This window comes from Pseudomonas sp. TH34 (assembly GCF_016650865.1).
In the GTDB taxonomy this organism is placed as follows: Bacteria; Pseudomonadota; Gammaproteobacteria; order Pseudomonadales; family Pseudomonadaceae; genus Aquipseudomonas; species Aquipseudomonas yamanorum.
This window is the reverse complement of sequence record NZ_JAEKFB010000035.1, coordinates 343429-571652: the sequence shown is the minus strand read 5'-3', so window position 1 is coordinate 571652 and position 228224 is coordinate 343429. Positions and strand designations below refer to the sequence as shown.

The 228224-nt window shown below is 60.8% G+C and carries 207 protein-coding genes, 3 tRNA genes and 4 pseudogenes (2 of these 214 only partly in view); 111 read left to right on the top strand and 103 right to left on the bottom strand.

Annotated elements, in window-relative coordinates:
• From JFU58_RS31870 to JFU58_RS31830, 9 genes are all read left to right on the top strand, one after another.
• Positions 1 to 536, top strand: the 3' portion of a protein-coding gene (locus JFU58_RS31870; protein ID WP_003218168.1) for a hypothetical protein. Its footprint begins 157 nt before the window's first position; the window shows 536 of its 693 coding nt (coding positions 158-693); its start codon lies beyond the left edge, outside the window; its stop codon occupies positions 534 to 536.
• A gap of 349 nt (positions 537 to 885) precedes the next feature.
• The gene (locus JFU58_RS31865; protein WP_201143095.1) at positions 886 to 3474 is read left to right on the top strand and encodes an autotransporter family protein; all 2589 of its coding nucleotides are present in this window, start codon (positions 886 to 888) and stop codon (positions 3472 to 3474) included.
• Between the two features lie 88 nt (positions 3475 to 3562).
• Positions 3563 to 4141 carry a hypothetical protein gene (locus JFU58_RS31860; RefSeq protein ID WP_201143094.1) on the top strand — a complete coding sequence of 193 codons (579 nt, stop codon included), beginning with the start codon at positions 3563 to 3565 and terminating at the stop codon, positions 4139 to 4141.
• An 86-nt stretch (positions 4142 to 4227) separates the two neighbouring features.
• Complete coding sequence (locus tag JFU58_RS31855; protein WP_093203056.1) at positions 4228 to 4830, top strand: hypothetical protein; 603 nt, start codon at positions 4228 to 4230, stop codon at positions 4828 to 4830.
• Between the two features lie 98 nt (positions 4831 to 4928).
• Positions 4929 to 5147: a hypothetical protein gene (locus JFU58_RS31850; protein WP_207198617.1), complete on the top strand. Its 219-nt coding sequence runs from the start codon at positions 4929 to 4931 to the stop codon at positions 5145 to 5147.
• Between the two features lie 73 nt (positions 5148 to 5220).
• The gene (locus JFU58_RS31845; protein WP_177069512.1) at positions 5221 to 5802 is read left to right on the top strand and encodes a hypothetical protein; all 582 of its coding nucleotides are present in this window, start codon (positions 5221 to 5223) and stop codon (positions 5800 to 5802) included.
• 74 nt (positions 5803 to 5876) lie between these two features.
• The gene (locus JFU58_RS31840; protein ID WP_201143093.1) at positions 5877 to 7538 is read left to right on the top strand and encodes a vWA domain-containing protein; all 1662 of its coding nucleotides are present in this window, start codon (positions 5877 to 5879) and stop codon (positions 7536 to 7538) included.
• A 26-nt stretch (positions 7539 to 7564) separates the two neighbouring features.
• A complete protein-coding gene (locus JFU58_RS31835; RefSeq protein ID WP_063033641.1) occupies positions 7565 to 8125 on the top strand; it encodes an RNA polymerase sigma factor in 561 nt (186 codons plus the stop codon).
• Positions 8122 to 8721 (top strand): hypothetical protein, encoded by a 600-nt coding sequence (locus tag JFU58_RS31830; protein ID WP_201143092.1) that lies wholly within the window; start codon positions 8122 to 8124, stop codon positions 8719 to 8721. Before JFU58_RS31835 ends, JFU58_RS31830 begins: the two co-directional genes overlap by 4 nt.
• Positions 8722 to 8853: 132 nt before the next feature.
• Here the strand turns inward: JFU58_RS31830 and JFU58_RS31825 are convergent, their stop codons facing one another.
• Positions 8854 to 9861 (bottom strand): Abi family protein, encoded by a 1008-nt coding sequence (locus JFU58_RS31825; RefSeq protein WP_201143091.1) that lies wholly within the window; start codon positions 9859 to 9861, stop codon positions 8854 to 8856.
• Between the two features lie 213 nt (positions 9862 to 10074).
• A tRNA-Arg gene (locus JFU58_RS31820) sits at positions 10075 to 10151 on the bottom strand.
• 395 nt (positions 10152 to 10546) lie between these two features.
• On the opposite strand from JFU58_RS31820, the gene gabD reads away from it, so the two are divergent.
• The 3 genes from gabD (at position 10547) to JFU58_RS31805 (ending at position 14795) form a co-directional block, all read left to right on the top strand.
• On the top strand, positions 10547 to 11989 hold the full coding sequence (gene gabD, locus JFU58_RS31815) for an NADP-dependent succinate-semialdehyde dehydrogenase (RefSeq protein WP_003218155.1): 1443 nt from the start codon (positions 10547 to 10549) through the stop codon (positions 11987 to 11989).
• 182 nt (positions 11990 to 12171) lie between these two features.
• Positions 12172 to 13449, top strand: a complete 1278-nt coding sequence (gene gabT / locus JFU58_RS31810; RefSeq protein ID WP_201143090.1) for a 4-aminobutyrate--2-oxoglutarate transaminase — start codon at positions 12172 to 12174, stop codon at positions 13447 to 13449.
• Positions 13450 to 13586: 137 nt separating this feature from the next.
• Entirely contained in the window at positions 13587 to 14795 is a 1209-nt protein-coding gene (locus JFU58_RS31805; RefSeq protein WP_201143089.1) for an HDOD domain-containing protein, read from the top strand.
• Positions 14796 to 14916: 121 nt separating this feature from the next.
• On the opposite strand, the gene JFU58_RS31800 is transcribed toward JFU58_RS31805, so the two are convergent.
• Both JFU58_RS31800 and desA read right to left on the bottom strand, forming a co-directional pair.
• Positions 14917 to 15915, bottom strand: coding sequence for a sensor domain-containing diguanylate cyclase (locus JFU58_RS31800; protein WP_063033635.1), 999 nt, complete (start codon positions 15913 to 15915; stop codon positions 14917 to 14919).
• Between the two features lie 199 nt (positions 15916 to 16114).
• Positions 16115 to 17299, bottom strand: coding sequence for a delta-9 fatty acid desaturase DesA (desA, locus tag JFU58_RS31795; protein ID WP_017478062.1), 1185 nt, complete (start codon positions 17297 to 17299; stop codon positions 16115 to 16117).
• 166 nt (positions 17300 to 17465) lie between these two features.
• On the opposite strand from desA, the gene dibA reads away from it, so the two are divergent.
• From dibA to JFU58_RS31765, 6 genes are all read left to right on the top strand, one after another.
• On the top strand, positions 17466 to 19376 hold the full coding sequence (gene dibA, locus JFU58_RS31790) for a phosphodiesterase DibA (protein ID WP_063033634.1): 1911 nt from the start codon (positions 17466 to 17468) through the stop codon (positions 19374 to 19376).
• Positions 19377 to 19698: 322 nt separating this feature from the next.
• Positions 19699 to 19881, top strand: coding sequence for a sulfur starvation response protein OscA (gene oscA, locus JFU58_RS31785; RefSeq protein ID WP_003170956.1), 183 nt, complete (start codon positions 19699 to 19701; stop codon positions 19879 to 19881).
• A gap of 76 nt (positions 19882 to 19957) precedes the next feature.
• Entirely contained in the window at positions 19958 to 20968 is a 1011-nt protein-coding gene (locus JFU58_RS31780; RefSeq protein ID WP_201143088.1) for a sulfate ABC transporter substrate-binding protein, read from the top strand.
• A 163-nt stretch (positions 20969 to 21131) separates the two neighbouring features.
• Positions 21132 to 21950 carry a sulfate ABC transporter permease subunit CysT gene (cysT, locus tag JFU58_RS31775; RefSeq protein WP_003218141.1) on the top strand — a complete coding sequence of 273 codons (819 nt, stop codon included), beginning with the start codon at positions 21132 to 21134 and terminating at the stop codon, positions 21948 to 21950.
• Positions 21951 to 21963: 13 nt separating this feature from the next.
• On the top strand, positions 21964 to 22836 hold the full coding sequence (gene cysW, locus JFU58_RS31770) for a sulfate ABC transporter permease subunit CysW (RefSeq protein ID WP_017478064.1): 873 nt from the start codon (positions 21964 to 21966) through the stop codon (positions 22834 to 22836).
• Between the two features lie 3 nt (positions 22837 to 22839).
• Entirely contained in the window at positions 22840 to 23820 is a 981-nt protein-coding gene (locus tag JFU58_RS31765; RefSeq protein WP_063033633.1) for a sulfate/molybdate ABC transporter ATP-binding protein, read from the top strand.
• A gap of 122 nt (positions 23821 to 23942) precedes the next feature.
• Here the strand turns inward: JFU58_RS31765 and JFU58_RS31760 are convergent, their stop codons facing one another.
• Complete coding sequence (locus tag JFU58_RS31760; RefSeq protein ID WP_063033632.1) at positions 23943 to 24467, bottom strand: Mpo1 family 2-hydroxy fatty acid dioxygenase; 525 nt, start codon at positions 24465 to 24467, stop codon at positions 23943 to 23945.
• Between the two features lie 83 nt (positions 24468 to 24550).
• On the opposite strand from JFU58_RS31760, the gene JFU58_RS31755 reads away from it, so the two are divergent.
• Entirely contained in the window at positions 24551 to 25237 is a 687-nt protein-coding gene (locus JFU58_RS31755; RefSeq protein ID WP_093203019.1) for a Crp/Fnr family transcriptional regulator, read from the top strand.
• Positions 25238 to 25275: 38 nt separating this feature from the next.
• The gene (locus tag JFU58_RS31750) at positions 25276 to 25641 is read left to right on the top strand and encodes a response regulator (RefSeq protein ID WP_003218132.1); all 366 of its coding nucleotides are present in this window, start codon (positions 25276 to 25278) and stop codon (positions 25639 to 25641) included.
• A gap of 145 nt (positions 25642 to 25786) precedes the next feature.
• Here the strand turns inward: JFU58_RS31750 and JFU58_RS31745 are convergent, their stop codons facing one another.
• Positions 25787 to 26791 (bottom strand): AraC family transcriptional regulator, encoded by a 1005-nt coding sequence (locus JFU58_RS31745; protein ID WP_201143087.1) that lies wholly within the window; start codon positions 26789 to 26791, stop codon positions 25787 to 25789.
• A gap of 101 nt (positions 26792 to 26892) precedes the next feature.
• On the opposite strand from JFU58_RS31745, the gene JFU58_RS31740 reads away from it, so the two are divergent.
• On the top strand, positions 26893 to 27972 hold the full coding sequence (locus tag JFU58_RS31740) for a fatty acid desaturase (protein ID WP_093203009.1): 1080 nt from the start codon (positions 26893 to 26895) through the stop codon (positions 27970 to 27972).
• On the opposite strand, the gene JFU58_RS31735 is transcribed toward JFU58_RS31740, so the two are convergent.
• From JFU58_RS31735 to JFU58_RS31725, 3 genes are read right to left on the bottom strand one after another with little or no spacing between them, the layout of a single operon-like run.
• Entirely contained in the window at positions 27944 to 29554 is a 1611-nt protein-coding gene (locus JFU58_RS31735) for an arylsulfatase (RefSeq protein ID WP_201143086.1), read from the bottom strand. The genes JFU58_RS31740 and JFU58_RS31735 overlap by 29 nt on opposite strands.
• A gap of 14 nt (positions 29555 to 29568) precedes the next feature.
• Positions 29569 to 30384, bottom strand: a complete 816-nt coding sequence (locus JFU58_RS31730; RefSeq protein WP_201143085.1) for an ABC transporter ATP-binding protein — start codon at positions 30382 to 30384, stop codon at positions 29569 to 29571.
• Positions 30381 to 31979: an ABC transporter permease gene (locus tag JFU58_RS31725; protein WP_201143084.1), complete on the bottom strand. Its 1599-nt coding sequence runs from the start codon at positions 31977 to 31979 to the stop codon at positions 30381 to 30383. The genes JFU58_RS31730 and JFU58_RS31725 overlap by 4 nt, the downstream gene beginning before the upstream one ends.
• Positions 31980 to 32265: 286 nt before the next feature.
• Between JFU58_RS31725 and JFU58_RS31720 the strand changes: the two genes are divergently transcribed.
• Positions 32266 to 33267, top strand: coding sequence for an ABC transporter substrate-binding protein (locus tag JFU58_RS31720; protein WP_201143083.1), 1002 nt, complete (start codon positions 32266 to 32268; stop codon positions 33265 to 33267).
• A gap of 44 nt (positions 33268 to 33311) precedes the next feature.
• On the opposite strand, the gene JFU58_RS31715 is transcribed toward JFU58_RS31720, so the two are convergent.
• Positions 33312 to 34232: a LysR family transcriptional regulator gene (locus JFU58_RS31715; protein ID WP_063033624.1), complete on the bottom strand. Its 921-nt coding sequence runs from the start codon at positions 34230 to 34232 to the stop codon at positions 33312 to 33314.
• Positions 34233 to 34415: 183 nt separating this feature from the next.
• Between JFU58_RS31715 and JFU58_RS31710 the strand changes: the two genes are divergently transcribed.
• Positions 34416 to 35321 (top strand): TauD/TfdA dioxygenase family protein, encoded by a 906-nt coding sequence (locus tag JFU58_RS31710; RefSeq protein ID WP_201143082.1) that lies wholly within the window; start codon positions 34416 to 34418, stop codon positions 35319 to 35321.
• A gap of 68 nt (positions 35322 to 35389) precedes the next feature.
• Here the strand turns inward: JFU58_RS31710 and JFU58_RS31705 are convergent, their stop codons facing one another.
• Positions 35390 to 37003 carry an alkaline phosphatase family protein gene (locus JFU58_RS31705; protein WP_201143081.1) on the bottom strand — a complete coding sequence of 538 codons (1614 nt, stop codon included), beginning with the start codon at positions 37001 to 37003 and terminating at the stop codon, positions 35390 to 35392.
• A gap of 190 nt (positions 37004 to 37193) precedes the next feature.
• Positions 37194 to 38138, bottom strand: coding sequence for a LysR family transcriptional regulator (locus tag JFU58_RS31700; protein WP_063033621.1), 945 nt, complete (start codon positions 38136 to 38138; stop codon positions 37194 to 37196).
• A gap of 155 nt (positions 38139 to 38293) precedes the next feature.
• Between JFU58_RS31700 and JFU58_RS31695 the strand changes: the two genes are divergently transcribed.
• The gene (locus JFU58_RS31695) at positions 38294 to 40642 is read left to right on the top strand and encodes a TonB-dependent receptor (RefSeq protein WP_201143080.1); all 2349 of its coding nucleotides are present in this window, start codon (positions 38294 to 38296) and stop codon (positions 40640 to 40642) included.
• Here JFU58_RS31695 and JFU58_RS31690 read toward each other — a convergent pair.
• Complete coding sequence (locus JFU58_RS31690; RefSeq protein WP_093202971.1) at positions 40639 to 41823, bottom strand: CynX/NimT family MFS transporter; 1185 nt, start codon at positions 41821 to 41823, stop codon at positions 40639 to 40641. The two genes, JFU58_RS31695 and JFU58_RS31690, sit on opposite strands and share 4 nt — an antisense overlap.
• Entirely contained in the window at positions 41810 to 42271 is a 462-nt protein-coding gene (locus tag JFU58_RS31685; RefSeq protein WP_201143079.1) for a nucleoside deaminase, read from the bottom strand. The genes JFU58_RS31690 and JFU58_RS31685 overlap by 14 nt, the downstream gene beginning before the upstream one ends.
• A gap of 105 nt (positions 42272 to 42376) precedes the next feature.
• On the opposite strand from JFU58_RS31685, the gene JFU58_RS31680 reads away from it, so the two are divergent.
• From JFU58_RS31680 to JFU58_RS31630, 11 genes are all read left to right on the top strand, one after another.
• Positions 42377 to 43228 carry a LysR family transcriptional regulator gene (locus JFU58_RS31680; protein WP_076015530.1) on the top strand — a complete coding sequence of 284 codons (852 nt, stop codon included), beginning with the start codon at positions 42377 to 42379 and terminating at the stop codon, positions 43226 to 43228.
• A 240-nt stretch (positions 43229 to 43468) separates the two neighbouring features.
• Positions 43469 to 44278 carry an energy transducer TonB gene (locus JFU58_RS31675; RefSeq protein WP_201143078.1) on the top strand — a complete coding sequence of 270 codons (810 nt, stop codon included), beginning with the start codon at positions 43469 to 43471 and terminating at the stop codon, positions 44276 to 44278.
• A gap of 50 nt (positions 44279 to 44328) precedes the next feature.
• On the top strand, positions 44329 to 45054 hold the full coding sequence (locus tag JFU58_RS31670) for a MotA/TolQ/ExbB proton channel family protein (protein ID WP_108083617.1): 726 nt from the start codon (positions 44329 to 44331) through the stop codon (positions 45052 to 45054).
• Position 45055: 1 nt separating this feature from the next.
• Complete coding sequence (locus JFU58_RS31665) at positions 45056 to 45457, top strand: ExbD/TolR family protein (RefSeq protein WP_017478080.1); 402 nt, start codon at positions 45056 to 45058, stop codon at positions 45455 to 45457.
• A gap of 1008 nt (positions 45458 to 46465) precedes the next feature.
• Positions 46466 to 47047, top strand: a complete 582-nt coding sequence (locus JFU58_RS31660) for an alpha/beta hydrolase (RefSeq protein ID WP_201143077.1) — start codon at positions 46466 to 46468, stop codon at positions 47045 to 47047.
• A gap of 48 nt (positions 47048 to 47095) precedes the next feature.
• Complete coding sequence (locus JFU58_RS31655) at positions 47096 to 48022, top strand: sigma 54-interacting transcriptional regulator (protein ID WP_093202957.1); 927 nt, start codon at positions 47096 to 47098, stop codon at positions 48020 to 48022.
• A 148-nt stretch (positions 48023 to 48170) separates the two neighbouring features.
• On the top strand, positions 48171 to 48953 hold the full coding sequence (locus JFU58_RS31650; protein WP_063033612.1) for a MetQ/NlpA family ABC transporter substrate-binding protein: 783 nt from the start codon (positions 48171 to 48173) through the stop codon (positions 48951 to 48953).
• A gap of 560 nt (positions 48954 to 49513) precedes the next feature.
• The gene (locus JFU58_RS31645) at positions 49514 to 50179 is read left to right on the top strand and encodes an amino acid ABC transporter permease (RefSeq protein WP_063033611.1); all 666 of its coding nucleotides are present in this window, start codon (positions 49514 to 49516) and stop codon (positions 50177 to 50179) included.
• Positions 50160 to 50819: an amino acid ABC transporter permease gene (locus tag JFU58_RS31640; RefSeq protein WP_063033610.1), complete on the top strand. Its 660-nt coding sequence runs from the start codon at positions 50160 to 50162 to the stop codon at positions 50817 to 50819. Before JFU58_RS31645 ends, JFU58_RS31640 begins: the two co-directional genes overlap by 20 nt.
• A complete protein-coding gene (locus JFU58_RS31635) occupies positions 50816 to 51592 on the top strand; it encodes an amino acid ABC transporter ATP-binding protein (RefSeq protein WP_017478085.1) in 777 nt (258 codons plus the stop codon). The genes JFU58_RS31640 and JFU58_RS31635 overlap by 4 nt, the downstream gene beginning before the upstream one ends.
• Positions 51589 to 52464 carry a transporter substrate-binding domain-containing protein gene (locus JFU58_RS31630; protein WP_010168882.1) on the top strand — a complete coding sequence of 292 codons (876 nt, stop codon included), beginning with the start codon at positions 51589 to 51591 and terminating at the stop codon, positions 52462 to 52464. Before JFU58_RS31635 ends, JFU58_RS31630 begins: the two co-directional genes overlap by 4 nt.
• 134 nt (positions 52465 to 52598) lie before the next feature.
• On the opposite strand, the gene JFU58_RS31625 is transcribed toward JFU58_RS31630, so the two are convergent.
• Positions 52599 to 53759, bottom strand: a complete 1161-nt coding sequence (locus tag JFU58_RS31625) for an AAA family ATPase (RefSeq protein ID WP_093202955.1) — start codon at positions 53757 to 53759, stop codon at positions 52599 to 52601.
• Positions 53760 to 53881: 122 nt separating this feature from the next.
• On the opposite strand from JFU58_RS31625, the gene JFU58_RS31620 reads away from it, so the two are divergent.
• The 4 genes from JFU58_RS31620 to JFU58_RS31605 all read left to right on the top strand — a co-directional run bounded on the left by JFU58_RS31620 (position 53882) and on the right by JFU58_RS31605 (position 61397).
• Positions 53882 to 54988, top strand: coding sequence for an efflux RND transporter periplasmic adaptor subunit (locus JFU58_RS31620; protein ID WP_063033608.1), 1107 nt, complete (start codon positions 53882 to 53884; stop codon positions 54986 to 54988).
• Complete coding sequence (locus tag JFU58_RS31615; RefSeq protein WP_201143076.1) at positions 54985 to 56055, top strand: efflux RND transporter periplasmic adaptor subunit; 1071 nt, start codon at positions 54985 to 54987, stop codon at positions 56053 to 56055. Before JFU58_RS31620 ends, JFU58_RS31615 begins: the two co-directional genes overlap by 4 nt.
• Positions 56052 to 59105, top strand: a complete 3054-nt coding sequence (locus JFU58_RS31610; protein WP_201143075.1) for an efflux RND transporter permease subunit — start codon at positions 56052 to 56054, stop codon at positions 59103 to 59105. Before JFU58_RS31615 ends, JFU58_RS31610 begins: the two co-directional genes overlap by 4 nt.
• Positions 59106 to 59225: 120 nt before the next feature.
• Complete coding sequence (locus tag JFU58_RS31605; protein ID WP_201143074.1) at positions 59226 to 61397, top strand: glycoside hydrolase; 2172 nt, start codon at positions 59226 to 59228, stop codon at positions 61395 to 61397.
• A 122-nt stretch (positions 61398 to 61519) separates the two neighbouring features.
• On the opposite strand, the gene JFU58_RS31600 is transcribed toward JFU58_RS31605, so the two are convergent.
• From JFU58_RS31600 to JFU58_RS31545, 12 genes are all read right to left on the bottom strand, one after another.
• Entirely contained in the window at positions 61520 to 62146 is a 627-nt protein-coding gene (locus JFU58_RS31600; RefSeq protein WP_177025813.1) for a class I SAM-dependent methyltransferase, read from the bottom strand.
• Between the two features lie 39 nt (positions 62147 to 62185).
• Positions 62186 to 62830: a methionine ABC transporter permease gene (locus JFU58_RS31595; RefSeq protein ID WP_003211840.1), complete on the bottom strand. Its 645-nt coding sequence runs from the start codon at positions 62828 to 62830 to the stop codon at positions 62186 to 62188.
• Positions 62820 to 63938, bottom strand: coding sequence for a methionine ABC transporter ATP-binding protein (locus JFU58_RS31590; protein WP_177025814.1), 1119 nt, complete (start codon positions 63936 to 63938; stop codon positions 62820 to 62822). Before JFU58_RS31590 ends, JFU58_RS31595 begins: the two co-directional genes overlap by 11 nt.
• Complete coding sequence (locus tag JFU58_RS31585; protein WP_177071052.1) at positions 63935 to 64750, bottom strand: MetQ/NlpA family ABC transporter substrate-binding protein; 816 nt, start codon at positions 64748 to 64750, stop codon at positions 63935 to 63937. Before JFU58_RS31585 ends, JFU58_RS31590 begins: the two co-directional genes overlap by 4 nt.
• A gap of 141 nt (positions 64751 to 64891) precedes the next feature.
• Positions 64892 to 66244, bottom strand: coding sequence for an LLM class flavin-dependent oxidoreductase (locus JFU58_RS31580; RefSeq protein WP_063033602.1), 1353 nt, complete (start codon positions 66242 to 66244; stop codon positions 64892 to 64894).
• Positions 66244 to 67437: an SfnB family sulfur acquisition oxidoreductase gene (locus tag JFU58_RS31575; protein WP_177025816.1), complete on the bottom strand. Its 1194-nt coding sequence runs from the start codon at positions 67435 to 67437 to the stop codon at positions 66244 to 66246. Before JFU58_RS31575 ends, JFU58_RS31580 begins: the two co-directional genes overlap by 1 nt.
• Positions 67438 to 67460: 23 nt before the next feature.
• Positions 67461 to 68702, bottom strand: a complete 1242-nt coding sequence (locus tag JFU58_RS31570) for an SfnB family sulfur acquisition oxidoreductase (RefSeq protein ID WP_177025817.1) — start codon at positions 68700 to 68702, stop codon at positions 67461 to 67463.
• 183 nt (positions 68703 to 68885) lie between these two features.
• Complete coding sequence (locus tag JFU58_RS31565) at positions 68886 to 69671, bottom strand: hypothetical protein (protein ID WP_093202916.1); 786 nt, start codon at positions 69669 to 69671, stop codon at positions 68886 to 68888.
• 337 nt (positions 69672 to 70008) lie between these two features.
• The gene (tcyN, locus tag JFU58_RS31560) at positions 70009 to 70755 is read right to left on the bottom strand and encodes an L-cystine ABC transporter ATP-binding protein TcyN (RefSeq protein WP_093202912.1); all 747 of its coding nucleotides are present in this window, start codon (positions 70753 to 70755) and stop codon (positions 70009 to 70011) included.
• Between the two features lie 3 nt (positions 70756 to 70758).
• Positions 70759 to 71424 carry a cystine ABC transporter permease gene (gene tcyL, locus JFU58_RS31555; RefSeq protein WP_063033597.1) on the bottom strand — a complete coding sequence of 222 codons (666 nt, stop codon included), beginning with the start codon at positions 71422 to 71424 and terminating at the stop codon, positions 70759 to 70761.
• Complete coding sequence (gene tcyJ, locus JFU58_RS31550) at positions 71424 to 72218, bottom strand: cystine ABC transporter substrate-binding protein (protein ID WP_063033596.1); 795 nt, start codon at positions 72216 to 72218, stop codon at positions 71424 to 71426. Before tcyJ ends, tcyL begins: the two co-directional genes overlap by 1 nt.
• A 231-nt stretch (positions 72219 to 72449) precedes the next feature.
• On the bottom strand, positions 72450 to 73442 hold the full coding sequence (locus JFU58_RS31545; RefSeq protein WP_201143073.1) for a D-cysteine desulfhydrase: 993 nt from the start codon (positions 73440 to 73442) through the stop codon (positions 72450 to 72452).
• Positions 73443 to 73608: 166 nt separating this feature from the next.
• Here JFU58_RS31545 and epsC point away from each other — a divergent pair, with 166 nt between their 5' ends.
• The 4 genes from epsC to mgrA all read left to right on the top strand — a co-directional run bounded on the left by epsC (position 73609) and on the right by mgrA (position 79656).
• Positions 73609 to 74535 (top strand): serine O-acetyltransferase EpsC, encoded by a 927-nt coding sequence (epsC, locus tag JFU58_RS31540; protein WP_010168915.1) that lies wholly within the window; start codon positions 73609 to 73611, stop codon positions 74533 to 74535.
• 416 nt (positions 74536 to 74951) lie between these two features.
• Complete coding sequence (gene betT, locus JFU58_RS31535) at positions 74952 to 76913, top strand: choline transporter BetT (protein WP_003211865.1); 1962 nt, start codon at positions 74952 to 74954, stop codon at positions 76911 to 76913.
• Between the two features lie 269 nt (positions 76914 to 77182).
• Positions 77183 to 78511, top strand: a complete 1329-nt coding sequence (locus JFU58_RS31530; protein WP_093202895.1) for an OprD family outer membrane porin — start codon at positions 77183 to 77185, stop codon at positions 78509 to 78511.
• A 107-nt stretch (positions 78512 to 78618) separates the two neighbouring features.
• On the top strand, positions 78619 to 79656 hold the full coding sequence (gene mgrA / locus JFU58_RS31525) for an L-glyceraldehyde 3-phosphate reductase (RefSeq protein ID WP_003211877.1): 1038 nt from the start codon (positions 78619 to 78621) through the stop codon (positions 79654 to 79656).
• A 147-nt stretch (positions 79657 to 79803) separates the two neighbouring features.
• Here mgrA and tauD read toward each other — a convergent pair whose 3' ends face one another.
• From tauD to JFU58_RS31490, 7 genes are all read right to left on the bottom strand, one after another.
• Positions 79804 to 80640 carry a taurine dioxygenase gene (gene tauD, locus JFU58_RS31520; protein WP_093202891.1) on the bottom strand — a complete coding sequence of 279 codons (837 nt, stop codon included), beginning with the start codon at positions 80638 to 80640 and terminating at the stop codon, positions 79804 to 79806.
• Positions 80641 to 80661: 21 nt separating this feature from the next.
• Entirely contained in the window at positions 80662 to 81498 is an 837-nt protein-coding gene (tauC, locus tag JFU58_RS31515; protein ID WP_177025821.1) for a taurine ABC transporter permease TauC, read from the bottom strand.
• The gene (gene tauB / locus JFU58_RS31510) at positions 81495 to 82274 is read right to left on the bottom strand and encodes a taurine ABC transporter ATP-binding subunit (protein WP_029615807.1); all 780 of its coding nucleotides are present in this window, start codon (positions 82272 to 82274) and stop codon (positions 81495 to 81497) included. Before tauB ends, tauC begins: the two co-directional genes overlap by 4 nt.
• A gap of 18 nt (positions 82275 to 82292) precedes the next feature.
• Positions 82293 to 83270 (bottom strand): taurine ABC transporter substrate-binding protein, encoded by a 978-nt coding sequence (gene tauA / locus JFU58_RS31505; RefSeq protein WP_003213167.1) that lies wholly within the window; start codon positions 83268 to 83270, stop codon positions 82293 to 82295.
• Between the two features lie 259 nt (positions 83271 to 83529).
• Complete coding sequence (gshA, locus tag JFU58_RS31500) at positions 83530 to 85113, bottom strand: glutamate--cysteine ligase (protein ID WP_201143072.1); 1584 nt, start codon at positions 85111 to 85113, stop codon at positions 83530 to 83532.
• Positions 85114 to 85327: 214 nt separating this feature from the next.
• Complete coding sequence (locus JFU58_RS31495; protein ID WP_008435797.1) at positions 85328 to 85711, bottom strand: PaaI family thioesterase; 384 nt, start codon at positions 85709 to 85711, stop codon at positions 85328 to 85330.
• Positions 85711 to 88035: a Tex family protein gene (locus JFU58_RS31490; RefSeq protein WP_063033588.1), complete on the bottom strand. Its 2325-nt coding sequence runs from the start codon at positions 88033 to 88035 to the stop codon at positions 85711 to 85713. The genes JFU58_RS31495 and JFU58_RS31490 overlap by 1 nt, the downstream gene beginning before the upstream one ends.
• A 357-nt stretch (positions 88036 to 88392) precedes the next feature.
• On the opposite strand from JFU58_RS31490, the gene ompR reads away from it, so the two are divergent.
• Together ompR and JFU58_RS31480 are read left to right on the top strand one after the other, a co-directional pair.
• On the top strand, positions 88393 to 89133 hold the full coding sequence (ompR, locus tag JFU58_RS31485) for an osmolarity response regulator transcription factor OmpR (protein WP_003213175.1): 741 nt from the start codon (positions 88393 to 88395) through the stop codon (positions 89131 to 89133).
• A gap of 116 nt (positions 89134 to 89249) precedes the next feature.
• Positions 89250 to 90563: an ATP-binding protein gene (locus tag JFU58_RS31480; RefSeq protein ID WP_003213176.1), complete on the top strand. Its 1314-nt coding sequence runs from the start codon at positions 89250 to 89252 to the stop codon at positions 90561 to 90563.
• Positions 90564 to 90687: 124 nt separating this feature from the next.
• On the opposite strand, the gene rimK is transcribed toward JFU58_RS31480, so the two are convergent.
• From rimK to rimA, 3 genes are read right to left on the bottom strand one after another with little or no spacing between them, the layout of a single operon-like run.
• A complete protein-coding gene (gene rimK, locus JFU58_RS31475) occupies positions 90688 to 91593 on the bottom strand; it encodes a 30S ribosomal protein S6--L-glutamate ligase (RefSeq protein ID WP_003213178.1) in 906 nt (301 codons plus the stop codon).
• Positions 91590 to 92072 (bottom strand): retropepsin-like aspartic endopeptidase RimB, encoded by a 483-nt coding sequence (gene rimB / locus JFU58_RS31470; RefSeq protein ID WP_003213181.1) that lies wholly within the window; start codon positions 92070 to 92072, stop codon positions 91590 to 91592. Before rimB ends, rimK begins: the two co-directional genes overlap by 4 nt.
• A 16-nt stretch (positions 92073 to 92088) precedes the next feature.
• Positions 92089 to 92868 (bottom strand): S6 modification regulatory phosphodiesterase RimA, encoded by a 780-nt coding sequence (gene rimA, locus JFU58_RS31465; protein ID WP_201143071.1) that lies wholly within the window; start codon positions 92866 to 92868, stop codon positions 92089 to 92091.
• A 116-nt stretch (positions 92869 to 92984) separates the two neighbouring features.
• On the opposite strand from rimA, the gene JFU58_RS31460 reads away from it, so the two are divergent.
• Positions 92985 to 93392 (top strand): RNA-binding S4 domain-containing protein, encoded by a 408-nt coding sequence (locus tag JFU58_RS31460; protein ID WP_017478112.1) that lies wholly within the window; start codon positions 92985 to 92987, stop codon positions 93390 to 93392.
• Between the two features lie 42 nt (positions 93393 to 93434).
• Here JFU58_RS31460 and JFU58_RS31455 read toward each other — a convergent pair whose 3' ends face one another.
• Positions 93435 to 94235, bottom strand: a complete 801-nt coding sequence (locus tag JFU58_RS31455; protein WP_201143070.1) for a phosphatase PAP2 family protein — start codon at positions 94233 to 94235, stop codon at positions 93435 to 93437.
• Positions 94236 to 94360: 125 nt separating this feature from the next.
• On the opposite strand from JFU58_RS31455, the gene hslO reads away from it, so the two are divergent.
• Both hslO and JFU58_RS31445 read left to right on the top strand, forming a co-directional pair.
• The gene (gene hslO, locus JFU58_RS31450) at positions 94361 to 95263 is read left to right on the top strand and encodes an Hsp33 family molecular chaperone HslO (RefSeq protein WP_063033585.1); all 903 of its coding nucleotides are present in this window, start codon (positions 94361 to 94363) and stop codon (positions 95261 to 95263) included.
• A 179-nt stretch (positions 95264 to 95442) separates the two neighbouring features.
• Positions 95443 to 96984, top strand: a complete 1542-nt coding sequence (locus tag JFU58_RS31445) for a phosphoenolpyruvate carboxykinase (protein ID WP_093202870.1) — start codon at positions 95443 to 95445, stop codon at positions 96982 to 96984.
• A 57-nt stretch (positions 96985 to 97041) separates the two neighbouring features.
• Here the strand turns inward: JFU58_RS31445 and JFU58_RS31440 are convergent, their stop codons facing one another.
• The 4 genes from JFU58_RS31440 to JFU58_RS31425 all read right to left on the bottom strand — a co-directional run bounded on the left by JFU58_RS31440 (position 97042) and on the right by JFU58_RS31425 (position 99357).
• Entirely contained in the window at positions 97042 to 97893 is an 852-nt protein-coding gene (locus tag JFU58_RS31440; RefSeq protein WP_093202865.1) for a DMT family transporter, read from the bottom strand.
• 113 nt (positions 97894 to 98006) lie between these two features.
• Positions 98007 to 98384, bottom strand: a complete 378-nt coding sequence (locus tag JFU58_RS31435; protein WP_201143069.1) for a DUF1493 family protein — start codon at positions 98382 to 98384, stop codon at positions 98007 to 98009.
• Positions 98385 to 98593: 209 nt separating this feature from the next.
• Positions 98594 to 99187 carry a putative adenosine monophosphate-protein transferase Fic gene (locus tag JFU58_RS31430; RefSeq protein WP_063033582.1) on the bottom strand — a complete coding sequence of 198 codons (594 nt, stop codon included), beginning with the start codon at positions 99185 to 99187 and terminating at the stop codon, positions 98594 to 98596.
• Complete coding sequence (locus JFU58_RS31425; protein ID WP_017478120.1) at positions 99187 to 99357, bottom strand: YhfG family protein; 171 nt, start codon at positions 99355 to 99357, stop codon at positions 99187 to 99189. The genes JFU58_RS31430 and JFU58_RS31425 overlap by 1 nt, the downstream gene beginning before the upstream one ends.
• Before the next feature lie 209 nt (positions 99358 to 99566).
• Between JFU58_RS31425 and JFU58_RS31420 the strand changes: the two genes are divergently transcribed.
• The 3 genes from JFU58_RS31420 (at position 99567) to JFU58_RS31410 (ending at position 102968) form a co-directional block, all read left to right on the top strand.
• A complete protein-coding gene (locus tag JFU58_RS31420; protein WP_177071058.1) occupies positions 99567 to 101504 on the top strand; it encodes a RecQ family ATP-dependent DNA helicase in 1938 nt (645 codons plus the stop codon).
• Between the two features lie 114 nt (positions 101505 to 101618).
• Complete coding sequence (locus tag JFU58_RS31415; RefSeq protein WP_177071059.1) at positions 101619 to 102476, top strand: M15 family metallopeptidase; 858 nt, start codon at positions 101619 to 101621, stop codon at positions 102474 to 102476.
• A gap of 60 nt (positions 102477 to 102536) precedes the next feature.
• A complete protein-coding gene (locus JFU58_RS31410; RefSeq protein WP_063033579.1) occupies positions 102537 to 102968 on the top strand; it encodes an acyl-CoA thioesterase in 432 nt (143 codons plus the stop codon).
• Positions 102969 to 103133: 165 nt separating this feature from the next.
• Here JFU58_RS31410 and JFU58_RS31405 read toward each other — a convergent pair whose 3' ends face one another.
• From JFU58_RS31405 to JFU58_RS31390, 4 genes are all read right to left on the bottom strand, one after another.
• Positions 103134 to 103616, bottom strand: a complete 483-nt coding sequence (locus tag JFU58_RS31405; protein WP_008435777.1) for a glycine zipper domain-containing protein — start codon at positions 103614 to 103616, stop codon at positions 103134 to 103136.
• A gap of 231 nt (positions 103617 to 103847) precedes the next feature.
• Positions 103848 to 106196, bottom strand: coding sequence for an FdhF/YdeP family oxidoreductase (locus JFU58_RS31400; protein ID WP_017478124.1), 2349 nt, complete (start codon positions 106194 to 106196; stop codon positions 103848 to 103850).
• Positions 106193 to 107032: a formate dehydrogenase accessory sulfurtransferase FdhD gene (gene fdhD, locus JFU58_RS31395; protein ID WP_017478125.1), complete on the bottom strand. Its 840-nt coding sequence runs from the start codon at positions 107030 to 107032 to the stop codon at positions 106193 to 106195. The genes JFU58_RS31400 and fdhD overlap by 4 nt, the downstream gene beginning before the upstream one ends.
• A gap of 95 nt (positions 107033 to 107127) precedes the next feature.
• On the bottom strand, positions 107128 to 108015 hold the full coding sequence (locus JFU58_RS31390; RefSeq protein ID WP_177025826.1) for a LysR family transcriptional regulator: 888 nt from the start codon (positions 108013 to 108015) through the stop codon (positions 107128 to 107130).
• A 130-nt stretch (positions 108016 to 108145) separates the two neighbouring features.
• On the opposite strand from JFU58_RS31390, the gene lysM reads away from it, so the two are divergent.
• Entirely contained in the window at positions 108146 to 108586 is a 441-nt protein-coding gene (gene lysM / locus JFU58_RS31385) for a peptidoglycan-binding protein LysM (RefSeq protein ID WP_010168967.1), read from the top strand.
• Positions 108587 to 108706: 120 nt separating this feature from the next.
• Here the strand turns inward: lysM and yrfG are convergent, their stop codons facing one another.
• A complete protein-coding gene (yrfG, locus tag JFU58_RS31380; RefSeq protein WP_063033576.1) occupies positions 108707 to 109369 on the bottom strand; it encodes a GMP/IMP nucleotidase in 663 nt (220 codons plus the stop codon).
• Between the two features lie 87 nt (positions 109370 to 109456).
• Here yrfG and nudE point away from each other — a divergent pair, with 87 nt between their 5' ends.
• Together nudE and cysQ are read left to right on the top strand one after the other, a co-directional pair.
• Positions 109457 to 110023, top strand: a complete 567-nt coding sequence (nudE, locus tag JFU58_RS31375; protein WP_003213218.1) for an ADP compounds hydrolase NudE — start codon at positions 109457 to 109459, stop codon at positions 110021 to 110023.
• Positions 110020 to 110856: a 3'(2'),5'-bisphosphate nucleotidase CysQ gene (gene cysQ, locus JFU58_RS31370; RefSeq protein WP_017478129.1), complete on the top strand. Its 837-nt coding sequence runs from the start codon at positions 110020 to 110022 to the stop codon at positions 110854 to 110856. Before nudE ends, cysQ begins: the two co-directional genes overlap by 4 nt.
• A gap of 127 nt (positions 110857 to 110983) precedes the next feature.
• Here the strand turns inward: cysQ and JFU58_RS31365 are convergent, their stop codons facing one another.
• Genes JFU58_RS31365 through rfbB form a run of 7 tightly spaced genes read right to left on the bottom strand, consistent with a single transcriptional unit; the run spans position 110984 to position 118068 of the window.
• Complete coding sequence (locus JFU58_RS31365) at positions 110984 to 111439, bottom strand: YiiD C-terminal domain-containing protein (RefSeq protein WP_177071061.1); 456 nt, start codon at positions 111437 to 111439, stop codon at positions 110984 to 110986.
• 27 nt (positions 111440 to 111466) lie between these two features.
• Positions 111467 to 112852 carry a sigma-54-dependent transcriptional regulator gene (locus JFU58_RS31360; protein ID WP_063033574.1) on the bottom strand — a complete coding sequence of 462 codons (1386 nt, stop codon included), beginning with the start codon at positions 112850 to 112852 and terminating at the stop codon, positions 111467 to 111469.
• Positions 112849 to 114657 carry a sensor histidine kinase gene (locus tag JFU58_RS31355; protein ID WP_201143068.1) on the bottom strand — a complete coding sequence of 603 codons (1809 nt, stop codon included), beginning with the start codon at positions 114655 to 114657 and terminating at the stop codon, positions 112849 to 112851. Before JFU58_RS31355 ends, JFU58_RS31360 begins: the two co-directional genes overlap by 4 nt.
• A gap of 36 nt (positions 114658 to 114693) precedes the next feature.
• On the bottom strand, positions 114694 to 115575 hold the full coding sequence (gene rfbD, locus JFU58_RS31350) for a dTDP-4-dehydrorhamnose reductase (protein WP_201143067.1): 882 nt from the start codon (positions 115573 to 115575) through the stop codon (positions 114694 to 114696).
• Positions 115572 to 116117: a dTDP-4-dehydrorhamnose 3,5-epimerase gene (gene rfbC, locus JFU58_RS31345; protein ID WP_201143066.1), complete on the bottom strand. Its 546-nt coding sequence runs from the start codon at positions 116115 to 116117 to the stop codon at positions 115572 to 115574. Before rfbC ends, rfbD begins: the two co-directional genes overlap by 4 nt.
• Complete coding sequence (gene rfbA, locus JFU58_RS31340; protein WP_063033570.1) at positions 116114 to 116989, bottom strand: glucose-1-phosphate thymidylyltransferase RfbA; 876 nt, start codon at positions 116987 to 116989, stop codon at positions 116114 to 116116. Before rfbA ends, rfbC begins: the two co-directional genes overlap by 4 nt.
• Positions 116986 to 118068, bottom strand: a complete 1083-nt coding sequence (rfbB, locus tag JFU58_RS31335) for a dTDP-glucose 4,6-dehydratase (protein WP_201143065.1) — start codon at positions 118066 to 118068, stop codon at positions 116986 to 116988. Before rfbB ends, rfbA begins: the two co-directional genes overlap by 4 nt.
• 181 nt (positions 118069 to 118249) lie before the next feature.
• Here rfbB and JFU58_RS32390 point away from each other — a divergent pair.
• The 9 genes and pseudogenes from JFU58_RS32390 to JFU58_RS31290 form a co-directional block, all read left to right on the top strand.
• Positions 118250 to 118525 (top strand): annotated as a pseudogene (locus JFU58_RS32390) (phosphotransferase); the annotation flags it as partial.
• A 162-nt stretch (positions 118526 to 118687) separates the two neighbouring features.
• A complete protein-coding gene (gene aguB / locus JFU58_RS31325) occupies positions 118688 to 119566 on the top strand; it encodes an N-carbamoylputrescine amidase (protein ID WP_201143063.1) in 879 nt (292 codons plus the stop codon).
• 6 nt (positions 119567 to 119572) lie between these two features.
• Positions 119573 to 120679 carry an agmatine deiminase gene (aguA, locus tag JFU58_RS31320; protein ID WP_201143062.1) on the top strand — a complete coding sequence of 369 codons (1107 nt, stop codon included), beginning with the start codon at positions 119573 to 119575 and terminating at the stop codon, positions 120677 to 120679.
• Between the two features lie 243 nt (positions 120680 to 120922).
• Complete coding sequence (locus JFU58_RS31315; RefSeq protein ID WP_017478139.1) at positions 120923 to 121135, top strand: hypothetical protein; 213 nt, start codon at positions 120923 to 120925, stop codon at positions 121133 to 121135.
• 113 nt (positions 121136 to 121248) lie between these two features.
• A complete protein-coding gene (locus tag JFU58_RS31310; protein WP_201143061.1) occupies positions 121249 to 121956 on the top strand; it encodes a DsbA family protein in 708 nt (235 codons plus the stop codon).
• Between the two features lie 272 nt (positions 121957 to 122228).
• A complete protein-coding gene (locus JFU58_RS31305) occupies positions 122229 to 123515 on the top strand; it encodes an OprD family porin (protein ID WP_201143060.1) in 1287 nt (428 codons plus the stop codon).
• A gap of 201 nt (positions 123516 to 123716) precedes the next feature.
• Complete coding sequence (locus JFU58_RS31300) at positions 123717 to 123932, top strand: tautomerase family protein (protein WP_003218111.1); 216 nt, start codon at positions 123717 to 123719, stop codon at positions 123930 to 123932.
• A complete protein-coding gene (locus JFU58_RS31295) occupies positions 123929 to 124579 on the top strand; it encodes a DsbA family oxidoreductase (RefSeq protein WP_201143059.1) in 651 nt (216 codons plus the stop codon). Before JFU58_RS31300 ends, JFU58_RS31295 begins: the two co-directional genes overlap by 4 nt.
• Positions 124580 to 124610: 31 nt before the next feature.
• A complete protein-coding gene (locus tag JFU58_RS31290; protein WP_003218108.1) occupies positions 124611 to 125321 on the top strand; it encodes an SDR family NAD(P)-dependent oxidoreductase in 711 nt (236 codons plus the stop codon).
• 167 nt (positions 125322 to 125488) lie between these two features.
• Here JFU58_RS31290 and JFU58_RS31285 read toward each other — a convergent pair whose 3' ends face one another.
• The 3 genes from JFU58_RS31285 to JFU58_RS31275 all read right to left on the bottom strand — a co-directional run bounded on the left by JFU58_RS31285 (position 125489) and on the right by JFU58_RS31275 (position 126933).
• Positions 125489 to 125770 carry a DUF3077 domain-containing protein gene (locus JFU58_RS31285; RefSeq protein WP_177054000.1) on the bottom strand — a complete coding sequence of 94 codons (282 nt, stop codon included), beginning with the start codon at positions 125768 to 125770 and terminating at the stop codon, positions 125489 to 125491.
• Between the two features lie 682 nt (positions 125771 to 126452).
• Positions 126453 to 126528 (bottom strand) — tRNA-Thr (locus JFU58_RS31280).
• A gap of 168 nt (positions 126529 to 126696) precedes the next feature.
• The gene (locus tag JFU58_RS31275; RefSeq protein WP_201143058.1) at positions 126697 to 126933 is read right to left on the bottom strand and encodes a DUF2790 domain-containing protein; all 237 of its coding nucleotides are present in this window, start codon (positions 126931 to 126933) and stop codon (positions 126697 to 126699) included.
• Between the two features lie 370 nt (positions 126934 to 127303).
• Here JFU58_RS31275 and bcsQ point away from each other — a divergent pair, with 370 nt between their 5' ends.
• A complete protein-coding gene (bcsQ, locus tag JFU58_RS31270) occupies positions 127304 to 128245 on the top strand; it encodes a cellulose biosynthesis protein BcsQ (RefSeq protein WP_201143057.1) in 942 nt (313 codons plus the stop codon).
• A 242-nt stretch (positions 128246 to 128487) separates the two neighbouring features.
• Here the strand turns inward: bcsQ and JFU58_RS31265 are convergent, their stop codons facing one another.
• The 5 genes from JFU58_RS31265 to JFU58_RS31245 form a co-directional block, all read right to left on the bottom strand.
• Positions 128488 to 129702: a methyltransferase gene (locus tag JFU58_RS31265; protein WP_201143056.1), complete on the bottom strand. Its 1215-nt coding sequence runs from the start codon at positions 129700 to 129702 to the stop codon at positions 128488 to 128490.
• Entirely contained in the window at positions 129683 to 130372 is a 690-nt protein-coding gene (locus tag JFU58_RS31260; RefSeq protein ID WP_026078053.1) for an ABC transporter permease, read from the bottom strand. Before JFU58_RS31260 ends, JFU58_RS31265 begins: the two co-directional genes overlap by 20 nt.
• A 38-nt stretch (positions 130373 to 130410) precedes the next feature.
• Positions 130411 to 131106, bottom strand: a complete 696-nt coding sequence (locus JFU58_RS31255) for an ABC transporter permease (RefSeq protein WP_093202781.1) — start codon at positions 131104 to 131106, stop codon at positions 130411 to 130413.
• A 73-nt stretch (positions 131107 to 131179) separates the two neighbouring features.
• The gene (locus JFU58_RS31250; RefSeq protein ID WP_063033521.1) at positions 131180 to 131932 is read right to left on the bottom strand and encodes an ABC transporter substrate-binding protein; all 753 of its coding nucleotides are present in this window, start codon (positions 131930 to 131932) and stop codon (positions 131180 to 131182) included.
• A gap of 13 nt (positions 131933 to 131945) precedes the next feature.
• Positions 131946 to 132719: an ABC transporter ATP-binding protein gene (locus tag JFU58_RS31245; protein ID WP_017478155.1), complete on the bottom strand. Its 774-nt coding sequence runs from the start codon at positions 132717 to 132719 to the stop codon at positions 131946 to 131948.
• A gap of 554 nt (positions 132720 to 133273) precedes the next feature.
• Here JFU58_RS31245 and gabP point away from each other — a divergent pair.
• A complete protein-coding gene (gabP, locus tag JFU58_RS31240) occupies positions 133274 to 134665 on the top strand; it encodes a GABA permease (protein WP_063033520.1) in 1392 nt (463 codons plus the stop codon).
• 141 nt (positions 134666 to 134806) lie between these two features.
• Here the strand turns inward: gabP and JFU58_RS31235 are convergent, their stop codons facing one another.
• Both JFU58_RS31235 and JFU58_RS31230 read right to left on the bottom strand, forming a co-directional pair.
• Positions 134807 to 135220, bottom strand: a complete 414-nt coding sequence (locus JFU58_RS31235; protein WP_063033519.1) for a hypothetical protein — start codon at positions 135218 to 135220, stop codon at positions 134807 to 134809.
• A 73-nt stretch (positions 135221 to 135293) separates the two neighbouring features.
• Positions 135294 to 136214, bottom strand: coding sequence for an alpha/beta hydrolase family protein (locus JFU58_RS31230; protein WP_063033518.1), 921 nt, complete (start codon positions 136212 to 136214; stop codon positions 135294 to 135296).
• A gap of 172 nt (positions 136215 to 136386) precedes the next feature.
• Here JFU58_RS31230 and JFU58_RS31225 point away from each other — a divergent pair, with 172 nt between their 5' ends.
• Positions 136387 to 137352 (top strand): arsenic resistance protein, encoded by a 966-nt coding sequence (locus JFU58_RS31225; protein ID WP_201143055.1) that lies wholly within the window; start codon positions 136387 to 136389, stop codon positions 137350 to 137352.
• A gap of 87 nt (positions 137353 to 137439) precedes the next feature.
• Positions 137440 to 139080, top strand: a complete 1641-nt coding sequence (locus JFU58_RS31220) for an ArnT family glycosyltransferase (RefSeq protein WP_201143054.1) — start codon at positions 137440 to 137442, stop codon at positions 139078 to 139080.
• A gap of 186 nt (positions 139081 to 139266) precedes the next feature.
• Here the strand turns inward: JFU58_RS31220 and JFU58_RS31215 are convergent, their stop codons facing one another.
• The 7 genes from JFU58_RS31215 to JFU58_RS31185 form a co-directional block, all read right to left on the bottom strand.
• Positions 139267 to 139587 (bottom strand): hypothetical protein, encoded by a 321-nt coding sequence (locus JFU58_RS31215; protein ID WP_093202759.1) that lies wholly within the window; start codon positions 139585 to 139587, stop codon positions 139267 to 139269.
• Between the two features lie 85 nt (positions 139588 to 139672).
• Entirely contained in the window at positions 139673 to 139972 is a 300-nt protein-coding gene (locus JFU58_RS31210; RefSeq protein ID WP_017478162.1) for a hypothetical protein, read from the bottom strand.
• 52 nt (positions 139973 to 140024) lie between these two features.
• Positions 140025 to 140483 carry a hypothetical protein gene (locus tag JFU58_RS31205; protein WP_063033515.1) on the bottom strand — a complete coding sequence of 153 codons (459 nt, stop codon included), beginning with the start codon at positions 140481 to 140483 and terminating at the stop codon, positions 140025 to 140027.
• Between the two features lie 295 nt (positions 140484 to 140778).
• Positions 140779 to 140854: transfer RNA gene (locus JFU58_RS31200), tRNA-Phe, on the bottom strand.
• Between the two features lie 103 nt (positions 140855 to 140957).
• Positions 140958 to 141230, bottom strand: a complete 273-nt coding sequence (locus JFU58_RS31195) for an oxidative damage protection protein (RefSeq protein ID WP_010169058.1) — start codon at positions 141228 to 141230, stop codon at positions 140958 to 140960.
• Positions 141227 to 142294 carry an A/G-specific adenine glycosylase gene (gene mutY, locus JFU58_RS31190; RefSeq protein ID WP_063033514.1) on the bottom strand — a complete coding sequence of 356 codons (1068 nt, stop codon included), beginning with the start codon at positions 142292 to 142294 and terminating at the stop codon, positions 141227 to 141229. The genes JFU58_RS31195 and mutY overlap by 4 nt, the downstream gene beginning before the upstream one ends.
• The gene (locus JFU58_RS31185; RefSeq protein ID WP_201143053.1) at positions 142291 to 144507 is read right to left on the bottom strand and encodes an AsmA family protein; all 2217 of its coding nucleotides are present in this window, start codon (positions 144505 to 144507) and stop codon (positions 142291 to 142293) included. The genes mutY and JFU58_RS31185 overlap by 4 nt, the downstream gene beginning before the upstream one ends.
• A gap of 323 nt (positions 144508 to 144830) precedes the next feature.
• Here JFU58_RS31185 and JFU58_RS31180 point away from each other — a divergent pair, with 323 nt between their 5' ends.
• From JFU58_RS31180 to JFU58_RS31150, 7 genes are all read left to right on the top strand, one after another.
• Positions 144831 to 146492 (top strand): OFA family MFS transporter, encoded by a 1662-nt coding sequence (locus JFU58_RS31180; RefSeq protein WP_017478167.1) that lies wholly within the window; start codon positions 144831 to 144833, stop codon positions 146490 to 146492.
• A 256-nt stretch (positions 146493 to 146748) separates the two neighbouring features.
• On the top strand, positions 146749 to 147342 hold the full coding sequence (gene hisB, locus JFU58_RS31175; protein ID WP_003218037.1) for an imidazoleglycerol-phosphate dehydratase HisB: 594 nt from the start codon (positions 146749 to 146751) through the stop codon (positions 147340 to 147342).
• A complete protein-coding gene (gene hisH / locus JFU58_RS31170; protein ID WP_201143052.1) occupies positions 147342 to 147980 on the top strand; it encodes an imidazole glycerol phosphate synthase subunit HisH in 639 nt (212 codons plus the stop codon). Before hisB ends, hisH begins: the two co-directional genes overlap by 1 nt.
• Entirely contained in the window at positions 147980 to 148237 is a 258-nt protein-coding gene (locus tag JFU58_RS31165) for a DUF2164 domain-containing protein (protein WP_177071077.1), read from the top strand. The genes hisH and JFU58_RS31165 overlap by 1 nt, the downstream gene beginning before the upstream one ends.
• Positions 148238 to 148276: 39 nt before the next feature.
• A complete protein-coding gene (gene hisA / locus JFU58_RS31160; RefSeq protein ID WP_003187784.1) occupies positions 148277 to 149014 on the top strand; it encodes a 1-(5-phosphoribosyl)-5-[(5-phosphoribosylamino)methylideneamino]imidazole-4-carboxamide isomerase in 738 nt (245 codons plus the stop codon).
• A 9-nt stretch (positions 149015 to 149023) separates the two neighbouring features.
• On the top strand, positions 149024 to 149794 hold the full coding sequence (hisF, locus tag JFU58_RS31155; protein WP_003218030.1) for an imidazole glycerol phosphate synthase subunit HisF: 771 nt from the start codon (positions 149024 to 149026) through the stop codon (positions 149792 to 149794).
• A gap of 66 nt (positions 149795 to 149860) precedes the next feature.
• The gene (locus JFU58_RS31150; protein WP_177025842.1) at positions 149861 to 150619 is read left to right on the top strand and encodes a substrate-binding periplasmic protein; all 759 of its coding nucleotides are present in this window, start codon (positions 149861 to 149863) and stop codon (positions 150617 to 150619) included.
• Here the strand turns inward: JFU58_RS31150 and JFU58_RS31145 are convergent.
• From JFU58_RS31145 to gpmI, 5 genes are all read right to left on the bottom strand, one after another.
• The gene (locus JFU58_RS31145; protein ID WP_093202741.1) at positions 150572 to 151876 is read right to left on the bottom strand and encodes a Vps62-related protein; all 1305 of its coding nucleotides are present in this window, start codon (positions 151874 to 151876) and stop codon (positions 150572 to 150574) included. The two genes, JFU58_RS31150 and JFU58_RS31145, sit on opposite strands and share 48 nt — an antisense overlap.
• Positions 151877 to 151950: 74 nt before the next feature.
• On the bottom strand, positions 151951 to 152733 hold the full coding sequence (locus JFU58_RS31140; protein ID WP_003218025.1) for a divergent polysaccharide deacetylase family protein: 783 nt from the start codon (positions 152731 to 152733) through the stop codon (positions 151951 to 151953).
• Between the two features lies 1 nt (position 152734).
• On the bottom strand, positions 152735 to 154042 hold the full coding sequence (locus JFU58_RS31135) for a S41 family peptidase (RefSeq protein ID WP_017478172.1): 1308 nt from the start codon (positions 154040 to 154042) through the stop codon (positions 152735 to 152737).
• Between the two features lie 31 nt (positions 154043 to 154073).
• Entirely contained in the window at positions 154074 to 155375 is a 1302-nt protein-coding gene (locus JFU58_RS31130) for a murein hydrolase activator EnvC family protein (protein ID WP_201143051.1), read from the bottom strand.
• 137 nt (positions 155376 to 155512) lie between these two features.
• Positions 155513 to 157039 carry a 2,3-bisphosphoglycerate-independent phosphoglycerate mutase gene (gpmI, locus tag JFU58_RS31125; RefSeq protein ID WP_063033507.1) on the bottom strand — a complete coding sequence of 509 codons (1527 nt, stop codon included), beginning with the start codon at positions 157037 to 157039 and terminating at the stop codon, positions 155513 to 155515.
• A gap of 151 nt (positions 157040 to 157190) precedes the next feature.
• Between gpmI and JFU58_RS31120 the strand changes: the two genes are divergently transcribed.
• The 3 genes from JFU58_RS31120 to secB are packed head-to-tail and all read left to right on the top strand — an operon-like array spanning position 157191 to position 158388.
• Positions 157191 to 157604: a rhodanese-like domain-containing protein gene (locus JFU58_RS31120; protein WP_063033506.1), complete on the top strand. Its 414-nt coding sequence runs from the start codon at positions 157191 to 157193 to the stop codon at positions 157602 to 157604.
• Position 157605: 1 nt separating this feature from the next.
• On the top strand, positions 157606 to 157860 hold the full coding sequence (gene grxC, locus JFU58_RS31115) for a glutaredoxin 3 (RefSeq protein WP_010169095.1): 255 nt from the start codon (positions 157606 to 157608) through the stop codon (positions 157858 to 157860).
• A gap of 42 nt (positions 157861 to 157902) precedes the next feature.
• Complete coding sequence (gene secB / locus JFU58_RS31110; RefSeq protein WP_003218009.1) at positions 157903 to 158388, top strand: protein-export chaperone SecB; 486 nt, start codon at positions 157903 to 157905, stop codon at positions 158386 to 158388.
• Positions 158389 to 158545: 157 nt separating this feature from the next.
• Here secB and JFU58_RS31105 read toward each other — a convergent pair whose 3' ends face one another.
• Positions 158546 to 159001, bottom strand: a complete 456-nt coding sequence (locus JFU58_RS31105) for a tRNA (cytidine(34)-2'-O)-methyltransferase (protein WP_003218007.1) — start codon at positions 158999 to 159001, stop codon at positions 158546 to 158548.
• On the opposite strand from JFU58_RS31105, the gene JFU58_RS31100 reads away from it, so the two are divergent.
• Positions 159000 to 159440 carry a hypothetical protein gene (locus JFU58_RS31100; protein ID WP_201143050.1) on the top strand — a complete coding sequence of 147 codons (441 nt, stop codon included), beginning with the start codon at positions 159000 to 159002 and terminating at the stop codon, positions 159438 to 159440. The genes JFU58_RS31105 and JFU58_RS31100 overlap by 2 nt on opposite strands.
• Positions 159441 to 160063: 623 nt before the next feature.
• Here the strand turns inward: JFU58_RS31100 and ntrC are convergent.
• From ntrC to glnA, 4 genes are all read right to left on the bottom strand, one after another.
• Positions 160064 to 161500, bottom strand: a complete 1437-nt coding sequence (ntrC, locus tag JFU58_RS31095; RefSeq protein WP_003218003.1) for a nitrogen regulation protein NR(I) — start codon at positions 161498 to 161500, stop codon at positions 160064 to 160066.
• The gene (glnL, locus tag JFU58_RS31090) at positions 161497 to 162582 is read right to left on the bottom strand and encodes a nitrogen regulation protein NR(II) (RefSeq protein WP_003218001.1); all 1086 of its coding nucleotides are present in this window, start codon (positions 162580 to 162582) and stop codon (positions 161497 to 161499) included. The genes ntrC and glnL overlap by 4 nt, the downstream gene beginning before the upstream one ends.
• Before the next feature lie 391 nt (positions 162583 to 162973).
• Positions 162974 to 163510, bottom strand: a complete 537-nt coding sequence (locus JFU58_RS31085) for a chorismate mutase (RefSeq protein ID WP_177025845.1) — start codon at positions 163508 to 163510, stop codon at positions 162974 to 162976.
• A gap of 149 nt (positions 163511 to 163659) precedes the next feature.
• Positions 163660 to 165066 (bottom strand): glutamate--ammonia ligase, encoded by a 1407-nt coding sequence (glnA, locus tag JFU58_RS31080; RefSeq protein ID WP_003217999.1) that lies wholly within the window; start codon positions 165064 to 165066, stop codon positions 163660 to 163662.
• A 333-nt stretch (positions 165067 to 165399) separates the two neighbouring features.
• Here glnA and thiI point away from each other — a divergent pair, with 333 nt between their 5' ends.
• Positions 165400 to 166854, top strand: a complete 1455-nt coding sequence (thiI, locus tag JFU58_RS31075) for a tRNA uracil 4-sulfurtransferase ThiI (RefSeq protein ID WP_063033503.1) — start codon at positions 165400 to 165402, stop codon at positions 166852 to 166854.
• Positions 166855 to 166993: 139 nt separating this feature from the next.
• Positions 166994 to 168814 (top strand): translational GTPase TypA, encoded by a 1821-nt coding sequence (typA, locus tag JFU58_RS31070; protein ID WP_063033502.1) that lies wholly within the window; start codon positions 166994 to 166996, stop codon positions 168812 to 168814.
• Between the two features lie 196 nt (positions 168815 to 169010).
• On the opposite strand, the gene JFU58_RS31065 is transcribed toward typA, so the two are convergent.
• Positions 169011 to 169445 (bottom strand): YkgJ family cysteine cluster protein, encoded by a 435-nt coding sequence (locus tag JFU58_RS31065; RefSeq protein ID WP_063033501.1) that lies wholly within the window; start codon positions 169443 to 169445, stop codon positions 169011 to 169013.
• A gap of 235 nt (positions 169446 to 169680) precedes the next feature.
• Between JFU58_RS31065 and JFU58_RS31060 the strand changes: the two genes are divergently transcribed.
• From JFU58_RS31060 to JFU58_RS31035, 6 genes are all read left to right on the top strand, one after another.
• Complete coding sequence (locus JFU58_RS31060) at positions 169681 to 172131, top strand: glycogen/starch/alpha-glucan phosphorylase (RefSeq protein WP_063033500.1); 2451 nt, start codon at positions 169681 to 169683, stop codon at positions 172129 to 172131.
• A 170-nt stretch (positions 172132 to 172301) separates the two neighbouring features.
• On the top strand, positions 172302 to 175838 hold the full coding sequence (locus tag JFU58_RS31055) for a DUF2339 domain-containing protein (protein WP_201143049.1): 3537 nt from the start codon (positions 172302 to 172304) through the stop codon (positions 175836 to 175838).
• The gene (locus tag JFU58_RS31050; RefSeq protein WP_201143048.1) at positions 175838 to 177193 is read left to right on the top strand and encodes a DUF3999 domain-containing protein; all 1356 of its coding nucleotides are present in this window, start codon (positions 175838 to 175840) and stop codon (positions 177191 to 177193) included. The genes JFU58_RS31055 and JFU58_RS31050 overlap by 1 nt, the downstream gene beginning before the upstream one ends.
• 107 nt (positions 177194 to 177300) lie before the next feature.
• Positions 177301 to 178311 carry a class 1 fructose-bisphosphatase gene (locus JFU58_RS31045; RefSeq protein ID WP_063033497.1) on the top strand — a complete coding sequence of 337 codons (1011 nt, stop codon included), beginning with the start codon at positions 177301 to 177303 and terminating at the stop codon, positions 178309 to 178311.
• Between the two features lie 143 nt (positions 178312 to 178454).
• Complete coding sequence (locus JFU58_RS31040) at positions 178455 to 178709, top strand: hypothetical protein (protein WP_003217986.1); 255 nt, start codon at positions 178455 to 178457, stop codon at positions 178707 to 178709.
• A gap of 32 nt (positions 178710 to 178741) precedes the next feature.
• Positions 178742 to 179311: a lipocalin family protein gene (locus JFU58_RS31035; protein ID WP_017478186.1), complete on the top strand. Its 570-nt coding sequence runs from the start codon at positions 178742 to 178744 to the stop codon at positions 179309 to 179311.
• Between the two features lie 113 nt (positions 179312 to 179424).
• On the opposite strand, the gene JFU58_RS31030 is transcribed toward JFU58_RS31035, so the two are convergent.
• Positions 179425 to 180789 carry a formimidoylglutamate deiminase gene (locus JFU58_RS31030; RefSeq protein WP_177025850.1) on the bottom strand — a complete coding sequence of 455 codons (1365 nt, stop codon included), beginning with the start codon at positions 180787 to 180789 and terminating at the stop codon, positions 179425 to 179427.
• A 147-nt stretch (positions 180790 to 180936) separates the two neighbouring features.
• On the opposite strand from JFU58_RS31030, the gene hutC reads away from it, so the two are divergent.
• From hutC to JFU58_RS30920, 22 genes and pseudogenes are all read left to right on the top strand, one after another.
• A complete protein-coding gene (gene hutC / locus JFU58_RS31025) occupies positions 180937 to 181647 on the top strand; it encodes a histidine utilization repressor (RefSeq protein WP_017478188.1) in 711 nt (236 codons plus the stop codon).
• Positions 181644 to 182204: a HutD/Ves family protein gene (locus JFU58_RS31020; RefSeq protein WP_093202700.1), complete on the top strand. Its 561-nt coding sequence runs from the start codon at positions 181644 to 181646 to the stop codon at positions 182202 to 182204. Before hutC ends, JFU58_RS31020 begins: the two co-directional genes overlap by 4 nt.
• Before the next feature lie 322 nt (positions 182205 to 182526).
• Entirely contained in the window at positions 182527 to 184197 is a 1671-nt protein-coding gene (gene hutU, locus JFU58_RS31015) for a urocanate hydratase (protein ID WP_063034085.1), read from the top strand.
• 149 nt (positions 184198 to 184346) lie between these two features.
• Complete coding sequence (locus JFU58_RS31010; RefSeq protein WP_063033494.1) at positions 184347 to 185804, top strand: purine-cytosine permease family protein; 1458 nt, start codon at positions 184347 to 184349, stop codon at positions 185802 to 185804.
• Between the two features lie 69 nt (positions 185805 to 185873).
• The gene (locus JFU58_RS31005) at positions 185874 to 186839 is read left to right on the top strand and encodes an ABC transporter substrate-binding protein (RefSeq protein WP_063033493.1); all 966 of its coding nucleotides are present in this window, start codon (positions 185874 to 185876) and stop codon (positions 186837 to 186839) included.
• 71 nt (positions 186840 to 186910) lie between these two features.
• On the top strand, positions 186911 to 187762 hold the full coding sequence (locus JFU58_RS31000; RefSeq protein ID WP_017478193.1) for an ABC transporter permease: 852 nt from the start codon (positions 186911 to 186913) through the stop codon (positions 187760 to 187762).
• Positions 187759 to 188583, top strand: coding sequence for a quaternary amine ABC transporter ATP-binding protein (locus tag JFU58_RS30995; RefSeq protein ID WP_063033492.1), 825 nt, complete (start codon positions 187759 to 187761; stop codon positions 188581 to 188583). The genes JFU58_RS31000 and JFU58_RS30995 overlap by 4 nt, the downstream gene beginning before the upstream one ends.
• A 136-nt stretch (positions 188584 to 188719) precedes the next feature.
• Positions 188720 to 190243 carry a histidine ammonia-lyase gene (gene hutH, locus JFU58_RS30990; protein ID WP_201143046.1) on the top strand — a complete coding sequence of 508 codons (1524 nt, stop codon included), beginning with the start codon at positions 188720 to 188722 and terminating at the stop codon, positions 190241 to 190243.
• Between the two features lie 19 nt (positions 190244 to 190262).
• Positions 190263 to 191801: a histidine ammonia-lyase gene (gene hutH, locus JFU58_RS30985; protein WP_201143045.1), complete on the top strand. Its 1539-nt coding sequence runs from the start codon at positions 190263 to 190265 to the stop codon at positions 191799 to 191801.
• Between the two features lie 107 nt (positions 191802 to 191908).
• Positions 191909 to 193318 (top strand): amino acid permease, encoded by a 1410-nt coding sequence (locus JFU58_RS30980; protein ID WP_177025854.1) that lies wholly within the window; start codon positions 191909 to 191911, stop codon positions 193316 to 193318.
• A gap of 16 nt (positions 193319 to 193334) precedes the next feature.
• Positions 193335 to 194540, top strand: coding sequence for an imidazolonepropionase (gene hutI / locus JFU58_RS30975; protein ID WP_063033489.1), 1206 nt, complete (start codon positions 193335 to 193337; stop codon positions 194538 to 194540).
• Between the two features lie 11 nt (positions 194541 to 194551).
• On the top strand, positions 194552 to 195352 hold the full coding sequence (gene hutG / locus JFU58_RS30970) for an N-formylglutamate deformylase (RefSeq protein WP_201143044.1): 801 nt from the start codon (positions 194552 to 194554) through the stop codon (positions 195350 to 195352).
• Between the two features lie 259 nt (positions 195353 to 195611).
• Positions 195612 to 196559 carry a choline ABC transporter substrate-binding protein gene (locus JFU58_RS30965; protein WP_201143043.1) on the top strand — a complete coding sequence of 316 codons (948 nt, stop codon included), beginning with the start codon at positions 195612 to 195614 and terminating at the stop codon, positions 196557 to 196559.
• Between the two features lie 172 nt (positions 196560 to 196731).
• A complete protein-coding gene (locus JFU58_RS30960; protein WP_201143042.1) occupies positions 196732 to 197667 on the top strand; it encodes an alpha/beta hydrolase in 936 nt (311 codons plus the stop codon).
• A gap of 103 nt (positions 197668 to 197770) precedes the next feature.
• Positions 197771 to 198742, top strand: a complete 972-nt coding sequence (gene pip, locus JFU58_RS30955; protein WP_093202662.1) for a prolyl aminopeptidase — start codon at positions 197771 to 197773, stop codon at positions 198740 to 198742.
• Positions 198739 to 199176 carry a D-aminoacyl-tRNA deacylase gene (gene dtd, locus JFU58_RS30950; protein ID WP_017478202.1) on the top strand — a complete coding sequence of 146 codons (438 nt, stop codon included), beginning with the start codon at positions 198739 to 198741 and terminating at the stop codon, positions 199174 to 199176. Before pip ends, dtd begins: the two co-directional genes overlap by 4 nt.
• Positions 199177 to 199443: 267 nt before the next feature.
• Positions 199444 to 201183: a glucan biosynthesis protein G gene (locus JFU58_RS30945; protein WP_063034081.1), complete on the top strand. Its 1740-nt coding sequence runs from the start codon at positions 199444 to 199446 to the stop codon at positions 201181 to 201183.
• Positions 201176 to 203766 (top strand): annotated as a pseudogene (mdoH, locus tag JFU58_RS30940) (glucans biosynthesis glucosyltransferase MdoH). Before JFU58_RS30945 ends, mdoH begins: the two are co-directional and overlap by 8 nt.
• Before the next feature lie 220 nt (positions 203767 to 203986).
• Positions 203987 to 204790 (top strand): transporter substrate-binding domain-containing protein, encoded by an 804-nt coding sequence (locus tag JFU58_RS30935; RefSeq protein ID WP_201143040.1) that lies wholly within the window; start codon positions 203987 to 203989, stop codon positions 204788 to 204790.
• A 219-nt stretch (positions 204791 to 205009) separates the two neighbouring features.
• Positions 205010 to 205807, top strand: a complete 798-nt coding sequence (locus JFU58_RS30930; RefSeq protein ID WP_003209284.1) for a transporter substrate-binding domain-containing protein — start codon at positions 205010 to 205012, stop codon at positions 205805 to 205807.
• A gap of 139 nt (positions 205808 to 205946) precedes the next feature.
• Complete coding sequence (locus tag JFU58_RS30925; protein ID WP_093202652.1) at positions 205947 to 206906, top strand: amino acid ABC transporter permease; 960 nt, start codon at positions 205947 to 205949, stop codon at positions 206904 to 206906.
• A complete protein-coding gene (locus tag JFU58_RS30920) occupies positions 206899 to 207633 on the top strand; it encodes an amino acid ABC transporter ATP-binding protein (RefSeq protein ID WP_063033481.1) in 735 nt (244 codons plus the stop codon). The genes JFU58_RS30925 and JFU58_RS30920 overlap by 8 nt, the downstream gene beginning before the upstream one ends.
• 3 nt (positions 207634 to 207636) lie before the next feature.
• On the opposite strand, the gene JFU58_RS30915 is transcribed toward JFU58_RS30920, so the two are convergent.
• The 12 genes and pseudogenes from JFU58_RS30915 to ubiE form a co-directional block, all read right to left on the bottom strand.
• Positions 207637 to 209544, bottom strand: coding sequence for a methyl-accepting chemotaxis protein (locus JFU58_RS30915; RefSeq protein WP_201143039.1), 1908 nt, complete (start codon positions 209542 to 209544; stop codon positions 207637 to 207639).
• A 172-nt stretch (positions 209545 to 209716) separates the two neighbouring features.
• On the bottom strand, positions 209717 to 210430 hold the full coding sequence (locus JFU58_RS32745) for a methyl-accepting chemotaxis protein (RefSeq protein WP_371132926.1): 714 nt from the start codon (positions 210428 to 210430) through the stop codon (positions 209717 to 209719).
• Between the two features lie 144 nt (positions 210431 to 210574).
• Positions 210575 to 211633, bottom strand: a pseudogene (locus JFU58_RS32740) (methyl-accepting chemotaxis protein); the annotation flags it as partial.
• Between the two features lie 178 nt (positions 211634 to 211811).
• Positions 211812 to 212519, bottom strand: a complete 708-nt coding sequence (locus JFU58_RS30905; RefSeq protein ID WP_201143038.1) for a 16S rRNA (uracil(1498)-N(3))-methyltransferase — start codon at positions 212517 to 212519, stop codon at positions 211812 to 211814.
• Entirely contained in the window at positions 212516 to 213307 is a 792-nt protein-coding gene (tatC, locus tag JFU58_RS30900) for a twin-arginine translocase subunit TatC (protein WP_003209295.1), read from the bottom strand. Before tatC ends, JFU58_RS30905 begins: the two co-directional genes overlap by 4 nt.
• Complete coding sequence (tatB, locus tag JFU58_RS30895) at positions 213304 to 213735, bottom strand: Sec-independent protein translocase protein TatB (protein WP_201143037.1); 432 nt, start codon at positions 213733 to 213735, stop codon at positions 213304 to 213306. The genes tatC and tatB overlap by 4 nt, the downstream gene beginning before the upstream one ends.
• Positions 213736 to 213745: 10 nt before the next feature.
• Positions 213746 to 214024 carry a twin-arginine translocase TatA/TatE family subunit gene (locus tag JFU58_RS30890; protein ID WP_017478213.1) on the bottom strand — a complete coding sequence of 93 codons (279 nt, stop codon included), beginning with the start codon at positions 214022 to 214024 and terminating at the stop codon, positions 213746 to 213748.
• Between the two features lie 25 nt (positions 214025 to 214049).
• Positions 214050 to 214382, bottom strand: a complete 333-nt coding sequence (locus tag JFU58_RS30885) for a phosphoribosyl-ATP diphosphatase (RefSeq protein WP_017478214.1) — start codon at positions 214380 to 214382, stop codon at positions 214050 to 214052.
• Between the two features lie 2 nt (positions 214383 to 214384).
• Entirely contained in the window at positions 214385 to 214777 is a 393-nt protein-coding gene (hisI, locus tag JFU58_RS30880; RefSeq protein ID WP_010169173.1) for a phosphoribosyl-AMP cyclohydrolase, read from the bottom strand.
• A gap of 41 nt (positions 214778 to 214818) precedes the next feature.
• On the bottom strand, positions 214819 to 216423 hold the full coding sequence (gene ubiB / locus JFU58_RS30875) for a ubiquinone biosynthesis regulatory protein kinase UbiB (RefSeq protein WP_017478215.1): 1605 nt from the start codon (positions 216421 to 216423) through the stop codon (positions 214819 to 214821).
• Positions 216420 to 217043, bottom strand: a complete 624-nt coding sequence (locus JFU58_RS30870) for a ubiquinone biosynthesis accessory factor UbiJ (protein ID WP_201143036.1) — start codon at positions 217041 to 217043, stop codon at positions 216420 to 216422. Before JFU58_RS30870 ends, ubiB begins: the two co-directional genes overlap by 4 nt.
• Complete coding sequence (gene ubiE / locus JFU58_RS30865; RefSeq protein ID WP_003209306.1) at positions 217043 to 217813, bottom strand: bifunctional demethylmenaquinone methyltransferase/2-methoxy-6-polyprenyl-1,4-benzoquinol methylase UbiE; 771 nt, start codon at positions 217811 to 217813, stop codon at positions 217043 to 217045. Before ubiE ends, JFU58_RS30870 begins: the two co-directional genes overlap by 1 nt.
• Before the next feature lie 143 nt (positions 217814 to 217956).
• On the opposite strand from ubiE, the gene JFU58_RS30860 reads away from it, so the two are divergent.
• The 3 genes from JFU58_RS30860 to JFU58_RS30850 all read left to right on the top strand — a co-directional run bounded on the left by JFU58_RS30860 (position 217957) and on the right by JFU58_RS30850 (position 219786).
• Positions 217957 to 218232 (top strand): polyhydroxyalkanoic acid system family protein, encoded by a 276-nt coding sequence (locus tag JFU58_RS30860; RefSeq protein WP_017478217.1) that lies wholly within the window; start codon positions 217957 to 217959, stop codon positions 218230 to 218232.
• A 105-nt stretch (positions 218233 to 218337) separates the two neighbouring features.
• Positions 218338 to 218760, top strand: a complete 423-nt coding sequence (locus tag JFU58_RS30855; RefSeq protein WP_017478218.1) for a phasin family protein — start codon at positions 218338 to 218340, stop codon at positions 218758 to 218760.
• 12 nt (positions 218761 to 218772) lie between these two features.
• Positions 218773 to 219786: a phasin family protein gene (locus tag JFU58_RS30850; RefSeq protein ID WP_093202626.1), complete on the top strand. Its 1014-nt coding sequence runs from the start codon at positions 218773 to 218775 to the stop codon at positions 219784 to 219786.
• A gap of 172 nt (positions 219787 to 219958) precedes the next feature.
• Here the strand turns inward: JFU58_RS30850 and JFU58_RS30845 are convergent, their stop codons facing one another.
• The 8 genes and pseudogenes from JFU58_RS30845 to JFU58_RS30810 form a co-directional block, all read right to left on the bottom strand.
• Positions 219959 to 220579 (bottom strand): TetR/AcrR family transcriptional regulator, encoded by a 621-nt coding sequence (locus tag JFU58_RS30845; RefSeq protein WP_063033474.1) that lies wholly within the window; start codon positions 220577 to 220579, stop codon positions 219959 to 219961.
• 27 nt (positions 220580 to 220606) lie between these two features.
• Positions 220607 to 222289, bottom strand: a complete 1683-nt coding sequence (gene phaC, locus JFU58_RS30840) for a class II poly(R)-hydroxyalkanoic acid synthase (RefSeq protein WP_201143035.1) — start codon at positions 222287 to 222289, stop codon at positions 220607 to 220609.
• A 101-nt stretch (positions 222290 to 222390) separates the two neighbouring features.
• The gene (gene phaZ, locus JFU58_RS30835; protein WP_003209316.1) at positions 222391 to 223236 is read right to left on the bottom strand and encodes a poly(3-hydroxyalkanoate) depolymerase; all 846 of its coding nucleotides are present in this window, start codon (positions 223234 to 223236) and stop codon (positions 222391 to 222393) included.
• A 152-nt stretch (positions 223237 to 223388) separates the two neighbouring features.
• Positions 223389 to 225068, bottom strand: coding sequence for a class II poly(R)-hydroxyalkanoic acid synthase (gene phaC, locus JFU58_RS30830; RefSeq protein ID WP_017478231.1), 1680 nt, complete (start codon positions 225066 to 225068; stop codon positions 223389 to 223391).
• 249 nt (positions 225069 to 225317) lie between these two features.
• A complete protein-coding gene (locus tag JFU58_RS30825) occupies positions 225318 to 225695 on the bottom strand; it encodes a gamma-butyrobetaine hydroxylase-like domain-containing protein (RefSeq protein ID WP_017478232.1) in 378 nt (125 codons plus the stop codon).
• Between the two features lie 185 nt (positions 225696 to 225880).
• Positions 225881 to 227218, bottom strand: coding sequence for an ATP-dependent protease ATPase subunit HslU (hslU, locus tag JFU58_RS30820; protein ID WP_003209321.1), 1338 nt, complete (start codon positions 227216 to 227218; stop codon positions 225881 to 225883).
• A 38-nt stretch (positions 227219 to 227256) separates the two neighbouring features.
• Positions 227257 to 227786: pseudogene (gene hslV, locus JFU58_RS30815) on the bottom strand (ATP-dependent protease subunit HslV).
• A 266-nt stretch (positions 227787 to 228052) separates the two neighbouring features.
• Positions 228053 to 228224, bottom strand: partial view of an SPOR domain-containing protein gene (locus JFU58_RS30810; RefSeq protein ID WP_017478234.1) — the end only. Its footprint extends 533 nt past the window's final position; 172 of the gene's 705 nt are visible here — the last part of the coding sequence; its start codon lies beyond the right edge, outside the window; it ends in the stop codon at positions 228053 to 228055.

Sequence of the window (228224 nt, the reverse complement as noted above, 5' to 3'; positions counted from 1 at the left end):
GGGGTGCGGCCTTGGGTGCCGGGCTTGGCGCGGGCGTCGGCATGGCCAGCGGCGCGTCCAAGCTGGGCACGGCAGCCTTGAGCGGCGCGGGGTTTGCCGCCGGCATGAAGGCGGGGCAACTGGCCGAGATGTCGACGCCGGCGGCGATCCTCACGGTGATGGACGCCGAAAATATCGACTTGGGTGTGTTGCTCAAGCAGGCCTTCATTGATGCCTTGGGTAAGACGTCATCGCTCAAAGTGGTGGGTGACGACGAGCCGGCCGATGCGCAGATTCAACTGACGGTAGGCGAGTGGGGCTTTCGCCTGACCCAGGGTTTCAGCAGCGTGGTCTACCCGACGCTCACCGTGGTGGCGCGCATGGACCGTGGCGACGAGATGCTCTGGCGCACGGTGGAGTCGATCACGCCGTTCAATGGCCAGAATGTCTACGGTTACACGCCGCTCACTTATCGCACTGATCCTGAGGCGTTGCGCCGCGCGTTGACGGGTATCACGCAGATCTCCGGGAGTTATCTGGTGAAGGAGCTCAAGTAGACCAGCGAGAGGTCGCCGCGTGGCTTGCGGTGGCTGATCCTGACGCGAGCAGTTTGATAGAACCCGCCGAGCACCTTGAACATTTTGTATATCCCATTGTCTTTACCCCGCCCACCCGCAACCGGTCGGGCTGCATGGACTGCAGCGTTTTCAAATGACATTAAGGATTAATGTGAACCTCGCCCCCCAAGCCTCTTTTCTGTCACCGCCCGCTGTGGTGCACAGGCGCGCGCCTGCGTTTCAGGAAGGCACCCTGGGGGAATGCATTCGGATCAATTGATCCCTCGCTTAGTACACCTACTGCCGCCGGGCCTATTGGCGGCTTTTAATGTAGTTCATGGAGTTTGAAATGAAGCGTAAGCAGTTCCAGAAAAGCCTGTTGGCACTCATGGTCGGCGCAATCAGTACGCAAGCGCTGGCGGTGGAATTCGACCTGGGGCAGGGCAAGAACATTTGGGTCGGCGAGACCTTTAATGAGTCATTGATTATCAACGGGACGTTCTCCGAAGTAGTGGTGCCGACCACCACCAACCCTGCCGGACTGGGTGTGGCCAACACCACTATCCAGGGTTCGTTGATCAACCGTGCCGACATCACTCTGGATTCCCAGGGCGCCGCCATCCGTGCGATTGCCCTGGACCCGCTGTTCTGGTCGGGCCCGCAGAACCTGAGCCCGGGAACTGTCACCGGGGACGTGGTCCAGGCGGGCAACATTCTTATGAAAAATGGGGGTTACGAGGGGCTTGAGATCGGCGCGACGACCATCGGTGGAAGTGTCATCAACTCCGGCACCATCCGTTCCACGCTGCCCCTGAGCCCGCCGGCTTCACCCTCCTACGTGGATGGCGGCGAAGGCATTTACCTGCATGGCACCACCATCGCCGGCGACGTCTCGAACACCGGTGTGATCGACATGAGCGGTGATTACGCCATCGGCCTGATCCTCGACCGCCAGAACAATCTGGGGACCACCGTCGGCGGCAAAATCCTCAACGCCGGCACGCTCAAAGCGACGGGCGAGGGCGCCTGGGGCATCGAGGTGGAAACCGACACCAACCCTCTGCGCATCGAAAACAGCGGCCTGCTTTCTGCCAACGGCAATGACGCCAAGACGGTGATGTTTCTAAACGGTAAGGTCGACTACATCCTCAACACCGGCACCGTCGAGGCCACGGGCACCAACGCCAATGCCTTCGAGTTTGCCGGGGCAACCTTTGCCCAGAACAGCGCGACCGGCGCGCGCGGCATCGTTAACCGCGGCACGATCAGCGCCGATGGCACAGCCATTCATGTAGATGCCGCGGACCAGACCTCGGCGTTCGAGATCAACCAGCAAGCCGGCGAAATCCGCAGTAACGCCGGCATCGCCATCGACGCCGCCAACCTTGCCACGCTGAATTGGACCGGCGGCAAAATCACCGGCGACCTGCTCAACTTGAGCGCGGTGAATGTCGCAGGCCAGGCCGATTTCACCGGCAGCCGCATCATCGCGCCGGTATCGGTCAACTCGGGCTCGCTGAACCTGTCGGCGCCCGGTACTGCGATCACTGGCAACCTCAACGTTGCTAGCGGCGCAGGTATTGATATGCACCTGGCCGACAGCGTAGTGCCGACCACGCCGTACCTGACCGTCAACGGTGCAGCGAATTTCGCCCAGGCTTCGAAGCTGACCGTGAGCGCCAAACCGGGCGACTTCGCCAGCACCAACAACGGCACTCAGTACACCCTGTTGCAAGCCACCAGCGTGCAAGACAATGGTCTGTCTGTGGCCAGCTCGTCCTCTCTGCTGAACGTGCTGAGCTACTCGGCCGACGCGCAAACGGTCAAGGCCGTGGTGGCGGTTAAAGACAACCAGCAAGTGCAGCAGGAGCTCGCCGCGGTGGGCGCCGGCGCTGCGTCAGCGACGGCGGTGAACACCTTTAAAAACGACGTACTAAGCGGACTCAATCAGAACGACCCAGTGTTCCAAACCCTGGCTGACGCCGGCACAGCACAGCAGCTTGCTCAGGTCAGCGAACAACTCAAGCCGGACGTCAATCGCGGCGCCCTGGACGTGGCGTTGTCGGGCCAGACCGTGGTCAACGGCGCCATCTTCAACCGCCTCACCGACCAGCGCGAAAGCCATCAAACCGGCGGCGTGTGGGTGCAGGGCCTGAGCAGCAACATGGACCAGGACGGGCGTGGCGGCAACAACGGCTACTCGGCCAACAGCAGCGGCATGGCCGTGGGTGTGGACGGGCGCTTGAACGACACCACCACGTTGGGCGTGGCGTACAGCTACCTTAACTCCAACATCCATTCCGACCTCGGCAACAAGACCGACGTGGAGGGCCATGCGCTGTCGCTGTACGGCAACTGGTCGCTGCAAAACTGGTTTGTCGACGGCAGCCTCAGCTATGGCCATAACGACAACGACAGCAAACGCCATATCGCCGGCACCACAGCCAAGGGCAGTTACGACAGCAATGTGCTGTCTGCCAGTGTGATCGGCGGCTACAGCTTCAAGCCGTCGCAGGCCGTGGTGATCGAGCCGCGCGTGGCAGCGCGTTACGCCAACGTGCGCATGGACGGTTTCAACGAGAAGGGCTCCTCGGCCGCGCTGAGCACCCAGTCGCAACGCTATGAAGTGGGCGAGCTGGGCGCTGGTGTGCGCTTGGCGGGCAACTTGCCCATGGGTGCCGGTAGCCTGCAGCCGGAAGCAACCTTGATGGCGTATCACGACCTGATGGGTGATCGCGTCGCACAAACCTCCAGCTATGTGCTCGGCGGTTCTGCGTTCACCGTCACCGGCGCTTCGGTGGCGCGTGACAGCTATGAAGCCAGTGTCGGCGTGAACTACCAGGTGTCGGACTTTACCGTGGGTGCCAGCTACACCCGCCAGGCCCGCAGTGGTTTTGATGCCGATGGGGTCATGCTCAAGGCGCGGTACGCGTTTTAAGTATTACGGCCGATAGAAAACGGCATCGGGCTGCGGTTCTCCCACGTAGCCCGAGCCAGATTTTTAAATGTGCTCAAGGAAGTAACCCATGAAAAAGACCTCACTCTTAATCCTCGCCCTGGCCTTGGCCGGCTGCCACTCCACTGCCAGGAACTCCTCGCCAAGCCTGCTGACGGACGGCGTCCAGTTGCAGCAGAAAAAGGTCGAGGTGGACGCCGAACACGCCAAGGTCATCATGAAGGCAACCGGTTTTACCTATCCGGTGCAGTTCTCCGTACGCCGTAGTTCCGATGCAGATCAGCGACCGGAAATCCTCGGGACGGTGGTGGATTCCGGCCGTGGCAAGGTATTCGGCTGGATCGCCAAGATGAACGAAGTGGGCAACAGCGCCGTCGCCAAACGCTTCCCGCAGTTGGAAGTGCAGGCTGACCCGGGGCAGCCCTTTGAAGTGATCGGCGAGTCACGGGTCTACAACGCCAACTACGTTGGCCTCGTCAAAACCTATGTGTATGAATGCGGCCCCATGAGTTCGACCTTCAAGCCTGAGAAGCAAAAGGTCTACCTGGTGGAGTTCGTGATTATCGGGAAGGGGTGTGAGCAGCATGTGTATGACGTGACTGCGCCTAATGAGCGTATTCCTGTGGCGACTGTGGCTCCGGCGGCGTGAGCCAGAGCCCGGCGCCAATGCAAATCCGATAGTCGCTCAGGTATCGACGGGTACCGCCGGGCTCCGTGGCAACAGAAGAGGCGCTGATGATTTCTGCAGATGATGTTGATGGCCTACTTGAAGATATTTTCGAGGGGCACAAGGACTTGGCGGTGTTTGTCGCTGGTGGCAAGTACTACTACCTGGCAGACGACAAGGGAAATTTCTGTATCGATGTCAGGCCTGAATACAGGAGCTATGTCGAAAGTGGCGTCATGGACAGTAGCCTCTATGACCAGGCCGTTTCCGAGTTCAGAGGGGGCGTTCCGGTCCTGGAGGTGAATACCTTTCAGCGTTATCTGGATAACAACAGCGTCAACGTTTATTCGCTGGAGTGGATGGTCAGTTTCTTCACCTACGGTTACTCCGCTGCCTACCTTGGCGAATTTCATAACCATATCGAGGCCGTTCTATCTGGCCACGCGAAGCCTCGTCTGGATGAATGCGAAAAAATGCGGATGAGGCTGCCCCGCTTTTATGTGGACCTGGATAGCAAGGTGTTCCGGCATGTTGATTGGGACAGGTTTCACGAGTCCTATGTGCCCTCGGACTGGGACGGGCAAGCGTCTGGATCATTCGCGGAGCTGATCCCGAAAGAGCAAAGATATTGGGTTGTGGATGGCATGGACTTTTGGACGTTGTACGCCTGATGGCGGGTTAGCTTCGTCGCCTTGGCGATAAGTTGGTCTGTGCCGTCGTGCCCCACTCGAAGTAACACACGCACCCGCGCAGGAGAAATACCGTGGTAATGACATTGGTAATGGTTGGACTGGGCCTGGCGATTTTGATGCAGCTGGCCATTTTTTGTGTGGCCGTAAAAAACTCGCTGGTGCATGCGCTGCTGTGCCTGTTTATCCCTTGTTATGTGTATGTTTATGCCAGAAAGGATCGCCAGGCCAGGCCGTTCCTTTGGGGGTGGTACACCGGTATTGGCTTGCTGGCCGCTGGGGCTATTGCTTCAAATTGAAGCGGGACTCGAAAAGGCGTCGGCAACGCCGTAAAATGAAGTCAAATTGACATCATTCAGGGAAGAGTCAGACATGCGCGTTGTTGCTTTACTCCTGGCATTCAGCTTTCTGGCTGGCTGCGCCTCCAAGCCGGCTTACTACATTTCGCCCGCACCGGTTCACATTCCCAAGACCGCCACCTATTGGCTCGATACCTTCGACGTTGACGTGGTGGGCAAGAACCCACGCTTCCTGCCTGATGACAAAGTCCGCGAGCAACTGGGTGTCGACCTGGTCAATCGCCTGATCACGGCCAAGCGCTACGCCACCAGCAAGGAAAGCGCCGACTATCTGTTGGATGTGAAGGTCGTCTACGCCCGTCATTTCCAGGATTCGAAGGGCGGGATCGCCACGGTGCTCGTTGATGACAACACGGTCCTGACCAGTGTGGATTTCAACTACCTGGTCAAGGTCAAGAAGGCCGGCGCGGAGGTATTACACTTCGCCAAGGACCGCGACAGCCTGGTTCCCGCGGGCTTGTTTGGCCAATGGCAGCAATACAAGACGATCGGCGGGATCGTCAGCAATACCGGCAACACCAGCGTCGAGCCGTTTTACACGGGCGTGTTGAGCCGCTTTATCGTCGATGATTTGCGCGATATTCCTTCACGCTAAGTTGCTTTAACCCGAATCACCCACTCCTTGCGTCTGACCTTGTGAACGGATCATTCACTCACGAGGTTCAGACCATGTCCCGTCCTGTTCTGCTGTTGCGTCCTGCCGCCCAAGGCTTTGCCGTGACCCTGCTGGTGGCGCTCGCCGGGTGTGGGCTTTCTTCATCCCGTGATGTGGCCAAGCCTGCTGAATCGGCACCTGTCGCGGAGCTGCACAGTGAGCCCGCCAGCGTTCAGGGGGCCATGGTCAAGCGGATGGTTGCTCCTGCACCGATGGCGTCGCGGTTGGTCATGAACGACGCCGTCGCCCTGCAATACGAGGCCGAGCCTCGGGAGCAATATCAAAACCTCCCGGACAACCCGATCCGCAGCGTGGCCGAAGCGCCGGTTTCCACCTTCAGCGTCGACGTCGACACCGGCAGCTATGCCAACGTACGACGTTTCCTCAACCAAGGCAGCCTGCCGCCCGAGGGTGCTGTACGACTGGAGGAAATGGTCAATTACTTTCCCTACGACTACGCCCTGCCTACCGACGGCTCGCCCTTTGGTGTGACCACGGAAGTGGCCCCCTCACCGTGGAACCCCCACACCCGACTGCTGCGCATCGGCATCAAGGCCTCGGACCGCGCCGTGGCGGACCTGGCACCGGCTAACCTGGTGTTCCTGGTAGACGTGTCCGGCTCGATGAATCGCCGCGAAGGCCTGCCGCTGGTCAAGAGCACCCTGAAACTGTTGGTGGACCAATTGCGCGACCAGGACCGCGTGTCGCTGGTGGTCTATGCCGGCGAATCGCGAGTGGTGCTCAAGCCCACCTCGGGCCGGGACAAAACCAAGATCCGCAACGCCATCGACCAACTCACCGCCGGTGGCTCCACCGCAGGCGCTTCGGGTATCGAAATGGCCTACCAAATGGCCCGCGAAGGGTTTATCGACAAAGGCATCAACCGCATCCTGTTGGCCACCGACGGTGACTTCAACGTAGGCGTGAGCGACTTCGACAGCCTCAAGCAAATGGCCGTCGACCAGCGCAAAAGCGGTGTGTCCCTGACAACCCTCGGCTTTGGTGTGGATAACTACAACGAACACCTGATGGAACAACTGGCCGATGCCGGTGATGGCAACTACGCCTACATCGACAACCTGCGCGAAGCCCGCAAAGTGCTGGTGGACCAGCTCAGCTCGACCCTCGCTGTGGTGGCCCGGGATGTGAAGCTGCAAGTGGAATTCAATCCGGCGCAGGTCAGCGAATACCGATTGCTCGGCTATGAAAACCGCGCCTTGAAACGTGAGGATTTCAACAACGACAAGGTCGACGCCGGAGAAATCGGTGCCGGGCACACGGTGACCGCGTTGTATGAAATTGTCCCGAAGGGGGAACAGGGCTGGCTGGAGCCCCTGCGCTACGCATCGGCGGCCAAGGCTGAGGGTAAAACTGATGAGTTGGCGATGTTGCGGGTACGCTACAAACCAGCGGAAGGCGGCAACAGCCGACTGATCGAACACCCGATCAGCAACCAGCAGAGCGGCAAACCCAGCGACGACCTGCGTTTTTCTGCCGCCGTGGCCGCCTTCGCCCAGCAACTCAAGGGTGATGGCCGCTACACTGGCACCATGAGTTTCAAGGACACGGCCGCACTGGCCCGCTCCGCTCGGGGCGACGACCCCTTCGGCTTGCGCAGCGAGTTTGTGCAACTGGTCGAATTGGCCCAGAGCATCCAGGCCCCGGCCAAACACTGATCCACCTCAAAGGAGTGCGCCACCTGATGGATTCACCCAGCGACGAAGCCCTGCTGTCCCGCTACCGCAGCGGCGACGGTGCAGCGTTCGAAGCCCTGTACGCGCGGCATCGACAGGGCCTGTACCGTTTTCTCGTGTCCTTGAGCAACAAGGCCGAACTGGCCGAGGAAGTGTTTCAGGACACCTGGCTCAGCCTGATCCGCAGCACCAGCGAGCTACAGGGCCGGGCGAGTTTTCGCACCTGGTTATTCCAGATTGCCCGCAACCGCCTGATCGACCACTGGCGCAAACACGGCATCCACAACCCGCTGCACGACAGCTACGATGAGCAGCTTCACGGCCAGCCCGACGACAGCGCCGGGCCCGAGCAACTGCTGAGCCTGAGCCGCGACCAGGCGCGCCTGGACAGTGCACTGCAAGACTTGCCCGAAGACCAGCGCGAAGTGTTCCTACTGCGCCTGCATGGCGAGCTGGAAGTGCCACAAATCGCCGCGCTCACCGGCGCCCCACTGGAAACGGTAAAAAGCCGCTTGCGTTACGCCCAGCAGAAACTGCGCCGACTGCTGGCCGAGGAGGTACCCGCATGACTGACTCCCGACATACCCAGGACTCGAACGACGACCTGCTGATCGAGCATTTCCGTCAACACACCCGCGGCGAGCCGCCGGCTTCCCTGGACGCCTTCATCTTGGCCACCGCCCACCGCGAAGCGCCCGTGCGGCAACCCGGCCTGTGGCAACGCTGGTTGCAGGCCTGCCAACGGCCGCGCTGGCAGATGGCATTTGCCACCGTCGCGGGTGTGGCCCTGATGATTGGTTTGGTCACGCGCTCGCCGGTGCCGCATCCGGAGTTATCCACAGGCACTTACGCGGCTGCTCCGCAAGAACTGGCCCGTCCGGCCCCGGCAGCAGCGCCGATGGCTCGATTCTCCGTGGCTCCGCAGGCCGATAGCGCACCGCAGGTGCAGGCAGAAGTCGCGGGTTCGCTGGCGGATGAGCCGGTGGCGAAGATGAGCAAGCGCGAGGCTGTTGTGCTGCCGCCATTGGAGCAAGGGCTGCAGGAAATCCTGCGGTTGCGGCAGGCAGGAGAGACGAAGGCGGCGGATGAGAAGCTGCTGGAGTTGCATAAGCGCTTTCCCAACGAGGATCTGCCGGCGCGGTTGGAGGCGTTGAAAAATCCTTGAGGTGGAGGTCGCCAGCTGGCGGTTGACGAGAAACTTCCGGCCTTTATAATCATCCGCAACACGGCCCCTGTCGGTTGATGCGCTTCGGTGCAGCAATTGCTCAGGGGTTTTTTATTGCCTTGATTTTTTCGATTACCAATCGCGCTCCTGCCAGTGGTGATCCACTCCCATGCCCTCCAAATTAAGATCAAGGTGGGACAAGTCTGGAAAGTCATTCTCCAATAGTGCTTTCAGCCGTCGTCCCCAGCTTGATGACGGATTGATGACCTTCATCAAGTGGTGGGTGATACACAAGAGCATAAAAGGCCGCGCGCGTCGGTGTGCATCATCATGGAATGCGGCCAATGCAGGAGCCTGTTCCTCAGGTGGCAGTTTTGGCTGATCAACGATGTTCCGATTCCACAGGCGACTGTGATGGGCGCATACGTTTCGCAGGTAGTTCAGGCTGCGCAGCCAGCTGGCGAAGACCCTGCCATTGCTGATTCCGTACTCTTGAGATATGGCATCTTGATCCGCCTCAGTCATGCCAGCATAAAGGGTCGACAACGTGCCGAAGTCCCAAATCTCGCAAGCCACCCAAACCGCCAACGGAAGGCCGTATTTTTCCTTGTTATGACGGATAAAGTCTTCGTTCGAGCGGCTGATCAATGCGGCGTGTTTGCCTACCCAGGCATGATGTTTGGTGAGCCCTGTTTTCCCGTCGATTTGGGTAGAAAAACTTTCATGGAAGAGCTCAGGTTTTAGATACGCAAACTTTTCGTGCTTGCCCAGCCCGTGGGATATGTCCACTCGCAATGCGATTTCGATACGTTCCAAGGCGTCCATGGTCAACAGGCGAAGTTTTTTATCAAACACATAAAGATCGACTGCGTTTTGGAAGGTAGTACCGGGTTTGAAAGTGTCTGGAGGGAGCCGCCCCGGTTTGGTTTTGCTCGGCTTCTGATTTTTGTGCTGAATAAGTGGGCAGCACAGCTCGGTGCGCTCACGAAAGGCGAACCAGTAGCCGCTGAGGCGGTAATAGCCAATGCGCTCCAGATACTCCAAGGCTTTAGATCGCTCAGTAACGATCATTCCGCGAGCTATCAATATCTCAAGTTGGTCCTGGTAGCTCTGCCAAGGTTTAGGGTAACCCTGGATCATTGGTGCATCACTTTAGGCATGTGCAAGTCCCTCCTGCTTGAAATCGATACAAGCGCCCGCCCTTCGATGTGTGGCGTCACTCGGGCTTTCACTTTGCTGGTCGAGAAACTTATGGTCAGCCATAAAACTGTTACTTTATTTGCATCTTCTTCCTTATCTTGCGCCCACAAAAAAGCCCCAGGCCTTTCGACCTGGGGCTTTTTCATCTGTATCTGGTGCACCCGGCGGGATTCGAACCCACGACCCCTGCCTTCGGAGGGCAGTACTCTATCCAGCTGAGCTACGGATGCTTGTGCGGGCGACATCATACCCATGTCGACCTTGGGCGTCCATGCCGCTTTTCGCCCGGCCGCCAGTAGGAATACGCGCTGCTGGCGCCCTGTGCCGGGCGTCTCGGCGCAATACGGTTGAACTCGCCTGAAACACGCTGATCAGAAAAATGGAGCAAATGCGCCGTTTTCGTTCTTTTTTTCGAACAGACTATTGCCCTGCACCCCCATTGATCCTAGGATTCGTTTGAGATTTCAAACGCTCCTGCCTGGGTGCTGAACCGCACATTTGTCCTTTCGTGCGCTATTTACGTGCTTGCGCCCAGTGAATGATTTCCCTGACGGCAGCCCTCAAGGCGCCTTTCAACAACTCTAATTCGCTCCGCGCGTGCGCGGTGCTGTTAAGGAAAGCCGACATGCAGCTCAAAGACACCCAGTTGTTCCGCCAGCAAGCCTTCATTGATGGCGCTTGGGTCGATGCGGACAACGGTCAAACGATCAAGGTCAACAACCCCGCTACCGGCGAAATCCTCGGTACCGTGCCAAAAATGGGCGCCGCCGAAACCCGTCGCGCCATTGAAGCAGCTGACAAGGCCCTGCCGGCCTGGCGTGCACTCACCGCCAAGGACCGCGCCAACAAGCTGCGTCGCTGGTTCGAGCTGATTATCGAGAACCAGGACGACCTGGCTCGCCTGATGACCCTGGAGCAAGGCAAGCCGCTGGCCGAAGCCAAGGGCGAAATCGTTTACGCCGCTTCGTTCATCGAGTGGTTCGCCGAAGAAGCCAAGCGCGTCTACGGTGATGTGATCCCCGGCCACCAGCCGGACAAGCGTCTGATCGTGATCAAGCAACCGATCGGCGTTACCGCTGCCATCACGCCGTGGAACTTCCCGGCCGCGATGATCACCCGTAAAGCCGGCCCGGCCTTGGCAGCTGGTTGCACCATGGTGCTCAAGCCTGCATCGCAAACCCCGTTCTCCGCGTTCGCCCTGGCCGAACTGGCCCAGCGTGCCGGCATTCCGAAAGGCGTGTTCAGCGTGGTTTCCGGCAGCGCCGGCGATATCGGCAGCGAGCTGACCAGCAACCCGATCGTGCGTAAATTGTCCTTCACCGGCTCCACCGAAATCGGTCGCCAGCTGATGGCCGAATGCGCCAAGGACATCAAGAAAGTCTCCCTGGAACTGGGCGGCAACGCGCCGTTCATCGTGTTTGACGATGCAGACCTGGATAAGGCCGTCGAAGGCGCGATCATTTCCAAGTACCGCAACAACGGTCAGACCTGCGTCTGCGCCAACCGTCTGTACATTCAGGATTCGGTGTACGACGCGTTCGCCGAGAAACTGAAAGTGGCGGTGGCCAAGCTGAAGATCGGCAACGGTCTGGAAGAAGGCACCACCACCGGTCCGCTGATCGACGAGAAGGCCGTGGCCAAGGTTCAGGAACACATCGCTGATGCCCTGAGCAAAGGCGCGACCCTGTTGGCCGGCGGCAAGGTGATGGAAGGCAACTTCTTCGAGCCGACCATCCTGGTCAACGTGCCGAAAGACGCTGCCGTGGCCAAGGAAGAAACCTTCGGCCCACTGGCGCCGCTGTTCCGTTTCAAAGACGAAGCCGAAGTGATCGCGATGTCCAACGACACCGAGTTCGGCCTGGCGTCCTACTTCTATGCCCGCGACCTGGGCCGTGTATTCCGTGTGGCTGAAGCCCTGGAGTACGGCATGGTTGGCGTCAACACCGGGTTGATCTCCAACGAAGTGGCGCCGTTCGGCGGCATCAAGGCTTCGGGCCTGGGCCGTGAAGGTTCCAAGTATGGGATCGAGGATTACCTGGAAATCAAATACCTCTGCCTGGGCATCTAAGCCCGGCGCGAGCTTGCAGTAGACGCAAAGGGCACGAGAGCGCTGTCCCTTTGCGTGTTTCACACCGTTATTCGTAGTGGCCGGGAAAGCTGTGGCAGTCGATCATCGCATGCTGCCGTAGTTGCCTCCCCGCCACGTATTCCTTGGACCACGCCACCCGATGAGTGGCGAATGAGGACTTTATGAGCAAGACCAACGCATCCCTGATGAAACGCCGCGAAGCCGCTGTACCACGCGGTGTTGGCCAGATTCACCCGATCTTCGCCGAGTCGGCGAAGAACGCCACCGTGACCGACGTTGAAGGTCGCGAGTTCATCGACTTCGCCGGCGGTATCGCCGTGCTGAACACCGGTCACGTGCACCCGAAAATCATCGCGGCCGTGACCGAACAGCTGAACAAGCTGACGCACACCTGCTTCCAGGTACTGGCCTACGAGCCGTACGTTGAGCTGTGCGAAAAAGTTAACGCCAAGGTCCCGGGTGATTTCGCCAAGAAAACCCTGCTGGTCACCACCGGTTCCGAAGCGGTAGAGAACGCCGTGAAGATCGCCCGTGCCGCCACTGGCCGTGCCGGCGTGATCGCGTTCACCGGTGCCTACCATGGTCGCACCATGATGACCCTGGGCCTCACCGGCAAAGTCGTGCCGTACTCGGCCGGCATGGGCCTGATGCCAGGTGGCGTGTTCCGCGCGCTGTTCCCGAACGAACTGCACGGTGTGAGCGATGACGACTCCATCGCCAGCATCGAACGCATCTTCAAGAACGATGCCGAGCCACGTGATATCGCTGCCATCATCATCGAGCCGGTGCAGGGCGAAGGCGGTTTCTACGTCGCGCCTAAATCGTTCATGACGCGCCTGCGCGAACTGTGCGACAAGCACGGCATCCTGCTGATCGCCGACGAAGTGCAAACCGGTGCCGGCCGTACCGGTACCTTCTTTGCCATGGAACAGATGGGCGTTGCCGCCGACCTGACCACCTTCGCCAAATCCATCGCAGGCGGCTTCCCGCTGGCCGGCGTATGCGGCAAGGCTGAATACATGGACGCCATCGCCCCAGGTGGCCTGGGCGGCACCTACGCTGGTAGCCCGATTGCTTGCGCTGCGGCCCTGGCCGTGATGGACGTGTTCGAAGAAGAGCACCTGCTGGACCGCTGCAAGGCTGTCGGCGAGCGCCTGGTGACCGGCCTGAAAGCTATCCAGGCCAAGTACCCGGTGATCGGCGAAGTGCGTGCGCTGGGCGCAATGATTGCGGTCGAGCTGTTCGAAGATGGCGACAGCCACAAGCCGAACGCCGCTGCGGTTGCTTCCGTGGTGGCCAAGGCTCGCGACAAGGGCTTGATCCTGCTGTCCTGCGGCACCTATGGCAACGTGTTGCGCGTGCTGGTTCCGCTGACCTCGCCGGACGAGCAGTTGGACAAAGGCCTGGCGATCATCGAAGAGTGCTTCTCCGAGCTGTGATCGAAAGTTGACCTGATCGACAAAAAACCCGCTTAGGCGGGTTTTTTTGTGCCCGATGAACGGTATTCAGCCGTTGTTCATTGTACCCGGGCGGCTCCTTTGTCTAAGGTGCTGGTATTGCCGATGGAGCGTGCTGGATGACTGCTGTTGATTTACCTGCTGTACCCCGTGTGCTGATTGCCGAGGCCGACCCTTGGTCCCGGGATTTGCTCAAGCAGGTGTTGCTGAATGTGCGCTGTGACGCACGGCTGGATGTGTGCGCCGATGGCCAGCAAGCCGCCGAGCTGCTGCGTGACAAACCCTACGACTTGATCCTCGCTGATTGGGAGCTGCCCGGCGTCGATGGCCTGAGCCTGTTGCGCAGTGTGCGCCAGCAACGGCGCACGCCGCTGTTGCCGTTTATCCTGCTGGGCACCCGCAACGACAGCGCCAGCGTGCACGAAGTCTTGCCCCTGGCGCCGACGGCGTACCTGACCAAACCCCTGAACATGGAAAGCCTGACCCAGCGCCTGCAAGACCTGCTGCTGAATGAAGGCGAGACGGTGTATTGCGAAGTCCCGGCCCTGGCGCCGGGCATGACCTTGCCGGTGTTTCTGGAGCGCCGCCGCGAAGCCTCCGACGGCGCCCCGCTGCGGGTCGACGTGCAGGCCGCGGTGCAACATAGCCTGGAACCGGAAGGCCTGGACCTCAGGCGTCTGGAGGAGCAGGTGCGCGTGGACCCGCAAATCACCGCTGTGCTGATCGCCGCCGCCAACAGCGCCGGGTATCACGGCTCGCCGGTACAAACCCTGGCCATGGCCCTGCACAAGCTGGCGGCCGGGCAGAGCATGAACCTGATCCTGGGGCTGGCCCTCAAGCACAACGTGGTGCTGAGCGACCCTGGCCTCAAGGATTACGCCGAGCGTTACTGGCAGCTTTCCCAACGCACCGCCGATTACGCCCGCAGCCTGGCGCGGATGCTCGACCTTGATCACGAGCGCTGCTACAGCGCCGGCATCCTCCATCGCCTCGGCGACCTGGCCTTGCTGCGGTGTCTGCAAGACTGGTTGCAGGGTGGCGGCGAACTGGATGACGAAGCGATTGGCGAGTCTCTCTACACCTTCGGCGCGGCCTATGGCTCGGCGTTGCGCACACGCTGGCGCTTGCCGCTGGAGTTGCGCCAGTTGATCGCGGCGATATATTCGCTGGAAGGTGGGGTGTATTCCCGGGAGGCGCTGGTGGTGAACCTGGCGGCGCGGCTGGCGCGGCTGACCGAGCATGAAGGCGTCGAGGCATTGGCGAAAGGCAAGACGGCACGCTTGCTCAAGGTGGGTTTGCCGGAATTGACGCGTATGCGCAAAACCTAGCAGGCGATGCGGGCCCAGTGTGGGAGCTGGTTTGCCTGCGATAGCATCATCCCGGTACAACTGACCCACCAAGGTGCCTGCATCGCGGGCAAGCCCGGCTCCCACAGGTAATCGTGTAGCGTCAGCCGACGAGCACGCGGTTTTTGCCTTGGCGCTTGGCCTCGTACATCGCGGCGTCGGCGCGGGCGAACAGGCTGTCCACGTTGGCATCCTCGGCTGTCAGGCTGGCCAGGCCCTGGCTGACGGTGACCGCGTAGCTCTCACCGTCATGGCTGAAACTCAGTTGTGCGATCTCGTGCCCCAGGCGTTGGGCCACCTGCATTGCCATCTCCGGTGCGCAACCGGGCAGCACAGCGGCGAATTCTTCGCCGCCAATGCGCCCGAACAGGTCGCCACGGCGCAGAACCCCTCGACCGCTCTCGGCGATACGCTGCAACACCTGATCGCCCTCCAGGTGGCCGTAGGTGTCGTTGACCACTTTGAAGTCATCAATGTCCAGCAACAGGAACGCCAAAGGCGTGCCTTGCAAACAGGCGCGTTCGAACTCGTGGTGGGCGCACTCGAAGAAGTGCCGGCGGTTGCTGCTGCGGGTCAGCACGTCGGTAGTGGCCAGGCGATGGAGTTCCAGCTCAAGCTGCTTCTTTTCAGTGATGTCCTCGGCCATGCCCACCACGATCACGGGTTGGCCGGGCTCGGCCTGCTGGCTGATGTAGCACTTGTCGCTGAGCCAGCGGATCTGCCCGTCGGCGGTGATGATGCGGTACTCGCGGTCTTCCACGGCGCCGCTGTGCAGCACTTGGGCCAGGCTGTGCTCGGCGTAGTCGAGGTCTTCGGGGTGAATGCTGTTGCGCCATTCCCGATGGTCGGCCAGCAGCATGCCTGCCGCACGTCCGAAAACCCGCTCATAGGCCGGGCTGACATACAGCACACGGCGGGTGTCCCACTCGATGGCCCAGAGCACGGCATTCACGCTGACCAGCAGTGAACTCAGCAGTTGCTCGCGTTCACTCAAGCGTTCCACTTCGCCTTGGGCATGCATCAGCGCCAGCAACGTAGCGGCGGCTGCCGGTCGTGGCTGGTCGTGGACGGGGGTGTCGGTGAAGGTCTTTTCGGGGACCATCGGCACAACTCTCTCTGGGCATGCCGCGGGGTTGGGCAGCTGTTACAACAAGGGCCGCCGGGATGGCGAAGTGTTGTTTGAGAGGGGGAATTTGCAGCTAAGTTCCGTTATCAGTGCCGATTGCGCGTGATTAGGACGCGTCCGGTATATGGCGTCAAAAACCGGTGGCGAGGGAGTTGCTCCCTCGCCATGGTACGTATCAGACCGCCGCAGGCCGCAGCGAATAGGTCTTCAGTTGATGGGCAAAGTCCCGCAGGGATTGAATCCCGCTGGCTTCGGCCTCGTGTACCCATTCCTTGATCGCCGCCAGCATGTCGTGGCCGTTGGTGCTGGTTTTCAGCCAGATCTGTTGCAGGGCCAGGCGCTTCTCATAGATCACTTTCAGGGCCTGGCTGTGTTCCAGCATGCTTTGGATGCGCACGTGGTGGCGGTCATCCAGCAGGCTGGTTTCCCGCGACAGCAGGCGCTTGGCGCGATGGAATTGGTGACGCACCGAGTGATCGACCTTCTCCAGTTCCTGCTTGACCAGCGGGCCAATCACCAACTTGCGGTACTGGGCCATGATCTGGAAGCGGTTGTTGAGGATCGCCATGGCGGTGTCCATGTCCAGGTGGCCCTTGCCTTCGACCTGGTGGGCGATCGGCGCGACCCGTTGCACCTTGGCCAGGCGCAGGAAGCTGAACACTTTGATCCAGGCCCAGCCCAGGTCGAACTCCCATTTCTTCACCGACAGTTTGGCGGAGTTGGGATAGGTGTGGTGGTTGTTATGCAGTTCTTCGCCGCCAACGATGATGCCCCAGGGAATCAGGTTGGTCGCCGCATCACGGCATTCGAAGTTGCGGTAGCCGATGGCATGGCCCAGGCCGTTGATCACGCCGGCGGCCCAGAACGGGATCCACATCATCTGGATGGCCCAGATGGTGATGCCGATGGTGCCGAACAGTAGCAGGTCGATCACGCCCATGATCGCCACGCCCAACAGCGGGTAGGGGGTGTAGAGCTTGCGTTCGATCCAGTCTTCCGGGCAGTTCTTGCCGTAGATGCGCAGGGTCTCGGGGTTTTCGGCCTCGGCGCGGTACAGCTCGGCGCCTTTGCGCAGCACGGTGGACAGGCCCTTGATCACCGGGCTGTGGGGATCGTCGACGGTTTCGCACTTGGCGTGGTGTTTACGGTGGATAGCGGTCCACTCGCGGGTGTTCTGCGCCGTGGTGAGCCACAGCCAGAAGCGGAAGAAGTGTTTCAGGCCAGCATTGAGCTCCAGGGAGCGGTGGGCTGAATAGCGGTGCAGATAGACCGTGACCCCGACAATGGTCACGTGGGTCATCAACAGAGTGACTGCCACCAGTTGCCAGGCCGACAAGTCAAGAAAACCGTTGTACCACATAGGCTGTATGGCCCTCAGATAAAGAAAAAACCAGCTTGCGCATTATCACTAAGCCTACAGATAAAACCAGCCGCCCTTTCAGATAGGAGTGACTGGATGTTTCTTATTCTATAATCCGTAACCTTTGTAGGGCGAATCTGGTTTTTTAGTAAGGATCACTAAACATATGCTGTTTTCATACCGAGGTGCCCTGCGTGCAGGGCTGGTGTACCTGCTGGTTTCGATTGTGTGGATTCAGCTCAGCCATCAGGTATTGATCAACTTTATCGATGAACCCGTGGAACTGGGCCGCTGGCTTCAGATGCGCGGTTACGTGTGGGTCAGCCTCAGTGCCCTGGTGATCTACCTGCTCTGCGCCCGTTTTGCCCGGGCGAACCTGGTCCAGCAGCCACTGCGGGAAAACCGTGAGCGCCTGCGCCAGGCCGCTGCGGTATTCGATTGCACTCGTGAAGGTGTGCTGGTCACTGACGCCCAGGGGCTGATTGTTCACGTAAACCGGGCCTTTATCGAAATCACCGGCTACCAGTGCGAAGACGTATTGGGCCACCGGCCGAGCCTGTTCAAGTCCGGACGTCACTCGGCCAGTTTCTACCAAGCCATGTTCCAGACCCTGGAGCGCGACGGTGAGTGGAGCGGCGAAATCTGGAACCGCCGAAAAAGCGGCGAAATCTACCCCCAGTGGCAGACCATCCGGGTGATCCGCGATGATCAGGGCCAGATCAGCCACTACGTCGCGGTGTTCTCCGACATCAGCGCCATCAAGCACTCGGAGCACGAGTTGGCGCACCTGGCCCACCACGACCCGCTGACCGACCTGCCCAACCGCCTGCTGTTCACCGACCGCGCTGAACAGGCCCTGGCGTCGGCGCAGGCCCATAAACGCGGCTGCGCCTTGCTGCTGTTGGACCTCGACCACTTCAAGATCATCAACGACAGCCTCGGCCATAACGTCGGCGACCAGTTGCTCAAGACGGTCGGCGAGCGCCTGCAAGGCCTGTTCGGCCCCGGCGTGACCCTGGCACGATTAGGCGGCGACGAATTCGCGGTGCTGGCGGAAAGTTGTCCACAGCTGGTCCAGGCTGCCGCGCTGGCACAACGTATTCTCGACGCGATGAAAGAGCCGTTCATCTTCGACGGTCATCAACTGTTTATCAGCGCCAGCATCGGCATCAGCCTGTTCCCCAGCGATGCCCTGAGCGCCGAGCAATTGCTGCGCAACGCCGACTCCGCGTTGTTCAAGGCCAAAAGCGCTGGCCGCGAAGGCTACGCCTTGTACACCGAAGAACTCACGGCCCACGCCCAGCACCGGGTGGAAATGGCCGGCGAACTGCGCCGCGCCCTGGAGCAGCAAGAACTGCGGGTCTATTACCAGCCGGTGCACGAACTGCAGAACAGCCGCCTGATCGGCGTCGAAGCCCTGGTGCGCTGGCAGCACCCGGAGCGCGGTTTGGTGCCGCCGGGAGATTTCATCCCGATTGCCGAGCGTACCGGGCTGATTGCCGATATCGACGCCTGGGTCATGGACCAGGCTTGCCGCCAGATGTGCCAGTGGCTGGCCGACGGCGCGCCGCTCACGTTTCTCGCGGTGAATGTGTCCAGTCGCCTGTTTGCCCGGCGCGAGCTGTACGACCAAGTGGCCAAGGTATTGCACGACACCGGGCTGGATCCGGCATTTCTGGAGTTGGAAGTGACCGAAAGCGCGGTCATGGAAGACCCGGAAGTCGCCCTTGAGCAGATGCACCGCCTGCGGGAGTTGGGCCTTCGCCTGGCCATTGATGACTTTGGCACCGGTTATTCATCGCTGCTGCGGCTCAAGCGGCTGCCGGTGCAGAAGCTGAAGATCGATCAGGGCTTTGTCGCCGGGTTGCCGTGGGATGAGGACGATGCGGCGATTGTGCGGGTGGTAATCGCGTTGGCGCAGAGCATGGGCATGCAGGTGCATGCCGAGGGCATCGAGCAGGTCGATCAGGCGCGGTTTCTGTTGGACCAACAGTGCGACCTGGGCCAAGGGTACTGGTTTGGTCGGCCGATGCCGGCCAGTGAGCTGGATTGGCATAGAGCGCCGACAATTTGCTAAACGCCGCCTGGCTCGATTTGAAACAGGATCAAGTGTGGGAGTGGGCTTGCTCGCGAATACGGTGGATCAGCCAACCTATGTATTGACTGACACGCCGCCTTCGCGAGCAAGCCCGCTCCCACATTTGGATCTCCACACGGCTTTATTTCACGGGTCGGCCCGCAAAACCTCTCGCAACCCCACGTCCCACCAGAAAATTCTTTCTGGTTATATAAACATTCTTAAATAGTATTTTTAAGAATATCCGCGCTTATCTACTATCGCCCTCACGCCGCAAGCAGTGCCGCCACTGCGAGGCACTTCTCATTTCAGGAGCACGACCATGAGCGCATCTCTACGTAGCGTTGACGGCCAGGACGAAGCAGCCATTTTGCGCGAGATCCAGAGCGCCCTGCGCGATCTGCGGTTTGGTGCGGTGGAAATCACTGTGCACAACGCCCAGGTAGTACAGATCGAACGCAAAGAAAAATTCCGTTTGCAGAACCCGGGCAATAAACCGAGCTGAGCAAGATCGGCGATTCGATTGCAAGACCCGCAACTATAAGAAAAAAGCCAACACCCCAGAATTTCAGGAGCCTTCTATGTCGTCGATTCGCCGTTATGCCCTGGCAGCACTGGCCAGTGCCGTGTTTGCCGGTTCCGCTGTTGCCAAGGATTACGAACTGCTTAACGTGTCTTACGACCCGACCCGCGAGCTTTACCAGGACTACAACGCTGAATTCACCAGCTTCTGGAAGAAAGAGCACCCGGGTGACAACGTCAAGATCCAGCAATCCCACGGTGGTTCGGGCAAGCAAGGCCGCGCGGTGATCGACGGCCTGCGTGCCGACGTCGTGACCCTGGCCCTGGCCGGTGACATCGACGAAATCGCAAAACTGGGCAAGACCCTGCCGGAAAACTGGCAAACCCGCCTGCCGGACGCCAGCACTCCGTACACCTCGACCATCGTGTTCCTGGTGCGCAAGGGCAATCCTAAAGGCATCAAGGATTGGGGCGACCTGATCAAGAAAGACGTTTCCGTGATCACCCCGAACCCGAAAACTTCCGGCGGCGCCCGCTGGAACTTCCTCGCCGCCTGGGCCTACGGCCTGAAAGCCGGTGGCAGCGAAGCCAAGGCCCAGGAATACGTGAAAGAGCTGTTCAAGCACGTGCCGATCCTCGACACCGGCGCTCGCGGTTCGACCATCACCTTCGTCAACAACGGTCAGGGTGACGTGTTGCTGGCCTGGGAAAACGAAGCCTTCCTGGCCCTGAAGGAAGACGGCGGCGCCGACAAGTTCGACATCGTTGTACCTTCGCTGTCGATCCTCGCCGAGCCGCCAGTGGCCGTGGTCGACAAGAACGCCGAGAAAAAGGGCAATACCGAGATTGCCACCGAGTACCTCAAGCACCTGTACAGCCCGGCTGGCCAGGAGATTGCGGCGAAGAACTTCTACCGCCCACGCGATGAGAAAGTCGCCGCCAAATACGCCCAGCAGTTCCCGAAACTGGACCTGGTGACTATCGACAAAGACTTCGGCGGCTGGAAAACTGCCCAGCCGAAATTCTTCAATGACGGTGGCGTGTTCGACCAGATTTACTCGGCGCAGTAAGCAAAATCAAACTGTAGGAGCCAGCTTTCTGTGGGAGCCGGGCTTGCCCGCGATAGCATCACCTCGGTGTAACTGATACACCGGGGTGCCGGCATCGCAGGCAAGCCAGCTCCCACAGAAGCTCGCTCCTACAGTGGTATCTACCCGCTAACCAAGGACTCTTATGTCGCGTCGTATCTCCCCCGTCATACCCGGCTTCGGGCTGACGCTGGGTTACACCGTGGTGTACCTCAGCCTGATCGTACTCATCCCCCTGGCGGCGATGTTTGTACACGCCGCTCAACTCACTTGGGATCAGTTCTGGAACATCATCTCCGCACCCCGTGTGCTGGCGGCGTTGAAACTGAGCTTCGGCACTGCGTTGTATGCCGCGATCATCAACGGCGTGATCGGTACCCTGCTGGCCTGGGTGCTGGTGCGCTATACCTTCCCCGGGCGCAAGATCATCGATGCGATGATCGACCTGCCGTTCGCCCTGCCCACCGCCGTCGCCGGTATCGCGCTCACCGCGCTGTACACGCCCACCGGCCTGGTAGGCCAGTTCGCCGCCGACCTGGGCTTCAAGATCGCCTACACCCCCTTGGGTATTACCCTGGCGTTGACCTTTGTCACTCTGCCATTCGTGGTGCGTACCGTGCAGCCGGTGTTGGCCGATATCCCCAGGGAAATCGAAGAAGCGGCCGCCTGCCTTGGCGCCAAGCCCTTGCAAGTGTTCCGCTACATCCTGGTACCGGCGCTGCTGCCTGCCTGGTTGACCGGCTTCGCCTTGGCGTTTGCACGAGGTGTCGGTGAGTACGGTTCGGTGATCTTCATCGCCGGCAACATGCCGATGAAAACCGAGATCCTGCCGCTGCTGATCATGGTCAAGCTCGACCAATACGACTACCACGGCGCCACATCCATCGGTGTGCTGATGCTGGTGGTTTCCTTTGTCCTGCTGCTGCTGATCAACTTGCTGCAGCGGCGTATCGAACACCCATAAGGAGGCGCGGAACATGTCCCAATCGTCTATTTCCGCCGCGTCCTCGGCCAACGCTGCCCGTCGTGGCAGCGCGGTGTCCCGACGCATCCTGATCAGCCTTGGCTGGCTGGTGTTCTTCCTGTTTTTGCTGCTACCGCTGTTTATCGTGGTGTCCCAGGGCCTGAAGAATGGCCTGGGTGCGTTCTTCACCGCGATCCTTGAGCCGGACGCGCTGTCGGCGCTGAAACTCACGGTGATCGCCGTGGTGATTTCGGTACCGCTCAACGTGGTGTTCGGCGTCAGCGCCGCCTGGTGCGTGAGCAAGTACTCGTTCCGTGGCAAAAGTATCCTGGTGACCCTGATCGACCTGCCGTTCTCGGTCTCGCCGGTGATCGCCGGCTTGGTCTACGTGTTGATGTTCGGCGCCCAGGGCTTCTTTGGCCCGTGGCTGCAGGACCATGACATCCAGATCGTGTTCGCCTTGCCGGGCATCGTGCTGGCGACGATCTTCGTCACCGTGCCATTCGTGGCCCGTGAGTTGATCCCGCTGATGCAGGAACAAGGTACCCAGGAAGAAGAGGCCGCGCGCCTGCTGGGCGCCAACGGTTGGCAGATGTTCTGGCATGTCACCGTGCCGAACATCAAGTGGGGCCTGATCTACGGCGTGGTGCTGTGTACCGCGCGGGCCATGGGTGAGTTCGGTGCGGTGTCGGTGGTGTCCGGCCACATTCGCGGCGTGACCAACACCTTGCCGCTGCACGTCGAGATCCTCTACAACGAATACAACCACGTCGCCGCGTTTGCCGTCGCGAGCCTGTTGCTGATCCTGGCGCTCTTCATCCTGCTGCTCAAGCAGTGGAGCGAGAACCGTATTAACCGCCTGCGCGCCGGTGCGGCTGAGGAATAAGTCATGTCGATCGAAGTCCGTAATGTCAGCAAGAATTTCAACGCCTTCAAGGCCCTGAACAGCATCAACCTGGACATCCAGAGTGGCGAGCTGGTGGCGTTGCTGGGCCCGTCCGGCTGCGGCAAGACCACCTTGCTGCGGATCATCGCCGGGCTCGAAACCCCGGATGCCGGCAGCATTGTGTTCCACGGTGAAGACGTTTCCGGCCACGACGTGCGTGATCGCAACGTCGGCTTTGTGTTCCAGCACTACGCCCTGTTCCGCCACATGACCGTGTTCGACAACGTCGCGTTCGGCCTGCGCATGAAACCGAAAAACCAGCGCCCGACCGAAAGCCAGATCGCGGTAAAAGTCCACGAGTTGCTGAACATGGTGCAGCTCGATTGGCTCTCGGATCGCTACCCGGAACAACTCTCCGGCGGCCAGCGCCAGCGTATCGCCCTGGCCCGCGCTTTGGCGGTAGAACCTAAAGTGCTGCTGCTGGATGAACCGTTCGGTGCCCTGGATGCCAAGGTCCGTAAAGAACTGCGCCGCTGGCTGGCGCGGCTGCACGAAGACATCAACCTGACCTCGGTGTTCGTGACCCACGACCAGGAAGAAGCCATGGAAGTGGCGGACCGCATCGTGGTGATGAACAAGGGCGTGATCGAGCAGATCGGCTCACCGGGCGAAGTCTACGAAAACCCGGCCAGCGATTTCGTTTATCACTTCCTTGGGGATTCGAATCGTCTGCACTTGGGTGAAGACAAGCACGTGCTGTTCCGCCCGCATGAAGTGTCGCTGTCGCGCCATGAGCTGGAGGACCACCACGCGGCTGAAGTGCGTGATATTCGCCCGCTTGGCGCGACCACCCGGGTGACCCTGAAGGTCGAAGGCCAGAGCGAGTTGATCGAGGCAGAAGTGGTGAAAGACCACGACAGCTTGACCGGCCTGGCGCGGGGCGAGACGTTGTTCTTCAAGCCCAAGGTCTGGCAAAAAGCTTAAGAACACTGCAAAACCCCTGTGGGAGCTGGCTTGCCTGCGATAGCATCACCTCGGTATGCCTGAGACACCGAGGTGCCAGCATCGCAGGCAAGCCAGCTCCCACATTTAGCTTGTGTTGCTTGTCAGGCCGTGGCGTTCTTGTGCCGCACGGCCACCGGCCCCGAACGCTCTTCAATCTGCCGCTTCAGGTCATGCCGCAGCCCCACCAGAAACGCCAACTCCGCCACCACAAACAACGGCCCCACGATCAACCCGGACACGTCATCGACAAATGCCGGCTTGCGCCCCTCGTAGTAATGCCCCACAAACTGGATCACCCAGCCCACCACGAACATGCCGATGCCGCTGCTCAGCCACACCAGCGTGCTTTGCGCCGCCAGCACATGCCCGGCCCACACCGACAGGCCCATCAGCACCGTCATCAGCACACCAAGTGCCAGCTCCAGACGCAAATAGAACCACGCCGAGAACAGTGCCAGCAGCACCGCAGGCGACAGCCAGAGCCCGGCCACCGTCCATTCGGGGCGCGACAGCAGCACGGCCACCGCCACCACAATCAGCGGGATGCCGATAAAGTGGCTTGCGATGTTGCGCGGGTCGCGGTGGTAGGCGGCGTATTGACTGAGATGGTCGACGAGGCTTTTCATTGTTGTTCCTCCTGTAGGATGTTTGATCATGCCCTGTAGGCCCGCGACACACTGTCAACTGGCCGACAATCTTCGGAGTTCGCATGGATGTAGAGAAATGGCACCCACGGTTGGCCACCGGTCACTGGTACAGCCATCTGCCTGATGATCTACAGAATAGCTTGCTGACCAGCGCCCGGTTGCGGCAGCTGACGGCGGGGCAATACCTGTTCAAGCGCGGCGACCCGCCGTGTGGGTTGTACGCGGTGCTGGAAGGCTCCTTGCGCATCAGCGCGGTGAACGAGCAGGGCAAGGAGGCGGTGTTGAGCCTGGCGGAGTTGCCGTACTGGTTCGGCGAGATCTCCCTGTTTGACGGGTTGCCCCGCACCCACGACGCCTGCGCGGTCGGGCCTTGTACGTTGTTGCAGGTGCCGCAACCGGCGTTGCTGCAGATCCTCGAAGAGACTCCGCGTTACTGGCGCGACATGGCCCTGTTGATGAGCCAGAAGCTGCGCCTGACCTTTATCAATATCGAGCAATTGAGCCTGATGCCGGCGTCGGTGCGGGTGGCGCACCGCTTGTTGATGATCGCCGAAGGCTACGGCGACATCGAGCAGGCCCGACACGTACTGCAACTGCCCCAGGAAGACCTGGCCGCGATGTTGAGCCTGTCGCGCCAGACCACCAATGCGTTGCTCAAGGACCTGCAAGGCCAGGGCATCGTGCGCCTGGGCTATGGCGAGATCGAAATCCTCGACCCGCAACGTTTGCGCGAGGCGGCGCACGCCTGAGGGTGGTAGCCTGCGTTCACGATTATTCGAGGTGTGTTATGCGCGTCCTGCTAGTGGAACACGAGTCAGAGGCGGCCGAGGCGATGGGCCGCAGTCTTGAAGAGGCCAGTTACACGGTGGAGGTGGCGGCCAACGGCATGGCGGCCCTGCGCTTTGTGGAAAGCACCGAATACGACCTGGTGATCCTGGATGTGATGCTGCCGGGGCTGAATGCCTGGAAGCTGCAGCAGGCGATTCGGTTGAAGGGTGAGACGCCGATGCTGTTCTTGACCACTCCCGACGGGATTGAAGACCGGCTGCGTGGGTTGGAATTGCATGAGGACGATTATTTGCTCAAGCCGTTTGAGGCCCGGGCGTTGGTGGCGCGGGTGAAGAAGGTGTTGAGGCGGGATCGGGGGCGCTGACTGATTCTGGCTTTTGTGGTGTTTGATCGACCGCTTTCGCGAGCAAGCCCGCTCCCACATTTGACCGCATTCCAAAGGATGTACTCGGTCAAAAGTGGGAGCGGGCTTGCCCGCGAAGAGGCCCTTACAGCCACCGCAACTCCAGCTACCTCAACCCATCCCGAAACTGCCCCGGCGTGATCCCGGTCCAGCGCTTGAACGCCCGGTTGAAGCTGCTGGTATCGGCAAACCCCAGCAAATGACTGATCTCCGCCAGCGAACACTCGGGATCCCGCAGGTGCAGCAGCGCGAGGTTCTCCCGGCACTCATTGAGCAGCGCATCAAACCGGCAGCCCTCGTCCGCCAAGTGCCGCTGCAAGCTGCGCAAACTCAAATGCAACGCCTGGGCGATGCGCTCGGCGCTCGGTTCACCGTCAGGTAACTGCGCTTCGATGGCCGAACGCACCTTGCGCTCCCAGGTCAGCGGCCGCAGTTGCGCCAAGGTGCGCTTGAGCACGGTTTCGTTGTGTTCGGCCAACTCCGGGTTTGCATCGTCCAGGTGACTGTCAAAGTCCTGGGCGGCGAATTCCAGACGGTCTTCCTCGGCGGCGAAAAACACGGGTGCACGAAACACCGTGTGCCACGGCTTGGGATCGGCCGGCTCGGGCCGCCGCAGGTACACCGCCAGCGGCGCATATTCGCGCCCCAGTCGATTGCGGCAAGTGCGCACGTAAATCGCGGCGAACGCATCAATCGCTTCAAACGCTGGCGCGGGTGTGCCGGCAGGCTGTTGCAGGCGAAAGCGGTAACGTTCGCCCTCCCGGCTAAGCTCCAGGCTCAGGGCGTCGCTGACCACCTGGTGATAGCGCACGATCCGCTCGAACACTTCCCGCAGGCTGCCGCTGGCCACCAGCGCATAACCCAGCGCATGGAACGTGGTGGGGCTGACAAACCGCGACACCCGCAAACCAATCGCCGGGTCGCCACTGGCCTGCACCGCCAGTTCCCACAGGCGCGTGGTGGCCGACAACGGATAACGTGCGTTGGGATCGTCCATCAACTGCGGGTCAAGCCCCGCCTGGGCGCACAACGCGGCGCTGTCGAGGCCCAGGGCGTCGAGCTGCTTGCGCAGGGCGCGGGTCCAGCTGGCGAGGGAGGTCGGTTCGGTCATGTTGATTGGCGCTTGCGGTCAACAGGTTGGCGTGTGGGGCTAGCGTCCCGCCAGATCGCATAGGGCAGGATGTACGCATCAATAAGACAGAGGATGGAAGCATGGACGGTACTTCTGCAAGCCCCCGGCAGATGAACGCACAACAGCGTTCAGCGCATATTCGTGAAGTGGTGCTGGCCGAGGGTCAGTTATTGCGTCAGCGCCACCCCTGGCTGCTGCATCAGGACGCGTTGGGCGCGGGCATCCTGACCTTTGCCCTGATGGGCATGCTGGGTTCGGCGGCGCTGTATATCACCGGGCACATGGCGTGGTGGGTGTGCCTGCTGCTGAACGCGTTCCTGGCGTCGCTGACCCACGAGCTGGAACACGACCTGATCCACAGCATGTACTTTCGCAAGCAGCGCCTGCCCCACAACCTGATGATGGGCCTGGTGTGGCTGGCGCGGCCCAGCACCATCAACCCCTGGGTACGGCGCCATATCCACCTCAATCATCACAAGGTTTCCGGCAGCGAAACCGACATCGAAGAGCGCGCAATCACCAACGGTGAACCGTGGGGCCTGGCACGCTTGCTGATGGTCGGCGACAACATCATGTCGGCGCTGATCCGGGTGCTGCGGGCACCGACCTGGAAGCACAAGCTGGGCATTCTCAAGCGCACGGCGCTGGTCTATGCGCCGTTGGCACTGCTGCATTGGGGCGCGTGGTATGTGTTCCTGGGCTTTCATGCCGCCAATGGCATCGCCAGCCTGCTGGGCGCGCCAATCGACTGGTCAGCCAACACCCTGGCAGTGATGCACATCGTCGACATCGCCGCCGTGGTGATCATCGGCCCCAATGTGCTGCGCACCTTTTGCCTGCACTTTGTCAGTTCCAACATGCACTACTACGGTGACATCGAGCCGGGCAATGTGATCCAGCAAACCCAGGTGCTCAACCCGTGGTGGCTGTGGCCGTTGCAGGCGTTCTGCTTCAACTTCGGCAGCACCCACGGGATTCATCATTTCGTGGTCAAGGAGCCGTTCTACATCCGTCAGATGACGGTGAAAACGGCGCACAAGGTGATGGCTGAGATGGGCGTGCGCTTCAACGATTTCGGCACGTTTGCCCGGGCCAATCGGTTTGAGCGCGCGGCCCATTCATCGGTGGCGATCAATCCGGCTGAAACGGCGACGCGCTGAGGATCACCCCGGTCTCTTCGACGTACTGCTGCCAGTGGCCGATCAGGGTCGCCAGCTTTTGCGGGTGGCTTTGGGCAAGGTCATGGATTTCGCCGGGGTCCTGGCCCAGGTCGTACAGTTGCCAGGTGGCAGGCCCCACGGGGCCCGGGATGTACACGGCTTTCCATTGGCCCTGGCGAATCGCCCGGCGGCCAAACAGCTCCCAGCCGGTGACGGTGTGTTCGTCATGCACCTGTTCGGTCTCGCCGGACAGGAACCCCAGCCACGACTTGCCACGCAACGGCGCAACCGGTTTACCGCGCCACTGTTTGCCTGGATGGCGCACGCCGGCGAGGTCGAGGATGGTCGGCGTGATGTCCATCACCGTGCCGAAGCCATGGCTGATCCGGCCCTTGAGGGACAACTGCGGGTAATGCACCAGCGCCGGCACGCGGATCCCGCCTTCGGTGGTAAACGCCTTGAACAGCCGTGACGGCGCGGTTGCGACTTGAGCCCAGGCCGGGCCGTACCACACGTAGGAATTGGCGCGGCCGATGTTCTCCAGGCGGTTGTCGTAATGCTGGTTGAGGTAGGTCAGCAGCTCCGGGCCGAATTTGGGGAAGGCTTCCAGCAGGGCACCTTCGGCACCGTTATCCGACATGAACAGGATAAAGGTGTTGTCCAGTTGCCCTTGTTTGCGCAGGTACTCGACCACCCGGCCGATGTTCCAGTCCATGCGCTCGACCATCGCTGCATACACTTCCATCGCCCGCGCCGACACCTGGCGTTGCTCGTCGCTCAGGGCCGCCCACTGGGTGTTCAATTCGATCAACGGATGGGGTTCCACATCCGCATCGATCAGCCCCAGCGCCTTGAGTTTTTCCAGGCGTTCCAGGCGCAACACTTCGGGGCCGGCATCGTAGCGGCCACGGTATTTGTCGACGATCTCTGCGGGGGCCTGCAACGGCCAGTGCGGGGCAGAAAACGGCAGGTAAGCGAAGAACGGCCGGGTCTGGTCCCGTTCCTTGAGGTACTGCAGCAGCTTGTCGCCAAAGGCGTCGGAGGAATAGAAATCCTTGGGCAACTGTTCGACGAAGGTGTCGTCCTCGATGTACAGCGCCGGGGTGGATTTGAGCAGCCCTGGCGTGGTGTCGTCGTAGGTCGGTTCGAACCCATAGTGGTTGGCCGCCCCCGGCAACAGCGAGAACGAACGCTCGAAACCCCGGGCATGGGGCGCCAGCTCGGCGGTCAGGCCCAGGTGCCATTTGCCGCTCATCAGGGTCTGGTAACTGGCGTCGCGCAGCAGCTCCGGCAGGGCGACCACTTTGTCGTTGAGGTAGCCCTCGTAGCCCGGTTTGCCGATCAGCTCCGGGGTGAGCGCCTCGGCCATGGTGCCGATCCCGGCGATATGGTGGTCGGTGCCGGTGAGCAGCATCGAGCGGGTCGGCGAGCAGGTGGGCGCGGTGTGGAAGTCGGTCAGGCGCAGGCCGTTGAGTGCCAGGGCATCGAGGTGCGGCGTGGCGATTTCGCCGCCGAAGGCTCCGAGGTCGGAGAAGCCCATGTCATCGGCCAGGATCACTAAAAAGTTGGGACGTTGCGGCATCAATACGCTCCTCGTTAGCAGGCAATAAAGGCCAGGGGCAGGTTGCGGATCTGCTCGCGCACCGGTGGCTGGTAGTGGTCGTCGCTGATCAGTTCGTGCAGCAGTTCTTCACGCAACTGGTGGAAGTCGAAGCTGCTGCGCTGGCGCGGATGGGGCAGGGCGATGTCCACTACCTGCTTGATCCGCCCTGGACGGGGTTCCATCACAACGACGCGGTCGGCGAGAAAAATCGCTTCTTCCACATCGTGGGTCACCAGGATCGTGGTGATTTTCGCCCGTGCGCGGATGGCCAGCAGCTCGTCCTGCATCTGCTGGCGGGTCAGGGCGTCGAGGGCGCCGAAGGGTTCGTCCAGCAGCAGGATGCGCGGGCTGGCCACCAGGCCGCGGGCAATCGCCACCCGTTGCGCCATGCCGCCGGACAGCTGGTGCGGGTAGGCGCGGGTGAAGTCGGTAAGGCCCACCAGCTCGATAAAATCGCCAATGCGCTGCTGTTTTTCGGCGGCGCTCAGGGGCCCGTTGACCAGGCCCAGGCCGATGTTTTCTTCCACCGTCAGCCAAGGGAACAGACGGTGTTCCTGGAACACGATGCCGCGCTCGCCACCGATGCCGCTGACGGCCTTGCCATCGACGCTGATCTGTCCTCGAAACTGCGTGTCGAGGCCCACCAGCAAGCGCAGCAGGGTGGATTTTCCACAGCCGCTGGAGCCGACGATGGCGACGAATTCACCTTCGGCAATATCCAGGTTGAATTCGCGGATGGCCTCCAGTTCGAAGCCGTCGACATCAAAGGATTTGCCCACATGGGCGAAGCTGACGATAGGTGCGTTCATGCGTGTCTCCAGCGCGTGGCGCGGGTTTCGATGCGTTGGCCGATAAGGTTGAGAGCGGCGCCGGTGAGGCCAACCAGGAGCATGCCGCTCATGATCAGGTCCATGCGCAGCAGTTGCTGGGCACCGATCATCAGGCTGCCGATGCCGCCGTTGGACGGCATGAAATATTCAGCGCCGATGGTGCCCAGCCAGGCGTAGATCAGGCTCAGGCGCAGGCCGGCAAAAATCCCCGCAGCCGCACCCGGCAGCACCAGCTGACGCAGGCGCTGGCCGAGGCTCAAGCGCAAGACCTGGGCGGCTTCATTCAGTTGCGGCGACAGATTGAGCACGCTGCGTTGGGTGGCGATAAACAGCGGAAAGAACGCGGCCAGGGCGATGAACACCCACTTGGCCAGTTCGCCGAGGCCGAACCAGGCGGTGAGCAGCGGTACCCAGGCGAAAATCGCAATCTGGCGCAGGGCGGCGAGGGTTGGGCCGAGCAGCCGTTCACTGGTGCGCGACAGGCCCAGCAGCAAGCCCACGAGGAAGCCCAGGCCGCCGCCTAGCACCAAGCCGCCCAAGGTGCGCCCGAGGCTCAGGGCCAGGGCGCTGACCAGGCTCATGTCCAGCACTCCGGCCACGGTGGTTTGCAGGACTGCCCATGGGCTGACCAGGATGTTCGGATCCACCCAGGCTTGCTGTGTTGCCAGTTGCCACAGCGCTACTAAACCCAGCGGCAGCAGCCATGGTTGCAGGCGTTGCCAGCTTTGGTAGCGCGGGCCACGGCGAATCTGTGCGGTGGCCGGATGCGGCCAGTGCACCCACTTGCGGTCCAGCCAGCCGACGCCGCGGTCCATGACCACGCCCAGCACGCCGATCACCACGATGCACACGAAGACGATATCCAGCATGAACAGTTGCCGCGCCCAGACCATCAGGTAGCCGATGCCCTCACTGGAGGCCAGCAGTTCCACGGCCAGCAACGAGGTCCAGCCGGCGGCCAGGGCCAGGCGCACACCGGCCATGAACGCCGGCAGTGCGGCCGGCAGAATCAGGCGACGGATCAACAAGTGAGAAGGCAGGCGCAGCACCCGTGCGGCTTCACGCAGGCCGGGCTGGGCGTCGCGCACCCCCACCAGCGTATGCAGGGTGACCGGCACCACAATCGCCTTGACCAGCACCACCAGCTTGAGGGTTTCGCCTATCCCGAAAAACACCATGAACAGCGGGATCCAGGCCAGGGTCGGGACTTGCGACAAAGCGCTGAACGTCGGGAACACCAGGCGCTCGGCTCGGGGACTGAAACCCAGCAGCGCCCCCAGCAATGCACCGGCACTCACCCCCGCCAGCAAGCCCCAGAACAGCCGTTGCAGGCTGATCGCCAAGTGGCTCCATAATTCGCCGCCGGCCAACTCCACCGCGCTGCTCCAGACCAGCGACGGGGCGGGCAGAATCTGCTCGCTCATCCAATGATTGCGGCTGGCCAACCACCACAGCGCGAACAACACCAGCGGCAGCAGCCAGGGCAACAGGCGGTCGCCCAAGTGCGGCCAAAGTGGCTGCCGCCCTTGGGCAGGGGCCGCCAGTGGCAGGCTCAACAGCGAGATTCGGGCCATGGATGACCTCCGTTGTCCGGTGGGCTTTATGTTTTTTTGATCTTATAAACAAACAATCAAGACGATTTAGGGATAAGAAAAACCATTTAAAGCCGCTACCCGATACGCATCCAATGCATTTGAAGAATATTTTCCATGCTGTTGATGCATAGCCTTCTGGGGCCTGCGTTTGGCTGCCTATAGATCTGAAAGCTATTAAATTGTGAATTTATAGTATTTAAAGTTTTGATCCGCTTATGCCTACTTTCTGCTCCCCAGGCTACCGCCGCCCTCAGGAGCACCCCCTATGAAGCTGCCCTTCAAACGCTTGATCACACTGGTTGCCGGCACGGCGTTGGCCGGGCTGGTGCAGGCTGCCGACCTCAAGGAAATTCGCATCGCCGTGCCCGACCTCACCGCCGGTACTCAACACAGCGGCGGGGGTGTAGTGGACGTGCTGCGCCAACAGCAGATTTTTGAAAAGGCTTTCGCCGACCGGGGCATCAAGATCCAGTGGAATTTCTTCAAGGGCGCGGGCCCCGTGATCAATGAAGCCTTCGCCAATGGCCAGGTGGACCTGGCCTATCTGGGCGACCTGGCGGCAATCATCGGCAAATCCAACGGCCTCGACACGCGCCTGTTGAGTGCCAGCGCCCGAGGCGTCAAACATTACCTGGGGGTGGTGCCGGGTTCGGGCATCAAGACCCTGCAGGATCTCAAGGGCAAGCGCGTTGCGGTGTTCCGCGGCACTGCCAGCCAACTGTCATTCGACAGCGCTCTGGCCAGCCAGGGCTTGAGTGAAAAAGACCTGAAAGTCATCAACCTGGACTTCAACGCTGCCGTCGCCGCACTGGCCGCCAAGCAGATCGACGCGACCTGGGGCAGTTCGGGCCTGAGCGCGTTGCAAGCCAAGGGCCTGGCCGAAATCCCGCTGAGCACCAAGGACCTGGGCGACGCCGGCAGTATCCAGAGTGTGCTGGTGGGCAGCGGCAAGTTTGTCGATGAGCATCCTGAAGCCGTGGCCACGTTGCTCAAGGCGCAGCAGCAAGCGGTGCAATGGCTGACCGATGACAACAACAAGCAGGCCTACATCCAGTTGGTGTCGGGGCTGGCGAGTTATCCACCGGTGATCCTGACCAATGATTTGAAAGACCAGAAACTCAGCGAGATTTTCCCGTCGACCCTCGACCCGGTGTTCCTCGCCAAGTTGCAGGACAAAGTGGATCTGGCATCGCAGCAACGGTTGATCCGCAAGCCGTTCCAGGTGAGCGATTGGGTGGCGCCGAAGTTGGCGGCCGCCGGCATCTGAAGCCCCCTAATGCAAGCTACGTGGGAGGTGAGTGGGGCGGTGCGCTAGACCGCCACACTTACTTCGTGTTGATCCACTGCCACCAGCGTCTCGATCATCGCCTTGGCCGCCGGCGACAAGCGAAAGCCGGTGCGGCTGACGATCCCGCAACGGGCATTCAGGCTCTCGAGGTTTTGCGGCAGGTTGCGCCAGTGCAGCAGCACCAGTTTGCCTTTGGCAATGTCCTCGGCAAACGCCTCCTCGGTGCCCACGCCAATGGCATTGGACTGCAACACGATCTTCACCAGGGCCGGGAAGTGTTCGGTGTGAATGCTCGGTGAGAAATCCATGCGCCCGCTGAGATTCGCCAACAGTTTGCGAGTGCCTTGGGAAATCAGCGGCGCGGCCAACGGGTAATCGAACATGTCGTTGGTCGACAGGCTGTCCTTGGCCAGCAGCGGGTGCCCCGGCCGGCAGAAAAACACCCCGCGTTTGGGCGTCAGCGGCCGGGTCTGAAAGTTCGGGTCGGACTCGAACTGGCGGATGTCGGCGATAAAAAATTCGATCTCTTCGCGGCTCAGGCTGCGGCTGAGTTTTTCCCAGTTATCCACCTGGAAACTGGTGCGGATTTTCGGGTGCGCGGTGATAAAGCGCGCCACCGCATCCGGCACCAGTTTCACCGCCGGCGCCGGGCCGCAACCGAAGCGTAATTCGCCCGCATCCAGCTTGGTCATGCGCGTGACTTCGCTGCTCAACAACGCCGCGCCGTGCACCAGGGTCAGCGCATGTTGAAGCACCACCTGGCCTTCGGGCGTGGGGCGCAGGTCCTTGTTGCCCCGGTCCACCAGCACGCAGCCGAACTCCTGTTCCAGCCCCTGGATGCTGCGGCTGAACGCCGGTTGGGTGATGCCCATGGCGTCGGCGGCACGCACAAAACTGCGGTGTTCGTTGAGGGCAATGAAGTAGCGCAGTTGGCGAAGATCCATATGCTTTCCTGGCATTTGAAAAATAGGTCGAAGGCATTTGCGACCGGGGGAGCTGAGGTTTTAAATGCAAGCTCTTATTCCGTCAACGAAGCATACGTTCATTTGCTAGACCTAAAATGCATATGAATAGAGCGTTGTTGCACGCTACTCCCAACCGAAAGCTGGCACATGAGGGTCATCACCATGAGCAACGCCGCACTAGCTGTTCAACCCGTCGCCCTGGCGCTGGATATCCACCCGGTGGCCGGACGCATCGGCGCCGAGATCCGTGGCATCACGTTATCCGGCGGGCTGGACGCCGCCACAGTGGAAGCCATCCAGCAGGCGCTGGCGCAGTACAAGGTGATCTTCTTCCGCGAGCAGACCCACCTTGATGACCAGAGCCAGGAAGCCTTCGCCCACTTGCTTGGCGAGCCGATTGCCCACCCCACCGTACCGGTGCGCGACGGCACGCGGTTCCTGCTGGAACTGGACGGTGCCCGTGGCCAGCGCGCCAACTCGTGGCACACCGACGTGACCTTCGTCGATGCCTACCCGAAGGCCTCGATCCTGCGTTCGGTGCTGGCGCCAGCCTCCGGTGGCGACACCGTCTGGGCCAACACCGCGGCGGCCTACAACGACCTGAACGCCGAACTGCGGGAGCTGGCGGACAAGCTCTGGGCCGTGCACAGCAATGAATACGACTACGCCGCGCGCAAGCCGGATGTGTCGCCGGAGAAGCTGGAGGAGTACCGCAAGATCTTCACCTCGACGGTCTACGAGACCGAGCACCCGGTGGTGCGCGTGCACCCGGTCAGCGGCGAAAAGACCCTGCTGCTGGGACACTTCGTCAAACGCCTGAAGGGCTATTCACAGGTGGATTCGGCGCACCTGTTCAACCTCCTGCAAAGCCATGTCACGCGCCTGGAAAACACCGTGCGCTGGCGCTGGAACACCGGCGACGTGGCGATCTGGGACAACCGCGCCACCCAGCATTACGCAGTGGACGACTACGGCACCCAGGAACGCATCGTGCGCCGGGTAACGCTCAAGGGCGATGTACCGGTGAGTGTGCAGGGGCAGCGTAGCCAGACCACCCGCGGTCTATAACTTCAACGCAAACGCCTGTGGCGCGGGAGCAAGCTCCCTCGCCACAAAAGCTTATCGGTCGTTTCGGGTCACCAGACCCCGATCTGCACCACCTTCTCCGCTTCCGGCTCTCCATACCTGAACCGTTGGCCACGCAGATCAATCTCGGCGTGGCTGATGGTGGTGCGCCGTTTCAAGCCTCGCAGCCATTCAAACAGATAACCCCGATGCGCCTCGCGCACATCCGCGTGCGCCGGGTCGGTACCCAGGTCGTGCAATTCCTGCGGGTCATTCTGCAAGTCGAACAACTGCGCGCGGTAACCGTCGTAGGCCAGGTATTTCCAGCGTTCGCTGCGCACCATGGTCATGCGACAGCGGTCGATGGGTTGGTCGAGGCGTTCCCGGGCCGGGGCCTGGAAGGCGTAGTCGTATTCGGCGATGGCGTAGCGGCGCCAGGTGATGTTTTCACCGTGCAGCAGCGGAATCAGCGAGCGGCCTTCCAGGCGGTGTTCGGCACCGGGTAATCCCAGCGCTTGCAGGAATGTCGGCAGCGCATCGATGGTTTCCACCAGGCGCTCGTCCACCGAGCCACGGCTGATATCGGCGGCAGCCCGAGGGTCGCGCACGATCAGCGGGATGCCTACGGCGGGCTCCAGCAGGAATTCCTTTTCACCGAGGAAATGATCGCCGAGGAAGTCGCCGTGATCGCTGGTAAACACGATCAATGTGTCGTCCCAGCGGCCATTGCTTTCGAGAAAATCAAATAGCCGGCCGAGTTGATCGTCCACCTGCTTGATCAGGCCCATGTAGGTCGGGATCACGTTAAGTCGCACTTCATCCCGGGAAAAATTCAGGCTCTCCTGGTGCTGGCGGAAAGCGTGGTACACCGGGTGATCACTTTCCTTTCCAGGCGCTGGCCGAATCGGTGCCTGTACATGCTCAGCCGTATACAACGCGTGGTACGGCGCCGGGGCGATGTAGGGCCAGTGCGGCTTGATGTACGACAGGTGCAGGCACCACGGTTGCTCACCTTGCTCGGTGATGAAGTCGATGGCGCGGTCGGTGGTGTAGACGGTTTCCGAGTGCTGTTCGTCCACCCGCGCCGGCAGGTGAGCGTTGCGCATGTGCCAGCCGCTGAGGATTTCCCCAGATTCGCCGGCAGCCGCATTCGCCCATTCGTGCCATGGATTGGTGCCGTCGTAGCCCCGTTCGCGCAGGTAGTGGGTGTAGGGCGCGGATTCACGTTTTTCGGTGAACAGCGGGCTGTCGGGGAAGATGCCGTCGTGACGGAAATAGGCTTCGAAGCCCACCTCATTCAGCGGTTGGGCCTGGGCACTGTCAGGGTCGATGTCCAGGCGTTGCAGGGCTTCGAGATTGGGCGTGGCGTGGGTCTTGCCCACCAGTGCGGTGCGGATGCCGTGGGGCCGCAAATAGTCACCGATAGTCAGTTCTTCCAGGGGCAGTGGCACGGCGTTCCAGGCCACCTGATGGCTGCTGACATAGCGCCCGGTATAGGCCGACATCCGCGACGGGCCGCAAATCGTGCCCTGGGTGTAGGCCCGGCTGAAGCGCACGCCGGCGGCGGCCAGGCGATCGATGTTGGGGGTGTGCAGATGGGCATGGCCATAGCACGAAAGGTAATCGCGGCGCAGTTGGTCGCACATGATGTACAGCACGTTGCGCACGGGTTTGGGTTGGGACATGAGGCTTCACCGAACGGAGGACAGGCGAACGATTTCGCCGCCTGGCAGGCCTTGAAGCAAGTGCATTTGGGGAATGGGTTTTATGCAGTGGGTGCATGGGTGTGGCGACTGGTGCTATCGCAGGCAAGCCAGCTCTCACATTTGAGATGCATGCCCCTGTGGGAGCTGGCTTGCCTGCGATAGCGGTCGCTCAGACAGCAAAATTCTCCAGCGCACACACCTCTTCATCCTGCTCATCAATCACCTTGATCTGCTCGATCATCGCCTCCGCCAGCGGTGACAGCCGATACCCCGCGCGACTGACAATCCCATAGCGGGTGTAGCGCTCCTCCAGGTCTTCCGCCAAACCCTCAATCCGCAGGCACACCAGCTCGCCACGGGCCATGTGCAGCACGTCGCTGTTGGCGCTGACGATGCCGATAGCGTCCGAACGCAGCACCACGCCCAGCAGGCTGTACCCGTTTTCGCATTCGACGTTGGGCGTGTAGTCGGGTCGGCCGCTGAGGTCGACGATGACCTTGCGCAGGTTCGGCGGGCGAATCGTCACCGCCAGCGGATAGCTCATCAACTGTGCCGCGGTCACGCTTTCCAGCTCCGCCAACGGGTGCCCGGCGCGGCAGCAGAAGTGCCATTTGCGCGGGCGCAAGCGGTGGGTCTGGTAATCCGGGTGGGCCTCGAAATGCCGGGTGTCGGCGACGAAAAATTCGAACTCTTCGCTGAGCAGGCGCTTGCTCAGGCTTTGCCAGTCGTCCACCTGGAACTGCACCCGGGCCTTGGGGTAGCGCCCGATAAAACTGCCGATGGCTCTGGGGATCAATCCGGCAGCGGGCGCCGGGCCGCAACCGAAGCGCAGCTCACCCGCCTCCAGCCCGTTGAACTGGCTGATCTCATTCGCCAGTTGCTGGGCGCCACTGACCAGCCGCCGTGCATGCTCGAGCAGTACCTGGCCTTGTTTGGTCGGCGCCAGGTCCTTGCGCCCACGGTCTACCAGCTGGCAACCGGCACTGAGTTCCAGCGCTTGAATGCTGCGGCTGAAGGCCGATTGCGACAGGTTCACGGTCACCGCTGCCGCGACAAAACTGCGTTGCTCGGCAAGGGCGATGAAGTGGCGAAGTTGGCGCAGGTCGATATGCATTTTTCACATTGAAAATATCGGGGAAATGCATTGGCTATGCATTAGGTCGACTCCTTATAAAGGCTATCTCTTATGCAGTAAATGTTTGTAAAAACATAAATAAATAGCCTTTAGGAATATGCGATCCAGCGTATTTCCTGACACCGGAGCCGCTTATGAGCCTGTTGAATCGCGCTGTCCCTCCCTCTCCCTGGCGCCTGAAACGCCTGCCGATGGCGCTGTTGCTAGCGGGCAGTGCCAGTTGGTCCAGCAGCCAGGCGGCCGACGAGCCTGCGCCAGCACCCAAGGGTGAGAATGCCAGTGGCCAGTTGGAAACGGTCACGGTGACGGCGCGGCGGCGTACCGAAAGTGCCCAGGACGTGCCCACGCCCATGAGCGTGATCGGCGGCCAGGCCTTGGAGAGCCAGCGGGTCTACCGGATTCAGGACTTGCAGCAACTGGTGCCCAGCGTCAACGTCGCCTACATGCATGCGCGTCAGTCCAGCGTGTCGATTCGCGGGCTGGGGAACAACCCGGCCAGTGACGGCCTGGAAGGAAGTGTGGGGCTGTATATCGACAACGTGTACCTGGGGCGGCCGGGGATGGCCGTGTTCGACTTGATGGACATCGAACAGCTCGAAGTACTACGCGGTCCTCAAGGCACGCTGTTCGGCAAGAACACCACCGCCGGGGTGATTAACATCAGCACCCGCGCGCCGAGTTTTACTCCGGAGCGCAGCATTGAGACTTCCTTGGGCGAGGACGGTTACTTCCAGACCAAGGGCACGATTTCCGGCCCGCTGACCGAGGACCTGGCGGGCCGTTTCTCCGCGTACCGCACTCGCAGCGACGGCGACATCAAGAACGAGTACGACGGCCACGACCTCAATGGCGGTTCGCGCCAGGGCTTTCGTGGGCAACTGCAGTACAAGCCCAGCGACACCTTCAACCTGCGCTGGATCGGCGACTACAACGAAGAAGATTCCAGCGCCGGTACCCGGGTGCTGTACAGCACCGGGCCGACCATCAATGGCACCAACCTCTATCAATCGCGGGCGGCGGCGGCAGGCGCGACCCTGGTCGACGGCACGCACCGCAAGGTCAACCTCGACAGCGACCAGCACGTCACCGTGTTCCAGGGCGGCACCTCGCTGGAAGCCAACTGGACCCTGCCCAGCGACTTCACCCTGACCTCGGTCAGCTCGTACCGCTGGTGGAATTTCACCCCGCGCAACGACGACGGTCTCAACGTACCGGCCTCCTACAACGCCGGCGTGTCGGTGGAAGACAAACAGTGGTCCCAGGAATTTCGCCTGGCCTCACCCACCGGCGGCTTCTTCGATTACGTGCTCGGCGCCTACTACTTCGGCTCCGACCTGGACAACAAGTCCTTCGCCTATTACGGGCCCAAGGCCGACATCTGGAACGGCACGCCCACGGGCGCCTTGAACAACGTCAGCAGCGTGGGCAACGGGCATATCCGCACCGACAGTTTTGCGCTCTTCGCCCAAGGCACCTGGCACCTGACCGAGCGCCTGGATTTCACCGCCGGCCTGCGCGGTACCTATGAGCAGAAAAGTGCCTGGGTCACGCGCAATGCACCCCTTGGCGGCGACGCAGTCACCGGCGCGGCGGCCACTGCACGGCGCGGGCGCGCGGGGGCTTATGACTCCGGCGACCTCAACCAATACAGCACCAGCCCCTCCGGTTTGTTGAACCTGAGCTATCGCTTCAACGACGACTTGCTGGGCTACGCGACCTTGTCCCACGGCGAGAAATCCGGCGGGGTCAACCTGGCGGTGGGCTCCGCACCCACCGCCGGCCCGGACTCGCTGTTGATCGGTACCGAGCGCGCGAACAACGCCGAGCTGGGGTTCAAGAGCACCCTGTGGGACCGTCGCCTGCAACTCAACGCCAACCTGTTCTGGACCCAGGTCAACGGCTACCAGACCAATGCCTACGACGACAGCAACCGCGTGCAGTACCTGACCAACGCCGGCTCGGTGCGCTCCCGGGGCGTGGAGGTGGAGAGCACGCTGATCCCGATCAAGGGTCTGACGCTCAATATCAACGGCTCGTACAACGACGTGCAGTACCTGTCGTACAAAGATGCGCCGTGCCCGCCGGAAGTCAGTCTGCGCCCGGGTGCGCCCGCTTCGTGCGACTTGAGTGGCCACCAGGTGGTGGGCGCCTCGAAGTGGATTGCCAACGCTAATGGCGAATACAAATGGAACCTGGATAACGGCTTCGAACCCTACGTCACCGCCAGTTATGCGTTCCGCTCCAAGGCGGTGGGCACGGTGGAAGATTCCGATTTCGGGCAGATCCCGGCCTACGCGGTGGTCAACCTCTCCACCGGCCTGCGGGGCAATTACCAGCAGGGGCAGTGGGACGTGTCGTTATGGCTGAAGAACGCCTTCGACAAGACCTACTACACCACCCTGTGGACCGGCGGTAACGGGGGTTATGAAGGGCTGTTGGGCACCCCGCGCACGCTTGGGGTGACCGGGCGCTACGACTTCTAGGCCGCAACGGGAGCGGTGCGATACGTCGCCGGGCTGAACACTTGGGTGAGTATCAGCATCGCCACCACCGTCAGCGTCAGCACCAGCCAGGCGCTGACGAAACTGCCGGTCAATTCCCGCAGCCAGCCAGTCAGCCATGGCGAAATGGCGTTGATCAAAAAGCCCACGCCCTGGACGAACGCCGCCAGCTGGCCGGCCTCCCGAGGGTCGCGGCGGTGATCCAGGGTCAGCAGCAGGCTCAGGGCAAAACATGCCCCCAGGCCGAAGCCGATCAGCGCCACCCACAGGTGCGGAAACTCCAGCGGCGCTGTCAGCAGGCCGATATAGCCCACGGTCTGGGCCAGCAGGCTGATGCTCAGCAGCGGCCGACGATCAATGCCGCGTTGCGCCAGTGCGGGCATCAACAGCGCGGCGATCACCTGGAAGATCGTCATGAACGCCAGCAGCGAACCACTGGGCAGCACGTCCCAACCCAACTGCTGATAGTAGGCCGGCAACCACGCGACCATGCTCATGTAGCCGCAATTCACCAGGCCGAAATACAGCGCCAGCAACCACGCCCGACGGTTGCGCAGGCCCTGGAACGGCGCCGTCACCTGCGGGTTTTTCGCCGCACCCAATGGCAGCCACGCCCACAGCAACAGCGCGCCCAGGGCCGGTAGCAGCCAGATCCCGAGCCCCGCCTGCCAGTGCTGGAAATGCCCCGCCACCAACGGGCTGAGCAGCGCCGCCAAGCCACCGCCGCCCATCAGCGACGCCGAGTAAACCCCCATCGCCAACGGCACGCGCTGATGGAATTGGCGCTTGATCATCGCCGGCACCAGCGCCTGGATCAGCGCCACACCGGCGCCGCCAAACAGTGCGGTAGCCAGCAGCGCCGGCGCCTGGCCAAACAGCCAGCGCGCGAGGCACGCCAGCAGAATCATCATCAGGCCCAGGGCAATCCCGCGACGTTCTCCCAGCTTCGCCTCCAGGCGCACACCCACCAACGCTACCAGCCCCATGCAGATCACTGGCAGGCTGGTGAGCAGGGCGCTGCTCTGGAAACTCAGGCCGGTGGCCAGGCGGATTTCCCCCAGCAATGGGCTGATGGAGCTGAGGATGGGCCGCAGGTTCAGGCCCAGCACCACCAGCAAACCCCAACCGGCGAGTTTGCCGGCGAACGAATTATTCAGCGTCATGCAGGGCCTGCCATTCACCGTAAAGGGTTTGCATCGCCGCTTGAGGCAGATGCTGTACGGGCAATTTTTGTTCCGCCAAAGGCAACGTCATTTGCTGGTAGATCGCCGCTGTCGACAGGCCAAAGGGCGCCGCCACTTCGTTGCTGGCGGCGAACACCACGCGGGATATGCCGCACAGGTGCATCGCACTCAGGCACATCGGGCAGGGCTGGCCGCTGGCGTAGATCACACAACCGTCGAGGCGCGGGCCGAGTTGTTGGCTGGCGGCACGGATGGCGAGCATCTCGGCGTGGGCGGTGGGGTCCTGGCTCAAGTGGATCTCGTTGACCGCTTCCACCAGCACCTTGCCGTCGCGCACCAGCACGGCACCAAAAGGGCGGCCACCGGCTGCCACGTTGGCCTTGGCCAGTTGCACGGCGTGATGCAGATGCTGTTGATCGTCAGTCATGGAAAACCCCTCGTGCGCAATGAGGCGTGAAGTATGGGCAGCCGCAGGGGTATTCTGAAATTAAATATAACCATGCCAATCAGTGGCAAATGGAATGGTGAGCCCATGTTCGATCCTGTGTTGTTGCGCAGCTTTGTTGCCGTCGTCGATTGCGGCAATTTCACCCGCGCGGCCGAGCGCCTGCATTTGACCCAGTCCACGGTCAGCCAACAGATCCGCCGCCTCGAAGACGCACTCGGCAGCCAGGTCCTCGACCGCGACCAGCGCCGCGTGGTGGCCACGGTGGAGGGTGAACGCTTGCTGGCTTATGCGCGGCGCATCCTGGCGCTGCACGAAGAGGCTGCCGACGTGCTGATCAACCAGCAGAGCGATGGCGTGCTGCGCCTGGCGGTGCCCGAGGACTTTGCGGCCGAGCGCTTGATGCCACTGCTGTCGGCGTTTGTACAGGCTTATCCACGGGTGCGCCTGGAGGTCACCAGCGGCTTGGGGCCGGAGTTGCTGCGGGATTATCGCGGCGGTGAATTCGACGTGCTGTTGGTCAAGCAAATGGGCGACAGCGATGACTGTCTGGCGTCCTGGCCGGAGCCTTTGTGCTGGGTCGACAGCCGCAGCGCACCGTCCCTGGGGCGTGATCCGCTGCCGCTGGTGGCGTTTCCCGCCGGTGGCCTGTATCGCAATGAAATGCTGCATCACCTGGAGGTGGGTGGCTGGCGCTGGCGCATCGGTTATTCCAGCGCGAGCCTGGCCAGCGTGTGTTCGGCGGTGGCGGCGGGGCTGGGAATCAGCTTGCTGCCGGTGCGGGTCGTGCAGCCCGGGCATGTGGTGTTGGGCGCAGACAGCGGTTTGCCGGCGGTGCAGGGCGTGCGGCTGGCGCTGTATGGCCGTAATGGTTTGGGCGCAGCGGGGCAGGCGTTACTGCGTCAATTGCAGGATTTATGTGCCAGTAACCCCCGCTGAGTCATGCCTTGAGTGAATATTTTGTATGCCTCAAAAGCATTCGGATTTTGCGCCTCGGCGCCAGCCCGCGCAGGCCGTGGCTTTGGCGTATCTGGATGTTTCGTTTATTCATTTTGGATCTATGTATAACTTTAAAGATTACTTTAAGAGATAAGCGTCTGGCCCCGATGATTCAGCCCTCGACGGCCGCCAAGGCAGGCCCGTCGGTTTTTTTGCTTAAGACCGCAGGGGAGTTAATCAATGGGCAATGTCCAGACCGCCGCCAGTGCACAAGAGGTGCAGTGGCGCCACGCACCGGGTGGTGAGTTGGTCGACCTTGGCCGGCCGCACCGCGCGCCGTTGGGGCAGTTGCGTACGCAGAAAACCCCCAAGGGAGTGTTGAGTCGGCGTGAAGCGATCCTGTTGGGGATTCTCGCGCTGGCTTTGCATGGTGCGGTGATCTATTGGGTCAGCCAGAAGCCAACCCCGGTGCTGCCGATTGTGCCGCCGGAAATTCCGCCAATGACGATCGAATTTTCCCAGCCGGCGCCGCCGGTGGTGGAGCCGCCACCGCCCGTGCCGCCACCGCCGCCACCACCGGTTGTCGAGCCACCGCCACCGGTGGTCGATGAATTGGCCGCCAAGCCGGCGCCGAAAAAGATTCCGAAACCCAAGCCGGTACCGAAGCCAGTGCCCAAGCCCGCACCGAAACCGGTCGCCGAGCAGCCGCCCGCGCCGCCTGTACCTGCGCCACCGGCTCCAGCACCCGCACCGCCCGCGCCTGCGCCGGTTACACCGGCCTCGGCCAACGCCGCGTACCTGAAGAACCCGGCGCCCGAATACCCGTCACTGGCCCAGCGCCGGGGTTGGGAAGGCACGGTGTTGTTGCGGGTGCATGTGTTGGCCACCGGCAAGCCGGGTGAGATCCAGATTCAGAAAAGCAGTGGTCGCCAGCAACTCGACGAAGCCGCACTGGCTGCCGTTAAACGCTGGAGTTTTGTACCGGCCAAGCAGGGCGATGTGGCCCAGGACGGCTGGGTCAGCGTACCGATTGATTTCAAGATTCATTAATTATTGGATGCGGTGTGTCGGACACATCGCGACCTGCACAGAGGGAAAACATCATGGCATTAGCATCTCCAACTGAATCCATCGAAAGCGCGGTGATCTGGCTGCTGGTGGTCTTTTCGGTCGCTACCTGGGGCCTGGCCCTGCTCAAGGGCGTCCAGTTCGGTCGCCTCAAGTCCCAGGATCGCAAATTCCACAAACAGTTCTGGGCGGCCTCCAGTCTGGACTCGGCCGCTGAACTGGCTGAAACCAGGCCGGGCGCCGCTGCTCGTGTGGCCCAGGCCGGTTACGCCGCGATCCAGGTGGGTGAGGCGCCACACGCTGCTGACCTGAGCCAGGCGATCAATCATCAGGACCGCTTGGAACGTGCCCTGCGCCAACAAATCGTGCGTGAGCGTCGCTCCCTGGAAACGGGTCTGGCGGTGGTCGCGAGTATCGGCAGTACGTCGCCGTTTATCGGTCTGTTCGGTACCGTTTGGGGGATCATGGAAGCGTTGAAAGGCATCAGCGCCGCCGGTTCCGCCAGCCTCGAAACCGTGGCCGGGCCGATTGGTGCCGCGTTGGTCGCCACTGGTGTGGGTATTGCCGTCGCGGTGCCGGCGGTGCTGGTTTACAACTACTTCCTGCGTCGCCTGAAACTCACGGCTGCTGACCTGGATGACTTCGCCCATGACTTCTACAGCCTGGCGCAGAAGAACTCGTTCCGCGTGCTGCTGCACCCGACGCTGAGCAAGGCCGGTGCCCAGGGCGGCGCGCAAAAAGTGAAGGAGGCGTCCTGAGATGGCCTTCTCCACGCAAGACAGTGATGAGGTGCTGAGCGAGATCAACGTCACGCCGTTGGTGGATGTGATGTTGGTGCTGCTGGTGGTGTTTATTGTCACGGCGCCGTTGTTGACCAATGCGATTCCGATCAACCTGCCCAAGACTGAGGCCGTGGCGCCGGTGGAGCAGAAAGACCCGCTGGTGGTGAGCATTGATGCTGCCGGCAAACTGTTTATCAACAAGGATGAAATTCAGCCGGATTTGCTGGAATTCAACTTGCAGTCGGCCAAGGCCAAGGACCCGGAGGTTCGGGTGCAACTGCAGGCTGACGATGGAGTTAATTATGGCGAAGTGGCGCGAGCCATGGCGTCTATCGAGCGCGCGGGGATTACCAAGCTGTCGGTGATTACTGCACGTTAGTTTCAAATGCCTCGACAATTTTTTTGGCCGTTTCCTTGGCAGGGTGCGGCCTTTTTTTTGGGGCTTTGGGGGGAGTACATATCCGTTACTTAGGTAACGGCTACTTAGGGTTCCGCTCTTACAGCGGGTCACTTTTGGCAAACGCCCCAAAAGTAACCAAAAGGTCTTTGCCCCACCACTCGGTGCCTCGCCTAGGCTCGGCATGCCCGCACTCCGGCACGGCTCCGCGGGCCGCCGCGACGGGCCATCCATGGCCCGGCGCGGCTAAATCGGCATCCCTGCCGATTTACCCGCTCCACCGTGCCTACTTGCGGCCATCGTGGTTGACGGGGCCCGCAGATCAAGATCAAAAGCAAGATCAAGAACACAGCGGCCTACAGGCCGGCTTGAGTGTTAAAAGCCAGATCAAAAGCCAGAGAGAATGCAGATCTGCTTTTCTGTGGGAGCTGGCTTGCCTGCGATGCAGACAACTCGGTACATCAGGTACACCCAGTTGATGCTATCGCAGGCAAGCCAGCTCCCACATTTGGACCGTGCCCGCTTTAGCTTTTGATTTTGCTTCACCACACTCAAGCCGGCCGGGAGGCCGCTGTGCTCTTGCTTTTGATCTTGATCTTAGGCGCCCCGTTAAACCACGCTGGCCGAACGCAGGCTTTGGAGCGTGGGTAACCCGGCAGGACGCCGGGTTAGCCGCGCTGGGCCATGGATGGCCCATCGCGGCGGCCCACGGTCCAAAGCCGGAGTGAGGGCACACCGAGCATTAGCGAGGTGCCGAGTGGTGGGGCAAGAGCGTTTTGCTTACTTTTGCGCTCTTCAAAAGTGAGCCGCTGTAAGAGCGGAACCATAAGCCGCCGTTACCCAAATAACGGATATGTCCCCCCAACCCCTAAACCCCCCCCCCTCAAACAAACATTTTGGTTATTAATAAATAGCTTCTTATTCCTTAACGAATATATACCCCGTGCCTATACTGACCCACAACGTTAAACGCTGCAGGAGGGCACACCCATGCACAGCGAGTCGATTCGTTATCTGATCGTGCCGGGCTGGCAAGGATCGCCAGAAGATCATTGGCAAAGTCATTGGCAGAACAGCCTGCCCAACAGCGCACGCGTGGAGCAAGCCGACTGGCTCACCCCGCGCCGCGAAGACTGGGTGGCCGCACTGGCCGAAGCCATCGCCGCCGACAGCACCCCGGTGATTCTGATTGCCCACAGCCTGGGCTGCATCGCCGTCGCCCATTGGGCCGCCACCGCACCGGTGCAGTTCCTGCGTCAGGTACGCGGCGCCTTGCTGGTGGCCCCGGCCGATGTCGAACGCCCTGCCTGCGCTCCCGCCCTGCGTAACTTCGCGCCAATCCCCAAGCATCTGTTGCCGTTCCCAAGCCAGGTTGTCAGCTCCGACAACGACAGCGCCGTCAGCGCCACCCGCGCCCTGGAACTGGCGCGTAACTGGGGCGCCGAAGCGGGGATTCTCGCGGGGGCCGGGCATATCAATGTGAAGTCCGGCCATCAACGCTGGGAGCAGGGTTTCGCCTACCTCTATCGCCTGCAAAATCGCCTGGAACATCACTCCCGGCGCCGTGCATAAAATTTTTTAAACGCCCCTTCCCCTTCGTGGATGGGGCGGGAGTCTGCCATGAGCCTGCATGAAACCTTCGGTCAGCCCCTGCTGACCTTCCCCGACGCCGAAAAAAGCCCCCTGAGCATTCGTGCCAAGGCCCTTGTGTTTGTCGACCCGCGTTCGCGGCAACTGCGCGAAGACCTCGAAAATCTCGCCCCCCGTGCCTTGCCCGTGTTGATCCGCGGCGAAACCGGCAGCGGCAAGGAATTGCTCGCGCGGCATATCCACCGTGGCAGCGACCGCACCGGCTTGTTTGTTTCGGTCAATTGCGGCGCCATCAGCCCGACTTATGCCGACGCCGAACTGTTCGGCTACGCCGCAGGCAGCCACAGCGGCGCAGCCAGTAGCCGCGCCGGCTGGTTTGGCTCGGCCAATGGCGGCACCTTGTACCTGGATGAAATCGGCGACCTGCCGTTGCCGATCCAGGTCAAGTTGCTGGCGGCGCTGGAAAACCACGAAGTGACCCGCGTTGGCGCTCATCAGCCAAGTCCGGTGGATGTGCGGCTGGTGGCGGCCACCAGCATCGACCTGGCTCAGGCCGTGGCAGCCGGCAAGTTTCACGAGCGCCTGTTCCATTACCTCAGCGAAGGCCAGTTGGAGTTGCCGGCACTGCGCGAGCGGGTGGGCGATATCCTGTCACTGGCCGAGTATTTCCTCGGCATCTACAGCCAGCGCCTCGACTTGCCGGTACCGCTGATCAGCGACGAAGCCCAACGCGTGCTGGAGCATCACAGCTGGCCGGGGAACACGCGGGAGTTGGAGAACGTGATTCACTTTGCCCTGTTGGTCAGCAGTGGCGACGAGATTTTGCCGGAGCATTTGAACCTGCCGCTGCCGTCGGTGACGCAGATCGAACACCAGGCGCGGCAGATCCTCAGCAGCGGTACCGAGGCCGAACGTGATGCGTTGAGGCGTCTATTGAAAGGGTTGGCGTCTGTATGAACAAAATGGAATATCAAAGTGAATAAAAAGTATTGTTCTGGAATAAAAAACCTCGGTATTGTCCGCTTCACGCCGCGATAGCACTTCGCTGGCACTCAACTACAAAGCGGCCGTCCCAGACGACCCGGATTTTCGATAAGGACACTGCATGAAAAAGGTTCTGTTGTTTACCGCACTGGCGGCTGCCCTGACTGCAAGCTTCGCCCAGGCCAACGAGAAACTGGTGGTAGCCGCTACCCCGATCCCGCACGCCGAGATCCTTGAGCTGGTCAAGCCGACCCTGGCCAAAGAAGGCGTGGACCTGGAAATCAAAGTCTTCACCGACTACGTGCAGCCGAACGTGCAGGTGGCCGAGAAGCGTCTGGACGCCAACTACTTCCAGACCCTGCCGTACCTGGAAAACTTCAACAAGGGTAAAGGCACCAACCTGGTGACCGTGGTCGGTGTGCACGTTGAACCCTTCGGTGGTTACTCGAAAAAGATCAAAAACATCTCTGAGCTGAAAGATGGCGCCACCGTGGCCATCCCGAACGAAGGCAGCAACTCCGGCCGTGCCCTGCTGCTGCTGCAAAAGGCTGGCGTGATCACCCTGAAAGACCCGACCAACGCCCTGGCCACGCCGAAAGACATCGCCAGCAACCCGAAAAACCTGAAATTCAAAGAGCTGGAATCGGCCCTGCTGCCACGCGTACTGGACCAGGTTGACCTGGACCTGATCAACACTAACTACGCCCTGGAAGCCGGCCTGAACCCGGCCAAGGACGCACTGATCATCGAAGACGCCAAGTCGCCGTACGTGAACTTCCTGGTTGCCCGCCCGGACAACAAGGACAGCGACGCGATCCAGAAGCTGGCCAAAGCCCTGACCAGCCCTGAAGTGAAAGCTTTCATCGAGAAGAAATACAACGGTGCGGTCGTGCCGGCGTTCTGATCGAGCCCCAAAACCTCCTTCAAGGTTTAAACGCCGACGGCTTCTACAGCGTCGGCGTTTTTTATGGCTGGAATGCAATCGAAATGTGGGAGCGGGCTTGCTCGCGAATGCGGTGGGTCAGCCAACACATCTGCTGACTGATACACCGCATTCGCGAGCAAGCCCGCTCCCACATTTGGGACCGTGTCAGCTCAGAGATTCCGGCTGTTAATGGCCCTGCGCAACGCCACCAGCCACTTCACCAGCTCCTGCGGATCAATCGGTTTTGCTTTTGTCATCGCTCATTCCCTCGTCTGTTGGTTGGCCGTCAGTCTGGCCACGCGCTGCCTATCCCTGAAGTGCAGCACCGATAAAAAGACCCTTCCTACTTCCCCGGAAACAGTAGCTGTCATCCGCCGGTACCGCGAATCCGCAGGTTATCTATTTGGGTGATATCAATATGCTATTTCGGTATTTAAATTTTGCTTTTTATACCTTTAAAGTCGGCGCTACTCAGCGTTACCCACGCTGACCCGGACCGCACCAACGCCGCATTACCCCTGCGGCGTCAGGGATTTCAGATGACCTTCGATTACGCATTTATCCTCAGCACACTGCCGGCGTTTCTAAAGGCCGTGGGCGTGACCTTGCAAGTCGGCCTGATCGCTATCGGTACCTCGTTAGTGGTGGCCCTGATCAACGCTGCACTGCTGGTATTTCGCACACCCTACGTGTGGCGCCTGGTGGCGCTGTACGTCGAACTGGCGCGCAACACACCGCTGCTGATCCAACTGTTTTTCGTCTACTTCGCGTTGCCGGCCTTGGGATTGAATATCTCCGGGTTCTGGGCGGCGATCATCACCATGACCTTTCTCGGCGGCGCCTACCTCACGGAAGTGCTGCGCGCCGGTGTCGAGGCGGTGCCGCTGGCGCAGATCGAGTCGGGCAAGTCCATCGGCCTGTCCCACTGGCAGCTGCTGCGCCATGTGATCCTGCCTCAGGCGGGGATCCTCAGCCTGCCGGCGCTGTTTGCGAACTTCATTTTCCTGCTCAAGGAAACCACCATCGTGTCGGCGGTGGCGGTGCCGGAAATTCTCTACACCACCAAAAGCTACATTGCCCTCTATTACAAAACCTACGAAATGCTCGCGGTGCTGACGTTGATCTGCGTGCTGTTATTCCTGCCGCTGTCGCTGCTGCTCAGCCGCCTTGAAAGGAGGCTCCAGCATGGCCAGTTCGGGTCTTGAATTACTCTGGGTGTCGTTGCCGCAACTGGGCAAGGGCGCTGCGCAAACCCTGTCGATCTCGTTCCTGAGCATTGCCTTCAGTACCGTCGGCGGCGTGTTGTATGGCGTGCTGCGCACGCTGAATTCGAAAGCGATCAACCTGGTGCTGCGGATTTACCTCGAGCTGTTCCGCGCCATTCCGGTGTTGGTGTGGCTGTACCTGCTGTTCTTCGGCCTGCCGATTTTCTTTGGTCTGAGCATTCCAAGCTTCTGGTGCGCGGTGCTGGTGTTGTCGCTGTGGGGCGCCAGTGAAGTCGGCGAAGTGGTGCGCGGTGCCTTGCATTCGTTGCCCCGCGGCCAGCGTGAAGCCGGCCTGTCGATTGGCCTGTCGGACCCGCAGTTGTATGGCTACGTGCTCCTGCCCCAGGCCCTGAAACGCATGACCCCGCCGACCATCAACGTCTACACCCGCATCATCAAGACCAGCTCCCTGGCGGTGCTGATCGGCGTGGTGGACGTGATCAAGGTTGGCCAGCAAATCATCGAGCGCACCTACGAGTCGGTGTTGATCTACGGCGCGCTGTTCCTGTTTTTCTTCTTTATCTGCTACCCGTTGTCGGCCGCCTCCAAGGTGCTGGAACGGCGCTGGGCCCAAGCATGAGCGCATTGATCGAGTTTCAGGGTTTCAATAAATACTTCGGCGACCAGCAGGTGCTCAAGGGCATCGACCTGAGCGTGCAAAGCGGCGAAGTGGTGGTGATCCTCGGCCCCAGCGGTTGCGGCAAAAGCACCTTGCTGCGGTGCCTCAATGGCCTGGAAGTGGCCCACAGCGGCAGCCTGCGTTTTGCCGGCAAGGAGCTGCTGGACAAGGCCACCGACTGGCGCCAGGTGCGCCAGGACGTGGGCATGGTGTTCCAGAGTTATCATCTGTTCCCGCACATGAGCGTGCTCGACAACATTTTGCTCGGCCCGCTGAAAGTGCAAAAACGCGAGCCCCGCGAAGCTCGTGCCCAGGCAGAAAAACTGCTGGAACGGGTGGGTCTCTCGGACAAGCGTGACGCCTATCCGCGCCAACTCTCCGGCGGCCAGCAGCAACGCATCGCCATCGTCCGTTCGTTGTGCATGAACCCGCAGGTCATGCTGTTTGACGAAGTCACCGCTGCCCTCGACCCGGAAATGGTCAAGGAAGTACTGGAAGTGATCCAGGGCCTGGCCCGGGACGGCATGACCCTGCTGATCGTCACCCATGAAATGGCCTTCGCCCGCGCCGTCGCCGACCGCGTGGTGTTCATGGAGGCCGGCCGCATCCTCGAACAAAACACCCCCGAGGCATTCTTTACGAACCCGCAAACCGCACGCGCGCAGCAGTTCCTGGAGAAGTTCTCCTTCGTTTCAACACTGCCCAAAAGAACCAAGGAACTGGAGCTGTCATGAAAACTGCCAAGTTGTTATTCCCCCTGTTCGGCCTCGCGTTGCTGGCCGGCTGCAATAAATCCGAAGAGCCCGCCAAGACGGCCGCTGCGGCCACCCCGGCCCCAGCGGCGGTGAGCTACATCGACAAGATCAAGGCGCGAGACAAGCTGATCGTCGGCGTGTTTACCGACAAGCCGCCGTTTGGTTTTGTGGATGAGTCCGGTCGCTACGTCGGCTTCGATACCGACATCGGCCGCCGCTTCGCCAAGGACCTGCTGGGCGACGAGAACAAGGTTGAATTCGTTGCCGTGGAGCCGGCGAGCCGCATTCCGTTCCTGCAAAGCGACAAGGTCGACCTGATCCTCGCCAACATGACCGTGACGCCTGAGCGCAAGGAAGCGGTGGACTTCACCAACCCGAACCTGAAAGTGGCGGTGCAGGCACTGGTGGCCAACGGCAGCCCGGTGAAAAGCCTGGACGACCTGGCGACCCGCACCACCATCGTCACCACCGGCACTACCGCGGATATCTGGCTGACCAAGAACCACCCGGACTGGAAACTGCTGAAGTTCGAGAAAAACTCCGAGTCACTGCAAGCGCTGTCGGCTGGCCGTGGTGATGCCTATGCCCAGGACAACCTGGTGCTGTTCAGTTGGGCCAAGCAGAACCCGGGCTACCGTGTGCTGGAGCAGAAACTGGGGGATGAAGCGCCGATTGCGCCGGCGGTGAAGAAAGGCAATATCGAACTGCGGGATTGGGTGAATGCCGAACTGGCGAAGTTGGGCGAGGAGAAGTATCTGCTCAAGCTGTATGACCAGTATGTTCGCAAGGAACTGAGCGATGACACCAAGCCTGAGAGTGTGATTGTTGAAGGCGGGAAGTGGCAGGGCTGATCATTTAGCTGTTGGGTGACTGATCTACCGTCTTCGCGAGCAAGCCCGCTCCCACATTCGACCGAGTTCCACCTTTGGAATGCGGACAAATGTGGGAGCGGGCTTGCTCGCGAAGAGGCCCTCACAGGCGCCGCCTAACTGGGCCAATGCCACGCCGGCTCATCCAGCACCCGCTGCCCCACCACCTGCGTCTGCCCCATCACCTTTTCCAGCACGATCGAATTACACCCTTCATCCTGCTGCAACGCCGCAATCAAGCGGCTGGCATGGGACACCACCCACACCTGGCACTGCTGCGACACCTGGATGATCAGCCGCGCCAATGCCGGCAGCAGGTCCGGATGCAAACTGGTTTCCGGTTCGTTCAGTACCATCATCGTCGGTGGCCTCGGCGTCAGCAGCGCCGCCACCAGCAGCAAATAGCGCAAGGTCCCGTCCGACAGCTCCGCTGCCGACAACGGGCGCAGCAACCCCTCCTGATAAAACTCAATGGCAAAACGGCCGCCCTGCAACGGCTCGATATTCAACCGCGCGCCGGGAAACGCGTCGCTGATTGCCCGCTGCAAGGCGTCCGGATCGCCAATCTCGCGAATGGTCTGCAACGCCGCCGCCAGATCCCGACCATCGTGATGCAGCACCGGCGTACGCGTGCCCAGTTGAGGTTGGCGCACCGGGGCGTCGACGTCGCTGCGAAAGTGGTCATAAAAGCGCCAGCCGCGAATGCTTTCACGCAGCAGCAACACTTCCGGCGAACCCCGCAGGCTGCCGACCTGATCGAACAGGCTGTGGTAGTTCGGCGTGTGCTGGGCCAGTACATCCCAGGCCCGGCCTTCGCGAGCGCGCACCATCGGGCCGGAGCGCTGTACCAGCAGGCTCGCTGGGCGGTACACGTGGCCGGCCCAGATGCATTCTTTCTTGATCTCGGGGTCCAGGGAAAAGTAGGACTCGCCCGGCTCCGGCAACCCCAGGGAAATCGCATAGCTGAAATCTTCCCCGGCGAACCCCAGGCGCAAACGCTTGGCGCCCTGGCGCACGATGGGTTCCACCGCGACTTCACCACTGAGCATGCGCCGGCTGATGTTTTCCGGCCCGGCCCAGAAGGTCGAATCCAGCCCACCCTCGCGGGCCAGTGCATTGATCACACCGCCCTGTGCCGTCTCCGCCAGCAGCCGCAGGGCGCGGTACAGGTTGGATTTACCGCTGCCGTTGGGGCCGGTGATCAGGTTCAGCCGATCCAGTGGCACCACCAATTTGTTGATCGAGCGGTAATTGGCCACCGCGAGGGTTTTGAGCATGAGAAAAATTATCGCTTTGGGAACCATTGGAGTATGGGATTCTCCATGCAGATAAGGAACCCTGTTCTAAGCTCACAGTCGCATACACACTGGCACGGCGGCATCACGCAAAAGGAGCCTGCATGGGCGGTCCCAACTCCACATTTATTATCCTCGGCCTTGGCCTGCTGGCGCTGCTGAGCGGTTGCGGCCAGGAAAAAACCGAGCCCAAGGAACATTCCCGGGTGTTTGTGCAGACGGTGAAGTCCACCGACTTTGCCGCCGCCGTGACCTTGACCGGTGATATCCAGGCCCGGGTGCAGACCGATCTGTCGTTCCGCGTCGGCGGCAAGATCATCCAGCGCATGGTGGATGTCGGTGACCGCGTCAGCGCCAAGCAGGTGCTGGCCAAGCTCGATCCGAAAGATTTGCAGACCAATGTCGATTCCGCCCAGGCCCAGGTGGTCGCGGAGCAGGCGCGGGTCAAACAGACCGCCGCCGCGTTTGTGCGCCAGGAAAAACTCCTGCCCAAGGGCTACACCAGCCGCAGCGAATACGACTCCGCCCAGGCCGCGTTGCGCAGCAGCCAGAGCGCGCTGACCGCCGCCCAGGCGCAGTTGGCCAATGCCCGCGAGCAGTTGGGCTACACCTCGCTGGTCGCCGACGCGCCGGGCATCATCACCGCGCGCCAGGCCGAGGTGGGCCAGGTGGTGCAGGCCACGGTGCCGATTTTCAGCCTGGCTCGGGACGGTGAGCGCGATGCGGTGTTCAACGTCTATGAGTCGCTGCTGGTGGAGCCGCCGCCGGACAAACCGATTACCGTCAGCCTGTTGGAAAATCCGCAGATTACCGCCGTGGGCAAGGTCCGCGAAGTTACCCCGGCCGTGGCTGCGAATACCGGCACGGTGCAAGTCAAAATCGCCCTCGACGCGTTGCCCAAGGGCATGCAACTGGGCTCGGTGGTCAGCGCCACCGCCAACGGGCCGGCCAAGGCCAGCATTGAATTGCCGTGGGCCGCATTGACCAAAGACATCAGCGAACCAGCGGTATGGTTGGTGGACGCTGACGGCAAGGCGCAACTGCACAAGGTCACGGTCGCGCGCTATCTGACCGGCAAGGTCATCATCAGCGACGGCCTCAAGGGCGGCGAAAAAGTCGTGGTGGCCGGCGGGCAACTGTTGCATCCCGGCATGATCGTGGAAATCGCCCAGCCGCCGGATCAGGCCCAGGCCCAAGGAGTGCAGCCATGAAGCGGCTGACGTGTGTGCTCGCCGTCAGCCTGTTGTTGGTGGCGTGCTCCAAGGAAGATCCAGCGCCGGAGCCGGTGCGCCCGGTGCTGTCGATTGAAGTGAAATCCGAAGACCAGGAAAACCTTGGTCGCTTCGCCGGAACGATCCAGGCCCGTTATGAAAGTAACCTGGGGTTCCGCGTGCCAGGCCGCATTGCCCGCCGAGCCGTCGACGTGGGCGCTGAAGTGGAGCAGGGCGCGTTGCTCGCCGTGCTCGACCCCACCGACCAACAGAACCAGTTGCGCGCTGCCCAGGGCGACCTGGCCAGGGTCCAGGCGCAGTGGATCAACGCCCAGGCCAATGCCCGTCGCCAGCAGGAACTGTTCAACCGCGGCGTTGGCGCCCAGGCCCAACTGGATGTGGCCCAGACCGACCTGAAAACCACCCAGGCCTCCCTCGACCAAGCCAAGGCCTCGGTCAATCAGGCCAAGGATCAGCTCAACTACGCCGAACTGCGCACCGACCACGCGGGCATCGTCACCGCCTGGAATGCCGAGGCCGGCCAAGTGGTCAGCGCCGGGCAGCAAGTGGTGACCCTGGCGCGACCGGACATCAAGGAAGCCGTCATTGATTTGCCTGCCGGCCTCGCCGAGCGTCTGCCGCCGGATGTGGTGTTCCTGGTCGCCGGGCAGATGGACCCCACCGTCAGCACCACTGCCACCGTGCGCGAGATCGAACCCCAGGCCCAAAGCGCCACCCGCACTCGTCGCGCCCGCCTGACCCTGGCCGAAACGCCATCCGCGTTTCGCCTCGGCACCGCTATCAGCGTGACCCTCAGTTCAGCCATCGTCCCACGCATCGAGCTGCCCCTCACTGCCCTGCAGGAAGCCGACGGCAAGACCCGCATCTGGGTGATCGACACCCAAAGCCAGACCGTACAACCCCGTGACGTCACCATCGTCAGCCGTGACGCCGACAGCGCCTTGCTCAATGCCGGCGTCAAGCCCGGTGAGCGCGTGGTGAGTGCCGGCGTGAACAGCCTGAAACCGGGGCAAAAAGTCAAAATCGACGAGGACAGCCCGCGATGAAAGGGAGCTTCAACTTATCCGACTGGGCCCTCAAGCATCAGTCCTTCGTCTGGTACCTGATGTTCGTCGCGCTGCTGATGGGCGTGTTCTCGTACATGAACCTCGGCCGCGAGGAAGACCCGTCGTTCACCATCAAGACCATGGTGATCCAGACCCGTTGGCCAGGCGCGACCCAGGAAGAGACCCTGAAGCAGGTCACCGACCGCATCGAGAAAAAACTCGAAGAGCTGGACTCCCTCGACTACGTGAAAAGCTACACCCGGCCCGGTGAGTCCACAGTGTTTGTGTTCCTCAAGGACACCACCAGCGCCAAGGCGATCCCGGAGATCTGGTACCAGGTCCGCAAGAAGATCGATGACATCCGCGGCAGCTTCCCCCAAGGCTTGCAGGGGCCGGCGTTCAACGACGAGTTCGGTGACGTGTTCGGTTCGGTGTATGCGTTCACCGCCGATGGCCTGTCGATGCGCCAGTTGCGCGACTACGTCGAGCAAGCGCGCGCCGAGATTCGTTCGGTGCCGGGGCTGGGCAAAGTCGAGATGATCGGCCAGCAGGACGAAGTGATTTACCTGAATTTCTCCACCCGCAAACTCGCGGCCCTGGGGATTGATCAGCGCCAGGTGGTGCAGAGCCTGCAATCACAGAACGCGGTGACCCCGGCTGGTGTGATCGAGGCGGGGCCGGAGCGGATTTCGGTGCGCACCTCCGGGCAGTTCGCCTCGGAGAAGGACCTGGCCAACGTCAATCTGAGGCTCAATGACCGTTTTTATCGGCTGGCTGACGTGGCGGAAATCACCCGAGGCTATGTCGACCCGTCGACGCCGATGTTCCGCTTTAACGGCAAGCCGGCGATTGGCTTGGCCATCGCCATGCAGAAGGGCGGCAACATCCAGGATTTCGGCAAGGCCCTGCACAAACGCATGGACGAGCTGACCGCCGACCTGCCGGTGGGTGTGGGCGTGCACAAGGTTTCCGATCAGGCGGAAGTAGTGGAAGAGGCCGTCGGCGGCTTTACCAGCGCGTTGTTTGAAGCGGTGATCATCGTGCTGGTGGTGAGCTTTATCAGCCTCGGTGTGCGTGCGGGGTTGGTGGTGGCGTGCTCGATTCCATTGGTGTTGGCGCTGGTGTTCGTGTTCATGGAATACAGCGGCATCACCATGCAGCGGGTGTCGCTGGGTGCCTTGATCATCGCCCTCGGCCTGTTGGTGGACGACGCGATGATCACCGTGGAGATGATGATCACGCGCCTGGAAAAAGGCGAAACCAAGGAGCAGGCGGCGACCTTCGCCTACACCTCCACGGCGTTCCCGATGTTGACCGGTACGCTGGTGACCGTTGCCGGTTTTGTGCCGATTGGCCTTAATGCCAGTTCGGCGGGCGAGTACACCTTCACCTTGTTCGCGGTGATTGCCGTGGCGATGCTGGTTTCGTGGGTGGTCGCGGTGTTGTTCGCACCGGTGCTCGGGGTGCATATCCTCAGCAGCAAGGTAAAACCTCATAACGCCGAGCCGGGCCGTGTGGGCCGGGCGTTCAATGGCGGCATGCTGTGGGCGATGCGCAACCGCTGGTGGGCCATTGGCATTACGGTGCTGCTGTTTGTGGTGTCGGTGTTTTCCATGCAGTTTGTGCAGAACCAGTTTTTCCCGTCCTCGGACCGTCCGGAAATTCTCGTCGACCTCAACCTGCCGCAAAACGCCTCGATCAACGAGACCCGCAAGGCCGTCGACCGTCTTGAGGCGATCATCAAGGACGACCCGGACATCGCCCGCTGGAGCACCTACATCGGCCAGGGCGCGATCCGTTTCTACCTGCCGCTGGACCAGCAATTGGAGAACCCGTACTACGCGCAACTGGTGATCGTCAGCAAAGGCCTGGAAGAGCGCGGCGCGTTGATTGCGCGCCTGCAAAAACGCCTGCGGGAAGACTTTGTCGGCGTGGGCAGCTTCGTGCAGCCGCTGGAAATGGGGCCGCCGGTGGGGCGTCCGATCCAGTACCGGGTATCTGGCAAGGACATCGACCAAGTGCGCAAACACGCGATCGAGCTGGCGACGATGCTCGATAAAAATTCCCACATGGGCGAAATCATCTACGACTGGAACGAGCCCGGCAAAGTCCTGCGGGTGGATATCGCCCAGGACAAGGCACGGCAATTGGGGCTGTCGTCGGAAGACGTGGCGCAGTTGATGAACAGCGTGGTCAGCGGTGCGTCGGTGACCCAAGTGCATGACGACATCTACCTGATCAATGTGGTCGGCCGCGCCGAAGATGCCGAGCGCGGTACGCCGGAGACGTTGCAGAACCTGCAGATCGTCACGCCCAACGGCACCTCGATTCCGCTGCTGGCGTTCGCCACCGTGCGCTATGAGCTTGAACAGCCGTTGGTGTGGCGTCGCGACCGCAAGCCGACCATCACCATCAAGGCGGCGGTGCGCGACGACATGCAGCCGACCGACCTGGTGAAACAGCTCAAGCCGGAAATCGACAAGTTCAGCGCCGCGTTACCGGTGGGCTACAAGGTCGCCACCGGCGGCACCGTGGAAGAAAGCGGCAAGGCCCAGGGCCCGATTGCCAGGGTGGTGCCGCTGATGCTGTTCTTGATGGCGACCTTCCTGATGATTCAGTTGCACAGCGTGCAGAAGATGTTCCTGGTGGCCAGCGTCGCGCCGCTGGGGCTGATTGGCGTGGTGTTGGCGCTGATTCCCACGGGCACGCCCATGGGCTTTGTGGCGATCCTCGGGATCCTCGCGTTGATCGGCATCATCATCCGTAACTCGGTGATCCTGGTGACGCAGATCGACGCCTACGAGCGCGACGGCTACACGCCGTGGGACGCGGTGGTGGAAGCCACCGAACACCGGCGCCGGCCGATCCTGTTGACGGCGGCAGCGGCCAGCCTGGGCATGATCCCGATTGCCCGGGAAGTGTTCTGGGGGCCGATGGCCTACGCGATGATCGGTGGGATCATCATCGCGACCTTGCTGACGCTGCTGTTCCTGCCGGCGCTGTATGTGGCCTGGTACAAGATTCGCGAGCCGAAGAAAGAAAACGCCTGACAGCCACTGCGATGACATTCCTACACGGACGTGGGAATGTTCCCTGAAACATTTTTTTGCCCTTCGCACCCGATCAATTGTTTTACCCTCCGGGCCTGATCCTTTTGCCAAGGCCTGCCCATGCGTTGTTTTCTGCTGGTTTGTAGCTTGTTGCTGTCGCCCGTGGCCCTTGCCGGCACGGTGCTGGAGAACGCCCTGTGGCGGGTTGAGATCGATCCGGCGACCCTTGCGATCCACGTTATCCCCAGCGACAAGACCGCCGTGCAGGCTTCAAGCGGAGTCCTTGCGCACAGGGTCAACCAGCTCTCCCAAAACGCCCGTCAGGCCAGTTGGCAATGGGACGATGGCGCCTATCGCTTGAGCGCCACCCTCGATCAACGGGATCTTGCCCTGACGATTACCGCCCGTGATGCCGGTGAGCTGGCGATCCTGCGCCAACCCGCCAGCGCCATGGGCAAGGGCCTGATCTGGCCACTGGCCGAAGGGCATTATGTGCCGGCGGGCAATGCGGTATGGCAGGACTTCCTGCTGGAGCAGGGCGACGTCAACACCACCCAGGACCTCAGTTTGCCGTTGTGGGGCGTGGACCACGGCGCGTTCACCCTCAACTGGCTGATGACCAATCCTTACAACAACCGTTTGCACTGGCAGGCCGACGGTATAGGGCTGGCGATATCCGCGTTCCATGAATTCACCACGCTGGACCCCGCCGCGCCGATGACCGTGCTGTTGCACCTGGGCGAAAGCGACCCGCTGGCCGGCGCCAAGCGCTATCACCAATGGCTGGTGGAGCAGGAGCTTTTTGAACCATTGGCAGACAAGTTGCGGCAAACCCCGGAAGCGGAAAAGCTGCTGGGCGCCAGCCATATCTACCTGTGGGGTAATGACCTGCTGAGCCTGGGTGATGTGCGTGATTGGCCGCAGTTGCTCAAACTGCTGCGCAGCGGCAAAGGCCTGGCGGCGGAGTTGAATGGTTTGCTGGACAAAGAGGCTGCGCAGGTTCGACAGGTCAAGCAACCGTATGAGCAGGCTGTCCTGCTGCGCGGCCTGAATGCGGCGATCAGCACAAAGGCCCGGCAGGGTTGGCAGCCCTCCACCGAGCCGAATATGACCCAACTCGCTGACGGTTATGGTGCGCTGCGTCGTGAGTTGGCCGTGGCCTTTGCCGGTGCCTTGAGCACAACGCCCGAGACCTGGGGCAACACCCTATCGGTCACCAACGCTTTGAAAGACGCCGGTCTCAAGCGCCTGCTGGTGACCCAGGGCGAAGGCTGGGAAGGTGGGCTCTGGCATCCTGAAGCGGTGAAGGCCGGGGTCGACGCCGGTTACTTGATGGCGCCCTACGACTCTTATGAAACGGCACTGTCTGCCACTGAAAACCCCGACTGGACCACCGCGCACCTGGGCAGCAAGGCCTATGGCGAGTGCGCGATCGTGTTGAAGGGCGGCCAGTTGAAGACAGGCTTCCAGAAGTCCGGCCACTACACCGACCCGCGCTGTGTGCGTCCGTTGCTGGAGGCGCGGATCAAGGCGGTGCAGGCCAAGTCCGGGTTCAACGCCTGGTTCCTCGACGCCTATGCCACCAGCATGCTGTTCGACAGCTATCGCACGGGTGCGAGCATGACCCAGGCACAAAACGCCGAAGGCAATATCGACGCAGCCCGCTGGATCAATACCGCGCTCAAGTTGCCGGCAGGTTCCGAGGACGGCAACGCGATCACCGCCCGAGGCATCCTGTTTGCCCACGGCATGCAAACGCCGGTGCTGGGCTGGGGTGATCGGGAGATGACCCAGGACAAGCAGTCGCCGTACTACGTCGGGGCTTGGTATCCACCAGAGCAGCCGGCGGTGTTCTTCAAGTCCGTACCGCTGAAAGAGCCGTTTCGCACGGTCTACTTTGACCCGGCGATGCGCCTGCCGCTGTATCAGGCGGTATTCCACGGCTCTGTGATCACCACCCACCATTGGCTGTTCGACAGCCTGAAACTGAGCAACGTGCGGGCCGAGAACGAGCTGACGCAACTGCTCTACAACGTGCCGCCGCTGTATCACCTGAGTGCGGCGACGGTGAAGCAGCGCTTGCCAGTGATTCAGCGCCAGGATGCGTTCTTTCGGCCGCTGCATGAGCGGTTGGCGACTCAGGCGATGACGGATTTTCGTTGGCTGACGGAAGATAAGCAGGTGCAGCAGACCACCTTTGCCGATGGGACGCGGTTGGTGGCGAATTTTGCTGAACGCAGTATTACGGCTTTCGTGCCTGGCGCGCAGGCCGTGGTGTATCAGGTGGATTAGTGGCAGCCGTGAGTCCATCGCAGGCAAGCCAGCTCCCACATTTGACCGGGTTGTCAGGGCTTGCACCGATCAAGGGTGGGAGCTGGCTTGCCTGCGATGAGGCTGGTTCAGGCAATGCAGCTCTAAACTTTCTTCCACACACTCGCCAGCCACGGCTGCTGTTCCCGAGGCAACCCAGCGGGCCGGTAGTAATGCTCCAACTCCACAAACCCTGCCGCCGTCAGCAGTTCCTGCCAAGCCTGCAAGTCGTGATACGAGCCATACCGCGGCCCATTCCAACCCTCTTGGTTTTCACCCCGAGGGTTTGAGCTGAACAACACCCCACCGACCTTCAACGCCCCATGCAACTGCCCAAGAATGCGCGGCAGCTCCTGCTTGGGAATATGGAACAGCACCGCGTTGGCGAAGATCCCGTCGAAACGCCCGGCGGGCAAATCCAGCTTCAGGAAGTCCTGTTGCAGCACCTCACAGCCGCTGTCTTCCCGGGCCATCTGTGCAAAGCGCTCCGAACCATCGAGCCCCACCGCGATATGGCCCATGCGCGCAAACGTCTGCAAATCCCGCCCCGGCCCGCAGCCAAAATCCAGTACGGTAAACGGCGCGTCGCCCTGGATATGCCGCAGCAGCGCATCAATGTTCTGGCTCACATCGTGATCGCGGGTGCCTTCACGGAAATCCTCGGCCACTTTGTTGTAGTGGCCGAGAGTGGTGGCGGTGATCTGGTCGAGGTCGTCGGGGGCGAGTTTCATGGCGGGCAATACCGGGCGCTGAGATGGCCCGACTATACCTCACCTCTTGTTCAGAACCCTGGCCAACCGATCGCCGCCCAACTGAATCACGGCTACCAGGATCACCAGAAGCACAATCACGGTGAGCATGATCTGCGTGTCAAAACGCTGATAGCCATAGCGATAGGCAATATCCCCCAGCCCGCCGGCGCCAATTGCCCCGGCCATGGCCGAGGAGTTGATCATCGTCACCAGGGTAATCGTGAACCCGCCGACAATCCCCGGCAGCGCCTCCGGCAGCAGCACATGCCAGACGATATGCCAGCGCCGGCAACCCATGGCTTGGGCCGCCTCGATCAAGCCGTGATCGACTTCGCGCAAGCTGACTTCGGCGATCCGCGCAAAGAACGGCGTGGCTGCGATCGTCAACGGCACCACCGCCGCCCATACGCCGTAGGTGGTGCCGACGATCAGCCGGGTGAACGGGATCAGCGCCACCATCAGAATCAGAAATGGAATCGAGCGGAACAGGTTAACGAACGCCCCCAGCACCCGGTTCAACGCGGGCGCCTGATAGATGCCGCCCTTGTCGCTGGTCACCAGGAACACCGCCAGCGGAATCCCCACCAGCAGCGCGATCAGCGATGACACGCCGACCATCAACAGCGTGTCGATGGCGCCCTGCAATAAACGATCAAACCACATAGCCCAGCACCTCCACCTGTTGTGCCCAGCGCCCGGCGCGGGCGCGCAGTTCTTCGGCGGTCAGGGCCGAGCCGCTCACCGCCAGCAGTAATTGCCCCAAGGCATGCCCCTGGATACGCTCCACGCCGCCTTGCAGCAAACGCACGCGCCCGCCGAGGGCGCTGAACAATGCCGCCAGGTCTGGTTCGTCTTCGGCACTCCCGGTCAGTTGCAAGCGCAGCACCACGGCAGCGTCCTTGGATGCCGGATTGGCCTGCAAGCGGCTTTGCAACTCTTCAGGCAAGCCGTGTTGCAGCGGCGCCAGCAGGGTTTTGCTGACGTCGTGCTGCGGGTTGCCAAACACTTCCCACACCGGGCCTTGCTCGACCACGTGGCCGTGTTCCAGCACCACGACGCGGTCGCAGATTTCGCGAATCACGGCCATTTCGTGGGTGATCAACACGATGGTCAGGCCCAGGCGTTTGTTGATCTCCCGCAGCAGGCCGAGGATGGATTGGGTGGTCTCCGGGTCGAGCGCCGAAGTGGCTTCATCGCACAACAGAATCTGCGGGTCATGCACCAGCGAACGGGCGATGCCCACCCGCTGTTTTTGCCCGCCGGACAGCTGCGCCGGGTAAGCCTTGTGCTTATCCTGCAAGCCGACCAATTCCAGCAGTTCACGAACCTTCTTCTCGCGCTGTTCCCTGGGCACACCCGCGACTCTCAGCGGCAGTTCGACGTTCTGCCACACGGTCTTGGCCGACATCAGGTTGAAGTGCTGGAAGATCATGCCGATGCGCCGGCGCAGGGCTACCAGGCGGTCTTCGTCGAAGTCGCCGATGTCGACCTGGTCAATCAATACCCGGCCGCTGCTCGGTTGTTCCAAGCGGTTGATGGTGCGGATCAGCGACGACTTGCCAGCGCCGCTGCGGCCGATGATGCCGAAGACTTCGCCGCGCTGGATCGCCAGGTCGATGCCTTGCAGGGCGGGCACGGATTGGCCGTCATAGGTCTTGCCCAGGTTGATAAAGCGCACGTGCGCGCGGTTCAGGTCAGGGTGCAGTTCTGTCTGCTCGGCGTCCCTGGGTGGCAAGCCCAGGTCGCGCAGTTGAGAGTGGGCGGCGGTCATTTTTTATCTTCCCAGCCCACTTGGTAGAGCTTGCCAAGGGATTTATCCAACGCGGCGCGCACCACCGGCGAGTGCTGGTAGATGTCGACGAACTTGATCACACGCGGGTCGGTTTTGCTCTTGGGCTGTACCACGAACTGGATCACGTATTCCGGGTGGTCGAGGCCGTCGAACAGCAGCGCCGACTCGGCATCGAAGGTCTTGGACAGGCGGATATACGCCGGGTAGCCCTGCACCAGGTCGGCGTCGTCATAGGCGCGCACCAGTTGCACGGCTTCCACTTGCAGGATCTTGATCTTCTTCGGGTTGGTGACGATGTCTTCTTCAGTGGCCTTGTAGCCCACGCCCGGCTTGAGGGTGATCAAGCCGGCCTTGGCCAGCAGTTGCAGGCCGCGACCGCTGTTGATCGGGTCGTTGGCAATCGCCACGCTGGCGCCCTGGGGCAGGTCATTGATGCTTTTGTACTTCTTCGAATACAGCCCGACGTTGTTGATGATCCCCGGCGCGAACGGCACCAGGTCAAACCCGGCGGCGGCCTTGGCGTTTTCCAGGAACGGGATGTGCTGGAAGTAGTTCACGTCGATATCGCCCGCTGCCAGGCTGACGTTGGGTGCAATCCAGTCGGTGAACTCCACCAGTTCGACTTTCAAACCCTGTTTGCCGGCCTCTTCGACGGCGGCTTCCAGGGGAATCGCGAAGGCGGCAGTGGTGCCGACCTTCAACGGTGCGTCAGCGGCAAACACCGCCGAGCTGAAGAGTCCGAGGGCGAGGGCCAGTGCTTTGACTGGGTGGCTGAGCAATGTTTTTTTCATCGTGGATTTCCAGTCATAAGGTATTTGTGTGAGCAACTCGGTCAACTGTGGGAGCTGGCTTGCCTGCGATAGCGGTGGGTCAGCGACATTTCTTCAACTGACACTCCGCAATCGCAGGCAAGCCAGCTCCCACATTTTGGTTCAGTGTCGGTAGGTGGAACCGGTGTGTTGTTCGGGCAGGTGCGCTGAGTGGTGGAAGACTTTTTCCCGCAGCGTCCCGGTGTCATACGCGGTCTTGTACGAGCCCCGGCGCTGCAGCTCCGGCACTACCAGTTCGATAAAGTCGACGTAGCTTTCCGGGGTAACGATGCGCGTCAGGTTGAAGCCATCCAGGCCGGTTTCGCTGATCCATGATTCAAGTTCATCCGCCACCTGTGCCGGCGAACCCACCAGTGTGATGTAGCGGCCGCCGAGGGCGTGTTGCTCCAGTAATTTGCGCCGGGTCCAGTCGTTGTTTTGCAGGTTTTTGGTGGCCGACTGAATGGCGTTGCTCTTTACGTACTGGATCGGTTCATCGATGTCGTACTGGGAGAAATCAATCGCCGTGGACGCCGAGAAATGCGCCACGCCGGCTTCCGCGCTGGCGTAGCTCAGGTACTCGGCGTGCTTGGCCCACGCGGCCTCTTCGGTGGCGCCCACAATCACGTTCAGCCCCATGAACACCTTGATGTCGTCCGGGTTACGCCCGGCTTCCACGGCGCTGGCGCGCACCTTGTCCACCTGGGTTTTGGTCGAGGCCTTGTTCTGCCCACTGATGAATACGCACTCGGCATGACGCCCGGCGAACAGCAAGCCACGGTCCGAACTGCCCGCCTGGAACAGCACCGGTGTGCGTTGCGGCGACGGCTCGCACAGGTGATAGCCCTCGACCTGATAGAACTCGCCCTTGTGCTCGACCTTGTGCACCTTCTCCGGCTGGGCATACACCCGCGCCTGCGGATCGTTGATCACCGCGTCGTTTTCCCAACTGCCTTCCCAAAGCTTGTAGAGCACTTCCAGGTATTCGTCGGCCTGGTCGTAGCGCCGGTCATGCTCGACCTGCTCGGTCAGGCCCATGGCCTTGGCGGCACTGTCCAGATAGCCGGTGACGATGTTCCAGCCCACCCGGCCACGGCTCAGGTGGTCGAGGGTCGACATGCGCCGGGCGAACAGATACGGCGGTTCGTAGGTGAGGTTGGCGGTCAGGCCGAAGCCGAGGTTTTTGGTCACCGCCGCCATGGCCGAGACCAGCAGCAACGGGTCGTTGACCGGCAGCTGGATAGACTCTTTGAGCGGCACATCCACCGAATTCTGGTAGACGTCGTACACGCCGACGATGTCGGCGATGAACAGCCCGTCGAACAGTCCGCGCTCCAGCAGCTGTGCCAGTTCGGTCCAGTATTCGAGGGTCTTGTATTGAGTCGAAGTGTCCCGTGGATGGGTCCATAGGCCATGGTTGATGTGCCCGATGCAGTTCATGTTGAAGGCATTGAGCAGGATCTTTTTCTTGGCCATCAGATAGTCCCCCGCAGTGGCGGGTTTTCATCGTTGAGGTAGTAATTGCCCACCGCGTGATACTTCCAGCGCACCGGGTCGTGCAGGGTGTGCACCCGAGCGTTGCGCCAGTGGCGGTCCAGACCGTGTTCGGCGAGGGTGGCCTGGCTGCCCGCGAGTTCGAACAGGGTGCTGCCGGCGGCCAGGGAAATCTCGGTGCTCAGGGCGCGCACTTCAGCGACGGCGATGGATGCGGCCGCGACGGTGTCGGCATTGCTGTCAGCTTGGGCACGGTCGAGGAATTCACCGGAGCGCTCCAGCAGGGCTTCTGTGGCGTGCAGGCGGATGCTCAAGTGGCCGAAGCTTTTCAGGGTCAGCGGGTCTTCGGTGGCCTTGTCGCTGGTGGCGTCGATCCATGGCCGGGTCTTGGTGCGCACGAAGTGCAGCGCATCTTCATAGGCCGCACGGGCGATGCCGGTGTCGATGGCGGCGTGAAGGATCTGCGCCAGCGGGCCGACGGTGGTCGGGCGTTCGAAGGCGCTCTGGAACGGAATCACGTCCTGGGCCGCGACCCACACGTTATCGAACACCACCGAACCGCTGCCGGTGGTGCGCTGGCCGAAGCCGCTCCAGTCGTCGATCACAGTTAGACCCTCACTGTCACGGGTGACAAAGGCCAGTTGCTGCACGCCGTTTTCGTCCACTACAGACGTGGGAATGCGTTGGGCGTAGATCGCACCGGTCGAGTAGAACTTGCGACCGGTGATACGGAAACCGTCACCGTCGCGGGTGATTTTCGTGATGCGGTCGTGGGCGGTCTTGGTGCCCAGCTCCGCCAGGGCATTGCCGAAGCGCTGGCCGGCGAGGACTTCGGCGTACAGGCGTTTTTGCTGCGCCGGGCTGCCATTTACCCGCAGTACTTCGAGGGCATAAAAGTGGTTCTGCGGGATCTGCCCCAAGGATGCATCCGCCTGGGCAATCAGTGCCGTGACCTTGGCCAGCGTCACGTTGGAAACGCCGGCACCGCCGAATTCCTTGGGTACGCTGATGCCCCACAGGCCGGAGCGGGAAAACACGTCCAATTCAGGCAGGGGCAAGCGGCGTTCGCGGTCACGCAAGGCGCTGTCGCGGCGGAAGTCTTCGGCCAGGTCGCTGGCGACAATAAGGGCTTGTTCATCGCTGGTAATAACCGCGACGTGATGAGAAAGAGTCATAGGTTTCTCCAGAGGTCTGGTCGTTAAATCCAGGAATGCCGGGCAGGCAAAGTGCCGTTCAGGTGATAGGCGCCCACCGCGTGATATTTCCAGCGCACCGGGTCGTGCAGGGTGTGCACCCGGGCGTTGCGCCAGTGACGGTCGAGGTTGAATTCGGCGAGGGTCGCGCGGCTGCCGGCCAGTTCGAACAGCTTTTCGCTGGCAAGCAAGGAAATCTCGGTGGTCAGCACCTTGGCTTCGGCCACGGCAATCGAGGCGCGTGCGGCTGACTGCGCGGTGATCGGTGCGGCACTGACTTGGTCCAGTACCTGGCCGGCCTTGCGCAGCAGGGCTTCAGCGGCGTGCAGTTCGATCTTCAGCTTGCCGATATCGGCGATCACATACAGGTCATCGCTGGCCCGCTCGACCTTGGCGTCGATCCATGGCCGGGAGCGTTCGCGTACAAAGCTGATGGTGTCTTCGAGAGCACCACGGGCGATGCCGGCGTCGATGGCCGCCTGGATCAATTGCGAAACGGCGCCCTGGATCCCCGGCGTTTCGCCGAGGCGCCACGTCTCCACCACCAGTTCGGCGTCCACCGCCACCTGATCGAGCAGTACCGTGCCGCTGGCCGTGGTGCGTTGGCCAAAGCCTGACCAGTCATCGACGATACGCAGGCCTTCGGTGCCACGGCGCACGAACGCCATGACGACTTTGCCGTCATCGTTCAACGCCTTGACCGCCACCCAGTGGGCGAATAGCGCGCCGGTGGAGTAGAACTTCTGGCCACTGATGACGTAGCCGTCACCCTCGGCGGTGATGCGTGACTTGAGGTCCAGGGTGTTTTTGGTGCCGCGTTCCGGGCCGCCGTTGCCGATGCGCCAGCCGTCCAGCACGCTCTGGAACAGCTGCTTTTTCTGGCGCTCGCTGGCCGCACCTTGCAGCACGTGCAGGATGCCGAAATGGTTCTGCGGGATTTGCCCCAGCGCCGGGTCGGCCGCACTGATGATCGCGAACACTTCCGCCAGGGTCACAAAGGACACTTGCGGGCCGCCGTACTCACGGGGAATGGAAATACTGCCCAGGCCACTGCGGGTGAAGTGTTCGAGTTCAGCCCAAGGCAGTTTGCGTTGCTGATCGCGCTTGGCCGCTTGCAGGCGCGCAGCCTGTGCCAGCTCATGAGCCGCGCTCAGTGCCTCGGCGTCGTTGCGCAGCACCTTGGCGGGCAACAACAGCGGGGCGACGTCCAGATCACTCTGGGGGGGTGTTTGTGCCAAGTTAGACATCAGCGCCGCTCCTTGGCTGCACGCAATGCCCTGGCGTTACGCACCGGGGTAATTTTGACCATACCTACCTCACATCCGTTGAAAAGATAAAAAATCAGGAATGTCCGGTGGTCCGGTGCATATACCCTAAGCGTGTTAAATTTTTTAATAAACTAACTTTTAGGAATATGCATAGAAGGTCTGTCACCCGGGCTCACAGGGTGAACCGGGGCGGCGGGGTTGGTAGACCAGCGCAGGCTTGGCGGGGCTGGTCGGGGCCTTGGGAGCGTACGTAGCGATGCGCAGGGTGCGGGCTGGCGCCCAGCGTGAATTATTGCCGACCCGGTCGAGAATGCAGTAAGTGACTTCGAGGCGATGGTCGTCCCCGGCCTCGACGATGACCGACGATGGCACCCACACCTGCACGGCCTTGCCGACATCGCTGGCCTGGATTTTGGGCAGGTCCAGGCGTACGTCACCCCAGCGCAGCGTGATCTCGTCGTCGGTCGCCATGTTCAGGTACGGCTCGATGGTGAGAGGCACGCCTCGGCGAATCTGGCTGCTGTTGACGCCATGGCGGCGGATGGTTTCGGGCAGGCTGACGGCGGCCAGGTTCTGGTTTTCGTCAATGCTCAGTGCGCAGGGCCGGCCGCCGGGGTAATCGGTCTTGATCTGTATCCGAGTGATGGCTGAGCGCGCCGAGTCGCGTCCGACTTGCATGACCCGGTAATGAATCCGCGCCGGGCCATTTTGCACAAAGCTTTCCGGCACCCGCAGGCTGGTGGACATGCCGATTTTGCCGGCGGTGACACGCCGTGAGGCGGCAAAGCAGTTGTTCCAGAACAACTCGATCAGGTCGCCTTCATCCATGCCGCAGTAAGGCGCGATATCGACTTGCAAGTTTGTCGCGGCGAGGGCATTGATGCCTTCTCGATTGGCCTGGGGCAAGGTCGGGGCAGTGAGCAGCGCCTGAGTGGAAATACGCTTCATAAATAATCTCCTTGATGCAGCCAGCAGCCATCGCTCCGGACATTAAGCGCGGGCAGGCGGCGTAGTCCGAAAGGAACGACTTAATGAAAAACCGGAATGGATCCAATTATCTGGGTTCTAGATAAGAGGCTTGGTTAGTTGGCGTCAAGAGGCTGGGCGGGGCAAACAGGGGGTTATGGAATATTCAGAAGGGTCTTACTGGCGGGTCGCTGCAAGTGTGTGTTTCAAGGTGACTTTTGCCCAATGAATAAAGGGCTTTTCCCAAAAAACGCCTAAGAGGCGAGTTGCCTTTCGGCAACTCTATAAAGCGAAGTTTCTTACACTTGATAGGCGCAAGTTAGTTGTTGATGAACTTGCTGAGAAACTGCCGGGTACGTTCTTCTTTCGGGTTGGCAAACAGTGCCTTTGCATCGCCTTGTTCAACAATTACGCCCTTGTCGAAGAAGATCACGCGATTGGCAACATCCCGCGCAAAACTCATCTCGTGGGTCACGATGACCATGGTGCGGTTTTCTTCCGCAAGGCTACGGATGGTCGCCAGCACTTCGCCTACCAGTTCCGGGTCCAGGGCCGAGGTGGGTTCATCGAACAGGATCACCTCCGGTTCCATCGCCAAGGCCCGGGCAATGGCTACCCGTTGCTGCTGGCCGCCGGACAGGCGCCGTGGGTAGGCGTCTTCCTTGCCCGCCAGGCCGACCCTGGCCAACAGCTTGCGGCCGAGGGCGTCTGCGGCGCCCCGGGGCATCTTCTTGACCACGATCGGGCCTTCGATGACGTTCTCCAGGGCGGTGCGATGCGGGAACAGGTTGAAGTTCTGGAACACAAAACCGACGTGCTGGCGCAGGCGCCGCACCAGGCCTTGCTGTTGATTGAGCGGGCGGCTGCTGTCGATCTCGATGTCACCGACCTTGATCCGGCCACTGGTGGGTTCTTCGAGGAAATTCAGGCAGCGCAAGAAGGTGGTCTTGCCGGAACCGCTGGGGCCGATGATGGCGACGACTTCGCCTTCCTTGACCTCAAGGTCGATCCCGTTAAGCACCACCTGACCCTTGAATTGTTTGGTCAGTTTTTCAACCACGATCATGCTTCAAGACTCCAGGTCATGCCGGTTGACTCGTGCTTCCAGGCGGTTTTGCACGTGCGCCAGAACGCTGGCAAGAATCCAGTAGATCAAGGCGGCGGACAGATACATGGTGAAAATTTCGAAGGTACGGGCCGAGACCAATTGCGCCTGGCGGAACAGTTCCGGCACCTGGATGGTGGCGGCCAGGGCGGTATCCTTGACCAGGGAAATAAAGCTGTTGCCCAACGGCGGCAAGGCCGTGCGCATGGCCTGCGGCAGGATGGCCCGGCGCAGGGTCTGCGCACGGGTCATGCCGATACTGGCCGCAGCCTCCCACTGGCCGCGCTCGATGGAACCGATGGCGGCACGCAGGATTTCACAGGCATAAGCGGCCATGTTCAGCGAGAAGCCGATCATGGCCGCCGGGATAGGATCCAGCTCGATGCCCACTTGCGGCAAGCCGTAGTAGATCAGAAACAGCTGTACCAGCAAGGGCGTGCCGCGAAAGAACGACACGTAGACGCGGGCGGTCCAGCTCAACAGCTTGAAGCGCGACAGGCGCATCAAGGCCAGGCCGAAGCCCAGCAGCAAGCCGAAAAACATCCCGCCAAGGCTAAGAATGACCGTGTAATACGCGCCCTTGAGCAGAAAGGGCGCGGAGTCCAGCGCGAGTTGGAAACCTGCTTCCATTATTGAGTAACGTCAGCGTTGAAGTACTTCTCGGACAGCTTCTTCAAGGTACCGTCGGCGCGCAGTTCGTCGAGGGCCTTGTTCACCGCAGCCAGCAGTTCAGGCTCGCCTTTGCGCAGGGCAATACCGGCTTCCTGACGGGAGAACGCAGCACCTGCAGCGGCGGTGTCCTTGGCTTTCTTGGCGTATTCCAGCGCCGCCAGGCGGTCGATCAGGATGGCGTCGACACGGCCGATGCGCAGGTCCTGGAACTTGGTGGGGTCATCGTTATAGGTTTTGACGATGGCTTTCGGTTGGTTTTCCTTGAGCCATTGTTCGTAGTTGGTGCCCAGGCCCACACCGATCTTCTTGCCGGCCAGGTCGTCGGCGGTCTTGATGGTGTCGGCGTTTTTCGCCAGGGTCAGCGCCTGGATACCGGAGACGGTATACGGCTTGGAGAAGTCGTACTTTTCCTTGCGCGCGTCGGAGATGGTCACCTGGTTGACGACCGCGTCCAGGCGCTTGGATTCCAGGGCGGCGAGGATGCCATCCCACGGTGTGGCTTGCAGCTTGACCTTGACGCCGAGTTTCTGGGCCAGCGCTTCAGACAACTCGACCTCGAAACCGCTGAGTTTGCCGCTTTCATCGACGAAGCTGAACGGTGGGTAGGTGCCTTCCAGGCCAATCTTGATTTCGCCGGCTTTCTTGATGTTGTCCAACTGCTCGCCGGCAACTGCCTGACCGAGCCACCCGGCGCCAAGCGCCAGCCCCAACGTACCAACCAGTAACGTGCGACGGAATACGGAAATAGTCATGAAGAGCCCCTGTGTTTTTTATGTTGAGCGATGCAGGTGACGCGGTAGTCGTATCCTGCCTTAAAAGCGCCGTGTGTGGGAGCCGGGCTTGCCCGCGATTGCATCAACTCGGTGTTTTGGATCTGCCCAGTCATGCGTATCGCCATCAAGCTCGCCTACGGCGCGACTATAAAGCCGGTTTTTAAGACTTGAAAATAATATAAAATCAGATTGATATTTCTTTATGGAATATCAAAAGCTCGAATTATAAGCAAACAAGGCGGGTGAGCCACCGGTGTGCAGGAAGATGATCGGTCCCTCTTCAAAGCGCTGCCGGCCAATGCCATCCAGCAACCCGGCCATGGCTTTGCCCGTGTAGACCGGGTCCAGCAGCAGGCCTTCCTGGCTCGCCACCAGCTTGATCGCCGCCAGCGTGCCGGCACTCGGCTCGCCATAACGGGGCGCGAAGTACTCGTCCCACAGGATCACCTTGAACGCGTCGGGCACCGGCACGCCGAGCAATTCGGCCGTACGTTCGGCCAAGCCTTGCACCTTGGGGCGCTGGGCTTCGTCGGTGCGGGACACTGTGACGCCAATCACTTGCAGGTCCGGCAGTACTTCGGCCAGTGCCAGTGCCAGCCCGCTGTGGGTGCCTGCGCTGCCGGAGGCCAGGACCACGGTGGAGAACGGGATGCCACTGGCTTCAATCTGCCCGGCCAGTTCCAGCCCGGCGCGCACGTAACCCAGGGCGCCGAGGGCGTTGGAGCCGCCGATGGGCACCAGATACGGCTTCTTGCCGTTGCTGCGCAGGCGGTCGGCGAGGGCGTTGAGCTGGTCGTCGACGTTGTCCAGGTTTTCTACCAGCTCGACCTTGGCGTCGAACAGTTCCAGTAACAGGCGGTTGCCGTTGGCCAGGTAGTTGGGGTCATCGGTGCCTGTCGGGTTTTCCAGCAGGGCGACGCAGCCCAGGCCCAGCTTGGCGGCCAGTGCGGCGGTTTGACGTACATGGTTGGACTGAATCGCGCCAGCGGTCACCAGGGTGTCGGTACCCTGGGCCAGGGCATCGGCGGCGAGGTATTCGAGTTTGCGCAGCTTGTTGCCGCCCATCGCCAGTGGTGTGGTGTCGTCGCGTTTGACGTAGACGTCACGCCCCAGCCACGCCGACAGCCGCTCGAGTTTTTCCAGGGCAGTGGCGCCGCCCAGCAGTTCCAGACGGTTAAAGCGGTCGAGCTGTTGTTTGATCATGGCTACGCACGGTTGGTCAGAGATGCTGGGACTATAGGCAGGCACTTTTGCGTCGGCAACCGCCAATCGCTTATGTCGACGGGTTATTAGCATTGCACTATTGGTTCTTAAGGACGCTCAGGTGCCTTGCCGTAAAGTGGTGGGCATTTCGTCAGGAGTGAAGACCGTGAGTGAGCGTTCCAGTCATTGGCAATTACAGACCATCGTCAGCCAGCTGCGCAGCGCCCGGGACCAGTGGCGCACCCGCAATGGCCGGGTCAGCGGCGAGCAGGGTGGGCGCGAGCTGCCTTCACGGGAAGCCGTGGCGCAGATTCTCGAGGCGTTGTGTGGTGCGCTGTTCCCCATGCGTTTGGGGCCGGTGGACCTGCGTGAAGAAAGTGAAGACTTCTACGTCGGCCATACCCTGGATGTGGCGCTGAACGCGTTGCTCGCCCAGGCGCGACTGGAGCTGCGGTATGCCGCACGGCAAGGCGGCCAGGATGACAGTGAGGTAGACGCCCATGCCATCCACCTGATCCAGGATTTCGCCCTGGCATTGCCAGCCTTGCGCAGCCTGTTGGACACCGACGTACTCGCCGCCTACCACGGGGACCCGGCGGCGCGCAGCGTGGATGAAGTGCTGTTGTGCTACCCGGGGATTCTGGCGGTGATTCACCATCGCCTGGCGCACCACTTGTATCGGGCGGGCTTGCCGTTGCTGGCGCGGATCAGTGCGGAAATCGCGCACTCTGCGACCGGGATTGATATCCACCCGGGCGCGCAGATCGGCCCGAGCTTCTTTATCGACCACGGGACAGGTGTGGTGATTGGCGAGACGGCGATCATCGGCGAGCGGGTGCGTATCTATCAAGCCGTGACCTTGGGCGCCAAGCGCTTCCCGGCGGATGAAGACGGGCAGTTGCAGAAGGGCCATCCGCGGCATCCGATTGTCGAGGATGATGTGGTGATCTACGCCGGGGCGACGATTCTGGGGCGGATTACCATTGGCAAGGGTTCGACCATTGGCGGCAACGTGTGGCTGACGCGGAGCGTGCCGGCGGGGGCGAACCTGACCCAGGCGAATCTGCAGCATGATGATGGGACGCAGAAGTAGCACCCCTCTCTCAAGATCACACAGATCAAATGTGGGCTTGCCTGCGATAGAGGTGTATCAGCAACAGATGTCTGGCTGACCCACCGCAATGGCAGGCAAGCCAGCTCCCACAATGGATCGCATTCCAGTCTCGGCCAGTATTTCCCTCAGCCATCGCTGAACGTTTCGTCATCTCCATACGTCATACCATTCCTTGAGCTAGTGTAGGAAACACCTACCACTCGGCCCTGCGATTAGTCCTCAAACCCCTATCCATGTTTAACTTGACTGTTCGTTCAAGTTAAATCGGTGGTTCGCTGCCCGCTCACAACAGGAGGCTTACCTTTGCTGAGTCCGTTTTTTACAGCCACATCCCACACCCTTGAGGTGCGCCCTTCATGAGTGCATCGTCCACACCTTCCAGCGGTCTGGTCCGCATGAACCCGCCGGTGTTTTACTTCGCCGCGAGCTTCATCTTGCTGTTCGGCCTGACTGTCATCGCAATTCCCGAACAAGCCGGCGCCTGGCTGCTGGCCGCACAAAACTGGGCGGCCAATACGGTCGGCTGGTACTACATGCTGGCGATGACCCTGTATCTGGTCTTCGTGGTGGTCACCGCGTTATCGGGCTACGGCAAGATCAAACTCGGTGCCGACCACGACGAGCCCGAATTCAGTTACCTGTCCTGGGCCGGCATGCTGTTCGCCGCGGGGATCAGCATCACGCTGTTTTTCTTTTGCGTTTCCGAACCGTTGACTCACCTGGTGCAACCGCCCCAGGGCGAAGCGCTGAACGGTGACGCCGCGCGCCAGGCCATGCAGATTCTGTTTCTGCACTGGGGCCTGCATGGCTGGGGCGTGTTCGCCTTCGTCGGCATGGCCCTGGCCTACTTCGCCTACCGGCATAACCTGCCGCTGGCGTTGCGCTCGGCGCTGTACCCGCTGATTGGCAAGCGCATCAACGGCCCGATCGGTTATGCAGTGGACGGCTTTGGCATCATCGCCACGGTGTTCGGCCTCGGCGCCGACATGGGCTTTGGCGTGTTGCACCTCAACTCCGGGCTGGACTACTTGTTCGGCGTGGCCCACACCCAGTGGATCCAGGTCGGCCTCATCACCTTGATGATGGGCGCGGCGATCCTGGTGGCTGTCTCCGGTGTCGATAAAGGCGTGCGGGTGATGTCCGACATCAACATGCTGCTGGCCTGCGCGCTGCTGCTGTTCGTGTTGTTCGCCGGGCCCACCCAGCACTTGCTCAACACCCTGATCCAGAACATCGGCGACTACCTTGGCGCCTTGCCGACCAAGAGTTTCGACCTCTACGCCTACGACAAACCCAGCGACTGGCTGGGTGGCTGGACCGTGTTTTATTGGGCCTGGTGGATCGCATGGTCGCCGTTCGTGGGCCTGTTCATCGCGCGTATTTCCCGCGGCCGCACCATCCGTGAGTTCGTGTTCGGCGTGCTGTTGATCCCGCTGGGCTTCACCCTGGCGTGGATGTCGATCTTCGGCAACAGCGCCATCGACCAGGTGCTCAACCACGGCCTCACGGCGCTCGGTCAGTCGGCCATCGATGATCCGTCGATGAGCCTCTACCTGCTGCTGGAAACCTACCCGTGGAGCAAGACGGTCATTGCGGTCACCGTATTCATCAGCTTCGTGTTCTTCGTCACCTCGGCCGACTCCGGCACCGTGGTGCTCTCGACCTTGTCGGCCAAAGGCGGCAACGCCGATGAAGACGGGCCGAAGTGGCTGCGGGTGTTCTGGGGCGCGATGACCGCGTTGGTGACCAGCGCGCTGCTGTTTGCCGGCAGCATCGATTCGCTCAAGTCTGCCGTGGTCTTGACCTCGCTGCCGTTCTCGATGATTTTGCTGCTGATGATGTGGGGGCTGCACAAGGCGTTCTACCTTGAGTCGCAGAAACAGATTGCGCAGATGCACTCCCTCGCGCCGGTGTCGGGCTCACGCAAGGGCACGGGCGGTTGGCGCCAGCGCCTGAGCCAGGCGGTGCATTTCCCGTCACGGGATGAGGTGTACCGTTTCCTCGAGACCACGGTGCGTCCGGCGATCGAAGAAGTGACGGCCGTATTTGTCGAAAAAGGCCTCAACGTCGTCACCCAGCCTGACCCGGCCAACGACAGCGTCAGCCTGGAAATCGGCCACGGCGAGCAGCATCCGTTCGTATACCAAGTGCAGATGCGCGGCTATTTCACCCCGTCATTCGCACGGGGCGGCATGGGGTCCAAGCAGCTCAACAACCGCCGCTACTACCGGGCGGAAGTGCACTTGAGTGAGGGCAGCCAGGACTACGACCTGGTGGGCTACACCAAGGAGCAGATCATCAACGACATCCTCGACCAGTACGAACGGCATATGCAGTTCCTGCACCTGGTTCGCTAAACGAAAAGGCCTTGTTCAATACCTCGAACAGGGCCTTTTTTTTGCTCCTGTCTCTCCTCCATACTCCTCCACCCTTGGCGCGCTGAAGCGCTCGCCAGCGCCCGCAAAGCCCCGTGCTTGAAGGGTTTCTTAAATTTAATTTCATCCGGGTAAAGGGTGTTTTGACTCCGAACTGTCACATGGCCATCGCCTAATTGTGTGAAGCGTTTGACGCTTTCATTTCAGAACAGTGACGGAGACCGGTACCAATGAAGACGTTATTAAGCCCCATGGTGGGTGCCGCCATGGCGAGCTTTATGCTGTCCGCCCACGCCGATTTTATCGATGACAGCCACGCCGACGTGACCCTGCTCAACCGCTACCTCAATCAGCAGGGGCGGGATGTGGTGAACAGCAATAACAAGGCCCACAGCATCCGCGATTGGGGCCAGGGTTTTGAGTTCAACTTCAAGTCCGGCTACACCGATGGCCCGGTGGGCTTTGGTCTGGACCTGCAGGCGTTCTACGGTTTGAAACTGGACTCCGGTGGCGACCTCAATGACAAGGATCACCAGGGCCGCTACCCCGGCAGCATGTTCCCGCTGGATAACGGCAAGTCCGCCGACCAGTTCGGCGTGCTCAGCCCGACCTTCAAGATGCGCTTCGCCCAGGATGAGTTGCGCGTCGGCACGCTGTACGGCAACAACCCGGTACTGGCCAACACCGACGGCCGCCTGTACCAGCAGACCAACACTGGCGTGCAGTTGGTTTCCAAGGACTTGACCGACTTCACCTTTACCGCCGGTGACATCCTCAAGACCAAGATCCGCAACGAAACCGGCGACCAGGGCATGATCACCGCCGGCGGCACCAAAGAAAGTGATCGCTTCCTCTACGGCGGCGCGGACTACAAAGGTTTGCCGGACACCACCGTCAGCCTGTGGTACTCCAACCTTGAGGATTACTACCAGCAGTTCTTCCTCGGTGCCAAGCGCCATGACGCCTTGCCTGTCGGCGCGATCGACACCGACGTGCGCCTGTACCGCAGCCTGGGTGTGGGTGAAAACGCGGCGGGCGACAAAGACTATTCCGCTGCGGGTCTCTACGGCGATGGCACCTCCAAGGGTCGCATCAACCAGTCCACCGTCAGCCTGCTGGAAAGCTACAGCCTGGACGGCCATACCGTCGGCCTGGGCATCCAGAAAAACAGCGGCGACAGCGACTTCCCGTACCTGGATTCCGGCCTGAACAGCGGTGCCAGCAACCAGGGCCCGGGCTCGGGTGCCGACACCCCGGCACTCACCAACATGCAACTGAACAAGTTCCAGCATGCCGGCGAGCGCACCTGGCTGGCGCAGTACAAATATGACTTCGGCAAACTCGGCCTTAACGGCCTGACCTTCGCCACGTCCTACGCACACGGTGATGACATTCGCACGACCCAAGGCACTACCAGTGAATGGGAACGTAACGTCACCTTGGCTTACCAGGTGCCCACCGGCACCCTCAAAGGCCTGGGTGTGACATGGCGAAATGCCCACGCCAGCCCGGATATCACCGGTGCCACCGTGCAAGATGAAAACCGCTTCTATGTGAGCTACGTCGTTCCACTCTGGTAGGAAATTGCTGTACAAAGAGCGAGCACCTTAAGCGATTCAGCTGCTTAAAAGGCTTGGGAATATCGTTATTCCCAGGCCTTATTTGCTCTAAGACCAGAGAGGATTCGATGACTTACATTGCTGCCGAAAACCGCTATGAATCTATTCCTTACCGCCGCGTAGGTCGCAGCGGACTGGTGCTGCCGGCACTGTCCCTGGGGCTGTGGCACAACTTTGGCGACAGCACCCCGATCGACACCCAGCGCGCCTTGCTGCGCACGGCGTTCGACCTGGGTATCAACCACTTCGACCTGGCCAACAACTACGGCCCCCCGTACGGCAGCGCCGAGATCAACTTCGGTCGTTTGCTGCGGGAAGACTTCAAGCATTACCGCGATGAACTGATCATCTCCAGCAAGGCGGGCTGGGACATGTGGCCGGGCCCTTATGGCCAGGGCGGCGGTTCGCGCAAGTACGTGCTGGCGAGCCTCGACCAGAGCCTGCAACGCCTGGGCGTCGACTACGTGGACATCTTCTACTCCCACCGTTTTGATGCCGACACCCCGCTGGAAGAAACCGCCAGCGCACTGGCCACCGCCGTGCAACAGGGCAAGGCGTTGTACATCGGGATCTCGTCCTACTCCGGCGTGAAAACCCGGGAAATTGCGGCGCTGCTCCAGGAGTGGAAAGTCCCGCTGCTGATCCACCAGCCGGCCTACAACCTGCTCAACCGCTGGGTGGAAAAAGACCTGCTGGACGTCACCGAAGAGCTCGGTGCCGGGGTGATCGCGTTCACGCCATTGGCCCAGGGCCTGCTGACCGACAAATACCTCAACGGCGTACCGGCGGATGCGCGGGTCAATCGTCCGGGGGGTGGTTCGTTGCAGGCCAAGCACTTGTCCGAGGCCAACATCGCCCACGCCCGCGCGCTGAATGAAATTGCCAAGCGCCGTGGCCAGAGCCTGGCGCAGATGGCGTTGGCGTGGACGTTGCGTGATCCACGGGTCACCAGCGCCCTGATCGGCGCGAGCCGGCCGGAGCAGATCATTGAAAACGTCGGGGCGTTGCAGAACCTGAGCTTCAGCGCGCAGGAACTGGCGGAGATTGATCGGTTTGCCCAGGAAGGCGGGATTAACTTGTGGGAAAAGCCGTCTACGGCTGAATAAGCGGTAGAGCCTGATTTCTGCATCAACCCCTACCCAATGTGGGAGCGGGCTTGCTCGCGAAAGCGGAGTGTCAGTCGCTGGATATGTCGACTGATTCACCGCCTTCGCGAGCAAGCCCGCTCCCACATTTGATTTGTGGAGTGCCTGCTAGAACGGCACATCCCCCAAAATTGTCGCCCGATGCATCACCCGCCGTTGCGGCCGGTAATCATCCACCGCGTAATGCTGGGTCACGCGGTTATCCCAGAACGCCACGTCATTTTTCTGCCAACGCCAGCGAATGGTGAATTCCGGCCGTGTCGCGTGCGCAAACAACAGCTTCAGCACCGCCTCGCTTTCTGCCGGCTCCAGTTCGTTGATCTTGCTGGTGAACCCTTCACTGACGAACAGCGATTTACGCCCGCTCACCGGATGCGTACGAATCACCGGATGGGACAGCGGTGGGTTCTTGCGCCGGGCTTCTTCCCAGCGTGCCAGGTCTTCCGGCGTATTGCCGTAGCGTTCCAGAGGGAAGGAGCGGGTGAAGTCATGGGTCGCCGTCAAATCCTCCAGCAGCTTTTTGAACGGCTCCGACAGCGCCTCATACGCGGCAATCCCGCTGGCCCATAACGTATCGCCACCAAACTCCGGCAATAGCTTGGCGCTGAGCACCGCGCCGAGGGCGGGCGTGGGCAGGAAAGTCACGTCGGTGTGCCAGATGGCGTTGTCGCGTACGTCGGTCACGGCGGTGTCGAGGATCAGCACTTCAGGCTGTTCCGGCACGTTGGGGTAGATCGGGTGAATGTGCAGGTCGCCGAAATTTGCCGCGAACCGCGCCTGTTGCTGCGGGTTGATCGGCTGATTGCGGAAGAACAGCACCGAATGTTTGAGCAGCGCCTGTTCGATCGCGTCGCGGTGCTCGATGTTCAGCGGTTGGGTGATGTCGACGCCACTGATCTGTGCGCCAAGGGCGGTGCTGAGAGGTGTTACGGTCAGGCTGCTCATGGGATTCTCGTCGAAAATTTCTTAGTGTGCCTGGCCATGCCACGGCACCAATTTGCGCTGCAGGGCACGCAAGCCCATTTCCATGGCGAAGGCGATCAGCGCGATCACCAGAATCCCCAGCACCACCACGTCGGTGACCAGGAATTGCGCGGCGGACTGCACCATGAAGCCCAGGCCGCTGGTGGCGGCGATCAGCTCGGCGGCCACCAGGGTCGACCAGCCGACACCCAGGCCAATCCGCACGCCGGTGAGGATGTCGGGGAGGGCGCTTGGCAGGATCACGTAGCGAATCAGCTGTGCCCGGGTCGCGCCCAACGACTGCGCAGCGCGCAATTTGGCCGGGTCGACGGTGCGTACGCCGGTGGCGGTGGCGATGGCGATCGGCGCAAAAATCGCCAGGTAGATCAGCAGCACCTTGGACAGCTCACCGATACCGCACCAGATCACGATCAGCGGCAAGTAAGCCAGCGGCGGAATCGGCCGGTAAAACTCGATCAGCGGATCCAGAATGCCCCGGGCGATGCGATTGGAGCCAATGGCAATCCCCACCGGCACGGCGGTCAGTACGGCAAAACCGAGGCCGAGGCCGATGCGCTTGAGGCTCGCGCCCAGGTGCTGCCACAAGGTGGAGTCCATGTAGCCGGTGGTCGCCAGCAGCCAGCCTTTTTGCAGCACGGCCGAAGGCGGTGGCAGGAACAGTGGCTCGATCAGCCCGCTGGCGGTCACGGCCCACCAGATGGCAACCAGGGTCACCAAGGTGAGCACGCTGATCCAGCGGGTGCTCAGGCTGCGGCGTACGGGCACGGCGGGTTTGGTCACCGGCTTGGCGGCCGTGGCCGGTAATTCATAACTGCTCATGCGGACACCTGCCGTTGGGAGAACACCTTGCCCAGCACGTGTTCGCGGGTTTCGATAAAGCGCGGGTCGGACTTGATCGCCCGTGCCGACTCACCGGCGGCATAACGCTGGCCGAAGTCCAGGCTCAGGCGTTCGACGATCTGCCCGGGGTTGGGCGCCAGCAGAATCAGGTCCGTAGCGAGGAACACCGCTTCTTCGATGTCATGGGTAATCAGGAACACCGGCTTGGCTGTGCGCCGCCAGACTTGCAGCAGCAGCTCCTGCATCTGTTCGCGGGTGAAGGCATCGAGGGCGCCGAAGGGTTCATCCATCAGCAATACGCGCGGGTCGGCGGCCAACGCGCGGGCCAGGCCCACACGTTGCTTCTGGCCACCGGAGAGTTGCCAGATGCGGCGGCTGTCGAAACCGGCGAGGTCTACCAGGGCGAGCATTTCCCGGGCACGGATTTCACGCTGGGCCTTGGGCACGCCCGCCAGTTCCAGGCCGAAGCCGACGTTGGCCAGCACGTCCTGCCAGGGCAGCAGGGCGTCGTCCTGGAACACCACGCCGCGTTCGGCGCTTGGTCCTTTTACCGGCACACCGTCAAGGGTGATGCGCCCGGCGCTGGGTTCGACAAAACCGGCAATCAGGTTCAACAGCGAAGTCTTGCCACTGCCGGAAGGACCGAGGGCCACCAGCAATTGCTGGGGCCCAAGGCTCAAGGAAATATCGGCCAGTACGGGCTCCGGGCTGCCTGGGTACTGTGCGCTGATGCGCTCCAGTTGTAGCAAGGCCATCGCGGTGAACTCCTGGTATCAGTTAGTGATGAACTTCGGGCTGACGTACGGGGCGTAGTCCGGCAGTACGGCGTCGACCTTGCCCTGTTCCTTGAGGAACGCGGCGGTGTCGGTGACAGCCTTGGTGGTTGGCGCGCCGAGCAGGGTCACCTGGTCAGCCGCCAGCGGGTAGACGTTGCCCTGCAGCAGTAATGGAATGTCGCTGGCCTTGGCCCCGGAGAGCTTCACCAGTTTGTCGACGTTGCCTTTGTCCGCCAGCCAGGCTTGTGGGTCTTTGCGGTAAGCGGCGTAGGCATCCAGGGTGACCTTGGCAAAAGCCGTGACGATTTCCGGGTGCTTCTCGGCGAAATCCTTACGCACGATCCAGGCATCGAAAGTCGGTGCGCCAAACTTGGCCAGTTCGCCGGAGGTGATCAGCACCTTGCCGTTTTCCTTGGCCACGCCGAGGGCTGGGTCCCATACGTAAGTCGCGTCGATATCACCACGCTTCCAGGCGGCGATGATGGCCGGCGGGGCGAGGTTGAGGATGGTCACTTTGGAAGGGTCGATGTTCCAGTGCTTCAGCGCGGCCAGCAGGCTGTAGTGGCCGGTGGAAACGAACGGCACGGCGACTTTCTTGCCGATCAGGTCCTGCGGGCTGTTGATCCCGGAACCGTTGCGGGCCACCAGGGCTTCGGCACCGCCGATCTGGGTGGCGATCAGGAAGGTTTCCACCGGGACCTTGCGGGTCACGGCAGCGGTCAGCGGGCTGGAACCGAGGTAGCCGATCTGCACGTCGCCGGAAGCGATGGCGGCGATGATGTCTGCACCGTTGTCGAACTTGCGCCAGTCGATCTTGGCGTTGGTGGCTTTTTCGTAAGCGCCGTCGGCCTGGGCGACTTTCGCCGGGTCAACGGTGGTCTGGTAAGCGATGGTGACGTCGGCGGCCTGGGCAAACAGGCTGGCGCCGGCCAGGGACAATGCCGCCAAGAGGCGAAGGGGGAAGTGCAGTTTCAAGGGGAAGTCCTCATCAGGCGGCCGGAGGTCGGCGTATGAGAAGACTAAATGATCTAAGAATCCGAAAAGAAATAACATTTTCGAATTAGCTTATGAGGAGAAACTCGAGCACCAAGTTAGAAGGCGCATGGCCAAATGTGGGAGCTGGCTTGCCTGCGATAGCATCGACTCGGTACTAATGAAATACCGCGGCGCCTGCATCGCGGGCAAGCCCGGCTCCCACAAGAGCCCGGCCCCCACAGGGTTTTGTGCCAGGCTTTTAGTTACTGATAGCGAGGATGCTGGCCTGGTACGACCCGACAAACACGTCAAAATCGCCCACTTCGTTCTGCTCAAGCTCCGCCTGCTGCGCCAACGAACTACGCGCCAGCTCCTCAAAACGAGTCTGTTCCTCAGCCTTCAACGGCTCGCTGCGGAAGTGTTCTGCGTGCACCTGGCTCTGATGCAACGAGAACTGCGCAAAGCTCTCTTTACGCTCGCTCATCGCCGCCAGCACCTGAGCCGACGGGGTCAGGGACGAATCCTTGACCTTCGCCAACTGGGCGTCCAGCGCCTGGCTGTGTTCAGTGATGCCCTGGCTCTGATCCAGCAAGGCTGCCAGCGGAGCAATCTGCTCCAGCAACTCGGCGGCCCATTCCTTCATGTCCACCGATTCGCCACGGCGCTGCAATTGCAGGCCAGGACGGCGACCTTCCTTGACCACGCTGAGGAAATTGGAGGTGGCGTTGCCGCACTCGTTATCGGCGAACAGCGGGCTGTCATTCAGCGCGCAATACAGCAGGAACGCATCGAGGAAGCGCGACTCTTGCAAGTCGATGCCCATTGGCAGGAACGGGTTGATGTCCAGGCAACGCACTTCGATGTACTGGATGCCACGGGCCATCAGCGCCTGGATCGGCCGCTCGCCGGTGTAGGTCACGCGCTTGGGCCGGATGTTGGAGTAGTACTCGTTTTCAATCTGCAGGATGTTGGTGTTGAGCTGAACCCACTCACCGTCCTTATGGGTGCCGACTTCGACGTACGGTGCGTAGGGTGTTGCCACAGCTTCGCGCAGGCTGTCGGTGTAGCTCGCCAGGTCGTTGTAGCACGGCGTCAGGCCGGCCTGGGCGTTGCTCTGGTAACCCAGGTCGCTCATGCGCAGGCTGGTGGCGTACGGCAGGTACAGGGTGTCGGCGTCCAGCACTTCGAGCTGGTGCGAGCGACCGCGCAGGAAACCCGCGTCCAGGGCCGGTGAGGCGCCGAACAGGTACATCAGCAGCCAGCTGTAGCGACGGAAGTTGCGGATCAGCGCGATGTAGGCCGTGGACTGGTAATCCCGGTCGGTACCCACGAAGCCTTCGGCTTCCTTTAGCAACGGCCAGAGGTCTTCCGGCAGGGAAAAGTTGTAGTGAATACCGGCGATGCACTGCATGGTCTTGCCGTACCGCAGGGCCAGGCCCTTGCGATACACGTACTTGAGCTGTCCGATGTTGGAGGTGCCGTAGTAGGCAATCGGAATATCTTCCTCGGCCGGCAACGGGCACGGCATCGATGGACTCCACAGGTACTCGTTGCCAAGCTTGCTGTAGGCAAAACGGTGGATCTTGTCGAGGCTGCTCAGGGTATCGGCCGGGTTGGGCAACGCCGGTGTGATGAACTCAAGCAGCGACTCGGAATAGTCGGTGGTGATCTGTTCGTGGGTCAGTGCAGCGCCCAGCGCCTCGGGATGCGGCGTTTGTGCCAGTCGGCCTTCACCGGTGACGCGCAGGCATTCGCGCTCGATGCCGTGCAGGCATTGCTCGAGCAAAGAGAGGTGTTCGTGCTTGCCGAGCAGGGCCAGGCGGCGGTTGAGAAGTTCGCTCAAGTTGGATTCCTTCACGCGTCAGTCGCCCCAATATGGGGGTGGGCAGGACGGTCTACAAGGGTGAAGTGGAAACTGGCGTTATCGCCTGGTTTTCGAGCCGGATTGACCCACTCTGAAAGAGCCGCCTTCGTCCCTGAATCTGGCTATCGCGCACGAGGAAAAGTTCGGCGCAACTTTCGAAGCGCCGAAATTAACTCAAATCGATGACAGGGAGCTATAGGACAGCGAAGGTGCCTTGTGCTTTTGCGACCAGTTTTTCGTCCTGGTACACGTCAGCCTCGACCACTAGCGTACGCCGACCGGGGTGAATCACCCGGGCAGTGCACAGCACATCGCCGTCGGAAACGGCGCGGATGTAGTTGATCTTGCATTCAATGGTCGCGCTTTGCTGGTCGAAACCATGGGAGCTGGAACAGGCCAGCCCCATGGCAATGTCCACCAGGCTGAAGATCGCCCCGCCATGGAGCTTGCCAGCGCGGTTGCGCAACTGCGGCTCCAGGGTCATGGCCACCTCTGCAACCCCGGTTTCCAGGCGTTGCAGGCGGCAGCCAATGAGTTCGCTGAAAGCGCTGTGAGTCAAGCCGGCTGGCAGTTCCATTAACGTTTCTTCAGTTGTTTGGCGTTGGCGAACAGCGAAGCCATGGCGTTATTGGCCGGGGCTGGCGCGGCGGTTTCCTTGCGGGGCGCAGTGCCTTGGGACTGGCGTGGCGCCGAGCCTGGGCGTGCGCCGCGGGCACCGTCGATTTTCTCGCCCGGTGTGTCGCTCATGCGCATCGACAGGCCGACGCGTTTGCGCGGGATGTCGACTTCCATGACCTTGACCTTGACCACGTCACCGGCTTTTACCGCTTCGCGCGGGTCCTTGATGAACTTCTCCGAAAGCGCGGAGATGTGCACCAAACCGTCCTGATGCACGCCGATATCCACAAACGCGCCAAAGTTGGTCACGTTGGTCACCACACCTTCGAGGATCATCCCCAGTTGCAGGTCCTTGAGGTCTTCGACGCCGTCCTGGAACTCGGCTGTCTTGAACTCGGGACGCGGGTCGCGGCCCGGTTTTTCCAGCTCTTGCAGGATGTCGGTGATGGTCGGCACGCCGAAGGTTTCGTCGGTGTACTTTTTCGGGTCCAGGCGCTTGAGGAACGCGGCGTCGCCGATCAGCGAGCGGATGTCACGGTCGGTTTCAGCGGCGATGCGTTGTACCAGCGGGTAGGCTTCCGGGTGGACGGCCGAGGAGTCCAGCGGGTTGTCGCCGTTCATGACGCGCAGGAAGCCGGCGGCTTGTTCGAAGGTTTTTTCGCCAAGGCGTGCGACTTTTTTCAGCGCTGCACGGGTCTTGAACGCACCGTTTTCGTCGCGGTGGGTCACGATGTTCTGTGCCAGGGTGGCGTTAAGGCCGGAAATTCGGGCCAACAGCGCTACCGAGGCGGTGTTCACATCCACACCGACCTTGTTCACGCAGTCTTCCACTACTGCATCCAGACCGCGTGCCAGTTTCAGCTGCGATACGTCGTGCTGGTACTGGCCGACGCCGATGGATTTCGGATCGATCTTCACCAGTTCGGCCAATGGATCCTGCAGGCGGCGAGCGATGGACACGGCGCCACGGATCGACACGTCGAGGTCCGGGAATTCCTTGGAAGCCAGTTCAGACGCGGAGTACACCGAAGCGCCGGCCTCGGAGACCATCACCTTGGTCATCTGCATGCCCGGGTATTTTTTGATCAGCTCGGCGGCCAGCTTGTCGGTTTCACGGCTGGCGGTGCCGTTACCGATGGCGATCAGGTCCACCGAGTGCTTGGCGCACAAGGCGGCCAGGATCGCGATGGTCTGGTCCCACTTGTTGTGCGGCACGTGGGGGTAAACCGTGGCATGGTCGAGCAGCTTGCCGGTGGCGTCGACCACGGCAACCTTGCAGCCGGTGCGCAGGCCCGGGTCGAGGCCCAGGGTCGCGCGTGGGCCGGCTGGCGCGGCCAGCAGCAGGTCGTGCAGGTTGTGGGCGAACACGCTGATGGCTTCGGTCTCGGCGCCGTCGCGCAACTCGCCCAGCAGGTCGGTTTCCAGGTGGGTATAGAGCTTGACCTTCCAGGTCCAGCGCACGACTTCACTGAGCCATTTGTCCGCAGGACGATTCTGATTCTGGATGCCGAATTGTTGACCGATCATGCCTTCGCAGGGGTGCATGGTACCCGGCAGCTCGTCGCCGACTTTCAGCGCGGAGCTCAGGATGCCTTCGTTGCGACCGCGGAAAATCGCGAGGGCGCGGTGGGACGGCATGCTTTTCAGCGGCTCGTCGTGTTCGAAGTAATCGCGGAACTTGGCGCCTTCCTCTTCCTTGCCGGCGATCACGCGGGCACTGAGGGTGGCTTCCTGCTTCAGGTAATTGCGCAGTTTTTCCAGCAGGTTGGCGTCTTCCGCGAAGCGCTCCATGAGGATGTACTTGGCGCCTTCGAGGGCGGCCTTGACGTCGGCCACGCCTTTTTCGGCATCGACAAAACGTGCAGCTTCGGTTTCCGGGGCCAGGGACGGGTCGTTGAACAGACCGTCGGCCAGCTCGCCGAGGCCGGCTTCCAGGGCGATCTGGCCCTTGGTGCGGCGCTTCTGCTTGTACGGCAGGTACAAGTCTTCGAGGCGGGTCTTGGTGTCGGCGAGCTTGATGTCGCGTTCCAGTTGCGGGGTCAGCTTGCCTTGCTCTTCGATGCTGGCGAGGATGCTGATACGCCGTTCGTCGAGTTCTCGCAGGTAGCGCAGGCGCTCTTCCAGATGCCGCAACTGGATATCATCGAGGCTGCCGGTGACTTCTTTACGGTAACGGGCGATGAAGGGCACTGTGGAGCCTTCATCCAGTAGAGCGACGGCCGCTTCGACCTGTTGTGGGCGTACACCGAGTTCCTCGGCGATGCGGCTGTTGATGCTGTCCATAAAACCACCTGAAATTCTGAAAGCAGGCTCGCAGGCCCGGAAAACAAGGCTTGCGAGGCTGGTTGAGCGGCCCGACTGGCGCCGCTGCCTGGGTCAAGAGGCAGCCTATTGACCCTCGAAATCGAAAAAATCACTACAAGCGGGTGAAAAAAATCCCCTGGCAGTAAACGGCAACGAACTGACGTTGCCCTGCACAAAGGCGCCGCATTATAACCAGCGTTCCGCCCTTGGGGGGATTGCGGCCAAGGTTGTAGGGCGCGGGTTCGCTGGCGGTAGAGGAAAAATCTGCTAACAATGCACACGGTGCGTATAACGGCAGCTACGCCATAATGCGCGCCGAGATAAGAGGAGCATCTAATGAGCAGCACTGCACAAACTGCTGAAGGCGAAAAAATTCTCATCGTTGATGACGATCCGGGGCTGAGCAGCCTGCTGGAGCGTTTCTTCAACTCCAAGGGCTATCGCGCACGCGCGGTGCCAAACACCGAACAGATGGACCGCCTGTTGGGACGTGAAGTCTTCAACCTGGTGGTGCTGGACCTGATGCTGCCCGGCGAAGACGGCCTGACCGCCTGCAAACGCCTGCGCGGCGCCAACAATCAGATCCCGATCATCATGCTGACCGCCAAGGGCGATGAGCTGAGCCGTATCAAGGGCCTGGAACTGGGCGCTGACGATTACCTGGCCAAGCCGTTCAACCCGGATGAGCTGATGGCGCGGGTCAAGGCCGTACTGCGCCGCCAGGCTGCCCCGGTACCGGGTGCTCCAGGCAGCGAAGACGAAAGCGTGACCTTCGGCGACTACGAGCTGTCATTGGCCACCCGTGAGCTCAAGCGTGGCGATGAAGTGCACATGTTGACCACCGGCGAATTCGCCGTGCTCAAGGCGTTGGTGATGAACGCGCGCCAGCCGCTTACCCGCGACAAGCTGATGAACCTGGCCCGCGGCCGCGAATGGGACGCCCTGGAGCGCTCCATCGACGTACAAATCTCCCGTCTGCGCCGGATGATCGAACCCGATCCATCCAAGCCGCGTTATATCCAGACGGTGTGGGGCGTGGGTTACGTGTTTGTGCCGGATGGCACTGCAACCAAGTGACCGATGATTTGCAGAAGCGGGCTTGCCGGTGATGACTCGATAAGAGTCAGCCGGTTGCCCGGCGTTTGCAATTCTGCGAGCCTCGCTCGCTCCTGCAAGGTGTCTAGCTGTCTTCTATGAAAACCCCGTTGTGGTTCCCGCAAAGTTTCTTCTCACGCACCCTTTGGCTGGTGCTCATCGTCGTACTGTTTTCCAAGGCCCTGACACTGGTTTATCTGTTGATGAACGAAGACGTGCTGGTGGACCGGCAGTACAGCCACGGTGTCGCCCTGACCTTGCGCGCCTACTGGGCCGCAGACCCCGAGAACCGCGAGAAGATCGCCAAGGCCGCTACCCTGGTCCGGGTCGCGGGTGCGGGTGTGCCCGAGGGCGAGCAACATTGGCCCTACAGCGAAATCTACCAACGCCAGATGCAGGCCGAACTGGGTGAAGACACCGAGGTGCGGCTACGCATGCATGTATCACCGGCGCTCTGGGTGCGGGCCCCAAGCCTGGGCGAGGACTGGCTGAAGGTGCCGCTGTATCCGCATCCATTGCGGGGGCAGAAGATCTGGAACGTGTTGGGCTGGTTCCTGGCGATTGGTTTGCTTTCCACCGCGTCTGCCTGGATTTTCGTGCGCCAGCTCAATCAGCCGCTCAAACGCCTGGTGTTTGCGGCACGCCAGCTTGGTCAGGGCCGTAGCGTGCGGCTGCCCATCAGCGACACGCCGAGTGAAATGACCGAGGTGTACAGCGCGTTCAACCAGATGGCCGAGGATGTCGAACAGGCGGGGCGCGAGCGCGAGCTGATGCTGGCGGGGGTGTCCCATGACCTGCGCACGCCATTGACGCGTTTGCGGCTTTCCCTGGAACTGATGGGCAACCACACCGACCTTACCGACGACATGGTTCGAGACATCGAGGACATGGACGCGATTCTCGACCAGTTCCTCGCGTTTATCCGCGATGGTCGCGACGAGGTAGTGGAAGAAGTCGACCTGACGGACCTGGTACGTGAGGTGGTGGCGCCCTACAACCAGAACGGTGAGCAGGTGCGGATGCGCCTGGAACCGATCCAGCCGTTCGCGTTGCGTCGGGTCTCGATGAAGCGCCTGCTGAACAACCTGATTGGCAACGCCCTGCATCACGCCGGTTCCGATGTGGAAGTGGCGGCCTACGTTTCCGGGGATACCAGTGCGCCGTACGTGGTGCTGAGTGTCATGGACCGTGGCGCCGGTATCGATCCGGCAGAGCTGGAAGGCATCTTCAACCCGTTCACCCGTGGTGATCGTGCCCGGGGTGGCAAAGGCACGGGCCTGGGGCTGGCGATTGTGCGGCGGATTGCTTCGATGCATGGCGGCAATGTCGAATTGCGTAACCGGCCGGATGGCGGTTTGGAAGCACGGGTGCGTTTGCCGTTGGGGCTGATGCTGCCTAGGGACGCGGTCTAAATGTGGGAGCGGGCTTGCTCGCGAAGGCGGTGGGTCAGTCCATAGAAATGTTGACTGATCCACCGCCTTCGCGAGCAAGCCCGCTCCCACACTGGTTTTGCGGTGCTTTACAGGTTGGGAGTCCTCAACCTTTGCCTTTGGTCCTGGTCATATTCGGCCCACCACTCTTCTCCAGATGCTGAATGATGATCCCCGCCACATCCTTGCCGGTGGTGGTCTCAATCCCTTCCAGGCCCGGTGACGAGTTCACCTCCATCACCAGTGGCCCGTGATTGGAACGCAAGATATCCACACCCGCCACGCTCAACCCCATGACCTTGGCTGCCCGCAGTGCGGTCATGCGTTCTTCCGGGGTGATCTTGATCAGGCTGGCACTGCCGCCACGGTGCAGGTTGGACCGAAACTCACCCGGCTTGGCCTGGCGCTTCATCGCGGCAATCACCTTGTCGCCCACCACGAAGCAGCGGATATCCGCACCGCCAGCTTCCTTGATGTACTCCTGCACCATGATGTTCTGCTTGAGGCCCATAAACGCCTCGATCACCGATTCGGCCGCTGTCGCGGTTTCACACAGCACTACGCCGATACCCTGGGTGCCTTCCAGTACCTTGATCACCAGCGGTGCACCGTTGACCATCTCGATCAGGTCGGGGATGTCATCCGGGGAGTGTGCAAAGCCGGTGACCGGCAAACCAATGCCACGGCGCGACAGCAGCTGCAGCGAACGCAGTTTGTCCCGCGAACGGGCGATCGCCACCGATTCATTGAGGGGAGAGACCCCCATCATTTCAAACTGGCGCAGCACTGCGCAGCCATAGAACGTTACCGAAGCACCGATACGCGGGATCACCGCATCGAAGCCTTCCAGCGGTTTGCCCCGGTAGTGGATCTGCGGCTTATGACTGGCAATGTTCATATAGGCGCGCAACGTATCGATCACCACCATCTCATGGCCACGTTCGGTGCCGGCCTCGACCAGGCGACGGGTGGAATACAGACGCGGGTTACGCGACAGCACAGCGATCTTCATGCAGCACCTGTGGCAGAGGTAGTAGAGACCGGGAACACCGGCTTGTCTTGAACGTATTTGACGCCGGGACTGACCACCAGTTGGCCGTCAATCAGGGCCTTGGAGCCCAGCAACAGGCGGTAACGCATGGCCTTGCGGCAGGCGAGGGTGAATTCTACCCGCCATACCCGATCGCCCAGGGCCAGGGTGGTGCTGATCACATACCGCACCTGGGCCTGGCCATTGGAGCTTTTAATGGTTTTCATCGCCACCAGCGGCGCTTCGCAGCGTCGGTGACGCAGTTGCACCACGCTGCCCAGGTGCGCGGTGAAGCGCACCCACTTTGCACCGTCGCGCTCAAATGGCTCGATCTCGGTCGCATGCAGGCTTGAGGTACTGGCGCCGGTGTCGATCTTGGCGCGCAGGCCTGCCACTCCCAAGTCGGGAAGTGCCACCCACTCACGCAGACCCACAACGGTCAAATGGTCAAATGTCTTCAATATGAATAACCAGCAATTAATTCGCCCAGGCCTCGGGTGATACCTTGGCCAGGGCTTTGAATGCAGGCTTGGCGAACCAGTAGCCTTGCATCAGGAAAATTCCACAGTCGGCGAGAAAGTCTCGTTCGCCGGCACTTTCGATGCCTTCGGCGATGACAGTAACGCCCAACTGCTCACAGATTATGACAATCCCCCGGACGATCACCTGACGGACACGATCACGGTCGACATCGCGGATCAGCGCCATGTCGAGTTTGATCAGGTCAGGTTGGAAATCGGCCAGCAGATTCAGCCCCGAATAGCCCGCCCCGAAATCGTCGATGGCGGTCTTGAAGCCGAATTCGCGGTATTCACGCAGAATATTCGTCAAATGGCGATAGTTATCTACGTGCTCGCTTTCCAGTGTTTCGAAAATCAGGCGGTCCAGCGGAAAATTGTGCGCGCGAGCTGCCTCCAGGGTGCTGCGAATGCAAAGTTCCGGCCGGTACACCGCGTTGGGCATGAAGTTGATTGAAAGGTGCGTCTGCATGCCCAGTGTCGAGGCGGTGGCAATCGCCTTGGTGCGGCATTGCTGGTCGAAACGGTAGCGATTGCTGTCGTTGACTTGATCCAGCACCGACAACGCGCCCTCACCGTTGACCCCGCGCACCAGGGCTTCATGGGCAAAGATCGACTGGTCCCGCAGGTCCACGATAGGCTGATACGCAAAATCAAACTCAAAACCCAGCGGCTCACTTTGCTGGCAACCCGCACAGTCTTGTTTGGGTGAGGTGAGTGAAACAGGAAAGTCGGTCACACGTTAACCTCGCGAAAACAGGATACTGCCTGGCGTATCTTAGGTGAGGTGAAGGGTTTATGCGTTGAAGGGGTTCAACGGTAAAGTTGCGACATTTTTCAGAGCGAGGAATTCAAGTGGCTCAGAAGCAGGAAGAGGAAGAAAAGGTTCGGCTGGACAAGTGGTTGTGGGCGGCGCGCTTCTTCAAGACCCGCGCCCTGGCCAAAGCGGCCATCGAGAGTGGCAAAGTGCATTGGCGCGGCGAGCGTTGCAAGCCCGGCAAGGAGCCGCGCATCGGCGATGAGTTCCAGATCCGTGCCGGGTTTGATGAGCGAACCGTCGTGGTCCAGGCGCTTTCAATTGTGCGAAAAGGCGCTCCCGAGGCGCAGGCGTTGTATACCGAAACCGAAGCCAGCATCGCCAAGCGCGAAAACGCGGCGGCCATGCGCAAGGCGGGCTCCCTGGGCATGACCACCGACGGCAAGCCGAGCAAGAAACAGCGGCGCGACCTGTTCAAGTTTCGCGGCAGTGGTAATGATGATTAACCGGCAGACTGCAGGAGCCAGGCCGGCTCCTGCAACTTCAACTCAAACGCTGCGAATCACGCTCAAGCGATTAACCAGCGGCACTCGCTGAAACCACTCAAACACCGGTCCCGTCAGCCGCAACAGCCCCCCTGAAACTTTCGCCGCAAAGGGCGTGTAGTAACCCCAACCCAGCGCCAACAGCGCCAGCAATACCCCGCCGATATAGTCGTCCTGCCCCCAATGCGCGCCGGCCACCAGCCGCGGCATCATGAACAGCAGCGCCAGGCCCCAGATCACCAGGACGTGCCCGAGGCGCTTGGCGAACACGCTCATGAACATCCCCCAGATCAACAGCACCGAAGCATGATCCCCCGGGAAGCTCTGGCTGGAGCGGTCCTTCAATTCCCACGTTTTCTCAAGGCCTGGAAAATTGTGGCTCATCTGAATCGCCCCGCTGATCACCATCGACGGGCTATGGTGTTGCCAGCCCATCTGCGCTGCCAGCTTGGAAAACAGCATGCGGATAAACAACAACAGCAGCAGAATGCCCAGGAATCCAAAAAACGCCTGGCGCACTTCAATCGCCTTGAACACCCAGTCGCCGCGGATCAACAGCGCCAGCAGAATCACCCCCACCACGGCATCAAACGGGCGCAAACTGGCCACCGCCCACACATGCAACCACGCCTGGCTGCTCGCCAAGGGGTCGTTGAGCAGATGAAACAGCCACTCGTCGAAAACCACACAGAGCGCCTGGCCCGCTGGCCAGAGCCAAAAACACAGCAGCCCCACAGCGAATAAATTGCACAGGGCCAATCGCCCGAGGTTCCACCTGGCTTGGAACAAACCCGGATTGTTCATAAACTGTTTCCTCTTTGCTTTAAAGCGCTTCGTTTTCCTGGAGAAGGCCGCACCAAAATGGTGCTAAAGCGTGTAATTCTATAAACGTTGTCATCTTTTTGTCATCAATTCAGATACCCAGACCTATGACTGATCTACCGGATACCGACTTCACCCAACGCTTCATCTTCGATGACAGCGACGCCCGTGGCGAACTGGTCGCCCTGGAGCGCAGCTATGCCGAAGTCCTCGCCAAGCACCCCTATCCGGAGCCGGTCGCGCAATTGCTCGGCGAGCTGATGGCGGCTGCCTCGCTGCTGGTGGGCACCCTGAAGTTCGATGGCTTGCTGATCCTGCAGGCCCGTTCCGAAGGCCCGATCCCGCTGCTGATGATCGAATGCTCCAGCGAGCGTGAAATCCGTGGCCTGGCCCGATACGACGCGGACCGGATCGCTCCCGATGCCACCCTGGCTGACCTGATGCCTGACGGCGTGCTGGCACTGACTGTCGACCCGACTGAAGGCCAGCGTTACCAAGGCATCGTCGACCTCGATGGCGAAACCCTGTCCGACTGCTTCACCAACTATTTCGTGATGTCCCAGCAAGTCGGCACCCGCTTCTGGCTGAACGCCGACGGCAAGCGCGCCCGTGGCCTGTTGCTGCAACAATTGCCGGCCGACCGTATCAAGGATGAAGAAGACCGTGCCGACAGCTGGGCCCATATCACCGCCCTGGCCGGTACCTTGAAAGCCGAAGAACTGCTGGGCCTGGACAACGAAACCATTCTGCACCGCCTCTACCACGAAGAGGCCGTGCGCCTGTTCGACGTGCAATCCCTGCACTTCCACTGCAGTTGCTCCCGCGAGCGTTCGGCCACTGCCCTGGTCAGCCTGGGTCTGGAAGATGCGCAGGCCCTGGTGGTGGAACACGGTGGCAACATCGAGATCGACTGCCAGTTCTGCAACCAGCGCTACCTGTTCGACGCCGCCGATATTGCTCAATTATTCGCCGGCGCGGGCGTAGACACCCCTTCAGGCACCCGCCACTAAAACGTTTAAGCACAGGTAAATCACCTGACAAACGCCGGATTTCCGCCGTTCTGACCGGAGGGCCCTACTCTTTTTGGGCTTTTCTGGCATAATCCGGCCCACTTTTTTCGCGGTAGTAGTGCGCAACTTTCTACTACAAAACGTTTGGAGCACTCGGCCACTGGCCGACGGGGAACCTCATGACGCAAGCCAATAACGCCGTATACACCGATCTGAGTGTTGACGATCTGGTCAAAGAAGCCCTGCAGCGCGGTGAAGGCGTGCTTGCCGATACCGGCGCGCTGGTCGTAGAAACCGGTCATCGTACCGGCCGTTCGCCAGTCGACCGCTTCATTGTTGAAGAGCCTTCCACCCAGGCTGCCATTGCCTGGGGCCCGATCAACCGCAAGTTCCCGGCCGACAAGTTCGATGCCCTGTGGGCTCGCGTCGAGGCATTCAACAACGCGCAAGAGCATTTCGTTTCCCACGTTCACGTAGGGGCTGCAGAAGACCACTACCTGGCCGTGAAAATGACCACCCAGACTGCCTGGCAGAACCTGTTCGGTCGTTGCCTGTTCATCAACCCGGCCCAGTACAACCCCGCCGGTCGTGAAGAGTGGCAAGTGCTCAACGTAGCCAACTTCGAATGCGTGCCAGAGCGTGACGGCACCAACTCCGACGGTTGCGTGATCCTTAACTTTGCCCAGAAAAAAGTGCTGATCGCCGGCATGCGTTACGCCGGTGAGATGAAAAAAGCCATGTTCTCGGTGCAGAACTTCCTGCTGCCGGCCTCCGACGTACTGCCGATGCACTGCGCCGCCAACATCGGCGAAGCAGGCGACGTGACCCTGTTCTTCGGCCTGTCGGGCACGGGTAAAACCACCCTGTCCGCCGACGAAAGCCGCTACCTGATCGGCGACGACGAACACGGCTGGGGCGAAGGCGTTGTGTTCAACATCGAAGGCGGTTGCTATGCCAAGTGCATCGACCTGTCCGAGAAGAACGAGCCGGTTATCTGGAAAGCCATCAAGCACGGCGCCGTGCTGGAAAACGTCGTCATCGATGACGCCAAGCACGCCGACTACGCTGACGTCAGCCTGACCCAGAACAGCCGCGCCGCCTACCCGCTGGAACACGTTGCCAAGCGCTCCGAGAAAAACTTCGGTGGCGAGCCAAACGCCGTGATCTTCCTGACCTGCGACCTGACCGGCGTACTGCCGCCAGTCTCGATCCTCAGCGAAGAACAAGCGGCCTACCACTTCCTGTCCGGTTACACCGCACTGGTGGGCTCGACCGAAATGGGTTCGGGCGCCGGCATCAAGTCGACCTTCTCCACCTGCTTCGGCGCACCGTTCTTCCCGCGCCCGGCTGGCGAATACGCAGAACTGCTGATCAAGCGCATCCGCGGCTTCGGCTCCAAGGTTTACCTGGTCAACACCGGCTGGACCGGCGGCGGCTACGGCGTTGGCAAGCGCTTCAACATCCCGACCACCCGTGGCGTGATTGCAGCGATCCAGAGCGGTGCGTTGATTGGTGCCGAGACCGAGCACCTCGACACCATCAACCTGGACGTGCCATTGGCTGTACCGGGCGTCGAGACTGGCCTGCTGAACCCACGTAACACCTGGGCTGACAAGGCTGCTTACGATGAAGCCGCCAAGGCGCTGGCGGGTCTGTTCGTTGAGAACTTCAAGAAGTTTGAAGTGAGCGATGCGATCAAGGCTGCGGGTCCGAAGTTGTAAGATTCGGCCGTTGTGAAAAAGCCGCCCCTTGTGGGCGGCTTTTTTGTGGGCGAAGAATTAGTCGACGAGGTGCAATACCACAGCTCCGACCAACACCAGCACCACACCGGTTATTTGCACTGCCGACAGTCGTTCCTTGAAAAATACAAACCCCAGGATCGCGGCGATCCCGCCGGATAAGGTACTGATCACGGTTACTACCGAAACCGATCCCGCCATTGCACCCCACGAGAATGCCGAGAATCCACCCAGGTTCATCACGCTCGCGCCGGTCAGCGTTGCGCAGTTTTTCAGCGGCGGGATTTTCAGGCCGTCTTTGACTTTGAGCACCATCAACACCAATACGCATAGCCCTACCAGGTAACCCAGCCAAAGCATCGTGACCGGGCCAAGTGTCGGCAGGGTGTAACGACCCTGCACCCAAAAACTGGTGCCGTAGAGCAACGCTGCGAGCATCGCGTAGCCGATCGAGCTGCTGGAGTTGTTGTGAGGCACGCCGTTGTCCTTGTGGATGCTGGAGAGGATCACACCCACCACGCACAAGGCGATGCAGCCTAGCTGGCTCAGGCTGATGTGTTCGCCGCTGGCCCATGACAGCAACGTAGTCACCACGCCGTAGGACGTCACCAGAGGCGCAACGATGGCCGCTTTGCCCAGAGCGAAGGCCTTGGACAGTGCGAGGGCGCCGGAGACGGTCAGCAGCGCTGCTGCGGCGCCCAGGAGCCAGACACTCAAAGGCGCTGCGAGGGATTTGACGAGGAAGGCCGGGAATATGACCAGCAGCAGGGTCATGATCAGGAAGCCCAGGGCCTGGCCGAAGTACACCGCGCGTTTGACGCCGACGGCTCGGGCGTTGAGGCCGACGAGGAAGTCCGTGCCGCCCCAGAGCAGGGCGGCCAGCAGGCCCATTAGTACGTCCATGTAAGGTCCTTGTTATTTTTTGAAGGCTGCGCTGTATTGGCTTATAGGTGTGTGACTGTTCGGGCCTCATCGCGGGCAAGCCCGGCTCCCACATTAGATCTTTAGCGTGTTTGAGGTGTGTGTTCGCTCAGGTTTTCCAGGGTTTGAGTGTCCCAGCGGTGTGTCTTGATCGCGAGGTAAAGCATGCCGATGGTCAGCGGGATTTTGTCGCCGCGGCCTTTGGCTCGGTGTTTCAGGAATACGTCGAAGGCGGGAGGTTGGAAGTAACGATAAGCGTCGAAGTCGTTCAGGTCTACGGCGAAGTCTTGTTCCAGCGCTTCCATGAATTGATTGGCTTCGGCGCCGTCGCAACCCAGGTCCAGGTTGATGGCCGTTTCAAGGCGCAGCGTCTTATGTTCAGGCAGGCCAATTTCTTCATGCAGCAGTTGCAAGAGCTGTTGCATGGCAAGGTCTTCAGGAAAGTTGGGGGCCAGGTTCATGGTGGTTACGCGTGAGTGGGCAGGGCGACTGACTTTATCGATCGAACCATGATCCTTCAAACGAAACAGTTCAAATGTGGGAGCCGGGCTTGCCCGCGATGGCGGTGTGTCAGTGGTAGAAGTGTTTTCTGACACACCGCTATCGCAGGCAAGCCAGCTCCCACATTTTTAGCTGTGTGGTTGCTCGGGTGGTGTTCGCTTGACGGCGGCTAGCGCGGGGTACTGATACACCGCTCGAAAATCGCCTCCAACCCCCGGTAATCACACGCCACCGCGTCGATATTCGCCGGTATCCACGCCGCGTTCTTCACCAGCCACCAATTCACCGAAAACCCGGCGTTGACGATGATCTGCTCGAACAGAATCCGCTGCGCCCGGCCGTTCCCTTCGCGAAACGGGTGGATCACGTTGAGGTCGCCATAGGCCTCGGCAATTTGCGTCACCAACTCTGCCTGCGTCACCCCGACAAACCAGTTGGCCTGCGCCATGTGCTGGATGATCTTGCTCGCCTCAGGCGGGATACGCTCCGGTGTGCAGAACAGCGTGTCGCCTTTCTGGATGTTGACCGTACGCAGTTCCCCGGCCCATTCGTAGATGTCCCCGAACAGGGTGCGGTGGATGTGTTGCAGGCGTTCAAGGTCGTAGGGCGGCGGATACAGCGGAAGGCTGCCGACGGCAATTTCAGACAATTCCCGTTCGGCCTGATGCAGGCGTTCTTCGTCGAACAAATCGAGGCGGTTGCGCAGGACGCTGCTACCGGGGTAGCAGTACGGGTCCTGGCCCACACCATATTTGTCGAGCATCAGCGTGGGGTGTTGCGGTACTTGGCGAGGACGGCTTCGCGGGTCGGCAGGGGTTTGTCGACATCGGCGGGCTGGGTGTCGAACCCCTCCAGGCGCAGGCTGGCCAGGTAGTTGGAACGGCGGATCTTGTGGTAGTGATCCTGCTTTTGCTCAAACGTCAGTTCGGCCATGACAGCGTCCTCTCGGTGCGAAGCTTGATTGTAGCGCAATGAGTTTCGAGATGCGTCCTGCGTAAAGGTGGAACGTTTCTTACGGGTGCCTACTCCACTTCCCAGGCTGTGTATCATCCAGACTCTTTTTTCCTTGCGACCTTTCTCGATTCGCTGAATGCGCTGGTCTATGTTTTGGGCTCGTTCAGCGGTCAATGGAGTGACAGCTTATGCACAACACCCTCCAACAGGTCTTTGGTTATCCACAGTTTCGTTTGGGCCAGGAGGCGGTGGTCAGTGCCGTGCTGGCCGGTCGTTCGGCGGCGGCGATTTTCCCCACCGGTTCCGGCAAGTCCCTGTGTTATCAACTTTCCGCCGTGTTGCTGCCGCACCTGACGCTGGTGGTGTCGCCGTTGCTGGCGCTGATGCAGGACCAGTTGGGTTTCCTGCAGCGCCACGGTATCTCGGCGGGCAGCATCGACTCGGCCCAGAGCCGCGATGATGCCAATGACGTCATGGCCCGGGCGCGTTCGGGCGAGCTGAAGATCCTGATGGTTTCCGTGGAGCGCTTGAAGAACGAGCGCTTTCGCAACTTCCTGCAAAGCGTGCCGATCTCGCTGCTGGTGGTGGATGAGGCTCACTGTATTTCCGAATGGGGCCATAACTTTCGCCCGGACTACCTGAAGCTGCCGGATTACCAACGCCAGTTCCGCATCCCCCAGGCGCTGCTGCTGACCGCCACGGCGACGCCCAAGGTGATCGCTGACATGCAGGCCAAGTTCGCCATTGCACCTGACAATGTGATCACCACCGGGTTCTACCGCTCCAACCTCAACCTGCTGGTTGAGCCCGTCAGTGGCCAGGACAAGCGACGACGGCTGGTGACGTGGATGCAGGAGCGAGCCAATCAGCCAAGCATCGTCTACGTCACGCTGCAAAAAACCGCGGAGCAGATTGCCGAGCATTTGAATCGCAATGGAATCCAGGCCGAGGCTTATCACGCGGGCCTGGCTCACGATAAGCGTGAGGGCATTCAGAAGCGGTTCATGGGGGGCCAGTCCAATTGCATCGTCGCCACCATTGCCTTCGGCATGGGCATCGACAAGAGCGATATCCGCAACGTGGTGCACTTCGACCTGCCCAAATCCATCGAGAACTACAGCCAGGAAATCGGCCGTGCCGGGCGTGATGGGCAGCCGTCTGAGTGTCTGGTTCTGGCCAACCGCGACAGCCTGAATATCCTGGAAAACTTTGTGTACGGCGATACGCCGGAACAGGAAGGTATTCGCCGAGTCCTGGAGGAAATAAAGGCGGTCCGTGCCGATGGACAGTGGGAGTTTATGCTCCGGTCACTGTCGGATCACAGCAACATCCGTGAACTACCGCTGAAGACCTTGCTCGTGCAGCTTGAACTCAAGGCTGTGATTGCGCCGCGCTACGCGTTTTATGCCGAATACCGCTTCAAGTATTTGATTGAACCAGAGGCATTGCTGGCGCGTTTTACCGGCGAGCGGCAGCAGTTTGTCGAAGCGATTATCCAGGTCTGCAAACGGGCGAAAACCTGGGCGACGGTGGACTTCGACGCGCTGTATCAACAGCACCAGGCCGAGCGCAGCCGGGTGGTGAAGGCCCTGGATTACTTTCAGGAACAAGGCCTGATCGAGATGGAAAGCCGGCAGATGACCGAGGTCTACGCCCTGCTGAATACCGACTTCGATCCACAGGCGCTGAGCACGGAGTTATACACAGGCTTCAAGCAGCATGAGGTGACGGAGGTGGCGCGGATTCACGCCATGCTGGATCTGTTCGCGACACAGGAGTGCCTGGGTTACCGCCTGGCGCATTACTTCGGTGATGAAAACGCGCCCCGGCAGTGCGGGCACTGCTCGGTATGCCACGGTAACGTCGCCCACTTGCCGGCGCCGCCGAGCTTGCCGCCGCTTGTGGATAAAAACTTTCTCGCGCTTTGCGGCGAATTTATCCACAGCCACCATGAGTACAGCGGCGACTTGCCAAGCGCGGAGCGGCTGACACGGTTTTTATGCGGTCTCAGCGTGCCGTTGTTTACCAAGCTGAAGGCACGAGGGATTCCAGGTTTCGCGGTACTGGAGGAGTATCCCTATGCAGAGGTTCGTGAATGGGCGGAGGCAGGGTTGGAGGCACTCTGATTTCCGGTCTGGAAGGTCGCGCTTTCCCTTCCAGTGGCAGACGCCGCCGACAGTCGGACCGTGCCCGCAGGTGAGAAGGTTTGATGCTCCACTTCTTCTGCAAAGGAATTGCCCATGGCTTTTGGTTTTTCTCGTGGTGTTGTCCCCGGTGTCTTGCTGCTCGCCGGGTTGCTGGTCGCACAAGGCACGCTGGCCTCGGTCATCCCGTTGAGCGTGAATGACTGTCGGCAGATGCAGCTTCGCAACACCATCACCGCCGCCAATCCATTGCCCTGCGCACGCCTGGCGCGGGTGACGTTCAGCTACGTGGACTTTGGCGGAGTGCTGCATAACAACGGGCAGCTTGTGGTGCTGGATGCCATCGCGCCCCATGTGGAGGAAATCTTCAGGCAGTTGCTGCAACGTCGGTTCCCGGTGCATCAGGCGGTCAGGCTGGAAACCTATCGAGGCAATGACAAGGTCTCGATGGCCCGCAACAATACCAGTGGTTTTAATGGGCGGCAGGTCAGTGGCGCTTCGGGGTGGTCGCTGCACGCCTACGGCGCCGCAATTGACCTTAACCCTCTGCAAAACCCATTCGTTTTGTTCGGGCGTAACCCACGAGGTGAATTCACCGGCCAGGCCACTGTTGAGCCCAAGGCAAGTACCGCGACTGCCGTTAACCGCCTGGATGCTCGCCCCGGCAAGCCGGCGCGCCCGGGTCGGGCGGAAGAGGTGATTGACCTGTTTGCCGAGCACGGCTTTTTGACCTGGGGTGGCTATTGGGATTTTCCGCTGGATTACCAACACTTCCAGATCGGCCGGCGTTCGTTCGTGGAGTATCTGGCGCGTGTTACGCCACAGCAGGCCAGCGCCGCAGTCGAGGCCTATATCAGCGCCTATCACCAGTGCCTGCAGCAATCGGCCGAGACGGATCAAACACTCAAGCGTATGGCGTGCGTCCAGCAAACGATTGAGCAAAGCCCAACCTAGGCTTGCGGGTCATGCTTGAACCCAGTATCAAGAGAGCCTCTTCTTGCCCGGGTTTTACCGATGACCAACGCCATGCCACAACGCGCCGATTACCGCCACTTCCAGCCGATCATCACGCGCTGGCACGACAACGATGTATATGGCCATGTGAATAACGTCACCTACTACAGCTTCTTCGACACGGCGGTGAATACCTACCTGATCGAGCAGGGCGGGTTGGATATTCATGATGGCGAAGTGGTTGGGTTTGTGGTGAGTTCGGCGTGCGACTACTTCGCCTCGATTGCCTTTCCGGACCGCATTGAGATCGGCCTGCGGGTGGGCAAGTTGGGCAACAGTTCGGTGCAGTATGAGTTGGCGGTGTTCAAGGCAGGCGAAGAGGACGCCTGCGCAGCGGGGAGGTTTGTGCATGTGTTTGTGGATCGGGCGTCGAACCAGCCGGTGGCGATTCCGGGGATATTGCGCGAGGCGTTACAGCGATTGGTGGTCTGAATACGATCTGCGAAACAATGAAAATCAAATGTGTGAGCGGGCTTGCTCGCGAAGGCGGTGGATCAGCCAATACATCCGGCGACTGACCCAGCGCTTTCGCGAGCAAGTCGAATCGTCGCACCGCCGCTCCCACATTAAATCCGCTGTGTTCTTTTGATTCGCGTGTTACCGGTGGTGGCGATAGTGATGCTTGTTCTTGCGATGCCCATAAGCATGGCCGCGCCCGCGATGGTCGTCGCGGTCATAGCGGCGGTTATCGCGCCCGCGGTAACGACGATCATCGTCATCGCTCTTATTGCCCATGTAGTTGCCCAGCGCGCCACCAGCGCCACCGCCGGCGGCTGCGCCGATCAGGCTGCCGGTGCTGCCGCCGACACTGCGGCCTACAACGTTACCGCCGGCTGCGCCCAATGCGCCGCCAATGGCAGCTTCGCCGCGGCTGCGCTTGTCTGCGCCGACCGCACTGCCGCCTGCGCCGCCAAGAGCCGCACCGATGGCTGAACCGGTGTTACCGCCCAGTTGCTGACCTACGACCGAACCTAGAACCCCGCCCAATGCGCCGCCCACACCGGCTTCGGTGGTGCCACCGGCCATGGCTGCGCCGCTGACCAGGCCAAGGGACAACAAGAGAATCGAGGAGAACTTCATAGAGGAACCTCAAGAGGATGACGGCGCGATCCTGAGGTTGTATCGAGACGGTGACAATCGAAACCCGACCAGTGGTATGGGTTGTATACAATTCTCTAAGTTGCTGTTTTTTATAGGGAACTTAAGTTGTTTTTGCGAGTCTTTATTTACTTCTGAACGGCCGCTTTTATGCAAAAGCGGCCTTTTTTGTGCCTGTAAAAAACGCGGGTGCTGTCTGTGGCGAGGTGTCGCTTAGGCCGACTTCGCCATGATCAAGCCGGTTGCACTCGCTGCTTCCAGGCGGATCGCCACAAACTTCGAGGTTGGCGTATGGCTGCCATCCCCAGTGCTTTCCAGCGGCACCAGCGGATTCACTTCCGGGTAATAAGCTGCAGCCTGCCCCGCCGGAATATCAAACGCCAGCAAGGTAAAGCCCTTCACCCGACGCTCACGGCCGTCATCCCAGATCGACACGATGTCAGCCTTCTGTCCTGGCTTGAAGCCCAGGCGGATGATGTCGGCTTCGTTGACGAACAACACATCCCGTTGACCCTTGACCCCGCGATAGCGGTCGTCCAGGCCATAAATGGTGGTGTTGTACTGATCGTGGGAACGCATCGACTGCATGATCAGGTCCGGCAATTGCCCGGTGTTGCGGGTGCGTTCGTGCACCAGGTCCTTGGGCAGGACGTTCGGGCGGAAGTTGGCACGGCCCGACGGGGTGTTCCAGCGACGTGCACCGGCCGAGTTGCCCAGGTAGAAACCGCCCGGGTTTTTCAGGCGTTCGTTGAAGTCCTTGAAGCCCGGAATGGTGTCGGCGATCAGGTCGCGAATGCGGTCGTAATCGGCCACCAGCCAGTTCCAGTCCACCGGCTTACTGCCCAAGGTAGCGGCGGCAATGCCCGCCAGAATCGCAGGCTCGGATTTCATCTGTTTCGACAATGGCTGCAGCTGGCCGTTGGAGGCATGGACCATGCTGAAGGAATCTTCCACGGTCACCGCTTGCGGGCCTTCGGCCTGGATGTCGATGTCGGTACGGCCCAGGCATGGCAGGATCAACGCGTCCTTGCCGTGCATCAGGTGGCTGCGGTTGAGCTTGGTGCTGATCTGCACGGTCAGGTCGCAATTGCGCAGTGCTTCAAAGGTGCGCGGGCTGTCCGGCGTGGCTTGGGCAAAGTTGCCACCCAGGCCGATAAATACCTTGGAGCGGCCTTCGAGCATGGCGTGAATTGCTTCCACCACGTTGTGGCCATTGTCCCGCGGTACCTGGAACTGGAAGCGACGCTCCAGGGAGTCGAGGAACGCCACCGGTGGCCGTTCGTTGATGCCCATGGTGCGGTCGCCCTGCACGTTACTGTGGCCACGCACCGGGCACAGGCCCGCGCCCGGGCGGCCGATGTTGCCGCGCAGCAGCATCAGGTTGGCGATTTCCTGGATGGTCGGCACCGAGTGGCGATGTTGGGTGATGCCCATCGCCCAGCACATGATCACGTTCTTGCCTTTGGCGTACATGCGCGCCGCTTGCTCGATCTCCACCAGGGTCAGGCCGGACTGCTCGACGATCTCATCCCATGAGGTGTCGTCGATCTTGCCCAGGTAATCCAGCACGTTGGCGGTGTGTTCATTAAGGAAGTCGTGGTCGAACACGGCCTCTTTGCCTTCGGCCTGGGCCTGGCGTTCCCACAGCAGCAGGAACTTGGCCATGCCCCGCAGGATGGCCATGTCGCCTCCCAGCGCCGGGCGGAAGTAGGCAGTGTTGGTTGGTTTGTCGCCGTTGGTGAGCATTTCCAGCGGGTGTTGCGGGTGCTGGAAACGCTCCAGGCCACGCTCTTTCAGCGGGTTGATGCACACCACCTGGGCGCCGCGTTTTACCGCCTCACGTAATGGCTCGAGCATACGTGGATGGTTGGTGCCGGGGTTCTGGCCCCAGACGAAAATCGCGTCCGCATGCTCGAAGTCATCGAAGGTTACGGTGCCTTTGCCCACGCCCACGCTTTGCGCCAGGGCGACGCCGCTGGCTTCGTGGCACATGTTCGAGCAGTCCGGGAAGTTGTTGGTGCCGTAGGCACGCACGAACAGTTGATACAGGTAAGCCGCCTCGTTGCTGGCCCGGCCCGAGGTATAGAACTCGGCCATGTCCGGGTTTGGCAGCGCATTGAGGTGCTTGCCGATCAGGTCGAAAGCCGATTCCCAGCTGATGGGCTTGTAACGGTCGGTTTCGGCGTCGTAGCTCATCGGCTCGGTCAGGCGGCCCTGATATTCCAGCCAGTAGTCGCTCTGCTCCAGCAGCGCGCTGACGCTGTGCTTGGCGAAGAAGGCCGCGTCGACCCGACGCTTGGTGGCTTCCCAGTTGACTGCCTTGGCGCCGTTCTCGCAGAACTTGACCATGCCGCTTTCCGGCGAATCACCCCAAGCGCAGCCCGGGCAGTCGAAGCCGCCGTTCTGGTTGGTCTTGAGCATCATGCGGATGTTTTTCAGCGCGTTGTCGCTGGTCAGCCAGGCTTGCGCCACGCTGATCAGGGCGCCCCAGCCACCCGCCGGGCCTTTGTAGGGCTTGTAGCGCGGGGTGGGTTTGTCGTCGGCTTGATGATGAGTGCTCACGCTTGATTCTCCATCGCAGGGCTATAGACCCGCGGCGCACTTTTCTGCGGCAGGTGGATGAGATTGAGGTTGTGCCGGCGGGCCCATTGCAAGGCCAGGCCGGTGGGCGACGACAGGCTGACCAAGGTCTGGATGCCTGCGCGCAATACTTTCTGGATCAGCTCGAGGCTGCAGCGGCTGGTGACAATCGCCAGGCCGCCGTCGGTCGGAATCTTTTGGCGGATCAGTGCCCCGATCAGCTTGTCGAGGGCGTTATGCCGGCCGATGTCTTCACGGCCCAGCAGCAATTCGCCCTGATTGTTCATGAAGACTGCCGCATGCACTGCGCCGCTGTACTGGCCCAGCGGTTGAAACGCGCTGATGCGTTGGCGCAGGCCATCCAGCCATTCGGCGGGCGGCAGGGGCGCGCCGGGCAGCACCTTGAGGTCGGGCAGCGCTTGCTCCACGGCTTCTACGCCGCACAGTCCACAGCCGCTGGTGCCAGCCAGTTGCCGGCGCTGCTGCTTCATATTCCAGAAGGCGCGGCTGGAAATCTGCACCTGGGCGTATTGGGTCGAACCCGAGCCGCTGATTTTCAGGTCATAAATGTCGCTAACATCTTCGATAATGCCGCTACCGATGCTGAAGCCGACAATGAAGTCTTCAAGGTCAGTTGGCGTCACCAGCATCACCGCTTGGCTGATGTCGTTATAGGCAATCGCCAACGCCACTTCCTCGGCGAGCGCGGTGCTGGCCGATTCGGTGTGTTCGAGATTACAAAACTGGTAGCTCTGGCTGGCGGCGGGCGCGGGCGTTTCGAGGGCGGGCGCCGCGCAGACTGGGCGCTGGGCGTTCATTGGGCATTACCACCGGAAGTATTCAGCTGTAAGACTAGGCGCGACAAAGGGTCGCGTCTAATCGTCAGTACTGATCTACCGATAGATGCTGTCGATCAAGGTTCCAGCAGCGATTTCTGGTACAGCGCAAAACACGCTTCCGCCAGCGCCGAGCGGGGCGCACTGCGGCGCATGATCAGCCCGAGGCGGGCCAGCGTGTGAGCGTCTTCAATGGGTTGCAGGCGCAGGTGCTCGGTGAGGGCATCGAGGCCGCCGTCCAGTGGCATCACCGCGCAACACAGGCCGCCGTGCACAGCTTGTAACAATTGATGGACGGCGTCGGTCTGCAACAGCGGCTGCGGGTTGAGGCCTCGGCTGTGGAAGTTGTGGTCGATGGACTGGCGAAAGTGCATGCCGCTGGTGAGCATGCCCAACGGCAGTTCGATCAGCGCTTCCCAGCTCAACGGCTTGTCGCCGAAGCTGAAGAACCGTTGGTCGTACAGCAGGCCCATGCGGGTTTCGCCCAAGGCCAGGGAGTCGAAACGCTCGGCGTCCAGGCGTTCGAGGTACGACACGCCGAGATCCAGGCGGTTGCTCGCCAGTTGTTCGAGGATTTGCTCGGAGCTTAACGCGGACAACTCAAAGCGCAGGCTCGGGTGTCCCTTGTGCAGCTTCTGCATCAATGCCAGTGGATCGAAACTCGACAACGGCACCACCCCCAGGCGCAACGTGCCCACCAGATTGCCGCGACACGCCGCCGCCTCGGCCTGCAAACCGTCGTACGCCGCCAGCACCGTGCGTGCCCAGGCTAGCACGCGTTCGCCGGGGGCGGTAAAGCCTTCGAAGCGCTGGCCGCGATTGACCAGCGGCAACTGCAGCTCTTCTTCCAGGCTGCGCAGGCGCATCGACAGGGTCGGCTGGGTGATGTGGCAGCGCGCCGCCGCCTGGCCGAAGTGACGGGTTTCGTCGAGGGCGATGAGGAATTTCAGCTGTTTGATGTCCATCTTCGCTCCGGGCTTATTCCAATGCGGTGGGATTCTAGCGTGTTTGGGTCTTTGGTCAGGCTGGAACCCAATTCTGTAGGACTGGTCTAGTCTTTGGCATCTGGAAATTAAATCCCAAGGAGAGCGCACCATGAGTATTTTTAGCTTTGTTAAGGAAGCGGGCGAGAAGCTGATTGATCTGTTGACGCCGGGTAATGCCAACGCGAGCGAGCAGTTAAAGGATCACGTGGCCAAGGTCGGGTTGGGTAACCCCAATGTGCAAACCACCGTCGACGGTGACAAGGTGACCGTGACAGGTGAAGTCGCCAGCCAGGAAGAGAAAGAGAAGATATTGCTGGCGCTGGGCAACATCGCCGGCGTTGCGAGTGTTGATGACCAGATCACTGTTTCCGGTCCGGTTGTCGCTGCCGCCCGCTTTGTAGTGGTGAAAAAGGGCGACACCCTGAGTGCGATTTCGCTGGCGGTGTATGGCAACGCCAACCAGTACAACAAAATCTTCGAGGCCAACAAGCCGCTGCTGTCCCATCCGGACAAAATCTACCCAGGGCAGACGCTGCGTATTCCTGAGTAATACGCGGACCAAATGTGGGAGCGGGCTTGCTCGCGAAAGCGGTGGATCAGTCAATATATTCAGTGGCTGAAACACCGTATTCGCGAGCAAGCCCGCTCCCACATTGGATCTTCAGCGTTGTTACAAACCTACGATCAATTCCCGGTAATCCCCAACCGCTGCAAACTCCGCCGTGTCCTTGGGCCCCTTCCGGCTGTCCGGTTCCTTCACCGCCAGCAAGTGCCCCACGCCAAAGGCCCGGGCGCTGCGCAGGATTGGCAAGGTGTCGTCGATAAACAGGCTGCGGGCCGGGTCGAAGGCGATGTCGGCGTGCAGGGCGTCCCAGAACTGTGGGTTTTCCTTGGCAAAACCATAATCATGGGAACTGATCAGTCGCTCGAAATAAGGCGCCAACTCGATGCGTTCCAGCTTCAACGACAGCGAATCCCGATGGGCGTTGGTGATCAGGATCACCCGCTTGCCGGCCTGTTTGATCGCCGCCAGGAACGTATCGGCATCCGGGCGCAAGGCGATCAGGTGCGCGGTTTCCAGCTTGAGTTCGCGCACCGGGATCTTGAGTTCGGCGCTCCAGAAATCCAGGCAATACCATTGCAACTGTCCGGCGTTACGCTCGAACAGTGGTTGCAACTCCATCTCGGCCATGGCCCGGCTCACACCATGCAACTCGGCATAGCGCTGGGGCAGGTGCTCCATCCAGAAATGGTTGTCGAAGTGCAGGTCGAGCAAGGTGCCGTCCATGTCCAGCAGGACGGTGTCGATGGCGTGCCAGGGCAATGGAGGCATAAAGAACACTCATGTAAGAAAAGATATCCGACACAGACAATCGGAAAAGCCACGGTATAGTAACCCGATCACGCCAAGGAGCCGCTCATGCGCCAGAAACCCACCGTCCTCGCCCGCGAAATAGTCGCCAGTAGCCGTTTGTTCCGCGTGGAGGAAGTGCAATTGCGCTTTTCCAATGGCGTGGAGCGGACCTACGAGCGCCTGGTGGGAAGGGGGGCCGGTTATGGCGCGGTGATGATTGTGGCGATGATCGACTCGGACCATGCGTTGCTGATCGAAGAATATTGCGGCGGCACCGACGAGTATGAGCTGTCACTGCCCAAGGGCTTGATCGAACCGGGCGAAGACGTGTTGGCGGCAGCAGACCGTGAGCTCAAGGAAGAAGCCGGTTTTGGCGCCCGACAGTTGGAACACATCACCGAGCTGTCGCTGTCCCCCGGCTACATGAGCCAGAAAATCCAGGTGGTGCTGGCCACCGAACTGTATGAAGAACGCCTGGAAGGCGACGAGCCGGAGCCCATGCGTGTCGACCGGGTCAACCTGCGGGAGCTCTCGCAGTTGGCGCAGAACGAGCAGTTCAGCGAGGGCCGTGCCTTGGCGGCGCTGTATCTGGTGCGCGACCTGTTGACTCAACGCGGGGCGTTCCAGCCATGAGCGAACTGTTCCTGGGTCACCCGTTTATTGCCCCCGTGATCGAATTGGCCCGCCAGGCCGGTGAAGTCATCCTGCCGTATTGGCGCGCCGATGTTGCCGTGACCACCAAGACCGATGATTCACCGGTCACCGCCGCCGATCTGGCTGCCCATCACTTGATCCTCGCCGGGCTTACTGCCCTGGACCCGAGCATTCCGGTGCTCTCGGAGGAAGACGCCGACATTGACCAGAGCGTGCGTGCCGGTTGGCAGCGCTGGTGGCTGGTGGACCCGCTGGATGGCACCAAGGAATTCATCTCCGGCAGCGAGGAGTTCACCGTCAACATCGCCCTGATCGAAAAAGGCCGCGTGGTGTTCGGCGTAGTGTCGATGCCCACCAGCGGTCGGTGCTACTTCGGTGGTGCCGGTCTGGGTGCCTGGCGTTCCGATGTGGGCGCTGCGCCCAAGCAAATCCAGGTGCGCCAGACACCGGCGACGGGTGAAGCGTTTACCGTGGTTGCCAGTCGTCGCCACACGAGCCCTGAACAGGACCGCTTGCTCGCTGGCTTGAGCGCCGGATTGGGTGAGTTGAAGCTGGCCAATATCGGCAGTTCATTGAAGTTTTGCCTGTTGGCCGAAGGCAGCGCCGATTGCTACCCGCGTCTGGCGCCGACCTCGCAGTGGGACACCGCCGCGGCACAGGGCGTACTGGAAGGGGCGGGTGGTGAGGTGCTGGAATTGAATGGGCAGCCGTTCAGCTATCCGGCGCGAGAGTCGCTACTGAATCCGTTCTTTTTGGCATTACCGGCTAAAGCGGAGTGGCGTGAGCGGTTACTGACTCTTGCCCGCTCTTAAACCAAACACCGATCAATTGTGAGAGCTGGCTTGCCTGCGATAACGGTGGGCCAGCCAACAAAAATATCGACTGACAGTACGCTATCGCAGGCAAGCCAGCTCCCACAGTGGTTATGGGTAATGGCTTCTAGCGGTGCAGGACGTACTGCCCGGTAAAGGCCACGGCTCGCTCTTCACTGCCCTCGTTGACGATCCATGTCTCCAGCGCCAAGCGCGCCCGGCCATACCGTTTATAGGTTGCCAAAAACCGCTTCCACACCTTCTCATCAGGTGCCGGGCAAATCGCCGTCGCATCGGTACTCACCGGCAGCGGATAACTGATCTGCCCTTCCTGAATCACGATGTGCCCGTCTTCGATCCCTTCCTCACGCAACTGCAAATGCAACCAACCCCAACCCGCAAGCACGGCGCCGCAATACAGGCTGCCACCAAACATGGTGCTCTTGTGGTTGATGTTGGCGTCCAGCGGCAAGTGCAGTTGCAGTCGCCGGTCCTGCCAGTCGATAACCTTGAGGCCCATTTCCCGGGTCAAGGGAATGTCGTGGTGAAGGATCGACTCCAGGTAACGGCTATCGCGACTCATGGTGGCCTCGTGTCAGGTGGAAAAGGGTCATTCGTCGTCAGCGTGACTGTTGCCGCTGTCAGCGAAATTCAGTCCGTGCTTGCGCAGTTTGTCGTGCAGGGTTTTACGCGGCACACCGAGGGCTTCGGCAAGACTGCGCATGGAGTTGTGGGTGCGTGCCAGCTCTGCGGCGATCAGGCTTTTTTCAAACTGCTCAACCTGTTCGCTCAACCCCCCGGGCGTGCTGGTCAGGAGACTGGCTGAAGGGCTGTCCGAGGTGCTGTCCAGCGCCAGCTCAAGGCCCAGGGCGAAACGCTCGGCGGCGTTTTGCAGCTCGCGCACATTGCCCGGCCAGCTGTGACGCAACAGCAGCGCGCGTTGCCCCGGTTGCAGCTCTTTCATCGGTAGCCCGTGGCGGGTGCTGGCTTCGTCGGCAAAGTGCTGGAACAGCATCAACGCATCCTCACCCCGCTCACGCAGCGGCGGAATGCGCAACGGCGCGACGTTGAGGCGGTAATACAAGTCGGCCCGGAATCGCCCCTGGTCGGCAGCTTGGCGCAGGTCTTCCTTGGTGGCGGCGATGATGCGGATATCCAGCGGGATCAGCTGATTGCCGCCAAGACGTTCCACCACGCGCTCCTGCAACAGTCGCAGCAGCTTGACCTGCACATCCAGGCTCATGCTTTCGATTTCGTCGAGAAACAGCGTGCCGCCATTGGCGAATTCGAATTTGCCGATGCGCCGCTTCTGGGCGCCGGTGAAGGCACCTGGCTCATGGCCAAACAACTCGCTTTCCACCACCGACTCGGCCAGTGCGCCGGCGTTGATCGCCACAAATGGGCCGGTGCGCCGGTTCGACAGATCGTGCAGCGCACGGGCCACCACCTCTTTGCCGGCGCCGGTCTCGCCGAGGATCAGCACGTCGGCCTTGGTCGCCGCCAGCGCACCAATCTGCTCGCGCAGGCGCAGCATTTGCGGCGAGTGTCCCACCAAGCGGGTGCTCAATTGTTGGCGGTCGCTCAAGGCCAGGCGCAGGCTGCGGTTGTCCAGCACCAAACGGCGCAAGGCCAAGGCACGGCGCACGCTGTCGAGCAGGGCGTCGCTGGCGAAAGGTTTTTCCAGGAAGTCATAGGCGCCGGTACGCATCGCTTGCACCGCCAGTGGCACGTCGCCGTGGCCGGTAATCAGCAGCACCGGCAGTTCCGGGTCCTGGGCGTGGAGCTCCCTCAACAGTTCCAGGCCGTCCATGCCGGGCATGCGGATGTCGCTCACCACAACCCCCGGCCAGTCCCGGGACAGGCGCGCGGTCAAGCCTTGGGCTTCGCCGAGAGTCAGGACCTTCAGCCCGGCCAGGTCCAGGGTCTGGCACAGGGCCTGACGCAGGTGTGGATCATCGTCGATCAACACCACCTGAATCTGGTTATCGATACTCATACACTGCGGTCCTCGGACGGTTGCAGACTGACGCCCGGTGCTCCGGCGCGCAGTTTCAAGGTTAACAGCGCGCCGCCTTCCTTGTGGTTGGCGAACAACAGTTCACCGCCAAAGGCGCGCATCAGGGTGTCGCAGATCGCCAGGCCCAACCCCAGGCCCTGGGTGCGGGTCTTGGTGGTGTAGAAGGGCTCGCTGGCGCGGCCCAAGGCTTCCATACAGAACCCCGGGCCGTTGTCGCGAATGTACAGGTTGACGCCCTGTTCGGTGGTTTGGGCACTCAACCAGAGTTTGCGCGGCGGGCCTTTTTCGGTCAGGGCGTCCAAAGCGTTGGCCAGCAGGTTGCCCAGCACCTGGCGCAGGCGGGTTTCGCCGGCTGCGACCCACAAGGTGGCTTCGGGCAAATCGCGGATCAACTCGACTTCCATGGACCGCCTGCGCTTGGCCAGCAGCGCCAGGGCATCGTCCAGGGCCGGTTGCAGGGCCACGCTTTCCGGTGCGTGGCGGTCGCGTCGGGCGAAGGCGCGCAAGTGGGCGATGATCGAGGCCATGCGCCCGGTCAACTCGCTGATCAGCTTGAGGTTGCCACGGGCGTCGTCGGTGCGTTGGTGGTCCAGCAGGATCTCGGCGTTTTCCGCGTAGCTGCGAATCGCCGCCAGGGGCTGGTTGAGTTCATGGCTGATACTCGCCGACATGGTACCCAGCGCCGACAATTTGCCGGCCTGCACCAAGTCATCCTGGGCACGCACCAGTTCCTGCTGGGCATGTTCACGTTCCAGCACTTCCTGTTTCAAGCGCCGGTTGAGGCCTTCCAGGTCGCTGGTCCGCTCGATCACGCGCATCTCCAGCTCGCGACGGGCCTTGGCTTCGAAGGCGATGCGTTCCAGGTAGTGACGACGGCGCTGCATCATCAGGCCGAGCAACAGCATCAGCACCAGCAGGGCGGCGCCACCCACAGCGACCACGGTACGCACCGGGCGGCTGATCAAGGTACGGGGCGCGAGAATCTCGACTTTCCAGCCGGTTTCGGCGATGTCCGTGGATTGGCGCACCCACGCCGTCGGGCTGAGGCTCAGCGGCTGCGGGTCGCGGGTCGGATAGGGCTGGATGGCGATAATGGCGCGGCGTTCTTCGTCCGTCAGCGGCCGGGTGGCGCGGAATCGCCATTGCGGGCGCGAGGTGAGGATCACCACGCCGTTATGGTCGGTCACCAGCAGTTGTTCCGGTGTGTTGCCCCACAGGCTTTCGGTGTGGTCCAGGTCGACCTTGACCACCAGCACGCCGATGATCCTGTCGCCATTGCGCACGGCGGCGGCGAAGAAGTAGCCGCGCTTGGCCGAGGTGGTACCCAGTCCGAAGAAGCGTCCCAGGCGCCCGGCCATGGCTTCGCTGAAGTACGGGCGAAAGGAAAAATTACGCCCGACGAAGCTGTCCTGCTTGTCCCAGTTGGACGCGGCGAGGGTCTTGCCGGTGGTGTCCATCAGGTACATCACTTCCACCCCGGCTTGGGCGGCGACGTCCTTGAGCAGGTGGTTGGCGTTGACTAGGTTGGTGCTGACCTGGGGGGCGTCGATGGCGGTACGCAGGGCCGGCAGGTCGCCGAGAATTTGTGGCAACACTTCGTAGCGGTGCAGGGTGCCCAGCAGGTTGGCGACGTACAGGTCCAGCGTCTGACGGTTCTGACCGGCCAGTTCGCTGCGGTAATAACGCTCGGCCAGGTGCTCCAGCGGCCACAACAACGGTGCCAGGCACAGCGCCAGCAACGCCAGGCTGCGCCAGCGGGGTCTTCGCGGAAGGGGTGGAGTCATGGAAGTCATGCGCCTGTGGGTACAGGCGCATTATGCCTAGTGCTGCTCGGCAAGACACTCGCGCAATGCGTCGTGCCACTGCGGTTGCGAGACGTGCCACTGCTGTTGCAGGCGGCTGCAATCGAGGCGCGAGTTCAGCGGGCGCTTTGCCGGGGTCGGATAGGCGCTGGACGGAATCGGTTCCAGTTCGGCGCAGGCACGGCCGTTGGCCTGTAGTTGCTCGCCGATGGCCTGGGCAAAACCGAACCACGAGGTCTCGCCTTGGGCGGTCAGGTGATAGACACCCCAGTCCCCGGCCTGGCCTGCTTGCCAGCGTTCGATCAGGGCACGGGTGCTGTTGGCGATGGTCCCGGCCCAAGTCGGCGCACCGATCTGGTCGGCAACGATGCGCATCTGCGGTTTTTCCTGCAGCAAGCGTTGCATGGTCAGCAGGAAGTTTTTGCCATGGGTCGAGTAGACCCAACTGGTGCGCAGGATCAGGTGTTCACCGCCGACTGCGGCGATCGCCTGTTCACCGGCCAGCTTGCTTGCGCCGTAGACGCCCAGCGGGTGGGTGGCGTCGTTTTCGTTGTAGGGCGCGGCCTTGCTGCCGTCGAACACGTAGTCGGTGGAGTAGTGGATCAGCGGAATACCCAGTGCCTTGGCTTCCTCGGCGAAAACGCCGGGCGCGGTGGCGTTGATGGCGAAGGCCACGTCCGGTTCGCTCTCGGCTTGATCCACCGCCGTGTGGGCGGCGGCATTGATGATCAGACCGGGGCGATGGGCGCGCACTTGCTGGCGGATCTGCTCGGGGTGGTTCAGGTCCAGCTGGTCGCGGCCCAGCACGATCAACTCGCCCAGGCCCTGGAGGCGCTGTTGCAGCTCCCGGGAGACCTGGCCGTGTTGGCCGCTGATGAGGATTTTCAACGGTGCGTTCATGGAAAGAGGTCGGCCTCTTGCAAGCTTTTACCGGCCAGGTCCTTGGCGGACAGTTGCGGCGTCTCGGCCAGTTCCCAGTCGATGGCCAGCGTCGGGTCGTTCCAGAGGATGCAGCGCTCGGCACTCGGCTGGTAGTAATCAGTGGTCTTGTAGAGGAACTCGGCGTAGTCGCTCAGTACCACAAAACCATGGGCGAAGCCTTCCGGTACCCACAGCTGGCGATGGTTGTCGGCTGAAAGCCGCACGCCCACCCACTGCCCGAAATTGGGCGAGCTGCGGCGAATGTCGACGGCCACATCCAGCACTTCGCCAGCAGTGACGCGCACCAGTTTGCCCTGGGTATGTTCGAGTTGGTAATGCAGACCGCGCAGCACGCCTTTTTGCGAGCGGGAGTGGTTGTCCTGCACGAAATCACGCTTGAGCCCGGTGGCCTCTTCAAAGGCCCGGGCGTTGAAGCTTTCGTAGAAAAAGCCGCGCTCGTCGCCGAACACTTTCGGTTCGATGATCAGTACGCCTGGCAACGAGGTGTCGGTGACTTTCATTTACGCTCCCCGACCAGTGAGTACAGGTATTGACCATAGCCGGTCTTGCCAAAGTATTTAGCTCGCTCCAGCAGGTGGTCGCGGTCGATCCAGCCGTTCTCGTAAGCGATTTCTTCCAGGCACGCCACTTTTAAGCCTTGGCGGTGCTCGATGGTCTGTACGTACTGAGAGGCTTCCAGCAGGCTGTCATGGGTGCCGGTGTCGAGCCAGGCGAAACCACGGCCGAAGCGTTCGACATGCAGGTCGCCGCGCTTGAGATAGGCGTTGTTGACGTCGGTGATCTCCAGTTCGCCGCGCGGCGATGGCTTGACCGCCTTGGCGATCTCGATCACGTCGTTATCGTAGAAGTACAGGCCGGTCACCGCATAGCTGGATTTTGGCTTGGCCGGTTTTTCTTCGATGGACAGGGCTCGGCCTTGTGCGTCGAAATCGATTACGCCGAAACGCTCCGGGTCGTTGACCCAGTAACCAAACACGGTCGCACCGGACGGGCGCTCAGCAGCCGTGCGCAGTTGGTCGCCGAAGTGTTGGCCGTGGAAGATGTTGTCGCCCAGGATCAAGCACACCGGATCATCACCGATAAACTCTTCGCCAATCAAAAACGCCTGTGCCAGACCGTCCGGGGACGGCTGTTCTGCATAGGTGAAGCGCACGCCAAACTGGCTGCCGTCGCCCAACAGATTGCGGTATTGCGGCAAGTCCACCGGGGTGGAAATCAGCAGAATGTCCTTGATCCCGGCCAGCATCAGCACCGAGATCGGGTAGTAGATCATCGGCTTGTCATACACCGGCAACAGCTGCTTGGATACGCCCAAGGTAATAGGGTGCAAACGAGTGCCGGAGCCACCGGCCAATACGATTCCCTTCATCATGCGATCAAATCCTTAACGTCAGTGTTGCCCAATCGTTCGCCCTGATAACTGCCGTCCTGGACCCTGCGGCACCATTCCAGATTATCGAGGTACCACTGCACGGTTTTGCGCAGGCCGGTTTCAAAGGTTTCTTCGGGCACCCAGCCCAGTTCGCGTTCGATCTTGCTGGCATCGATCGCGTAGCGCTGGTCGTGGCCCGGACGATCCTTGACGAAGGTGATCAGGTCGGTAAATTTTTCAACGCCGACCGGACGCTGAGGGGCCAGCTCTTCCAGCAGGCCGCAGATGCTGCGCACCACGTCGATATTCTTCTGCTCGTTATGGCCGCCGATGTTGTAGGTCTCGCCTACCACACCTTCAGTTACCACTTTGAACAGCGCGCGGGCGTGGTCTTCAACGAACAGCCAGTCGCGCACTTGCAGGCCATCGCCATACACCGGCAACGGTTTACCGGCCAGGGCGTTGAGGATCACCAGCGGGATCAGCTTCTCGGGGAAGTGAAACGGCCCGTAGTTGTTCGAGCAGTTGGTCAGCAATACCGGCAGGCCATAAGTGCGCTGCCAGGCACGGACCAGGTGATCGGACGCAGCCTTGCTGGCCGAGTACGGCGAGCTGGGCGCGTAGGGCGTAGTCTCGGTGAACAGGTCATCAACGCCGTGCAGGTCGCCATACACTTCATCGGTGGAAATGTGGTGGAAGCGGAAGGCACTTTTCGCTGGCTCTTCCAGCTTCTGCCAATAGCCGCGCGCAGCCTCCAGCAAGCTGTAGGTGCCAACGATGTTGGTCTGGATAAAATCCGATGGGCCGTCGATGGAACGGTCCACATGGGACTCGGCCGCCAGGTGCATGATCGCGTCGGGCTCAAAGCGCGCCAGCACGGCGCTGACGGTGGCCTGGTCGATGATGTCGGCCTGGACGAACTCATAGCGGCTGTTGTTCGCGACGCTGGTCAGCGACTCGAGGTTGCCTGCATAGGTGAGTTTGTCCAGGTTGAGCACTTCGTGCTCGGTGTGTTTAATCAGGTGCCGGATCAGAGCGGAACCGATGAATCCGGCGCCGCCGGTGATGAGAATGCGCATGTCGGAAGCCCTTTTCCTTAGACGGACATTAAGCGAATGGAGCATAGCTTGAGTTGTGGCGCGAGACGGTGCAAGGGGTGATGGCAATTTGCGTGCCGAAACACCGCATTTGCAGGGGTTGCATAACCCCCCGTTAACAATGGCGATATAAGCGCCTGATAAAGACACCAGGGGGCGTCACATGTTGCTCGCCACGTTGATTCATCGTGCCGGTCAGCCATGCCCGCACGTCGGGCCGGGGTCTGCAGCACGGTTACTTGAGCAGCATTACGGCCTCGGTGGGGCGTTGCAGTCCCTCGGCTGCCGGCAAGACCCCAACTACCGAATTGACAGCGACCGGGGCCGCTTTGTGCTGAAAATCTGTCGGAGCAATTACGCGGCCGTCGAGTTGCAGGACCAGCACGCGGCCCTCAAGCATCTGAGGGAACAGTCGGATGTACGGGGGCTCAAGGTGATCTCATATGTTGGCAAAGGTTCTGGAGGAGCGGCTGTAACAATAAACTCGATTGTTATCGGTAAACTTTTAACATTTTTCGATAAGCGGATATTTATTAGCTTCAAAAGCCGATTTTTATCCGCTATAAAGGCGTCCACTTGCCCGCCGCCGAGGAGATGATTCATGAGCCGTATCGTTACCGTTGCCGCGACCCAGATGGCCTGTTCCTGGGACCTTGAAGCCAATCTCGAGACCGCTGAAAGGCTGGTGCGTGAGGCCGCAGCCAAGGGCGCGCAGATCATCCTGATCCAGGAGCTGTTCGAGGCGCCGTACTTCTGCCAGAAGCCGAACCCGGACTACCTGCAACTGGCGACCACGGTTGAAGATAACATCGCGATCAAGCACTTCCGGAAAGTCGCCCGGGAATTGCAGGTGGTGCTGCCCATCAGTTTCTATGAACTGGCCGGCCGCGCGCGTTTCAACAGCATCGCGATCATCGATGCCGACGGCTCCAACCTCGGGATTTATCGGAAAAGCCACATCCCGGACGGCCCGGGCTACCATGAAAAGTATTACTTCAACCCAGGTGACACCGGCTTCAAGGTGTGGAATACCCGCTACGCGAAGATCGGCGTGGGCATCTGCTGGGACCAGTGGTTCCCGGAGGCCGCCCGCAGCATGGCGCTGCAAGGCGCGGAAATCCTGTTCTACCCGACCGCCATCGGCAGCGAGCCCCATGACAAGACAATTTCGTCCCGCGACCACTGGCAGCGGGTACAGCAAGGCCATGCCGGCGCCAACCTGATGCCGCTGGTCGCCAGCAACCGCATCGGCAATGAAGAGCAGGACGGCTACGACATCACCTTCTATGGCTCGTCATTTATCGCCAACCAGTTCGGCGAAAAAGTTGCAGAACTCAACGAAACCGAAGAGGGCATTCTGGTGCACCACTTCGACCTCGATGAGCTTGAACACATCCGCAGCGCCTGGGGTTCGTTCCGCGACCGCCGTCCGAACCTGTATGGTGCGCTTAAAACCCTCGACGGTTCCCTGGAGTCCTGAATCGCCATGACCACTTTGCACAGCACCCCCCGCGCCGACGGCTTCTACATGCCTGCCGAATGGGCGCCACAGACCCAAACCTGGATGATCTGGCCCGAGCGCCCGGACAACTGGCGCCTGGGCGGCAAGCCAGCGCAGGCCGCCCACGTGGCGGTGGCCAAGGCCATTGCACGCTTTGAGCCGGTGACCGTGGCGGTCTCGGCCGGCCAGTACGAAAACGCCCGTGCGCGCCTGGACGTCCCGAATATCCGCCTGGTGGAAATGTCCAGCGACGACGCATGGGTACGCGATACCGGGCCGACCTTTTTGATCAACAACATCGGCGAAGTGCGTGGCGTGAACTGGGATTTCAACGCCTGGGGCGGCTTCGACGGCGGCCTGTACTCGCCGTGGAACCGCGATGCCCAGGTGGGCGGCAAGATCCTCGAGATCGAACGCAGCCCGCGTTACCGCACCGAGGGTTTTGTGCTGGAAGGCGGTTCGATCCATGTCGACGGCGAAGGCACCCTGATCACCACCGAAGAATGCCTGCTCGACCGCAATCGCAACCCGCACCTTCAGCGTGAGGAAATCGAAGCGGTACTCAGCGCCAACCTGGCTGTGGATAAGATCATTTGGCTGCCGGATGGCCTGTTCAATGACGAAACCGACGGGCATGTGGATAACTTCTGCTGCTACGTGCGCCCAGGCGAAGTGTTGCTGGCCTGGACCGACGACCCGCAAGACCCGAACTACGCACGCTGCCATGCCGCCATGGACGTACTGCAAAGCAGCACCGACGCTCAGGGCCGCTCGTTCACAGTGCATAAAATGCCGATCCCGGGGCCGCTGTACGCCACCGAGGAAGAATGCGCCGGTGTCGACCCGGTAGACGGCACCCAAGAACGCAATCCCACGGTGCGGTTGGCGGGTTCCTACGTCAACTTCCTGATCGTCAACGGCGGCATCATCGCGCCGAGCTTCGATGACCCGCTGGACAGCCGCGCCAGGGAGATCCTGCAGAGCCTGTTCCCGCAGCACGAAGTGGTGATGGTGCCGGGCCGCGAACTGTTACTGGGGGGCGGCAATATCCACTGCCTGACCCAGCAACAGCCGGCCCCGCACAAAAACTGAGTGCACTTGTAACAGCCTGATGCCGGGTTGAACGGCAATCGAGCGCGCTACGGTATGCGCGCTCACACCAAGCCCACGGCCCGTCAGGTTCGTGGGCTTTTTTGTGTCCAGGTCCCCACAAACCGGGCACATTGGCATAGCTCTTGTATCGCTGTTGGGACATAGAGCACGGTGTATGACTAAGCGGTTCTGTCATAAACCTTGAGTAAGTTAGCCGCTCAAGCAGTCGGAGAGAGCGCTGAAATGAATGCCGATATCAACCTGATGTACACGCGCACGTTCCACCCTTTGCGGGTGAACGGTGACGCGATTCATGCGCTGGCGCTCTGGTTGAAGGAAAACGGTTCGAGGCAGATCAGGACGCCCGACCCGCGCCGGGTGATGAGCGAACGGTACCCGGTGGGGTTGTTCAGCGAGGATGAAGTGCAGGCGTTGTGTGAGTTGATGCAAGACTGAAGAGGACAGGGATATTCGACCGATTCTCGAAACAGTCTGAAAGCCAATCCAGGGTTTTTCCTAACTGTGCGTGAGACTAATCTGGCGGGCATCAACGTCCATCGGAGCCCGTCATGTCGGCAGCCACGCTTCACTACATTTACGACCCGCTGTGCGGTTGGTGTTACGGCGCCGAGCCGCTGCTGAACGCCGCCCGTAGCGTGTTACCGATCCAGTTGCACGGCGGCGGGATGATGACCGGCGCCAATCGCCAATCCGTATCGCCACAGTTGCGTGACTACGTCATGCCTCATGACCGACGCATCGCCGAGTACACCGGGCAACCGTTTGGCGAGGCGTATTTCGAAGGCCTGCTGCGGGACCACGACGCGGTGTTCGACTCCGCCCCGCCGATCAGCGCCGTGCTGACCGCAGAAAAAATCGCAGGTCGAGGCCTTGAACTGCTGGCACGTTTGCAAACGGCCCACTACGTCGAAGGTCGCCGAATCGCCGATCACGACGTGCTGCTGACCCTGGCCGAATCCATCGGTTTGGATCCCCGGGCCTTCAACGCCGCCTTCAATGAAATCCTGGGTGCTGAAACTCGCGCGCGCATCAACGACAGCCGCCAATGGCTGGCAAAAATCGGTGGCCAGGGCTTTCCCACGTTGGCCTTGGAGCAGAATGGGCAGCTGCAATTGCTCGACATCAGCCCTTGGCTCGGTAAGCCCGAAGCCTTTTCTGAATGGCTGAGACAAAGAGTCGCAATTTCGATTCAACCCACCCAATCGAGTGCACCAATGTGTGGCCTGCAGGGGTGTGAAGATCCAAGAAGCGCTTGATAGAGCCTTGCGCGATGATGGCTATTTAATGTTTCTTAGACTTTTTTAGCCTAAATACAGAAGATTCACGAAATTGACACACAGTAAAGGGCGCGGATAGGATTCGCCCCAACGCCTGTGGCTAACCGCCATGACTTCTCCAATAAAAAAAGGCCCGCGGCATATTCAGTCGTCCGCGGGCCTTTTTTTATCTGGGAGAGTCGACACCAGAAAAGCAACACGGAGCCTGGTGTCACAGCGCGTACTCAACCAGTAATAAGGAATATAAGAAAATGTTGAAGCAACGGATGGGGCTGATCGCTCTGGGGATTTTGAGCGCTACGCAAGCAATGGCTGACGACCAATCCCAATCGAAGGGTTTTGTTGAAGACAGCCACCTGAACATCGCGGCACGCAACGCGTACATCAGCCGCGACTACAAAAACGGCAAGCAAGACAAAGCCGAATGGGGCCAGGGTTTCATCGGCAAGTTCGAGTCCGGCTTCACCCAAGGCACCGTCGGTGTGGGTGTGGACGTGATCGGTCAATACGCCATTCGCCTGGATGGTGGTAAAGGTCGCAGCGGCGCTGGCGGTATCGACTTCTTCAAGCAAGGCGACAGCGGCGAAGCAGCTAACGACCTGGCCAAGGGCGGCGGTGCCGTCAAGGCACGCATCTCCAACACCGTGATCAAGTACGGTGATCAGATGCCAGCCGTGCCGGTCCTGGAATACGACAACTCCCGCCTGTTGTCCGAAACCTATACCGGTACCTCGATCGTCTCCAAAGAAATCGCCGGCCTGCAACTGGACGCTGGTCACTTCACCAAGGAAGCTCGCAAGAGCGCCGAGGGTTCCGACAGTGGCGCGCTGAAAAGCATCGACTACATCGGCGGTAGCTACAAATTCACCGAAAGCCTGTCGGCAGCGCTCTACGCTTCCAACATGCAGGACGTGCTGAAGAAGCAATACGTCAACGTCAACTACGTGCTGGCCCTGCCAGAGAAGCAATCGTTGACCTTTGACTTCAACGGCTACAAAACCAAGCTGGACCGCAGCTTCGCCCTGGAAAACCAAGGTGACGCCGACGCTCGCGACAACAAAATCTGGAGCCTGGGCGCCACATGGGCCGTTGGCCCGCACAGCTTCACCGTGGCTCACCAGCGCAGCACCGGTGACACCGGTTACCTGTACGGCGGCTACCGCAACGCAGGCGGCATCGGCGACGGTGGCAACACCATCCTGTTGGCCAACTCCTACTGGTCTGACTTCAACGGCAAGGACGAGCGCTCCTGGCAAGCAGGCTACGGCCTGGACTTCAGCGCCTTCGGCGTGCCTGGCCTGACCTACAACATCGCCTACGTGCGCGGCACCAACATTGACGACGGTTCCAACCGCGGCAGTGGCACCGAGCGTGAGATCTTCAACCAGTTCAAATACGTGGTACAGAGCGGCCCGGCTAAAGACCTGAGCCTGCGTGCCCGTGCGTCGTGGTTGCGCGTTTCCAATAACGCCAGCAACTACAACGTGGGTGGTAACGAGATCCGCCTGTTCGCCGACTACCCAATCAACGTTTTCTAATTGATTCGGTGTCGTGCCTGATTCAAGGCAATAAAAAACCCCGACTGGTTCGGGGTTTTTTTACGCCTGCGATCCGGGCTATTGATTACATCACATCACTAATGAAGTACTCAGCCCCACCTTTATCCACTTCAAGCAACCTCATAAATTGGCCTCACTGCCTGCCCAACACACCGATGGGCAAGTCACTGGAGCCTTGTCATGCCATTTGTCAGCGTACGTATCACCCGCGACGGCGTCACCTCGGAGCAGAAAGCCCAGGTCATTGCCGAAATCACCGAAACCCTCGAGCGCGTCCTTAACAAACGCCCCGACCTGACCCACATCGTCATCGAAGAAGTCGACACCGATAACTGGGGCTACGCCGGCATTACCACCACCCAGTACCGCAAACAGCTCGCGGAAAATCCGTCATGAGCACGCGCGTCACCATCGACTTCATCTCTGACGTGGTCTGCCCATGGTGCGCCCTGGGCGCCACTGCCCTGGAACAAGCCATCGACAACCTGGCGGGCGAAGTGAAGGTTGAACTGACCTTCAAACCCTTCGAACTCAACCCCGACATGCCGGCCGAAGGTGAAAACGCCGTCGCCCACATGATGCGCAAATACGGGCGCAGCGCTGAAGAAGTCGCCAGCGGGAAAAGAATGCTGATGGAGCGCGGCGATGCCATCGGCTTCACCTTCGACCTGGAAAAACGCAGCCACTTCTACAACACCTTCGACGCTCATCGGTTGCTGTTTTGGGCGTTGCAGCAAGGGCGACAGATCGAGCTGAAAAAGGCGCTGCTGCATGGGTATTTCACCGATGGCCAAAACATCAGCGACCACGAAACCCTGGCCCATTTAGCCGCCGAAGCCGGGCTGGAAATCGAAGGCGCACGACGGGTGCTGGGCTCTGCCGCCTACGGCAATGAAGTGCGCGAGCTTGAAGCGTTCTACCGCGAGCACGGCATCAACTCGGTACCGGCCATGGTCCTCAACGGCCGCCAGTTGGTCTCCGGGTCGCAATCCGTCAGTTACTACGAACAGATGCTGCGGGAAATGTCCGCCGTGGCTGCTTGAACCATCCCCTTTTCTATATAGAGGCTTCATCATGAGCAATTCGAAAAAAGTCGTTGTGATTACCGGCGCATCCCAAGGCCTCGGCGCGGCTGCGGTCAAGGCTTACCGCGAGCTGGATTACCGCGTGGTTGCCACCTCCCGGTCGATCAAACCGTCGACGGATCCGGACATCCTCACCGTGGCGGGCGACATCGCCGACCCGGCCACCGCCGAGCGCGTGATCCGCGAAGGCGTGGCGCGTTTTGGCCGCATTGACAGCCTGATCAACAACGCCGGGATCTTCGTCGCCAAACCCTTCACCAGCTACACCCACGAAGACTACGTGAACGTCCTGGCCGTGAACCTCAACGGGTTCTTCTACATCACCCAACTGGCGATTACCGAGATGCTGAAACAGGGCGCCGGGCACATCGTCAACATCACCACCAGCCTGGTGGACCACGCGATTGATGGCGTGCCATCGGTGCTGGCGTCGCTGACCAAAGGCGGGCTGAACTCGGCGACCAAATCGCTGGCGATTGAATACGCCAAGCGCGGGATTCGCGTGAACGCGGTGAGCCCAGGGATTATCAAGACGCCGATGCATGGCGAAGAGACGCATGCGGCGTTGGGTAGCCTGCATCCGGTTGGGCATATGGGAGAGGCGCGGGATATTGCGCAGGCGATTGTGTATCTGGAATCGGCTGGGTTTGTGACGGGGGAAATTCTGCATGTGGACGGTGGGCAGAGTGCTGGGCACTAAGCGATACGGCTGAATAAAACACGCCCCGAACCGTGATGGTTCGGGGCGTTTTCGTGGGTGACGGCTTCAAGCCAGGCACTCTAGAACAAACAACAAAGATCAAATGTGGGAGCCGGGCTTGCCCGCGATGGCGATGGCCCAGCCAACACATCCACAACCTGACACACCTACAGATTATTGCCCGGCGACTCCAACACCTTCACCACATCATCAATCACCGCCTTGCTCATCTCTTGCAGATAGTGCGAAGCCCAGGCGTATCGGTCCGTATTCCGAATCATCGCCGCATCTTCTGCCAGCAGCTTGGCCACATGCAGCAAATCGGAAACGTGAGACAGCGCTTCGCTCAGGGAAACCCCGCTGTTAACGCGGAACAAAGGCTGATCAGAGTGAAACGAGAAAGGGGTAACGCCGAGGGTAGTGAGGCCAGACGGATTTGGAGCGCTCATCGGTAAAACTCCCATATCAAGTGAGAGCTACCACGTTCGTTCTCAGGCGAATGGGTGGCAGCTGTGCGCAGGCTGAGAACCGGAGATACAGGAACCCGGCAGACCCGAAGGTCTCCCACGCACAGCCGCCATTGCACGAAACTGCGGGCATAAAAAAACGCCTGCAAATCGTGATTGGTGGCGCTGTTGCGCCTGCATCATGTCGGGTTCTCAGGCCCGGTCGCTGAATTGGCAGCGACCGGAGGAGGGTAGCGTGGTGGTGGGGTGGGTGCAACTGGGGAAATAGTTGTTTGGTTTTGCTGCCGCAATGTTCGGTTTTGGGGATGGGAAGATGAGTCTGTCGCGTTTTCTCAGGAAGCGGAGGTTAAAGGGCTGGTGCGCCATTTCTACCGCCCGTTCCGGACGCAAAATCATGCTGCTCGTGCGGTATGCCTTTTTAAGCGTGAAGGGTCCGGATTTATTTATCGCGCTGCACGGTTCCGCCTAAACCCAAAATTTCGCATACAAAGATCGATGCGAGCGTGGTTACAGGAGTCGGGGCTTTAGAAAGGTTTGCAGATGGACGTGGGAGCAGGTAGGTGATCAGCAGGAAAGTAGTGAGGCTGCCAGATCAGGATCTGCGGTAAGAACACCCCCCAGAAACAACAAAGCCCTCACATTTCTGCGAGGGCTTCGTTTTGTATGGTGCCGGCACCAGGAGTCGAACCCGGGACCTACTGATTACAAGTCAGTTGCTCTACCAACTGAGCTATACCGGCGTGTTAGGGCGACGATTATAGCGATTGGCAAGCTTCTGTAAACCCCTGAATTCTGACTATTTTTGCAGGCACAGAGGTTTTCTTGCATCCAGCTCATTTTGGCCACTGTGGATGGCATCCTCAGCCCGAAGGCCATCCAGGTTCAGCCCGTAAAAGAATGTGGACCGATCAGCTGCCTTCGTTACACGAATCCGCAAACTTCATGTACTCAAATACCTGCTTCTGCCCATGGGAATCCAGGTAGGTCATCCGCGCATTCACAACGCCGCATGCCGCGCCGCCATCGTCCACGGTCGACAGCACTTGCTGAATATCCAGCTTGGGGCTGGCTTCGGCCTGGGCCGAAAGGGCGGCGATGTTGAGCAAGGCAAACAGGCAGCTGGCAATGAAGGTGTTCCGGTTCATGGTGGTGTCCTCTGAGGTTCAATAGGGTGTTTTGCGTTGGAGCCTATTGAGCGCCTGGGAGGTATCCGGCCTGTGTCACGCACCTCTGGGTTTTGCCTCGGTATGTATAGGAGGTGGATTTCATACAGCTTGTTACACGAGTGCAGCCATTAGAGGCATTTCAGACGTATCGCGATCCGACAACGACCAGTCATTTAATTGACTTTTTACCGTTCGTCTTAAAGATTTGTTCAGAAACACCAAAATAATGACACTTTCATTCCTTTGTCACAGAATGCGTACACAAAGGCGCCCACAAAAAGACCTGCGGTAAGCATCAGTACAGCTGACCTTTCACGTCTTTAAGATGCGTCGTGATGGAGTGTTGGCGATGAGCCGTACTGACGAACTTTTTGAGTTGTTTAATAAGACAACTGCCAATGATGTCCAGGGAATGGATTCGATGCTGCAATTCTTCGAAGACATGCCCATCGACGACAGCGCCAGTCTCAACATGGGCAGCGGCGCGTCGTTCTCCCGGCATTCCCCCTGTGCCAACGAGCAGTCTCGCGAGGCCGCGACCATTCGTGCGAATGTGGTGGCGCTGGTGTCGGTCAATGGCGGCGTCGGTCGCAGCACCCTGGCCACGGCGCTGAGCAGCGGTTTACAGCGCCTAGGGCGGCCGGTGGTGGCGCTGGACCTGGACCCGCAAAATGCCCTCTATCACCACTTTGGTCTGAGCCACAGCTTGCCCGGCATCGGGCGCACCAGCCTGCAGAACGAGCGCTGGAGCCAGATCCTTCATTCGGGCTTCGCCGGTTGCCAGGTGATCACTTTTGGCGAAACCGATATTCGCCAACAGGAAGACCTGCAGCGGTGGCTCAAGCAGGAACCGCAGTGGTTGGCGCAGCACCTCTCGGCCCTCGGTCTGAGCGAGCAGGATACAGTCATCATCGACACCCCGGCGGGCAACAACGTCTACCTGCATCAGGCACTGAACGTGGCCGATGTGGTGCTGGTCATCGCCCAGGCGGATGCGGCCTCCCTCGGCACTCTGGAGCAGATGGAGCAGTTGCTGGCGCCACACGTTGATCGTCAGCCGGCGCTGCGGTGCCACTTTGTGATCAACCAACTCGACGAGACTTCCGGCTTCAGCCTCGACATGGTCGAGGTGTTCAAGAAGCGCCTGGGTGAAAACCTGCTGGAAGTGGTGCACCGGGATTCGGCGATCAGCGAGGCTCTGGCCTTTGGCAGCGACCCGCTGGATGGCGACGCCGCAAGCATGGCCTGTGACGATATCAACGAGCTTTGCCGCCTGTTGATTACCCGCTGAAAAGACCGGGTTATGCCGCTAACGCCAGATGCTTATGCACAATCGATTGGTTTGACATGTCATGAAACCGCAATTTTGCGGAGCGGTTCTCAACACGCCGCAACTGCCTGTTTTGCGTGCGTTTTATTTTGTGAACAAAAAATGACCAGTCAGCATTTTGCCCTGTAAAGCTTGCAGGCAGGGCCTCTGTCAGAATTCCATCAACAGACTTATCCACAGGGCATGCTGCGACAAAATGCCCTTTAATTGCGCTCGGCGAGCAGCATCAGGTTGCGTGGGGTGAGCGGTGTTTCGCAGAAGCTGCCGACTTGAACCCTGTAACCGTTTTCTTCGAGAAACAATGCCCGGTCCAGTACCAGCCACATTTCCAGCGGGCGCCGAAACAGATCACGCACTAATTCCAGGTTTCGCACCAGGGCCAGGCGCCGCCAGCCTTGGGCTTCCAGTGCCGACCAATCCTGTTCACCTGTGGATAATCCCTTGAGTGCAGCCAGTTCGCGGCAGTAGTCGGCGAACGACTTGGCCAGCCAGCTCGCGGGCAGGGACGGAGTGGGCAGGTATTCGTCACTACTGCGCAGGTGCCGTTGCAGCACATCAAAACCCAAACGCCTGGCCATCGACGCATCTCGCTGCTGGCGTACGCGCGCGCCTGCGGTGACGGTTTCGCTCAGCGGTAAGCTGAGGTCTTCCACTGATAAACGCAGTGATGAAGCCTGGGCCGCAATCGACAGCGGCTGATATTCCTCAGTGCGGATGCGGTTGTAGCAGCAGGGCGCCACGGCCAGTTGCTGGCAGCCGGCGGCGCTGGCCAGCTGGAGCAGGCGCACATGCAGGTCGCCGCACGCGTGCAGGGCCACTGGGGTTTGGTCACGGTTGATCTGCCCGTCGGCCATCACGTCTTGCAGGCGATGGGTGGCGGGCAATTGATGGTGTTCGCTGAGGGCTCGCCCTGAAGCAATCAGGGCCGGGTCGTATTCCAGGCACGTCAGTTGCTGCCCGGGTTGCAGGAGGCGACGGCCGAGGTGGCCCTTGCCGGCGCACCAGTCGAGCCAGTGCTGGGGTGTTTTAGAAAATTGTAGGGCGGCGCCGAAGGCTTCTATCTGCTGCCATTTACGGCCGGGTACATCGACGTTTAAGCGGTGGTGGGCGGCCGGTAGCGCAGTGGACGGTAAGTTATCCACAGCACCGAGACTCAGCGACTGGGCCGCCAGCTCGGGAAACGGCGCGGGCGCCGGCAGGTAATGAGGTTGGTTATGGCTGCTTTCCGCCTCAGCCAGTGAGCGACCGCGCAGCCAGTGGGCCAGCTCGGGATGCTGGGCTTCCCACGGCAATTGCAGGTGGGTAAAGGGCCGTGGTCGCCACAGCCCTTGATGCTCGGTGAGAAACGCGTCCAGTGCCTGGAAGCGGGCGAGCAACGGCTCACCCGTCAACACGGCATCAGCGCCCTTGGCAGGCATCAACCCGCAACCAACGCTCCAGCAGCTTGAAGAAGCGCACCAGGACGTAGGACATCAGCAGGTAGAACAACCCGGCAGCGAAGAAGATTTCCACCGGCAGGTAGGTGCGGGCAATGATCGTGCGGGCCATGCCGGTCAGTTCCAGCAAGGTCACGGTACTGGCCAGGGCGCTGGCCTTGAGCATCAGGATCACTTCGTTGCTGTAGGCCGGCAGGCCGATGCGCGCTGCACGCGGCAGGATGATGTAGAACAGCGCCTTGGGCTTGGACATGCCCAGCGCCCGCGCCGCTTCGATTTCACCCGGCGGGATGGCCTGGATTGCGCCGCGCAGGATCTCGGCGATATAGGCGGCGGTGTGCAGAGTCATGGTGGCGGTGGCGCACCAGAACGGGTCCCGCAGGTACGGCCACATGAAGCTTTCACGCACGGCGTCGAACTGCGCCAGCCCGTAATACACCAGGAACAGCTGCACCAGCAGCGGCGTGCCCCGGAAGAAAAAGATGTAGCAGTAGGGCAGGGTGCGCACATACCACAGGCGCGAAGAACGCGCGATGCCCAACGGGATTGCCAGCAGCAGGCCGGCGATCACGGCGATGGCCACCAGTTCCAGGGTCAGGGTCGCGCCCTGGGCCAACCGGGGCAGCCACTTGATGATGACGGCCCAGTTCAGGCCCAGGTCGAAATGCGACAGCCAGCTGTAGTCGCCACTCATTGCGTGCTCCTCGCAAAGCCGCGCGCGGCACGTTTTTCCAGAAAGTGCATGCCGGTCATCGCCAGGACGGTGAGGCCCAGGTACATGAAGGCCGCAACCATAAAGAAGGTGAAGGGCTGCTTGGTGACGGTCACGCCGATCTGCGCGTGGCGCATGATTTCTTCCAGGCCGATCACCGAGACCAGCGCGGTGTCCTTCATCAAAATCATGAACAGGTTGCCCAGTCCGGGCAGGGCGATGCGCCACATCTGCGGCATGATCAACCGGGTGAAGATCCGAAACTTCGACAGGCCCAGCGCGACACCGGCTTCACGGTGACCCTTGGGAATGGCCAGGATCGCGCCGCGGAACACTTCCGTGGCGTAGGCGCCAAAGCACAGGCCCAGGGCGATAACACCGGCGGCAAAGGCACTGAGGGACAGGTCGGGGTTGCCGAAATACTCCCCGAGGGAGCGCATCAGGTTGACCGTACCGAAGTAAATCAGCAGTACCCACAGCAGTTCCGGAATGCCGCGAACCAGGGTGGAGTAGGCGCCGCCAAGCCATTGCAGCGGCTTGTACGGGGATGTCTTGGCCAGGGCGCCGGCCAGGCCGAGCACCAGCCCGAGGCACAGGGCGGTGAGCGCCAGCTTGACGGTCATCAGCGCACCAGCGGCAAGCGCCGGGCCGAATCCGTAGAGGTCGAAATTCATGGTTTAGTCGTTTCGCAAGGCAAAGCTCAGGACCGGCGCACTCAAGCGAGCGCGCCGGGCAGGCCATTCAGAATCACTCGATACTGAAAGGGAAGTACTTGTCGTTGATCTTTTTGTAGGTGCCGTCGGCTTTGATTTCTGCCAGGGCTTTGTTCAAGCGCTCACGCAGTGGGTCGCCTTTGCGTACGGCGATACCGATCTTGTCACTCTCGACCACCGGGTCGCCCTTGAATTCGTAGGCGGAGCCGTCTTTGCTTTTCAGCCACTCGTACTGCACGTACTTGTCGGCCAACATCCCGTCCAGGCGGCCGGAAGTCAGGTCGAGGTAGGCGTTTTCCTGGGTGTCGTAGAGCTTGGCGGTGGTGTCCGGCAGCTTGTCTTCCAGGTAGGTGCCGGCCAGCGTCGCGCGTTGAGCACCGATGATCTTGCCCTTCAGGTAGTCCGCGTCGGTCTTGAAGTCCTTGGTGGCTTTAGGCGCGATGAACTGCAGCTTGTTGGAGTAGTACGGGTCGGTGAAGTCGACGGCCTGCTTGCGTTCATCGGTGATGGACAGCGAGGAGACCAGGAAGTCGAACTTCTTGGCGTTCAGGGCCGGGATGATGCCGTCCCAGTCCGAGACATACACTTCGCACTTCTCGACTTTCATCTTCGCGCACAGGGCGTCGCCGATGTCCTTGTCGAAGCCGACAACGTTGCCGCTGGCATCTTTATTGTTGAACGGCGGGTAGGCCGCTTCGATCCCCATTTTCAAGGTCTCGGCCATCGCCGTGGCGCTGAACGCCATCGAAACGGCGGCAGCCAGGAGGAATTTTTTATAGTTCTGCATGCATGTTGCTCCGTTAGCGGTTGCTGGACATGAATTGTTTGCAGCGCGCCGAAAGCGGGTTTTCAAACACCTGCTGTGGCGATCCTTGCTCTTCGACCAGGCCCTGGTGCAGGAACACCACTTCACTGGACACCTGGCGGGCGAAGCCCATTTCATGGGTGACCAGCAGCATGGTGCGGCCTTCTTCGGCCAGTGCGCGGATCACATTAAGTACTTCCTGAACCATTTCCGGGTCAAGGGCCGATGTCGGCTCGTCGAACAGGATGACTTTGGGCTGCATGGCCAGAGTGCGGGCGATCGCGGCGCGTTGCTGCTGGCCGCCGGACAGTTGCGCCGGGTAGGCGTGGCGCTTGTCGCTGATGCCGACCTTGGCCAGCAAGGCTTCGGCGATTTCGATGGCTTCGGCCTTGCTCTGGCCGAGCACCCGGCGCGGCGCCTCGATGATGTTGTCGAGGACGCTCATGTGCGGCCACAGGTTAAAGTTTTGAAACACAAAACCGATTTCGCTGCGCAGGCGGTTGATCTGTTTGCCGTCGGCGGCTACCAGCTCACCGTTTTTCGCGGCCTTGAGCTTGAGTTCTTCGCCAGCCACCAGGATTTGCCCCTGGTGCGGGTTTTCCAGGAGGTTGATGCAGCGCAGGAACGTGGACTTGCCGGAACCGGAGGAACCCAGGATCGAGATCACATCGCCGTCGCGGGCGGTCAGCGAGATACCTTTAAGCACCTCCAGCTCACCATAGCGTTTATGCAAGTTGCGGATTTCAAGCGCGGGCGTGGCCTCAGCCATGTGCGGTCCTCATTGTGTTCATTGCGCTCCTGCTGTTGGCCCGCCTTCCTGGCGAGGCGCCAAGCTAGCATAGCGTTTGGATGACAGCCAACAGCCCTGCAGGCGGTAAACAGACGGTCTGCGGCAGGGTGTCGCATCGGCACAGCAGTGTGTCGCGCCATCAACAACCGAACAGCCGTTTGAACCCGGATGCCTACAGGCTTCGCGTAAAAAAGGGCGCGATGGTGCCAGCTTTGGCCGGGTGTTGGAAGGGTTAAACCGGCGAACGGTCCTTATCAGCCCTCTAATGGGGCGTCACGCACAATTTGTGTGTGTTTTTGGTGCGCCTGTTCGTACTTCAAGTGGGTCGCACAGTAACGCTATAGCGGAATGCCATTAGTGTCAGTGACTTACGAGAGCTGTTGAGTTTCCCTACAGGCCGCGTCAATCGCGGCCCTGTAACATTTTGGCGCAAATCTTGCGTAAAAAATAAAGAACGCCCCGTTGGTTTCTTTTCACGAGAAAGACCTCAGGCCGGGTGGACCGTATTCGCAATTCCTCGCAAAGGTGTGTCAATGAGTAGTACGCAAAGCTCCAATGACCTCGAACAGGGGCTCAAACCGCGTCACGTCACCATGCTGTCGATTGCCGGCGTTATCGGTGCCGGGTTGTTTGTCGGCTCCGGCCACGCGATTGCTGCCGCAGGCCCGGCCGTGCTGCTGGCGTATGCGGCCGCCGGTACGCTGGTGGTGTTGGTGATGCGCATGCTGGCCGAGATGGCCGTGGCGTCCCCGGACACGGGTTCGTTCTCTACTTATGCCGACCGTGCGATTGGTCATTGGGCCGGTTTCACCATCGGCTGGCTGTACTGGTGGTTCTGGGTGCTGGTGATTCCGCTGGAAGCCAACGCCGCCGCGACCATCCTCCACGCCTGGTTCCCCAACGTGGCGATCTGGGCCTTCACCCTGATCATCACTTTGCTGCTGACCGCGACCAACCTGTTCAGCGTGAAGAACTACGGCGAGTTCGAGTTCTGGTTTGCGCTGATCAAAGTGGTGGCGATCATTGGCTTTGTGATCCTCGGCATCCTGGCGATTTTCGGCTTCTTGCCGGGCAGCCAGGTCAGCGGCGTTTCGCACCTGTTCGACACCCAGGGCTTCCTGCCAAACGGCATGGGCGCGGTGTTGGCGGCGATCCTGACCACGATGTTCTCGTTCATGGGCACCGAGATCGTGACCATCGCGGCCGCTGAATCGAAGAACCCTGGCCAGCAGATCTCCAAGGCCACCAACTCGGTGATCTGGCGGATCGGCTTGTTCTACCTGGTGTCGATCTTCATCGTCGTGGCCCTGGTGCCATGGAATGATCCTGCGCTGGCAGCGGTCGGTTCCTACCAGACGGTGCTGGAACGCATGGGTATCCCGAATGCCAAGCTGATCGTCGACCTGGTGGTGTTGGTGGCCGTGACCAGTTGCCTGAACTCGGCGCTGTACACCGCTTCACGCATGATGTTCTCCCTGGGCCGTCGCGGTGATGCGCCGGCGGTGTCCAAGATCACCAACAAGAGCGGCACGCCTTACTGGGCGGTGTTGCTGTCTACCGGCGCGGCGTTCCTGGCGGTATTCGCCAACTACGTGGCACCGGCGGCGGTGTTTGAATTCCTGCTGGCCAGTTCCGGCGCCATCGCGCTGCTGGTGTACTTGGTGATCGCCGTGTCGCAACTGCGCATGCGCCAGAAGCGCACGGAAGCGGGCGAGAAGATTGCCTTCAAGATGTGGCTGTTCCCGGGCCTGACGTATGCGGTGATCGTGTTCATCGTGGGCGTGCTGACGATCATGTTGTTCCAGGACGCGCATCAGGTGGAGATCATGGCCACCGGGATTCTGAGCTTGCTGGTGGTTGCGGCCGGGCTGATGGTGTCGCGTCGGCGCAAGGGCCGGAAGGTTGGGGCTGCGGTGCTGAATTGATGGATTGAAATACGATTCATCAAACACTGCAAAAAACTGTGGGAGCCGGGCTTGCCCGCGATGGCGGTGTGTCAGTCAACACATGTATCGACTGACACACCGCCATCGCGGGCAAGCCCGGCTCCCACATTTCGTTTTGTATCAGTCTTCGGAGCTAACCAGCGCCTGTGACGCCGCGACGTAATCGGCCTGGAACTCCGGCGATTCAATCCACGCCAGCGCTGCCGCTTCATCCTCGGTATCCGTGGCCCACTGGCGATACTCGATCAGTGCCGCGAGGATAAAGTCGGTCGCTTCCTCTTCACCTTCCTGCTCCAGCACCACCGCCAACAGCGGGTGCGCCAAGAACACAGCACACAGTGCCTGTTGGCTGGTTTCGCCAGCGGTGCGCATCTCCAGGAACAGCTCGGTCAAATCCACCGACTCAAGATCAATACGGCTGTCATCGCCGGCAAAGGCATCCGGCTTGGTAGCGACGGCGCGCTGGGTGCGGTTCTGCTTGGCCTTGGCTTTTGCCCGGTGGGCGCGTTTTTGCTGCTTGTTCGGCGAGGCCATGGGCTCACGTCCTTGGTGTCAGGATCTGGGAATGGGGTATTGAAGCGCAGGTCTGGGGAAATCCCAAGGCTTTCTAAGTGCGATCCGTCACTTGGCGCCCCGGAGTGCCTTGGGCCAGCTCTCCCCGCTGTAGCCATGCCAGCGCAATCGGCCACAACCGATCCTGATACTGGCTGCGAAAGAACGCGAAATGCCCGACCTCTTTTTCGCCGATATCTTCAGGGGCGATCCGCAGATGCGTGCGCTCGCTGCCTTTGAAATAACCCAGCAGGCGCTCGATTGCCGCCACCGTGCCAAACGGATCATCGGTAATGCTGATGGCCAATACCTGGGCCTTCACCCGGGAAAACGGCAACTCACCCAAGGCTCGCCCGCTGGGGCGCTGTTCATAACCCGGCGTCGGCGTGCTCCAATCGCGTACCACACCCGCCGGCGTATCCTCGAGCCAGCCCATGCGCTTGCCCGGGAAGTAGCCAAAAAACGCAGTTATCAATGGCATCACCACATGCCATTTGGCAAACATCCGCCAGCGCCCGCTCGCCTCGTAGTCGCGCCAGTAGGCAAACTGCGCGCCTACCGTCACCAGGCGCCGAATTACCGCGCCGGAAGCCCCGAGTCCCGCCGCACATCCGCCAAAACTGTGCCCGACCACATCAATCGGCTGGCCAGCGAACTCCCGCTGTGCTCGCTGCAGGATCGCTTCGAAGTCCAGCACGCCCCAATCCGACCATGAGGCCTTGAACCCCTTCAGCGAGCCGCTGCGGGATTCGCCGATGCCGCGGTAGTCGTAGGTGATGACGTCGAAGCCATTGGCAAACAGGTAATCGGCAAACCGTGAGTAGTGACGGCAGCGTACAGAGGTGGCGGCGTTGATGACGACGACCGGGCGTTCAAAGTCTGTGCGCGGATGGCGCCACGTGAAGCCTCCGATGGAATGCCCATCGGCTGTGGGCTCGCGGAATGCTTCGGCTTGAGGTCGGATTGGCAGGTTCATGAGCAGGCTCGATCATTGCGCTTTCGATGGGGTGTCAACGGCCCGTGCGCAGTTTTATAAGAAGTCGAAACTAACAAATTTCCGCTACGAACACCCCGGGGATTTTTCTGAGGCTCGACCTGAGCGGCACAGATGCCTAGGCTTAGACCCTTTCGCCCACCAGAGCCGGCCCATGAACCGCGACACCCTCGAACAAAACCAGATCCCGATCTACTTCGCCACCGTGCTGCTGGCTGCCGTTGTCGGCCTGTTGGCGCCATCCATGGCCCAAGGCCTGGGCACCCTGGTGACACCTGCCATCGCCGTGTTGATGTATGCGATGTTCCTGCAAATCCCGTTTCTGCACCTGCGCCAGGGTCTGGGCAACAAACGCTTCATGGTCGCGTTGCTGTTGGCCAACTTCATCCTGATCCCGCTGCTGGTGTGGGCGTTGACCCGTGGCCTGGTGGAACACCCGGCGATTCTGATCGGCGCGTTGCTGGTGCTGCTGACGCCATGCATCGACTACGTGGTGGTGTTCACTCATATCGGCAAGGGTGACTCGCGGCTGATGCTTGCGGCGACCCCGGTTCTGTTGTTGCTGCAACTGTTGCTGTTGCCGGTGTACCTGGGGGTGATGTTGGACGCGCAGTCGCAAGTGGTGGTGGCGGTGGGACCGTTTGTCGAGGCCTTCCTGCTGCTGATCGTTGCCCCCATGATTCTGGCGGTGCTGACGACTTCCCTGTCCCGGCGATCCACAGTCATCAGTGCGTGGAACGATGCCTGGGCCTGGTTACCCGTACCCGCCATGGCGCTGGTGCTGATGGTGGTGATCGGTTCGCAGATCACCGCGGTGGTCCGCGATATCGGCCTGCTGGCGCCGGTGATCCCGGTGTATATCGGCTTCCTGTTATTGGCCCCGCTGATGGGGGCATTGGCTTCGCGAATGTTCAAGCTACTGGCGACCACGGCGCGGGCGGTTACCTTTAGCGCTTCCACGCGCAATTCCCTGGTGGTATTGCCGCTGGCGCTGGCATTGCCTGAAGACATCCGCGGGCTTGCCGCCGCTGCGGTGATCACGCAAACCCTGGTGGAACTGGTGGGAGAGCTACTCTACATCCGGCTGATTCCGCTGCTGATCTGGCCCGCTCGTCGTTAGGCGGATGAATGTTTGATTCCGTTCAGGGGGCATTCAGGGTGGGGTTCGGCAACATGGACCGGTTTACCCCACCTGACAGGCTGAATAATGGATCAACACAATCGCTTTCGAATGGAATCGCTGGGCATTTTCGTTATCGCCTTGCTGCTGTTTACCCTGGGTATCTGGGACCAGCAGCCACAAGGCTTCGACGGCCGCTGGGCCGTGTTCATGCAAGAGATGTTTCGCCACGGCGCGAGCCTGTTTCCTACCACCTACGGTGAGCCTTACCCGGACTACCCGGGAACCGCGACCTACCTCAGCTACCTTTTTGCCCGCTTGTTCGGCGCGCCCAACGACCTGGCTAACGTGATGCCCACCGCCTTGGCGTCTGCCGGGGTCATGGCGCTGATTTACCGCTTGCTGGTGCCGTCCGGCCGGGCGTGGGCGCTGCTGACGGTGCTGCTCACCGCATTGACCGCGCAATTGCTGGAGAAGTCGCGCTCGGTGTGCCTGGACCAGATGGTCTCGTTGCTGTGCCTCGGTGCTTTCTACCTGTTGCATACCGGCGAGCGCATGGGTTCGAGGCTGCGCCAATATGCGGTCTTTCCGTTGTTCGTGGTGGCGTTTGCCATTCGCGGGCCGCTGGGGCTGATCGAGGTGTGCGGGGTGGTGTGTGTCTACTGGGCACTGGGCCCCGTTCGTACGCGGCAAGAACGAATTGGCGTGCTGAAAAAGGTCATTGCCCATGGCGTGATCGGCTTGATCCTGCTGGCCGGCTGTTGGTGGTTGCTATTGAAGCTGGCGCGGATCAGCGGTGGCGAAGCCTTCGTCGATGATGTGCTGCGGATGCAGTTCGCCGGGCGCCTCGACGAATCCGGTGAGGCGTTCTACTTCTACTTCAAGCTGAGCCTGTACCGTTACTTCCCGGTGGTACCGCTGGCACTGGCAACGATGATTGCCCTGCGCCACAAATGGTCGATGCGTAACGAAGATGCCGACGTGCAGCTGATGCTGCGCCTGGCCGCCTGCGGCCTGATGATTTTGGTGGGCTTGTCCATCCCGCACTTCAAGCGCGCCTATTACATCGTGCCGATGGTCCCGATGTTTGCTGCGGTAGCCGCCTATGGCCTGCTCCAGGCCCAAGGCTGGCTGCTTGGGGTGCGTCGTGGCTATGAGTGGCTGGTGGCTGTGTTGCCGGTGCTGGGCATTGTGGTGGTGTTTGTCTGTCGGCACCTGTGGCACAAGCACGGTTACTGGCCGGACGTTTCAGTGCCTGCGTTGGTGGGTGTGCTGATTGTGTTGCAACTGGCAGCGGTGATTGCCTGGCGCCGTTTGCAGGGCCGTCTCGGCCAGCGTTTGGTGGTGCTCAGCCTTGTTGCGTTGGTCACCCAATGGCTGGTGCTCGTCGTGGTGGTGGAGCCGGCCAAGGACCTGCAATACGACACCAAGAACTTCGTTGGCGCGGTGGAGAAGCTGCGTGCCGATACGCCTGGAACCCTGGTGTTTGTGGATCTCGCCAAAGACACCTGGGCGATTCGCTACATCATGAACCTGGATCACGACGAGAAGCCGTTGTTCATTGGGCGCAACGAACCGTTGCTAGTGGACACGCTGCCGCGCCCCGCCTGGGTGATTGTGGAGCGCAAGCAAACCGCATTGCTGAGCGGCACGCCGCTGGAGCATATGGCGCCTGTGTTCAATGGGCGGTTGAATGACAACCCATTATTGGTGTTCCTGGTGAAGTAACCCGTTGCCCTGGTCGCCGCCTGGATGACCGGCTGGCCTGATTAAAGCGCTTTGCAGCCTACCTGCCAGGCTTTGGTACTTTCGTGGTGATCGACATCACGTCGCAATCACACGGCATAAAAAAACCTGCACGGGGCAGGTTTTTTGCAGGCGATGTTTTTGGCTGCGGTGACAGGCAGCCATCGATCACGCCGCTTCCAGCGTCGGGATCTGCATGCCGATTTTTGCCGAGGCAAAGTTGATGTCGCCACTGGCAATCGACTGTGCCTTGAAGCCTTGGCCGATCAAGTCCTTTATGTAGAACTTGTTGTAGATGAACGCAAACACGATGTTGCTGAAGCCCATCGTGATTATCGCGATCACGAATTGAAGCAGGCCGTATTTGAGGTCGCCGCGGAACAGTGCCGGGAAGCAACCGAAAAAGAACGTCGTCCACGAAAATCCGACAGGTGCTTCCTTCATCGAGCCCGTGTTCGGGTTTTTGAAAATGATCGATGTGTATGCCATTTACTTCTCCATATGCCCTGAGGGGTAGCAGTGCGCCGGGCTGTCGCAATACCGGGTAGTGCAACCGGGTGCGTGTTTATCGGTGTTAATCGACGACTTCCCAGATGATGTTGTCGTCATCGACCATCACTTTGAGGATCAGGCTTTCCTCGCCATCGGGGCCGTCGACCTCAAGAAGCCCGCGGTATTTGTTTTCTCCGCGTTTGATCAGCGTCAGCTCCTTGATCTTGTTCTCGCCAGGCGAAGTGGATTTATCCCACTCTTCCTGAATGCTCTCCCTGACCTCTTGGGCAAGTTCTTCATTGGCGGCATGAGCGGTGCCGAGGCAGAGCAGGGACGCAGAGAGTGCCAATGCGGCTTTGAGACTTCCTGTTGTGCGGATCATCCGGGTGTCCTTGATTGGGCGTGCCGGGCGCTGTCCTGCGCCCGTTCAGGGGTCAAGCCTGCTGGGTGTGGCCGCGCAGAATGTTTTGCTTTCTTTGCTCTTCAGGCAGGTCGTTGATGCAGTAGTTGATGTAGTAGACGCTCAGGAAGAAGGTGTAGAAGCCGTTCATTCTCAGGTCGATCTGGAATTCGTTCAGCGCATATTCCGACAATGCTTTCCTGGCTTTGAATGCCCAGACGACGTACAACGCGCCGCCTGCCAGGGAAAGAATGAGGCCCACCAGATCGAGGGACGATCCGGTCTTGGTAAAGGCGCCGCTCAAGCCAATGCATACCGCCAGCCAGATGATGTAGGTGTTGTCGACCAGGCGAATTTTTGTGGTTTCGCTGATGATCAGGTTGCTTCTGTACACCCACAGCAGAAGGTACAGCCCGGCCGTTGCGATGGTGAGCAACACCATGTTCACGGTTTTAGTGTCGATTTTGTCTTTTAGATCGTTGATGGTGGGCATAACTCTTCCGTGTCGATTGACGTCGAGGGCTTTGGGAACTGGCAGGGGAGGCGCAAACGCGTAGACCTGTTTTGGTTTGCAAATACCAAAGGTCGGCGGGGAGTACGGGAGGGGTGCATCCTTCTAGTATCGCTCGCCTGCCATGGCATTCGCCTGAATCATATCATAGTGCCATTATTTTGCGGCGCTGCAGGTCGGCTTGATCTTGTGTGTGCTGGGTGCACGGGGAAGCACTAAATCGCAGGCAATAAAAAACCCCAAGGAATCATCTTCGCTTGGGGTTTTTCGGTATTAGTGGTGCCCAGAGACGGAATCGAACCGCCGACACGGGGATTTTCAATCCCCTGCTCTACCGACTGAGCTATCTGGGCAACGGGGCGCATTAAACGGGTTTTTCAGGGGGTCGTCAAGCAAGTTTTCAAAAAATATTTAATTATTACCGTCGCTTACGGGCCAACCCCCACATTTGATCAATTATTCAGCAGGTGGCACGTAGCCGTCGGCCTTGGCGTAATCTTCGCCGGAAAAGAACTTGTCCATCTCGCCCTGCAGGTATTTGCGGTCTTCGGCGTTCATCATGTTCAGGCGTTTTTCGTTGATCAGCAGGGTCTGGTGCTTTTGCCAGTCGGCCCAGGCCTTGGCGGAGACGTTGTCGAAAATGTCCTGGCCCTTGGCGCCAGGGAACGGGGCGCGCTCCAGGGCGGGCAGTTCTTCGTGGTACTTGCGGCAGATGATGGTGCGGGTCATGACGGAACTCCTGCGTTCAATACTTCAGCCGCGCGCTTCAGCAGTTTTTTCACCGGGGCGGCAAGGCCCAGGCGCGGCGGGGTGGCGAGGTTATACCAGAGCCAGTCAGCCTCGGCCACGTGATGGGCAGACTCCTGGACCTGGACCAGCCAGGGTTCGATAGCCAGTTGGAAGTGGCTGAAGGTGTGGATCAGGCTCGGCAGTTCCTGTTGCTCGCCCAGCGCCAGCGAGTGCTGGTTGGCCAGGTGCTCCAGATCGCTCAGGTCATCCAGCTCGGGCAAGCTCCACAAACCGCCCCACAGGCCCGTGGAAGGGCGACGGTAAAGCAGGATCGCGCCCTCGCCATTGGCCAGCAACGGCATCAGCGTGCGCTTCTGGGGCACGGTCTTGCGTGGCTTGGGGATCGGGTAGCGGGTTTCCAGGCCGAGCATGTGGGCTTCGCAGCCCTTTTCCAGCGGGCACAGCAGGCAACTGGGTTTACTGCGGGTGCAAAGGGTGGCGCCCATGTCCATCATCGCCTGGGTGTAGGCGTTGACGCGGTCGTGGGGCGTAAAGCGCTCTGCGGTGGCCCACAGCTGCTTGGCGACCTTCGGCTCGCCCGGGTAACCCTCTTGCGCGGTAAAGCGCGCCAGCACGCGTTTGACGTTGCCATCGAGGATCGGCGCCCGCAGGCCCATGCTCAGGCTGGCAATTGCGCCAGCGGTGGACAGGCCAATGCCCGGTAACTCGGTGAGCTTTTCGACGTCACGGGGAAACTCGCCGCCGTATTCGGCCACGACGATCTTTGCGGTCTTTTGCAGGTTGCGCGCTCGGGTGTAGTAACCCAGCCCGGTCCACAGGTGCAGCACCTCGTCTTCCGGCGCGGCAGCCAAGGCTTCGACCGTCGGCAATGACGCCATGAACCGATCGAAGTAGTTCAGCACCGTGCTGACCTGAGTCTGCTGCAACATGATCTCCGAGACCCACACCCGGTAAGGCGTGATGCCCTGTTGCCAGGGCAGGTCGTGGCGACCATGGCGGTCGTACCAGTCCAGCACCGCCGTTGAAAATTCCTCGTTTCTCATCGATTGAACAGGCCTTTCAAAGCGTCTTTCAACTGTGGATTGACCTTGTCGAGCTTCTGCTCAAGCTTCTCGCTGAGCTTGTTGCCCGCCGCTTTGATCGCGACCTGGCTCAAGCCGTCCTTGTCCAGGCGGCAAGCCTTGGCGCCCAGTTCCAGCGGGCCACGACAGCGCAACGGGACTTCGATGTTCTGGAAATTGGAGCCCACCTGGCAAGCCGGGTCCGGCACGTCGCGCTGGTCGCCTTCGACGATGATGCCGACCCGGTAGTCCATACCCAGCACGCGCAGGTCGATGTCGCCGTTGCCGTTGACGGCCAGGCCCGGGATGCGCACTTTCAGGTCAGGGTTACTGGCCACGCCGTTACGGAAGGTCAGGTTGCCCTTGAGCTCCTGGAACGGGGTGTCCTTGCCGCGCTGGTCGCCGCTGAGGGTCTTGCGGTTGAGCAGGGCGATGCCCGTGCACAGCTGTTGCTCGATGTTGGCGTTGAGCAGCACGCCATTGTTGATCGCGAAGCTGGCGGTACCGTTGAGGCTGTCGATCAGGGCTTTCTGGCTATTGCCGCGACCGTTGAGGTTGCTGTCGAGGGTGAGCTGGCCCTTCACCGGCGGGTTTTGCCCCTGGGCTTGCAGGATGCGTTCGACGGGTACTTGCTTGATGCGGGTTTGCAGCGCCAGCAGCGGGACGTCCTGGCGCACGTCAAGGTTGCCGTTGGCCTGGAAGGTGCCGTTGTAGAGGCCGCCGCTCAAAGTGTCGAGCTTGAGCTGACCATCGAGGCCGGAAGCTTTCAGGGCGGCGTTCTGGATCGGCAGCTTGCTCAGGGTCAGTTGGCCGAAGGACAGGTCGGCGTTCACGTCCAGGGTACGCAGGCGGGTCAGTGGCAGCAGTTTGTCGGTGCTCCAGGCGGCCTTGGTCGGCGCATCCGGCAGTGGTGTGGTGCCACCGGCCGCCATGGCGCCGGCTTCGCTGTTCTGCACTTCAGCCTGGCGTGCGGCCGCAGCGCCTTTGGCGGCTTCGGACTTGGCCGGCAGGTAGTTGTCGGCGTTGAACGTGTCGGCCTTGAGCTGTACTCGCAGGGATTGCTTGGCGAAATCATCCACGGCCACGCGCCCGGTAAAGGTGCTGTCGTCGAGTTTCAGGTTGAGGTCTTCAAGCGCCAGGCTGGTCGGCGTGCCCTTGAGGCGGCTGACCAGTTCGACCTTGCTCAGGCTGCCTGCGGCCATCGGTGGCAGCGGGTTGCCGACGCTGTCGAGGAACTTGGCCAGGTCAAACTGGGCAATCGACAGGGCACCATTGAGCTGCGGAGTCTTGTCCAGGTCGTTGACCTTCAGCTCGCCCAAGGCGCGCAGTTGGTTCAGCGACAGCTTCATATTGGTCCATTCGGCGATGTTGGCGGCAAGGTCCACCAGCAATTGGCCCTGGGTCGAAAAGGTCACGGTCTTGCCTTGCAGCGGCTCGCCCGTGGCTTCGCCACTGAGTCTCATGTCTTCGAACTGGTAACGCTGGAGGGCGCGTTGAATGCGCAGGTTGCCGTTCAACTCGGTCTTGACGCGCATCAGTGGCTGGTTGGTGCCGAGGAATGCGGTGAGTTTCAGTGGGATGCTTGCACCTTCGTGCACGGCGCCGGCGCTCAACTGGATGCTTTCGGCGCTGAACTGCTTGCCGGTCTGCTCATCGTTGTATTCGACGCGGGCGTTGTTGATGGTCAGGCTGTCGATGTCCAGGCGGATCGGCTGCGGTGGCTTTTCAGGCTTGGGCGCCGTGGCCGCTTCAGTGACGGTGGGCGCACTGGCGGCGGTGGTCGGGTCCGGCACATTCTTGCCGATGTCTTCCCAGTTGCCGTGGCCATGCACGTCTTTGTTCAGGCGCAGGTTCAGGCCTTCGACACGCACGTCGCTCATCTGCACTTCGCGGCGCAGCAGCGGCAACACGCGAACCGACAGGCCGAGCATCTGCAAATCGGCAAACGGTTGGGTCGGGTTGGTCAGGGTCGCAACGCTGGCCTCGTGCAATTCAAGACCGAGCCAGGGGAACAGGCTCCACCCGATGTCGCCATTGAGCGTCAGCTCGATGTGGGCCTTGTCGCGGGCAATCTGGCGAATCTCGTCTTTGTAGTCGTTGGGATCGAAGAGATGGGTCAGGGCAAAGCCTAGAGCCACAATGATCAGCAACAGCCCGAGAAGTACCAGACCCAGGATTTTGCCGAACGCTTTCATGGGCGAGTCCTTGTATGTCGATTTAAAATTTAGCCGAAGAGTATAACGCCCGAAGGCTTACGTCAGTTCGCGGATAGTTACATTGTATCCACGGTCGAAAAAACGGGATTTTGGCGTCAAATAAGTCAGATAACCTGGAAAAGGTGATGGCAGTTTGGTTTTTCTGTCATCCACAGATGCTAATCTCTGCGTGTTCGTCCGCCTTCTGCGGCTAAACGTCGCGCCAAAATGGAGCTTTACTCAAAAAAACGGCCACGCTTTGCGTGCAAGGCTGAAGGAGAGAGCGCCCGACGGACACATACTAATAACTGGGGGAAACACCAATGAGCACTAGCACTGCGGCGGGTCATACTGCTGCACAGCCTGCGTTCCTGTCCAAGGAGCGCATTATCGCCAAGCCCGGGTTCAACCGTTGGCTGGTACCACCGGCCGCCCTGGCCATCCACCTGTGTATCGGCATGGCCTACGGCTTCTCGGTGTTCTGGTTGCCGTTGTCCAAGGCGCTGGGTATCACCGCACCGGTCGCCTGTGCGCCGGACATGAGCTTTATCAGCCAGGTCTTCTCGTCGCAATGCGATTGGCCCATCTCCATGCTGGGCTGGATCTACACCCTGTTCTTCATCTTCCTGGGTTGCTCGGCAGCCATTTGGGGCGGCTGGCTGGAACATGCCGGGCCACGTAAAGCCGGTGTCGTGTCGGCGTTGTGCTGGTGCGGCGGCCTGCTGATCTCCGCATTGGGGATCTATACCCACCAGATCTGGCTGATGTGGATCGGCTCCGGGGTCATTGGTGGTATCGGCCTGGGCCTGGGCTATATCTCTCCGGTGTCGACCCTGATCAAGTGGTTCCCGGACAAGCGCGGCATGGCCACCGGCATGGCGATCATGGGCTTCGGCGGCGGCGCGATGGTGGGTGCCCCGTTGGCAGCCGCCCTGATGGGCCACTTTGCCTCGCCGACCAGCGTGGGCGTGTGGCAGAGCTTTGTGGTCATGGCCGCGATCTACTTCGTGTTCATGATCGGCGGTGCCTTGTCCTACCGCGTTCCGCCGACCGGCTGGAAGCCCGAGGGCTGGACTGCCCCGGCGAAAAAAGCCAGCAACGCGATGATTACCCACCGTCACGTGCACGTAAACGTGGCCTGGAAAACCCCGCAATTCCGCCTGGTGTGGCTGGTGCTGTGCCTGAACGTATCGGCCGGTATCGGCATCCTCGGCATGGCTTCGCCGCTGCTGCAGGAAGTGTTCGGCGGCAAATTGCTGGGTAACGGCCTGACGTTTGGCCAGCTGGATGCCGGTCAACTGGCGTCCATCGCAGCCATTGCCGCCGGCTTTACCGGTCTGTTGAGCCTGTTCAACATCGGTGGCCGGTTCTTCTGGGCATCGTTCTCCGACTACCTGGGCCGTAAAAACACCTACTTCGTGTTCTTCGCATTGGGATTTGCCCTGTACGCGTTGATCCCGAACCTGGGCCACCTGGGCAACGTCGCGCTGTTCGTGGCTGCGTTCTGCATCATCCTGTCGATGTACGGCGGTGGTTTTGCGACCGTCCCGGCTTACCTGGCGGACCTGTTCGGTACGCAAATGGTGGGCGCGATCCATGGTCGTCTGCTGACGGCGTGGGCAGCGGCGGGTGTGTTGGGTCCGGTACTGGTGAACTACCTGCGTGAGTACCAGTTGAGCATCGGCGTTGAACGCGCTGCGGCCTACGACATCACCTTGTACATCCTCGCCGGCCTGCTGGTGCTGGGCTTTATCTGCAACCTGCTGGTACGGCCGGTGGCAGACAAGTACTTCATGACCGACGCGGAACTGGCTGCCGAACAGGCGCTTGGCCACGACAAGGGCGCCGATTCCAGCACCGTGCTGGAATGGAAAGCCTCATCCGGCAGCGTGCCATTGGCGGTTGCCGCCTGGCTGGTGGTGGGTATTCCGTTGGCGTGGGGCGTGTGGGTCACCCTGCAGAAAACCGCAGTATTGTTCCACTAACACCGCGTAAACCTTGTGGGAGCGGGCTTGTGTGGGAGCGGGCTTGCTCGCGAATGCGATGGATCAGGCAGCACATGTATTGGCTGACACACCGCTTTCGCGAGCAAGCCCGCTCCCACACAAAGCTGCTCCCACGCTTGTACTGACATGTCTATCCTCGACACTCCATCAGTCTTATCCCCTCCGATGTTTCTGTTTAGCGCCCGCGCCCCTATAATGGCTGCCTTTTTCGCCCAATGATTTTGCGGAGCTGGTGATGGCCGAACGTAAGGCGTCCGTCGAGCGCGACACTCTGGAAACCCAGATCAAAGCCTCGATTAACCTGGATGGCACCGGAAAGGCCCGATTTGATATCGGTGTACCTTTTCTTGAGCACATGCTGGACCAGATCGCCCGTCACGGGCTGATCGACCTGGATATCGTCAGCAAGGGCGACCTGCATATCGACGACCACCACACCGTGGAAGACGTCGGTATCACGTTGGGCCAGGCATTTGCCAAAGCCATCGGCGACAAGAAAGGCATCCGTCGCTACGGCCACGCCTATGTCCCGCTGGATGAAGCGCTGTCGCGTGTGGTCATCGACTTCTCCGGCCGCCCAGGCCTGCAGATGCACGTGCCGTACACCCGCGCCACCGTGGGCGGCTTCGACGTCGACCTGTTCCAGGAATTCTTCCAGGGTTTCGTCAACCACGCCCTGGTCAGCCTGCACATCGACAACCTGCGTGGCACCAACACCCACCACCAGATAGAGACCGTGTTCAAGGCTTTCGGTCGTGCCCTGCGCATGGCCGTGGAGCTGGATGACCGCATGGCCGGGCAAATGCCGTCGACCAAGGGCGTCCTGTAATGCAGACGGTCGCGGTTATCGATTACGGCATGGGTAACCTGCACTCGGTGGCCAAGGCCCTCGAGCACGTAGGTGCCGGCAAGGTGCTGATCACCAGCGATGCCGACGTGATTCGCGAAGCCGACCGGGTAGTGTTCCCGGGGGTTGGCGCGATTCGCGACTGCATGGCCGAGATCCGCCGCCTGGGCTTCGACAGCCTGGTGCGTGAAGTCAGCCAGGACCGGCCGTTCCTCGGCATCTGCGTGGGCATGCAAGCCTTGCTCGACAGCAGTGAAGAGAACGACGGCGTCGACTGCATCGGTCTGTTTCCGGGCCAGGTGAAGTTTTTCGGCAAGGACCTGCACGAAGACGGCGAACACCTGAAGGTCCCGCACATGGGCTGGAACGAAGTACGCCAGACCGTGGACCACCCGCTGTGGCACAACGTGCCGGACCTGGCGCGTTTCTACTTCGTGCACAGTTACTACATCGCCGCCGGTAACCCGCGCCAGGTGGTGGGTGGCGGGCACTATGGCGTCGACTTCGCCGCTGCCCTGGCCGACGGTTCGCGCTTTGCCGTGCAGTTCCACCCGGAGAAGAGCCATACCCATGGCCTGCAATTGCTGCAGAACTTCGCCGCGTGGGACGGGCGCTGGTAATGGCCAAGAAGGTCAAGCCGCCGATCTTGAACCTCACTCCCCAGCAGGAGAGTGAGGCCACCGACAAGATCAAGCGTTTCATGGAAGACCGCTTCGAGCTCAACCTCGGCTCGTTCGAGGTCGCAGAAATCCTCGAACTGTTCACCACTGAAATTGCTCCGCACTATTACAACAGGGCGATTTTCGACGTGCAGACGCACCTTAAAGAAAGGTTCGAAAGCATCGAAAGCGACTTGTGGGCGCTCGAGAAACCCTGAATTCCCGAGCAACGCTGAATATCGAATAAGGTTTGCCAGATGCTGATTATTCCCGCTATCGATCTCAAGGACGGCGCCTGCGTACGTCTGCGCCAGGGCCGCATGGAAGATTCCACGGTGTTCTCCGATGACCCGGTGAGCATGGCTGCCAAGTGGGTGGAAGGCGGTTGCCGTCGTCTGCATCTGGTGGACTTGAACGGTGCGTTCGAGGGCCAGCCGGTCAACGGCGAGGTGGTGACGGCGATCGCCAAGCGCTACCCGAACCTGCCGATCCAGATTGGTGGCGGCATCCGCTCCCTGGAAACCATCGAGCACTACGTGAAAGCGGGCGTGAGCTACGTGATCATCGGCACCAAGGCCGTGAAAGACCCGGCCTTCGTCGCAGAAGCCTGCCGCGCGTTCCCGGGCAAGGTGATCGTCGGCCTCGACGCCAAAGACGGTTTTGTCGCCACCGACGGCTGGGCTGAAATCAGCACCGTCCAGGTGATCGACCTGGCCAAGCAGTTTGAAGCCGACGGCGTCTCCGCCATCGTTTATACCGACATCGCCAAAGACGGCATGATGCAAGGCTGCAACGTACCGTTCACCGCTGCGCTGGCCGCTGCTACCAAAATCCCGGTGATCGCTTCCGGCGGTATCCACAACCTGGGTGACATCAAGTCGCTGCTGGACGCGAAGGCGCCAGGGATCATCGGCGCCATCACCGGCCGGGCGATCTATGAAGGCACTCTGGACGTCGCTGAAGCCCAGGCTTACTGCGACGCCTACAACGGCTGAGGACTGACCATGGCGCTGGCCAAACGCATCATCCCTTGCCTGGACGTCGACAACGGTCGCGTGGTCAAGGGCGTCAAGTTCGAGAACATCCGTGACGCGGGCGACCCGGTGGAAATCGCCCGTCGCTACGACGAACAGGGCGCTGACGAGATTACCTTTCTCGACATCACCGCCAGTGTCGATGGTCGCGACACCACGCTGCATACCGTCGAGCGCATGGCCAGCCAGGTGTTTATCCCGCTGACCGTGGGCGGTGGCGTGCGCACCGTGCAGGACATTCGCAACCTGCTGAATGCCGGCGCGGACAAGGTTTCGATCAACACCGCCGCCGTGTTCAACCCGGAATTTGTCGGCGAAGCCGCGCAGCACTTTGGTTCGCAATGCATCGTCGTCGCCATCGACGCCAAGAAAGTCTCCGGTCCGGGCGAAACCCCACGCTGGGAGATCTTCACCCACGGCGGCCGCAAGCCGACCGGGTTGGATGCCGTGCAGTGGGCGATGAAGATGGAAGCCCTGGGCGCCGGTGAAATCCTGCTGACCAGCATGGACCAGGACGGCATGAAAAACGGCTTCGACCTGGGCGTGACCCGTGCCATCAGCGATGCGCTGGGTATCCCGGTGATTGCTTCCGGCGGCGTAGGCAACTTGCAGCACCTGGCCGACGGTGTGATCGAAGGCCACGCCAGCGCGGTACTGGCAGCGAGTATTTTCCACTTTGGCGAATACACCGTTCCTGAGGCCAAGGCCTACATGGCGGCGCGCGGTATCGTCGTACGCTAAACGTCACTGGACACCATGGCAGGCTCGCGGCACTCTCTGGGCTTGCCATGGATTCCGGTAACTTTCATGTTCAGAGACCTGCTGCTCGCCCTCGCCAGTACCACCGTTCTATTGACGGGTTCGGCCCATGCCGATGAACCGTCCGACGGCGCTTCCCTGGTGCTGCTGACGGAAAACTTCCCGCCGTACAACATGGCGAAAAACGGCAAGAACTTCGCCAAGGAAGAGAACATCGAAGGCATCGCCGTGGACATCGTCCGCGAGACCTTCAAGCGTGCCGGCATTTCCTACAACCTCACTCTGCGTTTCCCCTGGGAACGAATCTACAAACTCGCCCTGGAAAAACCCGGCTACGGCGTGTTCGTGATGGCGCGCCTGCCGGACCGTGAGGCGCTGTTCAAATGGGTCGGCCCCATCGGCCCGGACGATTGGGTGTTGCTGGCCAAGGCTGACAGCAAGATCCAACTGAGCGACCTTGAGCAGGCGCGGCGCTACAAGATCGGCGCCTACAAGGGCGATGCCATCGCGGAAAGCCTGGAGAAACAGGGGCTCAAGCCGGTGATCGTGCTGCGGGATCAGGACAATGCGCAAAAACTGGTGGATGGCCAGATCGACCTGTGGGCCACCGGGGACCCGGCGGGCCGTTATCTGGCACGCCAGGTCGGGGTGACCGGGCTCAAGACCGTTCTGCGCTTCAACAGCGCGCAGTTGTACCTGGCACTGAACAAGAACGTGCCGGATGAGGTAGTGGCGAAACTCCAGGCGGCCCTCGATCAGTTACGGCAGGAGGGTGTCGTCGATGCCATCATGGGGCGTTATCTCTAGGTTGTTTTCTGTGGGCTCGGGCACCTCTTCTGGTACTTCCTGTGGTTCCTCAACAGCAGTAACTGCCGCTTCAGGTTGCAGCAGCTCGCTGAAGTAGACGTTATCTCCGCTGGCATAGGTAAGGGTTGGCCCGAGCTGGCTGCCGTCAACCCGCAATAGCTCGTATCGGCTTTTGACCAGGTAGGCAGCGATGGATTTATTCGCCGGGATGTAAGCCATCACATCCGCCACGCTCTCCCGTTCCCAACCTTGTGCGGTCAAGCCCGTATGCGTGAAGTCGCGATTGAGGCTGGCACTGACACTCAACGAATGACGGGGTGTCCATGCAGCCTTTATATCGATATCGGTCACGTAGCGCAGACCCATGGAGAAGTCACTGATTTCCCCTTTTGCGAAGACCCAACTGAAGGTTTGGCTTGCTGGCGTGGTGTTTTGACCGCTGGCCACCAAGCTGTATTGGTCGATTCTTTTGAGCCGATAAACCGGGCACGTTTGCAGTTTTTCCAAGGGCGTCAAGGTCGGGTCGTTCACGGTAAACCAGGGCAGTTCGCACACATGAGTGCCTTCTGTTACCTGCTCCGGCATCGTGCGTCCTGGTGCCATTTCGCGTGGAAGTGGCGGCAGATCCTCGGAATGGAGCGCAAGGTCCAGCCGCAGGGCGTGCACCGGGCTTTGCCTGGTTGGCTTGGCATAGCCCTCGGCGCCGGTAAAGGTGCCCGGTGCCAGGTAGGCTTGTCCAGGAGCTGCCTGCGACGGGGAAACGCCCCAGGCGCTGAAGTCCTGGTGGGCGCCGCTGCCTTGGTCGCTCCAGATCAACTGGTCGACATAGGCCTGAGTCACCAGGTCTTCTCTGACACAGCGGATGGTATTGCGTGGTGGTTTGTCATTACCGAGGCCACAGACCAGCCCCATCGCCACATAACCTTCTGGAGCGGTGGGCTGCCAGATTGAGAAATTGGCGCGTGCCCTTGGTCCTGAATGTTCCCAGACCCTCTCGAAATCGACGGGGGGCCGCAACGCGGTGCCATTCTCCCGGTCAACTTCGCTGACAACGGCCACGATTTTCAGTTGATTGATGTTGTGGTAACCCGCTACCGCCACATCACCCAGCGAGACGAAGTTGCCCAGCGCGTCGGAAGATGTGCTCGGGCGCCAGAAGGTCACGGGCTTTTCGGCGCGGGTGCCTTTGTCGTTCCATACAGGAACGAACTCGGTGGTGAAGTTGATCAGCAGGTCTTTGTATTGCAGTGAGTTCATGTACAGACTCTCCAGTTGATAAGAAGATCGACTATCGGAGAGTCCGCTCGGTCAGGCGCGGTAGCTATATAGCACTAGCGGTAAGTGCCGTTTTTTCCGTGCCCGGCCATGGCCTGGTTGCTGCGCAGGCTGATCATCAACTTGATGTCGATCCACTCGACGCCCTGGGCCTTGAGCTTGGGCAGCTCTCGTTCCAGTACCGCCAGCGTCTGTGGATAAGGGTGGCCGATCATCACCGCTGAACCCTGTTTGTGGGCCAGCTTGATCGCGGTCTGCAATTGAGTGGTGATGGCCGCTTCGGTGCGTTCGTCATCGAGGAACACATCCCGCGAGACGCTGGCCAGGCCAATCTTCTGCGCCTCGGCGGCAGCGACGGTTTTAGCGCTGGTGCGGCTATCGACGAAGAACTTGTGGCGCCGTTGCAGCTCACCCATCAACCAGGCCATGGCCTCTGGCTGCGCCGTCATGCGGCTGCCCATGTGGTTGTTGATGCCGGCGGTATAAGGCACGGCCTTGAAGGCCGCGTCCAGGCGTTTTCCGAGTTCTTCGATGGGCAGGTCGGGGTGCCAGGCGAACGGGCCGGTAGCCGGGTCCATGGGCATGTGCAGGATGACGATCTTGCCCGCCTTGTGGGCTTCGCGGGCGAATTCGGCGGCGTGGGGTGTGTCGGGCATGATCGCCGTGGTCACCGGGCCGGGCAGGGCGAGCACACGACGATCCCGGGGCAGGTTTTGCCCGAGGTCGTCGATGATCAGGGTCAGGTAGGCTTTGTGTTCAGCGGGGGCTGCACTGGCGGGGTTGCCTTGGGCAGCTCCCGCCAGACAGCACAGCAAAGCGATGATCAGGCCACGGCGCATATCAACGGCTGCGCGTAATGCTCAGGCCCTTGAGCAGGCTCAGCGCCTGGGCCAACTGATAATCGTCGTCCTGCGGCATCGGCTTGGCTTTCGAGCCGCTGCCGGTTGGCTGGTCGGCGCCGCCGTTGCCATTGCCCAGGTGGCCCTGCAGGTCAGCTTCCTTGTAGAACTCGCTGTCCGCTTCGTTGGTGATCTTGGCCTTGCGCACCTCGATGTCCGGCACGATGCCCTGGGCCTGGATCGAGCGACCGTTCGGCGTGTAGTACAGCGCCGTGGTGATCTTCAATGCGCGGTCGTTGTTCAGCGGCAGCACGGTTTGCACCGAGCCTTTGCCGAAGCTGGTGGTGCCCATCAGCACGCCGCGCTTCTGGTCTTGCAGGGCGCCGGCGACGATTTCCGAGGCCGAGGCGCTGCCGCCGTTGATCAGCACAACCATCGGCACGCCTTCGCTGAGGTCGTTACCGGTGGCCGAGAAGCGCAGTTCGGAGTTGGCAATACGGCCCTTGGTGTAGACGATCAGGCCCTTGGTGATGAAGTGATCGACCACTTCCACCGCCGCCTGCAACACGCCGCCCGGGTTGTTCCGCAGGTCGAGCACGATGCCGCTGAGTTTCTTGCCGTTGTCTTTGCGCAGCTTGGCCAGGGCCTTGGCCACTTCGTCGCCGGTCTTGACCTGGAACTGGGTGATACGGATGTAGCCGTAGCCCGACTCCAGCAGCTGGCTCTTCACGCTCTTGACCGTGATGGTGGCGCGGGTCAGGGTCACGTCGAACGGCGTGCCGCCGTCGCGCACCAGGGTCAGGGTGATTTTCTGACCGATCTTGCCGCGCATCTTGTCGACGGCTTCGGTCATGGTCTGGCCGCGGGTCGGCTGGCCGTTGATCTTGACGATAAAGTCGCCGGCCTGGATGCCGGCCTTGGACGCCGGGGTATCATCGATCGGCGAGACCACCTTGATGTTGCCGTCGTCGGCGCCGACTTCGATGCCCAGGCCACCGAACTCACCGCTGGTACTCTCCTGCAGCTCGGCAAAATCTTCCGGGCCCAGGTAGGCGGAGTGCGGGTCAAGGTTGCTGAGCATGCCCTTGATGGCATTTTCCAGCAGGGTCTTGTCGTCCACAGGTTCGACATAAGCGGCCTTGATCCGGTCCATGACCTCGGCGAAGGTGCGCAACTCGTCCAGCGGCAGCGGGGCCTTGGTGGTCGCGGCCGTGGCTGACTGGGCGGTCTGGTCGGCGAATGCCAAAGGCGCGCCGATCACCAGGGCGATCGTCAGGGCCAGCGATGTGAGGCGGGACAAATGCAGCATGTCGAACGAACTCCTAATGTAGATGCGCCCCTTATCCTTGGGTGCGGCACCATTGTGCCGGGTCGCTCGGGCGGCCCTGCTGACGAATAGCGAAGTACAGCGCCGGAGTGTCCTGGCCACCACTGTTACCGACAGTGGAGATGGATTCACCGGCTTTTACAACATCACCTGCCGCTTTAAGCAAAGTTTGATTGTGGCCGTAAAGGCTCAAATAGCCATTACCGTGGTCAAGAATCACCAACAAACCTGCGCCGCGCAGCCAATCGGCGAACACCACACGGCCGCCGTGAATGGCGTGGACCTGAGTGCCGGCACCGGCACTGATCATCACACCGTCCCACTTGGCGCGGGTGTCATCGCCACGGGTTTCACCAAAGCGTGCCAGTAATCGACCATCAACTGGCCATGGAAGTTTTCCCCGGGCTGAAGCAAAAGGTCCGCCAAACGATTCGCCGGCGCTGGAAACCAGCGGGCCAGGCGCTGCACGCGCCGGTTTACGCGGGGCCGGGGCTTCGGTGGCGCTGGCAACGGCCTCGGCCGCCTCACGCTCGCGCTTTTTTTCGGCTTCCTGCTGGGCGATCAGCGCTTTTTGCCGCGCTTCTTCGGCCTCGCGGGCCTGGCGAGCCAGGGTTTCCTCGATGGTTTTCAGGACTTTGGCCAGGTCGGCCTGGTCTTGCTCGCGATTCTTGAGCTTGGCATCCCGGGCCTTTACGTCGTCATTCAGCTTGGCCAGCGCCTGCTGGCGCTCCTTGCGAACCTTGTCCAGCTCGTCGCGCTGGCTGTCGAGGGCGCTTTTCTGGTCGAGCAACTGCGACTGCTGGTTAGCTATTTCCTGCTCGACATTGGCCAACTGGCGCAGGGTCTCGTTGAAGCTTTTCAGTTGCTCCAGGCGGGCCTTGCTCAGGTAGTCGTAATAGGTAAGGGTACGAGCGAATTTTTCCGGGTTCTGCTGGTTGAGCAGCAGCTTGAGGTATTCCTGGCGGCCATTCTGGTAGGCGGCGCGGGCCTGGATCGCGATCAGGCGTTGCTGTTCAACGCGGGCGCTCTGGAGTTTTTTTTTCTCAGCGTCGAGTCGCTCCAGTTCCGACTCGCTCTTCTTTAGTTCTTTTTGCAGCTCCTGGACTTGCTTCTCCAGCTTGCCCATCTCGGTTTCCGTGCCGCGCAGGTCTTTCTGCACACCGGATTTCTCTTCCTGGAGCTTGCCGAGCAGCTTCTTCAGCTCGGTAATGTCCTGACGCGTAGCGTCCAACTGTTGTTGGGTTTGTGCGCGCTCATCGGCAAATGCCGGTTGGAGCAAGCAGACAAGAGCAAGGGTAATCAAGGCGCGAAGCATAGAGGCGGGCGACACCAGGGAAAGGGACGGCCTAGTATGCCCGCCAAGCGCTGCAAAAAAAACGCCTCAAAGCCAACTGCTTTGAGGCGTTCGTCATAAAAAGCCGTTTCGGGCGATTTAATCGGGCGGTTTTGCTATTAAACCAATATCGAAGTGCCAGTCATCTCTTTCGGCTTCTCCAGCCCCATCAGCATCAACATGGTCGGTGCCACGTCGGCCAGTACGCCGCCGTCACGCACTTTCAGGTCGCGTTTGCCGACGTAGATGAACGGCACCGGCTCGGTGGTGTGGGCGGTGTGGGCCTGGCCGGTGGATTCGTCGGACATTTGTTCGCAGTTGCCGTGGTCGGCGGTGATCAGTGCTTCGCCGCCTACCTTGTCCAGGGCGTCGACGATGCGGCCGACGCACAGGTCCAGGCATTCCACGGCTTTTACCGCCGCTTCCAGGTTTCCGCTGTGGCCCACCATGTCGCCGTTGGCGTAGTTGACCACGATCACGTCGTAACGCTGGTGCTCGATGGCGTCGACGATCTTGTCCGTGACTTCCGGGGCACTCATTTCCGGCTGCAGGTCGTAGGTGGCGACTTTCGGCGACGGGATCAGGATGCGCTCTTCACCCGGGAACGGTTCTTCACGACCGCCGGAGAAGAAGAAGGTCACGTGGGCGTATTTCTCGGTTTCGGCAATGCGCAGTTGGGTCTTGCCGTTTTTCGCCAGGTAATCCCCCAGCACGTTTTCCAGGCTGCCCGGGGCGAATGCCGAGGGGGCCGGGATGTTGGCGGCGTATTGGGTCAGCATCACGAATTCGACTTTCGGCTGGCGGGCGCGCTCGAAGTCCTTGAAACCGGCATCGACAAACACATGGCTCAGCTCGCGGGCACGGTCGGCGCGGAAGTTCATGAACACCACGGCGTCGCCATCTTCGACTTTTACCGGTTCACCGATGGTGGTGGCCTTGACGAATTCGTCACTCTCGCCACGGGCGTAAGCGGCCTCCAGGCCTTCCTGGGCAGTGGCGGCGTTGAATTCGGCCTGGCCGTCGACGATCAGGTTGTAGGCCTGGGCCACGCGATCCCAACGGTTGTCACGGTCCATCGCGAAGTAACGGCCGACCAGGCTGGCGATGCGGCCCTTGCCGAGGGTCTTGAAGGTTTCGTCCAGCAGTTCGATGGAGGACTGGGCGCTTTTCGGCGGGGTGTCGCGGCCGTCGAGGAACGCATGCAGATAGATCTTCTCGGCGCCGCGCTTGAAGGCCAGTTCGGCCATGGCGATCAGGTGGTCCTGGTGGCTGTGGACGCCGCCGTCCGACAGCAGGCCCATGAAGTGCACGGCCTTGCCAGCCTTGACTGCCTTATCCACTGCCGCGCAAAGAGTCGGGTTCTCGAAAAACTCGCCGTCGCGGATCGATTTGGTCACGCGGGTGAAGTCTTGGTATACCACTCGTCCGGCACCGAGATTCATGTGGCCGACTTCCGAGTTGCCCATTTGGCCGTCCGGCAGGCCAACATCCATGCCCGACCCGGAAATAAGGCCGTTCGGTACGGTAGCGCTCAGACGGTCCAGTACTGGCTTCTTGGCCGAGTACACAGCGTTGTCGTGGTGGCTTTCACTGTGTCCGAAGCCATCGAGAATTATCAGGACCAAAGGTTTAGGCGTAGTAGTCATAGATCCTCTCGCGGCGGTAATGAATGAAGGCAATTGAAAAGGGAGTGGCAGTTTAAAGCGAAGTTCCGACCACGTCACCGCTTTACGGGGGTTGGCCGACCATGACGGCTGTGTATACTTACCGCCATTTTAACGCCCTGGAACCTCCTTGATGGTTGATCACCTGATTGCATTTGCCACTACCCACTATTTGCTCGCTGGTGCGTTCGTCGTACTGCTGGCGCTGCTGATCGCTCACGAAATGAGCCGCGGTGGCCGCAGCCTCAGCACGTCCGAGCTGACCGCCCTGGTCAACAAGGATGAGGCCGTGGTGGTGGACATTCGTCCCGCCAAGGATTTCGCCGCCGGTCACATTGTCGGCGCGCTGAACATTCCCCAGGACAAGCTGATTTCGCGCCTGGCCGAGCTGGAAAAGCACAAGGCCAAGACCATCATCCTGGTCGATGCCCAGGGCCAGCACTCCGGCACTCACGCCCGCGAGATGCTGAAGACCGGCTTCAACGCCGCCAAACTGTCGGGTGGTATTTCCAGCTGGCGTGGCGATAACCTGCCGCTGGTGAAGTGATATGAGCCAGGTTGTCGTTTATTCCAGCGATTATTGCCCTTATTGCATGCGGGCCAAGGCCCTGCTTGAGAAAAAGGGCATTGCCTTCGAAGAGATCAAGGTTGATGGCAAGCCCCAGGTGCGCGCCGAGATGACCAAGAAAGCGGGACGCACGTCCGTGCCGCAGATCTGGATCGGTGACAAGCATGTCGGTGGATGCGATGACCTGTTCGCACTTGAGCGCGCCGGTAAACTGGATGCGCTGCTTCACGTCTGACTCCTAACCCCTAAAAGACCCCAAGATCACGAAGGATCTGCGATGACTGACCAACAGAACACCGAAGCGGCAGCAGAAGAGGCTCAAGGCCCACAATTTTCCCTGCAGCGTATTTACGTACGTGACTTGTCGTTCGAAGCGCCAAAGAGCCCGGCCATCTTCCGTCAGGAATGGACCCCGAGTGTTGCGCTGGACCTGAACACCCGTCAAAAGGCGCTGGAAGGTGACTTCCACGAAGTCGTGCTGACCCTGTCGGTCACCGTCAAGAACGGCGAAGAAGTGGCCTTCATTGCTGAAGTGCAACAGGCCGGTATCTTCCTGATCCAGGGCCTGGACGAAGCGTCCATGAGCCACACCCTGGGCGCGTTCTGCCCGAACATCCTGTTCCCGTATGCCCGTGAGACCCTGGACAGCCTGGTCACCCGTGGTTCGTTCCCGGCGCTGATGCTGGCTCCGGTGAACTTCGATGCCCTGTACGCGCAAGAGCTGCAGCGCATGCAACAGGAAGGTTCGCCAACGGTTCAGTAATTTCGAACCTGACGCAGGACTAAATGTGGGAGCGGGCTTGTGTGGGAGCTGGCTTGCCTGCGATAGCATCACCGCGGTGTGACTGACACACCGAGGTGTTTGCATCGCGGGCAAGCCCGGCTCCCACACAAGCCCGCTCCCACATTTGTTATGTGCGTTACTTGAAACCGAGTTGCCGCCAACCTTCGTAGACGGCGACGGCCACGGTGTTGGACAGGTTCAGGCTGCGGCAGCCTTCGCGCATCGGCAGGCGCAGGCGGTGGCCGTCGGGCAGGGCGTCGAGGACGTCCGCCGGCAGGCCCCGGCTTTCCGGGCCGAACAGGAAGGCGTCGCCTTCGGCAAAGCTGGCATCATGGAATGGCCGCGAGCCCTTGGTGGTAAACGCGAACAACCGTGGGTGGTTCAGGCTTTCCAGGCAGCTGGCGAGGTCCGCGTGGCGTTGCAGGGTGGCGTACTCGTGGTAGTCCAGCCCGGCGCGGCGCAGGCGCTTGTCGTCCATGTCGAAACCCAAGGGCTCGATCAAATGCAGGTGGCAGCCACTGTTGGCGCACAGCCTGATAACGTTGCCGGTATTCGGCGGAATTTCTGGTTGAAAAAGGATGACGTGAAACATGCACGGCTCCGAAGGCAAAGATGCGCTGCATTCTACCCCTGAAGAAGACCCCAGGCCGAAGCTATTGCCACGGGTTTTAGGCTCGTTGGCAATTGTCGGCTTGATGGTGGGCCTGATGATCGGCCGTCTGACCACGCCAGACCCGGTTGAACTGCAGCAGGTGGAGCCTGCGGCCGATGCCCTGGTGGTGTGGTTCAACAGCGAGCCCAAGCTGCACGGAGAGCATATCGACGGCACGGTGGCGCTGCTGTTCGATGCGCTCGGCAAGGCTCAGGGCGGGCAACTGAAGGTCAATGACAAGGACGTGAACTGGCGCTTACGCAAGACCGATGGCGGCTTGCTGCTGAACCTGGTGGCGGCTCGGCCGTTGCGCGGGGAGTGGTCGGGGGAGAAGGTTGAGGGACGCTGGCGGGTGGAGATCCATCTCCAGGAGCAATAAAAGAGGGAATCCCCGGCCTGCCTGTACCAAGGTTCCCAAAACGGGCTGGGGCTATGGGCGCGTTGCCTCATAAGCCCCGGGTGTAAAGAAGGGAGTTCCCGGCCTGCCTGTACCAGGGCTCCCAAAACGGGGTGAAGCCAAAGGCTTCGGTGTTAAAGAGGGAATCCCCGGCCTGCCTGTACCGAGGTTCCCGAAACGGGTGTGGGGCGCGACGCGATTCGCATCAAGCACCCCGGGTGTAAAGAGGGGATTCTCGGCCTGCCTGTACCAAGGTCCCCGAAACTGGGTAGTAACAGGGTTATTGCAGGGCGCGTGCCAGAATTGTGAAGTTGTGCCAAAAAATTTCTCAAGAAAGCGCAAAGCCCCGAAATACGGGGCTTTGGCGTTTTCAGCTTTTAATATTTTTTTAGCAAGGCATGTGTTTCAAGGAGTGAATAAGTGCGCGATGCCGGTTCGTGGTGCATTGAAGCGGTGCACAGTGCTCAAACCTTGTGGAGATCCAAATGTGGGAGCGGGCTTGCTCGCGAAGGCGGCGCGTCAGTCGATACGTATGTTGACTGAACCATCGCCTTCGCGAGCAAGCCCGCTCCCACACTGGATCTTCGGTGTACTTGAGGGATCAATCAGCCTTCATCACCCTCATCATCGTCACCGCCGTCGACCTTCATCCCCAGCTCTTTGATCTTGCGAGTCAGGGTATTGCGGCCCCAGCCCAGCAGCACGGCAGCATCGCGACGACGACCGGCGGTATGCTTGAGGGCGGTTTCGATCATGATCCGCTCGAAAGCCGGCACAGCGCTGTCCAGCAGGTTCGACTGGCCACGTGCCAGGGCCTGATCGGCCCACTGGCGTAGTGCCTGCTCCCAGTTGGTCACCGGTGCCGAATCCTGCGGCAGGCTCAGCAGCTCAGGCGGCAGGTCGCTGATATGCACTTCGCGACCCGAAGCCATCACCGTGATCCAGCGGCAGGTGTTCTCCAACTGACGCACGTTGCCCGGCCATGGCAGGTTCTTCAGGTATTCCTCGGTCTCGCTTTTCAGCAGCTTCGGCTCGACAGCCAACTCCTGGGCGGCGCGGCTGAGGAAGTGGCGGGCCAGGGTCGGGATGTCTTCGCGGCGGTCCGACATCCGTGGGATGTGGATACGGATCACGTTCAGGCGGTGGAACAAGTCTTCCCGGAATTTCCCGGCATGCACCAGGGTTTCCAGGTTCTGGTGGGTCGCTGCGATAATGCGTACATCGACCTTGACCGGCGTGTGCCCGCCTACGCGGTAAAACTCGCCGTCGGCCAGGACCCGCAGCAAGCGCGTCTGGGTGTCGGCCGGCATGTCGCCGATTTCATCGAGGAACAGCGTGCCGCCATCGGCCTGCTCAAAACGGCCGCGGCGCAGGTTGGCCGCGCCGGTGAACGCGCCTTTTTCATGGCCGAACAGTTCCGACTCCATCAGGTCCTTCGGAATCGCCGCCATGTTCAATGCGATGAACGGCGACGCGGCCCGTGGGCTGTGACGGTGCAGGGCGTGAGCCACCAGTTCTTTACCGGTACCCGACTCGCCGTTGATCAGCACGGTGATGTTGGAGTGGCTCAAACGCCCGATGGCGCGAAACACTTCCTGCATCGCCGGCGCTTCGCCGATGATTTCCGGGGTACGGGTCAGGGCCGGCGGAGCTTCCTGGTTCTGCTGTTCCTGGGCGTGCTGGTTGGCGCGTTTTACCAGCGCCACCGCTTCGTCCACATCGAACGGTTTTGGCAGGTATTCAAAGGCACCGCCCTGATAGGACGCGACAGCGCTGTCCAGGTCCGAGTGCGCGGTCATGATGATCACCGGCAAGCGCGGGTGCTGCTCGCGAATCCGCGCCAGCAAGTCCAGGCCACTGGCGCCGGGCATGCGGATGTCGGAGATGATCACGTCGGGCTGCTGGCGAGCCAGGCGGCTCATCACCCCGTCGGCGCTGTCGAAGCTCTGGGTGGTCATGCCTTCCTGTTGCAAGGCTTTCTCCAGGACCCAGCGGATAGAACGGTCGTCATCGACGATCCAGACAGTTTCACTACGGCTCATGTCGATGGGGCTCCTTGTTCCAGTGGCAGAAAGATCGAGAAGGTGGTGTGACCGGGATGGCTCTCACATTCGATCAAACCCTGGTGCTGGCTGATGATGTTCTGGGTAATGGCCAAACCGAGCCCGGTACCGTCCGGGCGGCCGCTGACCATTGGGAAAAAGATGGTTTCCTGCAGTTCTGCAGGGATGCCCGGGCCGTTGTCGATGATCTCGACCTTGGTCACCAGGCGATGGCGCACGTGGCCGATGGTGAACTGGCGCAGCGCGCGGGTGCGCAGGCTGATGCGGCCCAGGCGCAGTTCGTTCTGGCTGCTGATGGCCTGCATGGCGTTGCGTACGATATTGAGCACCGCCTGGATCATCTGCTCGCGGTCGATCAATACGTCGGGAATGCTCGGGTCGTAGTCGCGCACCAAGGTGATGCAGCCCTGGCTTTCGGCCTCTACCAACTGGCAAACCCGCTCCAATACTTCGTGGACGTTAGTCATCGCCAGCGACGGCAGCTTGTTGGAGCCGAGCATGCGGTCCACCAGGTTACGCAGGCGGTCGGCTTCCTCGATGATGACGTTGGTGTAGTCCTTGAGGTTCTCATCCGGCAGCTCGCGGGCCAGCAACTGTGCGGCGCCGCGAATCCCGCCCAGGGGGTTCTTGATCTCGTGGGCCAGGCCGCGCACCAGCATCTTGCTGGTTTCCTGCTTGGACAGTTGCGCCTCTTCCTTGGTGATGCGCAGCAGGCGATCCCGGGGGTGCACCTCCAGCAGGAGCAAAGTGGCACCGTGGCTCAGGATCGGTGTAACCGCGTAGTCGACCGTCAGGGTCTGGCCGGTGAGGGCGGTGAGCATCGCTTCGCGCTTGGTGAACGGGTGCGCCTGCTCCACGGCCTGGCGCAATGAGCTCAAGGCCTCGGCCGACTCAGTGAACAGTTCACTGATGAATTGCCCATGGCTGCGCTGTCCGCTGATGGCCAGCAGCATTTCCGCCGCCGGGTTCATGTACTCAAGGCGCAGTTCGTCATTGAGCAGAATGGTCGCGGTGGTCAGGTTGTCGAGTAGCAGGCGGTGCAGTGCGTCGCTGATGGTCATTAGGACCTCTTTTGGAGCAAGGCGCGGCCTTGAGGCGTGCGCTGATACAAGGAAAATGCAAAAACCAAACCAAAGCTCCGAAAAGAAGCGTTAAAGCCCTGAAATGGGAGGTTAAGGCGCGAAACTGTGGCGTTCTGCCAGCTTGCGCGGGAAGTTTCGAACCAAAATGGGTTGCGTAAGTGGGAAGGGTGCAGCGTATCGCACCAATATAGTGCGGTTTTGAAAGATCTGTTCAGGAAGCTGGTGGCAACGACTGATTGACTGAATGGGTCTGATCTAAATTGTGGGAGCGGGCTTGCTCGCGAAGGCGGCGTGTCAGTCATGCATATATCAACTGACACACCGCCTTCGCGAGCAAGCCCGCTCCCACATTTTGATGGGGTTCGCAATTTTAGATTTTATAGAGGCACAGCTCGGCGGTGGCGCGGATCATCGCCAGTTGGTGCAGTGGGTCATGTGCAGCCGCGTGATTGGCCTGGGCCAGCCATTGTGGACATTGCGGGTTGCTGCGCTCCGGGGTGAAGTCTGCCAGCTGTTGCAGCAGGCGTTTTTGCAGCAGGTCCAGTTTAGGGCGGATTTGCCCGACCAAATCAGGGCGTGGATCGTTAGGCGCTTTGCCTTGCAGTTGCCAGTCGGACAAGTGGGCGTACTGCACCAATTTGTTCGCCTCGATCTGGGCCGAGAAAAACTGCTCGGCCTGCGCCGGTGCCAGTTTGTAGCTCGGCGCCTGGGCGACGACGCTGGCGATCACGTCCTGCTCCCGCGGGCGGTCTTCGACGGGCTTGTGGCTGTCCCATTTGCTCAGGGCCACCTGGTCGGCAATCGCCAGTCGTTCGGCGATGCTGTCGAGCAGTGGGGCGAGTGTGGGTGGTGCGGCGAATACATTGGCGCTGAAGCACAGCAGGGCGAACGCAAGTCGACGTTTCAACGGTGATCTCCTTGTGGGAGCGGGCGTGCCCGCGATGACGGTGTGTCAGTCAATACAACAGATGGCTGACTCTGCGCTATCCCGAGGCAAAAAAAAGACCTCCCGAAGGAGGCCTTTTTCATCACGCCACGTTAAGCAGCGCTACCGGATCAGCAGCTGTAGTACAGCTCGTATTCCAGTGGGTGTACGAAGGTGCGGACCTTGATTTCTTCTTCGCTTTTCAGGGCGATGTAGGCATCGATAAAGTCGTCGCTGAACACGCCGCCTTTGGTCAGGAACGCACGGCCCTTGTCCAGCTCTTCCAGGGCTTCTTTCAGGCTGCCGCACACTTGTGGGATCTCTTTGGCCTCTTCAGGCGGCAGGTCGTACAAGTTTTTGTCGGCGGCGTCGCCTGGGTGGATCTTGTTCTGGATACCGTCCAGGCCGGCCATGACCAGGGCAGCGAAGGCCAGGTATGGGTTGGCTGCTGGATCCGGGAAACGGGCTTCGATACGGCGAGCGCGAGGGCTGGACACGTAAGGAATACGGATCGAAGCGGAACGGTTGCGAGCCGAGTAGGCCAGCATCACTGGCGCTTCGAAACCTGGGACCAGACGCTTGTAGGAGTTGGTCGACGGGTTGGTGAAGCCGTTCAGGGCCTTGCCGTGCTTGATGATGCCGCCGATGAAGTACAGGGCGGTGTCGGACAGGCCGGCATAACCTTCGCCAGCGAAGGTGTTCTTGCCTTCTTTGGCGATGGACAGGTGAACGTGCATACCCGAACCGTTATCGCCGTACAGAGGCTTAGGCATGAAGGTAGCGGTACGGCCGTAGGCATCAGCCACGTTGTGAACGCAGTACTTCAGGGTCTGTACTTCGTCAGCCTTGGCAACCAGGGTGTTGAACTTCACACCGATTTCGTTCTGGCCGGCAGTCGCCACTTCGTGGTGGTGAACTTCGATGACCAGGCCCATCTCTTCCATGGCGTTGCACATGGAGGTACGGATTTCGTGGTCGTGGTCGAACGGAGGAACCGGGAAGTAGCCGCCTTTGATACCTGGACGGTGGCCTTTATTGCCGCCTTCCACGTCCTGGTCGGACATCCACGAACCTTGTTCGGAGAAGATCTTGAACATGGAGCCAGAGATGTCGGACTTGAACTTTACCGAATCAAAGATGAAGAATTCTGGTTCCGGACCTACGAATACGGTGTCGCCGATACCGGTCGACTTCAGGTATTCCTCGGCACGCTTGGCGATCGCACGTGGGTCACGGTCGTAGCCTTGCATGGTCGAAGGCTCGATCACGTCGCAGACGATGATCAGCGTTGGGTCTTCGGTGAACGGGTCGAGTACGGCGGTGCTGTCGTCCGGCATCAGAATCATGTCGGAAGCTTCGATGCCTTTCCAGCCGGCAATGGAGGAGCCGTCGAACATTTTGCCTTCTTCGAAGAAGGCGTCATCCAGCGCGTCGCGAGCCGGCATGGTCACGTGGTGCTGAGTGCCTTTGGTGTCCGTGAAGCGCAGATCAATCCATTTGACGTCATGATCTTTGATGAGTTGAACCGACTTCGACATAGTGTCCTCCGGGTGGCTTCGGGCTGGGGTAGTGGAGTAGCCCTTAGAATGTGGGTGATGCCGGCGCGAATACTCGACCAAGGCAACCTGCCTCACAAGAGAGCAAATTGCATGCCAGTGCCCCGACATGGGTTTTTTGCCACAAAAACGCCCTTATAAAGGTGCAATCCGCTGAAGCGGAAGAAAATGCGCACCGCAATGTAGCGCGAATTTTCGTTTATGACCCGTTTTGGTGCGCGAAAGGTTTGATGCATATTAACTGGTTAAACCTTGAGCGATTTCCGCTATAATCCGCGCCCCCCTTTTTCGGCTGGGCCTGCGCGCGCTGTTTTCATGAAATTAATCGTTAAAGTCTTCCCCGAGATCACCATCAAGAGCCGACCGGTACGGATGCGTTTCATCCGTCAATTGGCCAAGAATATCCGTGCCGTGCTCCGCGATCTGGACCCGGCTGTGGTGGTGAACGGTGTGTGGGACAATCTCGAACTGGAAACCCGCCTCACAGACCCCAAGGCCTTGAAGGACATGACCGAGCGCCTGAGCTGCGTGCCGGGCATCGCGCATTTCCTGCAGGTCGACGAGTACCCGTTGGGTGACTTCGACGACATCACCGAAAAGTGCAAACAGCACTACGGCGATGTGCTGGCGGGCAAGGTTTTTTCGGTGCGTTGCAAACGCGCCGGCAAGCACCCGTTCAGCTCCATGGATGTCGAGAAATACGTGGGCAGCAAGCTGCGTCGCGAGTGCGGCGCCGCCGGAATTTCCCTGAAAGCGCCACAAATTGAAGTGCGGATGGAAATTCGCGACCAACGGTTGTTTGTGATCCACAGCCAGCACGACAGCATCGGCGGCTACCCGCTGGGTGCCCTGGAACAGACCCTGGTCTTGATGTCCGGCGGTTTCGATTCCACCGTTGCGGCCTACCAGATCATGCGCCGCGGGCTGATGAGCCACTTCTGCTTCTTTAACCTGGGCGGGCGTGCACACGAATTGGGCGTGATGGAAGTCGCGCATTACATCTGGAAGAAGTACGGCAGCTCGCAACGGGTGCTGTTTGTCAGCGTACCGTTCGAGGAAGTCCTGGGAGAAATTCTCGGGAAAGTCGATAACAGTCATATGGGCGTAGTATTGAAGCGTATGATGTTGCGCGCTGCGTCCCGAATCGCGGATCGGCTGGAAATCGACGCACTGGTCACCGGTGAAGCGATTTCCCAGGTGTCCAGCCAGACCCTGCCGAACCTGTCGTTGATCGACTCTGTGACCGAGAAGCTGGTATTGCGCCCGCTGATCGCCAGTCACAAGCAAGACATCATCGACCTGGCGACCCAGATCGGCACGGCGGATTTCGCCAAGCACATGCCGGAATATTGCGGGGTCATCTCGGTGAACCCCAAGACCCACGCCAAACGCAACCGCGTGGAGTACGAAGAACAACAGTTCGACATGGCAGTTCTCGAGCGAGCGCTTGAGAACGCCAAACTGGTGCCGATCGATCGGGTTATCGACGAATTGGGCCAGGATTTGCAGATCGAAGAAGTCAGCGAGGCTCTGGCCGGTCAGATCATCATCGACATCCGTCACCCGGATGCCGCTGAAGACGAGCCGCTGGAAATTGCTGGCATCGACGTACAAACGCTGCCGTTCTATGCATTGAATGCGCGTTTCAAGGAACTGGATGACAGCCGTCAGTACCTGTTGTATTGCGACAAAGGCGTGATGAGTCGCCTGCATGCCCACCATTTGCTCAGTGAGGGGCATGCCAATGTGCGCGTTTATCGACCGAGCTAAGAGCCCGGGGCTGTTTGCCTGTGGCCTGCGTCACCGGCCCCCCGACTCTGCCGTCAAGCTGTAACGGCAAGGCCTGACTCTACTGTTAATCGCTGCCACGACCTGTCAGCACACCGAATCCTCTGATCGAGATACACAAGTGATCGAAAATCTACGCAACATCGCCATCATTGCTCACGTTGACCATGGTAAGACCACCCTGGTAGACAAACTCTTGCGTCAATCCGGCACCCTGGAGCGCAACGAGCTCAACGACGAGCGCGTGATGGACTCCAACGACCAGGAGAAAGAGCGCGGTATTACCATTCTGGCGAAAAACACCGCCATCAACTGGAACGGCTACCACATCAACATCGTGGACACCCCGGGCCACGCCGACTTCGGCGGCGAAGTTGAACGCGTAATGTCGATGGTTGACTCCGTTCTGCTGCTGGTTGACGCTCAAGACGGCCCTATGCCGCAAACCCGTTTCGTGACCAAGAAGGCTTTCGAAGCCGGCCTGCGTCCAATCGTGGTCATCAACAAGGTTGACCGTCCAGGCGCGCGTCCGGACTGGGTTCTGGACCAGATCTTCGACCTGTTCGACAACCTGGGTGCCACCGAAGAACAGCTGGACTTCAAAGTCGTCTACGCCTCGGCCCTGAACGGCATTGCCGGTCTGGAACACACCGACATGGCTGAAGACATGACCCCGCTGTACCAGTCGATCGTCGACAACGTACCTGCGCCGAAAGTCGACCGCGATGGTCCGTTCCAGATGCAAATCTCCGCACTGGACTACAACAGCTTCCTAGGTGTTATCGGCGTTGGCCGTATCGCTCGTGGCCGCATCAAGCCGAACACTCCGGTTGTCGCTATCGACGCCGACGGCAAGAAGCGCAACGGTCGTATCCTGAAGCTGATGGGTCACCACGGCCTGCACCGCATCGACGTTGAAGAAGCAGCTGCCGGCGACATCGTCTGCATCAGCGGCTTCGACCAGCTGTTCATCTCCGACACGCTGTGCGACCCACTGAACGTCGAAGCGATGAAGCCGCTGACCGTTGACGAACCAACCGTTTCCATGACCTTCCAGGTAAACGACTCGCCTTTCTGCGGTAAAGAAGGCAAGTTCGTGACCTCCCGGAACATCAAGGAGCGTCTGGACAAAGAGCTGCTGTACAACGTTGCTCTGCGCGTTGAAGAAGGCGACTCGGCTGACAAGTTCAAAGTCTCCGGCCGTGGTGAGTTGCACCTCTCGGTACTGATCGAAACCATGCGTCGCGAAGGCTTCGAAATGGGTGTTGGTCGTCCGGAAGTGATCATCCGTATGGTTGACGGCGTGAAGCACGAACCGTACGAAAACGTGACCATCGACCTGCCGGAAGAATCCCAAGGTTCGATCATGGAACAGATCGGTATCCGTAAAGGCGACCTGACCAACATGGTTCCGGATGGCAAGGGCCGTGTGCGCCTTGAGTACAACATCCCGGCTCGTGGCTTGATCGGTTTCCGTAACGAGTTCCTGACCCTGACCTCCGGTGCAGGCATCCTGACCTCGATCTTCGACCGTTACGACGTGATGAAGTCCGGCGACATGTCCGGCCGTCAGAACGGCGTGCTGGTTTCGGTAGCTACCGGTAAGGCGCTGACTTACTCGCTGGAAACCCTGCAAGCTCGCGGCAAACTGTTCCTGGGTCACGGTGAAGACGTGTACGAAGGTCAAATCGTCGGCATCAACAGCCGCGACAACGACCTGGGCGTTAACCCAACCAAAGGCAAGAAGCTCGACAACATGCGTGCTTCGGGTAAAGACGAAACCATCGCTCTGGTTCCGCCTATTCGCTTCACCCTGGAGCAGGCTCTGGAATTCGTTCAAGAAGACGAATTGTGCGAAGTCACTCCTAAGTCCATCCGTCTTCGTAAGAAGATCCTGGGCGAAAGCGAGCGTACCCGCGCTGCGAAAAAAGCTGGTAACTAAGTCTTTTAGTTAGCTGCAAAAAAACGCCCCCGACCGCAAGGTCGGGGGCGTTTTTTTATGCCTGCAATATCTGTAGTGACTGCGACGGCCTCATCGCGGGCAAGCCCGGCTCCCACATTTTGATATGTGCACACATTCAACTGTGGGAGCTGGCTTGCCTGCGATAGGGCCCTCAAGGCCCCCACAAAAATTTGGATCAGAACTTATCGAGTGTCCGATGATTGGTCTCGCGCACCACTTCCTTCGGCTTGTACGCGCAATACCCCGGACGCGGTCCGATTTTCGGGTGATTGCGGCAAGTATCCGGGCGCTTGTCATAAATAGTGCAGAAGCGGCTCTTACGATCCAGGTACAGGCAATCGTTGTTGCTCATGCGCTGCAGGGTGAAGATCTCGGATTTGGCATTGAAGCGCTCGACGATACCTTCCTTCTGCAAGCGCTTGGCGATGTTCTTCGGCGGGTCGCCACGCTCGAATTCATCGACGATGCCGATGCGGATCAGGTCCTTGATCTTCACCTCAACCGGCAGGGTGCAGCAGCTCGACACACAGCCGCCACACATATGGCTTGAGTATTTCTGCCAGGTCTCGAGACGGTCGAGTTCCGCGGCGGCGATCAGTTGAGGCTTCATCAGGTTTCCAAGAGGGGTGTTATCCGGCGCGGGATCATACCGGAACTGGTGGTTTTTTGAACAATATCTTCCAGGTTTCAGCTCGAAGGCTGTGACGGGCCACAAACGGGCACGGCCCCTGCATCTAAATCATGCAAAGGTGAATGAGTTAAAAAACTGCCGAACCAGAGCGTCTACCGTCTGTCAGACCGTCTAGGCTCTAGCAACTCCTTCTATCTCGCCCGAGGTCGCATCGATGTCTCAGGAACCGCTTGTACGAGAAGCAGAGGTAGCCGCATTTCGCGATGCCGTCTTGACCAAACTGACCTATGCGGTGGGCAAGGACCCCGATCATGCCTTCGACCACGACTGGTTCGAAGCTATCGCACTGGCCGCCCGCGACCACATGGTCGACCACTGGATGGACCACACGCGACACATCTACCGCAAGGGACAGAAGCGGGTCTATTACCTCTCGCTGGAATTCCTGATCGGCCGTCTGCTCTACGACAGTCTGAGCAACCTCGGCTTGCTGGACGTGGCCCGTGAGGCCATGAGTGAGCTCGGTGTGGACATGGAGCGCATTCGCCTGCTGGAGCCCGACGCGGCCCTGGGCAACGGTGGTCTTGGCCGCCTGGCGGCGTGCTTCATGGAAAGCATGTCGACACTGGGCATTGCCGGCCACGGCTATGGTATTCGTTATGAGCATGGGCTGTTCCGCCAGGCAATTGTCGACGGCTGGCAGCAGGAACAAACCGAACGCTGGCTGGATTTCGGCAACCCTTGGGAGTTCGAGCGCGCCGAAGTGATCTACCCGATCGGCTTTGGCGGTGGTGTGGAAACCGTGCTGGACGCGTCCGGCAAGTCGATTCAGGTGTGGTCACCGAATGAAACTGTACGCGCGGTAGCGTATGACACCCCGGTGGTCGGCTGGCGCGGCGCAAGTGTCAACACCTTGCGCCTGTGGCGTGCCCGTGCGGTGGAAGACCTGCACCTGGAACGCTTCAACGCCGGTGACCACCTGGGCGCTGTCGCCGAAGTGGCCCGCGCCGAAAGCATCTCCCGAGTGCTCTACCCGGCCGACAGCACCGAAGCGGGGCAGGAACTGCGCCTGCGCCAGGAATACTTCTTCGTTTCCGCCTCGTTGCAGGACTTGCTGCGTCGCCACAAAAACATGCACGGCTCGGTGCTGAGCCTGGGCGAACACGCGGCCATCCAGCTCAACGACACGCACCCGTCGATTGCGGTGGCCGAGTTGATGCGCCAGTTGGTGGACCTGCACGACATCCCGTGGGATGCCGCCTGGGACGTGACCGTCGAAACCCTGTCGTACACCAACCACACCTTGCTCCCCGAGGCTTTGGAAACCTGGCCGGTCGGCCTGATGGAACGCATGCTGCCGCGGCACATGCAGATCATCTACCTGATCAATGCCCAGCACATCGACTCGCTCCGGGCCAAAGGCATCCACGACTTCGACGTACTGCGCGCCGTCTCGTTGATCGAGGAAGACAACGGCCGCCGCGTACGCATGGGCAACCTGGCGTTCCTCGGCTCCCACAGCGTGAACGGCGTGTCGGGCCTGCACACCCAACTGATGCGCAGCACGGTGTTCTCTGAACTGCACAAGCTCTACCCGGACCGCATCAATAACAAAACCAACGGCATTACGTTTCGCCGCTGGTTGTTCCAGGCGAATCCAAAACTCACCGCGATGCTGGTGGAAGCGCTGGGTCCGGACATTCTCGACAACACCGAAACCCGTCTGGTTGAGCTGGAAACCTTCGCCGAGAAGCAAGCGTTCCGCAAAGCCTTCGCCGAGCAGCGTCTGCATAGCAAAAGGGCGCTGGCCGACATCATTCACGAGCGCCTGGGGGTTTCGGTCAACCCGGCGGCGATGTTCGATGTGCAGGTCAAACGGATCCACGAGTACAAGCGCCAGCTGTTGAACCTGCTGCACACCGTCGCGCTGTACCAGGCGATCCGTGCCGAGCCGGGCACCGATTGGGTGCCGCGGGTGAAGATATTCGCCGGCAAGGCAGCGGCCAGCTATCACCAGGCCAAGCTGATCATCAAGCTGACCAACGACATCGCCCGCACCGTCAACAACGACCCCACCGTGCGTGGGTTGCTCAAGGTGGTGTTCCTGCCCAACTACAACGTCAGCCTGGCGGAAAGCATCATTCCGGCGGCTGACCTGTCGGAGCAGATTTCCACTGCCGGCTTTGAGGCGTCGGGCACCAGCAACATGAAGTTCGGCCTCAACGGTGCACTGACCATCGGCACCATGGACGGCGCCAACGTCGAGATGCACGAGCGTGTCGGCGCGGATCACATGTTTATCTTCGGCCTCAGTGCCGAGCAGGTTGAAGCGCGCAAGCATGCCGGAGAGTTCAATGCCGGGCCAGACGTTGCCGCGTCTCATCGCTTGAATGACGTACTGCAAGCGATTCGCGGCGGGGTGTTCTCGCCGGATGATCCGGGCCGTTATGCCGGGTTGGTGGATTCGCTGATCGACTACGACCGCTTCCTGGTCTGTGCCGACTTTGATTCCTACTGGGATGCCCAGGCGCGGGTCGAGGCTCATTGGCACGATTCCAAGGAATGGTGGCGCTCGGCGGTGCTCAATACCGCGCGCATGGGGTGGTTCTCGTCGGACCGGACCATCCGGGAGTATGCGACGGAGATCTGGAAAGCGTTGGATTAGACACCGCAATACAAAATGTGGGAGCGGGCTTGCTCGCGAAGGCGGTGGACCAGTCGACAAATTTGTGACTGATCCACCGCCTTCGCGAGCAAGCCCGCTCCCACATGGGGTCCGTGTCGATATACTGAGCATCGCCTTTGCCCGCTTCGGGCTGCTTAGGGATATCCACCATGCAATGGATTTTCATGCTGATTGGCCTGGTGCTCGGCTGGACGCTCGATGAGTCGTTCAGTGATGCGGGCATTGGTGCGTTGCTCGGTTTGGGCATTGGCCAGGCGATTCGCCTGTCGATGCTTGCCTCGCGTACGGAGGAGCAAGGCCGTCAGCTGGAGTCGGCCCGGAACGCCCTGAAGGTGGTCGAGCAACGCCTGGCTCTGCTGGAAAGGCCTGCCGCCGTTGAAGCCCCTGAACCTGTCTTTGTCGAAGAGCCGCTGCCGGTAGCGGCGCCGCCCGAACTCGTCTGGGAATTACCCGCCGAACTGGAACCTGCCTACGCAACCGTGGCGGCCGAGCCCAGCCAGCCATTGCCGGCTGACGTGTGGAGGGCTGAGCCGAGCGCCAGCATTCCTGAACAACCCGCCGCGCCTGCGTTACCTCGCGGCCCCAACTTCATCGAACGCGCCATCAGCGGTGCCCGCAACTGGCTGTTCGGTGGCAACACCGTGCTGCGGGTCGGCGTGGTGCTGTTGTTCCTCGGCCTGGCGTTCCTGCTGCGTTATGCCACTGAAGGCATGGTGGTGCCGATCGAGCTGCGTTATGCCGGTGTTGCCGGCTGTGCGTTGGCCTTGCTGGGCCTGGGTTGGTGGCTGCGGCTGCGCAATAGCAACTACGGGTTGATGCTGCAAGGCACCGGTATTGCCGTGTTGTACCTGACGGTATTCGCCGCGATGCGCCTGCATCCGTTGCTTGATCCCGGTGCAGCCCTCGGCTTGCTGGTGGCTGTCACGGTGTTCTCGGCGATCCTGGCGATTACCCAGGACGCCCTCGGCCTGGCCTGCGCCGCCGCCCTCGGCGGTTTTGCCGCGCCTATCCTTACGTCTACCGGCGCCGGTAATCATGTGGCGCTGTTCAGTTACTTCGCCCTGCTTAACGCGGGCATTCTCGCCATCGCCTGGTTCAAGGCCTGGCGCCTGCTCAACCTGATCGGCTTTGTCGGCACCTTCGGTATCGGCTTCGCTTGGGGCATGCGCTCTTATACGCCGGAGTTGCTGTGGAGCACCGAGCCGTTCCTGATTCTATTTTTCCTGATGTACCTGGGCATCGGCCTGTTGTTCGCCCGGCGCAAGTTGCTGGAGATGCGCGACGCGCCGGACGATGACAGCCGTGGCGCGCTGCTGCGTTGGTCAGCGGCCAAAGGTGATTACGTTGACGGCAGCATGCTGTTCGGTCCGCCGCTGGTGGGCTTCGGTTTGCAGTTTGCGCTGGTGCAGCACCTGGAGTTTGCCGCCGCGTTCAGCGCGCTGGCCCTGGGCATTATCTACATGGGCCTGGCCCGTTTGTTGAGCGGCGGGCGCGCCCTGCTGCTGGCGGAAACCTGCCTGGCGCTGGGCGTGATCTTTGCCAGCCTGGCGATTCCCCTGGGCCTCGACGTACGCTGGACCGCGGCGGCCTGGGCCGTGGAAGGCGCCGGGATCTTCTGGCTCGGCCTGCGCCAGCAACGGCCGTTGGCGCGGGCGTTTGGCTTGCTGTTGCAAGTCGGCTCCGCGCTGGCTTTCCTCAGCGAATTGCGGGTGGGCGAGACCAGTCTGTTGGATGGCGCACCGTTGGGTGCGTTGTTGCTGGGTGCGGCATTGCTGTTCAGTTTCTTCCAGTTGCGCAAGGCGCCGGTGGAGCAAGCGGCGCAGTGGGAGCGTCGTGGCTTGCCGGTGTTGGCCAGCGTCGGCCTGGGTTTCTTGTATCTGCTTGCGCCGCTGTTGCTGTCGACCCAAGGCACCGCCATCAGTTGGGCGATAGCGGGTCTTGCGACCCTGCTGGTCGGGCTGCGCATCGGCTCGCGCACGTTCCTCTTTACCGCGTTTGCCGTGCAACTGCTGGGTGGGGCGCTATTCCTGCTGCGGTTGCGGACGGGCGCCGATTCCGGCGCGGTGTTCAGTGCGGGTTGGAGCGGGCTGCTCACGGCTTCGCTGATTGGCCTGGCGTTGATTGGCGGCATGCTGCTGGCCGCGCGGGACACCATGGTGCGCAGCGATGCGCGGTTGTTGCGTGGCCTGTCGGTGGTGTTGCTGGCCGGGCTGGTGCTGATCAACCTGGCGGTGCTGTTCGTGCTGCCGTGGGAAACCGCCAGCGGCGTGTGGGCGGCCAGTGGTTTGTTGATCATCTGGCTGAGCCTGTATCTGCAACAACGCGTCAGTTTTATCTTCGGGTTGTTGCTGCAAGTGATCGGTGGCGCTTCGTTCCTGATCGCGGTGCCGGACCTGCTCGGGCCGCTGGCCAGCGAGGGTTTGCGTCCTTTGGGCCATAGCGGTTTCTGGACGCCAATGGTGCTCGGGCTGGCAGCGCTGGTCGGTGCCTGGCGCTTGCAGCGCCGGCCACATGCACCGGTGTTCGAAACGCTGAGTTTGCAGCGGCTGTCCGACGTGCTGCTGGTGTGGGGCGCGGGCTGGTGGACGCTGGCGTTGGTCAGTGAAGTGCTGCGTTTTGCGCCGTCGATGCTGCAAGGTACCTGGCTATTGGCGGTGGCGGCGGTGAGTGTGGCGATCTGGGCCGTATTGGCCTTGCGGCTGCAATGGGCGTCGCTGGGCTTGCTTTGCACGCTGTTGATGCCGGCGGCGGGCGTGGTGTTGCTGGGCGCGTGGGGCTCGCGTTATCACCCGGCGGCGAATTTCGCCTGGCTGGCGTGGGCAGCGGTATTTGCGGTGCACTTCATGTCGCTGCGGCGCCTGGCGTTGGTCATCCCGGAAAAAGCCCTGGGCGCCGCGCACGTGCTCGGTTGCTGGCTGCTGATCGGCGTGCTGGCGCTGGAGTTGCGCTACGGCCTGTTGCTGCTGTCCGAGGAATACAACGCCTGGCGCTGGCTGGGCTGGGCGATTCTGCCGAGCCTGTATCTGGTGCTGGCCGCTGCGCCGCGCAGTTGGCCGTGGCCGGTGTCGGCGTACCCACGCGAGTACCGGTTGTATGCCGCGCTGCCGTTGGCGGTGCTGATGCTCGGCTGGTTCTGGCTGGCGAATATCTTCAGCGACGGCACCGCCGAGCCGTTGCCTTATGTACCGCTGCTTAACCCGTTGGATCTGGGATTGTTGTTCGCACTGCTGGGTGTGTACCTATGGTCTCGCAGTGCCGCACCAGAACGCGGGCCGCGCGCCGAGCTGGTCGCCCAGGCGGTCGCCGGTGCGTCGTTGTTCGCCTTCTTCACCGCGCTGGTGATGCGCACGGCTCACCATTGGGGCGGCGTGCCGTTCCATCTGGATGCGTTGCTGGAGTCGATGCTGGTGCAGGCCGGGTTGTCGATCGTCTGGACCTTGATTGCCCTGAGCCTGATGATCGGTGGCCATCTGCGTCACCGGCGTGAGGTGTGGTTGATCGGTGCGGCGTTGATTGCCGTGGTGGTCGCCAAATTGTTCTTCGTCGAATTGAGCAACCGCGGCGGGCTGGCGCGGATCGTATCGTTTATCGGTGTGGGCGGGCTGTTGCTGGTGGTGGGCTATTTCGCCCCGCTGCCGCCCAAGCGCCCCGAGCCGGTGGTTGAAACTGAAGGAGTGGCCTCTTGATGGGCAAGCTGAGTGTGGCGCTTTTGGGGTTGTGCACTACGTTATCGGCCTGGGCCCAGGAAACGCCCGCCGACTTCACCACGCGGGTGCCGCTGACGGTCAGTGGTGGAGGCCCGTGGTACCGCCTGGAGCTGCCGTTGGCGGTGCAATTGAGCGCCCGTCAGGCCGACCTGAGTGATGTGCGGGTGTTCAACGCAGCCGGCGAACCCCAGGCCTACGCGCTGGCGCGGCAGTCGGTGCGAAGCACCGAAAGCCGCAGCCTGTCCAACGTGAAGTGGTTCCCGCTGTACGCCGCGGCCGACTCCGCTGAAGCCGTGCCCAGCGTGCGTGTGCAATCCACTTCCACCGGCACGTTGGTGCAAGTGCAGCCGCCTAGCCAATTGGAGGCAGGCGAAGAGGTCCTGCGCGGCTGGTTGCTCGACGCCAGTGGGATCAAGGCGCCGTTGCAGCAACTGGTCCTCGACTGGACCAGTGAGCGCGACGGCTTCCAGCGTTTCAGCATCGAAGCCAGCGACGACTTGCAGCACTGGCGTGCCTGGGGCGAAGGGCAGGTGGCGCGACTGTCGTTTGCCGATGAGCGGGTCGAGCAGCACGAAGTGAGTTTGCCTGGGCAGTCGGCGCGGTACCTGCGCCTGCTCTGGAAAGGCCAGGCCGCACCGACACTGACGTCGGCGCAGTTGGAGAGTGTCAGCGCCCATAGCCTGCCGTTGCCGCTGGTGTGGTCGCAGCCATTGTCGGGCAGCCGTCTCAAGGCCGGGGAATACAGCTGGCAGTTGCCCAGCGCACTGAATGTCGAACGTCTGCGTATCGACCTGAGCCAACCCAACAGCCTCGCACCGGTCACTCTGTCGGGCCGCCGAGAGAGCAATCAGGCCTGGCAGCCTTTGAGCAGTGGCTTACTCTATCGACTGACGCAAAATGGCCAGGACGTTTTACAGAACGAATTGCAGTTGCCCGGGCAGGCCGTTGCGCAGCTCAAGCTCAACGTGGACGAACGCGGCGGTGGCTTGGGTGTGGAGGCGCCGACGCTGAGCTTTGCGGTGCGGGCCACGCAGTTGGTTTTTCTGGCACGGGGCGAGCCACCGTTCACGTTGGCGTTGGGCAATCCGTCGGTGAAAGGCGCGAATTTGCCGCTGTCGACGTTGATCCCGGATTACAGTGCTGAACGCTTCGCCACGCTTGGGCAGGCCAACGTGGCGGGCGAAGCGGTGGTGACTTCGCCTGCGGTTGCGACCCCTGTTGATGCCGGGCCGAACTGGAAAAAGCTCGGTCTTTGGGCCGTGCTGCTGCTCGGTGTGGCGGCGCTGGGCGCCATGGCCTACAGTTTGCTGCGCAAGCCGCCGGTGGCACGTTAAATAAAGTCCATGAACTCTATTGGGTTTAAATCCTCTGATAGGAGGAAATACGCCCCGACTCGCGTTAAACTGCGCGGGTTTTTAGCCCCCACTTTCCGGAGCCTTCCATGTCCCGCGTTACCCTGAGTCGCTATTTGATCGAGCAGACCCGCAGCAACAACACGCCTGCCGATCTGCGCTTCCTTATCGAAGTGGTGGCGCGTGCTTGCAAGGAAATCAGCCACGCCGTCTCCAAAGGCGCGTTGGGTGGTGTCCTGGGCAGCATGGGCACTGAAAACGTACAAGGCGAAGTGCAGAAGAAACTCGACGTGATTTCCAACGAAATCCTGCTGGAAGCCAACGAATGGGGTGGTCACCTGGCCGGCATGGCGTCCGAGGAAATGGACAATGCCTACCAGATCCCGGGCAAGTACCCGAAAGGCGCCTACCTGCTGGTATTCGACCCATTGGACGGTTCGTCGAACATCGACATCAACGCGCCGGTTGGCACCATCTTCTCGGTACTGCGTTGCCCGAACGAATACCTGAGCCAGAACGAAGCCCTGAACGAAAAGGCCTTCCTGCAGCCAGGCACCGAGCAGGTCGCTGCCGGTTACGCGATCTACGGCCCGCAGACCATGCTGGTGCTGACCCTGGGCGACGGCGTCAAAGGCTTCACCCTGGACCGTGAAATGGGCAGCTTCGTGCTCACCCACGAAGACATCACCATTCCTGTGTCCACCCAGGAATTTGCGATCAACATGTCCAACCAGCGCCACTGGGAAGAGCCGGTCACTCGCTATGTAAGCGAGCTGATGGCCGGCGAAGAAGGTCCGTTGAAGAAGAACTTCAACATGCGCTGGGTGGCTGCGATGGTTGCCGACGTGCACCGTATCCTGACCCGTGGTGGCTTGTTCATGTACCCACGTGACAGCCGTGAGCCCTCCAAACCGGGCAAGCTGCGCCTGATGTACGAAGCCAACCCGATGTCGTTCCTGGTTGAACAGGCGGGCGGTGCGTCCACCGACGGCCACCAGCGCATCCTCGACATCCAGCCTGAAGGCCTGCACCAGCGTGTGGCGGTGTTCCTGGGGTCGAAGGAAGAAGTTGAGCGTGTGACCGGCTACCACAAGGCGTAAGTCTTTGCGGTAAGCAAAAGCCCCGAAACGTTTCAGCGTTTTCGGGGCTTTTTTGTTTTCGCTCGTCGGGAACCAGACACCCCTTTTCCCTTCTAAGCTTCTGGCAGACCCCCAAGCTGCTTCGTCTCTCCAGGAGTTATTCCATGTCGTTACGCCGTCTCGCCCTGTTGTCGTTTTGCGTGCTTCTGGCCGCTTGCAGCAAGGTCACCCAAGAAAATTACGCAAAACTGTCGGCCGGCATGCCCAAGGCCGAAGTGGAGTCGTTGCTGGGTAAGCCGACTGATTGCTCTGGCGCGCTGGGTATGTCCAGTTGCACCTGGGGCGATAAAAACAGCTTTATCAGCGTGCAATACGCCGGTGACAAAGTACTGATTTTTTCCGGGCAAGGCCTGAAGTAAACCGGGGCGAAAGCCTGCGGGAGAAAAACAACATGATGCGTTTCGTTCTATACCTCTGCGCCAGCCTGTTTTTGGCGGGCTGCGCCAGCCATTCTGGCGATGATCTGCAACCCAAGACTGTCGGCAGCGTCAACCTCAAGCGTTACCAGGGCACCTGGTATGAATTGGCCCGTTTGCCGATGTACTTCCAGCGCAATTGCGCACAGTCCGAAGCCCGCTACACGCTGTTGCCCGACGGCAATATGTCGGTATTCAACCGCTGCCTGACGCCTGAGTGGAAATGGCAAGAAGCCAAGGGCACGGCCACGCCGCAGGTCGCCGGCAGGACCGACAAACTGTGGGTGGAATTCAATAACTGGTTCACCTCGCTGTTGCCGGGCGTGGCCAAGGGCGATTACTGGGTGCTGTACGTCAGCGATGACTACAAGACCGCCATTGTCGGCAGCCCTAGCCGGCGCTACATGTGGTTATTGTCGCGCACGCCGACGGTCAGCGCCGACACCCGCGAAGACCTGCTGAGCAGGGCGCGACAACAGGGGTATGACACCACGCGCTTGATCTGGCGTACGTCGGACAAGCAGATGGCGAAGACTTCGCAGTAACGGAAGAACGCCATCGTTCCAATGTGGGAGCTGGCTTGCCTGCGATAGCGGTGTTGGATTCACCATCGCTATCGCAGGCAAGCCAGCTCCCACATTTTGTTATGTGTCGTCTGTTAGCCCAGCAAATCCCGCAGGACCTGGGTAAACGCCCGGCTGCTGTCTTCTTCGGCGGCGTGATGCCCGTCGCGAATCACCCACTGGCCGTTCACCAGCACATCCCGCACCTGGCGATCACCACCGGCAAACAGCCAGCGATTGAGAATCCCGTCTTCGTTTGCCGTCGCCAGGTACGGATCGTTGCCATCCAGCACCAGCCAGTCCGCACGCTTGCCGACTTCCAGGCGCCCAATCGGCTGCCCCAGCGCTTCGGCACCGCCGTCCAGCGCGGCATCGAACAGCGTACGGCCGACCATCGGTTGATCGCTGCGATACAGCCGGTTGCGCCGCTGGTCCCGCAGCCGCTGCCCATATTCCAGCCAGCGCAATTCTTCCACCACGCTCAGCGATACATGGCTGTCGGAACCAATCCCCATGCGCCCGCCTTGGGCCAGGAAGTCCACCGCCGGGAAAATTCCGTCCCCCAGGTTGGCTTCAGTGGTCAGGCACAGCCCGGCAATCGCCCGGCTCTTGGCCATCAACGTCACTTCTTCCGGGTTGGCGTGGGTGGCGTGCACCAGGCACCAGCGCTGATCCACTTCAACATGGTCATACAACCATTGCAGCGGACGCTGGCCGCTCCAGGCCAGGCAGTCGTCGACTTCCTTTTGCTGCTCGGCGATATGGATATGCACCGGGCACGTCTTGTCGCTGGCGGCCAGCACGTCGCTGATCTGTTGGGGTGTTACCGCGCGCAGCGAGTGGAAGCACAGGCCCAGCTGTTGCGCCGGTTGCGCAGCCAGAATCGGTTGCAGGCGTGATTGCAGGTTCAGGTAATGCTCGGTGCTGTTGATAAAGCGTCGCTGGCCTTCGTTGGGTGCCTGGCCGCCAAAACCGGAGTGGCTGTAGAGCACCGGCAGCAAGGTCAGGCCGATACCGCTGCTGGCGGCGGCCTGGCTGATTTGTTGCGACAGCTCGGCGGGGTCTGCATAAGGCTGGCCGCTGACGTCGTGGTGCACGTAGTGAAATTCGGCCACCGAGGTGTAGCCGGCCTTGAGCATTTCGATATACAGCTGGCGCGCGATGATCTGCAGTTGGTCGGGGCTGATCTTGCCAACCATCCGGTACATCAGGTCACGCCAGGTCCAGAAGCTGTCATTCGGGTTGCCGGCCACTTCCGCCAGCCCGGCCATCGCCCGCTGGAACGCGTGGGAATGCAGGTTCGGCATGCCCGCCAGCACCGGGCCCCTGAGCCGTTCGGCACCGTCTGCACTGGCGTTGGGCTCAACCTTGATCAGCAGGCCATCGGCGCTGACTTCAAGACGTACATCGTTGGCCCATCCATTAGGCAGCAGCGCGCGTTCGGCAAAGAAAGCGGACATGATTCAGGCACCCCGGTCGTGTGTTTATTTGTATATACATATACAGACGTTTGCCTGCTCGGTAAACTCCGGCAAGCTATGCTTCTTTTTCACCTACAAGGATTTCTCGTGCCGACTCCGCCTGCCAAGTCTCCACTGGCTGCCCACATGGACGAAAGTCCGGCGCCCTTGTACGCCCGCGTCAAACAGATGATCAGCCAGCAGATTCTCAACGGCAATTGGCCGCCGCATTATCGCGTGCCGTCGGAAAGCGAACTGGTCAACCAGCTGGGCTTCAGCCGCATGACCATCAACCGCGCGCTGCGCGAATTGACCGCCGAAGGCCTGCTGGTGCGCATGCAAGGTGTGGGCACCTTTGTCGCCGAGCCCAAGAGTCAATCGGCGCTGTTTGAAGTGCACAACATTGCCGATGAGATCGCCTCTCGCGGTCATCGTCATACGTGCAAAGTCATCACCCTCGGTGAAGAAGCCGCCGGTTCCGAGCGCGCTGTCGCCCTGGAAATGCGCGAAGGCGGTCGGGTGTTCCACTCGTTGATCGTGCACTACGAAAACGACATCCCGGTGCAAATCGAAGACCGCTTCGTCAACGCCCTGGTCGCGCCGGAATACCTGCAGCAGGATTTCACCCAGCAAACGCCTTATGCCTACCTCAACCAGGTGGCGCCGCTGACCGAAGGCGAGCACGTGGTGGAGGCAATCCTGGCCGACGCCGATGAATGCACGTTGCTGCAAATCGAAACCAGCGAGCCATGCCTGTTGATTCGCCGCCGCACCTGGTCTGGCCGCCAGCCGGTCACGGCTGCGCGTTTGATCCACCCCGGTTCCCGTCATAGCCTGGAAGGACGTTTCAGTAAATGAGTTCGATGAAAGTCTGGCGCGCCGCCGATTACATCCGCATGCCGTGGAAAAACGGTGGCGGCAGCACTGAAGAAATCACCCGTGACGCGGGCGAGGGCCTGGACGGTTTCGGCTGGCGCCTGTCGATTGCCGATATCGCCGAGTCGGGCGGGTTCTCCACCTTTGCCGGGTACCAGCGGATCATCACCGTGCTGCAAGGCTCGGGCATGGTGCTGACGGTGGACGGCGAGGAACAACTCGGGTTGTTACCGCTGCAGCCATTCCCGTTCAAGGGTGACAGCCAGGTGGCCTGCCGCTTGATCGGCGGGCCGATCCGCGATTTCAACCTCATCTATTCGCCGCAACGCTATCAAGCGCGGTTGCAATGGATGGACGGTACGCAGCGCTTCTTCAGCGCCGCCCACACCGTGCTGGTGTTCAGCGTGGCCGATGAAGTGAAGGTGCTCGGTGAGCGGCTGAACCGTCACGATTGCCTGCAACTGGACGGTAACACCGGCCTGCTGGACGTCAGCGTCACCGGCCGTTGCTGCGTCATCGAACTGACTGCACGGGCTTGAACAAGTGGGGGCTTCCCCCCACATCGTGTTTCCAAGACCCCGCACCAACTTGTTACCGAATGCCCCAGCATGGCGCAAAAGCCTGCCTGAGTAACAAGCCTCCCTCGCTGTAAAAACCTCCTGCAAGAAAATTCATCAAGCTGCTAAGCCTTGTTCTTAAAGGCTTGCGCTCCCGTTCGCAAAAAATCTGCAGCGGCCCTCAGCCAAGTTGGCCGCTTGATTGCATATGCTTGTATGTACAAGTAAAGATGTGTGCGTAAGAGTCCATGAACATCCTCTTCGCACCAATCATGTTCGCGCATTGATCGTTGAGGAATTTTTTGTGACCAAGCCTACCAAGTACCGTGACGTTGAAATCCGCGCTGCCCGTGGCAACAAGCTCACCGCCAAAAGCTGGCTGACTGAAGCGCCGCTGCGCATGCTGATGAACAACCTCGACCCACAGGTGGCCGAGAACCCGAAAGAGCTGGTGGTGTACGGCGGCATCGGCCGGGCCGCGCGCAACTGGGAGTGCTACGACCAGATCGTCGAAAGCCTGACCAACCTCAACGACGACGAAACCCTGCTGGTGCAATCCGGCAAACCCGTCGGCGTATTCAAGACCCACAGCAACGCCCCGCGCGTACTGATCGCCAACTCCAACCTGGTGCCGCACTGGGCCAGCTGGGAACACTTCAACGAACTCGACGCCAAGGGCCTGGCCATGTACGGCCAGATGACCGCTGGCAGCTGGATCTACATCGGCAGCCAGGGCATCGTGCAGGGCACCTACGAAACCTTCGTCGAAGCTGGCCGCCAACATTACAACGATGACCTCAAGGGCCGTTGGGTCCTGACCGCCGGCCTCGGCGGCATGGGCGGCGCCCAGCCGCTGGCCGCCACCCTGGCCGGCGCGTGCTCGCTGAACATCGAATGCCAGCAGGTCAGCATCGATTTCCGCCTGAGCAGCCGCTACGTTGACGAGCAAGCCACCGACCTCGACGACGCCCTGGCGCGCATCGAGAAATACACCAAGGAAGGCCGCGCGATCTCCATCGCCCTGCTGGGCAACGCGGCGGAAATCCTGCCGGAACTGGTCAAGCGCGGCGTGCGCCCAGACATGGTCACCGACCAGACCAGCGCCCACGATCCGCTCAACGGCTACCTGCCCGCCGGCTGGACCTGGGACGAATACCGCGCCCGCGCCAAGACCGAACCGGCCGAGGTGATCAAGGCCGCCAAGCAATCCATGGCGGTGCACGTTCAGGCGATGCTGGACTTCCAGAAAATGGGCGTGCCGACCTTCGACTACGGCAACAACATCCGCCAGATGGCCCAGGAAGAAGGCGTGGAAAACGCCTTCGACTTCCCGGGTTTCGTACCGGCCTACATCCGCCCGCTGTTCTGCCGTGGCATCGGCCCGTTCCGCTGGGCTGCGCTGTCGGGCGACCCGCAAGACATCTACAAGACCGACGCCAAAGTCAAAGAGCTGATCCCGGACGACGCCCACCTGCACAACTGGCTGGACATGGCCCGCGAGCGCATCAGCTTCCAGGGCTTGCCGGCACGTATCTGCTGGGTTGGCCTGGGCCAGCGCGCCAAGCTCGGCCTGGCATTCAACGAAATGGTGCGCAGCGGCGAGCTGTCGGCGCCGATCGTGATTGGCCGCGACCACCTGGACTCCGGCTCGGTGGCCAGCCCCAACCGTGAAACCGAATCGATGCAGGACGGTTCCGACGCCGTGTCCGACTGGCCACTGCTCAACGCCTTGCTCAACACCGCCAGCGGCGCGACCTGGGTTTCGCTGCACCACGGCGGCGGCGTCGGCATGGGCTTCTCCCAGCACTCCGGCATGGTGATCGTCTGCGACGGTACCGACGAAGCGGCCGAGCGCATCGCCCGCGTACTGCACAACGACCCGGCCACCGGCGTGATGCGTCATGCCGATGCGGGTTACCAGATCGCCATCGACTGCGCCAAAGAGCAGGGCCTCAATCTCCCGATGATCAAGTAAAGACAGGCTCGGTCCTGTGGGAGCCGGGCTTGCCCGCGATGCAGACGACTCGGTTTTTCAGTAAGACCGAGGTGATGCCATCGCAGGCAAGCCAGCTCCCACAGAAGAGCAATCCGCATCCAGAACAATCCATCAGAGGTTGAACATAAATGGCTGTAACAGACGCTCGTGCAAGCACCACCCCGTTGATCGAAAGGCGTTCGATCGACTACATCCCGGAAGCGGAAAGACACGGCCGTCTATTGAGTCAGTTCACCCTGTGGTTGGGTGCCAACCTGCAAATCACCGCGATTGTCACCGGGGCCCTGGCCGTGGTGTTGGGCGGTGATGTGTTCTGGTCGTTGATCGGTCTGTTGATCGGTCAACTGCTGGGGGGCGGCGTCATGGCGCTGCACGCAGCTCAGGGCCCGCAATTGGGCTTGCCGCAAATGATCTCCAGCCGCGTGCAGTTTGGCGTGTATGGCGCGGTCATCCCGCTGGTGCTGGTGTGTCTCATGTACATCGGGTTCTCCGCCAGCGGCTCATTGCTGGCGGGGCAGGCGGTGGCGCAGTTGCTCCACGTCGAAGACTGGGTCGGCATCGTGTTGTTCGCGGGGCTGATTATGGTGTTCACGATCTTCGGCTACCGGGTGATCCACGGTATCGGTCGCATCGCCAGCGTGCTGGGGGTGGTTGCCTTCGTGTACCTGTTCTACAAGCTGCTGGCCGGTAACGACATCGGTGCGTTGCTGGGCAACAAGCATTTTTCCCTGAGCAGTTTCCTGCTGGCGATTTCCCTGTCGGCGTCCTGGCAGATTGCGTTCGGCCCTTACGTGGCGGACTACTCGCGCTATTTGCCACGCAGCACGCAAGCGTCGAAAACCTTCTGGGCCGTGGGCCTGGGTTCAGTGATCGGCGCGCAGGCTTCGATGGTGTTTGGTGTATTTGCAGCGGCCCTGGCCGGTTCGCAATTCGCTCACCACGAAGTGTCGTTTATCGTCGGCCTGGGCGGTACCGGGATCGTCGCCGCGCTGCTGTATTTCAGCATCGCCTTCGGCAAGGTCACCGTGACCACCCTGAATGCCTACGGCAGCTTCATGTCCATCGCGACGATAATCAGCGGCTTCCGTGGCAGCCGACATATCGGCAGTGGCACGCGCCTGTTGTACATCTTCGTCATGGTGTCGCTTGCCGCCGCGCTGGCGTTGTTGGGCAAGGACTCGTTCCTCAAGGATTTCTCCGCGTTCATCCTGTTCCTGCTGGCGTTTTTCACGCCCTGGAGCGCGATCAACCTGGTGGATTTCTACTGCATCACCAAAGAACGCTACGACATCCCGGCGCTGTCCAATCCCGACGGCCGCTACGGTCGCTGGAACCTGATGGGCATCAGCATCTACGTGTTTGGCGTGCTGATTCAGATGCCGTTCATCTCCACGCATTTCTACACCGGGCCACTGGTCGCCAGCCTCGGCGACACCGATATCTCCTGGATCATCGGCCTGGTGGTACCGGCTGCGCTGTACTACTGGGCTGCCAAGAAGTGGCACAGCGCAATACCTGAACACTTGATCCTGCCGGTAGAGCAGGGCGCTGCACCAACGACAAACGGGCTGGCTGCACAGGCCTGATGGGACGTGGACAGGGCAGGATGCCTACTGACTGCCGTAATCCATTTCAAGATTGGGAGCGTCACAACAATGAAAATGAATAAGACCCTGTTGGCCACTTTGCTTTCGGCAGGCTTGCTGGCTTCTGCTGGCGCCCAGGCGGCCGGTTGGTGCGAGTCCGGCAAACCGGTGAAATTTGCCGGTTTGAACTGGGAAAGCGGCATGTTGCTGACCGACATCCTGCAAACCGTGCTGGAAAAAGGCTATGACTGCAAAACCGACAGCCTGCCGGGTAACTCCATCACCATGGAAAACGCCCTGAGCAGCAATGACATCCAGGTATTCGCCGAGGAGTGGGTAGGCCGCAGCGAAGTCTGGAACAAGGCTGAGAAGGCCGGCAAGGTCGTCGGTGTCGGTGCTCCGGTCGTGGGTGCTGTCGAAGGTTGGTACGTGCCGCGCTATGTGATCGAAGGCGACGCCAAGCGCAAGCTGGAACCCAAGGCACCGGACCTGAAAAGCATCGCCGACCTGGCCAAATACGCCTCGGTGTTCAAGGACCAGGAAGAGCCGTCCAAGGGCCGTTTCTATAACTGCCCGGCCGGCTGGACCTGTGAGCTGGACAACAGCGAGATGCTGAAAAGCTATGGCCTGGAAAGCACCTACACCAACTTCCGCCCAGGCACCGGCCCGGCGCTGGATGCGGCGGTGTTGTCGAGCTACAAGCGTGGCGAGCCGATCCTGTTCTACTACTGGTCGCCAACCCCGTTGATGGGCCAGGTCGACTTGGTGAAGCTGGAAGAAAAGCCCGGTGTGGATAAAAGCGTGAGCATCAAGGTCGGTCTGTCCAAGACCTTCCACGAGCAAGCCCCGGAATTGGTGGCTGTGCTGGAGAAGGTCAACCTGCCCATCGACCTGCTGAACCAGAACCTGGGCCGCATGGCCAAAGAACGAATTGAATCACCAAAACTGGCGAAAATTTTCCTCAAGGAACATCCTGAAGTCTGGCACGCATGGGTGAGCGACGACGCAGCCAAGAAAATCGACGCGGCCTTGTAGGTTGAGCGTTTCCGGTTGCCCTCGCAGGCAACCGGACGCCCGGCCACAACCCACTGGATCGAGAGCACACTATGTTTCCTGAGAGTTTTACGTTTTCCATCGCCGATTGGGTCAACAGTTGGGTTGATTCGCTGGTGACCAACTACGGCGATGTGTTCCGGCACATCTCCGACACCCTGTTGTGGGCCATCGTCAATCTTGAAGGTGTGCTGCGCGCAGCACCCTGGTGGCTGATGCTGGCAATTGTCGGCGGTATCGCCTGGCACGCCACGCGCAAGGTCGTCACTACAGCGGTAATCGTCGGTTTGCTGTTCCTGGTGGGCGCTGTTGGCCTGTGGGACAAGCTGATGCAAACCCTGGCGCTGATGATGGTGGCCACGGTGATCTCGGTGCTGATCGGCATTCCCCTGGGAATATTGTCGGCCCGTAGCAATCGCCTGCGTTCGGTGCTGATGCCGCTGCTGGACATCATGCAAACCATGCCCAGCTTCGTGTACCTGATCCCGGTGCTGATGCTGTTCGGCCTGGGCAAGGTCCCGGCGATTTTCGCCACCGTGATCTACGCCGCTCCTCCACTGATTCGCCTGACCGACCTGGGCATTCGCCAGGTAGACGGCGAAGTCATGGAAGCGATCAACGCCTTCGGTGCCAACCGCTGGCAGCAACTGTTCGGCGTGCAACTGCCGCTGGCCCTGCCGAGCATCATGGCCGGGATCAACCAGACCACCATGATGGCCCTGTCGATGGTGGTCATCGCCTCGATGATCGGTGCTCGTGGCCTGGGTGAAGATGTATTGGTCGGTATCCAGACGCTTAACGTTGGACGTGGCCTTGAAGCCGGTCTGGCGATCGTGATTCTCGCAGTGGTCATCGACCGCATTACCCAGGCCTATGGTCGTCCACGGCATGAGGCGAGCAAATGACTACCGTCAGCAAGATTGAAGTCAAAAACGTATTCAAGATCTTCGGCAATCGTTCCAAGGAAGCGCTGGCGCTGATTGGCCAGGGCAAGACCAAGGACCAGGTGCTGGCCGAGACCGGTTGCGTGGTGGGTGTGAACGACCTGTCCCTGAGCATCGGCACCGGCGAGATCTTCGTGATCATGGGCCTGTCGGGTTCCGGCAAGTCGACCCTGGTGCGCCACTTCAACCGCCTGATCGACCCCACCAGTGGCGCAATCCTGGTGGACGGCGAAGACATCCTGCAACTGGACATGGAAGCCCTGCGCCAATTCCGCCGGCACAAGATCAGCATGGTGTTCCAGAGCTTCGGCCTGCTGCCCCACAAGAGCGTGGTGGACAACGTCGCCTACGGTCTGAAAGTGCGCGGCGAAACCAAGCAAGTGTGCACCGAGCGTGCGCTGCACTGGATCGAAACCGTGGGCCTCAAAGGCTACGAAAACAAATACCCGCACCAGCTCTCCGGCGGCATGCGCCAACGGGTGGGCCTGGCTCGCGCCCTGGCGGCCGACACCGACATCATCCTGATGGACGAAGCGTTCAGTGCCCTCGACCCGCTGATCCGTGCCGAGATGCAGGACCAGTTGCTGGAGCTGCAAAAAACCCTGCACAAGACCATCGTCTTTATCACCCACGACCTCGACGAGGCCGTGCGCATCGGCAACCGCATTGCGATCCTCAAGGACGGCAAGCTTATCCAGGTCGGCACGCCCCGGGAAATCCTGCATTCGCCGGCGGATGAATATGTGGACCGGTTTGTTCAGCGGCGGGCTGCGGTGGTTTGACCCGCGATGTGTGGTGAGTTGACTGGCGCTATCGCAGGCAAGCCAGCTCCCACATTTGAAATGCATTCCCCTGTGGGAGCGGGCTTGCCCGCGAAGAGGCCGGTAAGGCTGCACAAGAATTGAAGAAGGTACAACGATGTCCCAGGCTGAAAAAATCATCATCGCTGACGCCCCGATGCGTTGGCAGGACGTGGTCGCCGTGGCCCGCCACGGTGCGATCCTCGAACTCTCGGGCCACGCCTGGGCTCGCATCGACAATGCCCAGGCCATCGTCCAGCGCATCGTCAGCAGCGGCGAGCGCGCCTACGGTATCAACACCGGCCTGGGCGCCTTGTGCAATGTGTCGCTCAAGGACGAACAGCTGAGCCGGCTGTCGCGCAACACCTTGCTCAGCCATGCCTGCGGCGTCGGCGCGCCACTGAGTGTGGAGCAAACCCGCGCGATCATTTGCGCGGCGATCATCAACTACAGCCACGGCAAATCCGGCCTGCATCCGCAGGTGGTGCATTCGCTGCTGGGGCTGCTCAACCATGGCATCACGCCGCAAGTGCCGTCCCAGGGCTCGGTGGGTTACCTGACCCACATGGCGCACATTGGCGTCGCCTTGCTCGGCGTCGGCGACGTCAGCTACCGGGGCCGTATCGTTCCGGCGCATCAGGCGCTGACCGAAGAAGGTTTGCAGCCGGTGGTGCTCGGTGCCAAGGACGGGCTGTGCCTGGTCAATGGCACGCCATGCATGACCGGCCTCAGTTGCCTGGCCTTGGCGGATACGCACCGCCTGCTGCAATGGGCCGACGTAATCGGTGCCATGAGTTTTGAAGCCCAGCGTGGCCAGATCGACGCCTTCGACGAAGAAATCATTGCCCTCAAACCGCACCCGGGTATGCAGCAAGTGGGCATCAACCTGCGGGCGTTGCTGGACGGCAGTGAAGTGATCGCCAGCAGCAAAGGCATTCGTACCCAGGACGCCCTGAGCATCCGTTCGATTCCCCAGGTGCACGGCGCCGCCCGCGACCAACTGGAGCACGCCACCCGCCAGATCGAAACCGAACTCAACGGCGCCACTGATAACCCACTGGTGCTCGGCACGCCGGACAACTACCGCGTGGTGTCCCAGGCCAACCCTCATGGGCAGTCTGTGGCCCTGGCGGCAGACATGTTGGCCATCGCCATGGCGGAAATCGGCTCCATCGCCGAGCGCCGCCTGGACCGCCTGATCAACCCGCACGTGAGTGGCTTGCCGGCGTTCCTGGTGAGCAACCCCGGGGTCAACTCCGGGATGATGATCGTGCAGTACGTCGCGGCCTCGCTGTGCGGGCAAAACCGCCAATTGGCGCAACCGGCGGTGCTCGACAACTTCGTCACCTCAGGCTTGCAGGAAGACCACCTGAGCATGGGCACCAACGCCGCGCTGAAGCTGTATTCGGTGCTGGAAAACGTCACCCAGATCCTCGCCATCGAGTACCTGCTGGCGGCCCAGGCGTTCGAATTTCTCCAGGAGCAACGCTTCGGCGCCGGCACCGACGCCGCCTGGGGTTTGTTGCGTGAACACGTCCCGGCCTACGACCAGGACCGCTGGCTGGCGCCGGATATCGCAGCCACCGCCGCGTTGCTCAAGGCTTCCGATTTGTTGAACCGTGTTTTACCGAATTTGCACTGAAACCTAATTCAAAAGGAGTATGAATGTGACTGCGCTAAATCTGATTCCAGGCCAACTGAGCCTTGCCCAACTGCGGGCCATCTACCAGCAGCCGGTAACCCTCAGCCTGGATGATAGCGCCTCGGCCCAGATCGAAGCCAGTGTCGCCTGTGTGGAGCAGATTCTCGCCGAGAACCGCACCGCCTACGGCATCAACACCGGTTTCGGCCTGCTGGCCTCGACTCGCATCGCCAGCGAAGACCTGGAAAACCTCCAGCGTTCCCTGGTGCTGTCCCACGCCGCTGGCGTGGGTGAGCCCATCAGCGATGCGCTGGTGCGGCTGGTCATGGTGCTCAAGGTCAACAGCCTGAGCCGTGGTTTCTCCGGGATTCGCCGGCAGGTCATCGACGCGCTGATCGCCCTGATCAACGCCGAGGTGTACCCGCACATTCCGTTGAAAGGTTCGGTGGGTGCCTCCGGTGACCTGGCGCCATTGGCCCACATGTCGCTGGTGCTGCTGGGCGAAGGCAAGGCCCGTTACAAAGGCGAATGGCTGGAAGCCACCGAGGCGCTGAAAGTCGCCGGCCTGACGCCGCTGACCCTGGCCGCCAAAGAAGGCTTGGCCCTGCTCAACGGCACTCAGGTGTCCACCGCTTATGCCCTGCGCGGCCTGTTCGAAGGCGAAGACCTGTTCGCCGGTGCATTGGCCTGTGGCGCCCTGACGGTGGAAGCCGTACTGGGTTCGCGCTCGCCGTTCGACGCACGCATTCACGCTGCCCGTGGCCAGCGTGGCCAGATCGACTCTGCGGCCGCATATCGCGCCCTGCTGGGTGACAGCAGCGAAGTGTCCCAATCCCACGAGAACTGCGACAAGGTCCAGGACCCGTACTCCCTGCGTTGCCAGCCGCAAGTCATGGGCGCCTGCCTGACCCAGTTCCGCCAGGCGGCCGAAGTGCTGGTGGTGGAAGCCAACGCCGTATCGGATAACCCGTTGGTGTTTGCGGCTGAAGGTGACGTGATTTCCGGCGGCAACTTCCACGCTGAACCGGTGGCCATGGCCGCCGACAACATGGCGTTGGCCATCGCGGAAATCGGCTCCCTGAGCGAGCGTCGTATCTCGTTGATGATGGACAAGCACATGTCGCAACTGCCGCCATTCCTGGTGGGCAACGGTGGTGTGAACTCCGGCTTCATGATCGCCCAGGTGACCGCGGCGGCATTGGCCAGCGAGAACAAGGCGCTGGCCCATCCCCATAGCGTCGACAGCCTGCCGACTTCTGCGAACCAGGAAGACCACGTATCCATGGCGCCGGCTGCGGGCAAACGCCTGTGGGAAATGGCCGAAAACACCCGCGGTGTATTGGCGGTGGAATGGTTGGCGGCGTGTCAGGGCCTGGACCTGCGCAATGGCTTGAAAACCTCACCTGCCCTTGAAAAGGCGCGCGGGATCCTGCGCAGCAAAGTGGCGTTTTATGAGAAGGACCGGTTCTTTGCGCCGGACATCAATGCCGCCAGTGAATTGTTGGCGACGCGTTGCCTGAATGAGCTGGTGCCGGCGAAGTTGCTGCCGAGCTTGTAAGAGCGACACCGATCCAGTGTGGGAGCTGTCGAGCCCCGGTGAGGCTCCCACATTTGATCTTCTACAGATTCGAATTTTCTCAGGATAAAAATAATTAAGGACGAGAAATGCACCAGCAAGAAAAGACGCTAAAACGCGGGCTCTCCGCCCGACATATTCGCTTCATGGCGCTCGGTTCCGCCATCGGCACCGGGCTGTTCTACGGCTCCGCCTCGGCCATCCAGATGGCCGGCCCTGCCGTACTCCTGGCCTACCTGATCGGTGGCGCCGCCGTCTTCATGGTGATGCGCGCCCTCGGCGAAATGGCCGTGCACAACCCGGTGTCCGGCTCCTTCGGCCAGTACGCCAGCACCTACCTGGGCCCAATGGCCGGCTTTATCCTCGGCTGGACCTACGCCTTTGAAATGATCATCGTCTGCCTCGCCGACGTCACGGCCTTCGGCATCTACATGGGCTTCTGGTTTCCCGAAGTCGCGCGCTGGGTCTGGGTGCTCGGCATCGTGTTGCTGATCGGCGGCCTGAACCTGTGCAACGTCAAAGTCTTTGGCGAAATGGAGTTCTGGCTGTCACTGCTCAAGGTCGGCGCCATCGTCGCGATGATCCTCGGCGGCTTCGGCATCATGCTGTTCGGCATTCACTCGGCGGGCGAAGCGCCGGCTACCGGCCTCAGCAACCTGTGGGCCCACGGTGGCTTCATGCCTAACGGCGTGGGTGGCTTGATTGCGTCCTTCGCGGTGGTGATGTTTGCCTTTGGTGGCATCGAAATCATCGGCATCACCGCCGGCGAAGCCAAGGACCCGCAACGGGTGATCCCCAAGGCGATCAACGCGGTGCCGCTGCGCATCCTGCTGTTCTACGTGCTGACGTTGTTTGTGCTGATGGCGATCTACCCGTGGCCGCAGATCGGCAGCCAGGGCAGCCCGTTCGTGCAGATCTTCAGCAACCTGGGGATAGGCTCGGCGGCGACCATCCTCAACATCGTGGTGATTTCGGCCGCCGTCTCGGCCATCAACAGCGACATCTTCGGCGCCGGTCGCATGATGTATGGCCTGGCCCAGCAAGGACAGGCACCCAAAGGCTTTGCCCAACTGTCGAGCCAGGGCGTGCCATGGATGACCGTGGTGGTGATGGGCGCCGCGTTGCTCGGCGGTGTGGTGCTCAACTACCTGATCCCGGAAAACGTGTTCCTGGTGATCGCCTCGATTGCGACTTTCGCCACGGTATGGGTGTGGCTGATGATCCTGGTCACTCAGGTCGCCATGCGTCGCTCTATGACCAAGGAACAGATTGCCGAACTGAAATTCCCGGTGCCGTTCTGGCCCTACGCGCCAGCGGCCGCCATCGTGTTCATGCTGTTTATCTTCGGCGTGTTGGGTTACTTCCCGGACACCCAGGCTGCCCTTATGGTCGGTGCCGTATGGATCGTCTTGCTGATCGTTGCCTATCTGCTGTGGGTCAAACCCGCCGCCGGGCAAGCAGCCAAGGTTCATTACGACCCGGCTTTGTCTCATCGATAACCCAACGGAGGCGTTGATGAAAACGCTTTGGCAACACTGCCACGTCGCAACCATGGCCCAGGGCAAATACTCGATCATCGAGGATGCCGCCATCGTGACCTCGGGCACGCTCATCGAGTGGATCGGTCCGCGTGCCGAACTGCCGAAGGCGGACTACGCGACCACCCATGACCTGCAAGGGGCGTGGGTCACGCCGGGGCTGATCGACTGCCACACCCACACGGTGTTCGGCGGCAATCGCAGCGGCGAGTTCGAGCAGCGCCTGCAAGGCGTGAGCTACGCCGAAATCGCAGCGGCCGGTGGCGGTATTGCCAGCACCGTGCGCGCCACGCGTGCGGCGACCGAAGATGAACTGTTTGAAAGTAGCCGAAAGCGCCTGCGCAGTTTGCTGCGGGATGGCGTGACCACTGTGGAGATCAAGTCCGGCTACGGCCTGGACCTGGCCAGCGAGCGCAAGATTCTGCGGGTGATCCGCCGCCTCGGCGCCGAGCTGCCGGTGAGCGTACGCAGCACGTGCCTGGCAGCTCACGCGTTGCCGCCGGAGTACGTGGACCGTGCCGATGCTTACATCGAGCACATCTGCGCCGAGATGCTGCCGGCGCTGGCAGCGGAAGGCCTGGTGGATGCAGTCGACGCCTTCTGTGAATACCTGGCGTTCTCGCCGGAGCAGGTGGAGCGGGTCTTTATCGCTGCACACAAGCTTGGCTTGCCGGTGAAGCTGCACGCCGAGCAGTTGTCGTCCCTGCACGGCTCCAGCCTGGCGGCGCGTTATCAGGCGCTGTCGGCGGACCACCTGGAATTCATGACCGAGGAAGACGCCATCGCCATGGCCGCTTCCGGCACCGTCGCGGTGTTGCTGCCGGGGGCGTTCTATTTCCTGCGGGAAACCCAGTTGCCGCCGATGGACGCCCTGCGCAAGCACGGTGTAAAGATCGCCATCGCCAGCGATCTCAACCCGGGCACCTCGCCGGCGTTGTCGGTGCGCTTGATGCTGAACATGGCCTGCACGCTGTTTCGCATGACCCCGGAAGAAGCCCTGGCTGGCGCAACGCAACATGCGGCTACCGCCTTGGGTCTGGGGGACAGCCACGGTTCGCTGGAGGTGGGTAAGGTCGCGGATTTTGTCGCCTGGCAGATTGATCGTCCCGCTGACCTGGCCTACTGGCTGGGTGGCGAGCTGGATAAACGCGTCGTGCGCCACGGCGTCGATGTCACCGTTTAAGGAGTACTGCTGTGGATAAGGTTCTGAACTTCAAACAAGGCCGTGTGCCGCTGCTGATCAGCATGCCCCACGCGGGCCTGCGCCTGACGCCGGCGGTGCAAGCCGGGCTGATCCCCGAGGCGCAAAGCCTGCCGGACACCGACTGGCACATTCCCACGCTGTATGACTTCGCCGAAGAACTGGGCGCCAGCACCCTGGCGGCGGAGTATTCGCGCTTTGTCATCGACCTGAATCGGCCCTCCGACGACAAACCGCTGTACGTCGGCGCCACCACCGGCCTGTACCCGGCGACGCTGTTTGACGGTGTGCCATTGTTCCGAGAAGGCCTGGAACCGTCCAAGGCCGAGCGCGCCACGTACCTGGAGCAGGTGTGGACGCCGTATCACCGCACTCTGCAAAACGAACTGGCCCGGCTCAAGGCCGAGTTCGGTTATGCGCTGCTGTTTGATGCGCACTCGATCCGCTCGGTGATCCCGCACCTGTTCGAAGGCAAGCTGCCGGACTTCAACCTCGGCACCTTCAACGGCGCGGCCTGCGATCCGCAGCTGGCCAGCGAACTGGAAGCCATCTGTGCCGGTCACCCGCAGTACAGCCATGTGCTCAACGGGCGCTTCAAGGGCGGGCACATCACCCGTCACTACGGCAACCCGGCCGAGAACATCCACGCCGTGCAGCTGGAGTTGGGGCAGTGCACCTACATGGATGAGTTTGAGCCCTTCCGTTATCGCGCCGACCTGGCCGAGCCGACGCGGGTAGTGTTGAAGGAACTGCTCGAAGGGTTCCTGGCGTGGGGCAAGCGGCATTACTCCTGAGTGGCGTCGCTGCTGAGATAGCCTTCGCGAGCAAGCCCGCTCCTACATTCGACCGTGTTTCTTCAGGAGGAACACGGTCGAATGTAGGAGCGGGCTTGCTCGCGAAGAGGCCCTCAACAGCAACACACCTCCCAAGTCGTCTGTGTGCAAATCCCTGTCGCCACAGGTCGCTTTGATCGAGGTCTCGCTGGGTAAGGTGTTGAGCACGGCGCGTCAGACGCCACTCCCACAATAAAAACTGCCGAGTGAGACCGCATCGATGAAAAGACTGTTCAACCGTTGTCTGTTGATTCTCACCGGCATCGCACTTCTGAGCGCCAATGCGATGGCCGCCGACCCGGCCTCGTGCAAGGTCGTGCGCATGGGCGTGGTCAGCTGGACTGACGTGATCGCCACCAGCGGCATGGCCGATGTGCTGCTCAATAGCCTGGGCTATGACAGCAAGCAAACCAGTGCCGTGCAGCAAATCATCTTTGCCGGCATCCGCGACAAGCGCCTGGATATCTTCCTGGGCTACTGGAAACCGGCGATGGACAACAACATCGCGCCATTCCTCGCAGCCAAGCAGGTCAAGGTGTTCGACAAGCCGAGCCTGGCCGACGCCCAAGCGACTTTGGCGGTGCCGCAGTATGTTGCGGACGCAGGCCTGAAGACCTTTGCCGACATTGCCCGCTTCAAGGACAAACTGGGCGGCAAAATCTATGGCATCGAGCCGGGCAGCGGCGCCAATACCGATATCCAGAAAATGATCGACAGCAACCGCTTCGGCCTCGGCGGCTTCAAGTTGGTGGCCTCCGGCGAGGCGGGCATGCTGGCAGCCGTGCAGCGGGCGGTGAATCGCAAGGAGTTCGTGGTGTTTGTCGGTTGGACCCCGCACCCGATGAACATCAACATGAAAATGGCATACCTGACCGGCAGTGAGGATGTGTTCGGCGCCAACGAAGGCATGGCCACGGTCTCCACGGTGACGGCGCCGGATTACGCCGAGCGTTGCCCCAACGTGACCCGCCTGCTGGAAAACCTGACCTACACCGCGGCCCAGGAAAGCCAGTTGATGGTACCGATCATGGACCGCAAGACACCGCAGGATGTGGCCAAGCAATGGTTGCGGGACAACCCTGAGGATTTGCAGCGCTGGCTGGCGGGTGTGACGACCCTGGATGGCAAAGACGGCGTGGCGGCGGTGCAGGCCAGCCTCAAACCCTGATGCGAACACGATAGATCAAACAATAGAGCACCACTGTGGGAGCCGGGCTTGCCCGCGATAGCGGTGTATCAGACGACGATGGCGTTGGTTGATACACCGCTATCGCAGGCAAGCCAGCTCCCACATTTGTCTTGTGGTGTGCTTCAAGTTTTCAGCAGCAGGGCAATTTCTGATGTCCCATTACCCGATTTCCGCGCATATGTGCGCCTTCGTCGAAAAAACCGAATCCTTCACCAGCGACGACACATCGTTGGCCGGATTGCGCCGGAGCTATGACCGCATGTGCCAGGCGTTCACCCCGGCGCGGCCCGAAGGGTTACAGGTGTCAGACGTTTCCCTGAATGGCGTGGGCGTACGCATTTATCAACCGGCGACGCCAACCCCTGATGGCGGCTGGCCATGCATCCTTTATATGCACGGTGGCGGCTGGGTGGTGGGCGGGCTGGATTCCCACGACTTTATCTGCGGTGAGCTGGCCGACGCGCTGCAGGTGCTGGTCATCGCCATCGATTACCGCCTGGCACCCGAACACCCGTTTCCGGCGGCCTACGACGATTGCCGTGCGGTCTGGCAGGCGATTCTGGCGGGTCAAGCGCCTTGCCCCGTCAACCTGCAACGCGTGGTGGTGGCCGGTGACAGCGCCGGCGGGAACCTGGCGGCCGCCTTGTGCCTGGGCCTGCGGGATGACCATCAACCGCAGCCCTTGGCGCAAATCCTGATCTATCCGGGCTTGGGCGGCCCTGCTGACCTGCCCTCTCGCCGCGACTGCGTCGACGCGCCGTTGCTCAGTACCGCCGACACCGAGTGCTATCTCGCCCTTTACCTGCGTGGGCCGGGCAAGCCGTCGCCCTACGCCATGCCATTGCTGGCAATGGATTTCAGCGGGTTGCCACCGGCGCTGATCGCTGTCGCCCAGTTCGACCCGTTGCGGGACGACGGCATGCTCTACGCCGAACGCCTCCAGGCCGCCGGGGTGGCTGCCACGCTGTATCCCGGCAAAGGGCTGATCCACGGCTGTCTACGGGCCCGGGGTCAGGTGGCGGAGGTCGATAGGCTCTACGTTTATCTGCTGGATTATCTGCGTGGTGTTTTGCTGACACAGCTCTAAATCCGCAAGGGCATGCTCATTGCACAATTCGGGTTTATGATGCCAGACGGCAAAATAATAGACGTCCCCCCAGGGATGAACTCGACCCCTTACGGAGCGCGCAATGCAGACTTTGTACCCGCAGATCAAACCCTACGCCCGGCACGATCTGGCCGTCGATGAAACCCACGTCCTGTACGTCGACGAAAGCGGTTCCCCGGAAGGCTTGCCCGTTGTGTTCATCCATGGCGGGCCCGGCGCCGGGTGTGACGCCAACAGCCGCTGCTATTTCGATCCCAATCTGTACCGAATTGTTACTTTTGATCAGCGTGGCTGCGGGCGCTCCACCCCACGGGCCAGCCTGGAAAACAACACCACCTGGGACCTGGTGGCCGACCTTGAGCGGATCCGCGAACACCTGGGCATCGAGAAATGGGTGTTGTTCGGCGGTTCCTGGGGTTCGACCCTGGCCCTGGCCTACGCGCAAACCCACCCGGAGCGCGTGCATGGCTTGATCGTCCGGGGCATTTTCCTGGCTCGCCCCCAGGACATCCACTGGTTCTACCAGGCCGGTGCCAGCCGCCTGTTCCCGGATTACTGGCAGGACTACCTGGCGCCCATTCCGGCGGAGGAGCGTCACGACCTGCTCAGCGCCTACCACAAGCGCCTGACCGGCAACGACCAGATCGCCCAGATGCACGCAGCCAAGGCATGGTCCACGTGGGAAGGTCGCATGTTGGGCCTGTGCCCGAACCCGCAATTGATCGAGCGTTTCTCCGAGCCCCAGCGCGCCCTGTCGATTGCGCGTATCGAATGCCATTACTTCACCAACAATTCGTTCCTTGAGCCCGACCAGCTGATTCGCGACATGCACAAGATCGCCCATCTGCCTGGCGTAATCGTGCATGGCCGCTACGATATGATCTGCCCGCTGGATAACGCCTGGGAGCTGCATCAAGCCTGGCCCAACAGCGAACTGCAGATCATCCGCGAGGCCGGCCATGCGGCGTCCGAACCCGGAATCACCGATGCGTTGGTGCGTGCGGCGAGTGAAATGGCACGGCGCCTGCTTGATCTGCCGCCTGAAGAAGCATGAAGGGGCTTTTACAGCGGGTGCGCGGCGCCCGGGTCGAGGTAGAAGGGCAGGTGGTGGGTGCGATAGACCAGGGTTTGCTGGTGCTGGTGGCCGTCGAGCCTTCAGATACCCAGGCTTGCGCCGACAAGCTGCTGCATAAGCTGCTTAACTATCGGGTGTTCAGCGACGACGAGGGCAAGATGAACTTGTCCTTGAAAGACATTGGCGGCGGTTTGCTGCTGGTGTCGCAGTTCACCCTGGCGGCAGACACCAAGAGCGGCTTGCGTCCCAGCTTCTCCACGGCGGCACCGCCGGCGTTGGGCGAGGCCCTTTTCGACTACTTGTTGTTACAAGCGCAACAATTGCATGGCACGGTAGCGGCAGGGCGTTTTGGTGCGGATATGCAGGTGCATTTGGTCAATGACGGGCCGGTCACCTTCCTGTTACAGACGTGAATGTACTGAAAACGACTTGTAATGCCCAAAAAACCGGGTTTTCGCTACAAATACTTCGCTGACCCTGATGCGTTGTCACGCGGGCTACTAGATAATCGCGCGCTACGGGGATCAGCGTTAATTGGTCCATTTTTGACTTAGGTAGAGACTTGTCCGATCGCTAGTGGGGAATCATTTAGCCCCATGGGAGTCGGAACAATGCTCGCCAACCTGGCATATAGATAGCTGGCCGTTGGTTTTTTGATCTGTTTTCGGCGAGGGTTGCTCGTGATTGTTAGTCCCTGTAATGCACCAAAATTGTCTGCCAAACGGTTACGAAACGCACTGGTAACGGGCTCTGCCCTGTTTTGCCTGTTCGGCGCGGGTCAACTGTGGGCATTCAGTCTGGATGATGTGTCGGCCAAGGCAAAAGAGCTGGCCGGGCAGAAATACGAAGCTCCGCGCAGCAATTTGCCGAACGAATTCCGCGAAATGAAATTCGCTGATTACCAGAAAATTCGTTTCCGCAATGAAAAAGCCGAGTGGGCCGATCAGAACACCCCGTTCAAGCTGTCCTTCTATCACCAGGGCATGCACTTCGACACCCCGGTGAAAATCAACGAAGTCACCGCCGACAGCGTCCAGGAAATCAAGTACGACCCGTCTCGTTTCGATTTCGGCGACGTCAAGTTTGATCCCAAATCCACCGAGCAACTGGGTTATGCCGGTTTCCGTGTGCTGTACCCGATCAACAAGGGCGACAAGCAAGACGAAATCATGACCATGCTCGGCGCGAGCTATTTCCGCGTTGTGGGTAAAGACCAGGTCTACGGCCTGTCTGCCCGTGGCATGGCGATCGACACTGCCTTGCCTTCCGGCGAAGAATTCCCGCGTTTCACCGAATTCTGGATCGAGCGTCCAAAACCGGGTGAGAAGCAGCTGGTGATCTTCGCCCTGCTGGATTCGCCGCGGGCCACCGGCGCTTATCGCCTGACCCTGCGCCCTGGCACCGACACCATTGTCGACGTCAAATCCCAGATGTACCTGCGTGACAAGGTCACCAAGCTGGGCATCGCTCCGCTGACCAGCATGTTCCTGTTCGGCGCCAACCAGCCGTCCAAGGTCCTTAACTACCGTCGCGAGCTGCACGATTCCAGCGGCCTGTCGATCCATGCCGGCAACGGCGAGTGGATCTGGCGCCCACTGAACAACCCTAAACACCTGTCGGTCAGCAACTTCACCGTGGAAAACCCGCGCGGTTTCGGCCTGCTGCAACGCGGTCGCAACTTCAGCCACTACGAAGACCTCGACGACAACTACGACAAGCGCCCAAGCGCCTGGATCGAGCCTGAAGGCGACTGGGGCAAGGGCTCCGTCGACCTGGTCGAGATTCCGACCGCCGATGAAACCAACGACAACATCGTTGCGTTCTGGAGCCCGGAAACACTGCCGGAGCCAGGCAAACCGCTGGACGTTGCCTACCGTCTGCACTGGACATTGAAAGACGCCGAGTTCCATTCGCCAGAAAGCGCCTGGGTCAAGCAGACCCTGCGTTCCACCGGCGACGTCAAGCAATCCAACCTGATCCGTCAGCCAGACGGCAGCGTGGCTTACCTGGTGGACTTCGAGGGCCCGTCCCTGAAGAAACTGCCAGCTGACGCACCGGTTCGCAGCCAGGTCAGCGTGGGCGACAACGCCGAAATTGTTGAAAACAGCGTGCGCTACAATCCGCACACCCAAGGCTGGCGCCTGACCCTGCGCATGAAGATCAAGGACGCAGGCAAGCCGACTGAAATGCGTGCCGCCCTGGTCCAGGACATCGTTGCGCCTGAGCCGGAGAAGGTTTCGACCCAAGTGTTGAAAGCCGACAAGGTCCTGGCCAAGCAGCACGAAAAAGCAGCCAAGAAAGACGCCAAGGACAAGGACGCCAAGCAGCCGGAAGCGGCTGCCCCAGCCACACCGGAGCCGGCCAAGACAGAGCAAGTCCTGACCGAAACCTGGAGCTATCAGTTGCCTGCCGATGAGTAATTCTCAAGTCCAGCCAGAGACTCTTGCCGAGTACCTGGCGCATCTACCGATGACCGATGAGCAGCGCGCCGAACTGGCGGGCTGCGAGTCCTTCAGTGAATTGCACAAGCGCCTGTCATCGTCCACGTTCGACGCACCTGCCGACGCTGCCCAAGCGTCGGTCGGCGCGCGGCTGACCCTCAACACCGCCGAAGAGCTGCAAGACGCCGAAATGCTGGCGCTCGACGCCAGCGGCCGGGTCTGCCTCAAGGCCACGCCACCGATCCGTCGGACCAAGGTCGTGCCTGAACCGTGGCGTACCAATATCCTGGTGCGTGGCTGGCGCCGCCTGACCGGCCGCACCAATCCACCGGCACCGCCGAAGGATGAGCGCGTGTTGCCGGCTGCCCGCTGGCGCACCGTCGGTTCGATCCGTCGTTACATCCTGCTGGTGCTGATGCTCGGCCAGACGATCGTCGCCGGCTGGTACATGAAAGGCATCATGCCGTACCAGGGCTGGTCCTTCGTCGACTTCGACGAGATCCGCAACCAGACCCTGCTGCAAACTGCCACCCAGGTACTGCCTTACGCCCTGCAAACCAGCATCCTGGTGCTGTTCGGGATTCTGTTCTGCTGGGTCTCGGCGGGTTTCTGGACCGCGCTGATGGGCTTCCTGGAACTGCTGACCGGTCACGATAAATACCGTATCTCCGGTAAAAGTGCCGGTGACGAGCCGATTCCGAAAGACGCCCGCACCGCCCTGGTAATGCCGATCTGCAACGAAGACGTGCCTCGGGTATTTGCCGGCCTGCGCGCGACGTTCGAGTCGGTAGCCGCCACCGGTGACCTGGACCGTTTCGACTTCTTCGTCCTCAGCGACAGTAACGAGGCCGACATCTGCATCGCCGAGCAGCAAGCCTGGCTCGACGTGTGCCGCGAAGCCGGTGGCTTCGGCAAGATCTTCTATCGCCGCCGTCGCCGTCGCGTCAAACGCAAGAGCGGCAACCTCGACGACTTCTGCCGTCGCTGGGGCGGTGACTACAAGTACATGGTGGTGCTCGACGCCGACAGCGTGATGAGCGGCGACTGCCTGACCAGCCTGGTGCGCTTGATGGAAGCCACGCCGGATGCCGGGATTATCCAGACCGCGCCACGTGCGTCGGGCATGGACACCCTGTATGCGCGCATGCAGCAGTTCGCCACCCGTGTGTACGGCCCGCTGTTTACCGCCGGCCTGCACTTCTGGCAGTTGGGTGAATCCCACTACTGGGGCCACAACGCGATCATCCGCATGAAGCCGTTTATCGAGCACTGCGCCCTCGCGCCGTTGCCAGGTAAAGGCGCGTTTGCCGGTGCGATCCTCTCCCACGATTTCGTTGAAGCGGCGCTGATGCGCCGTGCCGGCTGGGGCGTGTGGATTGCCTACGACTTGCCGGGCAGCTACGAAGAACTGCCGCCGAACCTGCTGGACGAACTCAAGCGCGACCGTCGCTGGTGCCACGGTAACTTGATGAACTTCCGCCTGTTCCTGGTAAAAGGCATGCACCCGGTGCACCGTGCGGTGTTCCTGACCGGCGTGATGTCGTACCTCTCGGCGCCGTTGTGGTTCTTCTTCCTGGTGCTGTCGACGGCCTTGCTGGCGGTCAACACGCTGATGGAGCCGCAGTACTTCATGGCGCCACGCCAGTTGTACCCGCTGTGGCCTCAATGGCATCCGGACAAGGCGGTGGCGTTGTTCTCCACCACCATCGTGCTGCTGTTCCTGCCCAAGTTGCTGAGTATCATCCTGATCTGGGCCAAGGGCGCGAAAGAGTTCGGCGGCAAGTTCAAGGTGACCTTGTCGATGCTGCTGGAGATGCTGTTCTCCATGTTGCTGGCGCCGGTGCGGATGATCTTCCACACCCGTTTCGTACTCGCCGCGTTCCTCGGCTGGGCTGCGACCTGGAACTCGCCGCAGCGTGACGACGATTCCACGCCATGGAGCGAGGCGGTCAAGCGCCACGGTCCACAGACTCTGCTCGGTTTCTTCTGGGCATTGCTGGTGGTGTGGTTGAACCCAAGCTTCCTGTGGTGGCTGGTGCCAATCGTCGGTTCGCTGATGCTGTCGATTCCGGTGTCGGTGATTTCCAGCCGGGTCAAGCTGGGCCTCAAGTCTCGCGACGAGAGCCTGTTTTTGATCCCTGAGGAATACAACCCGCCCCAGGCGCTGTTGTCGACCGACAAGTACACCCACGAAAACCGTTGGCATGCGCTCAATGACGGTTTTGTGCGGGCGGTGGTCGATCCACAGCAGAACGCCCTGGCGTGCGCCTTGGCGACTTCCCGTCACGGGCAGGCGGAGCCGATCGAATGGCTGCGCGTTGACCGTGTTCGCCACGCGTTGAAAGTCGGCCCGGCCGGCCTCAACAACGGCGAGCGCCTGGCTCTGCTCAGCGACCCGGTCGCCCTGGCACGCTTGCACGAGCAGGTCTGGAACGACGGCCACGCTGAATGGCTCAACGCCTGGCGCGAATCGGTCAAGGCCGATCCCCATGCGCCGTTGCTGCCATTGAAACCGCTGTCGTCCCAGGCTCAACCGGCCTGATTCAGACGCCCCCGAGGTAACACCTCGGGGGCGTTTGTTGTCACCGTCCTACGCTGTTTTTCCCTTCTGCTTCATTCTGCTAACTCCTTGTTATTTCGAAACAAAAGACCCTGCTCCGAGGCGTATTGCCTTGCCTGCGAGTGGGTTAGCATCGCCCCCAAAATCTGACTCGAAGCCCTTGGCCTACGCGAACTTACGCGTGGCTGGGCGTGGGTGTGTTTAACGGAACAGGGGCTTTTCATGATCAAAAGGTATTTGTCGATGCTGCTGCTCGGCATCGTCACGCTTTCCCACGGTTACCTGGCGCACGCCGGCGCCATAGACGAGGCCGTTCGGCGGGGTGTGCTGAAAGTCGGCACCAATCCGGCCTATGTGCCCTTTGAGATGACCGACAAGAAAGGCCGTATCGTCGGGTTTGAAATTGATCTGTTGCGGGAGATGAGCAAGGCGCTTGGGGTCAAGCTGGAGCTGGTTTCGGTGCCGTATACCGAGCTGATTCCCGGCCTGCTGGCCAGCCGCTTCGACCTGATCGGCAGCGGCATGACCGTAACGCAGGAGCGCAACCTGACCCTCAACTTCAGCGACTCGTTCATCATCGTCGGCCAGACTGTGTTGCTGAACCCACGGTTGGCCGACAGGGTCCAGAGCATCGAAGACCTGAACGAAGCCGGTTACCGGATCGTGGCCGCTGACGGCACCACGGGCGAGGCGGCGGCGAAAAGGTTTCTCGGCACCGCGCGGCTGCGCAGTTTTCCAACCCCTGAAGAAGGCGTGCGCCAGGTGGTGGAGGGCAAGGCCGACGCCTTCGTCCACGATGCGCCCTATAACCTGATCGCCATCGCCAAACCCCAGAACAGTGCGTTGCTGGTATTGGAGCAACCTTTCACCTATGAGCCTTTGGCGTTCGGCGTGAAAAAAGGCGATTACGACAGCCTCAACTGGATCAATCACTTCCTCAATCAGGTGGCCCAGGACGGCACCTACGATCGGCTGCATGACAAGTGGTTCAAGGACTCGGACTGGATGGCAGAGGTGGACTGGTAGTCATAACTGCTTACACATCAAGCAATTGGCCGATCTGTGGGCTGAAGTGTCTAGCCGTACCGTTCTCTGCGCGGTTGTGAGGCTTTTCTGTCATCCCTTGGCAACAAATTCCGGCGAAACCTTTGTACCGGGCGGTGAGTGAGTTAGGATCGCACCCCGAAATGGTGCAGCCCTTTTGCGCGCCGATCTCACAATAAAATGAGTTCAGGGGACTTGATGATGAAAAAGTATCTTTCGATGCTGCTGCTAGGCGTCACCGCACTGGTGGCGGTCAATGCGGCCCACGCCGGCGCCATCGATGATGCGGTCAAGCGCGGCACGCTGAAAGTAGGCATGGACCCGACCTACATGCCGTTCCAGATGACCAACAAGCGCGGTGAAATCATCGGCTTTGAAGTCGACATCCTCAAGGCCATGGCCAAGTCCATGGGCGTGAAGTTCGAGCCGATTTCCACTGGCTACGACGGCATCATCCCGGCCCTGCTGACCGACAAGTTCGACATGATCGGCAGCGGCATGACCCTGACCCAGGAACGCAACCTGCGCCTGAACTTCAGCGAACCGTTCATCGTGGTCGGCCAGACCCTGCTGATCCGCAAGGAGCTGGAAGGCACCATCAAGTCCTACAAAGACCTGAACGACGAGAAATACCGCCTGACCTCCAAGCTCGGCACCACCGGCGAGATGGTCGCCAAGAAGCTGATCTCCAAAGCCAAGTACCACGGCTATGACAACGAGCAGGAAGCTGTGCTCGACGTGGTCAATGGCAAGGCTGACGCCTTCGTCTATGACGCCCCTTACAACGTAGTGGCCGTGAACAAGGTCGGCGCCGGCAAGCTGGTGTTCCTCGACCAGCCGTTCACCTTTGAACCCCTGGCGTTTGGCCTGAAGAAGGGCGACTACGACAGCATCAACTTCATCAACAACTTCCTGCACCAGATCCGCAACGACGGCACCTACGATCGCATCCATGACAAGTGGTTCAAGAGCTCCGAGTGGCTCAAGGACATGGAATAACGCGATACCGCGTCGACTTCATCGCAGGCAAGCCAGCTCCCACATTGATCAATGTCAGTCCTGACAATGCGTTCAAATGTGGGAGCCGGGCTTGCCCGCGATGAGGGCCTGCCAGGCGATACACATCCCGGAACCTGAAATGAAACAGAAAAAAGCCCAATGGCCCTGGCACCTGCTGACGGTGCTGGTGCTGGTCGGCCTGGCCGGCGCGCTGTATTACGCCACCTCGCTGATGTCCTACGAATGGCGCTGGAACCGCGTGCCGCAGTACTTCGTGTACCAGGCCGAAGAGTCCCAGCGGGCGTCGGACATTTCCACCGTCAGCGAGCTGGTGCGCAAGGGCGATGTGGCTGAAGTCACCCTGCGTAATGGCGAGGGCAACGAACAGCACCTGACCGTGGCGGAGAACAGCCTGCAAGTGGCCAAGGACGATGACGTGGCCGAGGGCGATGTGATCGGTGTCACCCGGCATTGGGCTGCAGGCCCTCTGCTGTGGGGCTTGTGGACCACGCTGTGGTTGTCGGTGGTGTCTGGGGTGCTGGGGCTGTTGATTGGCCTGGCGACCGGATTGTGTCGCCTGTCGAACAACCCGACTTTGCGCGATCTGTCGACGATCTACGTCGAACTGGTGCGCGGCACGCCGCTGTTGGTGCAGATCTTCATTTTCTATTTCTTTATCGGCACGGTACTCAACCTGTCCCGGGAGTTCGCAGGGATCGCCGCGCTGTCGCTGTTTACCGGCGCCTATGTGGCGGAAATCATCCGCGCCGGCGTGCAGTCGATTGCCCGTGGCCAGAATGAAGCGGCACGTTCCCTGGGGCTCAGTGCTGGCCAATCGATGCGCCATGTAGTGTTGCCGCAAGCCTTCAAGCGCGTGCTGCCACCCCTGGCCGGGCAATTTATCAGCCTGGTGAAGGACACGTCCCTGGTGTCGGTGATTGCGATTACCGAACTGCTCAAAAGCGGCCGCGAGGTCATCACCACCTCGTTCTCGCCGTTTGAAATCCTGTTCTGCGTCGCAGGCCTGTACCTGCTGATCAACCTGCCGCTGTCGAAAATCGCCAGCCGGCTTGAGCGGAGGCTCGCGCAAAGTGATTGAAGTCCGCGATCTGGTAAAAGTCTTCGACACCCGTGGCCACGTCGTGCGCGCGGTGGACAACGTGACCACCCAAGTGGCCAAGGGTGAAGTACTGGTGGTGATCGGCCCGTCCGGTTCGGGCAAGTCGACGTTCCTGCGTTGCCTTAACGGCCTGGAGGAATTCGATTCCGGTTCGGTAAGCATCGACGGCCTGCAACTGGCAGACCCGAAGACCGACGTGAACGCCTACCGCCGCGAAGTCGGCATGGTGTTCCAGCACTTCAACCTGTTCCCTCACATGACCGTGCTGGAAAACCTCTGCCTGGCGCAAAAAGTCGTGCGCAAGCGCGGCAAAAAGGAGCGCGAGGCCAAGGCCCTGGCCCTTCTGGAAAAAGTCGGCATTGCTCAGAAAGCCCACGAGTTCCCGTCGCGACTTTCTGGCGGCCAGCAGCAACGCGTGGCGATTGCCCGCGCGCTGGCGATGGAGCCCAAGGTGATGCTGTTTGACGAGCCCACCTCGGCGCTGGACCCGGAAATGGTCGGCGAAGTGCTGGACGTGATGAAGACCCTGGCCCTGGAAGGCATGACCATGGTCTGCGTCACCCATGAAATGGGCTTCGCCCGGGAAGTGGCCGATCGAGTGCTGTTTTTCGATCACGGCAAATTGCTGGAGGACGCCGCCCCGGCGCAATTCTTTGATGCGCCGAAGGACCCCCGGGCTCAAGCCTTTCTGCGTCAGGTTCTCTGAACGCTAGACCTTGAACTTGCCCACCCACACCTGCAAATCCGCCCCCAGGCGCGCCAGTTCGACACTGGCCGCCGCAGTCTCCTGGCTCGCGGCCCAGGTCTGTTCCGATACATCCTTGACCTTCAACACGCTGCGGTTGATCTCCTCGGCGACCGCCGTTTGCTCCTCGGCGGCAGCGGCAATTTGCGGGTTCATCTCCTGAATCACTGACACGGTACGGGTGATACCCGCCAGGGCTTCTCCTGCGCGCCGGGTCAGTTGCACGCTGTTGTCGGTGAGGCTGCGACTGTTGTCCATGATGTCCGCGACCTGCTGCGTACCCCGGTGCAGGCCGCTGATCAGCTCCTCGATTTCCTCGGCCGACTGTTGGGTGCGTTGCGCCAGGCTGCGCACTTCATCGGCGACCACGGCAAAGCCTCTGCCAGCCTCGCCGGCGCGGGCCGCTTCGATCGCGGCGTTGAGGGCCAGCAAATTGGTCTGCTCCGACACCGACTTGATCACCTCCAGCACGCTGCCGATCTTCCGGCTTTCCTGTTGCAAGCCTTGCATGGCCTGGCTTGAACGCGCCATCTCCTGAGCCAGGTGCTCGATGTGGGTGATCGCCTCAGCCACCACCTGATCGCCCTGGCCCGCCTGCTGATCGGCCTCGGTAGCGGCAAGCGAAGCTTGCTCGGCATGGCGCGCAACTTCCTGGGAGGTGGCGAGCATCTCATTCATGGCGGTGGCCACCTGTTCGGTTTCCTGTTTCTGGCCGTCGACCCCGGCGCGGGTCTGTTCGGTGACGGCAGACAGTTGTTCGGCGGCACTCGCGATCTGTTGGGCGCTGTGGCCGATGCCGCTGATCAAGCCCCGCAGGTTGAGGGTCATTAGCCCGATGCTGCGCTGCAACTGCCCCAGTTCGTCCTGGCGCGAGGTCTGGATGTCGTGGCTCAGGTCACCTTCGGCAATCCGGTTGGCCACATGCAGGGCCTGGCGCAGCGGCGCGACGATCTGGACGGCGATCAACCAGGCGGCCACGACGCCGAGCAACAACGCCGCCGCGGTGACGTTGAGCAGCAGGGTGCGGGCGAGGCTGGCTTCCTTGTCACGCTTGGCGGTCTGGTCCTGGCTTAGCAGGTCGCTTTCCGTGAGCAACTGATCCAGCCACTGCTCAAGCTGGTTCTGGGTGGTTTCGGTGCTGAGTTGGGCATCCTTGAGGCGTGTCAGATGAGTCCGAAAGTCGAGCAGGGCGTTTTTCAGGGCGCTGGCATCAACCGGTAGCGCGCCTACCGCCGCCTGGGCGCCATCCAGGGCCAGTAGCGCTTCACTCACGCCGTTGGTATAGGCGTCCAATGACGCAGCGGCCCACGCGGGGCTTTGGGCGCGATCTTCGGCTTGTTCCATGGCTTGGCGCAATTGTTCAACGGCGTCGAGGGCCTTTTCATCGTCTTGATTGGGCAGGTTGCTGGACAGTTCTGAGAGGCTGTCGCTGCTCTGGATTGAACTGCGCTTGAGCTGTTCACGGGCGTTTTCACGTTGCTTGATCAGCCCCTCCAGGCCGCCTAATGCGGTCTTGAAGCTGGTGACAAAGCGACGGCTCTCCTGCAGTTGTTGTTGGTTGACCGGGTCGTTAAATCGTGGGGAAAGATCCACCAGGAACTGGTCGATCTTGTCCATGTGCAGCTCTATTTTGGACAGGCTCGCGGGATCGTTAAGGGTGCGATAGACGATGCGATCAGCGCGCAACTCTTCGCCGACGATGGCCAATTGCGAGAGGGTGGTGAGTTTTTGTGAGCGCTCGAGGGATGCGCTCAAGGCTTGCCAGCCGGTAGACGCAATGATCAAGCTGAGGCTGAGCACCAGGCCAAAGCCCAGGGCAAGTTTGAGGCTGATGCTGATGTTTCCAAGCAGGCGGGTCAGTGGACGAAACATGGTGAACCTCCAACGAATCAAAAGGAGCGTCTCAAGCGTCCGGCCGACAACGGTCAGGGGAGTTGAAACGCTACTTTTATTCGGCGCCAGGTGTGTGATCCACGACCTGAAAAACGCGTAGGAAATTTCACATATTGTCGGAGCGGCGGCCCTGATGGCCGCCGCAAGCGGGTCAGACCTTGAAGCGACCTACCAGGCTTTGCAGGTAAACCCCCAGGCGCGCCAGTTCGGCACTGGAAGCCGCGGTTTCTTCGCTGGCCGCCGAGGTTTGTTCGGAAACGTCCCGCACGTTGAGCACGCTGCGGTTGATCTCTTCGGCCACGGCGCTTTGCTGCTCGGCGGCGGTGGCGATCTGCTGGTTCATCGCCTGGATCGCCGAGACGGTACGGGTGATGTTCTCCAAGGCGTTACCGGCCCGGCGGGTCAGCTCGACGCTGCTGTCAGTCAGGCCGCGACTGTTGTCCATGATGGTTGCCACCTGCTGGGTGCCGCTTTGCAGGCCGACGATCAACTCTTCGATCTCCTCGGTGGACTTCTGCGTCCGTTGGGCCAGGCTGCGCACTTCATCGGCAACCACCGCAAAACCGCGCCCGGCTTCACCGGCGCGCGCCGCTTCAATCGCAGCGTTGAGGGCCAGCAGGTTGGTTTGCTGGGCTACCGACTTAATGACGTCCAGCACACTGCCAATCTTGTCGCTTTCGCGCTTGAGATGGCCCATGGCTTCGGTGGAGTTGCCCACCTCGCTGGCCAGGCGCTCGATCTGGGCGATGGCCTCACCGACCACTTTGTCACCCTCACGGGCCTGCTGGTCGGCGGCTACGGCGGCCTCGGAAGCCTCCTCGGCGTTACGTGCGACTTCTTGTACGGTAGCGGCCATTTCGTTCATGGCGGTGGCGACCTGGTCGGTCTCGACCTTCTGGCTGTTGACCCCGGCACTGGTCTGCTCGGTGACGGCCGACAGTTGCTCGGCGGCGCTGGCAATCTGGGTGACGCCGTCGCTGATACCGCCGATCAGCTCCCGCAGGCCTACGGTCATGCTCTGCATGGAGCGTTGCAGTTGGCCCAGCTCATCGCGGCGTTCGGAGATCAAGTTGTGGCTGAGGTCGCCCGCCGCTACGCGTTCGGCCACTTTGAGGGTCTGACTCAGGGGAATGACGATCTGGCGGGTGATGGCCCAGGCGGCGAGGATGCCGAAGGCCAGCGCGAGGGCGGTGGCCAACAGCAGCAGGTTCTTGGCGTGGGCGGTGTCGGTATCGCGCACCACGGTTTGCGAGGTGGTGAGCTTGTCGCTGTGGTCGAGCAGGATGTCGCCTTGCTCGGCCATGATTTTCATCGCGGCGGCCGTGGCTACCTGGGAGTCGCGGTACTGGCTGACGGCGGCGCGGTAGGCCTGCAGCGAGACACTGGCCTCTTGCAGGTTGGCCCGATATTGCTCAGGCAATTGGTCGTTGAGGTCGGTGATTTTTTTCAGGGCATTGTCGATGGCATCCAGGGCCGGCTGTTCGGCTTCGACCTTGCCGCTGTAGGTGTAGCCGCGCACCTGGAAGCGCGCTTGCTGGATCAGTTTGCTCAGGTCGACCACGCTGTTGAACAGGGTGACGCTGTCGCCTTGCAGCAGGGATTTTTCCACTTCGTTGATTTTTGCCACGGCGTTGTCGGCGGTATCGCCGAGTTTGCTGCGGGCGCCTTCACGCTTGAGGCCGGCCTGCACCATGGCGCCGAAGGCTTTTTTGTATTGGCCCAAGGCGTCCTGTTGTTGTTCCACGACGAGCTTGTCGGCGGGTTGTTCGATCAGCTCTGCGGCGGTTTTCAGGCCATTGTCCAGTTGCGTGATGAGGTCGTTGACCGCCCCCGTGCCTTGTTCGCCACGGCGCATTTCGAAGTCCAGGCGCGCCAGGCGCAGGTCCTTGGTCAGCCCGTTGAGGCTGGAAATATAGCCCAGCTTGTCGCCACGGCTGATCACGCCGCTGAGGCCGGTCCAGCCGGTGAAGGTGATCAATAGGGTCAGGACCAATACCAGGCCGAAGCCTATGCTCAGCTTGCGGTTGACGCTGACATTCCCCAGTTTCTCGGCTAACCAACGATACATGCTGCGAACTCCCCTGGAACAAGGCTTGGACTTATTCAGAGCGTATCGGCAGATTCGGATGTTTCTGTAGGAGCGAGCTTGCTCGCGAAGGTCGTCAACGATAACGCGGGCATTCTGAGTGAGCGCGGTGTCCTTGAGTTTTTCGCGAGCAAGCTCGCTCCTACAGGAGAGGGCGGTGTTAGAAAAGGCGGGCGAGCAATGCGGTGACGGCGGTTTCGACCCTCAGGATCCGAGCCCCCAGCTGCACCGTCTGCAATCCGGCCTTGGTCAGCAGATCCACCTCGTAGGGAATCCAGCCGCCTTCCGGACCGATGGCCAGGGTGACCGGCTCATCCAGCCCGCGAGGGCAGGGCGGATAGTCGCCAGGGTGACCAATCAGGCCAAGGGTGCCTTGCGCCATGGCGGGCAGGCGGTCTTCGACGAATGGCTTGAAGCGCTTTTCGATCACGATCTCGGGCAGCACCGTGTCCCGGGCCTGTTCCAAGCCGAGGATCAATTGCTCGCGAATCGCCTCCGGCTCCAGGAACGGCGTTTGCCAGAAGCTCTTTTCCACCCGGTAGCTGTTGACCAGTATCACCCGCGGCACGCCCATGGACGCGACGGTTTGCAGCACCCGGCGGAGCATTTTCGGACGGGGCAGGGCCAGCAGCAGGGTCAGGGGCAGTTTGGCCGGGGGCGGCTGGTCGAAGGTGACTTCCAGTTCGGCTTCCCGGGCTTCCAGGCGCAGCAACTGCGCATTGCCCATCAACCCGCCAATGCGCCCGACCCGCAGGCTGTCGCCTACGGCGGCACGGTGGACTTCCTGCATATGCACCAGGCGCCGATCACGCAGCACCACCCGGTCGGCCGCGATAAAGTCGGCCTCCTCAAGCAGCAGCAGGTTCACGGCTGGGTCGCTGGCGGCTGGTCGTCGTCGGCGGGTTGGTCATCCGGGTGATCACCACGCTTGCTCACCAGGCTGCCGAACAGAATGCCGATCTCGAACAGCATCCACATGGGTACGGCCAGCAGGGTCTGGGAGAAGATGTCCGGCGGGGTCAGGATCATGCCGACCACGAAGCAGCCGATGATCACGTACGGGCGGATCTTCTTCAGGTATTTGACGTCGACTACGCCGATCCACACCAGCAGCACCACGGCCACCGGGATTTCGAAGGCCACGCCAAAGGCGAAGAACAGCGTCATCACGAAGTCGAGGTAACTGGTGATGTCGGTCATCATCTCCACACCGGCCGGTGTAGCGGCGGCGAAGAACTTGAAGATCAGCGGGAACACCAGGAAGTAGGCGAAGGCCATCCCGGTGTAGAACAGCAGAATGCTCGACACCAGCAGCGGCACGGCGATGCGTTTTTCATGCTTGTACAGGCCCGGCGCGATAAAGCCCCAGATCTGATGCAGGATCACCGGGATCGCCAGGAACAGCGAGACCATCATCGTCAGCTTCAACGGCGTGAGGAACGGCGACGACACATCGGTGGCGATCATCGTCGCGCCGGCCGGCAAGTAATTGCGCAGCGGCGTGGAGACGAAGGTGTAGATCTGCTGGGTGAAGGCAAACAACCCGGCAAAGATGATGAAGATCGCCGCGACACAGCGCAGCAGGCGGGTACGCAACTCGGTGAGGTGCGAGACCAGTGGCATGTGCTGGTCGGTTTCCGGTTTATCAGCGCTCATGGGGCTCGCGGCGGCAATGTAGGGTCGTGGGGCGCGGGCGACACGGCAGGCGTCGGCGCGGGTTCGGTCGGGGTTGCTGGCGCGGCGGCATGCACGGGTTCAGCGACCGGTGCAGGTGCAGGTGCAGCGGGCGGTGCAATCGAGTGCTCGGCCACAGGCTCAACCGGCTTGGGGGTTTCCTGCACAGGCGAGAGAATCTTCCGTGCCTCCTGCTCCAACGACAGAATGTGCTCGTTGTGCAGTTGCCGGCGAATCTCGTCGGCGCCTATTTCCCGTTCAACTTCCTGTTTGATGGCGTTGAAACTGCGTTTCAGGCGCCCGATCCACAGGCCGGCTGTGCGCGCGGCACCGGGCAGGCGTTCCGGCCCCAGTACCAGCAGGGCCACGAGGCCGACGAGCAGCAGTTCAGAGAAGCTGATACCAAACATTATTCAGTACTCACGAGTCTTTTTGGTTCTGCTCTTTGACGTGCTCGGCCTGCACGTCGAAGGTGCGACGTTCAGTGATCGGCTGAGTGGCCTGCGGGTGCACAGGCTGAGCCGGTGGCACCGGGTTGACGACCGGGTCGGCAGGTTTCTCGTCGTCGTTCATGGCCTTGCGAAAGCCCTTGATCGATTCACCGACGTCGGTGCCGAGGTTTTTCAGCTTCTTGGTGCCGAATACCAGGACAACCACTACCAGAATGACGATCCAGTGTTTCCAGTCAAAAATGCCCATGCTGCAATTCCTCTGTAAAAGTTGGTCAGGCGGACGGGCGCGAGGCCTTTTCGGCATGCCCGGACAAGCCGAAGCGACGGTCCAGTTCATCAAGCACTGCCTGTGGATGCTGCCCCAGTTGGGCGAGCATGACCAGGCTGTGGAACCACAAGTCGGCAGTTTCGTAGATCACGTCGCTGCAGTCGCCGCTGATTTGCGCGTCCTTGGCAGCAATAATCGTCTCGACGGATTCTTCGCCGAGTTTCTCCAGAATCTTGTTCAGACCCTTGTGGTACAGGCTGGCGACATAAGAGCTGTCGGCGGCCGCGCCCTTGCGGTCTTCCAGCACCTGGGCCAGGCGGTTCAGGGTATCGGTCATGTTCAGTGTCCTGCCGAGTAAATAGCGTGCGGGTCTTTGAGCACGGGCTCGACGGTCTTCCACTCGCCGTTCTCGAACACGCGGTAGAAGCAGCTGTGACGGCCGGTATGACAGGCGATATCGCCGATCTGTTCGACCTTGAGGATCACCACATCGGCATCGCAGTCGATGCGCATCTCATGCAGGGTTTGCACGTGCCCGGACTCTTCGCCCTTGCGCCACAGTTTGCCACGGGAACGTGACCAGTAGATGGCGCGGTTCTCGGCGGCGGTCAGGCTCAGGGCCTCGCGGTTCATCCAGGCCATCATCAGCACGCGCCCGGTCTTGTAGTCCTGGGCAATGGCCGGCACCAGGCCGTCACTGTCCCACTTGATCTCGTCCAGCCAGTCTTTCATTTTCGGCTCCGGCAATTTGCGACAGTGTATAACCGGATTGGCTATCGACGCACGATCAGATACACGCCCACGGCGACCATGATGCCAGCCGGCCAGTGGCCCAGTTCGTTCAGCGGCCCGCCGGCGGCCAGTATCGTACCGCCCACCAGGTGCGCGGCGCCCAACAGGCGCAGGAACCAGTCGTCTTTACGCTTGTGCCACGGCGGTGCCGGGTCCTGGGCGTGGGGCTGGGACATGCGCTCCAGCAGGTCGCGCGTCATGTTGGCCAGGTGCGGCAGTTGCTCGACCTGGCTTTGCAGGTTGCCCAGCAGGGTTTTCGGGCTGACGCGGTCACGCATCCAGCGCTCGAGGAACGGCTGGGCGGTGTTCCACAGGTCCAGGTCCGGGTACAGCTGGCGGCCCAGGCCTTCGATGTTCAGCAGGGTCTTTTGCAGCAGTACCAGCTGCGGCTGCACTTCCATATTGAAGCGCCGCGCGGTCTGGAACAGGCGCATCAGCACCTGGCCGAAGGAAATATCTTTTAACGGTTTTTCGAAGATCGGCTCGCACACGGTGCGGATCGCCGCTTCGAATTCGTTGAGTTTGGTTTCAGCCGGTACCCAGCCCGAATCGATGTGCAATTGCGCCACGCGACGGTAGTCACGCTTGAAGAAGGCAAACAGGTTGCGCGCCAGGTAGTCCTGGTCTTCCGGGGTCAGGCTGCCGACGATGCCGCAGTCGATCGCAATGTACTGCGGGCTCCACGGGTTCACGGTGCTGACGAAGATGTTGCCGGGGTGCATGTCGGCGTGGAAGAAGCTGTCGCGGAACACCTGGGTGAAGAAAATCTCCACGCCGCGCTCGGCAAGCATTTTCATGTCGGTGCGCTGGTCGGCCAGGGTCGCGAGGTCGGTGACCTGCACGCCGTAGATGCGCTCCATCACCAGCACTTTCGGGCGGCACCAGTCCCAATAGACTTGCGGCACGTACAGCAGCTGCGAGCCTTCGAAGTTGCGCTTGAGCTGGCTGGCGTTGGCGGCTTCGCGCAGCAGGTCGAGTTCGTCGTAGATGGTTTTCTCGTAATCCAGCACCACGTCCACCGGGTGCAGCAGGCGCGCATCGGCAGAGAAGCGCTCGGCGGCGCGGGCGAGGATGAACAGCCACGCCAGGTCCTGGCCGATGATCGGCTTAAGGCCCGGGCGGATCACCTTCACCACCACTTCTTCGCCGCTTTTCAGTTGCGCGGCATGCACCTGGGCCACCGAGGCTGAAGCCAATGGCGCGATATCGAAGCGGCTGAAGACTTCGCTGATCTTCTTGCCCAGTTGCTCTTCAATCAGCGTGACTGCCAGTTGCGAGTCGAACGGCGGCACGCGGTCCTGCAACAGCATCAGCTCGTCGGCGATATCTTCGGGCAACAGGTCGCGGCGGGTGGAGAGGATCTGTCCGAATTTGATGAAGATCGGCCCCAGGTCCTGCAACGCCAGGCGCAGGCGCGCGCCACGGCTCAGCTCGAGGGTTTTGCGCGGGAACCAGCGCCACGGCAGGACATAGCGCACTGCCAGCAGGAACCACGGCAGCGGCAGGGCGAACAGCAGGTCATCGAGGCGGTAGCGGATTACGACGCGCTGGATACGAAACAAACGGCGGACGGCGAGCAGCTTCATGCGTTATCGCTTGAATCAAGGGAGCGGCTCAGGCGCTCGAAGCGCGCCTCAAGTCGTTCCAGGTCGAGTTTGGCCTGGTCGAGTTCACGAAAGCGCGCTTCCGCTTCCCGTTGTCCGACCAGGGTGCGCGATTCTTCGCTCAGGTATTCGGCGAGGTTCTGGTTCAGGCTGGCGAAACCCTGCTGGTACCAGCGCGTGCGGCTGCGCAGGTGACCGCTGATCAATTGGGTGGCCACCGGGCCGAGCCAGCGTGACAGCTCGTACTCCCAGTCCAGTTCCAGGTCTTGCAGCACGGCGGCCAGGTCCATCAGCACCGCGCTGTCGCCTTCAAGTTCCACGTCCGGGCCGTGGAGGATCGCTGCCTTGTCCCGGCTCAGGGCCAGGCGCAGCAGGCTTGAGCCGGAAGCGCGCAGAGTGCAGTCGGCATCGGCGGCCCAGTGGGACGCCAGCAACAGGCCTTCATCGCTGGGCAGGATAAACAGCTGCAAGGCGGGGCTGGTGCAGTCGACGGCGATGATCTTGCCGTTCAGGTGCGCCAGCCGTGCCAGGGCGGTGCTGTCCAGGCGCAGTACACGGTTGAGGCCGTGTTCAACGCTGGCGAGAAGGCCTGCGAACAGCATCAGGGCTTGATGCCGCGGTGCAGGGCGACGATGCCCGAGGTCATGTTGTGGTAGGTCACGCGGTCGAAACCGGCTTCTACCATCATCGACTTCAGGGTTTCCTGGTTCGGGTGCATGCGGATCGATTCGGCCAGGTAGCGGTAGCTTTCGGCGTCATTGGTGATCAGCTTGCCCATCAACGGCATGAAGGCGAACGAGTAGGTGTCGTAGACCTTGGACATCAGCGCGTTGGTCGGCTTGGAGAACTCCAGCACCAGCAGGCGACCGCCGGGCTTGAGCACGCGCAACATGGAGCGCAGCGCGTCTTCCTTGTGGGTCACGTTACGCAGGCCGAAGGCGATGGTGACGCAGTCGAAATGGTTGTCCGGAAACGGCAGCTTTTCAGCGTCGGCCTGGACGAATTCGATATTGCCCGCCACGCCTTTATCCAACAGGCGGTCGCGGCCGACCTTGAGCATCGAGCCGTTGATGTCGGCCAGTACCACTTGGCCGGTTGGGCCCACCAGCTTGGAGAACTTGGCCGCCAGGTCGCCTGTGCCACCGGCGATATCCAGCACGCGGTTGCCGGTGCGTACGCCCGACAACTCGATGGTGAAGCGCTTCCACAGGCGGTGCATGCCGCCGGACAGTACGTCGTTCATCAAGTCGTACTTGGCGGCTACCGAGTGGAACACCTCGGCGACTTTTTCCGCTTTCTGGCTTTCCGGGACGTTCTTGAAGCCGAAGTGAGTGGTGGGTTCGGCATCGCTGCCTTTGCGCTGATCAGTCATATCGCTGTCACCAAAAGAGAATGGGGGCATTCTAATCCCCAAGGCATGCTTTGTCTTGGCAAGGCTGAAGGTAAGATAGGTGGTCACCGAGACCTTTTGCCGCATGGCGGGTCGACAAGTCTCTATAACGAGGAGTCATTCAAATGGCCCGTATACAGGTTGAACGTGCTCACACACTGGGCAAAGACGCTGCCCGAGAAAAAGCCGACAAGTTGGCGAGCAAACTCAAGGATCAATATGGCCTGGAGTCTTCGTGGGCCGGCGACACACTGAATCTCAAACGTTCGGGCGTTAAAGGCACCGTGAAAGTGGCTGAAGATTCCCTGCGGATCGAAGTCGAACTGGGCCTGTTGATGTCCGCCATGAGTGGCACCATCAAGTCCGAAATCGAGAAGGCGCTGGATAAAGCCCTGGCCTGATTTTTGTCCTTCTTAGGGTGCCGATTCTAATTTTTCTGCCTACTTTGTGCCCAAGCCCTCAACTTCTGTGGGCAGTTCCTCCCCCCTTTATGCGTGAGGTGCACCATGGCCAAAGTTATTTTGAAGAAAAAAATTGCTACCGGAACTAACGCCCTGACTGACGTTAAATCCTATGCCCGCAAGATCTGGTTGGCCGGTTTGGGGGCTTATGCCAAGGTTGGAAGCGAGGGCGCCGAGTACTTCAAAGAGCTCGTTAAGACTGGTCAACATGTTGAAAGTAAAGGCAAAAAAGTTGTGATTGAACAACTTGATGCTGCCAACAGTCAGATTGATCAAGTCAAGAGCGAAGTCTTCGGCGTCAAAGGTCGAGTCGAAGTGCAACTGGATAAAGTTGAACGTGCTTTTGATAGTCGTGTTGGAAGTGCCTTGAATCGGATCGGCATTCCGTCTAAACATGACGTGGAGACACTCTCTGCTAAGCTCGATGAGCTGACGGCATTGCTCGAACGTGTCGCGCGTAAACACTAAGGAGACAACGGGATGGCTGGTAAAAAGACTACTGATAAAGAAGGCAGCTCGTGGATCGGGGAAGTTGAAAAATACTCCCGCAAGATCTGGCTGGCCGGTTTAGGCGTGTACTCGAAGGTGAGCAGTGACGGCGGTAAATACTTCGAGACTTTGGTTAAAGACGGCGAGAAGGCCGAGAAGTTGACCAAGAGCACAGTGGGTAAACAAGTCGATGCGGCAAAGGCTTCCGCCGGTTCTGCCAAATCACGTATCAGCGATAAGTGGGGCGAACTGGAAGGGGCTTTTGACAAGCGCCTGAACAGTGCCATTTCGCGACTCGGCGTACCTAGCCGTACTGAAGTGAAAGCGCTGCACAGCAAGGTCGATACCTTGACCAAGCAAATCGAAAAACTCACCGGCCTTAAAGCTGCGCCAGTTGCGGCTAAAACCGCTGCGGCTAAACCGGCTGCCAAGCCGGCTGCGAAAACTGCAGCGGCCAAGCCTGCTGCAAAGTCCGCCGCTAAACCGCTGGTCAAGGCCGCCGCCAAACCAGCAGCCAAGCCAGCCGCCAAGGCGTCGGCCAAAGCGGCTGCAAAACCGGCTGCCAAGCCTGCGGCTAAAACCGCAGCGGCTAAACCGGCCGCCAAGCCTGCCGCTAAACCAGTGGCCGCTAAAGCAGCCGCAAAACCTGCAGCCAAGCCGGCAGCCAAAGCAGCAGCCAAGCCAGCGGCTAAAACCGCTGCCGCTAAACCTGCTGCAGCGAAGTCTGCTGCCAAACCAGCCGCTGCGAAACCAGCAGCCAAGCCGGTTGCAGCCAAACCCGCCGCCAAACCTGCGGCTGCAAAACCTGTAGCGGCCAAGCCGGCTGCCAAACCGGCCGCGGCGAAGAAGCCGGCCGTAGCCAAAAAGCCAGCAGCGCCAAAGCCAGCGGTAGCGGCCAAGCCTGCAACCCCTGCGCCAGCGACCAACTCGGTGACCCCACCGACCCACGCTGCTGCTACCCCGACTGCAACGCCGGCAACCCCGACGCCTACCAGTCAGTCCTGATTTTTACGGGACGCCTAAAAACGCCCGGCCTGCAAAGGTCGGGCGTTTTTTATGGAATCTACAGAACGACAAAAATCCAATGTGGGAGCGGGCTTGCTCGCGAAAGCGAAGTGTCAGTCAACACATGTGTGACTGAACCACCGCTTTCGCGAGCAAGTCCGCTCCCATATTTTTAGTCCGCGTCGTCCAGGTACCTGAGCGCCAACCTCTCTGTCGCCAGCCTCGCCGGCATCAAAAGATGCGGCGCCACCAGCATCATGATCTGGTACACCACCACCCGCACCTCACCCTCACGGTCGAGAATCCGTTGGTAGTCCAGGGAAAACAGCAGGGTCATGGTGATCTGTTCCACTAACTGCCCCAGCGCCTGGGTGTCACTGACCAATTGCCCATCCGTCTTGAGTCGGGCCAGCAACGAGGCCAGCGTGCGCTTGAGCGCCGTCAGCAGGTTGCGAATGCCCTTGGCCAGTTTCGGCAAACGCCCCGCCAAGTTTGACAAGTCCTGGAACAGGAACCGGTAGTGGGCCATACGCTCCACGATCAGGTGCAGGAATAGCCAGTAATCCTCGGCCGCCAGTTGGGCGTCGTCAGGAGGGTCGAGCAACGGCGCCAATTCGGCCTGGAAGCGCTCGAACAGCCCGAGCACCAGTGGCTCCTTGCCATGGAAGTGGTAATAGAGATTGCCGGGACTGATCCCCATTTCATTCGCCACCTCCATGGTCGACACGTTCGGCTCGCCCTTGTGGTTGAACAACTGCAAGGCACATTCAAGGATACGGTCGCGGGTCTTCATCCAGTCTTCTTAAGGTCTTCGTTGGGCTCAGCGGACCCGCACATAAGTGCCCGGCGCCGCTTCCATCGGTGGGTAATTCTGGTTGCCCAGGGCGGTCAGGGTTTCGCGCTGCACACCGGAGCGCTGCTGGATCCACGTCAACCAATTGGGCCACCAACTGCCCTCGACATGATCGGCGTCGTAGTACCACGCGCGCGGGTCGCTGCTCAGCTTGAGGTTCTCGACGTAGTTGGCCTTGGGATTGCTTGGCGGGTTGAGGATGCTCTGGATATGCCCGCTATTGGACAGAATGAAGCGCTTGTCGCCGCCCAGCAGTTGGGTGGAGCGGTACACCGCGTCCCACGGCGTGATGTGGTCGTTGATCCCGCCCACGCTGAAGCTGTCCACCGTGACCTTCTGCAAGTCGATGGGTGTGCCGCAGACTTCCAGGCCACCGGGATGGCTGAGCGGGTTGTGCTTGAAGAAGTCCAGCAAGTCGCCATGCAGCGCGGCGGGCAGGCGGGTGTTGTCGTTGTTCCAGTACAGGATGTCGAAGGCCGGTGGTTCCTTGCCCAGCAGGTAGTTGTTGATCCAGTAATTCCAGATCAGGTCGTTGGGACGCATCCAGGCGAACACCTTGGCCATGTCGCGTCCATCGAGCACACCTTGTTGATAGGAGCGGCGCTTGGCGGCTTCCAGAGTTTGTTCGTCGGCGAACAGGGTGGCGGGGCTGTCGATCTGGCTGTCCAGCAGGCTCACCAGATAACTGGCACTGGAGATGCGACGCAGTTGGCGCTTGGCCTGCAGGTGGCCTTGCAGCGCAGCGATGGTCAGGCCACCGGCGCAGGCGCCCATCAGGTTGACCTCGCGGGCGCCGGTGATTGCGCGGGTCACGTTCACTGCTTCTTCCAGAGCAGCGACGTAGGTGGACAAGCCCCATTCGCGGTGGCGTACATCCGGGTTGCGCCAGCTGACCATAAACACCTGCAGGCCATTTTTCAGGGCGAACTGGACGAAGCTGTTGTTCGGGCTCAAGTCGAAAATGTAGTACTTGTTGATTTGCGGCGGCACGATCAGCAGCGGCTTGGCGTACTGTTTTTCACTCATGGGCTTGTACTGGATCAGCTCCAGCAGTTCGTTGCGAAACACCACCGAGCCCGGCGTGGTAGCCACCGTCTTGCCGACTTCAAAGGCCTGCTTGGTGACCTGCCTCGGCAAGCCATTGTTGTGCAGCAGGTCGTCGAACAGGTTGCTGACGCCACGCACCACGCTGTTGCCGCCGGAATTGAGCAGTTCCTTGATGGCCAGTGGGTTGAGCAGGCTGTTTGAAGGCGACACCGCATCGTTGAGCAGGGAAAAGGCAAAGTGCGCCCGTGCCCGGTCGTCGGCGCTCAGGTTACTGTCGTCGATCCAGTGACGGGTCTGCTTCTGCCAGCTCAAATAGGCTTGCAGGCTGCGCCGATAAAACGGGTTGAGCTGCCAGGTAGGGTCGGCGAAACGGCTGTCGGCCGGGTTCGGCTCGTGCACCGTTTCCCCGAGCAGCACACGGCCCAATTGCCCGCCCAACTTCAGGGCGTGGCGGGCGGTATGCACCGGGTTGCGCAGGCCGTGTGCGGCGACGCTGCGCAGGGTCGAGAGCAAATCCCGGCCGCGCAGGCCGGTGATCGCGCTTTGTGCATTGATGAACGCGGCGGGTGTGGGCACCGGGTTCGATACGGGTCTTTCTCGCATGCGCCAACACTCCTTCGTCAAGCCATCAACAAGCACGCCAATTCAGAACCATAGTTGGTTCTGGCCAAGTTGCGCGGCGCGGTCGTCCTGACCGCCGCCGTCTAAAGCGCAGGTTGCGGGTGAATCACTGCCCTCAGGCGTTCCTCCTGGAGAAATTTCATGATGATCGGCGCCACGGCCTCGGCCCGGGTAATCAGGAATAGATGACCGTCGTCGATAATGTGCAGTTGAGCGTTGGGTATGCGCCAGGCCAGCATGCGCATGTTGATCAGCGGGATCAGCGGGTCGTCATCGCCGGCCAGCACCAGGGTTGGTTGCTTGATCTTGTGCAGCCAGTGGATGCTGGTCCAGCCAAGCCCGGCGAACAGTTGCCAGTAGTAGCCCAACTTGCCCGCCGAACGCACTTTGCTGGCGTGTTCGGCGGCCAGCTTGGAGTCCCGACGGAAGGAGCCGCCGTAGATCATCGGGGCAATGCGCACCACATGGGACGGTTGGATATAACGCCGCGGACTGGCCATCAACCACAAGACTTTCGGTTTGCCCGGCACCATAAAGGCGCCGGCGGCGGTGGCGGCGAGGATCAGTTTTTTGCAGCGCTCCGGATAGTCATAGGCGAACTGCTGCGCCAGCGCGCCGCCCCAGGAAACGCCTACCGCGTTGACCTGGCCATAGTCCAGGTAATCGAGCATGCGCGCGGTGAGTTTGGCCAGGCCGGGAAAGCGATAAGGCCGGCTGGGGGTCGACGAACCGCCGACGCCTGGCACATCAAAGGCAATCACTTCCAGGTCCGGGTCCAAGGCCTGGACGAACGGAAACACCAGCTCAAGGTTGGCGCCGATGCCGTTGAAAATCAGCAGCGGCGTCAAGTGAGGCTTGCCCGGGCGTACCGCCGTGCGGATGGCTTGGCCATCCAGGTCGATGGTACGGAAGATGAACGGTTGCGGCATGGGCTTACCCTGCAAAATGGCGCTATTTCCCTGCGGGAACACGGTTAATGTGGGAGCTGGCTTGCCTGCGATGCAGACGCTGCGGTGTATCAGGCATACCGAGTTGATGCCATCGCAGGCAAGCCAGCTCCCACATTTGATCCCATTCCAGCCTACCTTTCGTGAACGTATGTGCCCGGCGCCGCTTCAGCCGCTGCGTACGCTTTATTACCCAGCGCCGTCGGCGCCTTCTTCAACTTGCCCGACCGCTCCGCCTGCCACGCCTGCCAATGCAGCCACCACGAATCGGTGTGCTTGGTAGCGTTCTCCTGCCAGTCGAGTGCCTTGCCCGGCATCGTGTCGCTGGTCTGGTAGCGCGACTTGGGGTTGCCCGGCGGGTTCAGGATGCTCTGGATATGCCCGCTGCTGGACAGCACAAACTCGACCTTGCCGCCAAACAGCTGTGCTGACTTGTAGCAGGACTGCCACGGTGTGATGTGGTCGTTGGTGCCGGCCAACGAATAGATATCGGCGGTGACCTGCTTCAGGTCGATCGGCGTGCCGCACACTTCGAGGGCATTGGCGCGCACCAATGGGTTGTTCTTGAACAGCTCGATCAGGTCGCCGTGGAACGCGGCCGGCAAGCGGGTGGTGTCGTTGTTCCAGAACAGGATGTCGAATACCGGCGGCTCGTTGCCCAGCAGGTAGTTGTTGACCCAGTAATTCCAGATCAGGTCATTGGGGCGCATCCAGGCAAATACTTTGGCCATGTCGCGGCCTTCGAGCACACCGGCCTGGTAGGAGTGGCGCTTGGCTGCTTCCAGGGTCTGCTCGTCGACGAACAGCGCCACCTGGGTGTCCAGGGTGGTGTCCAGCACGCTCACCAGCAGGGTCAGGGCGTTGACCTTCTTCTCGCCCAGCGCCGCGTAGTGGCCCAGCAGGGCGGTGCAGGTGATGCCGCCGGAGCAGGCGCCAAGCATGTTGATGTCTTTGCTGCCAGTGATCGCACTCACCACATCGACCGCTTCTTTCAGCGCCTCGATATAGGTCGACAAGCCCCACTCGCGCTGGGCCTTGGTCGGGTTGCGCCAGCTGACGATAAACGTCTGCTGGTTATTGCGCAGGCAGAAGCGCGCCAGGCTCTTGTCCGGGCTCAGGTCGAATACATAGAACTTGTTGATCTGCGGCGGCACCACCAGCAGCGGGCGTTCGTGCACCTGCTCGGTGATCGGCCGGTACTGGATCAGCTCCAGCACATCGTTGCGAAACACCACGGCGCCTTCGGTGGTGCCCAGGCTCTTGCCCACTTCAAAGGCGCCCATGTTGACCTGGCTTGGCATGCCGCCGTTGTGCACCATGTCTTTGGCCAGGTGGGACAGGCCGTCCAGCAGGCTCTTGCCGCCGGTTTCGAAGAAGCGTTTGACTGCCGCCGGGTTGGCCGCGCTGTTGGTGGGCGCCATGGCTTCGGTCATCAGGTTGATGACGAAGTGGCCGCGGCTGATGTCGTGCTCCGACAGGTTGCTGTCACCGATCCAGTCGTGCAGCTCCTTGCGCCACGCCAGGTAGGTTTGCAGGTAACGTTTGTAGAGCGGGTTCTGGGTCCACGCCGGGTCGTTGAAGCGGCGGTCGTCGGCCTCGGGTGTCAGCTGTGATTTGCCGAACACCACGTTCTTCAATTCGACGCCAAAATGGGCGACGTGCTTGACGCTGTGCAACGGTTGTTTGATGGCCTGGGTCAGCACCATCCGAGCGGATGCCAGTAAATCCTTTTTCCGTAACGCGATGATCGGGTTCAGCCCCAGGGTGTTTTCCGAGGCTTGGCGTTTCAAGTCATCGTTGTTCTTGTTACTCATCTACGACGCTCCATTGTCCGACAGACGAGTACCGGGTACCGCTGTGTACCACTACTTGCCACACAGCACAGCCTGGTACTACTGCTCGGGTGACCGTTAATACCGCATCGTCAAATGCAGGGAACTTGCCAGTTCCATTGGTTACCCGAGTTTAATTTTTTTCGCAAGCGGGCCAATCGTTGGCCACGACAGAGGGGCATTCAAGCAGATGGAATTAGAAAATGCCCACTAATGAGCAAGAGGCCTGAGCTAGAGCATCAGCCGTACGACCGACTGGCTCGGGTCGCGGGTTTTTCCGGCGGCTTTCAGTTCGGCAAGATAGTCAGCCCACAGCGCGTCCTGACGCACGGCAAGTTGATAGAGGTAGTCCCAGGTGAACAATCCGCTGTCATGACCGTCGTCGAAGGTCAATTTCAGTGCGTATTGGCCGGCGGGTTCGATCTTGGTCAAACCGACATTGAGCTTGCCGAATTGCAGGATCGGTTTGCCGTGGCCCTGGACCTCGGCGGAGGGGGAGTGCACGCGAAGGAATTCGGCGGGCAGTTGATACACCTCGTCAGGACCGTAGGTAAGGCCCAGGGTCTTGGAGGCTTTATGCAGGTTGATGGCGGTAGGCAGTTTGGTCATTTGGGGAACCGCTCAGAGATGATCCTGAAGGAACCGGCATCGTGCAGGAGCCTGGTCTCTGTGGGAGCCGGGCTTGCCCGCGATGGCAGCGCCTCGGTGTATCAGTTGCACCGAGGTGAGGCTATCGCAGGCAAGCCAGCTCCCACACAAGCCAGGCTGCTATGCAGGCCGGTTCTATATGTGGCTTACAGGATATAACGAGACAGATCTTCGTTCTGCGCCAATTCGCCCAAGTGGCTGTTGACGTAGTCGGCGTCGATCTTGATCGCCACGCCATTCTGCGCGCCCGCCATGTCGCCAGCACTGAAGGACACTTCCTCCAGCAGGCGTTCAAGCAAGGTGTGCAAACGACGGGCACCGATGTTCTCGGTCTTCTCGTTGACCTGCCAGGCGATCTCGGCCAAACGCTTGATACCGTCCGGCAGGAACTCAATGCCCAAGCCTTCGGTTTTCAGCAGTTCGCGGTATTGCTCGGTCAGCGACGCATGGGGCTCACTGAGGATGCGTTCGAAGTCGCCTGGCGTCAGTGCTTTCAGCTCAACGCGAATTGGCAGACGGCCTTGCAGCTCCGGCACCAGATCGCTCGGCTTGCTCAGGTGGAACGCACCGGACGCGATAAACAGGATGTGGTCGGTCTTGACCATGCCCAGCTTGGTGTTGACGGTGCAGCCTTCGATCAGCGGCAGCAGGTCGCGCTGCACGCCTTCGCGGGATACGTCGACGCCGCCGGAGTTACCGCGCTTGGCCACCTTGTCGATCTCGTCGATAAACACGATGCCGTGCTGCTCGACCGCTTCCAGGGCCTTGGCCTTGAGCTCTTCCTCATTCACCAGGCGCCCGGCTTCTTCGTCGCGCACCAGTTTCAGCGCTTCCTTCACCTTGAGCTTGCGGCTTTTCTTCTTGCCCTTGCCCATGTTGGCGAACAGGTTCTGCAACTGGCTGGTCATTTCTTCCATGCCAGGCGGTGCGGAGATATCGACGCCGGACACTTCGGCGACTTCAATCTCGATTTCCTTGTCGTCCAACTGACCTTCACGCAGGCGCTTGCGGAACAGCTGGCGGGTATTGGAATCCGAGCTTGGCGCGGCGTCTTCGTTGAAGCCCATGCGTGCCGGTGGCAGCAAGGCGTCGAGGATGCGTTCTTCGGCGGCGTCTTCGGCGCGATGGCTGACCTTGGTCATTTCCTGTTCGCGCAGCAGCTTCAGGGCAGCGTCGGCCAGGTCCCGAATGATCGACTCGACGTCACGGCCCACATAGCCCACTTCGGTGAACTTGGTGGCTTCGACCTTGATGAACGGAGCATTGGCCAGTTTGGCCAGGCGCCGGGCGATCTCGGTTTTACCGACACCGGTCGGGCCGATCATCAGGATGTTCTTGGGGGTTACTTCAACGCGCAATTCTTCGGGCAGTTGCATCCGGCGCCAGCGGTTACGCAGGGCGATGGCAACGGCGCGCTTGGCATCGTCCTGGCCGATGATATGGCGATTGAGTTCATGGACGATTTCGCGGGGAGTCATGGACATAGTAATTGGCGGTCCTCAAGCGGGAATAAGCCTGCGGCTTACTCGGCGAGGTCCTGCTCCTCAATGGTCAGGTTGTGGTTGGTGAAGACACAGATGTCGCCAGCGATACCGAGGGCAGTCTCGACGATTTCCCGGGCCGACAGGTCGGTTTTCTTCAGCAGGGCGCTGGCAGCGGCCTGGGCGTAACCGCCGCCGGAACCCATGGCGATCAGGCCTTCTTCGGGTTCAACCACGTCGCCGTTGCCGGTGATGATCAGGGAGGCGTCTTTGTTGGCGACGGCCAGCATGGCTTCGAGGCGGCTGAGGGAGCGGTCGGTGCGCCATTCTTTGGCGAGTTCGACGGCGGCACGGACCAGGTGGCCCTGGTGCTTCTCAAGTTGGCCTTCAAAGCGCTCGAACAGGGTAAAGGCGTCAGCGGTGGCGCCGGCGAAACCGGCGAGGACCTGGCCGTGGTACAGGCGACGGACTTTTTCGCGTTGCCTTTCATCACGGTATTGCCAAGTGAAACCTGGCCGTCGCCGCCCATGACGACTTTGCCGTGGCGGCGAACTGAAACGATGGTGGTCAAGGGGAGAGTCTCCACGCTGCGGGGCGAAAATGCCCTGATGGAACTCATATGGGGGTGGCGGGGGGATTTCAACTGTAGGACGAGAGGGCGGACGAGTGGTGAATCTGTGTGAACCGAGGTTTTAAATACAATGAAAACCAATGTGGGAGCCGGGCTTGCCCGCGATGGTGGTGGGTCAGTCACCGAAAATATTGACTGTTCCACCGCCATCGCGGGCAAGCCCGGCTCCCACATTTGATCTGCTGTGACCTCGGAGTCGGGGCCGATCAGCGGCTTTGGCGTTGTTGTAACAACAGGTTGCTAAACCCTGCACCCGCCAGTTGTTTCTGGGCCACGGTCAGCTGTTCACGGTTGCTGAACGGCCCTACCAGCACGCGATACCAGGTCGCATCCTTAACCGTCCCGGATTCCACCGTCACCGCCTGCCCCAACAGAATG

Bases quoted from the DNA above. Each gene is read 5' to 3' on its own strand.
- JFU58_RS31865 (WP_201143095.1), top strand. From the start codon at position 886: ATGAAGCGTAAGCAGTTCCAGAAAAGCCTGTTGGCACTCATGGTCGGC.
- JFU58_RS31860 (WP_201143094.1), top strand. From the start codon at position 3,563: ATGAAAAAGACCTCACTCTTAATCCTCGCCCTGGCCTTGGCCGGCTGC.
- JFU58_RS31855 (WP_093203056.1), top strand. From the start codon at position 4,228: ATGATTTCTGCAGATGATGTTGATGGCCTACTTGAAGATATTTTCGAG.
- JFU58_RS31850 (WP_207198617.1), top strand. From the start codon at position 4,929: ATGACATTGGTAATGGTTGGACTGGGCCTGGCGATTTTGATGCAGCTG.
- JFU58_RS31845 (WP_177069512.1), top strand. From the start codon at position 5,221: ATGCGCGTTGTTGCTTTACTCCTGGCATTCAGCTTTCTGGCTGGCTGC.
- JFU58_RS31840 (WP_201143093.1), top strand. From the start codon at position 5,877: ATGTCCCGTCCTGTTCTGCTGTTGCGTCCTGCCGCCCAAGGCTTTGCC.
- JFU58_RS31835 (WP_063033641.1), top strand. From the start codon at position 7,565: ATGGATTCACCCAGCGACGAAGCCCTGCTGTCCCGCTACCGCAGCGGC.
- JFU58_RS31830 (WP_201143092.1), top strand. From the start codon at position 8,122: ATGACTGACTCCCGACATACCCAGGACTCGAACGACGACCTGCTGATC.
- JFU58_RS31825 (WP_201143091.1), bottom strand. From the start codon at position 9,861: ATGATCCAGGGTTACCCTAAACCTTGGCAGAGCTACCAGGACCAACTT.
- gabD (WP_003218155.1), top strand. From the start codon at position 10,547: ATGCAGCTCAAAGACACCCAGTTGTTCCGCCAGCAAGCCTTCATTGAT.
- gabT (WP_201143090.1), top strand. From the start codon at position 12,172: ATGAGCAAGACCAACGCATCCCTGATGAAACGCCGCGAAGCCGCTGTA.
- JFU58_RS31805 (WP_201143089.1), top strand. From the start codon at position 13,587: ATGACTGCTGTTGATTTACCTGCTGTACCCCGTGTGCTGATTGCCGAG.
- JFU58_RS31800 (WP_063033635.1), bottom strand. From the start codon at position 15,915: ATGGTCCCCGAAAAGACCTTCACCGACACCCCCGTCCACGACCAGCCA.
- desA (WP_017478062.1), bottom strand. From the start codon at position 17,299: ATGTGGTACAACGGTTTTCTTGACTTGTCGGCCTGGCAACTGGTGGCA.
- dibA (WP_063033634.1), top strand. From the start codon at position 17,466: ATGCTGTTTTCATACCGAGGTGCCCTGCGTGCAGGGCTGGTGTACCTG.
- oscA (WP_003170956.1), top strand. From the start codon at position 19,699: ATGAGCGCATCTCTACGTAGCGTTGACGGCCAGGACGAAGCAGCCATT.
- JFU58_RS31780 (WP_201143088.1), top strand. From the start codon at position 19,958: ATGTCGTCGATTCGCCGTTATGCCCTGGCAGCACTGGCCAGTGCCGTG.
- cysT (WP_003218141.1), top strand. From the start codon at position 21,132: ATGTCGCGTCGTATCTCCCCCGTCATACCCGGCTTCGGGCTGACGCTG.
- cysW (WP_017478064.1), top strand. From the start codon at position 21,964: ATGTCCCAATCGTCTATTTCCGCCGCGTCCTCGGCCAACGCTGCCCGT.
- JFU58_RS31765 (WP_063033633.1), top strand. From the start codon at position 22,840: ATGTCGATCGAAGTCCGTAATGTCAGCAAGAATTTCAACGCCTTCAAG.
- JFU58_RS31760 (WP_063033632.1), bottom strand. From the start codon at position 24,467: ATGAAAAGCCTCGTCGACCATCTCAGTCAATACGCCGCCTACCACCGC.
- JFU58_RS31755 (WP_093203019.1), top strand. From the start codon at position 24,551: ATGGATGTAGAGAAATGGCACCCACGGTTGGCCACCGGTCACTGGTAC.
- JFU58_RS31750 (WP_003218132.1), top strand. From the start codon at position 25,276: ATGCGCGTCCTGCTAGTGGAACACGAGTCAGAGGCGGCCGAGGCGATG.
- JFU58_RS31745 (WP_201143087.1), bottom strand. From the start codon at position 26,791: ATGACCGAACCGACCTCCCTCGCCAGCTGGACCCGCGCCCTGCGCAAG.
- JFU58_RS31740 (WP_093203009.1), top strand. From the start codon at position 26,893: ATGGACGGTACTTCTGCAAGCCCCCGGCAGATGAACGCACAACAGCGT.
- JFU58_RS31735 (WP_201143086.1), bottom strand. From the start codon at position 29,554: ATGCCGCAACGTCCCAACTTTTTAGTGATCCTGGCCGATGACATGGGC.
- JFU58_RS31730 (WP_201143085.1), bottom strand. From the start codon at position 30,384: ATGAACGCACCTATCGTCAGCTTCGCCCATGTGGGCAAATCCTTTGAT.
- JFU58_RS31725 (WP_201143084.1), bottom strand. From the start codon at position 31,979: ATGGCCCGAATCTCGCTGTTGAGCCTGCCACTGGCGGCCCCTGCCCAA.
- JFU58_RS31720 (WP_201143083.1), top strand. From the start codon at position 32,266: ATGAAGCTGCCCTTCAAACGCTTGATCACACTGGTTGCCGGCACGGCG.
- JFU58_RS31715 (WP_063033624.1), bottom strand. From the start codon at position 34,232: ATGGATCTTCGCCAACTGCGCTACTTCATTGCCCTCAACGAACACCGC.
- JFU58_RS31710 (WP_201143082.1), top strand. From the start codon at position 34,416: ATGAGCAACGCCGCACTAGCTGTTCAACCCGTCGCCCTGGCGCTGGAT.
- JFU58_RS31705 (WP_201143081.1), bottom strand. From the start codon at position 37,003: ATGTCCCAACCCAAACCCGTGCGCAACGTGCTGTACATCATGTGCGAC.
- JFU58_RS31700 (WP_063033621.1), bottom strand. From the start codon at position 38,138: ATGCATATCGACCTGCGCCAACTTCGCCACTTCATCGCCCTTGCCGAG.
- JFU58_RS31695 (WP_201143080.1), top strand. From the start codon at position 38,294: ATGAGCCTGTTGAATCGCGCTGTCCCTCCCTCTCCCTGGCGCCTGAAA.
- JFU58_RS31690 (WP_093202971.1), bottom strand. From the start codon at position 41,823: ATGACGCTGAATAATTCGTTCGCCGGCAAACTCGCCGGTTGGGGTTTG.
- JFU58_RS31685 (WP_201143079.1), bottom strand. From the start codon at position 42,271: ATGACTGACGATCAACAGCATCTGCATCACGCCGTGCAACTGGCCAAG.
- JFU58_RS31680 (WP_076015530.1), top strand. From the start codon at position 42,377: ATGTTCGATCCTGTGTTGTTGCGCAGCTTTGTTGCCGTCGTCGATTGC.
- JFU58_RS31675 (WP_201143078.1), top strand. From the start codon at position 43,469: ATGGGCAATGTCCAGACCGCCGCCAGTGCACAAGAGGTGCAGTGGCGC.
- JFU58_RS31665 (WP_017478080.1), top strand. From the start codon at position 45,056: ATGGCCTTCTCCACGCAAGACAGTGATGAGGTGCTGAGCGAGATCAAC.
- JFU58_RS31660 (WP_201143077.1), top strand. From the start codon at position 46,466: ATGCACAGCGAGTCGATTCGTTATCTGATCGTGCCGGGCTGGCAAGGA.
- JFU58_RS31655 (WP_093202957.1), top strand. From the start codon at position 47,096: ATGAGCCTGCATGAAACCTTCGGTCAGCCCCTGCTGACCTTCCCCGAC.
- JFU58_RS31650 (WP_063033612.1), top strand. From the start codon at position 48,171: ATGAAAAAGGTTCTGTTGTTTACCGCACTGGCGGCTGCCCTGACTGCA.
- JFU58_RS31645 (WP_063033611.1), top strand. From the start codon at position 49,514: ATGACCTTCGATTACGCATTTATCCTCAGCACACTGCCGGCGTTTCTA.
- JFU58_RS31640 (WP_063033610.1), top strand. From the start codon at position 50,160: ATGGCCAGTTCGGGTCTTGAATTACTCTGGGTGTCGTTGCCGCAACTG.
- JFU58_RS31635 (WP_017478085.1), top strand. From the start codon at position 50,816: ATGAGCGCATTGATCGAGTTTCAGGGTTTCAATAAATACTTCGGCGAC.
- JFU58_RS31630 (WP_010168882.1), top strand. From the start codon at position 51,589: ATGAAAACTGCCAAGTTGTTATTCCCCCTGTTCGGCCTCGCGTTGCTG.
- JFU58_RS31625 (WP_093202955.1), bottom strand. From the start codon at position 53,759: ATGCTCAAAACCCTCGCGGTGGCCAATTACCGCTCGATCAACAAATTG.
- JFU58_RS31620 (WP_063033608.1), top strand. From the start codon at position 53,882: ATGGGCGGTCCCAACTCCACATTTATTATCCTCGGCCTTGGCCTGCTG.
- JFU58_RS31615 (WP_201143076.1), top strand. From the start codon at position 54,985: ATGAAGCGGCTGACGTGTGTGCTCGCCGTCAGCCTGTTGTTGGTGGCG.
- JFU58_RS31610 (WP_201143075.1), top strand. From the start codon at position 56,052: ATGAAAGGGAGCTTCAACTTATCCGACTGGGCCCTCAAGCATCAGTCC.
- JFU58_RS31605 (WP_201143074.1), top strand. From the start codon at position 59,226: ATGCGTTGTTTTCTGCTGGTTTGTAGCTTGTTGCTGTCGCCCGTGGCC.
- JFU58_RS31600 (WP_177025813.1), bottom strand. From the start codon at position 62,146: ATGAAACTCGCCCCCGACGACCTCGACCAGATCACCGCCACCACTCTC.
- JFU58_RS31595 (WP_003211840.1), bottom strand. From the start codon at position 62,830: ATGTGGTTTGATCGTTTATTGCAGGGCGCCATCGACACGCTGTTGATG.
- JFU58_RS31590 (WP_177025814.1), bottom strand. From the start codon at position 63,938: ATGACCGCCGCCCACTCTCAACTGCGCGACCTGGGCTTGCCACCCAGG.
- JFU58_RS31585 (WP_177071052.1), bottom strand. From the start codon at position 64,750: ATGAAAAAAACATTGCTCAGCCACCCAGTCAAAGCACTGGCCCTCGCC.
- JFU58_RS31580 (WP_063033602.1), bottom strand. From the start codon at position 66,244: ATGGCCAAGAAAAAGATCCTGCTCAATGCCTTCAACATGAACTGCATC.
- JFU58_RS31575 (WP_177025816.1), bottom strand. From the start codon at position 67,437: ATGACTCTTTCTCATCACGTCGCGGTTATTACCAGCGATGAACAAGCC.
- JFU58_RS31570 (WP_177025817.1), bottom strand. From the start codon at position 68,702: ATGTCTAACTTGGCACAAACACCCCCCCAGAGTGATCTGGACGTCGCC.
- JFU58_RS31565 (WP_093202916.1), bottom strand. From the start codon at position 69,671: ATGAAGCGTATTTCCACTCAGGCGCTGCTCACTGCCCCGACCTTGCCC.
- tcyN (WP_093202912.1), bottom strand. From the start codon at position 70,755: ATGATCGTGGTTGAAAAACTGACCAAACAATTCAAGGGTCAGGTGGTG.
- tcyL (WP_063033597.1), bottom strand. From the start codon at position 71,424: ATGGAAGCAGGTTTCCAACTCGCGCTGGACTCCGCGCCCTTTCTGCTC.
- tcyJ (WP_063033596.1), bottom strand. From the start codon at position 72,218: ATGACTATTTCCGTATTCCGTCGCACGTTACTGGTTGGTACGTTGGGG.
- JFU58_RS31545 (WP_201143073.1), bottom strand. From the start codon at position 73,442: ATGATCAAACAACAGCTCGACCGCTTTAACCGTCTGGAACTGCTGGGC.
- betT (WP_003211865.1), top strand. From the start codon at position 74,952: ATGAACCCGCCGGTGTTTTACTTCGCCGCGAGCTTCATCTTGCTGTTC.
- JFU58_RS31530 (WP_093202895.1), top strand. From the start codon at position 77,183: ATGGTGGGTGCCGCCATGGCGAGCTTTATGCTGTCCGCCCACGCCGAT.
- mgrA (WP_003211877.1), top strand. From the start codon at position 78,619: ATGACTTACATTGCTGCCGAAAACCGCTATGAATCTATTCCTTACCGC.
- tauD (WP_093202891.1), bottom strand. From the start codon at position 80,640: ATGAGCAGCCTGACCGTAACACCTCTCAGCACCGCCCTTGGCGCACAG.
- tauC (WP_177025821.1), bottom strand. From the start codon at position 81,498: ATGAGCAGTTATGAATTACCGGCCACGGCCGCCAAGCCGGTGACCAAA.
- tauB (WP_029615807.1), bottom strand. From the start codon at position 82,274: ATGGCCTTGCTACAACTGGAGCGCATCAGCGCACAGTACCCAGGCAGC.
- JFU58_RS31495 (WP_008435797.1), bottom strand. From the start codon at position 85,711: ATGGAACTGCCAGCCGGCTTGACTCACAGCGCTTTCAGCGAACTCATT.
- JFU58_RS31490 (WP_063033588.1), bottom strand. From the start codon at position 88,035: ATGGACAGCATCAACAGCCGCATCGCCGAGGAACTCGGTGTACGCCCA.
- ompR (WP_003213175.1), top strand. From the start codon at position 88,393: ATGAGCAGCACTGCACAAACTGCTGAAGGCGAAAAAATTCTCATCGTT.
- JFU58_RS31480 (WP_003213176.1), top strand. From the start codon at position 89,250: ATGAAAACCCCGTTGTGGTTCCCGCAAAGTTTCTTCTCACGCACCCTT.
- rimK (WP_003213178.1), bottom strand. From the start codon at position 91,593: ATGAAGATCGCTGTGCTGTCGCGTAACCCGCGTCTGTATTCCACCCGT.
- JFU58_RS31455 (WP_201143070.1), bottom strand. From the start codon at position 94,235: ATGAACAATCCGGGTTTGTTCCAAGCCAGGTGGAACCTCGGGCGATTG.
- hslO (WP_063033585.1), top strand. From the start codon at position 94,361: ATGACTGATCTACCGGATACCGACTTCACCCAACGCTTCATCTTCGAT.
- JFU58_RS31445 (WP_093202870.1), top strand. From the start codon at position 95,443: ATGACGCAAGCCAATAACGCCGTATACACCGATCTGAGTGTTGACGAT.
- JFU58_RS31440 (WP_093202865.1), bottom strand. From the start codon at position 97,893: ATGGGCCTGCTGGCCGCCCTGCTCTGGGGCGGCACGGACTTCCTCGTC.
- JFU58_RS31435 (WP_201143069.1), bottom strand. From the start codon at position 98,384: ATGAACCTGGCCCCCAACTTTCCTGAAGACCTTGCCATGCAACAGCTC.
- JFU58_RS31430 (WP_063033582.1), bottom strand. From the start codon at position 99,187: ATGCTCGACAAATATGGTGTGGGCCAGGACCCGTACTGCTACCCCGGT.
- JFU58_RS31425 (WP_017478120.1), bottom strand. From the start codon at position 99,357: ATGGCCGAACTGACGTTTGAGCAAAAGCAGGATCACTACCACAAGATC.
- JFU58_RS31420 (WP_177071058.1), top strand. From the start codon at position 99,567: ATGCACAACACCCTCCAACAGGTCTTTGGTTATCCACAGTTTCGTTTG.
- JFU58_RS31415 (WP_177071059.1), top strand. From the start codon at position 101,619: ATGGCTTTTGGTTTTTCTCGTGGTGTTGTCCCCGGTGTCTTGCTGCTC.
- JFU58_RS31410 (WP_063033579.1), top strand. From the start codon at position 102,537: ATGACCAACGCCATGCCACAACGCGCCGATTACCGCCACTTCCAGCCG.
- JFU58_RS31405 (WP_008435777.1), bottom strand. From the start codon at position 103,616: ATGAAGTTCTCCTCGATTCTCTTGTTGTCCCTTGGCCTGGTCAGCGGC.
- fdhD (WP_017478125.1), bottom strand. From the start codon at position 107,032: ATGAACGCCCAGCGCCCAGTCTGCGCGGCGCCCGCCCTCGAAACGCCC.
- JFU58_RS31390 (WP_177025826.1), bottom strand. From the start codon at position 108,015: ATGGACATCAAACAGCTGAAATTCCTCATCGCCCTCGACGAAACCCGT.
- lysM (WP_010168967.1), top strand. From the start codon at position 108,146: ATGAGTATTTTTAGCTTTGTTAAGGAAGCGGGCGAGAAGCTGATTGAT.
- yrfG (WP_063033576.1), bottom strand. From the start codon at position 109,369: ATGCCTCCATTGCCCTGGCACGCCATCGACACCGTCCTGCTGGACATG.
- nudE (WP_003213218.1), top strand. From the start codon at position 109,457: ATGCGCCAGAAACCCACCGTCCTCGCCCGCGAAATAGTCGCCAGTAGC.
- cysQ (WP_017478129.1), top strand. From the start codon at position 110,020: ATGAGCGAACTGTTCCTGGGTCACCCGTTTATTGCCCCCGTGATCGAA.
- JFU58_RS31365 (WP_177071061.1), bottom strand. From the start codon at position 111,439: ATGAGTCGCGATAGCCGTTACCTGGAGTCGATCCTTCACCACGACATT.
- JFU58_RS31360 (WP_063033574.1), bottom strand. From the start codon at position 112,852: ATGAGTATCGATAACCAGATTCAGGTGGTGTTGATCGACGATGATCCA.
- JFU58_RS31355 (WP_201143068.1), bottom strand. From the start codon at position 114,657: ATGACTCCACCCCTTCCGCGAAGACCCCGCTGGCGCAGCCTGGCGTTG.
- rfbD (WP_201143067.1), bottom strand. From the start codon at position 115,575: ATGAACGCACCGTTGAAAATCCTCATCAGCGGCCAACACGGCCAGGTC.
- rfbC (WP_201143066.1), bottom strand. From the start codon at position 116,117: ATGAAAGTCACCGACACCTCGTTGCCAGGCGTACTGATCATCGAACCG.
- rfbA (WP_063033570.1), bottom strand. From the start codon at position 116,989: ATGATGAAGGGAATCGTATTGGCCGGTGGCTCCGGCACTCGTTTGCAC.
- rfbB (WP_201143065.1), bottom strand. From the start codon at position 118,068: ATGCGCATTCTCATCACCGGCGGCGCCGGATTCATCGGTTCCGCTCTG.
- aguB (WP_201143063.1), top strand. From the start codon at position 118,688: ATGAGCCGTATCGTTACCGTTGCCGCGACCCAGATGGCCTGTTCCTGG.
- aguA (WP_201143062.1), top strand. From the start codon at position 119,573: ATGACCACTTTGCACAGCACCCCCCGCGCCGACGGCTTCTACATGCCT.
- JFU58_RS31315 (WP_017478139.1), top strand. From the start codon at position 120,923: ATGAATGCCGATATCAACCTGATGTACACGCGCACGTTCCACCCTTTG.
- JFU58_RS31310 (WP_201143061.1), top strand. From the start codon at position 121,249: ATGTCGGCAGCCACGCTTCACTACATTTACGACCCGCTGTGCGGTTGG.
- JFU58_RS31305 (WP_201143060.1), top strand. From the start codon at position 122,229: ATGTTGAAGCAACGGATGGGGCTGATCGCTCTGGGGATTTTGAGCGCT.
- JFU58_RS31300 (WP_003218111.1), top strand. From the start codon at position 123,717: ATGCCATTTGTCAGCGTACGTATCACCCGCGACGGCGTCACCTCGGAG.
- JFU58_RS31295 (WP_201143059.1), top strand. From the start codon at position 123,929: ATGAGCACGCGCGTCACCATCGACTTCATCTCTGACGTGGTCTGCCCA.
- JFU58_RS31290 (WP_003218108.1), top strand. From the start codon at position 124,611: ATGAGCAATTCGAAAAAAGTCGTTGTGATTACCGGCGCATCCCAAGGC.
- JFU58_RS31285 (WP_177054000.1), bottom strand. From the start codon at position 125,770: ATGAGCGCTCCAAATCCGTCTGGCCTCACTACCCTCGGCGTTACCCCT.
- JFU58_RS31275 (WP_201143058.1), bottom strand. From the start codon at position 126,933: ATGAACCGGAACACCTTCATTGCCAGCTGCCTGTTTGCCTTGCTCAAC.
- bcsQ (WP_201143057.1), top strand. From the start codon at position 127,304: ATGAGCCGTACTGACGAACTTTTTGAGTTGTTTAATAAGACAACTGCC.
- JFU58_RS31265 (WP_201143056.1), bottom strand. From the start codon at position 129,702: ATGCCTGCCAAGGGCGCTGATGCCGTGTTGACGGGTGAGCCGTTGCTC.
- JFU58_RS31255 (WP_093202781.1), bottom strand. From the start codon at position 131,106: ATGAATTTCGACCTCTACGGATTCGGCCCGGCGCTTGCCGCTGGTGCG.
- JFU58_RS31250 (WP_063033521.1), bottom strand. From the start codon at position 131,932: ATGCAGAACTATAAAAAATTCCTCCTGGCTGCCGCCGTTTCGATGGCG.
- JFU58_RS31245 (WP_017478155.1), bottom strand. From the start codon at position 132,719: ATGGCTGAGGCCACGCCCGCGCTTGAAATCCGCAACTTGCATAAACGC.
- gabP (WP_063033520.1), top strand. From the start codon at position 133,274: ATGAGTAGTACGCAAAGCTCCAATGACCTCGAACAGGGGCTCAAACCG.
- JFU58_RS31235 (WP_063033519.1), bottom strand. From the start codon at position 135,220: ATGGCCTCGCCGAACAAGCAGCAAAAACGCGCCCACCGGGCAAAAGCC.
- JFU58_RS31230 (WP_063033518.1), bottom strand. From the start codon at position 136,214: ATGAACCTGCCAATCCGACCTCAAGCCGAAGCATTCCGCGAGCCCACA.
- JFU58_RS31225 (WP_201143055.1), top strand. From the start codon at position 136,387: ATGAACCGCGACACCCTCGAACAAAACCAGATCCCGATCTACTTCGCC.
- JFU58_RS31220 (WP_201143054.1), top strand. From the start codon at position 137,440: ATGGATCAACACAATCGCTTTCGAATGGAATCGCTGGGCATTTTCGTT.
- JFU58_RS31215 (WP_093202759.1), bottom strand. From the start codon at position 139,587: ATGGCATACACATCGATCATTTTCAAAAACCCGAACACGGGCTCGATG.
- JFU58_RS31210 (WP_017478162.1), bottom strand. From the start codon at position 139,972: ATGATCCGCACAACAGGAAGTCTCAAAGCCGCATTGGCACTCTCTGCG.
- JFU58_RS31205 (WP_063033515.1), bottom strand. From the start codon at position 140,483: ATGCCCACCATCAACGATCTAAAAGACAAAATCGACACTAAAACCGTG.
- JFU58_RS31195 (WP_010169058.1), bottom strand. From the start codon at position 141,230: ATGACCCGCACCATCATCTGCCGCAAGTACCACGAAGAACTGCCCGCC.
- mutY (WP_063033514.1), bottom strand. From the start codon at position 142,294: ATGAGAAACGAGGAATTTTCAACGGCGGTGCTGGACTGGTACGACCGC.
- JFU58_RS31185 (WP_201143053.1), bottom strand. From the start codon at position 144,507: ATGAAAGCGTTCGGCAAAATCCTGGGTCTGGTACTTCTCGGGCTGTTG.
- JFU58_RS31180 (WP_017478167.1), top strand. From the start codon at position 144,831: ATGAGCACTAGCACTGCGGCGGGTCATACTGCTGCACAGCCTGCGTTC.
- hisB (WP_003218037.1), top strand. From the start codon at position 146,749: ATGGCCGAACGTAAGGCGTCCGTCGAGCGCGACACTCTGGAAACCCAG.
- hisH (WP_201143052.1), top strand. From the start codon at position 147,342: ATGCAGACGGTCGCGGTTATCGATTACGGCATGGGTAACCTGCACTCG.
- JFU58_RS31165 (WP_177071077.1), top strand. From the start codon at position 147,980: ATGGCCAAGAAGGTCAAGCCGCCGATCTTGAACCTCACTCCCCAGCAG.
- hisA (WP_003187784.1), top strand. From the start codon at position 148,277: ATGCTGATTATTCCCGCTATCGATCTCAAGGACGGCGCCTGCGTACGT.
- hisF (WP_003218030.1), top strand. From the start codon at position 149,024: ATGGCGCTGGCCAAACGCATCATCCCTTGCCTGGACGTCGACAACGGT.
- JFU58_RS31150 (WP_177025842.1), top strand. From the start codon at position 149,861: ATGTTCAGAGACCTGCTGCTCGCCCTCGCCAGTACCACCGTTCTATTG.
- JFU58_RS31145 (WP_093202741.1), bottom strand. From the start codon at position 151,876: ATGAACTCACTGCAATACAAAGACCTGCTGATCAACTTCACCACCGAG.
- JFU58_RS31140 (WP_003218025.1), bottom strand. From the start codon at position 152,733: ATGCGCCGTGGCCTGATCATCGCTTTGCTGTGCTGTCTGGCGGGAGCT.
- JFU58_RS31135 (WP_017478172.1), bottom strand. From the start codon at position 154,042: ATGCTGCATTTGTCCCGCCTCACATCGCTGGCCCTGACGATCGCCCTG.
- JFU58_RS31130 (WP_201143051.1), bottom strand. From the start codon at position 155,375: ATGCTTCGCGCCTTGATTACCCTTGCTCTTGTCTGCTTGCTCCAACCG.
- gpmI (WP_063033507.1), bottom strand. From the start codon at position 157,039: ATGACTACTACGCCTAAACCTTTGGTCCTGATAATTCTCGATGGCTTC.
- JFU58_RS31120 (WP_063033506.1), top strand. From the start codon at position 157,191: ATGGTTGATCACCTGATTGCATTTGCCACTACCCACTATTTGCTCGCT.
- grxC (WP_010169095.1), top strand. From the start codon at position 157,606: ATGAGCCAGGTTGTCGTTTATTCCAGCGATTATTGCCCTTATTGCATG.
- secB (WP_003218009.1), top strand. From the start codon at position 157,903: ATGACTGACCAACAGAACACCGAAGCGGCAGCAGAAGAGGCTCAAGGC.
- JFU58_RS31100 (WP_201143050.1), top strand. From the start codon at position 159,000: ATGCACGGCTCCGAAGGCAAAGATGCGCTGCATTCTACCCCTGAAGAA.
- JFU58_RS31105 (WP_003218007.1), bottom strand. From the start codon at position 159,001: ATGTTTCACGTCATCCTTTTTCAACCAGAAATTCCGCCGAATACCGGC.
- ntrC (WP_003218003.1), bottom strand. From the start codon at position 161,500: ATGAGCCGTAGTGAAACTGTCTGGATCGTCGATGACGACCGTTCTATC.
- glnL (WP_003218001.1), bottom strand. From the start codon at position 162,582: ATGACCATCAGCGACGCACTGCACCGCCTGCTACTCGACAACCTGACC.
- glnA (WP_003217999.1), bottom strand. From the start codon at position 165,066: ATGTCGAAGTCGGTTCAACTCATCAAAGATCATGACGTCAAATGGATT.
- thiI (WP_063033503.1), top strand. From the start codon at position 165,400: ATGAAATTAATCGTTAAAGTCTTCCCCGAGATCACCATCAAGAGCCGA.
- JFU58_RS31065 (WP_063033501.1), bottom strand. From the start codon at position 169,445: ATGAAGCCTCAACTGATCGCCGCCGCGGAACTCGACCGTCTCGAGACC.
- JFU58_RS31060 (WP_063033500.1), top strand. From the start codon at position 169,681: ATGTCTCAGGAACCGCTTGTACGAGAAGCAGAGGTAGCCGCATTTCGC.
- JFU58_RS31055 (WP_201143049.1), top strand. From the start codon at position 172,302: ATGCAATGGATTTTCATGCTGATTGGCCTGGTGCTCGGCTGGACGCTC.
- JFU58_RS31050 (WP_201143048.1), top strand. From the start codon at position 175,838: ATGGGCAAGCTGAGTGTGGCGCTTTTGGGGTTGTGCACTACGTTATCG.
- JFU58_RS31045 (WP_063033497.1), top strand. From the start codon at position 177,301: ATGTCCCGCGTTACCCTGAGTCGCTATTTGATCGAGCAGACCCGCAGC.
- JFU58_RS31040 (WP_003217986.1), top strand. From the start codon at position 178,455: ATGTCGTTACGCCGTCTCGCCCTGTTGTCGTTTTGCGTGCTTCTGGCC.
- JFU58_RS31035 (WP_017478186.1), top strand. From the start codon at position 178,742: ATGATGCGTTTCGTTCTATACCTCTGCGCCAGCCTGTTTTTGGCGGGC.
- JFU58_RS31030 (WP_177025850.1), bottom strand. From the start codon at position 180,789: ATGTCCGCTTTCTTTGCCGAACGCGCGCTGCTGCCTAATGGATGGGCC.
- hutC (WP_017478188.1), top strand. From the start codon at position 180,937: ATGGACGAAAGTCCGGCGCCCTTGTACGCCCGCGTCAAACAGATGATC.
- JFU58_RS31020 (WP_093202700.1), top strand. From the start codon at position 181,644: ATGAGTTCGATGAAAGTCTGGCGCGCCGCCGATTACATCCGCATGCCG.
- JFU58_RS31010 (WP_063033494.1), top strand. From the start codon at position 184,347: ATGGCTGTAACAGACGCTCGTGCAAGCACCACCCCGTTGATCGAAAGG.
- JFU58_RS31005 (WP_063033493.1), top strand. From the start codon at position 185,874: ATGAAAATGAATAAGACCCTGTTGGCCACTTTGCTTTCGGCAGGCTTG.
- JFU58_RS31000 (WP_017478193.1), top strand. From the start codon at position 186,911: ATGTTTCCTGAGAGTTTTACGTTTTCCATCGCCGATTGGGTCAACAGT.
- JFU58_RS30995 (WP_063033492.1), top strand. From the start codon at position 187,759: ATGACTACCGTCAGCAAGATTGAAGTCAAAAACGTATTCAAGATCTTC.
- hutH (WP_201143046.1), top strand. From the start codon at position 188,720: ATGTCCCAGGCTGAAAAAATCATCATCGCTGACGCCCCGATGCGTTGG.
- hutH (WP_201143045.1), top strand. From the start codon at position 190,263: ATGAATGTGACTGCGCTAAATCTGATTCCAGGCCAACTGAGCCTTGCC.
- JFU58_RS30980 (WP_177025854.1), top strand. From the start codon at position 191,909: ATGCACCAGCAAGAAAAGACGCTAAAACGCGGGCTCTCCGCCCGACAT.
- hutI (WP_063033489.1), top strand. From the start codon at position 193,335: ATGAAAACGCTTTGGCAACACTGCCACGTCGCAACCATGGCCCAGGGC.
- JFU58_RS30965 (WP_201143043.1), top strand. From the start codon at position 195,612: ATGAAAAGACTGTTCAACCGTTGTCTGTTGATTCTCACCGGCATCGCA.
- JFU58_RS30960 (WP_201143042.1), top strand. From the start codon at position 196,732: ATGTCCCATTACCCGATTTCCGCGCATATGTGCGCCTTCGTCGAAAAA.
- pip (WP_093202662.1), top strand. From the start codon at position 197,771: ATGCAGACTTTGTACCCGCAGATCAAACCCTACGCCCGGCACGATCTG.
- dtd (WP_017478202.1), top strand. From the start codon at position 198,739: ATGAAGGGGCTTTTACAGCGGGTGCGCGGCGCCCGGGTCGAGGTAGAA.
- JFU58_RS30935 (WP_201143040.1), top strand. From the start codon at position 203,987: ATGATCAAAAGGTATTTGTCGATGCTGCTGCTCGGCATCGTCACGCTT.
- JFU58_RS30930 (WP_003209284.1), top strand. From the start codon at position 205,010: ATGAAAAAGTATCTTTCGATGCTGCTGCTAGGCGTCACCGCACTGGTG.
- JFU58_RS30925 (WP_093202652.1), top strand. From the start codon at position 205,947: ATGAAACAGAAAAAAGCCCAATGGCCCTGGCACCTGCTGACGGTGCTG.
- JFU58_RS30915 (WP_201143039.1), bottom strand. From the start codon at position 209,544: ATGTTTCGTCCACTGACCCGCCTGCTTGGAAACATCAGCATCAGCCTC.
- JFU58_RS32745 (WP_371132926.1), bottom strand. From the start codon at position 210,430: ATGAACGAAATGGCCGCTACCGTACAAGAAGTCGCACGTAACGCCGAG.
- tatC (WP_003209295.1), bottom strand. From the start codon at position 213,307: ATGAGCGCTGATAAACCGGAAACCGACCAGCACATGCCACTGGTCTCG.
- tatB (WP_201143037.1), bottom strand. From the start codon at position 213,735: ATGTTTGGTATCAGCTTCTCTGAACTGCTGCTCGTCGGCCTCGTGGCC.
- JFU58_RS30890 (WP_017478213.1), bottom strand. From the start codon at position 214,024: ATGGGCATTTTTGACTGGAAACACTGGATCGTCATTCTGGTAGTGGTT.
- JFU58_RS30885 (WP_017478214.1), bottom strand. From the start codon at position 214,382: ATGACCGATACCCTGAACCGCCTGGCCCAGGTGCTGGAAGACCGCAAG.
- hisI (WP_010169173.1), bottom strand. From the start codon at position 214,777: ATGAAAGACTGGCTGGACGAGATCAAGTGGGACAGTGACGGCCTGGTG.
- ubiB (WP_017478215.1), bottom strand. From the start codon at position 216,423: ATGAAGCTGCTCGCCGTCCGCCGTTTGTTTCGTATCCAGCGCGTCGTA.
- JFU58_RS30870 (WP_201143036.1), bottom strand. From the start codon at position 217,043: ATGCTGTTCGCAGGCCTTCTCGCCAGCGTTGAACACGGCCTCAACCGT.
- ubiE (WP_003209306.1), bottom strand. From the start codon at position 217,813: ATGACTGATCAGCGCAAAGGCAGCGATGCCGAACCCACCACTCACTTC.
- JFU58_RS30860 (WP_017478217.1), top strand. From the start codon at position 217,957: ATGGCCCGTATACAGGTTGAACGTGCTCACACACTGGGCAAAGACGCT.
- JFU58_RS30855 (WP_017478218.1), top strand. From the start codon at position 218,338: ATGGCCAAAGTTATTTTGAAGAAAAAAATTGCTACCGGAACTAACGCC.
- JFU58_RS30850 (WP_093202626.1), top strand. From the start codon at position 218,773: ATGGCTGGTAAAAAGACTACTGATAAAGAAGGCAGCTCGTGGATCGGG.
- JFU58_RS30845 (WP_063033474.1), bottom strand. From the start codon at position 220,579: ATGAAGACCCGCGACCGTATCCTTGAATGTGCCTTGCAGTTGTTCAAC.
- phaC (WP_201143035.1), bottom strand. From the start codon at position 222,289: ATGCGAGAAAGACCCGTATCGAACCCGGTGCCCACACCCGCCGCGTTC.
- phaZ (WP_003209316.1), bottom strand. From the start codon at position 223,236: ATGCCGCAACCGTTCATCTTCCGTACCATCGACCTGGATGGCCAAGCC.
- phaC (WP_017478231.1), bottom strand. From the start codon at position 225,068: ATGAGTAACAAGAACAACGATGACTTGAAACGCCAAGCCTCGGAAAAC.
- JFU58_RS30825 (WP_017478232.1), bottom strand. From the start codon at position 225,695: ATGACCAAACTGCCTACCGCCATCAACCTGCATAAAGCCTCCAAGACC.
- hslU (WP_003209321.1), bottom strand. From the start codon at position 227,218: ATGTCCATGACTCCCCGCGAAATCGTCCATGAACTCAATCGCCATATC.